Raw genomic sequence first — 167,486 nt, forward strand, 5'->3', positions numbered from 1 at the left:
GTTTCTTGTGGATTTCCCAACAGTTCTAATAATTTCCCAATATTCTCTAAACCTAATCTTATACCAAACTTATTGGTTTGTGATATATATTCTAATGCTTCTTCATATTTCATTATCTAATTCCCCCTGTATTGGCATTTTATTTTATGTTATCTAATTATAGTATATTTTTCACTTTTAATCTACTGACAAAGAATACATATAATCTAACACCTTCTACATTAAATTTGGTTCATAAATTTTTATTTATCTTTTGTATTTGTATATCTTTCTACTAATTCAGTTAATGTATATATGGAAACTAAGTCATATTTTGATATGTCCATATAATTAAATTTCAAATCAAATCTGTTCTCTAATTTTTCTAATAGATTAAAACAATTATCATAAACTAATCCTATCTCTTTATTAAAAAGGCTACATTGAAATAATTTTTCATTATCAGCTTCAGTATTTAAACACTCTCTAATAACATCAGCAACTTCCACAAGCAGAGCATTTTCCTTATCATATAAATCCACTTTAAAATCTGGAATCCTACTATACTTGTCTAAATCACAACTACTCCAACAATTTTTGGTTGCTAGAGACTCGAGTTTTTTATTTAACGCGTATATTGTTATGTTTGGCTCTTCTGACAATATTTTAGCTATTTTCCCAGTAAATTTTGCAGCTACATAACTATTACATTTTGGTGGTAATCTGAAAGAATTATTTATATCACAACTTATATATGAATTACTATCCATAACACATTGAACATCATATTTTTTATTGTACCAAAAAGAATTCTCTATATCCAAAGTAGAAGCCCTTACACCTATGACATTGTTAAACATAGCTGGATAACTCAAGTCAAAGTTATTAGCTAAGGAACATACTATTATCTTTCCTTTTCTAAACAATTCATAGCAAACTTCAAATAAGCCCTTAACACTTTCTACACCTATAACTGATAAACTTAAGTTAATCAGTCTTATATTAGTATCCAAAAGGTATTTTAATGCCTCTTCAAGAACCTTTATATTTGTAATACTATCTTTATTACCTAAAATTTTTATCACAAATAGCTCTACATCTTCATACTCCTTTTTGATTATTGATGCACAAGCAGTTCCATGACCATCTTCATCATCAAATTTGTCTGATATAAAAATATAGTCATGTATACATTCAAAAGCAATTCCTCCAACTAAGTTATCTTTTAAGTAATCATGTTCTTTATCTATTCCTGTATCTAATACTGCAACCTTAACTTTATTATTCATATCACATATATTCTCCATTACTAAAAGTTTTTAATATATCTACATTAATAGTTCATCTTAAACCTTAATTTAAGTGGCACAATTTATCTTTTAAATGCTCTATTTGTTGCTAAAAACATAAAATAAGTACACTATATACTTAATTTATCTTAATTATATCAATTATTGTCATTAAATTGTTAAATATTACGATAAAATTTTTAGATTTATATCACAATTTAGAATTATTTGTAAAAAGGGGATTGTCTTTTCTATTAGACAATCCCCTTGTATATTTTGTTATTCTTTATTCACAATTAACTATTAATTATATTTCATATTTTGTAATTTAAATATTATATATCTTAATTTTATTTATCTAGGGGGAATAATTATCTTTATATGTTGTACAACCCATTTAAGCACTATTCTAAAAATTAATATCAGTAAGTAATATTAAAAAACTATATTTTGTTAGTATCTAAAAAATCCAATCAAATAAAATTTCTCTTGCATGTTAAATAATACCACATACTTAATACATTATATCATATTTCAATAAATAAATTGCATAAAAGGAAATCTTTTAATAGAATTAAACTATTTATTAAATCATTACCATAAGTTCTACAGACTATAAGTGGATTTTTTGATACTTACATGCTACTATCTTAAGCATTGATATAACTAGCTAAAATAGCTATAATAAAATGAAGCAATTATTTATAGAATTTTATAAATATTCATTATTTTTAAGGGGTGATTGTATTTGAAAAAAGACATGTCAAAAAGAGAAATCTTAAAGGAAAGCTTTCTAGCATCAATCCCAATATTTCTAGGATATATTCCCTTAGGACTTATTTGTGGTATTATGCTTCAAAAAGCAGGTCTACCAGCCTTCTATATATTATTTATGTCATTTATAGTATTTGCTGGTAGCTCACAATTTGTAGCTGCTTCTATGCTCGCTTCAACTGGAAGTATTACTTCGATAATTTTAACTACATTTATATTGAATCTTCGCAACTTCCTAATGAGCTCTAACTTACATATGCACATAAAAAATAAGAACATGAAATTTTTAATGTATTTTTGTCATGGTGTTACAGATGAAACATTTGCTATAAACTTAGAAAAATATACTTATGGAAATTGGACTGATACACATGCTTTATACTTAAATAACCTTTGTATATTAGTATGGGCTGTAAGTTGCTTCGTGGGCGCATTTCTTGGAGAGATTGTTCATATAAGCGATTCTGTTGCTGGCTTTCTATTAACAGCTATGTTCATTACTCTAATAGTTAATCAAATTAAAAATAAAATATATGTACTTGTTTCTATACTTTCTATATTATTATCAGTAGTTTTATATACTTTCTTTAAGAATAGTTTAGTTATTATAATAGCATCAATTTTATCTTCTTTATTTGGTTTTTATATTCAAAAATTAACACATAGAAAGGAAGGCTACTATGAATAATAATTACATAATTATCGTTATCTTAGGCATGGCAATTGTTACTTATATTCCAAGAATTTTACCTATGATAATATTCTCAAAAAATGATATGCCTGAATCTATTAAAGATATCATGAAATTTATACCTATTGCTATACTTAGTTCACTAATAGCAAAAGATATTTTCTTTAATGGAGATAATCTATACCTTTCATTTACTAATCCTAAGATTATTTCAGGTATAATAGTACTATTAGTAGCTTATAAGTTTAAGTCTATTGCAGTATCAATAGCTGTAGGTGCAATATCCATATTTTTATTTGGAATTATATTATAATACTATATACAACATATGATATAGTACAAAATATAAAATACATTATATTGAAGTTAATATTTAAAAATTAAATTAATACATATTATAATTAGCATACCTTACATATAAAACAATATTGATAACTGCTAAATTACCATTTTACATAATAAAGACTGTCTTAATATAGAAAAGTTCTTCTACATTAAGACAGCTTTGAATCAATAGCTTTGTGATGACACTAAATATTTTTTACCATATTTCTTTACCTTTTTCAAAATTAATACATTATATCACATAACAAGCTTGTTAGTGTTGCTTTTAAATCTTTGAGTCTGTACTTACTAATAGGTATAAATTTTTCATTAATAGTAATCATATTGTCTCCAATATCTTCTATTCTTCTCAAGTTAACAATGAAACTTGTATGACATCTAAAAAAGCCATTTTCACACAATAACTTTTCCGCTTGTTTCATACTCATATTAGCTTTATAATCTCTACCTGATGTATGTACAACTAAATCTCTCTTTACAGTTTCAACATACAAAATAGAATCTATCAGTATTCTGTTAAATCCTTTTTTGTTGTACAAAACTATATAACGTTCCTTCTTTCTTTGAAGGTTATCAATACAAAGATTTACACCCATTGCGAAATTACTATAGTCTATAGGTTTTACTAAATACCTATAAGCACGAACTTCATAACCTTGTGGGGCATACTCTGAAAAAGCTGTTGTAAATATAATCTCTACTTTTTCATCAAACTTTCTTATTTTTTTAGCCACCTCAATTCCATTAATATCTTTCATTTGGATATCTAAAAATATAATGTCAATTTTTTCTGGGTATTTGGAGAGTAAATCTTCTCCACAGGAAAATTCCAATATTTGATAATTTAGACACCTTTCAGACAACAGTTTTTCTGCAAACTCTTTTAGTATGCTTCTTTGTATTTTTTCGTCATCACATATAACTACCCTAAACATAATATCACCTCCAAATCTAAAATATCATTTAGTTTACTTTATTTCAATTTACAAACTGTATCTAGCTAGCTTTATATTTAAATTTTGATATAAATTTAAATTGTCGATTAAATTACTTATAACAATTATTTTTGATATATAAACTTATTTTTTGACAAATTTATATATTTTTTCAACTATACAACATAAAAAATATAGGAAAATAAATGCAACATGTATTTATTATCCTATATTAAATATTATAATATATCAATTTTTTATTGATTATAAAGTTCAAAAATATAAAATTAATATAATAATAAGATAAGAATATCATATATCTCTAAAAAATTATAACATCATATTTATCTACATAGAAAGAAAAACATACAAAGAATACATATTTAGTACTCTTTGTATGTTTTTATCCTACACATTTATTTTACTTTAGTTTTTAAATTTGCTAATCTTTCCTCAACAGACTTAATCATTTCTTCAAATTTTTCTTTTTTGGCTTTTTCTTCTTCTATTAAGCTTTCAGGAGCTTTTGCTAAGAATCCTTGATTTGCAAGTTTTCCATTAACTCTCTTTATTTCTCCCTCTAACTTTTTCATTTCTTTAGATAGCCTTTCAATTTCTTTTTCAAAGTCAACTAATTCATTAAGAGGTATGAATATTTCAACACCATCAATAACTACACCAACTGCATCTTCTGGTACATTTGATTTGTCTTTTGCTATCTCAACAGTTGAAGCAGATGCTAAAGTTATAAAATAATCCTTACCAAGTTCAATAGTTTCTATCTTATCTTCACTTGGTACTATTATCAATTTAGCTTTCTTAGAAGGTGGTACATTCATTTCTGCTCTCACATTTCTTATACTTCTTATACCTTCCATTAATAAACTCATCATTTCTTCTTCATCAGCCATATTATCTTCTTCATTATATTTTGGCCATTCAGATACTATTATACAACCTTCAACAGTAGGAAGATGAGTATATATTTCCTCTGTTATAAATGGCATATATGGATGTAATAATTTTAATATTTTTTCAAGTACATAAGTTAATGTATATAAAGCAGCAGACTTAGCGTCTGTATCGTCTCCATATAATCTAGGTTTAACCATTTCAATATACCAGTCACAGTATTCTGACCAAGTAAAATCATATATCTTTTGTAATGCTATTCCTAAATCAAATTTATCCATGTTATTAGTAGCTTCTTTTACAATATTATTGGCTCTTGATATTATCCATTTGTCAGCTAGAGTTAAATTATCTTTTACATTTTCTCTATTTATATTCTTAATTATCTCCTCATCAATATTCATAAATACAAATCTTGATGCATTCCACAATTTATTAGCAAAGTTTCTAGCAAATTCTACTCTTTCCATATAGAATCTCATATCATTTCCTGGGGAATTTCCAGTTGTTAATGTAAATCTTAGTGCATCAGCTCCATATTGCTCGATTATTTCTAATGGGTCAATACCATTTCCTAAAGATTTACTCATTTTTCTACCTTGAGAGTCTCTTACTAAGCCATGAACTAATACATGGTCAAATGGCTTTTCATTCATACAGAACATACCTGCAAATGCCATTCTAACTACCCAGAAGAATATTATATCATATCCTGTAACAAGTACACTTGTTGGGTAATAATAATCTAATGCATCTGTCTTATTTGGCCATCCTAGGGTAGAGAAAGGCCATAATGCAGAACTAAACCAAGTATCTAGTGCGTCTTCATCTTGTTTAAAATGAGTGCTTCCACATTTAGGGCATTTATCTGGCATTTTTTTAGCAACTACTATTTCTCCACACTCTTGACAATAGTAAGCTGGTATTTGATGACCCCACCATAATTGTCTTGATATACACCAATCTCTTATATTTTCTAACCATTGTAAATAAGTTTTATCAAACTTGTCTGGAACAAATTCTAATTCTCCTTTTTTAAGAATATCTATAGCTGGTTTTGCAAGTTCTTCCATCTTAACAAACCATTGCTCTGATAATCTAGGCTCAATTACTGTATGGCATCTATAACAAGTTCCTACATTGTGATTATGTTCTTTTATCTTGATTAGATATCCTTGTTCTTTTAAGTCTGCTATGATGGCTTTTCTACACTCAAATCTATCCATGCCTTCATATTTTCCACAAACTTCGTTCATAGTTCCATCTTCATTCATTGTATTTAATTGCTCAAGATTATGTCTTAAACCTACTTCAAAGTCGTTAGGGTCATGAGCTGGAGTCATCTTAACAGCACCAGTTCCAAACTCTAAATCTACATAACTATCTGCAACTATTGGAAGTTCTCTTCCTACTAATGGAAGTATTGCTGTTTTTCCTATTAAGTGTTTGTATCTATCATCTTCTGGATTTACAGCTATACCAGTATCCCCTATCATTGTTTCAGGTCTAGTAGTAGCTATTTCCAAGAAGTCTTCACTATCTTTTAATGGATATTTTATATGATAAAAGTTTCCATCCTGCTCTTCATGCTCAACTTCTGCATCTGATAAAGTAGTTTTACAGTCTGGACACCAGTTTATTATTCTATTTCCTCTGTATATATGCCCTTTTTCATATAGGTTTACAAAGAACTCTATAACTGCTTCATTACAACCTTCATCCATAGTAAATCTTTCTTTATCCCAATCACAAGAATCTCCTAATTGTTTAAGCTGATTAACTATTTTTCCTCCAAATTCGTCTCTCCATGCCCAAGCTCTCTTTAAAAATTCTTCTCTTCCTATTTCGTATTTAGTCTTACCTTCTTCTTTTTTTATTCTTTCAACAACTTTAACTTCAGTTGCTATAGAAGCATGGTCAGTTCCTGGAAGCCAAAAAGCTTCATATCCATCCATACGTTTCCATCTAATAAGTATATCTTGAAGAGTATGGTCAAGCGCATGTCCCATATGCAATTGCCCTGTTATATTTGGAGGTGGCATCATTATTGTAAATGGTTTTTTATCTGGGTTTGGTTTAGATTTAAAATACCCTTCATCCATCCATTTTTTATATAGCCTAGCCTCAAAATCTTTAGGATTATAAGTTTTTGATAAGTTCGTATTTTCCATTGTATTGCCTCCTATATTTTTATAAATAAATTTTTAAAATATTTTTGTGAATAAAAAAGAGCCTTTCATCCTCTTTTAAAAGGACGAAAAGCTCGCGTTACCACCTTAATTCCAAAGTTTAAAAATTCATCAACATATAATTAAATTAATAGTTAATGACAATCTTAATAACTTTGACTCTCAAAGAATTTAACGATTCTAACCGTCTAAACTTACTAATAGTTCAGTTTAGAAACTCCAAAGCTACATTCAGTAAACCTTATACTTAGAAAATCTTACAGCCAGTGAATTTTCCTCTCTTTTAGTAGTATTTACTTACTCCTCTTCTTCTTAGTCTTTAATATTATATATTATTATATACAAATATTATTCTCTTTGTCAATTATTTTTATTTTATTTTTTCTGAATTTTCTTAATTATTATTTTTTATATTCTATGCTAATTATTATAATCTATACTATGTTTTTTACATTATTTTGTTTTATATAGTCAATAATTATTCTATTACTTTATTGACATTTTTGCTACTATTTTATCAATTTTATGCTAGCTTCACTTTATATGCTATTTTCCTATATGACATTTTAACTATAATATTTTAAATGTCATTAAGTTATGTATTATATTTTATAAATGCTTTATTGTATTTTATATTTTTAAAAATTTACTATAGGTTTTCTTGCCAGAAGTTTTTAGGCATAACATTCTCTGTGATTGGCAATATAGTATATCCTCTTTCTTTTAAAATTCTTATCATATTATTTAAAGCATTTACGCTTTGTTCTTTTTCATGAATTAATACTACTAATTCATCTCTTTTTCTTCCATAATATAAGATATTACTAACTATTTGACTTGTGGACGATTTCCAGTCTTGCGTATCTAAATTCCAATCCCAAATTAGGTAATCATTTGCCATAAGCTTATCGTATGAACCTTCTGGCATATATGGCTTACTTCCATATGGTAGCCTTATTAATTTTGAGCTTTGACCAGTTATATCTTGTAGTGTTTTATTACATGTGTTAAATTCTCCAACTGTTATTTCTGGACTCTTATACAACTTATGTATATCATGACTTACACTATGAAATCCTATTGAATTTTTTTCTTCTAAGACTCTCTTCACCTCTTCTTTGTGGTTTTTCATATTTTGATTAAGCATAAAAAATGTCGCTTTGACATCATTTTCTTTTAAAATATCGAGCAATGCATTTGTATATTTTGATGGTCCATCATCTATTGTTATGTATGCAACTTTTTCAGATGTAGCTCCTGGTCCTTTCCCCTCTTCTTGAGATGTTTTATATATAATTTCTCCTAAAGTATTATTTTGAGAAAGTAATTCTAATGTAGTTTTATCTTTTGTATTGAGATTTTCAACTGGAACATTGTTAATTTTTTCTTCTAATAATGTCCCAGTTAGAATTAAAATAGCTACAAGAAATACACGTATAATTACATGAAAAACAGTTTTATTATCTTTAATTTTCATCCCCCATATCTCCCTTTTTATAAAAACATAAACTCAAACTTAAGAAAATTATTTTTTATATTTATTGTCCTTCTTATTACTTTTTATGTCTCTACTAAATATTTTCTTTACTTGTTCTTCTTCTTTTTCTCCCAATGATTCTACTCTCTTTATTCCCATAGAAGTTAAAAATTGTAGCACATTTAAATTATCAAATGGTGTTTCCATATTTGTACTTTCACTGTATTCATCGACATTCTTAGTACCTTCTTCTACACTTAAAATACGCTTAGGACCTCCCACACAACCTCCTACGCAACCCATTCCTTCTATGAAAGTAGCCTCTATCTCTTTATTTAAAACTTTCTTTAGACCATCCATACATTCTTTTGTTCCTTCAAATGCTTTTTCTTTAAACTTTATATTTTTATCAATTCTTCTAACTGATAATTTAACAGCTTTACTTACACCCCCTGTTCTAGCATAAACTCTACCTGAAAGAGATGCTTCTACTCTATTACTTTCATCCATTACTGCTGGATTTAGTTCTAATGCATCAAATATTTCCTGTAATTCTTTAAATGTAAGCACAAAATCAACCGCATCCTTTATATCTTCCAACATTGCTTCTTTCTTCTTTGCCATACAAGGGCCTATAAATACAACTTTAGCCTCTGGATTTAAAATTTTTACAGCTCTACCACAAGCAATCATAGGTGACACAGATGGTGATACCTTATCTAATATTTGAGGAAAACTATTTTGTATTAAGCTAACCCAAATAGGACAACAGCAACTAGTTATAAAGCATCCTTCTTCATCATTTTTCATATGCTCATAATAGTCATATGCTTCTTTTGCAGTAAGCATATCTGCTGCTAAAGCAACCTCTATCATATCTTCAAATCCTATCTTTTTTAATGCAGTTCTTAACTTACCAGGACTTACATCTTTTCCAAATTGCCCTACAAAAGCTGGTGCGACTATTGCATATACAGGACTCTTTATATCTTTTAATAGCTTTATCATCGGTATAAATTCTATCTTGTCTGATATTGCACCCAATTTACATCTTGACACACAATCACCACAGGCACTACATGTATCTTCCTCATTACAATTAATATGCTTATTTCTTATCTTGCATGACTCATCTTCTTTATTATTTTCATCACAATATTTACAAGCATCTGATATTATAGATATTATTGGTCTTTTTACTTCATCTAAATTTACAGCTTCGTGCAGTGCATCTTTTAGGTTTTTATCTGTATCTCCTGTTACATCTAATCCCATAGTTACCCTGATTAAATTCACCATAGTATCTTTATCAAATTGCTTATCAAAATGACTATCTAAATTTTCTTTTAAGTCTTCACTTAAAATTTTTTCAGGCAAGTTTTCAATATCTTCTGTATCCTCATTCCATACTGCCTTTACAAGTTCTCCAAAAAGCTTCATTTTGTATCTTTCTAATATTTTAGAATTTTCATTTATAGTATTCATAAAAAATAGTACCTCCGTAAATTAAACTTATATATGTTTAATATTTACAAAGATACTATTTTTTATTTATTATTTATTGACTATTATTGATATGACTTATTTAATTTTTTCAATAATTCTATTTCAAGCATTATTTTCATTAAATGATAGTTAAACACTGGACTTTTTTCTTCATCTACATTCCAATCCAGTTCATCCACACCATATGTTTTCTTAAGGTACTTATATGTATGCTCTTTTAAATAGAGTTTGTTTTCTAGTAACTCTATAGATTGCATGTGAAAGTGGATTTCTCTACATATCCTTAAGGCATTTTCTATTTTTTCTATATTGGTTTCACTTAAACTATAGTCTAACTCATCGATAAGTTTTGAATATATTTCTTCCAATTTCTCTACTTCTTCTTCAAATTTTTCTACGTCTAGATTTTCTTTTCTAAGTATTTTTTCTTCAATAAGCAACATTGAAAGTTCTTCTATTTTTTTAAACTCATCTATAACACTATTTAGGTAGTTTGGTCTAGCAACATAATAATTAACGAGTACACCAAATAAAACTCCTACAGATGTATCTAATACCCTGTGTAAAGAATAGTATACGGGGTCATTGTTTCCCACACCTAGATGTATGGCTAGAAAAGTGACACAGGCAACAACTACTGACTTTATTTTAAACAGATTACATAGATATATTGAACACATTACACCAAGACCACATAAAAATGGGTCTCCCGCTTTGGTGATAGCAAATAAAAATCCTATTATACCACCTAAAATAGTACCTTCTACTCTATTGATTCCTGTCTTTAAAGAACCTTTCACTGTGTCCTGAACAGAAATTATACATGCTACTAGAGAATAAAACATATTCTCAACTAAATAATTACCAAGAAGCATACATAAAGTTACACTAATTCCTGTCTTTATAGTCCTCATACCCATCTTTTGAAGTTTCAAATTTCCACCTCCTAAAAGCACCTTATATAAAATACGCATCCTCATATTTAATATGTTCCTAGTATATCACAATTTTTTAAATTTACCCATTAATCGCATCTTTTTAACAATTACATTTTAATTTAGACAATAAAAAAAACTGCTATAAAGCAGTTTTTTTTATCCTATCTCTACCATTTTACCTTCAATTGCAAAGATTATTTTTTCACATACGTTTGTTATATGGTCTCCAATTCGTTCAAGGTATCTTCCTATAAGTAAAAGTTTTACTCCTTGGTCTATCGTATTTGAATTTTCATGCATTATTTTTAAACAATCAATTTGTACTTGCTCATACAAATCATCTACAATGTCATCTTTACTTCCAACATTATAAGCTATACTTGCATCAAATGATATTAAAGCTTCTCTAGTTTGAGACATCATATTCTTACATTCCTTTGCCATTTTAGGAATATCTATTAGCTCTTTTATATACGCTTCTCCACCTATTTTCAACATTTCTCTAGCTATATTTGCTGCATAATCTCCAATTCTTTCTAATTCTATTGATATGTTTCCCAAAGAATAAATAAATCTTAAATCCCTTGCCATTGGTTGTTTAAGTACTATTAATTCTATACTTTTATCTCTTATTTCTTCTCTCAATTTATTTATTTTTTCATCATCTTCTACTACTTTTCTTGCACCTTCTAAATCTTTCTCTATCATACAAGTTACAGACTTTTCTATTGCCTCTTCACATTTTTCCATCATAAGTACTGTCTGTTCTTTTAAAGTATCAATACTTATATCTAAACTATTATTGACCATTGTTTAACTCCTTTATAGTTATATATTTTAACCGAATCTACCTGTTATATAGTCTTCTGTTCTTTTATCCACAGGAGTAGTAAACATAGTTTTTGTATCACTAAATTCTATAACCTCTCCATTTAGGAAAAAAGCTGTTTCATCTGATATACGAGCAGCTTGTTGCATATTATGTGTAACTATGACTATTGTATAGTCCTTTTTTAAATCTTCTATAAGTTCTTCTACTTTTAATGTTGAAATTGGGTCTAAAGCAGATGTAGGTTCATCCATAAGTATAACTTCTGGTCTCATAGCAATTGCTCTTGCTATACATATACGTTGTTGTTGCCCTCCAGATAATCCTAATGCAGATGACTTAAGCCTATCTTTAACTTCCTCCCAAATAGCTGCTCCCTTCAAACTTTCCTCTACTATCTTGTCTAGTTGCTTTTTATCTCTTAATCCATGTGTACGAGGTCCATATGCAACATTATCATATATACTCATAGGAAATGGATTAGGTTTTTGAAATACCATTCCTACTTTTGTACGAAGGTTTATAACATCATCTGAAGTATAGATATCTTCTCCATCAACAGAAATATTCCCTGTAATTGTTACATTTTCTATTAGGTCATTCATTCTATTTAATGTTCTTATAAAAGTAGATTTTCCACATCCAGATGGACCTATTAAAGCAGTAACTTTATTTTCTTTTATATCCATATTTATTTTATTTAGAGCTTGCTTGTCGCCATAAAATAAATCCAAATCTTTTACACTCATTTTTATTTTATTGATTAATTCCATCATTTACACCTCTTAAATTTAATAATTAGCCTTATTTAACTTTTTAGCAACAAATCTTGCTAACATATTTAATACTAATACAATTACTATTAAAACAATACCTATACTAGCTGCTGTTGCTATGTCTCCACTCTCTTTAGTTAGTAAGTATGAGTGTACAGTTAGTGTTCTTGCACTATCAAATATTCCTCCTGGCATCTTAGCTACAGTACCTGCTGTAAGTAGTATGGCAGCTGATTCTCCAATTATACGACCAACTGACAATATTACTCCTGATAGAATTCCTGGTACTGCACTTGGAAGTACTACTTTATATAAAGTTTGAAATTTAGTAGCTCCTAATGCTAGAGATGATTCTCTATATGATTGAGGAACTGTCTTTAAAGCTTCTTCTGTAGTACGAATTATTACTGGTAATATTATTATTGCAACTGTAAGTGACCCTGCAACTATTGAATATCCCATTTTTAAGGTAACTACAAAGAAAATTCCTCCAAACAATCCATAAACTATGGATGGTATTCCTGACAAACTTTCAGTTGCAAATCTTATAGCTGTAACTGCTTTTCCTTTTTTAGCATATTCTTGTAAATATATGGCTGCTAAGATTCCTATTGGAGTTGCTACAACTATAGAAACCACTACAGTATATAATGTTGTAATTATCATTGGGAAGATACCACCATCACCTGATGCTGAATAATTACTAAATAAGAAATTAAAATTCATATTTCCGATTCCCTTTATAAATATAAATCCTACTATAACTACCAGTGATACTATTGTAAATAATGCTGATAGATATACTAATAATTTCAATATATTCTCTCTGAACTTTCTCATCTTAATTTACCGCCTTATTTGAAAGTTTATTTAAAACTAAGTTTAAAATTAATATAAATGTAAACAATACTACTCCAGTTGCAAATAACATTTCTTGATGTGTCCCAAATGCGTATCCCATTTCAAGTGCTATATTAGTTGTAAGTGGTCTTACACTATCTGTTATAGAAGTAGGCATAACTGGTGAATTTCCTGCAACAAGTATTACTGCCATTGTTTCTCCTAAAGCTCTTCCTACTCCTAATACTACTGCAGCTAATACTCCAGACTTTGCAGCCGGTAATACAACTTTAAATATTGTTTCTATTTTTGATGCACCAAGTGCTAATGAACCCTCTTTATATGCTTTTGGTACTGCTCTTATAGCTGTTTCTGATACAGATATTATTGTTGGTAACATCATTACTGCTAATACTATTATTATTGCTAATAAACTCTGTCCTTTTGGAAGATTAAATATACTTTGTATCATTGGAACTATTACTGCAAGACCAAACACTCCATACAGCACTGAAGGTATACCTGCTAGAAGTTCAACTGCTGGTGACATTATTTTTGCTAATCTTTTAGGTGCTACTTCTGCTATAAATATAGATGTTAATATTCCAATTGGTACTCCTATTATAAGTGCACCAATTGTAGCAACTATTGATGCTGCTATCATAGATGATATTCCAAACTTATTAGCTGAAGGAACCCAATCTGCACCTGTTAAAAAATCTATAAATGAGTATCCCTCAAATATAAAAGGTCTTAACCCTTTATAAAATACAAATCCTATTATCAAAAGTAAACTTGCAACTGCTACTAAAGCACTTAGTAGAAATATATTTTTTGCTACTTTTTCAACTATATATTTTGTCTTATTTCCATTATTGTCATTTTTTTCTAAACCTACTAACCTAGATTTTACTATCATAATATCCTCCCATTAAAATATACCTAATTGATTTTCGTTCTGTATTTAAAATTTAAATTTTTATAAGTTCGTCATTATTAAATTTTCTATATTTTTATTCTACTTTTTTTAAGTTAAATCTATATTAGGTTTAAGTTAAACAAGTGTAAAATTATATTCACTTTTTTAACATTAATTTTACTTTTTGGACTATATTTGACATTTACTTTACAATTTAACTATATTTGACGACAATAAAATAGCAGATATAAGTAATAATACGTACTACACGTAATTTATTATTTATATCTGCTATTAAGATTTGTTAACTAGATTTAACCTTTTATAATCTATATATTTATTATTCCTTATTAAAGTAATATCCTGCTCCTCTTATTGTTATGATTTTTTGAGGATTTTTGTAATCTTTCTCTATTTTCTTTCTCAGTCCATTTACTGCAACTACTACACTATAATTATCCTCTAGATAATCATTTAACCATACATGTTCATATATCTCTTTAGTAGTTAAGGTCTTTTCCGGATTCTCTATAAAATAGTTCAACAACTTATTTTCTGTTGGAGTTAATTTTATTATTTTATCTTCTAATTTTATTACTCCACTTGTTCTATTGTATTCTTCTAATCTTGTATTACTTTCATTGTTATTTATGTATGAATTTACTCTTCTTAAAATTGCTTTTACCTTTGCATATAGTATTTCTAAATTTAAAGGTTTAATTAAATAATCATCACCACCAGAATTTAAAGCATTTAAAATACTTTGGTCTTCATTTATATAAGTCATATAAACAATCGGGCACGTAGTTACATTTCTAATCTTTTTGCATAAAGTCCATCCATCACCATCAGTTAAGATTATTTCTAAAAATATCAAATCGTATTTATTGCTAAATATTTTTCCAATAGCTTCTTCACAGTTATACGCCAAATCTACATTTATTCCTTTTTGCTCCAAGAAATTTTTTAATTCCTGGCAATTATTCTTGTCTCCATCTATTATTAATATCTTAGTTTGCATTATAATCACTCCTAAATATCATTATTCTTTTATATTAAATAACCATTTATTATAAAAAACATAAACTTAATTTTATTGTAAAAACAGTTCCTTTTCCCAACTCTGAATCTACAAAAATCTCTCCATCATGTTCTCTTATAATGGATTTAACAATATATAATCCTAAACCTTGGCCTTTTGAAGTACTATTGTCCCTTTCTGTAAAGAATCGGTCAAATATCTTTGGTATATTTTCTGCTGGTATCCCTTTGCCATTATCAGAAATTTTAATAATTGCAAATCCATCTTCTTTATTCACTGACAAAATTATTTTCCCATCAAATGGAGTAAAGCTTAAAGCATTGTAAATTAAATTTTCAAATGCTCTAGCCAATCTTTCTTTATTTACTTTTGCATATATTTTTTTATCTAATATATAAACTTCAAAATTTACACCACATGCTTGTGTATCTGGTAAATTATTTTCATATACCTCCTTAATAAAGTCATTTAGGCATATTTTTTCACTAAGGCCAATTTTTTTGTCTTGTGATGTAAATTCTTGTAAACTACGTACTCTATTTTGCACTTCATTTGATTTTTGGTTTATGGCATAAAGATAGGTTTTTGTCTCTTCATCTACATGAATATTCCCAACCTTTATTAAATCTATAAATGCCTGTATAGCTGAAACAGGTGCCTTTAAATCATGTGCTACGTCTGCCAAGAATTTTTTACGTTCATTTAATAGTGTTGTAAGTTCATTAGTTCTTACTTCAACTTCATGCTCAAGATTTTGTGTGAGTTTTTCATTTTCTTTTATTATTATTCTATTTCTATTTATCATCATAATAGAAAATAAAATAACTATTAAAAACCCACAGTATTCTGTTTGCCATCCTGTAAATATAGGTTCAAACCTATTACTAGTCACTACATCAAATAATATACTGACACCAAACACTATGTCTGCTGAAACTAAAATATAGGAGCTTAATTGCTCAGAGTATGTTTTTTTATAAATTGAAACTATTGAAGACATCAATATATAAATAAATACAACGTATTTATATATGTCCATTAATTTTCCATAGATATTAACAAAGTATATATCATATGGAAGAAGAATAACTGGTATCACAATGGATATGATACACATAGTAATTCCTAATGGTAAAATTAAAAATCTATATACTTTATTTCTCTCAATTTTGGATATGTTTCCATTTATACAAATAATACATAAAACTGCTATAAAATATGATGAATCTTCAACTGCATATGTAAAATTCACTAAAGGAAACCCCATTAAATGTATAAAAGGGTATGACACATGTATAGCAAAAAAAATACACATACATCCAAAGTATAAATATAGCTTGCTTTGTTTTGAAAGTGCCCAAACAGCTAGAGAAAATATAGCTATTGCAATAGTTGTAAAACAAATGATACTATAAAAAAGTAATCTATAAAATATCATATTACTTACATCTTTTGTTTTTCCTAATGCAGGTGGATAATACAAACCGCTATAATAATGTGAGAAATTGGACACATTGATTATAATTTCTGTATCTTTCTTTGCAACAAAACTTACTACTGTATTTTTAATTTTAGGTCTATATCTTTCTGTACCTATATCTCCCAATTTAGAGACCATCTCACCATTTATCCAAACTTCACTTGAACAAAAAATTTCTGGAAGTTCTAGGCTTAGTACTTTGTCTTTACCTTCATTTTTTATCCTCATGCGATAAGTTGCATTTCCATATGGCGACTGTTTTTCTTTTCTCATAGAAAAATCTGGATATTGTCCTATAAAAATGTATTCTGGTTTTATGTGTTTCTCTATAAAATCTTTTGGCTTAAATATCTTATGGTTGTAAAATTCCCAATCATCTATTAAAAAAACAAGTTTATTTTTAGAAAAGGTATCCTCATCTATAGTTAAAATTCCATCACTCGCTCTAATAGACTTATATGTATATTTATTATCATATTTATACAGAAAATTTAATCCTGTTATTGCCAACAGAGAGACTATCAATACAATGAGAGTTCCTTTTAATACATTAGACTTTTTCATTGCATTAACCACATCTCTTTCTTTTGTAGTAATATTAAATGATAAAACAAGAATTATTTATTGCTTACATTATCTTGCTTATGGTACAAACTTATATCCTTTTCCCCATACGGTTTGAATATATTGATGCTCTCTGCTTAAAGAATTAATTTTTTTCCTCATCTGTGCAATATGAACTTGTACAGTATGTTGGTCTCCAACATCAGGCATTTTCCAAACTTGATTATATATCTCTATTTTTGAAAATACTTGTTCTTTATTTTCAGCTAAAAATAATAGTATTTCAAACTCCATGGTGGTTAAGTCAATACTCTTTTCATCAAATGTTACTTTTCTTGAATTTACATTTATTACTAAAGATGAAAACTTTAATACATTAGGAACTGATGTAATGTTTTTATATTGCCTCATTCGAGCATAGATTCTAAGTTCAAGTTCTTTTAAGCTATACGGTTTTGTTATGTAATCGTCTCCTCCAGATAAAAAACCTTGAACTCTTTCCTCTTCATGTTCATAATTAGATAAAAATATTATAGGTATGTTAACCTTTTCTTTTATAGCATTACATATTTTATATCCATCTAAATCTGGTAATGCAATATCTAGTATTATACAGTCTAAAACTATATTGTCTACTATCTTCATTGCACTTTTGGCAGTCTCTGCTGTGTATACATTAAAACCTATGTTAGAAAAGTAAATTTGATTTATGTTTAAAATATCAATATCATCATCTACAACCAATAAGTTATACATTACACCACTCCATTCAAAAATATTTTAATCATAATCTAAAGTTATAAGTATTACAAATTATAATGTTTTACCTTTTATCTAACTAATATTATTATTTTATAATATCTTTACAAACTAGACTATAAAACTTAAGTATTTTTGAATAATTCTTGAACATTGTCTTAAATATTAAGCATTCATTATTAAATACTAATCAAAGTCTCCGATTGTTGGAAAATGGAACTTAAAGTCATTATATATCATCAAGATAAGATATTTATAGAAACTTGTCCATTAGCCAGCTTGAGTATTGATTTATACGGTTTATATGGTTATAATATAAAATAAATTGTATTATTTTAGTAAATATATTGTTATAAAAAAATTATATTATGTATTTTAATTAATTATAAAGTTTTTATCATTTCATTATAATTGCATTATATTTTTTTAAAAATATCCCTTTTCCAACAAAGGGCTACTTTGGCTAAATATAGCCATTTATACATATAAGTAAAGTTATTAATACTTATCATTTTCAAATTTTATATCAATTATGTTAAATTTAAAACAAAAAAAGCTATGCAATATAAAATTATATTCATAGCCGGTTGCACCACTAACTCCATATACCTCTAGATGCCCAATAATAAGGTATACTTCTCAGTTTCTAAAATATTTTCATTAAACGTGTTTAAATTGTCCTGATAAATTTCCTTTCTATTCTAACATTGTAATATTATCTTGTCAATATTTACATATTTTTTAAATATAATGTACTAACTGTATATATTTTTTACTTAAAAATGTTTATATTTCTATCATCAATAATAGACAATACCCTGCAAGTTATAGTAGCATTTTTATAAGCTCACTTTGCAGGGTATCATATATTTTTTATGTTAAATTTTTATCTTAATGATTAACTTTATCTTATTGATTAACTTTAATGAATCCTTTTTCTGAGACAAGTGCTTGTCCTTCATCACTCAATATATAATCTATCAAAGCTTTACCTTTTTCTGATAAGTTATCTTCTTTATTAACTAATATAAATGGTCTTGATATTGGATATTTATTAGCTATTACATTAGCATCAGTTGCATCAACATCATTTACTTTTAAACTATTTACTTTCTCATCAACATATCCAAATGATATATATCCTATAGCATTTTTATTTCCTTCAACTGTAGTTTTTATATTTCCTGAACCATCACTTATTTGTGCATCTTTAGTTAATTCTTCTGACTTGAATCCTACAATTTCTTGGAATCCATCTCTAGTTCCTGAACCTTCTTCTCTTGATACTATTACTATTGGTGCATCATTTCCGTTAACTTCTTTCCAGTTAGTTATCTTTCCTGTGTATATACCTTTTATTTGGTCCATTGTAAGATTTTTTACTGGGTTGTCCTTATTAGTTATTAATGCTATCCCATCTATTGCTATCTTAGTTTCCTTTAATCCAGCACTTTTTTCTTCATCCTTTAAATCTCTTGAACTCATACCTATTTCAGATGTTCCTTCTATTGCATTTTTTATACCTCCAGAAGAACCAATTTGTTGTACTTCTACACTAACACCTTGATTTTTTTCCTGAAACTTCTCTCCGATAGTTTCCATAAGAGGACCTATTGAAGTTGAACCTGAAACAGAAACTTTACTTGAGTCTCCTGAACCTCCAGAGTCAGAACCACATCCCACTGCTAAGACTCCAACCAATATTGTACTAGCTAAAAGAACTCCTATTTTCTTTTTGAACATTTTACTTACCCCCGCTTATATTTTAATTTTTTTGTTTTCATATTTGCTATATTTTAATAATACATATTTTTTGTTAAGTGAATATTAGAGCGAGGTTAAGTAAATGTAAATATTGTTAAATGCATGTAAAGATTTAATTTTATATAGTATATTTAAAATTAGATTAATTTTTTTAAGTAATCTTCAATCAATACTAGTATAATACATCGTATAATATTCTCATATTTTTTTATCTAATCTATTAATTTATCATATTTTATAATTCTTTTTCTAGTTTATTAACTAAACTGGCAAACACATTTAAAGCTTCTTCTATAGATTGTTTTTTCGTCATGTCTACACCAGCAGATTTCAATTGTTCTAAAGGATACTCTGACCCTCCACTTTTTAAGAAGTTTATATATCTATCTACAGCAGTACTATCTTCCGAAAGTATCTGTTGACTTAACGCACTTGCAGCAGAAAATCCTGTAGCATACTTATACACATAGAAATTTGAATAAAAATGTGGAATTCTTGCCCACTCTATCCCTATTTGCTCATCTACTATTGCAGATTTTCCATAATACTTCTCATTTAATTTATAGTATATATCAGTAAATTCATCAGCAGTAAGAGGCTCTCCACTTTCTACTCTTTCATGTACAATTTTTTCAAATTCAGCAAACATAGTTTGTCTATGAACTGTAGTCCTAAATTGCTCTAAATAATAATTTAATAGATATATAGTTTCATCTTTAGACTTGGAATTTTCTAATAAATAATTTATAAGAAGTAATTCATTTAATGTAGATGCAACTTCTGCAACAAATATTTTATAATCTGAATATAAAAATGGCTGACTTGTTCTCGAATAATGGCTATGAACAGAGTGACCTAATTCATGAATTAATGTAAATAGAGAATTAAGGTCATTTTTATAACTCATTAGTATATAAGGATGCGAATCATAGCTTCCCCAAGAGTAAGCTCCTCCTTTTTTACCTTCATTATCATATACATCAATCCAACCTTCTTCAAATGCATTTTTTATAACTTTTAAGTATTCTTCGCCTAGAGGATTAAGTGCTTCTAATATAATACTCTGCGCTTTCTCATAAGGTATATCCATATCAAATTTATCAGTTAGAGGAACATATAAGTCATACATGTGTATTTCATTTAATCCTAAGAACTTCTTTTTAAGTTCAACATACTTATTCAAAATAGGAAGACTTTCATCTATTGCTGATATAAGGTTATTATAAACATCTAAGCTTACATCATCTGAAAATAGAGATGCTTCTATTGCTGAATTATATTTTCTAGTTTTTGCATAAAATATCTCTGACTTTATTCCACCATAAAGTGTTGAAGCAAATGTGTTTTTATATTTTCCATAAGTAGAAAATTCTCCTTCAAAGGCTTCTTTCCTAACTCTTCCATTTTTACTTTTTATAAATAAAGAATAGTTTGAATGAGAAAGTTTAACCTTATTACCTTTTTCATCTTCTATCTCAGGAAATTCCATATCTGCATATGCTAACATATCATATACACTTTCTGGAACTGTTGATAATTCAGATGTAGCTGCAAGTATTTCCTCTTCTCTTTCACTCAAAGTATGAGGTTTATCTCTCAATATATCTTTTATATATTTGGTATAAAATGATAACTTCTCATCCTTTAAATATTCATTTAATCTGTCTTCTTCTATAGACAGTATTTCTGGAACTATATAAGAAGTAGCCACTCCTAAATCAATTGATAGCATTTCTGTCTTAGTGGCTCTTCCTTGATTATCATTGATTCTAGTATCTTCATGTTGTTTCATGTGAGTATATACATATAGATTTTGGATGATTCTAGATGCATTTTCAGAGATACTTAATACTTTGTATAAATTTTCTTTACTCTCAGAAAGTTTACCTTTGTATTCTTTTACTTCTTGAATAAGATTTTTTACTTTACTTATGTCTTTTTCAATGTCTTCTTTAGTAGAGTACATCTTATCTATTTTCCATTTGTATTTTTCTTCTATTGTACTTCTATCAGTTCCCATATTATACACCTCTATTTTAATTCATTTTTATATTTTATTTGCTTTACAAAATATATTGTATATATTTTAGTCCAAATAATCTACATTTATTACTCCTTCTATCATATTTATTTCTTTCATAACATCATGTAAGTGTATTCTCTTATCATAAGATATAAAAAAGTTAACTTTCCAATATTCTTCGCTACGACATTCTATTTCCATATTCCTTACAATAAGTTGATTTTTTTCAAATTTATCATATAAAAAAGGTATTGAATCTAAATTATTTATTTTTAATATCAATACATTTTTTTCTTGGCTAAATAGAAACGTATTTAGTATCCTAAGCACAAATAATGCTATCATTACAAACAACCATCCCAAAATTGCTAGCTCATAATAACCATAACCAACTGCTATACCAATACATGCAGTTGCCCACATACCTGCGGCTGTAGTAAGCCCCTTCACTCCACCTTTGTTCTTTAGAATTGCTCCTGCACCTAAAAAACCAATTCCTGACAGTACTTGAGCAGGCATTCTTGCTGGGTCAGCATTTGTATATAAACTATAGTCAGACAATAACTGGATTGAAGTTATTGAAGTAATACAAGAACCTATTGCTATTAATATATGTGTTCTAAATCCTGCAAACTGCCTTATCTTTTCTCTCTCTAGCCCTATTATGCCTCCTATAACTAATGCTAATAATAATCTTATTGCTATCTCCTTAGTTCCTATATCGCCCATAATATAAAACCTCCCGACCCAATTATAATTTATATCATATAAATAACTTCCACATCACACATCATATCATACAGATAATTTCTATATCAGAGATAATATCTTATATCTTAATATTATTATTAAGATATGAGAAATAGTAATATCTGTTAATTTTTAATACAAAAAAACCCACAACCGTGGGCTATTTGCTTAAGTACATGTATTTATTTATTAATATATCTATTTTCTTACTTGATTCTACGAGCTCTTCTTGAAATATTTCTGGATATTCTATGTATGTATTTATCTCTTCCCTAACTGCTTCAATTTCATTTTTTAACGTTTCTAATTCATTGTTCGCCATAATAATCACCACTATTACAAATTTGTATATTTTTATATACATTTTATCAAACAATATTATATTTTGTCAATATTATGTCAATAAAACTTACTATAAAAATGCTTTAATTTGGGTACTGTATACCTAGATACTAATCCTACAAACATACCCGTTACTAATGATGCCATTAACATAAATGGCAAGTATCCTATAGCAAGTATATTTTCTATTATTAAACTTGCAACTATTAATTGACCTATATTATGCCCTATTGCCCCTAAAATACTTATTCCTATCATTGATAATCCCTTTATTTTACTTGCTAAATACATAAATAAAAGGCTCAAATAAGCTCCTCCTATGCTAAATAAAAGATAAGATAGAGGACCTGCAAATATTGATGACAAAATTACCCTGATAGTAACAATTATAACAGTATCTCTGACACCTAACAACATTAATGAAATTAAAGTTATAATATTACTCAAACCCAATTTTGCTCCTGGAAATATAACTATAAGAGGATTTGGTATATATGTCTCTAACACATATAAGGCTAGACTGTATCCTATCATAAGACCTAAAAATGTCATTTTTCTAGTTTTCATTAAGTTAACTCCTCCAAATTTTATATATCATATTACATTATAATACAAAATATATAAAAACACCTAATTTAGACTAAAATATTCTATAATATATTTAAAATAAATATCAGTAATTTGAACTTGTAATTCCCCCTATAATCCTTGACTTTTTGTATCATACTTGTTACAATTTTAATGATAATGAATTTCATTAGGAGGTGTTAATAATGACTGTTTACGATTTGAAAATAGGAGAAAAAGGACTTATTAATAATATAGATGGAGATATTAAATTATCTAAAAGATTACTTGCACTTGGATGTATAAATAGTACTGAAATAGAAGTTAAAAAGGTTGCCCCATTTGGAGACCCAATTATAATTAGATTTAGAGGATTTGACCTAGCTATTAGAAAATCTGATGCTAAAAATATTTCTTTACAATAATAGAGGAGGAGCTACCCGTGATTAATGTAGCATTATTAGGAAACCCGAATGTTGGTAAGACTACTGTTTTTAACCTGCTTACAGGATCAAATCAGTATGTTGGTAACTGGCCTGGTGTTACTATTGAAAAAAAAGAAGGATTTATTGGGAAAGAAATAAAGGTTGTAGATTTACCTGGTATATATGCAATGGATACTTTCTCAAATGAAGAAAAGGTTTCTAAGTCATATTTAGAAAATGAAGATGTTGATGTAATAGTAAATGTAGTAGATGCTTCTAACTTATCTAGAAATCTCTACTTAACAACTCAACTTATGCAATTTAATAAACCTATAGTTATACTGCTTAACATGTTAGATATTGCAGAATCTAAAGGTGTTAATATAGACGATAAAAAATTAAGTGAAGAACTTGGAGTAATCGTTGTTCCAATCATCGCAAAAAAGAAAGATGGCGTAGAAAAAATAGAAGCAGAAATTAAAGATGCTACTAAAAAATCATTTAAATATCGAACAGACTTTGGAAGTGAAACAGAAACATATAAGAAGTTGGAATCTATCTTATCAAGATGTACAAAGACTACATATACACACAAAAAATCTATCAGTGATAAAATAGACAATATAGTTTTAAATCCTATATTAGCCTATCCTATATTTATTGGTGTATTGTTTCTTTTATTTAAGTTCACCTTTGATTGGGTTGGAGGTCCACTTCAAGAAGGCTTTGCAGGCCTTATAGAGGCTTATATCTCTACACCTGTTAGTGATATGTTAGCTAACTCTAGTCCATGGTTTAAATCACTTATTGTTGATGGTATAATTGGAGGTGTTGGTGGTACTTTACCATTCTTCCCTTTAATATTTACATTATTCTTTGGTATATCTCTATTTGAAGATAGTGGGTATATGTCAAGAACAGCATTTTTGATGGATAAGGTTATGAGAAAGGTTGGTCTATCTGGTAAAGCTTTTATACCTATAGTTATGGGTATGGGATGTTCTTCTCCTGCTATAATGGCAACTAGAACACTAGAAAGTGAAAAAGACAGAAGAGTTACAGCTCTTATTGCACCACTTATGACTTGTGGAGCAAAGCTACCTATATATGCATTATTTGTAGCTATATTTTTCCCACACAATGCTGCTTTAGTAACTACATCATTATACTTAGTTGGTATAGTTATGGCAATTGTGGTTGCACTACTTTTAAATAAAACAGCTTTTAAGACAGAATCTGAACCATTTATATTAGAGTTACCAGAATATAGAATACCTACTATAGATGCACTTATTAAAAATACTTGGAATAAATCAAAAGGATTTTTAATAAGAGTTGTTACTGTAATGTTTGCAATGTCAGTTGTTATTTGGGGACTTTCTTCATTTAATGTATTTGGATTTACAGAAGATATAAATGTAAGCTTTTTAGCTACTATAGGGCATATTATATCTCCTATATTTAAACCTCTTGGTTTTGATGACTGGAGAACTTCAGTTGCTATCTTAAGTGGTCTTGGAGCAAAAGAAATCGTGGTAAACTCTTTGAATATACTATATGGTAATTTGACTGTTGTATTACCAACAATATTTAATGGCGTTACTGCATATACATTCTTAATATTTACAGCTCTATATACTCCATGTATAGCTGCTCTTGCAACTATGAAAAAAGAATATGGCAATAAGATGATGTTTACATCATTTGCATATCAATTTATATTAGCATGGATAATGGCTTTTATAGTTAAAATCATTGGTGGAGTACTATTTATGGGAAATTCAGTAATGGAAGCTTTAGTTGGTGGAATAATCATAGTTCTTGCATTTTTAATTTTATTTAATAAATTTAAATCTACAAAAAATGGAAGTAGCTGTAGTGGATGTTCTGGTTGCTCTGGATGTCCAGGTTCTAATTCTTGCTCAATAGATGAAGATGATAACAAAAAAAGTAGTATACATTAATATATAGATATCTTATATTTAAAAGTAAATAAATTATGGTACTATCTTCTAAAGGATAGATTCATAAGAAAATTTTTTGGAATAATTAACGGTATAGCATAATTAAGTGCTATACCGTTTTTATTTTAAAGTTATAAAATTTATAAAAAAGCTGTATTCTTCTAGCTAATTTAGACTAACATTTTCATTTTCGTCTAGGCAAATTTCTATTGCTTCAAGCTAATGCGAAAAAACGTATATATCTAAAATCAATTATTTGCTCATATCTTTAGATTTATCTACACAAGCAACAATAGATTTTATAACTGCTGATCTAAATCCTTCTTCTTCTAACACTCTAACTGCTTCTATAGTAGTTCCTGCTGGAGAACAAACCATATCTTTTAATTCACCTGGATGTTTTCCAGTTTCAAGAACCATCTTAGCAGAGCCCATAACGGCTTGAGATGCAAATTTATAAGCTTGCTGTCTTGGCATACCAGCTAGTACTGCTGCGTCTGCAATAGCTTCTATAAACATAAATACATATGCAGGAGAAGAACCGCTAATACCTGTAACCGTATCCATTAAATATTCTGCTACTATTTCTGCTTCTCCAAATGATTCAAATAGAGCTTTAATCATATTCAATTCTTCATCAGTTACATTTGCATTTTTACAAAGAGCTGACATACCTTCTCCAACAAGTGCTGGAGTATTTGGCATTACTCTTACTATCTTTTTATCTGAACCTATAATGCTTTCAAGAGTTTCTATAGTTTTTCCTGCTGCTATTGATACTATTATTTTACTTGCATCTATTAATTCTTTAAGTGGAGCTAAAGCTTTTTCACATATATTAGGCTTAAGTGCTACTATCACTACATCTGAATTTGCAACAGCTACCTTTGAATCAGTTGTAGTATTTATTCCAAATTGTTCTTTTACTTTATCTAAAGCAACTTGACTTAAGTCTGATACAGTTATATCTTCTGCTTTTACTAATCCTGATTTTACTATACCACCTATCATTGCACTTCCCATATTTCCTGAACCAATAAATCCTAAAGTTTTCATATCAAATCTCCTCTTTTTCTATTAGTTTTTATTTTAAAGTAGCTAAATTTACAATATTTTAACTGCTTAAAATTATCTTAGTTATTATAAAATATAATTTTATTATGATTATTATAAATTACTTCTTTATATAGTTTATTAAATATAAATTTAACGATTTTTTCATTAAACTCAACGAGCTAACTTCCCATCCAGAAAGTTAGCTCAGAATTAATCTAAAATTTTTTAAAATGTTATCTAGTAATATATATACCATTATACCAGCTACATTTTTATATAGTAAGAAGTTTCCTTTACAAACAATCCTAGAATGTTTGCTCAGTTCTACCTATTATCTCATCTTGTAATGTTCTACTTAAATTATTGAAATGGTCACTATATCCTGCAACTCTAACTATTAAGTCTTTGTAATCTTGAGGATTCTTTTGAGCCTCCAATAATACATTTTTATCAAATACATTGAATTGTATATGATGTCCATCCATATTAAAGTATGCTCTTACCAGATTAGCCATATTGTCTAATCCTTTTTCACCTTGCACTACTGATGGCGCAAATCTTTGATTTAACAATGTTCCACCAGTTTTTATGTGGTCCATCTTAGCACAAGATTTTATAACTGCTGTAGGTCCATTAGTATCTCCACCTTTTTCTGGAGAGATTCCTTCTGAAACTGGTTTTGCACAAAGTCTACCATTTGCACTTGCTCCCATAATTTCTCCAAAGTATACATGGCAAGTAGTTGGCAACATATCTACTCTATATTCTCCACCACAAACAGTTGGTCTACCAGTTACTTCATTGTAATATGCATTAAATATTTCTTCCATTATTCCATCAGCATAATCATCATCATTTCCATACTTAGGAGTTTTATTTGCAACTATGTTAAGTATAGCTTCATATCCTTCAAAATTAGAATCAAGTGCCTTAAGTAATGTATCCATATCAAATTTTTTCTTGTCAAATACATTATATTTTATTGCTGTTAAACTATCTGTTATAGTTCCTATACCAACACCTTGTATATATCTAGTATTATATCTTGCTCCGCCTCTTTGATAGTCTTTGCCTTTTGCTATACAATCATCAACTATTGTAGACATAAGTGGACAAGGCATATGTTTTGCGCATATATTTTCTATTACAGCATTTCCTTGTATTTTTATATCAATCATATAATGTAACTGCTTTTTAAATGCATCAAATAATTCTTCATAAGATTTAAAATCTCTAGGGTCTCCAGTTTTAATACCTATTTGCTTTTTAGCAATTGGGTCATAACCGTTATTTAATGTTAATTCAAGTATTTTTGGAATGTTCATATATCCAGTTAAAACATATGCTTCCTTACCAAAACATCCAGTTTCAACACAACCACTAGTTCCTCCAAGTCTTGCATCTTCTATAGTTTTACCAGCTTCCATAAGCTCTTGAACTATTGCTTCAGTATTATAAAATGCTGGTTGACCCCATCCTTTTCTTGATATTTCACACGCTCTCTTTAAGAATTTTTGAGGAGTCTTTTTACTTATTTGAACATTTGAACTAGGTTGTATTAATTTCATTTCATCCATAACATCAAGTATTATATAACTAACTTCATTAACACCATCTTGACCATCTGGATTTATTCCACCAGTATTTATGTTTGCAAAGTCTGTATATGTGCTACTCTCTTTTAATGTTATACCAACTTTTGGTGGTGCTGGTTGATTGTTAAATTTAACCCATAAACATTCAAGTAATTCTTGTGCTTTTTCTCTATCTAATATTCCATTTTCTACATCTCTTTCATAGAAAGGATTTAAATGTTGGTCTAGTCTTCCTGGAGTAAATGCATCCCATATATTAAGCTCAGTAGTAACCCCTATATGAACAAACCAGTACATTTGTATAGCTTGATGATAAGTTTCTGGCTTATGAGCTGGTACAACATCACAAGTTTCAGCAATTAACAATAGGTCTTTTTTCTTAGCTTCATCAGTTTCTTCTTCTGCCATTTTTCTTGCCTTTTCAGCATATCTCTTTCCTAATATAACCATTGCATCACAAGCGATTGCCATAGCTTCTAAATCAGCTTTTTTGTTGTATGCATCTAAGTCATTAAGGAAATCTAATTCTTTTAGTCTTACTTCTATATCTTTCTTTAAATCTAAAAATCCTTTTTTATATATTGTATCTCCACAAACTGTGTGTCCTGGAGCTCTTTGTTCCATAAACTCTGTAAACATACCTGCTTCGTATGCTGCTAACCATTCAGGTGTCATAGCATTTATTATCTTATCTCTTGTTTGTCTCTTTTTCCAGAAAGGTATTATTTCCTCTTGATGTATTTTTCTAGATTCTTCAGACACACTAAAATTTATTATGTCTCTATTATGCATTACTTCTAAATCTTCCATTGTATGACAACAAATTTCTGGATATGTTGGTGCTCCATTAGGTGAATCTCCTTTTTCGCCTACTATTAATTCTCCATCATTTATACTAAGAGTTCTATTTTCAATGTAATGTTTAAATGATAAAGCACGAAGTACAGGAATTTCTACACTTCCTTCATATTTTTTATAAGCTTCTGTCATAAGTACTGCTCTTTCAATAGATATGTGTGGTTCTGCATTAACACTTTCTTCTCTTAATTTTTTAGTTCTTTCAAAAGTTCCTCTTGACATTTTATTACCCCCCAATCTTAGTATTGAAATTACTTGCTTCAAACAGCCTTTTTATTTCTTCTAATTTTTCTTCAGTAGGTCTTTGTAACTCTTCTCCTTCATATTTTTTATAAATTTTATCATACTTATGTTTACCAATATTATGATATGGAAGAAGACTTACATTTTTTATATTCAAAGGCTTTAAAAATTCTATCATTTTTTTAACCTCTAAATTTTCATCATCTACATTTACTCCTACAATTAATGGTATTCTTATATTTATATTAGCTCCTGATTCACTCAAAAGTTTAACATTTTTAAGTATTAAATCATTTGATTTTCCTGTAAATTTTATATGTTTTTCCTCATCAATAAGTTTAATATCGTATAAGAACAAATCTGCATATTTAGCAACTCTTTCATAATTTTCTGACTTTGCATATCCACAAGTATCAATTGCTACATGAATTCCCTTTGATTTACACATGTTTATTACTCCACAAATAAAATCCATGTCTTGAGCCATTACTTCTCCACCTGATAAAGTTACTCCTCCACCTGATTCTTCATAGAAAATTCTATCTTTTTCTATCTCTTTAACCAGTTCTTTAACAGAATACTCTTGACCAACTATTTCTCTAGCATTGTTTATACAATAATCTAAACAAGTTTCACAAAACTTACATTTATCTTGGTCTAGACATATTTTCGCTTCACCTTTGTAAATTGCTTTGTGAGGACATATATTTATACATGCTTCACATCTTGAACATCTCTCTTCATTATACAAAACTTGTTTTGTATATGTTTGACTTTCTGGATTATGACACCAAACACATTCAAGTGGGCATCCTTTAAAAAAAACTGTACTTCTTATCCCTGGACCATCATGTATACTACATTTTTGTAAATTTATAACTAATGGATTCATAATTTTTTCACCCCTAAAGAATATCCATTTCATTTTTTTCATCTTTATGTAATTCATCTTCATAGGTCATTTCTATGAAAAGCATTTCTACAATTACATAATACTATATTTGTTATTATTTTGTCTATATTTTTTTAGTAATATTAAAAATTTTTATTTTATTATGATATTTATATTGATTTTATAAATTAAATTTAAATATTTATTAATTTTATTTTTATAAGTAAATATAGATAATGTCTATAAACAATATGTTATTTTAATTAATTTAGATATATATACTATAAAAATTAAATAAAAATAGAGACTACACTTTACCATGTAGTCTCTGTTTCTCTAGTCACATTTAGAATTTTACATTTATTGTTACTGCTTTTCCGCCTCTATTTAATGTAAGTTTTGTGCTAGCACCTTTTGAGAAAGTATATAACTTTTTATTAAGGTCATTCATACCAGTTATATCTGCATCTCCTACTTTAGTTATAATATCCCCTACTTTTACTCCTGCTTTTTCTGCTGATGAACCAGATATCACTTCTGCAACATATACTCCTTTGTCAGTACTTAATTTTGTACCTGTAGCTGCTTCATAATTTGATACATCTGTTCCTTTTATACCTAAAGTTACTTTTTCATATTTTCCAGTTTTTATTACTTCTTCAACTATGCTTTTAGCTGTATTGATTGGTATCGCAAATCCTAACCCTTCTGCTTGAGAAGCTTTTGCTGTATTTATACCGATTACTTGACCTTTTTGATTTAACAATGGCCCTCCACTATTTCCTGCATTTATACTTGCATCAGTTTGTAATAACCCTGTCATATTAGTTTTTTCTGTTTGTATAGTTCTATCTAATCCACTTATTATCCCTTGAGTAACTGTCTTTTGGAAGTCTAGTCCAAGTGGGTTACCTATTGCTATTGATATATCTCCAACCTTTACTTTATCACTATCTGCAAATTCAGCTGGTGTTAATCCAGTTTTATCAACTTTAACTATAGCCAAATCAAGTTGTTGGTCAAACCATACCACTTTACCTGATGTTGTTGAACCATCATTAAATAAAACATTAACACTAGTTGCTTGACCATCTGATATAACATGAGAATTAGTAAGTATATATCCATTTGAATCTACTATAATCCCAGTTCCTACTCCTTGTGTTTCAGTTGGTATTGCAAACATATTACTAGTATCGACACTAGTTGTCGTAATACCTACAACAGATGGTGTTGCCTTTTCTGCAACTGCTTGATAAATATTTTGGCTCTTTCCATCATCATTTACAACTATAGGTGTAGAACTTCCTGTAGATTTACTTCCTAAATTATCTTTAACTAAAATTATTGTTAGTAAACTACTAAGTATTGAACTTATTATAGCGACTAATATTACTAAACTTATACCTTTCTTTCTTCTTGACATCTCACACCACTCCCTATCTAATATAATATAAATTATCAAAATATATTTTTCCCAATTTTCCATAAAAAAATGAAATCATCTATTTTGAGTAAACTCTCTTTCGATGATTTCATTATATTATTCTAATCTTAATTAAACCTTAACTATCTAAAATTATTTAAGTCTTTTTTCTAATTCTTCTTTTTCCTTTTCATAACCTGGTTTTCCTAGCAAAGCAAACATATTTTTCTTGTATGCTTCTACTCCTGGTTGGTCAAATGGATTAACTCCTAGTAAATATCCACTTATTCCACAAGCTTTTTCAAAGAAATACACTAAGTATCCAAAATTATACTCATCTAATTGAGGTATATTTATTACTAAGTTAGGCACTTTTCCATCAGTATGTGCTAATAAAGTCCCTTCAAAAGCTTTGTGATTTACAAAATCTACAGTTTTGCCTGCTAAATAATTTAAACCATCTAAATCTACTTCTTCTGAATTTATAGTTATATTTCTCTTAGAACTTTCAACATTAAGTACTGTTTCAAATAAAAGTCTTTTTCCATCTTGAATATATTGTCCCATAGAATGTAAATCTGTTGAAAAATCTACAGAAGCAGGGAATAAGCCTTTATTTTCTTTTCCTTCACTTTCTCCATAAAGTTGTTTCCACCACTCACTCACATAATGTAGTTGAGGTTCATAGTTAACCAATAACTCTACATCTTTTCCTTTTCTATGTAAAATTGTTCTAGCTACAGCATATTTATAACTGTCATTATTTTTTAAGTCAGAATTTTGAAATGCTTCACGAGCATCATTTGCACCATTCATCATGGCATCAATATCAAGTCCTGCAGCTGCAATAGGAAGTAATCCAACAGCTGTCAATACAGAAAAACGACCACCTACATCATCTGGTATTACAAAAGTCTCATACCCTTCTTCTGTAGCTAATTGTCTAAGTGCACCTTTACTTGAATCTGTTGTTGCATATATTCTCTTTCTAGCTTCTTCTTTTCCATATTTTTTTTCTAGATAATTTTTAAATATTCTAAAAGCAAGAGCTGGCTCTGTAGTAGTACCTGATTTAGATATTACATTTACAGAAACATCTTTACCTTCAATTACATCTAGTAAATCCATAATATATGTTGAACTTATATTATGACCTACAAAATATACTTCAGGAGCATTTCTTTGCTCTTTTTTAAGCCCATTTCTAAAAGAATGACTTACCATGTCTATAGCAGCTCTTGAACCCAAATAAGAGCCTCCTATACCGATTACTAAAAGAACCTCTGAGTCAGACTTTATCTTTTCAGCAGATTTTTTTATTCTAGCAAACTCTTCCTTATCATAATTTTTAGGAAGGTCTATCCATCCTAAAAAAGTATTTCCTAAACCAGTTTTATTATGTAACATATCATGTGCCACATCTACATACGGCTGCATGACATCTATTTCTTTTTGGCAAAAAAATTCCGTAGCTTTACTATAATCAAAATTTATTTTTCCCATTTAAATCCCTCTTTTCAGCATATGCGTTTTACAGAGATTATAACACAAAATCTAGGTGTTTTTTTAAAAAGTTTGCCACAAAATAATACATATATCCTCAAGCATTATTAGGAAATCGATTCTTCTAAATATTACAACTATTTGCCAATTATAAAATTTTAATTAAATAAAATTATACCAAATATAGGTTTTATCTCACTTTCAAACTTCCTTTTAGATGCACATGACTCCCAAATACTGGATGGATAAGGTATTTGTCATCTATTACAACATATTCTTTAAATGATTTTTAGATGTTATATCTTCAAATACCTATCTGGATTTCATAAAGAATTAAAATACACTACAGTAAGGATTGACAAAAAATAATGTTTTGTTTAAACTGATTGAAATATGCTTTATACATACTCAATAGGTAAATGTAAATAAACTTAAGTTGGAGGTACAGTTCTCATGAAAAAATTTATTGAAATAAATGGTAAGAAGAATTTTATATATTCATATGGTCAAGGTTCCATTACTTTAGTGCTTTTATCAGGTTCAGGCATACCTTTCCCAAATTTTGAATATATGTCTTTAGCAAAAACGTTAGCAAAAACCTATCGAGTGATTGGAATCGAAAAACTGGGCTATGGACATAGTGATTTATCTGAGAATAACCGAAATATAAATGTTGTTGTTCATGAGTACAGATGCATACTACAAGAGTTAGGAATAAAAACACCTATTGTACTAGTAGCACATAGTGTGGGATTTTTAGAGGCTCTCCGTTGGGGACAGCAAAATCCTTCTGAAATTGCTGGTATTATTGGTATTGATCCCGCAACACCAGAATGCTATAATAGAGACTTTAACATAGATGATGCTACAAATAAACTAATAGAGCTATCAAATGATGAACACCTCAGAAAAGTAACAACCAACGCTTTAATAGAGCAATTAGTAGAAGAACATTGTATTCCATTAATAGAAAAGAAAGAGCTTGAAAACGTGTTATATCATAATCTTGCCAATCAAAATTGGATTAGTGAAGCCAAAAATTTAAGAAATACGATTGCTCTAATAGAAAGGGACAATCCATATTTACAGATTCCAATGCTTTTCTTTATATCAAATGGAGAAGGAACTGGGATAGAAAAACAGAGTTGGATAAACCATCCTTTACAATATTTAAATAATATTAAAATTGCTCAATATGAATTATTTGATTATCCACATAATCTATATAAATTTGTATATAAAGAAATTGCTGAAATATCAGAGAAATTTCTTTCAAAGTATTTAGTTTAGAAAACTAGAATCCTATTTACTTAGGTTGATTAAAATATGGTAAACAATAAAAAGTTATACAATAAAGATGATTGGATTTTCAGTAATTAATCAATAAAAAAATAAACTCTAAACTATCATCTAGAGTTTATTTTTTGTTTATTCTTTATTTTAATTCTTACATCATTTTAAGATATTATTTTTAATCCTTTCCTAACCTTTTAGCTATAACTTGTTGTGCTATGTTGACAGCATGGTCAGAAATTCTCTCTAGATTACTTATTACATCTAAATAGATAACACCATTCTCTATACTACATAAGTTATTATTCAATCTATACATATGATTAGCTCTACAAGATTTCTCCATTATATCAACTTGCTCTTCAATTTTTATAACTTTATAAGCCAAGTCTACATTATCAGTTCTCATTGATTCTAAGGCATAAGTATATGATGAAACGACTTTATTGTACATAATATCAAGTTCAGATTGTCCTTCTTTAGAGAAAGAAACATTTGAATCTATTGCAACTTGAGATAATTCAGCTATATTTTTAGCATGGTCACCAATTCTTTCTATATCATTAACTGTATTAAATAAGGTGTCCACAACTTCTCTGGAATGATCATCTAAAGGTGCTTTTGAAAGCTTAAGCAAATAATTTAAAATAGCTTTTTGTAAATCATTTATTAGTTTTTCACGTCTGTATGTCTTATCTATTTTTTCAGTTGAATGTTCTACTAACGCTTCCATAGATGCATTTAAACTTTCCTTAGCTTTTTCTCCCATACGAAGTGCTTCTTTTATCGTATTAGCAAGAGCTATAGAAGGAGTTTCTATCATTCTATCATCTATATATTTAATAGTCTTAGCTTCATCTTCATCTGCGTCACCAGCTTTATCAGGAACAAGCTTAATTGCTAGTTTTATGATAATCTTTGTAAATGGTAGAAGTATTAAGACAGATATAATATTAAACAATGTGTGTGTATTAGCTATTTGTCTTGCAACATTACTTGGGTCCCAACTTGTAACTAAATTTACAATTGGTTTATTCAACAACACTAAGAATATTACTGTTCCCAAAACATTGAAGATTAAATGCATCATAGCTGCTCTTCGTGCATTTTTATTAGCACCAATACTTGATAACAATGAAGTTACACATGTACCAATATTTTGACCATAAAGAATTGGTAATGCTGCTGCCAATGGGATTAAACCTTCTGCTGCTAATGCAACCAACATACCCATAGATGCACTTGAACTCTGTATTATTGCTGTAATACCAAACCCTAATAATAGTCCAAGTAGTGGATAATTACCAAATGTAACAAGTAAATCAGTGAATCCTTGATAGTCTTTTAATGGCTCAACTGCCATTTTCATAAAATCCATACCTGTAAATAATATCCCAAAACCTATAAGTATTTCAGCTATATTTTTTATTCTAGGTTTATTTCCAAATAAATAAAGTATAATACCTATACCTAATGCTACTGGAGCCATTCCAGTTAAATCAAAAGATACTAATTGGGCTGTAACAGTAGTACCTATATTAGCACCCATTATAACCCCTATTGCTTGTTTTAAAGTCATTATTCCTGCATTTACAAAACCAACAACCATTACAGTAGTAGCACTTGAACTTTGTATTACTGCTGTAACTCCTGTACCTACTAAAACTCCCATAAATAGATTACTAGTAAGTAATTTTATTATCTTTTTTAATTTTGTCCCAGCAGATTTTTGTAGACCTTCTCCCATAAGGTTCATACCATATAAGAACAGCCCTAATCCACCCATTAGACTTATTATAATGTTCAAATTATTTCCTCCTTGTAAAGAGATTACTATATTTAAAAATTTTATAACCTATTGTATTTTATCAAATTATAGGAGTAGTAATGTTAAATTCATGTTAAATATTAAAAAATCATTAAATTTATGTTAAATTTTTGTGCTATTAGCATATTTTTGTATTATTTTTTCTGAACATTTTATACCATCGACTGCCGCTGTGACTATTCCACCTGCATATCCAGCACCTTCACCACAAGGATATAAATTTTTAACACTTATTGATTCCAAACTGTTTTCATCTCTTACTATTCTTATTGGTGATGATGACCTAGTTTCTACACCAGTTAAAACTGCATCATGCATTGCAAATCCATTTAATTTTTTATCAAGAGAGATAAATGCTTCTCTCATAGTTTCTATCACAAAACTAGGCAAACATTCATTCAAATTTGTAAGCTTATATCCAGGTTTATATGATGGTTCAACACTTCCTAAATTTTCAGAAGTCTTATTATTAATAAAATCTCCAACAAGTTGAACTGGAGCATTGTAATTTTTACCACCTAATTCAAAAGCTAATTTCTCATATTTTTGCTGAAAATGAACCCCTGCTAGTGGATTATCACTATCAAAATCTTCAGGAAGTACATTTACTAGAAATGCGCTATTAGCATTTATTTTATCTCTTGCATGTTCACTCATTCCATTTGTAACTATTTCAAAATCATTTGATGCAGATGCTATGACACTGCCTCCTGGGCACATACAAAAAGTATATGCTGTTCTTCCATTTGAGACATGCTCTATAAGTCTATAATCAGCAGCTCCTAATCGAGGATGATTATAAAATTCCTTATACTGTGCTTTATTTATCAGGTCTTGAGGATGTTCAATTCTAGCTCCTATTGCAAATGGTTTCTGAATTATTTTTACACCTCTTGAATGCAACATCTCATAAGTATCTCTTGCACTATGCCCAACAGCTAATATAACTGCATCTGTATCTATTTTTTCGCTATCATTTACAATTACAGATTGTATAGAATTATTTAATACAACTATATCTGTCACTTTTGAATCAAATTTAACTTGTCCACCTAGATTTATTATTTCATTTCTTATATTTTTAACTACACTTTTTAATATATCTGTACCAACATGTGGCTTATGTGAATATAATATTTCATCTGGTGCTCCAAACTGAACTAATTCTTCTAGCACTTTTCTACATCGTATATCTTTTATTCTAGTTGTGAGTTTCCCATCTGAAAAAGTTCCTGCTCCACCTTCTCCAAATTGAACATTTGAATTATTTTTAAACTTTCTAGTTGTCCAAAAATCACTTATATCCTTAGTTCTACTATCAACATCAAGACCTCTTTCAAGTAGAATTGGTTCATAACCCATTTGAGCCAAAATAAGCCCTGCAAATAAGCCAGCTGGTCCACTTCCAATTACTAAAGGTCTATTATTTAATTTTTTATGACCCATAGCTACATTTACATATTTTACATCTTTTATCTTTGTTACATCTTTTATTTTTGAGCTTAGTATTTTACTTTCATCTCTAACTTCTACATCTACAGAATAAACAAATTCCATCTTTCCTTTTTTTCTAGCGTCTATAGATTCTTTATATATACTGTATTTTATTAAATTTTTTTCTTTTATTCTTAACTTCTTAAGTACAATATCTTTTAATAAAGATATATCTTTATCGATTCCAAGTTTTATATTAGATACCCTTAACATATTGTTTTCCTCTCTTAGATTGTAATATAAAAAAGCTAGGGTTACTCCTAGCTTTCTACAAATATAACTTCTATATTCTCTTTTACTAGATTTTCTACCCAAATTTCGTCTAGCACAAATTTCTTTATTTTGTCTACAATAAGTTCTTTATCCAAACCCTTTTTTAGATTTTTCACTAAAACCATCGCTTCAACCGATTTATTCAATCTTTCAACGTATAAAGAATTCACTTTAATTAATATAACCCTTAATTCACATATATATAACTCTTCACTACCTAAAGTGATTTCATCATCGTATTTATATATACTAAATTCATATATGTTTTCATATGGTGTTATATTTTCTATCCCAATAAACTCCATTAACTTATCCTCTTTTAGTTATAAGACCTCTTATAACTTTCATGTTATTAAATACTTTTTCTAAGAAGTTTTCTGCTTCTTCATTATCCAAAAGATTTATTTCAAGATTTTCATTTTCTACAATATCTTTAGATTTGCAGTACTCTTTAGCAACTTCTATTAGTTCATTTTTTCTATCCATAGGTAAATCGAACTCTTTATAGTCTATTATTATATATTGTTTAGTATCAGGTGATACACCATTATTATATCCTATTTCTATATGATAAATAACTGCATATATTTCTTCTCCGTCGTATACAGGTACTGCTGGGTTAGATTTTATAAAGTTTGTTGATACAGCAATTGCATTTCCTAAACTAAGACTCATTATTAATACCTCTTTCTACACATTATACATATATTATACTATAGATTCTTTATCTATGACTTAAAGCTTTTTATAATTAATTAAGATATTTTTAAATCTTTGTATCTTTTTCCTAATGTACTAGAGCTTATATCATATTTTTTTGATATTTGTACTTGAGTTATAGCTTGTCCTGCTTCTTTCTTAACATAGTATTCGACCGCAGCTGCCCAACCACTTTCAGCTCCTTTTATATTTTCATGACTTTTCTTATATTCATTCCAGAACTCTATACATGCATCTATATTTTCTTTTTCCACATTTTCTTTAAGAGTATCTAAAACCTTACATTCTACTTCAGCTAATTCACCTTCTGAATTAACTTTTTTATTATTATTCATATCTCTTTCTCTTTTTAAATATTCAGCTATACTTGGGTCTAAAAGCTGTTGTATATATTTATATAATACATGTGTATGATAAATTAAGAACGTCTTCATATCTTTATATAAGTCTTCATATTGATTGAATAAATTCATAACATCATTTAAAATTATATCTTTAACTTCATTTGATATACTTATAGTTACATCTATTAATATATTAGTTCCTTCAACATCAATTATTCTAGCTATCATACAGCTTCCGATTTTAAAGCTTCTTAGAAGTTTTACATCTTCTGTGTAAAGTTCTTTCCCACTTAAACAATCTCTTAAAACTATTTTTCCTGTAGAAATTTCTTTTACTTCGTAAATGCTTACATAGGATTCAAATAAACTTTTTAATATTGCGATTTCTGATTGACTTAGGCTTGCACCATTCTCTTCAAGAAATCCAACCGTCATGACCTTTTTATTTTCCATTATGTGGTCTTGTATTAAATACGTATTAAAAAATCTTTCAAACTTTTCATTTACATTATCATTTTGCATTATATAAAACATTTCTTTAGCTTTTTCACATTCATCTTTGAATCTATCATGTCTTGAATAATCATATAATTTTGAATATAAATCTGTATATTGCTTTTGTGAAAGTTCAGTTTTTCTGCTTGCTCTTTCTGAAACAATATCTTTATTTAAACAACATTTCTTGTATTTTTTGCCACTTCCACAAGGGCATAGCTCATTTCTCCCTAACAATATGACTTCCACTCCCTTATTATTAAATTAAAGTACAATTTGTTATTATACCATTTTTTTATCAATCAATCTATAGTATAAGCAAATATTATCTCAAATTTACTTATATTTTGGTACAATATATTCACTTTAATTAGGATTTCGATAAAATCACTAACAATCCCTCTTACAGAAATGGATTATCGTAAAACTAATTCTTCTATAAAGTTTTATGAATTGATAATAGTTTTTTACTTTATCTATTCTTTTTTGTTATGTGACTCTAATTGTCATTTTACATTCTACAAGATTGCTTTTTTCTTGTTTATATTCGTTTGAGAGATTTTTGACCTCAAGATTACTTGTTTTTAATTTATTAATTTCTATTTTTTCAATTTTATTATGTAACTTTAAGTTCTTCATTACACCTTCAAGTTTCAACACATTTTCAAGTTCCCCATTAACTTTTACTTCTAAATTAGTTTGTTTTTTATTGTAGTTGTCTAAGCTACTTTCTTGATTGATATATTCCACACTTACAATATCTCTCAATTCATTTTCTACTAATAATACTATATCTTTATTTGTTTTTTTATCTAAAAATGAATTATTAAAATTATTTTTTAATTCTGTATTGCTATCTAATTCAACATTTTTTACATATCTATTATCTTTATGCTTTTTATCCTTCATTTTATAATTATCTTGTCGTTTTATTTCATTCACTATATTTTGTTTTTCTTTCTTCAAATTAGTTAGGTTATCTTCTAGAGGTCTGGACATTACATTAACTACTAATACAATAATTAATATTAGCAATATTTTCATCAGATTTTTTTCTCTCTTATTTAATTTCAAAATTAATCACCTGTCTAACTTTTTATTCTAAATTTATAACATTCTCCATCTCTTATAATGCTGTCTATATAGTAATATTTTATGTAATTTATTTTTCTTAAACCATCTAAAATATCTAGATTATCACACACACCTTCCATCTCCATTTTGTTTTTATCTATAGATATTTTAGTAATGTTATCTGTTCCAACTATTTCATATATTTTTTTTATTTCATCAAGCTTTATTCTAGAAAACTTTTCTTTTGTTTTTTCCAGCTTTGGTACAGTATATTTTGATTCATTTATGGGTTTATTGTGACTTATATAATTTTCTAATTCATTTATAGATTTCATATACATAAACATTTTTAATGAAACACATGTTAAAATTAAGATTATCGTTATTTTATAGATTTTATTATATTGCTTAGTTTCTTTAAATCCATTTAAAAAATTTATTGTTTTATAAGCTTTCATTTAAATAATCATCCCTATACTACTTATATAAGTTATACTAGTATCTCTTAAATTCTTATCAAAATTATTTTCCACCCTTACTTTATTTTTTAATTTCAATGGATTTACTTCAGCAATTTTTTCTGTGTCTTTAAGATACTCATCTATAAAACAATTTTCTATGCCATAATAGTAAATATATTTAAATCTACTTATTAATTTTTTTACTGAGTCATATGATTTTATTTCTTTTGATAATAGATATGTTTCTTCTATTTTTTTGTTTTTTGTTATGTTTATAATAAATTGATTCCTTTTACATTCTATAAATACTCCGTCTTCTATAAAGTTATCTATTAGATTTAAACTTATAAGTTTTTGTAGTATATCAAAATTTATGTTTATAGCTTTTGGGTTCATATTTAGATTTTCTGAAATGCTTTTAATTACTTGTATAATATTTTTAGGAAAAAGAATTACTTGTATATTTAACTTATCATTACTAGAGTTTATAATTTTATATTTTATTGAATAGTTATTTATATTTATTGGAATATATTGGGTTATCTCAAATTCTATCATGTTTAATATATCTCTTTTTTTCTTAGTATTCAATATCTCAATATTTCTAATAACTATATCTTGAGTCTGAATATTAAAGTGCAAATTTTTGTATGATTTTTTTAGGTTATTTATATCATCTTTTACTAATTTAACTACGTTTTCTACATAACTAGTTTTTTCAATCTCATCACTGTCATTTTTAATATTAAAACCAATTTCTTTTATACTAGATTTATCGATAAAGATTTTTTTATAGTTTTTTCTTAAAAATACAGCCCTTATATAATCATCATTTATTTCTAAAGTCAAAAATTTTTTAATTATAACCATCTCCTTCTTAAGTAATAATAACTTGTATATTTTTTAATTAAACTTAATATATTTACATTTACAATTGAATACTAAAAATATCTTTATAATTTGATACTAAAAACGTATAAAAACAAATATTATCTTGGATAAAATTGTTTTGAATTTACATTTACACTTATATCTGTACCATTATCACTTATAACAAGTTCAAACTTACCTGATGTACTTTGAGGAACTGGAACAGTATTTAAATAACCTTTTTCTTTAAGTGATTCTACGCTTAGAGATTCTGCTATATTTTCATCATCATTAATAGCCATACTAGCTGCAGTTACTATATTAGCTGCATTTGTATAGTCTGCATTCATCTTGGCACTTTCTTGAACTTTACCATATTTAACTAATGCTATACTAGATATAACCCCTAAAATTGTTACTACTACAATCATTTCAACAAGTGTAAACCCTTTTCGTTTTTTATTTATCAATTAAATTTTCTCTCCTTTTTAAAAGTTTTATTTAGTAAAATTTATTTTTATATTAGAAACTAGTAATTGCATCAAACATAGGAATAACCATTGATAAAATAAAAACTCCAACAATCAATCCCATAAATACAATTATTACAGGCTCTACAAATTTCATTATTTGCTCTATTTTATTATTTAATTCATTTTCATAAAATCTGTTTATTACATCTAGACTCTTATCTAGCTTTCCACTTTCTTCACCTGTATTTGCCATTGAAACAAATAACTTAGGAAAAATATTTGCTAGATTCAAAGACTTACCTATACTATTTCCTTTTTTTATATAATTATTAGAAATCTCTAGTCTCTCATAAATGAATTCATTATCTATGACACTTGCTGACATGTCTATTGCATCCACTATTTGTATGCCACTACTAAGTAAAATAGACAACGCTCTTGAAAATCTGGTTGTAGCTACTAATTGATTAATGCCTTTTAAAAAAGGTATTTTGAATTTAAATGAATTAATTAATTTTTTTAGATTATTATTCATTATAAAAAAATAAATAGTTCCTATTAAAATCAATATAAAACTAAGTATTAAATAACCTAGATAATTTGTAACTATCATAGAAATTCCTATTAAAATCTTAGTTATGAAAGGTGGTTCAATCCCATTACTGGCAAAAACCACCTGAAAATTTGGTATCACAAATATAAAGATAAATATTATTGATATTATTGATAATATGATAAGTATCATTGGATAGATTAAAATAGTTATTATTTTTGTTTTTAATTTATATTCTTTATCATAATAATTAGATAAATCGCTCATTATTACATCTAAGTTTCCACTAGTTTCCCCTGCTTTTATCATGCTTATAAAAAATTTAGAAAATGTTCCTGTGATGTGAAATGATTCTGCTATAGAATTTCCATTTTGAATATGATTTGATACTGTATTAAACAAACTTTTTACTTTTTTGCTAGATTGTCCTTCAATAATTTGAAATATATTTGTAATTTCACATCCAGATTCTAGTAAAATACCTATCTCTTTGCAAATTACTCTAAGCTCTTTATTACTAATCTTGTTTAATACTAAATGAATCTTGTCTAAATTATAAAATATACTTTTAGATACTTTCATGTATTATAATTCCTTCCAAATTATATTAATTATAATTAAATAGGCTCGATATTTTCTAATTTAATATGTTAATTTTATTTTATCTAGATACAATTTACAATCGAGACTTTTAATTAAAATCGATTGTATGAAATTTGGTTACACTGTTTAACTAAATTATTTCATTTACCACTAAACATTCTTCTAATGTTGTTATTTTTTCATTTATTAGCCTTTTACAGCTATCTTCAAATGTTATCATTCCATTTTTTCGTGCTACTTCTTTAACAATACTAGAATCCTTCATATCCCTTATACATGTTTTTATATCATCATTAATTTCTAGAATTTCATAAATTGCTGTTCTCCCAAAATAACCTTTATCATTACATCTCTCACATCCTACAGCTACTTTAGTATTTACATCTCCACTAAAATCATCTTTTATCATAATCTCATGGCTACAATGATTACAAACTTTTCTAACCAACTTTTGAGATATCACACCTATAAGAGATGCATTTAAAAGGTATGGTGGAATTTGCATTTCCAATAGTCTAGCTATAGCAGATACTGCATCATTAGTATGCAAAGTGCTTATAACTAAATGTCCTGTTATAGCGGCTCTTACTGCTATCTTAGCTGTTTCTGCATCTCTTATTTCTCCAACCATTATTATATCTGGGTCTTGTCTTAATATAGCTCTAAGACCTACATCAAAACTCAACCCTACTTTTGAATTTACTTGTATCTGACTTATTCCATCCATCTTGTATTCTACTGGATTTTCTATAGTCATTATATTTTTATTTATACCCTTTAAATCATTTAGTAAGGAATATACTGTAGTAGTCTTTCCGCTCCCTGTAGGTCCTGTCACTAATAATATTCCAGCTCTTTTACTTATTATACGATTTATAGAGTTTATCGCTTCTTCTGAAAATCCAAGTTCTGATTTATCTTTTAAAAAAGTATCTCTATTAAGTATTCTCAAAACAATTTTTTCACCATATACAGTTGGGATTGATGAAACCCTAATGTCAATTAAGCTATCATCTAGCTTTATGTCTACTCTTCCATCTTGAGGAAGCCTTTTTTCTGTTATGTCCATTGAAGCCTTTAATTTAACAACTGTAGCTAATGCTGGATAAACATCTATTAAAAACTTTGATATTTCTTTTAACTCTCCATCAACTCTCATTCTAACTATCAAATGTTCTTTAAATGGTTCTATATGTATATCACTTGCGTTCTCTTTTATAGCTTTTTCTAGAAGATTTTCAAATAATCTTTTTGCATAATTTTCATCAAGTTCAAAGTTATTGTAATATTTTTCTATCTTCTCACTTATAAGTTCTCTTCTTTCTTTTTTTAATATAATTTCTTTCCCCGTTGCTAATCTCAAGTCTTGCAGTGCATATATATCTTCATCTTCTATTTCTACTACTAGATTGTCATCTTGAAATTCTACTGGAAATACATTATACTTTTTTGCAAGTTTTTCTGGTATTAACATTGGTAAACTGCTTTCCTCTAATATAATCTTAATCACCCTTTATATACTTTAATTTATTAGGTATTTTCAGTTTTTTCATAGAGATATTTTCTTCAGCTTTTATACTAACTTTCATTGGATAAGTACTTTGTACACTATCTAAATATTTACTACCTTTGTCTATGTAACTAGATAGTTTATCTTTATCACCAATACATTTTATTTCATAGGGTTGTGCTACTGGAACTCCATTTATATTTATATGGCTACCTGCAAGTACAACTTCTGAGTACTGATTAATTCTTTGACCATTTATTTCTATGTATTTTCCTCCATTTGCTTTTAATTCATTTATGACTTTTACTAAGATTTTATTGTAGTCTATGCTATTGGCAATGTTTCCTGTTTTTTCATCTATGGCATCTATACTTAATACTATTCCGCTACCGTTTACATCTGAATATGAAAGACTCTCCCTAAGACTTTCTATTTTAGAGATTTCATTAGAATTCTTTTGATTTTTCTTCATCGAATTAATTTCTTTATCTAATTTATCTTTCTCTTTTGCCAGTTCTTTTATAGATTTTCTTGTTATTCTTATTTCTTTTCTTATTGACTTATCCTTACTTGTATAAACTGTTTCTTCATTGCTATAATCTCTAAATATGGTTCCAACAAGCATACCTAAAATAGTACTTGCTAGTATTATAAACACATATTGTTTTTTCATACTGTATTACTCCTTACAAATTTATTTTTATATGATAATTTTCTTTAATTAAATATTAAACATTTACATATGCTTATTATATCAAAGTTATATGTTAAAATTCATCTTTAGTATATAATATCATACATTATACTTATGTCCCCACCCTACTAGCATTGAATATAAAGGATTCTGTTATAAACAGTAAAAAGTATATAATTTAATTAGATAACTTATGCTTTTAATATCTGTTAAAGTATAATGTCTAGCTAAATAAATATAAACTAAGCTTAAAATGTATATTGATAATATTTTTGCTTACATACTTTATTTTCAGCTTACACACTTTAATTTAAAAACTTTTCAAAATAAGTACATACATATAGATTATTATTGTAAATGTGTATTGTAATTTTTTATATTGACAAAAAACATCCAACTGTTTATACTGTACTTGTATGAAAATATACAGTTAAAGAGGTGTTTTTTTGAATATAATTATTTCAAATGGTTCTAACTTACCCATTTATGAACAAATTAAAGAACAGATAAAAAAACAAATTCTTTCAGGAGAATTAAAAGAAAATGAAATTCTACCTTCACTTAGACAACTAGCAAGAGATTTAAAGATTAGCGTTTTGACTACTACTAGAGCATATAATGAACTTGAGCAAGAAGGTTTTATTATGAGCCATCAAGGCAAGGGATTTTTTGTTATGTCAAGTAGTTCTGAACTTATTCGTGAACAGTTAATACAAGAAGTAGAATCAAATCTTAATAATGCAATACAAGCAGCGCAAAGAGCGTCTATGACAGATAAAGAAATTATAAGTCTTTTGAGATTATTATTGGAGGTGGAAAAAGGTGAATAATTATTTGGAACTAAATGGTGTTAGTAAAAACTTTAATGATTTTAATCTAAAAAATATAAATTTTACCTTACCAATGGGATATATAATGGGATTAATTGGCCCAAATGGTGCAGGTAAAACAACAACTATACAATTAATTCTAAATATGTTAGAAAAAGATGAAGGAGAGATTTTAGTTTTTGATATGGACAATGTTAAAAATGAAAATCTTATTAAACAGAATATTGGTGTTGTATTTGATAATATATTTTATGCAGATAATTGGACAATAAGAGATACTGAAAAAGCTATATCTATCTTTTATAAAGACTGGAATCACGATATTTTTAAAAGTATGATAACCAGATTTAATTTACCTCTAAATAAAAAAATAAGTGAATTATCTAGAGGTATGCAAATGAAACTTATGTTATCATGTGCATTTTCTCATAATGCTAAGTTGCTTATACTTGATGAACCAACAAGTGGACTTGATGCAGTAACTCGTGATGAACTTTTGGAAATTTTACAGGACTACATAAAAGATGGAGATAGAAGTGTGTTATTTTCTACACATATTACTACTGATTTGGAAAAAGTTGCTGATTATATTACTTTTATAAATAATGGAGAATTATTTTATACTGGAAGTTTGCAAGATTTATTAGAAAAATTTAGATTAATTAAAGGAAGACCAAAAGATTTAACAGAAACACTTAAAAAAGATATTATTGGCCTACGTGAAACAGATATTGGATTTGATGGATTAATTCATACAAATGATACTATTAAATATAATAACTGTATCATAGATACTGCTACTATTGATGATATAGTTATAAAAGTTAGCAAGAGAGGTGTAGTAAGATGACCGATTCAATTAAATTTACTAAACTAGATATTTTTACAATGAAATCTTATTTTAATATGAATTTAGTTTTGTTACCTGTTATAATGCTTTTTTCATATATGGGCTCATCAACATTAACACTTTATATTACTTGTTCTTGGTTTGTTGCCCTTATGATTTCTAACGTTTTTGCCATAGAAGAAAAAAACAACTTAAGTCGCCTATATGGTACTCTTTCAATTAAATTAAGAGATATAGTTTTAGGTCGCTATATTTTCATTTTACTTAACTTTGTATTAACAGTATTTATAATTACTATACTTTCCATAGTCATATTATTTTTTAAAAGTAAATCTATTGATATTCAAGAAATTATACTAGGAATAAGTACCTCTTTTTTAGTTTTTTCTGCTATAGTAGGAGTTCAAATACCTATCTTTTTTAAGATGGGATACCTAAAAACAAGATTTTGGTCATTAATTCCATATATTATTGTATTGACATTAGTTTTAATGACCTCATTGATTGATAAAATATCATTTGTAATAGATTTTATAATATACAACCAAGGTATATTTTCTATTCTTGGGCTTATTGCTAGTTTTATTATTTTAGTAGTTTCTTATAAAATATCTTTCTTACTATACGAAAGTAGACGATAGTGTAAATATAAATTTATCAAAAGTTAAAATCTAAAATAGAAAAAGGAAATGAATTTTTACTAATTCATTTCCTTTTATTTATAAATTAAAATATTTCTCCAATATAATTATATAAAAATTTCAAACATTTATGTACATATATTTAAAAATAAATCTTCTGTACATTGTAAAAATTCAATCATAATAAAATTTCTAATTGAATCCTTACAAAAAGTAGTAAGAGAAGATTAAATATTTTATGTAAACATAGAATTTCTATGAGTTATTTATATATCCGTTTTGATATGTTCAAGATTCACTTTAAAAGTTTTTTCATCTTTTTGAACTTTAAAATTATCATTAGGTAAAACTGTTATAATACTATCTTTATATTCAGACTTATCAACCTTTAAACTTAATCCTGTCTTATTAGAGTCACCATATATATAACAAATAGGTTTTTTATTACTCATAAATACCATTTGTACTATATCCTCACTATCTGCTGGTATGATATTTCTCCATTTATATCCTACAGTTTTATATATTGTTTCAACAGGTGTATATGGTTCAAATATATATAGTTTATCCCATTTAAAAGGAAGCAATTTCCCTAAGCTAATTTCTTTAGTTTTGCTATCTAGACTGAAAATACTTCCAAAAAATTCACTAACTCTATCCATTTCTTGATTTTTTTCAAACGTGGATAACTCACTAGATTTATCAACAACATTCCATTTATCATTATTTTTTTCTAGTTTAAAGTTAATTTTAGAAACACATTCTCCATGTTTTCCTGGTTGCGTAACTATAACTTTTTCTCCTAAATTATTTTTATAGTCATGTTGTTTAATTTGAACATGTGTATGTCCAGCTACTATTGCATCAATACCATCAACATTTCGAGCCAATTCTTGTATTCTATTTCCTGGATTTTTAGGTTTTTTAAGTTTCTCACCTGAATGTACTACAGCAACTATAACATCTGCTTTATCTTTTTTCATTACATCGACCCATTTATTTGCATCATCTACTAAATCATTCATATATAGCTCACCATTATAACCTCCTTGGTCTTTTAACTCCAAAGATTTAGAATCCACACTCTCTCCAACTTCTTTTATTGTAAGACCTAAAATACCTAATTTAACATTACCTTTAGGGGTATTAATATTTTTTATTATATATGGCTTTGTGTAACTACTCCCATCTTTTTTATAAGTATTAGCTGATAATACATCAATACCTTGTTTATTAAAATCAGATATCATATTGTCTAAATAAAATTTAGAGTTAGATACAAATTCGTGATTTCCAAGAACTACAGAATCATATCCCAATTCTTTCATTTCTTTTGCAATAGGAGTTTCTATATACTTCTCGGTTTTATTATCAATATCTGTTCGTCTATCATCAAAATATTTTTCCATAGGTGAACCTATTGGCCCACTATCAAAGAAATCTCCCGCATCTACTAGAGTTATATTTTTATCTTTTTCTCGTTCTTCTTTTATATAAGAAGTTAACTCATAAGGTAGGTTTCCATGTAAATCGGTAGTTGCTAATACATTTATTTCTGTTGTTTGTTTTGAGGCACATCCAGACATTAGTAATACAGACAAAAAAGTAATACCTATAATTATTTTATTTTTCATAAATCCTCCAATTTTATTTTTTCTGAGTATAAATCTTAATTTCATTCTTTATTATATTTAATTTATAATACAAATCTAATATCAATAATAATACATTAATATACAAAAGTCATCTATATATTCCATAAAAACTTAGTTATATACTAGAATATACTCTTGTTTACATAAAAAAAGTCACTCATAATAGTAACTTTTTTAAATGCAACTTTAGATATTATCATCAAGGTCAATTATATAATTATTGCAACTTTCACAATAAAATATTTTACATCTCATTTAATTTTCTTTTTAAGTCTTCAACATATTGTATTTGTATTTTTTTTAAGTTCATAAAGAAATAAGATAAAACTTTTATAATAAGATTTTTAACATATATATTTTCTATAAACACTATTTTAGTTTTTCCATTCTCTTCAAAAAATTCGCCTTGCCAATTACCATAGAAAAATTTATTTTCCATATCAAATTTATAAAACTTATTTTTAGTTTTTTCTGTAACAGTAAATTTTGTGCTGTTTCCATCCTTATTGTACTCAATAAAAGTACTTCCGTCATCTAATATTTCAATTTTACTTATATCACTTCTCCATTTATAATCACGATTGTCTGTAACTATATTCCAAACTGTTTCCACGTCTGTATTAAAATAAGCTGTTATCTCAAATACTCTACATTTTTTCATAAACTCCTCCTATTTTTTTACCCATAGATTTTGAATAGAATTTGGCATGGCACCTGTACACTTGAAAATAGCCCATTTATGAGAAGGTATTGTAAATAAGGTAAATTTATCATTTTTAGGTTTTTCATCTGTCTCAACAGCTGCATAATAATTAAATAATTGTTTGTTTTGTGAAACTGCCATTTCATCTATTCCCAAAATACCACCTTTTGTAACAGTGTTTTCTTTCACATAAGAAATTAGCTCTCTATACAAACTACTATTAAACAAGTCTTGCCAAAACCTTGGTATTTGTTTTCTAAATACATCTTCATCTTTAGAAAATTGTTTCTTTAAAGCAATTACTGAAAATTCTCTCTTATCGACAATTTTGTAATCTAAAGTATTTCCTCCATCTAAAGATATTTTTAATGTTATCTTGCTAAATATTCATAATCTAACTTTTCTAAAATATTTTCTTCAATATAATCAATAGATTGTTGTAATCCCTCTAACCACTTCATTTCATATATACCCCCATATTTTATAATAAATTCTCTAAATTTTCTTGTCTTTTTGTGCAAAGATTTATCTGTTTAAATTATAGCAAAAAACAGCAAACTACCATAGCTTCAAAGCTATAGCAGTTTGCTGTTGATTATATATACTAGTTAATATTAATTTTAAACAGACATATTTTATATATTTTCCTCATACTTTGAGATTCTCTTAACTAGTTCATCTCTCAATTTTCCTACTTCATCAAATCTCATGTTAGGACTATAGTAACTTTCTATAATATCATGTTTTGATTTAGCTCTCTTAAGATTTAAAACTGACCAACAAATTAAGTCATCTAAAACTTTTTCATCAAATTTAATATCTTCTTCATATTTAAGTAATTTTTCTCTATTTAAAAATTGATTCAAATCAATTGTATCTTCATCTTTAAAAGTACTACTTATAGTTATTCCTATATCTAAATCAGTTAATAATATGGTTTCAATTTTTTCAGGAATAAGTGGATAGTGATAAACTTCTACATTCAAGCCTTTCTCAATGGCTTTTTTGTACACTTTACTCAAAAGTGTAGTTTTCCCAGCTCCTATTTCTCCTGATAAATAATAAACCTTACCTACATCCTTTAAAATATGTTCTGTATAATCTAAGCATCCTACAGGAGTTATACCTGATCCAAATAAATGCTTTTCTTTCTTTAACTTTCCTGTACTATCTACTCCATCAAATAATCTTTTTATGAATTCTTCTGTAACTAAATTTACTTTTCCATAATCCATACAGTCGGAATATTTTTCCTCGATATCTCTAAAAATTGGTTCTGCTGATTTTAAAAATTTGAATGCTCTTTTAAAAGCATTACTAATATCTTTATCATAGCTTGAAATTTCTTGTCTATTTTTTTCTAACTCCTCTGTATTCCAGTAATCGCCTAAGTTAATTATCTCGTCCAAAGCACCTGGGAGTTTAGGGTCTACAGTATGTGGAGCAGTTGCATCCATAAGTACCACGCCTAGTTTCTTTATAACTACACCATCCAACGAACTTGGGTCAGAAGGGCAATGATATAATTCAATATCATATCCTTTATGCAAAAACTCTTTATAAATTTTTTTCATTAGTGAGGATTTTCCTACTCCAGGTCCACCCTTTAAACAAAAAACTCTTTTTACATTTTCAGGAATTATATAGTCAAAAAAAGAATATGACCCTTGTGATGTGTTTCCACCTGGAAATGCCTTTTTTATCTTTCCTTCCATATTAGCGCCTCCTCATAATTTACCATACCTCTTAATTAAGATATTAATATTATACGAGTTTTGTTACAGCTTTATGCTTTTGCTAAATATAAAACTTATCATTCAGCAATGGCAATAACTTGTTTTACTTAATTTCAATCTATTACTATACTCTAATTTAGGTTTTGTCCAAAAGTATAATAAAACTGTCTATACTGTGGTGTAGTTGTCTGTATTGCTTAAATCTAATTGTCTCGACTGTTATTTTATGTTAAAATAAAATTAAAAAATACATCTGTTTTTCTTCAGAAATGGGTGAAATTCCCTATCGGCGGTAAAAGCCCGCGAGCCTTATGGCAGAATTTGGTCAAATTCCAAAGCCGACAGTAAAATCTGGATGGTAGAAGAAAATAGTATATGAGTACCTTTATGTAATTTTACATGAGTAATCTATACAAATCCTTCAACTACCGCATTTATTCATGAAAATAAACATATTCTAAGGTACCTAAGAAATAGGTGCTTTTTTGTTGTTTATTTTGTAACTATACTGTACTTATAAAACAAAATCTACTATGTAAAAGATTGGAGTGTTATCAGTGAAACAAAAATGGATAGTATTAATTATCATCTGTATTGGTATATTTATGTCTACTCTTGATGGAAGTATACTAAATATCGCAAATCCTACAATTGCTGCCGACTTTAAAATTAACATGTCGCAAATCCAATGGGTAGTTACAGCTTATATGTTGGTTGTAACAGCTACTATGTTGTTTTTTGGAAAGCTAGGTGATAAGGTAGGTTCAAATTATCTATATACGTTAGGATTTTTTATATTTACAATAGGTTCCTTTCTATGTAGTATATCTAATAACCTAGTAACATTGATTTTATCAAGAATATTTCAAGCAATTGGAGCAAGTATTTTAATGGCAACTGGACTTGGTATAGTTTCTAATGCATTTCCAGCAAATGAAAAGGGAAAGGCTATAGGAATTACTGGAGCAGTAGTTGGTATAGGAAATATGAGTGGTCCTGTAATTGGTGGAATACTTTTAGAACACTTTGGATGGCCTTCTATTTTCATCATCAATATACCTATTGGTATTATAGCAGTCTTTCTTGGGATAAAATTTCTACCAAAACCTATTTTAGATGAACAAAACAAAAGTTTCGATATTCCAGGTCTTCTATTATTTGCATCTTGTACCACACTTATATTGCTTGCAATGAATGGAGAAGGAAATACAAAATGGTATCTAGGAATAGTGGCAATTATAGCATTTTTATTGTTGGTATTGAGAGAAGTAAAATTTGAACAAAGTTTTATTGATTTACCTTTGTTTAAAAATAGAAATTTCACTGTAGGCAATATTATTGGAATAGCTTGTTATTTTCCTCAAATGGCAGTATCTTTCCTACTTCCTTTTTATCTAGAACAACTAAAAAATTTATCTCCTATGATGGCTGGCTCTGTCATGACTGTTCATCCGCTTATTATGGTACTTATAGCTCCTATTGCAGGTTCTCTTTCTGACAAACATGGTGCAAAAAATATTCTGACTGTATCTTTTTCATTTATGACTATTGCTCTGGTTGGAATGGCACTTTTAAAAGCTGATTCTCCATTATATCTTTTGATTCTATGCTTAATTATTTTTGGCTTTGGATTAGGCTCTTTTAGCTCACCAAACAATAGTAGTATCTTGGCAGATGTTCCACCTCAAAAGCAAGGATATGGAGGAAGTTTTCTAGCAACTGTTCGTAATTTGTCATTTGCCCTTGGGACAGCATTTTTCAGTAGTTTCTTTGCACAAAGACTTATATATCATCAAAAGTCTACAAGTCATACACTGGCTTATGTCGCAGCTAGTAATCAATCTTACTGGATTGCAGCAGCAGTATGCTTTATAGGACTTATACTTACAATTTTCTTTATGAAAAAGACAGAAAAAACTACTTCTCAGTAAAGATTTATTGCTAATTATATAAATCACTAAATCTTTAAACAAACTAATTTACACTAATTTTATTAGTTTCTAACAATAATTACTTATATTTATTGTTTATAAACAACAAGGATGCCACAAAATCTCCATTAAAAACATTTTGAGGCATCCTTTATTTGATTTTAATATATATAAACACTTAAAATTAATCTACTGTTATTTCATATCCATGTTGATTGTATTGATTTACAATTTCTTCCCAAAGTTCTTCAACACCAGTCTTTTTTAATGAAGAAACAGGGATTACTTTTTCACTACTCTCCATTTGCAATTTCTTTCTTATAATACTTATATGCTTTTGATATTGTCCTCTAGATATTTTGTCTGCCTTAGTTGCAATAACTACACAGTTATATCCAAAATGTTTTATCCATTCGTACATAAGTTTATCATCTGCTGTAGGTTCATGTCTAATATCTACAAGTAGGAATATAGAGCATAGTTCTTGTCTACTTTCTAGATATCGTTCCATTATACCTCCCCATTTTTCTTTTTCAGATTTGGCTATTTTAGCATACCCATATCCTGGAAGGTCTACAAAATAAAATTCGTTATTTATAAGATAGAAATTTATAGTTCTAGTTTTTCCTGGTGTTTGACTAGTTCTAGCAAAGTTTCTTCTGTTAAGTAATGTATTTATTATTGATGATTTTCCAACATTTGACCTACCAGCTAGTGCTATCTCTGGTATGCCTTCTGCTGGATACTGTGATTTATTCACAGCACTCATAGTTATCTCTGAACTTCTAATTTTCATTTTTTTCACCACTCTTTAATAAAGCTTGTTCTAATACTTCATCCATATGCTCTACAAGTACAAACTCCATCTTCTCTTTTACATTTTCTGGTATATCATCTAAATCAGCTTCACACTCTTTAGGAATTAATACTTTTGTTATACCAGCTCTATGAGCTGCTAATAGTTTTTCCTTAACTCCTCCTACAGCTAACACTCTACCTCTTAAAGTTATTTCTCCTGTCATAGCTATATTACCTGGCACAGGTCTTTTAGTAAGTGCTGAAATTACTGCAAGTGCCATAGTTATACCAGCTGATGGCCCATCTTTTGGAACAGCACCTTCTGGAATGTGTATATGAATATCATTAGTTTTATAAAAATCAGGGTCTATATCAAACCTGTCCACTATTGATCTTATATAAGAAATACCTGTCTTAGCAGATTCTTTCATAACATCTCCTAGTTTTCCAGTTAATACAATTTCACCCTTTCCTTTAAGCACATTTACCTCTACTTCAAGGGTAACTCCACCAACTGCTGTCCATGCAAGTCCATTTACAAGCCCTATTTGAGGATTAATCTCTGCAAGTTGGTATTTAAACATATCTTTTCCAAGATATTTTTCTAAGTCAGACTTATTTACAACAACTTCTTCAAGTGTTGGGTCCTCAACATATTTTTTGGCAATTTTTCTACAAACTTTACCAATAGTTCTTTCTAATGTTCTTACTCCAGCTTCTCTTGTATAATGATTTATTATACTTCTTAAAGTTTCATCGTCCATTTTTATAAAATTCTCTTTTAAAGCATGCTCTTTAATTTGTTTTGGAAGTAAGTATTGTTTTGCTATATTTAATTTTTCTTCTTCTATATATCCAGATACCTCTATTACTTCCATTCTATCTAATAGTGGTCTTGGAATATTGCTTAAACTATTTGCTGTTGTAACAAATAGTATCTTTGATAAATCAAAAGGTATTTCTAAATAGTGGTCCACAAAATCCTTATTTTGCTCTGGGTCCAATACTTCTAGCATAGCTGAAGCTGGGTCACCTTTATAATCTGCTGCCATTTTATCTATCTCATCAAATAAAAACACAGGATTTTTAGTCTGAGCTTCTTTGACTCCATTAATTATTCTTCCTGGAATAGAACCTACATAAGTCCTTCTGTGTCCTCTTATTTCGGCTTCATCTCTAACTCCACCTAAAGATATTCTTACAAATTTTCTATTTAATGCTCTAGCTATTGATTTTACTATAGATGTTTTCCCTGTACCTGGAGGTCCAACTAGACATATTATAGGACCTTTAAGTGATTTAGCAAGAGTTCTTATGGCTAAATACTCTAATATTCTTTCTTTAACCTTCTCCAACCCATAATGGTCTTCATCTAATATAGCTTGTGCTTTAATTATATCTAGTTTATCCTTTGTTTCTTTATTCCATGGTAATGAGAATATAGTATCCAAATAATTTCTACTTACAGATACATCTGGAGACATTGAAGATATCTTTGAAAATTTATCAATTTCTTTTTCTATTTTCTCTTTAGTAGTTTTAGGTGCTTTTATTTTTTTAAGCTTTTCTCTATACTCATCTGCTTCAGAATTTATGTCTTCTTCCTCACCTAATTCCTTTTGTATAGCTTTTAATTGCTCTCTAAGATAGTATTCTTTTTGAACTTTATTCATTTGTTTTTTAACTCTTAAAGTTATCTTTTTTTCTATTTTTAATATATCTATCTCTTCTAGTAATATAGAATATATAAGTTCAAGTCTTTTCTTAATATCAAATTCTTCTAATATTTCCTGCTTCTGACTTGATTTTAGATAAATATTTGCAGCTATTGTATCTATAAATCTATCTACATCCTCTATATCAGCTAAAGATATTAATATTTCTGGTGATACTCTATTTCCAATGTTTATATACTCTTCAAAAGCATCAAATACATTTCTTACAAATGCTTCAATTTCAACTTCTGTTTCACTATCTAAATTATCACTATCAAAAACAATTTCTTCTATTACTGCTCTAAAGTATCCTTCTTCTTGCTCTATTTTTTTTACTCTACCTCTTGATACACCCTCAACCAAGACACGAACTGTATCTCCTGGTAATTTTATCATTTGTTTAACTTTACAAATTGTTCCTACATGATAAAAATCCTCTTCACCTGGTTCATCAACATCTGCTTCTTTTTGAGATGTTAAAAATATAAGCTCTTCATCCATCATAGCTTGGTCTAAAGCTTTAAGAGATATTTCTCTTCCTATATCAAAATTTAATATCATATATGGAAATATTGCTAATCCCCTCAAAGGGATTAATGGTAATTCATGATCTATTTTAGTATAATTTTGTTCCATCAACATTACTCCTTTTCTAGTCTAATTATTTTGCATTTTATATTATATATTTGCACATGTTAATTTTCAACATTAATGATAACTTCTTAGCATATTATATTATTATTTTATTATGATATAATATTAGTGTTAGTATACTTAGATGTTATTTATCTTTTGGAGGTTTCTATTATGTTGAAATTGTTTTTAACCTTTTTAAAAATTGGTGCGTTTACATTTGGTGGTGGATACGCTATGGTTCCTCTTATACAAGATGAACTTGTAAACAAACAAAAACTTTTAGAGCAGGAAGAATTTATCGATTATCTATCCATAGCTCAAAGTTATCCTGGAGTACTAGCAATTAATATCTCTGTATTATTAGGATATAAGCTTTATGGTATACCAGGAGTTCTTATATGTACCCTAGGCTCTGCTCTACCGTCATTTTGTATAGTCTTAGTGTTGTCATATTTATATTTTAAAAATTCCTCATCTAAAATTTTAGATGGATTTTTTAAAGGAGTTGCGCCTGTAGTAATAGCTCTTATATTGTATTCTTTTACGAGCATGTTTAAGAAACTGCCAAAGTCTAAAACTAACATACTACTATTAATTATAGCAGTTTTATCTGTTGGTGTATTCAATATAAGTCCTATTTATTTAATAATTGGAGGAGGTGTATATAGTCTATGTCAGAAATAACACTACTCTTCTTAATATTCCTTAAAATAGGAGCATTTAGTTTTGGTGGTGGGTATGCTATGCTACCATTTATTCAACAAGAATTTATATCTAAATACCACCTTATAACTAATCAAGAATTCTTAGATTTACTTGCTATATCGCAATCTACACCAGGTCCTGTAGCAATAAATAGTGCTACATTTGTAGGATTTAAAACTGCTGGTTTTTTTGGTTCTCTATCTGCAACTATCGGTGTTACAATATTTGCATTAGTAGGCTTAACCATTATATCAAAGTTATTTGCTAAGTTCAAAAATAATAAAAAAGTAGAAAATTTATTAATGGTACTTAGACCAATTACTTTAGGTTTTATACTGTCAGCCGCTTTTTCATCTGCAAAAGAAGTTAGTTGGGACTTATATGGAATAATCGCATTTGCAGTATCATTCTACCTTCTATATAAAGGGAAAATTGGCTCTATTGCAATTGTATTCGTCTTTGGTATTATAGGTATTCTACTCACATTTTTATCATAATAATACCTAATTTCATATTAGCATAAAAAAAGGAGCCTTTTAAAGCTCCTTTTCATCATCTTATGCACTTTCCTCTTGATCCTTAAGTACTATGATAGGATTTACTGAGTCTTCGTTCACAGATTTCTCTGTTACTATAACCTTCTTTATATTATCTCTAGATGGTACTTCAAACATAGTTTCCATCATTACACTTTCAACTATACTTCTAAGTCCTCTAGCTCCTGTATTTCTTTCTATAGCCTTTTTAGCTATTGCACGAAGAGCATCGTCTTCAAATTCTAGCTCAACATCATCTAACTCTAATAATTTCTTATATTGCTTTACTAGAGCATTTTTAGGTTGTTGTAGTATTTGCATTAATGCATCTTCATCCAGTAATTCTAAAGTAGCTAAAACTGGTATTCTTCCTATAAATTCAGGTATTATACCATACTTTAATAAATCCTCTGGAAGTACTTTTTCATATAACTTCCCTAAATCTAATTCTTTTTTACTTTCTATCTTAGCTCCAAACCCTAGTGTCTTATCTCCACCACGTTTTTGGATTATTCTTTCTAGCCCATCAAAAGCTCCACCTAATATAAATAATACATTAGTAGTATCTATCTTTAAAAATTCTTGATGAGGATGTTTTCTTCCTCCTTGTGGTGGGACATTTGCAACAGTGCCTTCTAATATTTTTAAAAGAGCTTGTTGAACACCCTCTCCACTAACATCTCTAGTTATAGATGGATTTTCAGATTTTCTTGCAATCTTATCTATCTCATCTATATATATTATACCTCTTTCAGCTTTTTCTATATCAAAATCAGCAGCTTGAATAAGTTTTAAAAGTATATTTTCAACATCTTCTCCAACATATCCAGCCTCTGTTAGTGATGTAGCATCTGCCATTGCAAAAGGTACATTTAAAGTTCTAGCTAAAGTCTGTGCTAATAACGTCTTACCAGAACCTGTAGGTCCTAATAAAAGTATATTACTCTTTTGGATTTCTATATCCTTGCTACTAGACTTTTTACTATATATTCTCTTGTAATGATTGTAAACCGCAACTGATAAAGCTTTTTTAGCTTTTTCTTGACCTATTACATAATCATTTAAGATATTCATCATTTCTTTTGGTTTTGGTAAAGATGTAGTATCTTCATCTATAGTATCTTCTATTTCTTCTTGAATAATTTCGTCACAAAGTTCAACACACTCATCACAAATGTATACATTTGGACCTGCAATTAATCTTCTTACTTGATCTTGATTTTTACCGCAGAATGAACACTTTAATTGTCGTTTCTCTTCGTATTTAGACATATTAACACCTCTCTCTATCTACGGTCTCTTTGTAAATACTTCATCTATTAAGCCATATTCCTTGGCTTCTGATGCACTCATGAAGTTATCACGTTCAGTATCCATTTTTATTTTCTCTAATGGCTGACCAGTTCTTTCAGATAATATTTCATTTAAAGTTTCTTTTATTTTTAAAATTCTCTTTGCGTGAATTTCTATATCTGTTGCTTGACCTTGAGCTCCACCTAATGGTTGATGTATCATTATCTCACTATTTGGTAGTGCTAGTCTTTTTCCTTTTGCTCCTGCTGCCAACAAGAATGCTCCCATAGAAGCAGCCATACCTATACATATAGTACTTACATCTGGTTTGATGTATTGCATAGTATCATATATAGCCATTCCAGAAGTTATACTTCCTCCTGGAGAATTTATATATAAATGTATATCTTTGTCTGGGTCTTCAGCTTCTAAGAATAATAGCTGTGCTACTATAAGCCCTGCTGTGGCATCATTAACTTGATCTCCTAAGAAGATTATTCTGTCCTTTAATAGTCTAGAGAAGATATCATAAGATCTTTCTCCTCTTCCTGTTTGTTCAACAACTACAGGTACTAATGCCATGGTTTCATACCCCCTTTATTCTATATAATTTACAGTAGCTTTTTTAAGCTACTGTAAATTATTTTACGCATTTAACTAAATTATATTTGCACAACATTATATACTAAACATTCTATAACGTCAACCATATTAGTTATAGCGGTTATTTTATTAAGCTATTGTTGCACTTTCAACTAATAAGTCTATTGTCTTTCTTATTTTTATTTGTCCTTTTATATCTTCCTTATCAGCATCTCTTAAAGTAGTTTCTATTTTTTCTACTTCCATATTGTAAGCAGAAGCCATTTTTTCTAATTCAGCTTTAAATTCTTCTTCTGTTGCTTCAATTCCTTCAGCTTTAGTTATTGCTTCCAATACTAGTGAAGATTTAACTAATTTTTTAGCATCTTCTTTTCTTTCTTCTCTTAATTCTTCCATAGTTCTACCAGTCATCTCTAGTAATTGTTGTAATCCAAATCCTTGATATTGTAATTGGTAGTTAAGTTCGTTTAACATATTATCTATTTGATGCTCTACCATAACTTCTGGTATTTCTATTTCTGTATTTTCAGCAACTTTTTCTACTACTGAATTTCTAATTTCTGCATCTGCTTTATTTTTTGCTTCTTCTTCTAATTTAGCTCTTACATCTGCTTTTAATTCATCTAAAGTATCAAATTCACTAGTATCTTTAGCAAATTCATCATCTAATGCAGATAATTCTTTTACTTTTACATCATTTACTTTTACATTAAATACAACTGGCTTTCCAGCTAAATCTTCTGAGTGGTATTCTTCTGGGAAAGTAACATTAACTTCAACTTCTTCTCCAGCTTTTTTACCTACTAATTGCTCTTCAAATCCTGGTATAAATGTGTTTGAACCTATAACTAAGTTATAATTTTCACCTTTACCACCATCAAAAGCTACACCATTGTCAAAACCTTCAAAGTCTATTATAGCTGTATCGCCATCTTCTAAAGCTTTGTCTTCAACACTTACTAATCTAGCATTTTTTTCAACCATTTCTTGTAATTTAGCTTCAACATTTTCATCACTTACAGTATTCTCAACCTTAGCTACTTCTATACCCTTATAGTTTCCTAATTCAAACTCTGGTTTAACTTCAACATTAAGAACCATAACTAATCCATTGTCTTTGCTTATTTCTTCTATATCTAAATCTGGATTGTCTATTGGATCTATATCTAATTCCTTGATAGCTTCTGGATAAACTTCTGGGAATAACACTTCTATAGCATCATTATAGAAGATACCTTTTCCATATTGAGTTTCTATAACAATTCTTGGAGCTTTACCTTTTCTGAATCCAGGTATATTATATTTGCCTTTGCTTTTATTATAAGCCTTATTTACTGCTGCTTCAAATTTATTGTTATCTACTGTTATTTTTAAAGTAACTTTATTACCCTCTTTTTTAATTAGTTCTGCTTTCATCCTTCTAATCCTCCTAGTGATATTTATGTAATACCCGATAATGGTATCATAATTCATTCTATTTATAATTCAACCACTTAATTATATCACATAAGTTTTTTTATTTACAAGTGTTCCATTAATATCGTTGTACTTATTTGATAAAATTTAATTTTTTGAGTGTTTTTTGCCATTTTTTTGGATAAATACACCTTTATATGCGTATTTCCTCTATATTTATGTCCTCTTCTTCTATCTCCATAATTACAAAACTCTTATACGATACTCCTCTTGGAAGTGAAGTACTTCCAGGATTTATGTAAAGCACACCATTTTTAATTTCTCTAAATGGAGTATGAGTATGACCAAATATAACTATGTCAGCATTAACCTCAGCAGCCTTATTTTCTAACATTTGTGTGCCATATTTTACACCATACTTATCTCCGTGGCATAAAAATATAGTTTTATTTGCTACTTCAAAGACAATTTCTTCTTCTATAGCATCAAAATCACAATTTCCTTTAACTGCAATAATTCCAACCTTAGTCATATTATGAAGATATCTTGAGTCTGTAAAGTTGTCTCCTGCATGAATTATTAAGTCACATTCTTCTAAATATGGTATTGTCTTTTCCATATTTTTAATCATCATATGTGTATCACTTATTATGCCTATTTTCATTACTTCACTACCCTTTTCATAAACTCTTGTTTCATAATTTTTAGTGCATTTGCTCTGTGGCTGATTGAATTTTTTATAACACTAGGTATTTCACCAAAGGTTTTATTATATCCTTTTACTATAAATAAGCTATCATATCCAAAGCCATTTTTGCCCTTTTCTTCAAAGCCTATCATTCCTTCACAAATTCCTCTCACTACAAATTCTTTTCCATCTGGAAAAACTACTGCTATTGCAGAGACAAATCTTGCATTTCTTTTACTCATTGGCACATTTTGCATGGCTTTTAATAGCTTTTCTCTATTTTCTTCATCTGTAGCATGCTCTCCTGCATATCTAGCTGAATAAACACCTGGTTTTTTTCCCAAAGCATCTACCTCTAAGCCAGAATCATCAGCTATAGCTATAAGTTTAGTTTTTCTAGCTATTGTTCTAGCCTTTATTAATGCATTATGCTCAAATGTTTTTCCATCCTCTACTATTTCTATACCTGCTAAATCAACATCTTTTAGAGAATACACCTCATATTCAAAATCCTTTAAGATTTCACCTATTTCTTCTAGCTTATGAGCATTATTAGTAGCAATCACTACTTCATTACCATAATCCATTCCTAATATCTCATCTGCTATTTCACCTAAAACTTCTCTTTGAAGTCTTATTAGTTCTTTATTCCCTTTTTCTCCTAACTCTAACAATAAATTTAAATCTTTTCTTGAAAAAGGTTTCTCTTCACCAGTACCCTGTACTTCTACAAACTCACACTTGTCAGTCATTATTATATTCATATCTACTTGTGCTTTAGAATCTTCTTCGTAACATAAATCTAGCATATGGGTTTCATTTACTATTCCAACACTAATTGCAGATACAAAATTTGTTATTGGCATTTCTTTTAATGTTTTTGCTTTATATAATTTATAGATTGCTTCAGCAACTGCTACAAACGCCCCCGTTATAGATGCAGTTCTAGTTCCACCATCAGCTTGAATCACATCACAATCTACCCAAATAGTTCTTTCTCCTAGTTTATTTAAGTCTATAACAGACCTTATTGCCCTTCCTATTAACCTCTGTATTTCTTGAGTTCTTCCGTCGATTTTTCCTCTAGATGCGTCCCTTATTTTTCTCTGTTGAGTTGCCCTTGGTAACATTGAATATTCAGCATTTATCCATCCAGTACCACTATTTCTCAAAAAAGGAGGTACTTTTTCTTCCACTGATGCAGTACATATAACCTTTGTCTCTCCCATTTCTATAAGAACAGAACCTTCTGCATACTTTGTATAATTTCTAGTAATATTTACAGGTCTTATCTGTTCATTAGTTCTATCATAACTTCTGATCATTTTTATATCCTTTCTTAATTCTTTATATTTTATAAATTTATTTTTATAAGTTTTAAGTTTATTAATCTTCTATAATGTCATTTTTCATAATCTGATAGCTTACTGAACTATTCTATCATTAATTATAGTAGTTTTCTACTAAATTAAATGACTTTTTAGCCCTCTAATACAGCTTTTACTTCATCTTTCGATGATAAAGTTAATAATTCTAAAAATCTCTCTTCATCTATAACTTTAATTCCTAAATCATTTGCTTTTGTAAGTTTAGAGCCAGCTTCTTCTCCAGCTAAAACAAAAGTTGTCGATTTACTTACACTAGATGTAGCTTTGCCACCTCTTTTTTCTATCATATCTTTTGCATCATTTCTTTTTAATGTAGGAAGTGTACCAGTCAATACTATTTTCATTCCTTCAAATATTCTTTCTACTGTTTCACCTGTATTCTCTAATGATTTTGTATTTACTCCTACACTTTTTAGTTTTTCTATGACATTTATATTTTTATCTTCCTTAAAAAACTCAACAACACTATTTGCCATTATACCCCCAAATTCTTCTAAATCTTCTAATTGCTCACTTGTTGCAGAAATCACATCATCTAAATCTTTAAATTTTGAGGCAAGTATCTTAGCTGCCTTAACACCTATAAATTTAATTCCCAAACCATTTATAAGTCTCCATAAATCATTTTCTTTTGACTTTTCTATTGAATTTATTAAATTATCAGCAGATTTTTCACCCATTCTTTCTAAATCAACTACATCTTCCTTTTTTATATAATATAAATCAGACACATCTTGAATTATTTTTTCATTTAGCAACAATGTAATTATAGATTCTCCTAAACCATCTATATTCATTGCATCTCTTGATACAAAATGTATAATCCCTCTTCTTATTTGAGCAGGACAAGACATATTTATACACTTTACAGCAGCTTCTCCTTCTAATCTTACTGTTGGTTCTGAACAAACAGGACATTTTTCTGGCATTTTAAAATCTACTTCTTCTCCAGTACGAGCTTCTTTTATAACTTCTAAAACTTGAGGTATTATATCTCCTGCTTTTTGAACCAATACTGTATCATTTATTTTTATGTCTTTCTCTTTTATATAGTCTTCATTATGAAGTGTTGCTCTACTTACGGTAGTCCCAGCAAGTCTAACTGGTTCAAGTACTGCTGATGGTGTTATTGTACCAGTTCTTCCAACTTCTACTATTATATCTACTATTTTAGTTTTTTTCTTTTCTGCTGGAAATTTATATGCAATTGCCCATCTTGGACTCTTTGCAGTATATCCCATCTCTTCCCTTTGTTTTATATTATTTACTTTTATTACCATTCCATCTATCTCGTATTCTAAATTACCTCTATTTTCTGTCCAATGTTCAATATGTTCAATAACTTCATCTATATTTTTACAAACTTTATAACTTTGACTTACTGAAAAACCTAGTTTTTCTAAATATTCTAAGGATTCACTATGACTCTCTAAAGTATAATCTTCTATATTTTCCATATTAAATACAAATATATCTAATGGTCTCTTTGCAGTTAATTTCGAGTCTAGTTGTCTTAATGAACCTGCTGCAAGATTTCTTGGGTTAGCAAATAGTGGTTGTTCCTGTTCTTCTTGTTGTTCATTCACTTTTCTAAAATTATCTTTTGATATATATACTTCTCCTCTAACTATTAACTCTTTTTTTTCATCTATTTTAAGAGGTATACTTTTGACAGTCATTAAATTTTGAGAAATGTCTTCTCCTACGACTCCATCACCTCTAGTTGCTCCTTTTTCAAATGCTCCATTATTATAGGTAAGACCTACTGAAAGCCCATCTATCTTAAATTCAACGACATATTCAACACTATCTCCCACATATTCCTGAACTCTCTTATCAAAATCTCTCAAATCTTGCTCTGAAAAAGCATTTGATAAACTCAGCATAGGAGTTTTATGTACAATTTGATTAAATTTATCTAATGGCTTACCTCCTACTCTATTTGTTGGAGAATCAATTCTCTTTAGTTCTGGATTTTGTTCTTCCAAAGATATTAGTTCTTTCATTAGCTTGTCATATTCATAGTCAGATATCTCTGGGCTATCTTGGTTATAATACCTTTCATTATGATAGTTTATTTGTTCTATAAGTTTATTAATTTCATTTTTAACGCTCACTCTTAGCACCTCTTCATATTTTTTAAATTGAATCATTTTAAAATTTCCCTATAATTAATTATTTCCTATTTATATATTTTTTAGTATATCACTTTTTTGACTTTAAATTTATTACAAAAAAAACTCTTATAGTATCTCTAATAACACTAATAAGAGTTTTTTATTTTCATTAGAATTTTTACATATTTAATAACCTTTTGATATATCAACAACATTATCTACAGGTTTATTTTCTATTATATAATGTTTTAAATTATTATAGACCATATTAAATGTTCTCTCTTTATTTTTATCAGACACCCAAGAGTTATGAGGAGTTACTATAACATTTTCACTTTCCCATAGTTTATTATCTTTACTTAAAGGCTCACTTTCAAATACATCTAATGCTACACCTCTAAACTTCTCTACACAATCTTCTAAATCTTTCTGATTAACTGTGTTTCCTCTACCTACATTAATAAATACAGAACCTTCTTTCATAAGGTTAAACATATCTTTATTTACTATTCCATCTGTACTCTTTGTAGAAGGCATTGCTACAACTAATATATCACATTCCTTAAATACAACATCCATATCTTCAGTAGAAAAACACTTGTCAAAGTATTTTTTGTTGCTTCCATCAGTATTGACTCCCCATATTTCTACACCAAAGGCCTTTAACCTTTTAGCTGCTTCTGATGATATAGTTCCTGTTCCAAGAAATCCAACCCTTTGACCATATAATTCTGATACAGAAAAATCCATTTTCCATTCTTTATTTTGCTGTTGTTTAAAAAATTTTGCACTATTTTTATAAATTTCTAAAATATACATAACGATGCTTTCACCAATAGGTATACTATACCCTCCCCTATTATTAGCTACCTTGATATCTCTTTTTAACACATCTTCTTTTGGGATTTGGTCTATACCTACACTTGTTGTTTGTATATATTTTAAATTTTCCATTTTAGAAATATCTAATCTGTCAAAAGGATTATATGTAACTAGCACATCTGCAGTGTTTACATCTTCATTATTTTCTATACTATCTTCGGAATAATGTATAACATCATATCCTAATTCATTTATTTTTTTAAATTTTTCTTCTCCATAATTTATTGTAAATAATACTTTCATTTTACTTTCCTCCATCCACTTGTATTAAGATTTTTATATCTTACAGTATAATATGATACTTAACACATATTAGGTGAACTACCATACACTTAACTACCTACGGTAATGTTTGAAGTGGTGGCTTCTTGGTCAAGATAACTATTGTTATCAGTATCTCCAAGCTATTAGGCTAGTTCCTAACCCTTATGATTACCATTTATATGGCTAAGTTTAGTAGATTGATACTTGCATTGATATCTCTATCGTGGAATGCTCCACACTCTGGACATTCCCATTCTCTTAGTCCTAAGTTCTTCACTAATGGATTTTTATATCCACATTTAGAACATAATTGACTAGATGCGAAATTCTTATCTGCTACTATTATTTCTCTACCATACCAATTAGCTTTATATTCTAACATTCTTCTGAACTCCGACCAACTTGCTTCGCTTATAGCTTTCGCTAACTTATGATTTTTCACCATATTCTTTACCTTCAAGTCCTCAATAACTATAACTTGGTTTTCGTGTATTAGTTTAGTTGATAACTTATTTAGGAAATCTGCTCTTTGGTCTGATATCTTTTGATGCAACCTTGCTACCTTCAATCTTGCTTTATATCTATTATTGCTTCCTTTTTGTTTTCTTGATAAGTCCTTTTGTAGTTTAGTTAATCTTTTCTCTGATTTTCTAAAGTGTTTAGGATTATCTACTCTAAATCCATCGCTACATATTGCAAATTCTTTCAATCCAACATCTACACCTATTTTCTTATCAATAGTTTTTAGTTTCTCTATTTCAGTTTCTGCTAATATAGAAATATAATATCTATTACCTGGTGTTCTCGATATAGTACAACTCTTTATTTCTCCATCAAACATTCTATGTTGTTTTATCCTAACCATCGATTTTAGTTTAGGTAATTTTATATATCCATTTTCAATCCTTACAGTACCTTTTTGGTTGTTAGTAGTATAACTATGATAGTTTATTTTCTTAGATTTGAATTTAGGAAAACCTACTGATTTATCTCTAAAAAAGTTTTTGTAGGCTTTATCTAAATTCATTTGTTCATTTGCTAGTGCTAAACTATCAACTTCTTTTAGGAACTCATATTCCTTTTTGTAATGTGCAGGTGTAGGATATTTTATTTTCTTAATATCTAAGTCCTTGTTTTCCTCATATGCTTTAATCCTATCGGATAACATAAGATTATATATAAGTCTGCTACATCCAAAAGTTTTAGCAAAATATTCTTTTTGTTCGCTATTTGGATATAATCTATATTTATATGCTCTTAGCATATTATCCCTACTTTCCTTGATTTTCTATGTATTGTTTTACAACATCCAATGGAGCTCCACAAGTTGTTACTAGACAATAACTTTTGCTCCAAAAGTATTCTTTCCATAAGGACTTACGAATACTTGGAAATTCATTCTTTATTCTTCTACTTGATGCTGATTTATAAGCATTTAGCAGTTTAGATATCTCTGTATTTGGTTTTGCTTTGAATAACAAGTGCACATGGTCAATATCATGATTCCATTCTAGCAACTCCACTCCATAATTTTGGGAGATATCTACAAATATATCTTTTAGTCTATCTGATATAGAGTTATCTATTTTATACACATAACTAAGTGATAGTGTAACAAAAATACTGAATGATTATTACTATCTAATTTCATTGTAATTACTTCATTTCAGTTTTTGCTACTGTTTTTATAATACAATACATTTTTTGAAAATCAAGTAAAATAAATAGCCTATCGGTTAGGCTTACATCCTCCACCTCCTATGGCGAGGAAGAGGAATTTCGCCATTATAGGTTAAATTTATTATATCTTTTTCATCATCAACAAGTAATATTTTCTTATTAAAGTATGTTTCCATAGTAAAATCACTCCTAATAAAGAGTTATTATCTTTTATTTATCAATTCTTTAACTCTGTGTATTCTGCTTAAAGTATATTCAAATAATTAAATAAAATCAAGTATATATCAATTATAAATTAAATTATAGTTAATTGTAATTTTTCTCATATTAATTCAAACAATAAAATAAAAACTGAACAGAATTAGCAAAAATACTATATCCTTTTAGCAATATCAATAAGATTATGTTGTTGATATAATAACCTCATGAATTATATGTGTTATGCTAGCAAATTATATTTAGCATTTTCAACATATTGTTTACATATAGCCCACACTTTCTCTATTGTCTCTTTGTTATTGACATAAGGTGGATAAACCTCTGTGCTTGTAATGCTTTTTATAAATGATATTGAGTTATTAGCCATTTTAACAATCTTTCCTTGGTGATTTATTAGTTTTCCAGTAATACCTGTATAAACATTAGAAGTGCAAATCGAAAAGTAAGTCTCTCCAATAATTTCTGATTTTGGTATAATAATGTTTTGTAAAAATGCAAGTACTTTCCAATACGAATTAAATTTCTTAATTGTTTCTTTACTCATTTTTGTTGCTGGAACCATAATTGCATTTACACTTATATTATAAGGCTTGTATTCTTGTTTCATCATACTTGTAACCATAAGTAAAGCTATTTTGGAATCTCCATAAATTTTATAGGAATTATATTCTTTATCTTCTACAGTTTCACCACTTAAAACTCCAAAATTAATTTTTCTTCTTTCATCAAAAAAATGCTTTATATTTGTACTACATACATTTAGAATTTTAGGATTTTTTGATTTAGCAAGTACATCCAATAATAAATCGGTCATAAGAACTGGCCCAAATAGATTGGTAGCAAATGTTAATTCTATACCATCAATACTTTGTTGAAAGTTTTTTTCTCCATGTTTAAAATGTCCAGCATTATGGATTAAGATATCCAATACACCGTATTTTTTCTTATATGTCTCACAAAAACTACAAATGGATTGCCTCGATGAAATATCCAGTTGAAGCAAATCCACATTAATATTTTTAGTTTTGGCTATGATTTCCTGACACACGGGTTCACTAATCTGAATATTACGACATGCCATTATAACTCTATAACCCTCTGATGCAAACTTAAATGCTGCTGCCTTTCCTATTCCTGAATTAGCTCCTGTTATTATTACAGTTCCTTTCATGTTAGCTACCCCCTTTTTCTTGATTCTGACTATTGTTTAGGTACTCATTAATTAGCTTCTTATTTAAATTTTCAAACCATGCTATTTCAAAATTTGTCCTATCAATTCCAAACTGCAAGGTCAATAACTCAAAATCAATTATATCTTTAATATCTCTTTGAATGTTGGAATGTTCAGTATCTTGTAAAAAGTGATTAAACTGTTCTTGATTTTCTTCTATATAGGCAATGTACTGTAATTTTGCAACATCGATGTCTTGTCTTTTGATATTCTCCAACTGCTCTCTTTCCTTTTTGAGGTCAACAATATAAGATTCAATTAGTGACAATCTTTTTTGTGTTGGAACAAAGCCCATAAAAAATAATTTGCTTAACTCCATATCCTTTACTTTCCCTGCTACCATAGAGGTCTGTACCCATTCTAAAAAACATGCTTTTCCTTTATCTGTTAGTACATAAAATTTCTTATTGACACTATTTTCAACAAACTCTTCATACACTATCATCTTCTTTTCAAGTAGCTTTTTTATTGCTGCTTGAATACTTCCCATACTGTTGCTACACATAGAAGCAAAATTCATTTCTATAACACTTCTCAGTTCATAAATTGTCAACTTCTTAAGTATAAGTAATCCCAAAATAATTTTATCCATTTTATTTACTCTCCTTTTATATTACTAATAGTAACATTCCTAATAGATAAAATCAAGCACTAGAAAACTAAAGTAACAGCTTCAAAATCACAGTAATAATATTTTGGGAACTTTAGAAAATTAATTTTATATAGACTTTATGATATTGATAAGAAAACAACTATAGTTTTAAAGATAAGGTGTGGAATATTTTAGGATAACTGATTAAATACTTGTATCATTCTGACATATGTACAAGTCTTAACATTTCATATTATAAGAACAATCTTCTGTTTATAATTGACTTTAATTAAAAAGTATTATAAGATATAAACAGAACAATATTCTGTTTGTTTAAATAAGGAGGTAAGTTTATGGCAAGAAAACCTGTTTTAGAAGGAGGAAAAAGAGAGGAAATACTAGATGCTGCTATTCGATTATTTTTAAAATATGGGTATGAAAGCACTTCTGTTCGCATGATATTAAATGAAGTTAATGGAGAAGTTGGAATGTTTTATCATTATTTTAGTTCTAAACAAGAACTATTTGATAAGTCCTTAGAGCATTTTATGAAGAAACAAAGTGAAAACTTTGCACAACTACTAATTCAAAATGAAGACACTTTATCATTTTATGAAATAATTAATAGAATACTAGATTACTACGAACAGAGCATTTCACAATTTCACAAATTAGTTGATAATAAAGTCCATTGGACTATATTGTATGCCTTACATGGTATCACCATAAAGACTATGCTACCTACAATAAAATCTTTTATTGAATTAGTATATTTAAAAACAGAAAATGATAATGTGCTGGATTTGGATTTTTTAACACAATATACCTTGAATGGAATAAGTGGCTTGTTACATAGTGAACGTTTCCCAAAATTAAATAAAAGTGAACAACATACAATTATTTCTGAATTTTTAGGTAGAACGTTAAAAGTTCCACCTCTTATATTTACAATGAATACATGATAAAAACACTTTAAGGAGGTTAGATTATGAAAATTTTATTTATAAATTTACCTTTCTCTGGACATGTATACCCTACCCTTGGGTTAGTGGAAAAATTAGTGCATAGAGGTAATTCTGTAACATACTTACTAACTGAAGAATGGAAAGATAAAGTCTTAGAAATGGGAGCTGATTTCATTTGTTATGAAGATAGCAAAAAATTTTCTATTCAAATGAAAAATGCCTATCAAATATCTATAAAAGTAGCACATGAATTTGACTTAATTATTTATGAACATCTTTTCTTTTTAGGAAAGCATATAGCAGAAAGATTTAATAAACCTGTTATTAGAGTTATTACGTCACCAGCTACTAATGAAATTCTGATGAAAGAATTTATTAACTCTGGTGGAACATTAAGAGTATTTCGTTTCAAATGGGTGTGTCGTAGATGGACTAAAAAAGTATCAAACGGAGTTAAGTTAAAGACTGATTCCTGGTTAAAAGAAATTACTGAAAATCCTCCAGAACTTAATCTTGTATATACTACAAAAAGATTTCAACCATGTGCAGAAGATTTTTCAGAAAAGAAGTTTAAATTTCTTGGTACTTCTATTTACCATCGCAATAAAAAGAATGAGTTTCTATTGCCAGAATTGAAAAATAATTTAGTTTATATTTCTCTAGGTACAATTGTAAATAAAGCAATGTCATTTTATAAAAAATGTATCACTGCGTTTAAAGATGAAAATGTAACTGTCATTATGTCTGTTGGTAATTCGATAAATATATCAGAATTAGGTGAGATACCAAAGAATTTTTATATTTACTCCTTTGTCCCACAACTTGAAATATTAGAAAAAGCAAATGTTTTTATCACTCATGGTGGCTTAAATAGTGTTATGGAATCTCTTTATTTTGGAGTTCCTATGGTGGTTATTCCGTTTATGGCAGATCAACCAACTAATGCCCAGCAAGTTGAACGCTTAAATTTAGGAAAAAAGATTTCGCACAAACACATTACAAGTGATATTCTTAAAAAGTCTACTCTAACTGTTCTTAATGATTCGACCATAACTCAAAGTATATTGCTTATGCAAAAAGAAATTAGAAATGCAGGCGGTAATGAATTTGGTGCTGATTTGATTATTCAGTATATGGATAACAAAATGATAAAATAAAGTTAAAATTGTACTGCTGTTAAGAAAAGATTTGTAAATGAAGGAATGAATCCAAAAGAAAAAAACAATAAAAGCCCATAAATAAATGAAAAAGCATTACTTATGGGCTAAATGATATACAGTCAAAAAAGATATATGTTAATTATATTTATTATTGTATTTATATATAGTTATACTTATTATTATATCTATATATAAAACTAACTGTTAAAAATAAGGTTAAAAACTCAGCAATTGGCACTGCTAACCATATTCCATCTATATTCAATACATTTGGTAATGTCAACAAACCTATAGTTATAAAACCAAATGTACGTAAAAAAGATAGTATTGCAGATATCTTTCCATTTGATAATGCTGTAAACATAGATGATGTAAAAATATTGTATCCACAAAAAAGGAAACTAAAAGAAAATATATAGAATCCAGACCTTGTAATCTCATAAACGTTGCTTCCTTTTTGAGAAAAAACCTCTACAATAGTTGGTGAACATACCATAGAAAACACAAATACCAGTAATGAAGCCACTGAGATAAATAATATACAAATTTTAAAAATGTATTTTAACTGGATATTATTTCTACTTCCATAATTATAGCTTATTATTGGAGCAACTCCCATTGAAAAACCAATATAAAGTGAGGTTAAAAGAAACTGAGAATAAATAATTATTGTAATAGCTGCAACTCCATCCTCACCAATCAATCTCATCATCATAATATTAAATAAAAAAGTAGTAACTGCTGTTGATAATTGACCCACCATCTCAGAAGAACCATTAAAACAAATCTCAAATAATACTTTTTTATCTAATTTAGGTATGCAAAATCTAAGTACCCCTTTATTTTTCGAAAAGAAAACTATACCTGCAATAGTTGGGATTAAATATCCTATACCAGTTGCAAGTGCCGCTCCACCAATACCCATTTGTAGTGGTACAATAAACACATAATCTAGAATTATATTAGTGCATCCCGCTCCAAGCACTAACCATAATCCAAATTGAGGTTTACCAGCTGTTACAAATAGACTTTGAAATAATACCTGTAATATATTAGCAGAAGCAAAAATCAAGATAATAAAAAGATACGAACGACAATATTGAATCAAAATATCACTTGCTCCTAGCCATATAATAATATTGTCCATAAATATAAGACCTATACTGGTAATTAATATTCCAATTATAGCTCCAGATAATATAGTCAAAGTAAAAATTTTCTTTGCTCCATCCGTATCATCATTCCCCATCTTGCAAGCTACAATAGCACTTCCTCCAGTAGCAAGCATAGTTCCAAGTCCAACAATAATATTAATAATAGGACAGACAATATTAATTGCGGATAAAGCATTTGTATCTACAAATCTAGATACAAATATAGTATCTACAATCGTATATAGTCCCATAAAAATCATCATGAATATAGTAGGAAATGCAAATTTTAATAAAGAAAATAAATTAAATCTCTGCGCAAGTAAATTATCCTTCACATAAATATTATCTTCTTTTTGATTTTTAGAATATAATATATCACTCATTAACATCATTATTCTGTATATTAATTCTATTTAAAATAATACTTAAATTATTATGCATTTACGAACCTCCTCTCTGCATAAAAATTATATCTAATTATTTAAATAGAGTTTTAATATATCTTGCTATTATGACGCCATATACGATAAGGATAATTTCTTAATCTTTAATCTAATTATTTTGAGTCTTTGAGTCAATACTGATGTAAATTTTAGTTTCTATCGTCTAGTATCATATGAAACAGATTTATGAATAAGTACTTCTATAATACTACTAATATCTATTTTCAACTCTTTAGATAATATATGTATTATTACTTCTTCAATGGCTGAGATACTTGCTACAACACAAACTATACTTCCAAGTAAATTTATATTCATAATGTTATAAAATAAAGGTAAACAAAATAACATAAACCCAGATAATTTATTTCCATATGTATGTAATATAGCAAATGTATTGTATTTACGAATCACCACAATTATTGATGTAATTCGAATAAGGACAATTATTAATATCCATAATACTATATACTTTGAAATATTTATTACTGGAAGCATAATAATAAACATTGATATTACTAAACATATATCAGCTATACTATCAAGCCTTGAACCAAACTTACTTCTCATATTCATTTTTCTAGCTATATATCCATCAAGAAAATCACTTACTCCACACATAATATAGACTGTAAAAAATAAAGAAGAAAACATATCTATTTTGAGCAAAGCTATTGATAAAATAATTCTAAGTATAGTAATAATATTTGCTATATTTTTCATTCCTTGTCACCTCAAAACTGATAACTTATTAACTACTTGCACTTTTATAATGTTTCATTCCTAGTTTCCAAAATCTCCACATAAATACTGTAAAAACAAATACAATACCAATTGAGTAGATTAACCCTTTTATTTTTAATGTCCCAGACAAAATTTGAGTTGGGATTGTTGACATAATTCCATATGGCAAAATCAAATAAAATAGTAGTTTAAAAATACCTTCATAAATTACACCTGGAATTTTCATATTCATTGGTAGTAAATTACCTTCTAATCTCATTATAGCAGAGGATGATATAACAAAAAATGAAATTGTTCGAAATATAATACACACATCATAAAAAAGCAATGTCATCAATAAAACCATACATATATATGCTATTATCATAATAAAAGTTATTTCTGAATTTAATTCAGATATTCCATATACAACTATAAATACACTTGCCAAAATTAAAGGTGATGAACCAATATTAATATTCTCAAATGTCAATCTAAACAATGGGTCTATTGGCTTTGTAATATAATAATCTAATTCTCCTTCTTGAATTTTGCGTGGAATATCATAAATTCCAAAACAGAAAATGGTCATATTTATAGCATTTATTAATGAAAAAGTTCCTATAAATATTAGCATATCTCCACGCTGCCAACCTCCTATTGAATCTACATGAGAATAAATACCATTGAACATTAACAATTGTAATATAAATAATGAACTATCTACAAAAAATTCTCCAAAAAAATCAAATCTAAACACCATCATTTTTGATAATTTCATTTTTAGTAACATAAATATTATTTTAAAATTTTTTTTCATTATATCCCCACCCCATCAAATAGTATTCTCATCCTTTTATAGACAATTTTATTTAATATAAAAAAGAATAAGACCCATAATGCTATAATAATCAGTCCTTGCACTGCCTCATTACTATTTCTACCTATTAATAACATAGATGGTAAATAGGTTGTGTAATAAAATGGAAAGAACTTCATAATAGTTACTACAACTTCTGGTAAAAGTACAAGTGGTATCATTGTTCCTGTAACAAATTCAGTTATATTATCGATTATCATTCTAAAAAAACCAATCTCTAGAAATTTAAATGATAAAATTCCAATAAAGAAATGAAGCTGAATCATAAAAACAAGCCCTAAGAAAATCATCAAAATTGAAATTAAAATTTGTATTGGATTTGATGTAAAAGCAAAATCTATTTTAAATATAAAAATCCATACAAAAGCAGAAATTAGATTAAATACTAAGTAAAAAAAAGTCATTCCTAAATTTTTAGCAAAAAAATAATTTTGTGTATCAATCGGAATAATCATGTATTTTGAAAATGTACCCAACTTTACACGATTGCATATCTCCTCACTTGTACTTCTTGACATATCAATACCTGATAAAAATGAACTTATTATATAATAAGACAACATTGAATTAAATGTAAAGCCAGAAACTATGTCATTTTCACCAAAAATTGCCTTCCACAAAATATAAACAAATAAAATTTTTATAATAGTAAACATCATGTTAACTACTACATCAAACCTCCAAATAAGTTGTACTTTGAAATTAATTTTAGCTATTTCATAGTACTTTCTTATATTTTGTTTAAATTTATAAAACCATGATTGTCTTGAATATGCTTCATTATAGTTGTTCATAATACTCTTCACATCCTTCTTTGTATATTCGTTCTACAACATTCCCTATATCTTCTTCTTCAATTGTTACATCCTCAACATCATACTTATCAAAAATCCATTTAACAGTTTCATTCCCCTTTTCTTTTGGCACAATTACTGATGTTTTATGTTTTGTTTGCTCAATAATCTTACAGTCTTTTGGAAATAAAATTTTGGTTTCATCAGTAAAGCTAACTGTTATTTTCTTATATTTTTGAAAATGATTAAATAATTCATCTGTAGAGCCATCATATATTTTATGACTATTTTCTATGACAATACTTCGACTACAAAGGCTCTTAATATCTTCCATATAATGAGATGTAAGCATTATTGTAGTACCTTTTTTCTCATTTACTTCTTTCAGAAAATACCTAATTTGTTTTTGTGCCACTGCATCTAGACCTATTGTTGGTTCATCTAAAAATAAAATTTTAGGATTATGAAGAAGTGCTACAATAAGCTCCATTTTCATTCTTTCTCCTAAAGAAAGTATTCTAACTTGAACATTTAGATAATCAGATACTTCAAACAACTCTATAAAGTAATCCAAATTCTTTTTATACTCTTCATCAGATATATCATATAGTTCTTTAAACAATAGAAATGTATCTGCTGGTGTCAATTCAAAAAATAGCTGACTTTTTTGCCCCATAACAACAGCATATTGTTTTTTAAAATTATTTTCTAACTTATTTGGATAATAACCCATGATAGAAACTTTTCCAGATGATGGCGCAATAATTCCAGTCATCATCTTAACAAGAGTTGTTTTTCCAGCTCCATTTTGACCTATTAATCCGACAAATTCTCCTTCCTCTATTTTTAAATCAAGGGATGATATAGCTGTTTTTTCTGTATATTTTCTATTAAATAAAGATTTTATGCTTCCCATAAGTCCTGGCTCTTTCTCAAATCTTCTATAAGATTTAGTCAGTTCATTAAGTTCAATAATACTCATTTTTATTGCCTCCATATCTTGTATTTTCTACAAAAAAAGTCCACAGGTATTTATATCTGCCTTTTTATGTGGTATACATATTTACCTACACAAAAACAGAAAACTCCTGTGGACTAGAAAATTTAATCTTTTCTATTTCAACATAATTATATTCAAAATAACACTATGTAAAATTAATAAAGGTGTAGCAGATTAAAGCCCACTACACCACAATTTAACAAAGTAATATATAATAATATTATTATTTGTTGTCATATGTTAGTTATCTATAAAGGCAGAGCAAGACACAACAATTAAATGTATCAAAAATACACTTAAAAATTCTGATTAAACAGAATACATATGCGTCTCCAACTATTTATTTGTTGGTTACCATTATATATAACTCCGACATTAAGACACTCCTTTACTAATATTATTGTTGATATTCTATCATAAAACTTTTCTATGTTCAAGTATAATTTAAGATACTCATATATTTATCTTATTTATTTACAATTGAAATTTAATTTCATTAATTAGTTTAAGCAAAATTTAAAAATACAGTATTTATATTAGAAATAACACTCCTATACTCCCTTCTTCCAAAGTACACTATTATACAAATCAGATGCAATTTTTTTAATTTTATATTATAATATTGTCACAAGCTTCCAAACAAATAGTATTAACTAAAAGAATTATAAACTAAAAATCTTAAGGGGTTACTCTATGGAAAATAATACAGTACAAGAACAATTATGTGATTTATCAAAAAAAATCTGGCACATTTATACTTTAAATCCAGACGATGATGGCGTACAATTTATCATTTCTTTATTAGATGATAATTTTACATTGTTTGGAACAGGAAAGCATGAATTTTATACATCATTAGAAAACTTCATTATAAATCTTGAAAAAGACCAACAAGAATCAGAAGAAATAAATTTTAAAATTATAGATGAATGGTACTCATGTACTAAAGTTACAAATGAAACTTTTATAGTATATGGAACGCTATGGGTAATAGAAGAAGAGTACTTAGAAAAAGACATATATATAGAAATGGATACTAGATTTACTATGGTATACAAAGTTATAGATGGTAAAATCACACTGCTCCATGTACACCATTCTATTCCAAACTTTGAGCAAGCAAAAGATGAATACTATCCTAAAACAATAACTGAAAAAGCAAAGGAAGCTCTAGCTATGGCTCATGAGTTTAAGTTAAAATCAGAAAAAGACCTTATGACTGGATTATATAATCGTCATTTTTTTGAAGTACATATAAAAGAAATGCTAGAAACTACTTCATGTGGGTATTTTTATATTTTTGATTTAGATAATTTTAAGCAAATAAATGATATATTTGGCCATGTTAGAGGAGATGAAATATTAATACAATTTGCTAATATTTTGACTAAAGTGTTTGCCAATGATGCTATTATTGGAAGGCTTGGTGGAGATGAATTTGCTGTATTTGAATATATCAATCAGTCTAAGGAAGATGTTGAAAATAAGGCAAAAAAAGTTGCAAAGTTATGTTCTGATAGCAATTCTTGCTCTATAGGTATATCAAAACTAGAAAGTAATTTAGATACTTTTCAATCTTTATATAAACAATCTGATTATGCTCTATATTATACAAAACGAAACAACAAAGGAAATTTTAGTTGGTTTTAAGATTAAAGAATTTCAGATGTATAAAATAACCTCCTAACTGGTATGTTATTGCTTTATTCTATCTTTATTTAAACTGATACATCTATATAATTATACATCTATAGTAAGAATCCTATTGGTGATTACAACCACAAACGCCTTTTGTTAGATAAGTAAATGCAACAACTGCTTTTTAAGCATTATTTGATGTATTTGTAAATGGATACTAAAAGAACATAAAAAGTATCTAGACACAGAGCCGATAACTGCTACTACTCACAAGTTCATCGGCTCTGTGTCTGTTCCTCTAGCTCTCAGATAACTAAAACTTCAATAAATAAGTAGCTTTTCAATCCATCAACGAATGAATAAATAGGTAAAAATGACTACACTCAGGTTTGAATTATCTTATTTATTTTTTAAATATTTTTGAATTGTTTTATTTATTTTTGCAATGTTTTTGAATTTCTTTTCCTTTTCTGCCAAATAGTTGCCCTTATCTTCTGCAAAGACTGCTTCGGTTTTCAGCCTACGATAAGATTCCCACCTTTTAGGCGAAAGTTTACCCTGCTCAATGGCTGACCAAATAGCACAGCCTGGTTCTGAGGTATGGGTACAGTTGCGGAAACGACATTTTCCGAAATAAACTTCCACATCTGTAAAGCTTTTATCCAGTCCATTTGAAACATCCCACATTCCTAACTCTCGCATACCTGGTGTGTCAATAACTATACCCCCACCTGAGATTAGAAACAACTCCCTTCTAGTCGTGGCATGTCGCCCCTTATCATCATCTATGCGAATTTCCTTTGTATTCAGTCGTTCCTCACCCAACAGACAATTAATTAATGAAGACTTTCCAACTCCTGAGGAGCCAAGCAGAGCAACAGTACATCCAGGTTTGATATACTTGAAAATCTGTTGCCATCCATATGGCTCTATAGATGAGGTAACGACTACATCCACACCAAAAGCTACAGAATCAATTACCTGTAGCTTGCGAAGCAAGTTGTCACACAGGTCCGCTTTAGTGAGTATCACTACTGGAATAGCCCCACTTTCCCATGCTAGAGACAGATACCTCTCCAATCGATGAAGATTGAAATCCTTGTTCAATGACATGCACAGAAAAACAATGTCAATGTTAGCTGCAACCACCTGCTCCTCATTTGTCTTTCCAGAAGCCTTACGCACGAACAGGTTTTTTCTGCGGAGCACATGATGAATAATAGCATTACCATTTTTGTCAGTGCAACGATCCAACATAACGAAATCGCCAACAGCTGGAAAGTCAGATGGTATGGTAGCCTCAAAACGTAGTTTTCCTGAAACTTCTGCAAAAAGTTCACCATTTGCACAGATAGCCTGATATATACTCTTTTCCTGTGACACAATTCGTGCAAGGTACAAATCAGGATATTCGACAATCTGAGCAATAAAACTGTCGTTCAGACCATATTCTCTCAAATCAATCTGCTCTGTGCTCTTCATTTTTCTTCCTCCTTCTCCATGATTTCAGTGATTTTTTCCAAAGGGAAAGGTGGCTGTGCTAATGGCTTTAATGCAATCGACATTAATTTCATTGGATTGTCATCTGCTGCCACTCGGTTAGAACTAAGATGACCACAGCGTGCACAACGATGAATGATTGCCCACTCACCATTTTTTCTTACCCATACTCCAATGGGTTCCATATCACCATCACAATCTGCGGCACGGTCACCAGGAATAATATCCACATGAAGACTGTGTAGGCAATGAGGACAGTGATTTCTATGCTGTGTCCCAGAGCCTTCTGGAACTACAAGGCAACCACACTTTTTGCAAATAAAATTATCTAGACAAGTGTTATCCTGATAATAAGCTCGCTTTCTATTTGTATAATTCATTTTTAAATCCTCCATATCTTGCATTTTCCACAAAAAAAATCCACAGGTATTTATATCTGCCTTTTTATGTGGTATACATATTTACCTACACAAAAACAGAAAACTCCTGTGGACTAGAAAATTTAATCTTTTCTATTTCAACATAATTATATTCAAAATAGCACTATGTAAAATTAATAACGGTGTAGCAGATTAAAGCCCACTACACCATAATTTAACAAAGTAATATATAATAATATTATTATTTGTTGTCATATGTTAGTTATCTATAAAGGCAGAGTAAGACACAACAATTAAATGTATCAAAAATACACTTAAAAATTCTGATTAAACAGAATACATATGTGTCTCCAACTATTTATTTGTTGGTTACCATTATATATAACTCTGACATCAAGCAAGACACTCCTTTACTAATATTATTGCTGATATTTTACCACAAAATATTTTTATATTCAAGTATAATTTAATATACTCATATATTTAGGTTTGTCTAATTTCTTTATTCTATAGCATTTAGGGGTCTTTTCAAATCTAATATTCACTCAATATTAATTTTTTATATTAAGTATTTTTATATTTTTTCTTATGATAATAGATAGAGAAAATAAATATAATTCTATAAATTTGTTATTTTATAACAGTGTTCCAAAAATATAATACAAGTACTACTCATTTTATTCAATCCATTTTCTTCTATTGGAAAATGCCCTGCACCTTCAAGCATAGTAACCCTTTTATCGCCTGTTAATCTGTCAAAAAACAGTTTACTTAATGATATATCTGTCCAACAATCATTTTCAGGATGAACTAATAATACTGGACAATCATTAAAATTTTCTGGCTCTATACTAACAGAAGGGTTCAGCATCCCATATAAAAAAGAGATTGTTACCTTACTTCCAGAAGATTTTTTATCCTTGATAAGAATTTTAGCTAAGTTTTTATTATTTACAATTTTTTTCATATTGCCAACTAGTTTAATTGGTATCTTGAAATTGGGAAATAATTTATTTGCTATAGGTAAGCATTTTTTGCTTACTTTTCCTATGAGTGGTGAAATAGCTGTTTGTTCAATCATTATTGGAATACGTTGGTCTAAAAAGCAAGAAGCCATTAATGCATATATATTTTTACAATTACAGGCCACTTGATATGCTAAAAATCCGCCTGCACTTAGTCCAAATAATGATATTTTTTTACCTTTATCTTGAAAGTAGTTAACCAAAAAAGTTCCACAATCAACCCATGTATCATAAGTAGTTTCCAAAACACTTAATATTTCTGTATTCCCATAAAGTGGCAAATCAGGGCAAATCACTTCATATCCTGCTTCTACTAAGGGTAGAGAAAGACTTGAAAGCAATCGCCCATTCCCACCAACCCCATGAAATACAATAACAGTACCCTTGTGATTATCAACTTTATAGTGGTCAATATGAATGTTTATTCCTTCCCATTTTATAAAATATTCGTTAGGTAAATTTTTTTCTCTTAACTGATTATTTAAAGGTAAATATGGTTGAACTAATTTCCATTCTGTTTGATTGTAATAATATTGCATATTTTACTATGCTCCTCTCATTTTAATTAATGATATTTTATTTTTAGACAATATTGTTATATTTGTCCAATTAATCCCGTACAAAGTATGCGAAATATTTTAGAAAACTGCAAGTATGCTTCATATGAGTCCTCATACTCAATGAGTATGTATTTCATACAATCTATTAACATATTAATTATCATTTTAGAATAATGAAAATCTTCTATGTTTAAATGCCATTGTAAATGCTTACATAAATCATTAATAATTCTTTCTTTGTAAACTACTAAATTAGTGCTTTCTAACTTAAGAAGAATAATCATATTTTTATTTAGAAAATATTTAAATCCACTTTTTTCTAAAAAGTTGTTTAAATCCTCTAGATATAGTAAAGCTGATTCCTTTGTTAACACTTTATTTTCTTCTAAGCAAATGTGCTTTGATAGATTTTCCTCAACTACATTGATAGTTGGCATTATTATAAATTTCAAAAGTGCTTCCTTATTAGGATAGTAATTATACATATTTCCAATAGATGTATGAGCTTTTTTTGCTATAGTTCTCATAGAAGAATTTTCATAACCTTTTTTTAAAAATTCATTTGTTGCAACTTCTGCAATTTTCTTTTTTATTTCTTCTTTTTTTATCTGCATCTTTAGTAATCCTCCTAGAAATATCATACTTGCAGAGAATAATAATTACAATGTATGTTCATTATTAAAAAACAGAACTTTAATTTTGTTCATTATTGAATTATGAAATAGAAAAAAGGCTCCCTAAAGAGCCTTTCCTGTTTTTATTGTTTAAATCTTAATATAAACGTTACTATTGCTTGATTATCTTAGCTACAGTTTCCACATGTGTAGAGTGTAAAAACTACTATGCTAGATTAGCCTATGATAGTTTTTAAAATTTTTAAATAACTAAGCTAATGGAAACTACTATACTATGCTACCCTCTATAGAATTTGTTATAAAAAACGATAGTTTTTAAAATGGTGGCAAATCGGTGGCAAAATACAGTTTGCCACCGATTTATTCATCATCTTTTAAATTTCTAAACTCTTCTTCTAACTTATCTAATTTCTCATCATCTAATTCTTCATCATCTTTACTATGTAATGCTGACATTAGACTTGATATTGAATTCTTATGTATATTCTTTAAAAATTCTTTCGTTTCAAACCTTAAATATTTTTTCTCTTTTACTAGTATATTGTAGTGTGTAAGTTTACCTATTTTCTCTGTACTTAAAAACTCCCTTCGCTCTAGCCTTTTTAAAACCGTGAATGTAGTTGATTCATTCCATTCGTATTTTTCTTCCATTGCGGCAACTAATTCTCTAGATGTTAATGCTTTGTTAGCTTCCCAAATATATCTCATAACTTTTAATTCCGCTTCTGGTAATTTACTAATTTTCATAGTACACACCTCCTTGTCGATTTATGTATAAATAAATTCTATAACAATAAAGTTTTACAAACAAGAGAATTACACCAAATATTTCCATCCAATTTTTACCAAATCATTCTTTTAAGTTTTTATAGTACTCTTCTAATGAGTCTAACTTCTCTTTACTTACATTTTTATGTGTAGTAGTAAGAGAACGTATTATTTTTCTGTTTTTGCTAGATTTTAGTACCTTTTTCTTAAAAGCATAATATTCTTTGTTATCTATTATTATTTTATAATGAGATTGAAATTTTATAATATCTCTAGCCAAATAACCTTTGTCAACTAGCCTTTTTAGTAGTATTTTTATTGTACTTTTATGCCACCCATACATCTGTTTTATATCAGTTACAATTTCTTTTTTAGACATTATAGAATCTTTTTTCCATAAATACTCCATAACTATTAATTCTGCTCTTAATAATTTTTCTATTAATATTTCTTCTTTCATCTTATGTCGCTCCCTCATTCAGTCTAACTTAAACTAATAATAGGAGCTTTTTAGCACAAAAACTACAGGTAAAATTTACCATATATTCTACTGTTTTAGTTTGTTTTCTTAGAAGAAAAATAACTTTCATATCTATAAATTTATTCAATTTTCAAACAATCTTGTTGAATAATAACTAATTCTATTGTATTATTTTAGTTGTAGAATAAAACTAAATTGGCAAAACTAGAGAAATTTAGTGACGCAAAGCTATAGGGACTAACGCTTATAAAATAAACTATGAGTTATGTCAGCCAGTTGCCAAAAAGATATTGTTCTTTTTGTTTTTATGAAAGTTTTTTAGGGGGATAATAATATATATGTTTAGAGATAAAATAGATAGATGTACACATATGTTGACTGCTTATATTGGTAGTTCATATGATTATTGTGATTTTATAGATACACAGCTAGATGATTTTATATTAGAGTACGGAAAAAATGTAGTAGAGCCTTGTTTGCACCAAGTTATGGTATTGGTAAGTAAGTATAATTAAATAAAATTTATTTTCTAGAAGAACCCTTTTTAGTTTTATCTACATTTAAATAGTATTGATAATTATATTGATATGACTGTAGTTTTCTTTATTTTGACACAGCACTTATATCTTTTCTAACAAGAAATATCATTTTAAATCATTTACAAGAATTATAAAATAATAGTATTCTTATCATTGAAAGTGATTTTTTTGTCTATATATGGTAAAATGTAGAAAATAGAAATCAATAAAACAAAAAAATTTACATATTATTTATTTTATACGGAGGTGAAATAAATGAAAAATAAAAAAGGGTTTACTTTAGTGGAATTATTAGTAGTAATTGCTATAATAGGAATATTGGCGATAGTAGCACTTCCAGCATTATTTAAAAATATAGAAAAAGCAAAGATAGCTAAACTTGAATCTGATATAAGTGCAATAAAAAGTGCGTCCCTTAGCTACTATGCTGATGAATCAAAATTCACTGATGGAAACAGCATATCATGGTCCAAAAAAGATGGAAAAATAATTATAAATGGAGGTCTTAAAGATGACCCATTAACAGATAAGATAGAGGGTCTAGGAATGCCTTACAATGGTTCGTACGTTTTATCATCTTCTGGTGGTCATGAAGGACACTTAGAATTACTTATAGTTCCAGATGGAGAAATAAGCAAAAGTGGTACAGATAAATTAGAAGACGATTATGGAAATTCAATAGAAATATACAACAATCAGGGAAGAATAACTATTAAAATAACTTTCTTAAATGGTGATAAATCAAATACTTAATGACATTGATTTGATAATTACAGATGAAAAAACAATGTTGTTTGGAAAAATGAAAAAAGCACTCCCCACCAAGAGAATGCTTAATTAACTATAGAAGTGTATTGGTAGTACACTTCTATTTTTTTATTATATCATAAATTATTGGTAGTTTTAAGTGAAAATGGAACTAATACAATCGATTTTAAGATAGTTTGAATAACTTCGTTGAGTAATTGATGCCTTTATATAAATTGATGTAAATTAGAAATAAAAAAAGCACCTTTTTAGGATGCTTGAAGGCTAAGTAAATACCTTATAGGATTGAATATTTTTTATTATATCATCAATTTTATTTTTATTGGATAATTTTAGTTCATATTATTATATGTTATTTGAATGTTTATCCAAAATTATGTATTATAGCAAGAGATATTTCCATTAATTTTTCTTCCTTGAAATTAATCAATAAATGTGAATTTTTCACACTTATTTCTTCTAATATTCTTCTAAATGATTCTACATATGAAGTTGTAATAATACTCTCTATACGCTCTCTAAGACTTTCATCAGTTCTATCTGTATTCATAATAAAGGCTTGTTTGTTTGATACATTATCTACATTTACTTCTTCTCTATAAATATCTAAAGATGAAATATCAGAATGCTCATATTTACTTGCATGTGTGTAATAAGCTAAATATAATTCTATTCCTACTCCTCCTATGTCTCTTGCCAAGTCTGTAATATTTAATAAGTGTTTATTTGGTCTAAAATTTTCATTTTGAATATTTGCCTCAATTTGGCCAATAGTTCTATTAATGTTATTTTCATTAATATCTAATAATTTACCTTCTTCGTGAAATTTTTTCATAAGATTTCTATTTAAAATATCTTTAACTTTTTTCCAATATTTTCGTTCTGCTAATAATGGCTGTATTTGATATTCTTTTAATCTAGATTTATCTTCATTGTCATTTAATAAATATTCTATTAAAAAATAATTATTAAGAACTGACCTTGCTAATATATATGCTTCTTCACACATATTATTATCTAATAATAATATTGTGCTTTCTATTAAATTATGTTGCTTTGCATATAATGTCATAACTTCTCTCAGATACTCATACTCTGAAAATATTACATGCGGACTCCCATTTTTTATTAAATTTTCTTCTACACTAGGCATTATATTTCTTATAAGTTTTATTTTATTCATCAATAATTCTCCTTTAGTTTTATTTTATATAATTATAATACTACATAAAAATTTAGATTTCATTTATTTATTCCTTAAATATTAACATTTCATATTTTCTTATATTGCTACTTTAAAATCGTTCGACAAATTGCTGATATAAACTCTTAAGTATGCTATAAATTAAAGTATATTATATATGAATTTATGGGGGATTTTATGAATTTGATAAGTTGGAATCAAAATAGAAAATTAAAAAAACGTTTTAAAGGAAATAAGAAAAATATAAAAAAATACCATGAATATTATATAAAAATATATAATCATTATAATGAAATTGAAACTGTAGATAGCATTCGAAAGATAGAAATCGAGCAGACTAGAATTCGAGGACAATTAGAAAAAAATAATAATCCTGGTAATGCATTGTATATAGCTCTAATTGCAATAGTTTTTTCGTTATTATATAATCTTTCATCTAATATTGTAGAATCATATTTATCTAACTTAGTATTTAATATCTTAAAAATTAAATGCCCTAATTTAGATTTACTTATTCAATTAATATGTATTATTATCTTTTTAGCCTATGTACAGTCTACTTCTTTAAGTATAGCCAAACCTTATCGAGATGATATACAATTTTATACTACTGCATTAGATGTATTAGAAGATATGAAAAAGAAAATACTTAGAGAAAGAAAGTATAAAAAAAGAAGGTAACAACTAACTCTAGTTGCTACCTTCTAATCTATCTATCAATAAAATCTAATGCTTTGTAAAGTGTGTCAAATCTATCATTGCCTTTTATCATAGTGTATTTTTCTTTAGTTATAGAACCTATCTTATTACATGCTCCACCACCTACAACATAAAGATTTTGCGTCTGGCCAGGTACATAATCTTTTATATCTCATACTCTACATTCTTCTTTCTTATAATTCCAACCAATAACCTCAGCTGGTATTCTGTCAACCTCTCCATCATAGACTATTGTGTATTTTATCATTTTATTCACTCCCCCACTACTTATATTCTTATTTAATATACCCTCAGCTATTAGCTTTGCAACTGTATTTTTATTTTTAATATAATAATCTGTATCTGCTTTACTATCTACAAAACATACTTCTATTAATATTGCAGGAGCTTTTGTATGACTAAGCCAGTAAAGCCCTCTTACATCCGATTTTGCACCTCTATTTTTAAATATTGTTGATAGTTTTTTGTTGACTCTTTCAGCATATACCTTACCATTATTAGTTTTGTATATTGTCTCTGTACCCATTGCGTTTAGTGTTGTTTTATTTGCGTTGAAATGGATTTGTACTGCTAAGTCTATATCTTGTTTATTGGCTATTTGACATTGCTCTGCTAAGTAATTACTAGATTTATCTACTTTTCCAGTATATACAGTAGCTCCACCTTGTTTCAACCATTTTACAATTAAATCAGTTAAAATTCTGTTTTCTTTTCCTTCGTCTATATAGCCAGTTGCTCCTGTTCCTTTTCCACTTAATGTATGTCCTGGTACTATTGCTATTTTCATTATTTATCACCATCCTTCAACTGTTTGTAAACTTGATTTGCTCCTATGGCTACTCCCCAACATAAAATACCTTGCAAGATTGAAGTTGGTTTAAATCCTAACATCCATATTGAAAATGTTATACCTAATACAAGCAATATAACTGGAATATATTTATTATCTAACTGTTTGTATTTCTTAAATCCAAATCCTAATACATTAAGAGCAACTACCAATAAAAGTAATTGCTCAGGTATGAAACTTATTAAATTATCCATTTATTTTCCTCCAATTCTACTTATAATTTCATCTATTCTGTGATGTGCTTGTTTTGTGCTTGCCTCTATTTTTACAACTCTTTCACTTATATCCAAAAAACTAGCATTAAACTTAGCTACATCATGTTTTATATCTCTTACATTCTCACATAAAAAAGTTATTTGTTGTTCTAATTTTGTAGTTGTTTCTGTTTCGTCTTGTATTTTTCTGTTTGAGTTGTTTTTAAATGCTAAGTAGGATATTATAACTCCTGCTACTGCACATAATAGATTTATGCTTATTTCTTCCATATACCCTCCTTATTTCTTACATAAAAAAGAACTTAGAATTGTCTAAGCTCTTTTTATTTAATTCTATTTGTATACAAACACCTATACTTGTTTTAATATCTTCATTAATCCCAATAAGTATTTACCATACGAACATTATAAGAATAAACATCAGACTTCTTTCTGCTAGGCGAATTTGTATAACCTCCTTGTATAACAACTCTCACAGAATCATTTTCATAAGTTAAGCTAAGAGTTCCATCACCATCATAAAATATTCTATAACTATTCAAATCTTTAGTATCAGTTTTAACATACTTAACACTTTTATGAATACCTGTGCTCATATCTCCTGGTGTAGTATAGTGAATAAAAGTAACATCAACATAGATACAAGTGCTTCTGCGAGTAAATGATGATGATGGATGATACATTCGAAAATCAACTGTAAAAGTATTTGGAGTACCTTTGCTATTCACTTTTGCAATATAAGGGTCTGACAGTTTATTACTAGCACTTTCAAGTTGAGTAGTTAATGTACCTATAGTATTTTTAAATCCAGTTATATAACTTGATAATTCTTGATAAGTATTTTCTTTTGTTGCAGGTAAACCAATGGTAGTTGCAATTAATTCTTTTCCTTTATTGGCCTCTTGGAAAAAATAATCTGCACCATCAAAATAATCTTTTACCTTTTCAGATAATTCAACAAATGTATTGTTCAAACTTGCATCTATATCCTTTAATGCTAATACATTTACAATACTTCTTTTTCCACCTTTTAAACCCTCTTTCATTTCGCTAACTTTTGTTGCTATGTCTTGTAGACTGGCATCATCACCTAATGGCATTATATTCTTGCCTATACTTACAACTTTTTCTGCTGTAGCATTAGTATTGTCTGTAACAACTATTTTAAGAGTGTGTAGTGCATTATCTTCTAATGTGTAGTTAATTGTTTTTTCAAGAGTTAAATCTGTTGTAATAGTTTCTTTTAATATATCATCTATAAATATTTCTATTTTTGTTAATAGTGTAGGGTCTGTGTGGTCTGCCTTAAATATTGCTTGTGTGGAGTTATAAGAAGATACAGTTAAAAAAGGTAATGATTGTAGCAATTCTATTTTGCAATAACCATTTATATAAGCATTTGCACCACCATTTTCATACCAAGAATTTTCAAAATAGTACTCAGATGTAGGAGTGTATGCAACAGGTTTATAACTAGATTTAGTTAATATATATCCACTTCCACCTCCTGAACCTTCAACTCCACAAGCACCACCAAACCAACCACCTCCACCTCCACAAAGGAAAGTATTACTATCATGAAAATCGCCTCCTTTACCAAAAGTGCCACTATATTTATTTTCTAGGCCCCTTCCTCCATCGAATTGAGTTCCTCCAGATGAGAAATTTACAGAAGAATTATACTGAGAATTATCACCATTTGTTCCTCCTCCATTTCCAGGTTTGCAAGAAGCACTAGTACGAGAACCCCCACCACCTGCAACAATTATTCTAGACAATAAACTTTGTTCATCATCCCAAGTACCCCCAATAAGCCTTACATCTGTAGCACCACCACCCCAAAGAGAATATTTTTTTCCACTACCACTAGCAAAAGCACCTTTACCTCCACCATTAAAACCTGTTCTATTATCAATAGTAGTCGTTGAATCAGCTTCATACCATCCACTTTGCCCAACATATATATATAATTTAGTATCTTTTTTTAAAGTCAAAGTCCCATAAACACGTCCACCTTTAGGAGTATTATTTTGATAATGTAATGCTCCACCACATGCACCATAACAAGTAATTCTATACTTACCAGGTTTTAATGTAATACTTTGTTCACTTCCTGTATAATTAAATTCATAAACTGTTGCCATTTAATCCACCTCTTTCTTAATTTATGGTTTTATTATACCTAATTTTAAAACTATAAACGTCTACAAAGTGTGGATGAAGTGTAGGCAAAATGTAAATGAATTTATATATTTTTAGAAATAAAAAAGAACCTATTTTATTGGTTCTACTGGTACTTCTTCTTTATTTAATAAACCCGTTAATTCTAAATATTGTTCCTCTGTAATTCTATTTACTGCATAAAATACATCTATCTTCTGTTGTAAATCCTCTTTAGTACTATAGTTCTTTTGTTCTATCATTAATTTTAATAAGTTATACATATCATTTCCTCCTATAAATTGTTATTTAATCTTATATTTTCTACTTCAAAGGCTGTGTTTACTATCTCACTATCTCTATTTTTATTTTCTTCTTTTAACATACTTAGTTCTTCTTCTAATGCTTTTAATCTCTTTTGTTCATCTGTCAAAATGACTTCTATATTTTTTAAAACAGGTTCTTTTGTGATTGGATTTATTGATTCTATATATTGTTTACTATAGTCTATACTTCCAAACTCAACATCTAAGTAATGCAATTCTGTTATTATATCATGTTCTAATACATCACCTGTTGCTTCACCTGTTTGTAGCCATATTTTACCTGACTGGTCATATATTATTCTATTAGCTTTATTCATAATTTTTAATTCCTCCTATTCAAAAACAAACCATTTAACCCATGTTGTAGCTCCAGTTATTTCAGGATGGTCATCTTTAATAACATAAACATCAAAAGAATTATTAAACATAATATTAATTGAAACTCTAAAATGAACTGTAACTCCATTTATAATTTTAAAAAAACTTCCACATGATGGACTAGATTGACTCCATGTAGCATTTTTGTAATAGATTGCTGTATCTATATTTGAACTATTATGCTGCCCTATGAAAAAAATTATTAAGTTTGGCTCAAAATCAACTTGATGATGAAATCTTAATGCACTAGGGTCAATAATAGTATCTGTACCACTTGCCCATCTTTTTCTTTGGCTTAACTGATTAGTTAATTCTGTTATCCTATTTTGCAATTCCTGCACACTAGCATCTCCACTATCAAAACCCGCCTTAATTTTCTCTGATAACTCCACAAGTGTATTATTTAAACTTGCTTCTATATTCTTTAATGCTAAAGTATTTATAATACTTGTTTTACCACTTTTGAAACTTTCTCCAATCTCTGCTAACTTAGTTGATATATCTTGTAAATTAGCATTAGCTGGTAGTGGCATTATACTCTTACTTATAGTAACAACTTGCTCATAAGTCATGTTATTAATATCTGTAACAACTATTTTAAGTGTATGAAGTGCATTATCTTCAAGTGTATAGTTAATAGTTTTTTCTAAGTATAAATCTGTAGTAAAAGTTTCTTTTAATACATCATCTATAAAACATTCAATTTTAGATAGTTTATTTTCTTCTGTATGTCCTGCTGTAAAAATAGCCTGTTCTGATGTATAAGAATTGATAATGAGAAAAGGTAATCCTTGCAATAGCGTTATTTTAGCTTTTCCGTCTTCTCCTGCAATACCTCCACCTATAGTTGTAACAGTATTTTCTAGCCAATACTCTTTTGTAGGGATATATCCAGCTGGTTTGTAGCTATTTTCTGTTAAAACATAGCCACTTCCACCACCAGCACCACCACCACTTCCTCCACCATACCATCCTCCTCCACCTCCTCCTTGCTTTGAATATTCACCACTGGATATTCCGCTTCCTCCTTTCCCAAATGAACCATCAGTTCCGTTTATGCCTTTCCCTCCACCTGTATTTGTTCCTCCCTTGCTGTATTCGGTGGAACCACCGTTGCTACCTCCACCATCTCCACCTCTAGTTTCAAAAAAATTTCTTCCTCCACCTCCTGCGACAATTATTCTAGATAAAAGACTTTGCTCATTATCCCATTGCCCTCCAACGAGTCTAATATCAGTCGCTCCTCCTCCATGGCAATAAACGGTATTTTTATTACTGTCACTTTCGTGTATTAGCGCCTTTCCTCCTCCATTAAACGGGGTTGAATACAGACTATGTCGACCACTATATCCAGCATAAACATGTAAGGTAGTTTCTTTTTTTAATGTAAGTTCACCTTTGCTATATCCTCCTTTAGAACGTAAATTAGGGTCAGCTATGCTACTACCTCCACCGCCTGCTGCTCCCCAACATTCAAGTAAGTATTTGCCACGTGGCAAAGTAACAGTTTGACCACTATATCTACTAATAAAATCATAAACTTTAGCCATTTCAACATTCTCCTTTCTATATAGGTAACATATTATTTATTGTATTTATGTTAACCCCATTAAATCCTTCTATCTTTGCAACCACTTCATCTATTGCCCCTTGCACAGTAGTAGCAGTAAGATTGCTTGTTGCATTATTATAACTTGTTTTTTCTGCTGTTGTTTCTATGCTATCTACACTAGTTTTAACCTCATTTAATGCACTAACAAGACTAGTTTTATCTGTTGTAGTGAGTTGTGTTGTATCCCCTATTTTATTGTTTAACTCTGTTTTAGCAGTTTCTATGTTGCTTGTTAATTCTGTTTTGGTTGTATCAATTTTAGTGTCTAACTCTTGTATGTCTTTTAAAGTTGCTAAAATTACTGTTGGGTCTACTTTCAAATTTACACTTGAAGTATTAGAAACTACTAAAATAATTTTTATAACTAAGTCTTTTACACTCCCCGAGTCAGCAGTTGGTTTGTACGTTTCTGGATATTTAGATACTGCAATTAGTTGTTCTTTTGAATCAAATATCCCTACTTCTCTTATCATAAAGCCACCCACACTACCTGGGATTACAGTTTCTATTACTATCCAGTTTGGATTTTCTTCGTCTATCTTTACATTATTTATAGAACCTTCCCAAACTACGTTTTTTAGAGAAGTTTGTTCTTCCGTTGGATTATATTCTGCCCCTGCTCCGTCACCAAGCTGTAATTTAACTAAATCTACTTTATTGCCTAAAGCTGTTGCATTTGCAATAGATGCCTTTCCTATCGTTGTCAAAAGTGTATAATATTTTTGTTCTGCCAACCTATACCACCTCCTGTCTAGGATATAATGTTACTTTTTCCATACTTCTGTCATTACCTGTAGTTATAGTCAATTCTCCAAAAGAAGTTATATCAGTTGGACTGTAAGGATATATAGTAACTGTTTCACCTGTATTCATTGTAGAACCTGTAAACATGTTATTTTGATTAAATAAAATCATTTCAAATTTGTGTTCAAGATGACATGGTTTTATTTCTTCTATTTTCTTATCTAATTCTAAAATAGTGTTATAACTACAATTATTTGTTATAAAGCTAAGTGTAAAACTAAATAGATTACTAAATACTTCTACATCAACATTAGTCTTTGTATAAGCCTCTCCTATAGCTTTTATAACTTCTATAGTAGTTGTACCCTTACCACGCATTTTCGCTTTTATATTACTTCTTCTATCTTCTATACTTAAATCAAATCTATTTTTAATAGATAAAATATTTTCCCAGTAATCAAGTCCCCAGGTGGCTGTATCAACAAAGAATTGGTCAAAAGTATCGTCATACGTTTCTCTAAGCGTCTCCAGTTCTATGTCATAAGCTTCTTGTATTTTTCTAGTAATATCATTGTTATAAAAAGAAGGTAGCTTATCAATTAATTTCATTAAACCACCTCGCTAAATTCTAAAGTTGTCACACTTGGTACTTTGTCCTCTTCAAATACTATATTTTCAGCTTTATTATTTAAAATTAAGTTGCTAAAGTCATGTAGACCTTCAATAGATGCAAGTATTGCACTTACTTTAGTGTAAATTATTTCTTTATTAACATTTATTAAATAGCCATTAATGCTTTCTAAAAAACTTTCTTTTACAAAATCTAGTGTGTATCCTGCTTCTAGTTTTATAGTTGCACTTATGCTTATATTAAGTGGCGAAGGTGTTGCGACTGTTAATGTACATCCTATTGGCATTTCTGCCTCGATATGTTCTCTACATTTATTTATTATTTCTTCTTCAACAGACTGATTATTTTGACCAAATAAAAGAACTTTAACCGTTCCAGAACCATTCCATCTTGGATATACCTTTGCATTATATACACCATCAACCTCTAAAGCCCATTCTTCATAATGAGCCTTATTTCCACTTGTAGCTTGATTTTTCTGTATTTTATAGAATCTCTCTTTTAATTCCTCATCTGTTTCTATTTCTGTACCACCTTGAAATGCTAAATTATTATAAATTCTTGTTACTCCAGCTATTTCGTCTTGTAACTTAAATTCAGTACTTGCAGGCATATTATATCTAATACCAATTTCTAAAGCCTGTACAGGGCTTGTATTTTGTTCGATTTCCGAACTAATTTCTATATCTTTGATTACTACAAATAATAACTCATTGTAAGAAATTATTGTTCCGTTTGGAATAATTGTTCCAGTTTTTCCTTCAAATATTACCTCACCTATTGCCTCTGTTCCAAGTTTTCTATATACTCCAAACTCATTTACTCTCTTATCAAGAAAATCATCGAAGTTATCTTCTATAAAAGCTTTCTTATGAAGATATGAAAGTTCTATATAGAATTTTGCTAATTCACTATTAACAGGAGATATCATATCACTTAAAAAAGAGCCTTCGCCCTTATAAACATTTAGGTCTATATTGGATAGAGTTCTGTTTTTAACAACATCATATGTTTGACTACTATACATTAACTTCCACCTCCCCATAAATCGTTGAAATTTGTATATCTACACTTAGTAAATCATCTATGAATTTTGTATTTGCAACACTAACATCTAATATATATGGATTAACTAATAAAGACTCTTTTATATATCTACTAGCTTCACTTTCTGTAAGACCTTTACTATATTTCTGCCCTATTAGTTCAGATAATTCAGTTCCATAGCCCCAGCTATAAATTTCATGTTCATACCTATTGGTTTTAATACATTTGTACACCCAAACTTTAATAGCTTCATTTCCTTCAACAATCTTAAAATCTCCATTTTCTAAAACAGGCTCATCTTTTTCAAAATTCCAAGCCACTTCACGAAAAATCGGTAATTCTTCAGTTTTAGGTAAGATATAATCCTCTGGAACACCTATAAAAGGAAATATTGTACTCATTATAAGCTCACCAACTTACTTACAACAGCAAATTTATCACCTATTTTAAACATTATAACCATGTTATCTTCCTCAAAGGTATCTATAAATGGATTTTTTACTTTATGTTGGTGTTCTTGATTCGTTTCTGTGTTAAATGTTTCTATCTGTCTATCAAGCATCCAACTATCTATCAAAATATCTTCTTTTTCTAATATGATGCTATTTGTCTCTATTTTTAAATCTGGTAATTTACTTTTAATTTTTCCAATAAAAAAAGAAGGTTGATTGTGATATTTTCCTTCTTCTCTTATTATTCCTATAAATTCATTGATTGGATTAGCCATTATCTCACCATCCTTTTATAATACTCTCCTAGCTGTATTAAAATCTTTTCTACTACTTAATTTTCGTATTCTAACATTTTTTCCAGTTTCTGGAGCCTCAATAAATTCTCCATTTCCAATATAAAGTGCAACATGACTTATCGGATTTTTAAAGAATATTAAATCTCCTGCTTGTAGATTATTTTTTTCTACTTTCTTGCCTTTAGTTGCTTGTTGTCTTGATGTTCTTGGCAGATTAACATTAACTTTCTTAAAGCAATATACCATCAATCCCGAACAGTCAAAATTACTAGGTCCATTTCCACCCCATTTATAAGGCTTCCCTAGATGTTTTTTAGCTTCTGCTATTACTGTACCTGCTTTTCCTGTTGCATTTGTATATCCTGTACCATCACCTATAATTATAGTTCCTTTTCTTCTTCCAAATTTATTGCATTCTTCTTTACTAGACATTAATATATCTATTTTATATACTCCATTAACTACTTTAATAGCTCCTCCACGGTCTGTAACTGTATATGTTTTCCCGTCTATTTTTGTCCCTGCACATTTTGCTTGAATTTTTGTCTTAAATTTAAGCTGTGAAGGTGCAGCACAAGTGTTATTGCTAGGCACAAGTCTTTTGCCGTCCATGGCTTGGTAGTAGCCACCTTCCATTTGATTATTAGATGGATAATAAGCTGTAAATTCTGCTTTTACTTCTTTACCATTTAGTGTACCATCTCCAAAAGCTGAACTTTCTTCCTTCTGTTCGTCCTGTCCTGCTGACTTTTCATCCATAAGATTTTGAAAATTTAAATCTAAATCTATCTCGTAATTTCCACTACTGTCCCAATTATGTTTATCTGTGTCTATATAAAATAGCCCTGTAAGACCTGTGTAACTATCCTTAACTTTTACACCTCTACCAGTTATACAACTTACATCACCATAACCTTTCAGGCTGCAAGTCTGCTCTATTCCTTTAAATTCACTTTCTATATCTACAGTACTATTTTCTTGTTGCTGTATAACCTTTTGCATTATTACTCCAACGTCCTTAAAAATCTCATCATTGACCTTTTCACTTATCTTGTTGCCGTACTGGTCTACTACTAAGACCTTGTTTTTTACATTCTCCATGCTCTCTGAAAAGCTCGTGTTAATAAGATTAACCCCTTCTTCAAACATAACATTTAGTGTAATAGTCCCTTTTTCAATAACATTAAATTTATCTACACTAGACTCTATCATATACTTTTTTTTAGTTGTCTTACTAGCTTCTGTATATACACTCATTATAGTGTCATATCCAGTTACACCAATAAACATCTTAGTGTATTTAACATTAGTTTTAGGTATATTTCCAATTGCAAGTTTATTATCATTAAAGACTTGTTTTGCTATATCTTCAACCAACTTATCTTTAAAGTTATATGATACCTCGCTTTGAGTAAGTAAAAAACCCATATCTTTAGATACAAAACTAATACTATTGTTACTAGAGTCTTTAGACCTATTAATTATCATTCCTCGATAGATTTCTTTATCATCTACATAAAAACAAACTGTACTGGCTATAGGTATATTAATTTGCTGAAAGTTAATATCAGAAGCTGACTGTACTATAGAAAATTCTAATGTCCTTGATGGTGACTTATAATCACCACTCCAAGTTACTTTTTCAACTATATCAGTTATATCATAGATATTACCACTTTTTATGTGTACTTTTAGTTTTATGTTATTACTAATTATAAATCACCTCCAAGTTAAGGAATCATTAACACCCATCCATCTTTTATTAGGTCAGGATTTTTAATTAACTTTTTATTTGCATCATAAATTTTCTTCCACAAATCTCCATTTCCATAATATTTTTTTGCAAGTGACCAAAGACTATCGCCTTTACCTACTTTATGCGTCTTTTGTTTAGTGTCAAATCCTTTTGTCAAAGGAACATTTTTTGCAGAAGATAACTTTTCATCATTATTAGTATTTACTTTAGGTATCTGTATTCTTTTATACTCTTTTAAGTTTAAAGTGAAATATACATCTCTAGTCCCATCTTTCTCCTTGTAACTAAAGTCTGTTATTATACATTCAAAATTTATATTAGTCTCTGTAATGATAAATCTTAATATATATCCTTTTTCCATCCAATCTTTTAATAAAGCTACACAATCGTATGGCTTTGGAAATCCTGCATAATCACAAAAAGGATAGTTTTGGTTAGGAAAAAAACTAGATATATCTGTACTTCTAAGCCCTATCCCTCCAAATACTACTACCTCTCCTAGTTTAATGATGTTTGTTGTATTTACTATAGAATTTCCTTTTACTTCAAAAGATGATGGAAATATAGGAAATCTAAAAGCATTATCTGCTTGCCTAAGCCACATTTCCAATTACATCACTTCCTTTCTAAAATATTTTTGAAACTATACCGCAGTTTTCTTACCATAAATTCACCTTCTTTGATTTTTTGTATAAAAAAGCACCTACTCATTTGTAAGTGCTTTCCTTTATTTTATTTAAACAATGAAATTTGAGTAAAAAAATATCTACTCATTTATAGATATTTTATAAATTAATAACTTCATAATCAAGTTTTTATTTTTTAATAAAAATTTTTATTTTTTATTGACTATAAACAATATTTTTCCTAATTTGTGGTATAATAAAAGCAAGAAGAACTACAATCTATTTAAGACTAGAGTGGAGTTCGTAAATTAGTGTTTCTTTTTGAACTTAATCTTTAGTTCAAAACTAAAGTCACTCTGGCCGGAGTGGCTTTTTGCTTTTTTGATACATATACAAATTATGTAACCGATTAGACTAGCTGTTAAACTAGCTAATACGCTAATCAAAAAGTTATCCATACATATACACCTCCCTTCTACACATTGGGAGGATAATCTTTTGTATGAACTCCACTCTATAAATTGTAGATTACATCTTCTTGCTACAACTATTATAGCACATAATTCTTACATATTTTACCTATTTATTACTTTTTACATTATAATCACCTTCTTTCAATTAAAAAACACCTACCATAAGCAAGTGTTTTTTGATTATATAATTAATTTCTTATTTATACTTTGCTTGTTTACAATATATATCTACTATTTGTTTGAAAACATAAAAATCATGTTCATCTTCTTGTTTTAGAGTTTTTAGGTAAGAAATAAGATATTCTTTTTCATCATTACATACATTGTTTAGTAAATTATCTCCCATTACATTGCCTCCTTATATACAACATGGAAATTCTTCTTCTCACCTTGTATCTTAGCAGGTCTATTATTTTCCTCTATCCAATTTCTAACCTTATCTATTACACTCTTTGTATATTTATTTACAGTACCAGTCCAACTTCCATTAGTTTCCCAAACTCCTTTTACTTCATTTTCTTCTAAATCAATCTTTTTAATAATCTCACAAACAGCCATCTGAGCTGGTTTATTACTCTTAGAATATATTTTCAGTTTAGATGCTATTTGTTTTGTGTCAAAGTAATGTTCTTCTTCGTTTATCTCAATTGGTAAATCAATGCCTGCCTTTTTATATAATGTCTTAGCTGTTAATAGTTTAGATTTATTGTCAAAGCCTGCTCCATCTAATAACTCTTTTAACATAGATGTACTATTATAAGCTAACTGTAACTTTTCAATTTCGCTTGCTTTTTCTCTCAACTTCTCGGGATTAGCATTATTTGTTATGTATGCACCAGTTTGTCGAATAGCTGGAAGTACTTCATCACTTATCCAGTCTTGGAATTTCTCAGCTTCTTCTTTCTGAGATTTAAATATTAACTTGTATACTCCACTCTCTGTTAAGAACTTTTCACCTGCATTATTTAATTTTCGGATGTCCGTATCTAGGACAGCTGAATTTTTTAATAATATAGCTTGAGTATCATTCATTTTAGACAAATGATTTCTTATTGCACTATCACTTAGCTCTAAACATCTTCCACAATCATATGGATTAAATAAAACTTGCCCATTATATTCAAATATTTCAATCTCTTTTCCTTCAAAATTCATTAATTCATTCATAGTAAAATCCTCCTTGAAATTTTATTGTAAGAAGTACCTTACTATGATAAAATATTTCATAGAAGGTAACTTCTGGTGTAAGTAGTCCATTTTGCTTTGGTCGGCGGTTGGGCTACTTTTTATTTGTCTTTTAGTAGTTTTATACCTCTTCTAACTCCTTCGGCTTTGTCTATATCTTCTTTTTCACAGTATTTCTCTAGAATATTTTTAGATTCTTCATCCAATCTTATAGTTATTCTACTGCCTTTAGGATTATCTGTAGGTCTACCTATTTTTTTACTTGGCATATCTTCACCTCACTTTTGTCTGCCTTAATTATATTATATAGTTTCGGCAGACAAAAGTCAATCATATATCCAATTTTTTCTAATTATTTTACTCAACCGACCAATTTGGGCAAAACAAAAGCACTTACCAAAAGTAAGTGCTTTCTTTGTTTATTTAGTTTTTATCTACATTGTTAATGTAAAACATAAATTCAACTGTAATCAAGTTGGTTATAGTTGAATTTACTTAATATAAAATCCCTAGTTGCTTATAAATTGAATTAAGAGTACCTTTCTTTACATACCACTTAGTTAATATAAAATGGAGAACAACTATAAAAATCTATAGAGAAAATAAGAAATTTACATACCACTTAGTTAATATAAAACAAATTTGTTAGAAGGAATAACGAAAAATATTAAAAGCTTTACATACCACATAGTTAATATAAAACCAGTAGTAGATACTTTAAAATCGCTACCTCAAAAAGTAACTTTACATACCACATAGTTAATATAAAACTTGAACTGTACTTACTAACCAAACCCAAATTTTATTCTTTACATACCACATAGTTAATATAAAACTCTTTCTGTTGTTTTTCAATTTGATTCACGATTTCCTTTACATACCACATAGTTAATATAAAACTATACAGAAAGTAAGACATTTCATTGTTATAGTTCTTGCTTTACATACCACATAGTTAATATAAAACCTCAAAATAAACTTAGCATTTTCAATACTTACATATATACAACTATCTTAAATTTGCAGTTAGCGGGCAATAGTGCAATTGATAATACTTATCACATACTCTCAATGCTTTGCATTTCAACTGTTAAACCTTAATTTGTCACAAATATCGCTCACTGCAAAACTTCCTTATTTTTATTATACCATAAAAATGATACTTCAAATAATAATAGAATAATTTAAATAAAACAAAAGCACCTACTATAAAGGGATTATACTAAAAAGTAAGTGCTTCTTTTTTTCTATTTATCTTTGAATCCACATAGTTAATATAAAAAATCTCCTACTATAGTAGAAATAACATCCTTTGTGTAATTTACGCACCCTTTAGTTTATATTTAGGTAATCTTGTGTTTTACAAATTCAATAGTTCCTTTTTCTTAGCATCAAATTCTTCTTGTGTAATAGCCTCTATATCTAATAATTCTTTTAACTTTTTGATTCTCTCCAATGGGTCAGATTGATTTTTAGCTATTCCATCATCTATTGCAACTTCGTTTGATAAATTGATAGAATGCTTATAATTCTCTATATATCGTTTTATCTCTTTTGCATAGTTTTCTTCCCTTTTATTTCTAAAAATTATAGCATTTTCATCCTGGGTCATATTAAATATATCTATTTCTTTTTCTGGAAGTCCTGCAATTATAAATCTTATATAGCCAGAATAAACTTTTCCTACCTCTTTGATTTGAATTGATGTAATATTTTCTAACTTTATAGTTTTTTTAACAGAATGCCCAGCTAATTTATCAACAATACTTTTATATTCAATTATTAATAAATTGTTTTTTATTTCTATACTACACTTAAGAGCTGACTTAAAATCATATATTTTATTAGAAGATAAATCGGAAATACATTGTTTTTCTTTTACATCCTCTACATCTGTTAACTTTATTTTTTTTTCTACATATTCTTTTATTTCTTTAATTCGTTTTTCTTCATCTGCATTAGAAAAGGCAACTGCATTTTTACTCTGCAAAGCTTTAAAAGTATTAGTTTCTAATTTTTCTCCTTTTCTAGCAAACCTTATATACCCTTGTGTCATTCCATTCTCTTTAAAGTTTATAACTTCAATATCTTTATATTTTATAATTTCTTCATTCTTGCTTAGAACCCCTTGATTTCTAATTATAAGCTCATCTTCCATTAACTCTACTTCATATTTTCCAGCTGACTTAAAAGTATATTTGATACCCATTCATAGAATCCCCCTATTATACTAAATTATATTTATATTATATCATAAAATAATGGAAATATTATACTCCTCCAAGACGAGCTATGTGTATTTTTCTAACCAAAGCATCAGCTATTTTCTCTATATCAGCATCTTCTCTAACTATTATTGTATCTGCTAATTTAGCTATATTAAAACTTCCACTATTTTGTCCGCTTCTATATCGATTAGCTTCTTGCTTAGTCAAAACCATTTCACCTTGATGTAGTCTACGCACTTCATTATCTCTTTTTACTTCTCTAAGACCAAAGGCATTTCTTCCATCATCTTTACCATTACCCCCAGTTATGATTTTTTCAACAGTTTTTATAGTTGCTGTGAGAGGGTTATTTCTTACTTTATCAATTAAACCTTGCCACCAATCTTTTATACCATCAATTTTTTCCTTTACAGCTTTGGCTACATTAGTTATTGTGGTTTTTATAGCATTAAAAGCTTTATTCACTATAGTTCTCACAGTTTCAGACTTTTTATACAAAGTTACAAAACCAGCAACTAATCCAGCTATAGCTATTATAACCAATGCAATTGGATTTGCTGACATTGCTGCATTCAGTGCCCACTGTGCTGCAGTCACAACTCCCATTGCAACAGCAGAGCTAATCATAGCAATTTTTTGACTCACAAAAGCTATTACTTGTAATGTTATACTTGCTATAACTAATGCACCCTGAGCTACAAATTTCACTAAAGAGCCAACTAAATTTACTGCTATTGTTATTCCTGTTATAACTGCTTGCCCAGCTATTTGCATTAATGCGAATACAAACTTGGCTACAAATATCCCTGCTGTTGTTGCTGCTTGAATTCCAACTTTTATGAAGTTAGTTATTAAGTTTACCACAATGGCGGTTCCTGTTATAACCGCATTTGATGCTATACTAATTAATCCAAATACAAATTTACCTATGAATTTCCATCCTGCTATTACTGCTTCTACCCCAGATTTTATTATTGATGCAATAAATTTAGTAGTTAATGTTACACTTGTTATAGCTGCTTGACCAGCTACCTCCATCATGCCAAATACAAATTTTCCAGTAAGTTTAGCACCTGCTATTACTGCTTCTGCTCCTATTTTGATTAACGTTGGACCAAATATAGTTCCAAGAACAATTGCTACCTTTTTTATTGCATCTTCATTATCCTTTATTGTTTGTTTAAAATTCTTAAGTTTTTTTATTATTTTATCTACTTCTTTTTTAAAACTTTTAGAATGTTTATATGCATAAATACAAGCTCCTCCTAATGCAATAATCCCTAAAACTACTAAAGATGCAGGACTTGTTAAAAATTTAAGAGTAAATCCTAATTTGCCTAGCAATGGTACTATCTTTCCAGTAAATAACATAGTACTTCCTACAACGAAATTATATGCTCCAAAAGCTAATACAACTCCTGCAATAGTAGAAATAACATCCTTAGCTTCTGGGCTTAAATCCATAAACCACTTCGTTACTTTACTTATTTGCTCTGCTGCAATTTTCATTGCAGGTGCAAATACACTATTAATTTCTGCTCCAAATTCGCCCCAAAGTAGTTTTACACTATTCATAATAGTTTTAATTGAGCTACCAGCTGTAGCTATTTGTTTTGCTGTATTATCAACTGTTCCTCCACTATCTTTTATTATGTCAACATACTCTTGATAATCAAATCGTCCTTCTCTAATAGCTGCAACCATATCTGGTCCCGCTCTTTGACCAAAAGTTTTCATTGCCATTCCAGCAGCTTCTGCTGGGTCTTTACAAGATTTAATAGCTTCAACTGTTTTACTAAATTCTTTTGTGGCATTTTTACCTTCTGAACTCCATTTACCTATTGCTATTTTCATACCAGCTAGAGCAGTAGTTGTGTTAACTCCTTCAAGTTGCCATTTACCAAGTAAAGCAATGCTTTCATCAAAGCTAAGTCCAAGGTTTCTCATAGGAGCACCATATTGTACAAGAGTTGTTGCAAGTTCTTCCATAGATATGCCACTAGCCTGTGCCATAGTTGTTAATTTATCCATCGTGCTTGAATATTCTTTTGTATTAACCCCTGCATCCCTCATTGCTCTATTTACTAATTGAACTGCTCTAACTGCATCAATTTTATTAACTTTTGCAAATTTGATAAATTGTTTTGTACATTTCTCAGCTTCTGTACTTGTATAACCAAATCTTGTATTTACTTCACCTAAAGTTCCTCCTATTGCTTCAAAAGTAGCACCAGAAGTACTAGCAATGTTTTTAAATGATTTTTCTAATCCTTTTGCACCATCACCAGTAGCACCAGTTGCTATATACACTTCATTTAATCCAGCCTTTACTTCTCCATATGATTTATAAGCTTTTTTTCCTAAACCTAATATAGCAGTACCAAAAGCTGTCATACTTAGTGCACTCTCTTTCATCTTTTCAGAATAAGTCTTTAAACTATCTGACATCTTTTGAACTGCTCCATTAGTGTTTGAAAAAGACTGATTCATACCATTAGTGCTTGATTGTGTTGAATTTGAAGCCTTTGAAACTTCATCTATTGCTTTTCCTGTTGTTTTCATAGAGTCGCCATATGCTTTACTTGTGTCATTTGCAATTTTCATAGCATCTTTTGCACTATCAGTAACTTGTTTAACTTGCTTCATTTTATCCGAAAATTCATCTCTTAGTTTTATAATTGCTTGAAGCGTTTTATCAGCCAAATCATATGCCTCCTCTATTTATTATTTTTTCTAATACTTCATTTTTTTCTTTTATTTCTTTTTGTATCATATTATATATTATTTTTTTCTCACCAAATTTAATTTTTTTATATTCAGATGGTAATATTCCTTTATGCTTAAATACTAGGTACATAAGATTATAGTTACCATCTGATTCAATTAGTTTTTTATTTCTTCATCCATATCTTCATCTTTATTTGTTGTAATAGCACTTAATTCATCTATTGCATCTTTTAATGAATCCATTTCTCCTGCTAATAGTAATTTTTTTATCAATTCTTTTGGAGTTGGTGAACCAAAATGTTCTAATAAATCTTTATTTTTAAACATTGGGCATCCTTCTAATATAGTTAATATTTTAGTGGAATAAATCTTTACACTTTCAATATCACCTTGTTTTAATTCAACTGCCTTTTCTTGTATTGAACCTAGTTTTTCTGGGTCAATTGCTCTTATCTCAAATTCATAATTTCCACCTAACTTTTTACAATACATTTTATGTATTGCTGTTGGCATCTCTATTTCCCCTGCATCTAATGCTAATAATCTCTCAATTGTATTCATATAATATTCTCCTTTTCTTTAATGATATTCTACTGTATCTACAGGTCTCCAACCTGTAAACGTAAATGGACACTCTACTTCTCCAAGTTTATTAACTTCCCAATCAGCCAACGTTAAATCATCAAATGATACATTTTCGATTGCTATCTTTTCAGCTCCCCATGCGTCTGGGTCATCTAATTTAGTTATAAAAGTACATCTAGTATCTATTCCTTTTTGCATGTCAGATGACATTAAAATTAACATTCTAGATGTTGATTTATAAAGTGTCATAGAACCTTTACATGTAATACTTATTGTTTTTGTATCTATAACTGGTTGCCCTGCAATTGGAACTTCTTCTTTGTTCTTTTCTGCTTTTGCTTGAAAAGCCTTTACTTCTCCAACAAATTCATTGTTTAACCAAAGCTCGCCTTTACTTCCAGACATGACTCTACTTGCTATAAAATCGCTCATTTCCTCACCCCCTGTTAAATATCAAAATCTATATAAAAATCTTCCATCGCATCTATAGTTGTTGCTTTGCCTTTTAAAAATACTTTTGCACCTGTATTCGCTTTTTTAATATCAAGTTCTTTCATATTTGTAGTGTTAATACCATTTTCATTTAGAAATTTTCTTTGTTTTTCTATATCTATATCTAATGTATAATTTCTTTCGATTAATTCTTCTTTTGATATTTCATCTAAATAATTTAACAAGGTAATAAGCAACAAACATTTATTATCATAGCTATTTGCCACTTTCCCTGAATAACCATCTATTATAATTTTTTTTATATCATTGTGAATTAAATCCATTACATCTATCAATTTTATTTTCTTAAAACTTTCAGTCTGCCCTAGTTTTACTTGTTTAAGAGAATTAACCCCTCGTGCTATTCTTACAGCTCCACATTCTTTTATTAAAATTAACTCTCCATTGCCAATCTTAGTATTAGATGTATCTTTGTCTAATTTTGTTATGTCAGTTACCTCGGGCAATATAGCGTATGTTACTGATTGGCTCAGAGGTGTTCCTGCTATAAGCCCAGCTATTCTTGGTGTAAAATTTTCAGCTGGTATTTCAACCTTATCTATAGTTACATCTGTCGTATAATTTATTATGCCTTCGTTATCTGCATCACAGTTAGCTAAAACAGCCTTGACTTTACTTTTATAGTCATTTCTTCTTTTTATAATCCAGTTTTTTATACTTGTGTTTTCTGCTTCTGTAGCTTTTGGCATACATATATAATTAAAATCTACTGTTTCTAATAAACTTAGTCCATTTTCTAAAGTATCCTCTTCACCAATAACATATAAAATAACTTTATTAGGCGAAGTTACACCACCTATAAAAACTTGTTCTATATAGTTTTTATTTTCTTCTGATAACTCATTTGGAATTTCTGCTTTATCTATAAGCTCTATTATTCCTAATGATTTAGTATCTTTAAGTAAAATTGTTACTATTCCACGATTTGAACGTTCTACTAATGTTGAAATTACATGTTCAAAGACTATATTTATTTGCGGTAATCCCATTTATTTACCTCCTATATCAATGTTTATTTCTTGCATCATTTCATACTTTTCTTGTTCTATATCTGCATTATCAAAATAATTTATAGTTATTATATAATCTAGAAAATAATCTATTTCATCTTTTAAAATATTTGATTCTACATTTGACACATCTAAAACTCTATCTTTTATTTTTAAACCTCTTACAAATATTTTTTGCAACTTATATAAAACTTCATATAACTTTTTCTTTTTTTGCCTAGCTTGTTGAAAAAATTTTATAGATAGTAAAATACTTTTCTGATTTATAGTTGTGTTAATTGCTATTGTTTTATTAGGAAAAATCTGTACTAAAAAACAAGATTTCTTACAGTCTTGTATATTATAATCATCTACAAATATATCTTCATTGAAATTCTTACTTATCTCTAATGTAAAGGCATTTAATATATCTTCATATTTAAGCAACTAATCACCCCCAAATATTTTTTACGAATACATCAAACTCTTTATCTAAATCCTTTTCAACTTCTTCTACACTTCTTTTTAACATGTAAACAGGAGGTATAAACGATATACCCCCTGGTTTTGGTCTGTAGTTTTTAGATTTTCCAGTTCCTTGTCGAGTTCTATGGCCATATTCAACATTTGGTAAATATCCTTTTGGATTTTTAACTAGACGTACAAATTTATCTGTTTTTTCCATAGTCCAAGCTTCTCTTGACCCATCACTATTTTTTTTAGCTTTTGGATTTTCGAGCTTAACCCTACCTAATAGATTATTACCTGCATTATCTGCTATTTTTTCTATTTCTGCTGGTATATTTTTAATTATCTTATCAAAGTCTTTTGATATATCTTCAAATCCATCATTTGCCATCTTTAAATCCTCTCTTTCAATGTTATAGGTACTTGTAGGTGGCTATCATAATAAGAATACTCAGAAGCTATAAATGTCTTTATATCCCCATTTTTAAATGTTATCTCAAGTATATCTCCAGCTTTTAAATCTATATTAGGTCTACAATATAATTCATGTGTTATTACTATATTTGCTATCTCTGTATCTAATAAACTCGGTATAGTACCTTGACTCACTGCACAAGGTACATTTTCTGCAATTATTATACCTTGCTCATCATTTTCTGTAACTCCTGTTTCTTCATTTCTAAAACTCATACATCTTTTTATTGTCATTTTCTCAAAATAGGTATAAGCTAATATATCTGCATCTGTCATTACCACATCACCGTTTTTATAAACCTTTTTAATATTTTTTTATCATCATCATTTAAAGAGATACTATAAAGCTCATTAGTAGATTTAGCTTCAGAAACATTATAAGTAACAGAAAAACCCCCTCTTGATATAGATTTTACACCTCTATTTTCAGATACATCATCTGAGTTTTTATTTAATATAGTTTCTTTCAATATAACAACAACTTTATCTTCTATAAAACTTTCAAGAGCACTATTTAACTCTTTTAAATTACAATAATCTAGTATTAAATTAGTGTATTTATTTATATACAAGTTTATTTTTGAATCATATTTATCGTCTTCCAAATCTAATATGATTTTTATATTTTCTAACATATTCATCACCTTCTAAAATCGAATACTAGAATCAAATATTACTTAATTTTTCTATTAATTCATCTTTTTTTAATTTTGAATATCCTTCTATTCCAGCATCTTTAGCCATACTTTTTAATTCATTTGATGTATAGCTACTCAACGCTGGGAGTTGACGCTTCAACATATTTTACTACTACATTTGGTCTTAATAATTTTGCTCCTGCCACTTGTAAACCTCTTATTCCATCTGCAAAAGCATTCTCCAATCTCATAGCTTCCGTTTCATTTAATTGTGTTCCAAAACCTAAAGCTGTTTTATGAAGCGTTAATATCGCAAATTTCCCAGCGTTTAATTCTTCTGAAAAGATTAATTGAGTACCATTTATATTTGCACCTTCTATAATCCCGCTTTCTAAAATTTGATAATGTCTTGTAAATCTCTCATCCAAACATAAATCTTCTAATACTTCTGCATTTATAACACTAAATCTATTTATTTTATCAACCTTTTTCTTATTTAACAACGTATTTGATTTAACTATTAAATCATATGCTTTATCAGATGATTCTTTAGTTACAACTAATGTTGTTTTTAAACCTTCATCCAGCACTTCTTTATCCATAACAGATTGAGTTTGCGATGCTGCTTCTATTGTATGAGTATCTATTAATTCAGCGTTTGCTTGAACTCTATCAACGTCATCCAATTTAAAAGCCCAATATTTTTTTATGTTCATCTCCATCTCAATATCTGGTATATCTAAATCATCCCACACAACTTTACCTTCGTAGTCTTTTACCGCTACATTTGAAACACTACCAAATATAATTTTATTGCCTTTTATCTCAGTTGGTGGTGTTGTTATTAAACCCGCTATACTTCTTTCATAAAAATTTGCTAGCAATCTAGCTTCCCATATTGTAGGAATAAAATTTGCTACTGACATATTATCACCTTAACCCTTCTTTTATTTTTTAATTCCCTTTATCTTATCCCAATTCGCATTAATTTGTTCTGTTGTCATGTTCTTTAGCTCTTCCATAGTAAAACTGTCTCCACCTATAGTAGAAGTTTTAGGAGCACCTGCTGAGCTTCTTAGTCTTTCATTTACTTGTTTTTCAACCCATTCTTTCCCCCACTCTTGTAGATTTTTTATATTTTCAAGTATTTTTTCAGCATCTCCATCAGTACCAGCCATAACCATGTTGGTAAATTTAGTTGGCATTTCTCTACTCACTAAAACTTCTTTTGTGTTATTAGCAAGTCTCTCCTGCTCCAATTCTTTGTCTTTTTTAGCTGAATTAGCTTCTATTTCTTCTATCTTACTTCTCATTTGTTCTAATTGGTAAGCGGTTCTTTCTGCTTCATTCATTTTAGATAATTTAATACTTTCAAGTTCTTTTTCTTTTTCAGCTAATGTAGCTTTTAGTTTAGATTTTTCTTTACCTATTACTTTGTTTACCTTTTCTTGTGCCTTTTCTTCTATAAGAGCTTGTATATCTTCTTCACTAATAGTTTTGTTAACTTCTTGTTGTTCATTTGTTAAGTCACTTTTACTTGATGATTCGTTTATACTAGTCTCCACACTTTGTTCTGTAACTACATCTGGACTCTCTCCTGCAAGTAATTGCAAGTTCATTTTTATTTTTCCATTTTCAATATCTTTCACTTTTTTACCTCCTAAATTTGAGTAATGCCATGTATTTAAGTCTACATGTTTGACTTATCCTAGTCTTTTTTAATGTCTATAACTAGTAAAAAGACAAAATAAAAAAGCCCTATATAGGACTTGCTAAAACCAATATTATTATTCTTATTACAATTATTTATTGATATAGCTTCTATTTATGATAAATCCATTACTATTGTTCCATCTTCATCCCAATCGCTATTTAACATCTATATTATTTAATTCAGCCCACTCTTTAAAATTCATTTTGGCTGGAACTTCATACGTTTTACCATTGCCAATCCTTGCTGCTCTTGTAGCTCCTTCTCTAACTTGAGCTGGAATAGTTGTGCAGTTGCAATTAGTATGCATTGGAGGGAAGTTTTCTCCTACAACTGCATCTGTTATAGGAAATTCTTGCAAGTCTAACTCAACACAATCAGAGCAAGTATTATCTGCTAGATTAGCTAAATACTGATACATATCTACATTCGTTTCTTCATAACCTCGTCTACTTGCTTCATTTGCTATATAATTATTCTCTGTTTTAACTAATGACATAGCAAATTTAAAACTTGTATTTAATCTATCAGATATTCTTTTTGCAACTGCTGTATTGCCTTCTCCTCTTATAAACATTTGAGTCATTTCTGTTTTAAGTATCTCTTTTAATTTATCTCTATTTGACCAGATACTTTCAGAATAATTTTTTCCTGCCCATGGAAAAGACAATATGTTTTTAATTATACTATTATCTAATTTAGAAAAAGTTGTTCCTGTCCCAATATACTTTTGAACATCATATATAGTAGCATAATAATTTTCTTTAATAGAAGCTTTCAAAAGTTCTTCTACTTTTTTATGTTGGAATAAATAAACATTATTTATATTTTTATTTACTTGATAAAACAATTCCTCAAGTCTACTAATTCTAGACCTCATTGCTAAAACATTAAGCTCTAATAATAATCTTTCATCTCCTGTTTTCTCTATCTTTTTTATATAAGAAGCTATATCCATTCTCCAAAATTTATAGTCTTTTCCTGTTAATAACTTTTTTGCTTGATTATAGTTTATCTTATTATCTTCTGAGAATTTACTGTATAATCTAGCAATATTATTTTCAATTTCTCTTAGTGCAACATTATATTCTTGTTGCAATTCATACTTTATATTTTTAATATTTTTTAATTGAGCTTCTTTTCTCTGTTTTTCTCTACTTTTCCAGTATTCTATATTATTTTTCTTTGACATCTGTAGAACCTTCTCTATCTTCATTTTCTTTGATATCTACATTTTCTAAGTTATCTTTTTTATTTTTAATTTCATTTGATATTTTATTAAAGTCATAATCATCAAATAAACTATCTTTTTCTTTATCAATCTTTTCCATTTCCTCTTGAGGGTCTTGTATACTTGGAAATAGAGATATTATTGTTTCCTGGCTTAATATTCCAGTTAATTTTTGCATTATTTCGGCAGATTCGGCTTCATTACTTGGTTTATTTCTTGAAAATACAGGTTCTATATCTGTATATGAATATTCATTACCTTTTTTTATTTTAAGATAATCACATATCAGCTCTATCCTTCTCATTAACCCTTTTTTGAACTTAGCTTCTTTTATTCCTACTTTATTTTCAAGACTCATAAGTTTAAAAGCTAATGATACACCAGAAGCATTATTTGAAAAGCTCTCATCACTCATATTAGGTACACAAGAGAACTTATGAATATCATTGTCCAATCTATTTTTATAATTTTCTAAAGCTGTATCCTGAATATTTTTTATTAGATAATCAGCTTTGCCTTCCTCATTTATAAAATTTATTAGATATTTATCATTTAAATCTTTTTTATCTTCTTCATCAACTACACTTCCCGACACAACTAAAACAGCATGAGTAAACATCTCAAAGTCATTAGCTGTATCAGATTGAGTCTTATCATAAGCATCTATTAATTGTATTACTTTTTCAAAATCTCCATAAAGTTCATCATTATTTATATAGGTTACTATAGGGATATCACAAAAAAAACACTCTTTTTCATCATCCGATGTTAGAGTATTCCCATTTTTGGTATAGTATTCTATTTTGCCATTTAAAACTATGTTACCTTTATCATTTAGAATAGGTTTTCTATATACTTCAACCTTCGTTATCTCTTTAATAGTATTATTAACTAGTTCATTTTCATTATAATATCTTATAGCAAATACAATATCTTCTTCCAAAGTATTATCATACACAACTATTAACTCTCTAGGGTCTATAGCTTTAAATCTTATATTTAAATTTTCATCTAAGTACAAGACTTCATAGGCATATCCAAATATACTCTCATACTTAGCAAGAGTTGTGTTATTATCTGCTTCATCATTATATTTAAATATATCATTTAAAGTTTCTAAGGTAGTTTTATCGCTAGATGTATAACTAATTGGTTTACCTAAAAAATATCCTATCGCTACATCAGTTATATAAGAAGCATAAGAATGTGCCAATTTGTTTTGAGGTTTATTTTTAGTTTTGTATGACCTATTTAATATTTCGTTGTCATTATTATAGTATTTATACATTTTATTTAGTCTATTTTTTTCTTTTTTATGTTTTTCTATATATTCTAATATTACATATCCTGTTATTTTGGCGTCTTTATTTATTTTTAATTTCCTCATAAAAAACTCCTATATACCATATTTTTCTCTATCAAATTTAGTTCCTGTCTTTGAGTCAGTATAGATAGCATACCTAAGTGCATCTAATACATCATCCCACTTTTTAATGGGTTCTCCTGTGTTTTTATTCCAAGCATACATAAAAATTTCTTTTCTAAATAAATTAACATTGTCATAAACTACAAATAAAGTATTAGTTTTAATTCTTTTAGCTACAGCTTCAACGCCAGATAATACAGCTTTATCAGCATTAAAAGCTTTTATCCCATTTCTTTTAAATGCTGCTAAGTGTTCGGGTCTAGCACTATCACAATAAAACTTTATATTTCCATACTTCTCTTTTATATTCTTAGCTTTATCTATCCAGTAATCAATTTCCTTGTGTTGAGCTGAATGTTCTTCTAATAGATATAAATTACCTCTATCATCCTCACCAATTACAACAATAGCTCCAAAGTGTTCATATCCCCAGTCAACACCTGCAAAATATCTTACAAAATTAATATCATTTAATTTATCCTTAGAAATATAATGAATATCCTTATTAAAATCTTGATAAACTAATCCATCTGCTGACACCCATAAGCCATTTATATCTCTATCATAAAATACACCAGATGGAGTAGACTTCTTAATATTTTCTCTGTATCTTTCACTTAGAAATATATTATCATCTAGTTTATAATGAAAAGATTGAATAACCTTGCCATCTGTTTTATCTACAAAGTTAGTTTTTAACCAATGCTCTGGTTGGTCTGGGTTAGTATCTACAAGTATTCTAGCACCTTCTCCACTACATCTTGATTTTATTTCGTTAAATACTTCTTCATTTGCAACTGTACCTTCATTTATATATGCTCCAAACGAAGTCATACCTCTTATTCTTCCTAAATCATTCGTTTTTGAGTGTCCAAAACAACATATTTGAACTCCAAAAAGTACAAATCTATTATGTTTATCAAACTTAAATTCAATATCATACTTATTTGTAAGCTCACTTAGTACATTTCTTTGTAAAGCTCCTAAATCTGCTCCTGCTAGAATGTACTGAGGAAGCTTAATATCTAACTCATTAGCTATCTTTCTAACCCTTCTAAGTTCCAGTAAGAATAAATCATTGTCAATTATTGTTTTGCCAGTCCTTTTAGCACCATAATTAATTAGCATGAAGTAGTCATTATTCAAAGCAAAGTTAAGAACTTCAAGTTGTTTACTATGATATAATTCATCAATCATTTTTTATCACACTTTCAAGTTTATCAAAATATCTATCAAGCTTATCTTCTTTACTTTCTTGATTATTTATCTTTGATTTTAATACTTCTACCCTTGCTCTTTGTTCTTCTGTAGCCAAATTCCAATCCTTATGAATCATTTCATCATATTGCTTAATAAGACTTCTTAATTCACTCATAGCTCTACTTTGTGCATTAAGAAAAGATGCTTGCCTATCCCATGCAAATTGAAATTCATACTCTATCTTCTCTCCATTTTCTGTACTTTCCTGTTTCTTTAATTCCTTAATCATCTCTTCCTTATCTTTAACATACATTATCTTTTGTGCTCTTATTATTGCTGCATATTGAATTGTTATCTGTTCCCAAAGAATATCAAATTTATCTTTTATAGATATTTCTTGTATCAATTCTCTAGTTTCTTTGGGTAGATACTTTGAGAAGAAACCAAACTTTTCAGCATTTTTATTACCTGGTGGACCAGTAGCATTTTTATTACCTATGGGTGCACCCCTTTTATTTTTAGGTGCACCCTTCTTTTTCTCACTAGACCAATTGTATCTTTTTATCCATGACTTTAAAGTGTTTAAACTAATGTCATACTTTGCTGATATTTCCTTTTGTTTCATACCTTTTATGTAATCTTGTTTTACCTTTTCTTTGACATCTTGCACATCACCACCTCGTTTGTTTGTCGTTTTGGGAATAAAAAAAGAACTCTGATTAGAGTTCTTGAATTTTATATTAACTATACTTCATTAAGTTCCAATTTGAATCTTTCATTAAATATATCTTCTTTTCTAATTTTTAGAGATACATCTGACAAATCACCTATATTGATTAAATTTTTTCCTTCGTTAATCCTTTCGCTCATAAATACAACCCTAAATTCTTTTTGTTTTTCAAAACTATCATCTTTCCAAAACGCTCTTTTATAGGTATTAAAATCTTTAATCTTTTCAAGCTCATTAATCTTCGAGTTTGAATACCTTACACAGTCCATAATAACATCTATATTATTATTTTTACAACATTTATACATTCTTTCTTTAAAATTATTTTCATCTATTATAAGAGCATGTGTATATTTTTCAAAATCTTTCTTCAAACTTTGAATCTCTTCTTTAGAAAAAATTAATCCCTTTTTTTCTAATAGTTCATTCTTACTAATTCTCATTGTACAGAACATAGGAGTTTTTTTATCATATTCTGAAGATTCAAATCTAAGCTTACCTTTAGCACCCTTAAAAATTTCTTTAATGGACTTATCAAATATTTGTTTATCTATGTCGGTTTCAATATTATCAATTCTTTCAATATTTTTTATATTAATACCTACAATTTCCAAAGCCTGTTCATCTTTATCTCCTATACCTTTAATCTTACTTTGTTTTTCTAGTTCAATAAAATAATTAAAATTATTAGTATAAATATTTCCCAAAGCTAGACTATCTACATGTTTTTCTTCGGAAAATTTTATCAAAATATCTGATTCAAATTTTTTATGATTTCTTAAATTACCAATATACATTTTCTCATCCCCTCTAAAGTATAAAATTCAACTTCAAAGGTCAATATCCTTCAAAAACTATTCGACAACCACAAAATAATTCTAAATAATACTCTTATTTAATTTATTGTATAAAAAAAAGACCACCTATAAAAATAATCTAAATCTTATGTATTTTTATCTCTCATCTTTACACCACTTCTTACTGGTATCATCTTTTATATAAGTTCTAACTATTTCACCACAATCTAAACATAAGTCAGAATATATAGTAGATTGTATAGGAAGAGTTTTATTTATAACTTTATCTAACTTTCCATCTCCTACATACTTTAACCCAATAGTTTCAGCATATATACCTCCAGTTGTTAAAATACCTTTTTCTATATTTTCACTACCACAATTAGGACATTTCATATTTACACCTCCTAGTAATTATTTTCTTTTATATTACCATAATATATAAAAAAGAAGCATCTCAAATTGATTTCAATAATCATAAATGAGATACTCTATTTTAAGTATAATCTTCTAGAATTATTAGTTAAGAATGTTAGATTTAGTTCAGATGAATGGGGTATGAATTACATCTAACATATGGTGATATTGTTTAGGGATTTTTTATTTCTTACCCCAAATAACTATAACATGTTAATGTTAATCTTATGTTTACCATACAAAATACCATCTATAAAGATGACCTTTTAGTCTATTTTTTCATTGCACTAGTTATCCAATATCCAATACAATATGACATAAAATAATATGATAAATACAACGCCATTTCAGTACTATCAAATCTTAGATACATCATGATAGCAACTGAACCTAAAAGTGATATTAAAGCTGGAATTTTCCAATTTATTTGCTTTTTAGCACATATTATACCATTGACTAAAAATGTAACTGGTATATACAATACTACACCCGAAATAAGGATTCCTTTTATATCCATCTCACTTAATCCTAAATTATTAGTTATTATATTTTCAAATGATAGAACAAATATTATAATCATTGTTAATAATGGTAGCAATGCTCCTAATATATTTTTCTTCATAATTATCACTCCTAATTCATTTAGTACATTTTACCACAAACCTAACCTTTAAAATATAAAAGACTTAGAAGTTAATCTAAGCCTTTTTAATGGGAGATACATATATTATGTCGCAAGTTCTAAGAATCGAACTTAGATTAAACACCTGCACTTGCATGGTGAGTGAGGTTACCAAGCCCCACCCGATTTTTAGACTTCTGAATTAAGATACAAAATATAAAATTTTGCCCTCAATTTCTCTACTTTTAGTGTATCCGTTGATTAATATTTGAACATAGTTAGAATTGAACTAACAGCGTCCTCACGCCCTGCCTAGTCTGTTCACATAAAAGACTTTTTGTCGCTGACATCTAAGCCCTTTATAATAATAGAGCGTGCAATTTTGGCATCCTTTTTTATCTATAACATATTCGCAAATATATTATTACTTTCTCTATTATTGAATAGTGGCTAGGGCAATCCCTTAACCCTAGCCAAATATTAAGTTTTGAGAGGGAAATTTTTTCATTTCCACAATACTATTATCTCATGTCTAAAATTAAAAAAACGGCACATTTTCGGCAATTAGAATCAATAACTTAACTTAGTTTGTAATCTAACAATTCAAAAAGAGGTTCTTGCTCTATTAACGCTTTCTTCCCAAACAGTGCTATTGATATTGAATTTATAGCTTGATTAGCTCTCTCTCTTAGTTGTCTTTCTTCTAAATACACCTTATCAACTATCAAACTCCATTCTAAGCCTTCAATATATTTATAAGTTATAATTTGCTTGTGTATAGGTTTTAAATTTCTTATGGCTAAATCTATTGTAGATTTAATTATTTCTGCTTCATATAACTCTATTTCTTTTTCTGTTATTAAGTCTGATACATTAACAATAGCATCCTCAATTATGTTACTAGTTTTGTTTGTTTTTCCTGTTTTGACACTATCATAACTTATCCCTTTCATTAAATCTCCAACCGAATTATTTTTCAACATTTGTATTTCATTTTTCAATTTTATTATATTTGCACTTAATTGTTTATAATTAGAAAGTTGTTTCTTAGTTGCATTAAAAAACTCTTTTTTAGTTTTAGACATACTCACACACTCCTATCAATTATTTGTGTTATAATATTATTGATGATGACAGTTTTATATTTTTGACAAGTGGAGTGTGAAAGCACTCCTTTTTTCTTTCAATTTACCTATTGAAGGTTTTCCCCTTTAAAACGGAAAAGTCTATTCCTGTCTTAACTCACTATTGATAATTGACTATTCAAAAGTCTTATTTCTTCTTCAAACACTATAGGTAACTTATAATTGTTTACAATCTCTAATACTTTATCTAACTGACAACGCTTTATAGCCTTATAACTATCTACTCCAAACTCTCGTTTAATCTGATGGTATATATCACTGTATACTTTACCTCTTAAAGATTTATTTTTATAAGCCTTACTTCCATGTCCACCAAGCGATTTTGTTGCAACTCTCTTAACTTCTTTTACAATACACTCACACTCAACGTTAAAAAGTGGTGCATCATCCATAAAATTCTCTAATTTTTCATTGACACTCTCTATTTTAGTTTCTAAGACTTCTTGTTTCTTATCTAGCATAAATATAGCTTGTAACTCTTTTGATGCACTTAAAAGAGGATTATTTAACTCTTTTCTCATAGAGAAATATACATCAACTATTTTCTCGTATTGTTCCCAAGCTATATCATCTTCCAATATCTTTAGTAGTTTTGAATAACCTCTTTCAGATAACAAGTAAATATTTCTTGACTGATTAAAAGATTGTTTACTATATCCAACATCCTCGTAACCTAATCCTTTTGAAGGATTAGCCTTTAAATCTATAATGTCTATATTTGTTTTAAATCTCTTTATATTATTGTTAATTAACTCATTAATTTTGAATAATTCTCTTTTATGTATTTCAGCTATATCCTTTACTAGCATTGCTTTCTTACCTTTTCCAAATCCACCCTCAATGTCATGGAATTTCATTCCCTCGATTTCTAAAGTTCCAAGTACTGTTATTTCTTTATTTACGTTTTCATTCATAGTCTATCTCTCCTTTATCATTTGATATATTCTTTATTTAGCTTTTTCACATTTTTATGAAAAACTAAGTACATCTTGTAAGCTTCAGTATTTACTTCTTATTCTTTTTTGCGTCTCTTTTTTCTTATTCAATTCTTTATACTCTATCCAACCATCTACACCATATTTCTTACTCCTAGAAACCCATGTCAATTTTTCAGGAAAGTTATAATCAAATATCTTTCTTTTTATCTCTCCTTGCTGAGTTCCAAACCCTTTTACATCTATATATTCAACTTCTCCATTCCATTTATATATCGCAAAGTCAACTGTATATGTAATAGCTCTTTCAGAAACTCCAAACTTCTTAAATTTTGGTTGTAATTCAAATTTCTGTTGCAATCCAAAATCTTTAATTTCTCCTTTGGCTTTCTTGTCTTTAAGGTATAAATAGTATTCTGCTTCATCTTTGCTATCAAATTTAATTCCATCTATTATAGTTTTCTTATTATTGTATTTGCTCAATCAAATTCTCCTTTTATCTTTTAAAATTACTTATACTTATTAATATCATTTATAAATTCATAAACCTCATATATGCTATATCCAAGCTTCTTAAATCCTTTTACATATCTTCTTATGGAACTTGGTATACTTCTACCTACTCTACAATTCTCATATCCTTGCCATAAGTTTTCTTTTTCCTCTTGCTTCACCATTTGAAAAACTGCTTTTTGGAATTTAGTCATCATCTTTGCTCCTAGCCCTATTAGCTTTCTTCCTGCATTCCTTACAACAATAAATCTCCTTAGATTTTTCATCAATATAAAATAGTTTGCCACACCAACTGCATCTTCTTCGTTTCATGAAATCACTCCTTATAATTTATATAGGATTCAACTAACATTTCAGTCTCTCCACAAGTATCTTCTGTAAAATCTATTTGTCTCCCATTAAATTCTCTTATATAATCTGCTATATCATATATTCTTTGACACTTTTGTTCTATACAGTTACAAATATCATTTATATTTATTTCGTTTGGAATTTCAACTATAACTTCATGTTCTAAAGTCACTTTTTCCTCAAACTTAATTTTATATTTTTTCATTTTAAATACTCCTTTATTTCATTTTTGAGAGTCACAAAACACTTCAACAATAATTTATACTAAAAGACATTTTGCAACTCTCTAAACTGTTTTAATTAGATATTTCTTCTATTCAAATATAAGTTTTTCGCTATCAAGCCACTTTTTAATACCATCTTCACAATCATATTCAATATCATCAATCTTACAGTCATAAATACAACATTCGCATACCTTTTTATCATGTAAAAAATCTATTAATCTATTGATGAATAGTAACTCTTTCTCTTGTAACTTTTCTTTAAGACTTTTATTTTCTTCTCTTAACACACTGATTTCATTAAAAACATCTAAAAGTAACTTTGAATCAATTTCATCATTTTCATTTAAATTCAATCTATACTCATAAACCCTGCCAGCTATAAAACTTCCTATTACTAATATCACACTAGCTAAGATATTCACTTTTAATCATCTCCTCATATTCTTCTCTAGCCTTATCTATAGCAATAAATATATCCTCTCCATTGTCATACAACTCTTTTGCTCTTTTGATTGTATATTCAGTCCTTGAAACTTCCATTATTCCTCCTAAATATATTCAGCTTTCCACCCATCCCTAGATACTTTTTTAGTTCTAGCTAAGTAGCTAGGAAAGTCGCTACTATGCTTTACAAATTCACTTGCTTTTATAGCACTTTCAAACTCTCTAACTTCTCCTGTATTGATATTTGCTATTCTTATTCTTTTACAACTTGTTAATTTTTTTCTTAACTTTTCACCATGTTTTATTTTGTTTGCTTTCTCAACTTTATTAAAGAAAGTATCTATATCCATCCAAACTTTAGCCATGTTAAATCTCTCCCTTATTTTAAAATACCTAAAATTTTATATCTCATTGATTTTGCTACACCTGCTGATAAATGCAATATCTTAAGCCACAACATTTCTCTTTGTAGATACTCCCATCCAGATACTATTTCAAAAGTAGCTTTACCTTCATACTTTACTCTCTCAAACGGATTGTCTATTTCTGTACTCTCGAACGTTACTTCTTCAGTTCTTGTATCATTTATCTCAAAACTTCCATTATCACATTCACATTTCACTTTCGGACCTCCTATATTTCAACTAGACTCTTTATACTTCTTCTTTTACAAAATACTCTACACAGCTAATACTCTTATTGTTTTCCTTCTCTTTATCGAGTCTTACTGTATAACCTGCTTTTATAAGTAATCTTGCTATTTCTAATCTATCTGCATCATTTAAAGACCCATTTTTTTGTGCATATATTTTACCCATTTTGTACCCCCTTTCTAGGAAGTAAATATCAATATATTACTTCCTAGAAGTTTAATTTTATTTGAACTTAGCATCTTGACTTTTCTTAATTATGTTATCTAGTTCATCCTCTGAATACTTAGTAAATGTTTGTTCAAAGTTGGCAAACTTATTCTTGCTCAACTGGTTATTAGTTACTTTTTTAGTTTTCTTATTTTCATGTTGCAATCTATATGATTCTAGTTGCTCATATGTAGTTATATTTGCATCCTTCCATTTTTTAAGGATTCCTTTTAAGTATGCTAGATTCATATTCATCTTTTCAGCACATATCTCTATAGCTCTTTTAAATACTCTTATATCTACTTCATTAGATACTTCTAATAACCATTCAGCTGTAACTGGATATATTACTCCTATATTTTCTTCATAGAGCTTCTTAAATTCTTTTAAAAAGTTATCCACAGGTTGCTTTCCTATATACATATTATTAATACTGTTACTATTAATACTGTTACTATTAGTGTCCATATTTTCCGTGTCCGGCTGAGTCGTGTCCGGAAAAGTAGGACATGGTTCCATGTCTACATTTTTAGGATATGGTTCCGTGTCTTGCTTTTTAGGACATGGCTTTTTCTTCTTTTTCTCTTCTTTTAAACCTCTCTTAGAAATACATTCTTCTATATAGGTTCTATCAAATACTATTTCATATATATTGTTTTGCATCTTACCTTGTTTGGATTTATTCTTATGAATCCTTATATAACCACTCATTTCTAGCTCTTTTTTGTACTTTGTAAATGTGTCTTTTGATATATCTAGTTCATAACAAATTAAATCTCTAGATGGAAAACATGTTCCATCATTCCCTGCAAAACTAGTTAGATATGAATACAGCATTCTAGCACCAACTGTCAACCACCTATCTCTTGCTATTATTCTTGGCATAAGACCATATCCACCACTTAATATATTTAATTTCTCTAAAACTGACTTATCTTCTTTCAAGGTGTCTCACCTACTTAATCAACATTTATAGATTCTTCCATACTTATTTGGTAATCTATATTTTCAACTTCTTCTTTTATTTCAACTTCATCCTCTTTCACCTCTTCAAACTCAGCATCTATAAAATCATCTTTTGGTTCATATTCACTTAGTAATTCAATTAATTCATCTACTTCTTCAAATTTTAGTTCTTTTAAATCAAATCCATTACTCTCACAAAATTCTTCTAACTTTGATGTATCTTTTTTATTCTCATAATCATACAAACCTTTCATTGATGCTAACTTAAGTATTCCTTGTTTTTGTGATGGACTTGCCTTACCTATTTCAATAGGCTTTTGAGGTAATTTATCGGGTACAGTCTTTATTTCTGCACTATCATATAATCCTTGTAAATCCTCTGGAAATGCTTCTCTTAAAGCTGTAACAATTGCACATTTTCTTATCATTACACAAGGCATTTGTTTCCAAGTAGCTTGGCTCTTTGAATACTCTTCTAAAGACACTACAGACTTTGTAGGAAACCTCATACCTCGAACTGATACTTCACACCATCCACCGATTAGTTCTTCTTGTGGTAGCTTTAAACTGCCCTCCCTTTCAAATACTTCTCCATTTTTATTTACAGTTACTATTCCTGCTTTCATACCTTCAAAGTTGGGATTTTTATTTGCTCTTTTTACAAATACATCTTTACCAACTACTATATTTGCTGGTGAATTACCAAACTTTATTAGATATGCTTCTTTTATAAATGGATTTAACTTTTGAGCCTTACATAATTCTATAAACATTAGAACTTCTTGGTCGGTTACATTTCCGTTACCACTTACTAAATAATTCTTTACTGTTGTATAATCAAGTATTTGACCCGATTCTAAAGTACATGTTGCTAATTCTAAAGCCTTGTTATTCATTTTCTAACCCCTCCATCTCCCTTATATTTCTTTTTAAAACACCTTCCCATCCATCTATATAGTCTCCATATAATCCATCTGATTTTTGTTTTTCTAAATCTTTTTTAAACTGCTCTATTGTCCAATTTTCTTTATGCCTTTTTATACAATATTCTAGTCCTGCAATACTTCCTAAAGCTTGCTCTGCTTCGATTCCTTCAAATCTAGTAAACTTTAACATGAATAATCTATCTTCTAAATCCTTAATTATTTCATTTCTAGTTTTCATTTCTTCCCCCTTATGCTATAATATATAATTATTAAATTTATTTTTTGTTTTTTGATTAGAGCCTCACCCTAGGCTCTTTTCTTATATCTGAACATCTATAGGTCTATCTCTTTCAAGTTCTTCTGAAATTAATTGAAATATCTTGTAATCTTCACTTTCCTCATACTCTTTTATTTCAATTTGTGTATCTATAATTTTTAGTAATGACTCAGCAAATATTTTTAATCTTTCGTTTACACTTTTTTCTCTTAAAGCATTACTTAGCTCTATTCCATCTGATATATTTCTTTCTTCTTTTTTTCTAAGTTTTGTATAAAGTTCCTCATTTTTATTTATTTCTAAATTAGCTCTATTTAGTTGTTGCTCTACTGCATTTCTCACTATAATTAAACTTTCCATAATTAATCCCCCTTAATTTAATCTCTATTTTTAACTAATCCTACTAAACATATTGCAAATAAACCTACTATTATTAAAGCTGCCATTTTATTTCCTCCTAAGATAAAATTTTAATCTCATAATCACCATCTTGAATATCTTCTGTTATTAATGCTTGATACTCCATACAAGCTCTTTCTTTATCATAGTATGCTAAATTTAACTCCTCCTCTGTTGCTACTACTACTATACAATCAATTTCAAAACCAAATCTTTTGCAATTTACTTTTACTGCATTTCCTGCTTTGATTCTATCTAAATCAAATTTATCTACTGAACTATTCATTATTAATTCCTCCCTAAAGTTCAAATCTTCTTTGCTTACATTCTTCCATATAAGCTACACACTCTGCATAAAATCGTGGTGTAGGCACTTTCTTATGTTTTTTGCAAAATCTTAGAAACCATCTTAGAGTCAATTAAATCACCTCCCTTCTACTTTTAGCTTCTTCTATTACCTCGCTTAAATCTTTTCCTTTGTTTTGTTCTATAAAATCATCTAAATCGTAGCTCGCTACTTTTGTAGCTCTTTTATTTCGTATTACTGGAATTAAGTCTAAATCAATTAAATCTTTCAATGTTTCATTACCTATATTTAACCTTTTTCTAACTTTCTCTTTTGGTATTAATTCGTTTGGATACCCTCTTTGCATCAATATAACTATTTTTTCTTTATCTGTTTTTTTCTCTATTTCTTTCTTTGCATTTTTTACTTCTTGTAATATTATTGTTTTTATACTTTCATTAAAAAGTTCTCCAATATTTAAATTTTCCATATTAAATCACCACCATTTTAAGAATATTCTGTATTTAGTTTTCAAAGCTCTAACCTAACATTGATATTTGATTGTTCTTTTTAAACTTATTAATAAAGTATATTTGTCCCTTACCAGTAATCTTAGGTGTTTTAGTAATACTTGTATGACCATCTGGATGTACTCTTGTACCTTCTTTTGTTTCTATAACTCCTAAATCTACACTTTTTTGAGTTGGTGTATTGTAATCCTCGCCTTTACGTTTTATTAAGTAACCATTATTTCTTAACCAGTCAAATAATCTATTTTGCCCTGTATCAATTCCATTTTGTCTAAGCAATTTTGCTAATTCTCCAACTAGGATTGAATTGTCAGAAGATGCTACCGAATCAGCAAAAAGTACTTTTGGTTGCTGTAACTGAATTACCTTATCTTTTTCTTCTATTTCTCTACTTTTCTTTTCTATTGTTTTATTTGCTACAATTAATGCTCTAGCCATAACTTTTTCGGGACTATTCCAGTCTTTTTCAATTTGTAGAAAATACTTTCTAGCTTGTTTTCCTTTTTCATTACGCTGTATCATAGCTATTTCTTTTGCCATATCTAATTTAATAACATGATTTTCACTTGGTCGTCCTCCAGTACTTTCTTCCAAAATTGGAATAAAGTCTTCATTTATTGTAAATCCATATTCACACATTCTTTTAAACCAAGTTGTATAATTGGAATTCACTTCTAAAAATTCATGTAATTCTCTAGCATTTACTATAGGTTCTTGATTTTCATTTATTTCAACTTTTATAAGTTCATTCATGGCAATCTTCCTTTCAGTATTTTTAGTGTTATTCAATGTTACTTACTTTAGTTGCAAATTTTAAACCTAGTACAGCTTCATATAAATTATCTATATTTCCTGTTACAATATTCCAAATTTCTTCCTCATCTTTTTCTATCACATCATCTTCAACTATTCCTATAAACTCATCTTCCAACTTTAGATAATTTCTTATTGCTATGTATAGCTTTAGAGCTGCGCTAGAAATTGGTTTAAGTTTTACATTTGGTAAATCAATTAGTTCATTACCTATACTAGATTTTAAGTGCTGATATCCTAGAAATTGATTGTTATAAATTTCTGTCATTTTCGAAACTATTGTAGTTGGTGGCATTCTTTTATCATTTTCATATGCTCTCAAACTTTCTACAGATATACCTAATTGTTCAGATGCTTTTTCTTGTGTTAAATTGGTATTTTCTCTTGCTTTTTGATAAATATTTTGGTACTCATATGACATTTAGTTTTCCTCCATTTCGTATTATAATTAACCTATAACTAAAAATACTTAATTATTGTGACATTTAGTTACTCTTATTTATAAAGTGTAATAATTTCAAATAAATTTAGATATTGTATTCATTAATTATGCTTTCATCTTTAGTTTCATATCGCAACATTTTTCCCAAAAAAAATTTCATCTGGGAAAGCATCTTCTAGTGAAACATTTAATGCTTTTGAAATATTTATTGCTACTGTTACACTTGGATTTCTTCTACCAGATTCAATCAAAGAATAGGAAGACCTGCTTATTTTTGCGTTTTCAGCTACATTTTTTTGTGTTATTCCAAGCTTGTGTCTTAATTCATATAATTTATGTCTTTTTATATCATTCATCTTTTCACCTCGTTTCATTATGTAACATCTTATATTTACATTATAATGTTACACATTGTAACTGTCAAGAGTTTTTCGAAATTTTAGTTACACTTTGTTACTAAAATTGAAATGTTACATTTTGTAGAGTATAATAAATTCAAAGGAGGTGCATTATGTTAGGAGAAAAAATCAAAAGTCTTAGATTAGAAAAAAATATGACTCAAGAAGAATTTGCCGAAAGTTTATGTATTTCCAGACCAGCTTTATCTTTATATGAATCAAATAAAAGAAAGCCTGATTTTGAAGTTCTAAAAAAAATCGCTGAATACTTTAATGTTTCTATAGATTTTTTACTTGATAACAACATAAAAGATAAAACTAATTATCCCAATAAAAATAACTCAAGTTCAAATGAAATAGATGAGGAAGTAGAAGTGTTGGTTGATATGATATATGAACTAGATAAAGATGATAGAGAAACTGTTATAAAAATACTTGATGCTCTAATTAATAAGCATAAATAAAAATATTTTTATTTATGCTTATTAATTTTATAATGCTCAATATAATAAGTTAATAAACAATATTATATACCTTTGAAAAAATTAAAATGTATATAATATTGTTTATATAAATTAGCTCCCAAATGTCATTTAAATCATTCTTAATGTGCACACCTTATTACTTTTATTATAACTAATAAAAATATATATACTTATTTCTCTTTTAATTCTATATATAAATATATTACTATTTTCATAAAACTTTCATAATCATATTTATATTCTTCCTTTAATTTTCTTATAATAGCAACAAGTCTTTCTCTATCATTTTGCATATTATCACCCCTTTTCGCCCTAAATAAGAACTTACGTTCTCTAAAATAGTTAGAATCTTCCCTTTTTTAAAACTTAATTGAAAACCGAATAAATTAAAACTGTCTTTTAAAATTACTTTTCTTATATTTACTTTATCTAGATAAAGTTATTTCTTAACTACATTCTAGCACAAATTTCCAACAAAAATTGTGCGAATATTGCACATTTATTACAAGAAATTACACAAAATAACATATATAAAATTATCTAAAAGGTAGGTTGAATATATGTTAAAAGAATTACGAAAAAAGAAGAAATTGACACAAGTAGAGTTAGCAAAAAGAGTTGGTTGCCATAGAAGTCAAATTTCTAGGTTAGAAAACAATGAGGATAAAGATTTAACTATCCCTATTCTTATTGAATTAGAAATAGCTTTAGGATTGGAAGAAAAATATTTAGTAAATTATTTTACTGATGAATATATAAAAAAAAGAAAATTGCATAAATAATTCGAATACTTCTATCAAATACTACTTCTGATATATAATATTATTTGAGGTGAACAAATTGAGACTAAGTTTTAGTAAAAATAAAAAACTTGAATTAAACAAAGAAGAATTGGAATTAATTGAAAATTGGTTAGATAATAAATATGCAGGAGATATGACGATACCTGCTATTGTTGACTTTTCTTTAGAAACTGATATTGAGTATGAAAAAATAGTTGTTTATTTGGCAGAAAAAGTACTGGAATCACGAAATAAAAAACACTAAATACCTATGTATCTAAAAAAAGCTATTAATTATAGGGGTAAAACTCTTTTTTTAATAGTTTTTTATTTGCTCTTAATTTTATTTAAACTTATATATGCTATTATATAATTATATAAAAATCTTTTGAGAGGAGAAATTTCATGAAAGGTGGAGTAAGAAAACGTGGTGAGAAATGGTATTACTACTTTGATTTAGGTACTGTTGATGGCAAAAGAAAAAAGATAGAAAGAGTTGGTGGTAAAACAAAAAAAGAAGCTGAAAAATCGCTCCGCGATGCTATAAATGAATATGAGAACTCTGGTATAGTATTTGATGAAAGTAACATAAGTTTATCAGACTACTTAGACTTTTGGTATAAAGAATATGTAATGTTAAATTGTAAATATAATACACAACAATATTATAAACAAACAATTGAAAACCATATAAAGCCTAAGCTCGGTATTTATAAATTAAAAACGATAACTCCAACAATTTTGCAAAAATTTATAAATACTAAATATAGGGATGGGTTTAGTAAAAACTCAATTAATAATTTTTATACTGTACTAAGTACTTCTTTAAAATCTGCTGTCTATCCATATAAATATATAAAAGAAAACCCTATGCAGTATGTTAAAATACCGAAAATGAAACAAATAAAAGAAAAGGAAAATTTAAAAATAATAAGTATAGAAGACTACAATAAAATATTAAATAGATTTCCTAAAGAATCTAATTTTTATATCCCTTTACAAATCGGATTTTATACTGGTATGAGAGTTGGAGAAGTTACAGCACTAAGATGGGATGATATAGACTTAGAGAATAAAATTATAAATGTTAGGCATACTCTAATAGATAAAGGAAAAGGGCAATTTGAACTTGGCACTCCAAAAACTGCAAGTTCTCAAAGAATTATACATATTGGTGATAAATTAGTTAAGATACTAAAGGAACGCAAAAAATTTAACAAAGAAATGAAATTAAAATTAGGAGAATGGTATATTGATTCAAATTGGGTATGTACTAAAGATAACGGGGAACATATAACAGCTAATAGTATAAAATATTTAAGTAGAGTTATAAATTATGAACTTGAAATAGATTTTAATTTTCATAGTTTAAGACATACACATGCTACAATGTTATTAGAAAATGGTGCTAATATAAAAGATATACAAAAACGACTTGGGCACAATAGAATATCAACTACAATGGACACTTATTCACATGTAACTGATAAAATGAAAAATGAGACTGTAGAGATTTTTGATAATATTGTAGATTAAATTTGCCACCGAAAACGCCTTACGGTGGCAAATCGGTGGCAAATACAATATATTATCAATATATTAATCTATATAAATGTTGCTATTGCTTGATTATCTTAGCTACAGTTTCCACATGTGTAGAATGAGGGAACATATCTACAGGCTGTGCCTCAATACATTTAAATCCATGCATATTTAGATAATCTAAATCCCTTGCTAAAGTAGAAGGATTACAAGAAACATAAACAATTCTCTCAGGATTCATTGAAACAATTGTCTCTAAAACCTTTTCGTCACAACCCTTTCTAGGTGGGTCTACAACTACAACATTAGCAGCCTTACCCTCACTATACATCTTAGGGACAACCTCTTCTGCCTTACCCACATAAAATTCAGCATTATGTATATTGTTTAACCTAGCATTTACTTTAGCATCTTTTATAGCATCTTCTATAATTTCTATTCCATAAACTTTTTTAGCCTTTTGTGCTAAAAATAAAGATATTGTACCTATACCACAATAAATATCAAAAACAGTATCAGTATCCTTTAAATCTGCATATCCAAGAGCTTTATCATATAATACCTTAGTTTGCATAGGATTTACTTGGAAAAATGATAATGGAGAAATCTCAAATACTAAATCTCCTATATAATCATTTATTTTACCATCTCCATACACAACTATATTCTCTTTTCCAAGAATGGCATTCGTATTTTTTTCATTTATATTTACAACTAAAGTCTTAAATCCAGGTATATTTTCCTCTAATACTGAAGCTAATTCTTTAAGATATGGAAGTCTATTTCCATGAGCAACTAATACAACCATTACTTCTTTAGTCGTAAATCCAATTTTTGTCACCAAATGTCTAATTACTCCAGTCTGAGCCTTTTCATCATATATGCTTACCTTATAAGCTCTTATATATGTTTTTATTATCTTAACAATTTTATCATTTAGTTCATGTTGTATTACGCATTTTTCTGTCGATATTACATCGTGAGTCTTCTTTTTATAAAAACCAATAATAGGAACTCCATTGTTCTTTTGTATTGGAAATTGAGCTTTATTTCTATATCTATATGGCTTCTCCATGCCTATAGTATCATGAACTATCACATCATCCAACTTACCTATTCTTGTAAGTACTTGTTTAACTTCATTTGTTTTCATTTCAAGTTGTTTATTATAGTCTAAATCTTGTATTTGGCACCCTCCACAATCCTTAAGATTGTCACTACACACTCTTTTTACTCTAAATGGAGACTTCTCTATTATTTCAACAATGTCTCCTACTGCATAATTTTTCTTGACCTTATTAATTTTAACTTTAACTTTATCTTGTATTAATCCGCCCTCTACAAAAACTGTAATACCATTGTACTTTCCAACGCCTACTCCACCTTGTCCAATGTCTACTATATCTACAATATACATCTCGTTTTTTGAAAGCATAAATCACCCTCCAATCACCATATTAAATTTAAACCCTTACAAATTTTTTTCTTTAAATTTATATTAAAATCGTGCTATTAACTAAACTATATTTTTTACTAAGCTACAATATTTTATTTTACCAAAAAAAAAGGAGCTTATAAAGCCCCTTGACAAAATAAATTTATTATTTTCTTATAAAACTCTAGTTGAACCTCTATATATTACACCTCTTGATGCATCTACTGTTACAACTTCTCCATCTGTTACTAGATTAGTTATATCATTTGCAGACACAACAACTGGTATATCTAAATTTATTCCTACAATAGCTGTATGCGATGTCATTCCACCATTTTCAGTTACTACAGCTCCTGCTTTTTCTATATAATTGTTCATTTCAGCATCAGTAGTTGTAGAAACTAATATATCTCCTTTATTGAAGTCTACACAAGTATCTCCATTTTTTATTATACGAACTTTACCTTCTACTGTTTGATTACCTACACCTATCCCTTGAACAATTTCTTCACTTATTACATGAACTTTTATTAAGTTAGTAGTTCCGCTCACTCCTACTGGTACTCCAGCAGTTATAACTACTAGTTCTCCATTATCTATATAATCCGCTTGTCTAGCTGCTTCTATTGCCTTTTCTATAACTTCATCTGTATTTCCTGCAACAGAAGATTTAACTGGATAAACTCCCCATGTAAGAGCTAGTTTATTCATAGTTTTTTCATTATTTGTAGTAGCTATTATTGGAGATTTTGGTCTAAATTTAGACACCATTCTAGCAGTATAACCTGAAGAAGTAGATGTTATTATAGCTGATGCATTTAAATCTACAGCTGTTGTACAAGTAGCATGACTTATTGCATCTGTTACTGTAACATTATTAGTACCATTTTCCTTTAACAATCTATCATAATCCAAAGTTTCTTCTGTTCTTTTTGCTATTGTAGCCATCATCTTTACAGCTTCTACAGGATATTTCCCAGCAGCAGTTTCTCCAGATAACATTATTGCATCTGTTCCATCATATATAGCATTAGCTACGTCTGTAACTTCTGCTCTTGTTGGTCTTGGATTTCTTATCATAGAATCAAGCATTTGTGTAGCAGTTACAACTGGTTTTGCTAATTCATTACATTTTTTTATCATCATTTTCTGAACTATTGGCATTTCTTCAGTAGGTATTTCAACACCTAAATCACCTCTAGCTACCATTATACCATCAGAGACTTTTAATATTTCATCTAAGTTTTCTACACCTTCTTGATTTTCTATCTTAGATATAATTTGTATATCAGTTGCATTGTTATTCTCTAAGATTTCTCTTATTGCTAGTACATCCGATGCTTTTCTTACAAATGAAGCAGCTATATAGTCTATACCTTGACTTATTCCAAATTCTATGTCGCTTATATCTTTAGGAGTTATTGCTGGTAAATTTATTTTTACACCAGGCACATTTACTCCTTTATGATTTTTTACTATTCCAGAATTTTCAACGATACATATTATATCTTCACCTTTTATTTCTTTTACTCTTAAACCAACTAAACCATCATCTATTAGTATAGAATCTCCTACTTTAACATCTTCAGCAAGACCTTTATAACTTACTGTACATATTTCTTTAGTTCCTACAACATCTTTCATAGTTATAGTAAATTTTTGTCCTTCTTCTAAAGATACCTCTGGGTCTGCAAAATTACCTGTTCTAATTTCTGGACCTTTAGTATCTAATAATATAGCAACTGGTTTATTTAGTTTTTCTCTAACTTTTTTTGCCATATCTATTCTTTCCTTGTGTTCTTCATGTGAACCATGGGAAAAGTTAAATCTGCACACATTAAGACCATTTTGCATAAGTTGAGTTAAAACTTCTTCACTTTGTGACGCTGGCCCTAGCGTACAAACAATTTTTGTTTTCTTTACATTATTTAACATATTTGCTCCTCCTGAAATATTATTTCACAGATTTATTTTAAATACTAAAATTTATATAGATAATATTTTTGCCATTTCATAAGCTTCTTTATCAAAAACTTTCTTTTGAGATAAAGCTTCACTTATTTCTAAGTCAATTATTTTGTTTTCTTTTATTCCGACAACTCTAGCCGACTTTCCATCTAGTAATAATTCTACAGCTCTTACACCAAGTCTGCTTGCTAGTATTCTATCAAATACAGTTGGGCTTCCTCCTCTTTGAACATGACCTAATACAGTTACTCTTAAGTCTGCTCCTGATTCCTTTTTAAGCTCCTTCTCTAAATCGCTAGCACTTCCAACTCCTTCTGCCAACACGATTATACTGTGTCTCTTACCTCTTTTTTGAGTAGTCTTTAATCTTAAAGCAACTTCATCTACTTTAATCTCTACTTCTGGTACTATTATAGTTTCAGCTCCCCCTGCAAGACCTGCATATAAAGCTAAATCTCCACAGTGTCTTCCCATAACTTCTACTATATTAACTCTTTCATGAGATGATGATGTATCTCTTATTTTACCTATAGCATCTATAATAGTATTCATTGCAGTGTCAAATCCTATAGTATAATCTGTATACGCTAAGTCATTATCTATAGTTCCTGGTATACCTATAGCTGGAAATCCTAAGTCACTAAGTTTTTGAGCTCCTGTAAATGAACCGTCTCCTCCAATTACAACTAAGCAGTCAATTTTATACTTTTTAAGAATTTTTACTGCCTTTAATCTACCTTCTTCTGTTTTGAATTCTTCACATCTAGAAGATTTTAATATAGTTCCTCCTCTGTGTATAATATCTCCAACAGAAGATAAGTTCATTTCAGTTAAATCTTCTTCTAATAATCCCTTATATCCTCTATTGATTCCATATACTTTGCATCCATAATATATTGCTGACCTTACAACCGCTCTAATTGCAGCATTCATTCCTGGAGCATCTCCTCCACTTGTTAGTAATCCTATAGTTTTCATTTTTTACCTCCTTGGATTTTATGTCAAATTTTTATTATAATCATTCTTATCATATCTTAATGGACTTTTTTCGTCCCTATATCATTTTTCAATCCCATCAAGACTAAAAAAATTAAATGTCCTTAAATGTCCATTTTGTGATATTATATCACAAAACGGACAATATTTTTCATATTATTATAATATATTTAGATTTTTATCCAAAAAATTAAGCTTTTATCTTTATGTTATCCTTAGGAAGTAATCTTTCTAAATTGTTTACAAATTCATCACATATAAAAGTCGATACTCCTGTCATTTTATATGCTTTGCGCTTACCATTTATATTTTCATCCATAGGATATAAGTATATACTGTCATTACCTGGATATTGCTTTGCTATTTCTATAATACTGTAAGTTGTATCTGTATCAGACATACTATCTATTTTTAAATACAGTTTTTTACCACTTTCTAATTTAACATTTTGTACATTTTTAGTTCTTACTGAATTATATTTTTTAGCTTCAAAATCAGTATTGTCTTTTATATCTTTTATTTCTCTAGCTATAAGTTTTGCATTTTCGCCTTCTTTTATACTTAATGTTCCTTTTACATAAATTATATTGTCTTCATTCAAAATAACATTATATTTTTGTAATAACTGAGGAAAAACTATTATTTCTATTGCACCATATAAATCTTCCAACTCAATAAATGCCATAATTTCATTTCTTTTTGTGGTTTTTATCGTTTTATTTACAATCATCCCACCCATTATTGCATCTGTTTCATTCATTTGTATATATGACTCTTCATCCTCTTTTAATGAATTTAACTTTCCATTATCTATAGATGTTTTTTCTTGTAATTCTTTTTCAAATTGCGATAAAGGATGCCCACTTACATACATTCCCAGAACTTCTTTTTCAAGATTAAGTCTCTCTCTTTCTTCATATTCTGGTCTTTTAGGTAGATTATATATTTGTTGAAAGTCGCTATCTTCTTCACTATCTCCAAAAGCATCAAATAATGAAATTTGACCTTGAACATTTTTCTTTCTGTCCATAGATACACTTTCTAGTAAAGTTTCATAACCAGCCATCAAACTAGCTCTATTTTCACTTATATTATCAAAAGCTCCACATTTTATTAAACTTTCTATTACTCTCTTATTTGTATCTTTTTGGTCTAATCTCTTAACTAAATCAACTAAGTCTATAAATAATCCATTAGACTCTCTTTCATCAATTATATTGTTTATTATATTCACACCAACATTTTTTACAGCAGCCAGGCCAAACCTTATGTTGTCACCTTCAACCGAGAATTTTGAAAAACTTTTATTTATGTCTGGTGGCAACACATCTATATCTAATGCTTTACATTCTCTTATATATTCAACTACCTTATCAGTATTTCCCATAACACTAGTTATTAAAGCTGCCATAAACTCAACAGGATAATATGTTTTTAAATAAGCTGTCTCATATGCTAAAACTCCATATGCAGCTGCATGTGATTTATTAAATGCATAACGAGCAAAATCTATCATATCATCAAATATTTTATTGGCTATTTCCTCTTCTACACCATTTCTAACACATCCTGCAATTTCTATGTTACCATCTTCATCAAATTTCCCATGAATAAAATATTGTCTTTCTTCTTCCATTACATCCATTTTTTTCTTACTCATGGCTCTTCTAACCAAGTCACTACGACCATAACTATATCCACCTAAATCTCTAACAACTTGCATAACTTGTTCTTGATATACCAAACATCCATATGTAACTTCCATTATTGGTTTTAATTTCTCATGTAAGTATGTTACATCTTTTGGATTACTTTTATTTTTTATATATGCTGGTATAGAGTCCATAGGACCTGGTCTAAATAGAGATATACCCGCTACAATATCTTCAAAATTATCTGGCTTCAGCTGTTTCATAAAACTTCTCATACCAGCACTTTCTAACTGGAATACTCCTAAAGTATTTCCAGATGAAAGCATTTCATATACTTTTGGATCATCATAGTCCATCTTTGAAAAATCTATATTTTCAGTATAATTTTTTATTGTTCTATTCTTTTCTATTAAATCAAGTGCATCTCTTATAACTGTAAGTGTTCTTAATCCAAGAAAGTCCATCTTTAAAAGACCAAGTTCTTCAAGTGTTGTCATAGTAAATTGAGTTGTGATTGCATCTTGATGCTTGTATAGAGGTACATACTCGTCTACAGGATTTTTGGATATAACAACTCCTGCTGCATGAGTGGAAGCATGTCTTAACATTCCCTCTATTTGCTTTGATATATTGATTATCTCTTTTGTTTCAGGGTCTTGGTCATATAAATCCTTAAGGTTTGGATTTGTATCTAATGCCTTATCTATCGTCATTCCTAAAGCAAATGGTATTTCTTTGGCTATCTTATCAACCTTATTGTAGCCTATATCTAATACTCTTCCGACATCTCTTATTGCAGCTTTTGCACCCATTGTTCCAAAAGTTATTATTTGTGCAACATGGTCATCACCATATTTTCGCTTTACATAGTCTATAACTTCTTCTCTTCTTTCATAGCAAAAATCTATATCTATATCTGGCATAGATATACGTTCTGGATTTAGAAAACGTTCAAATAGGAGAGAATATTTTATTGGGTCTATATCAGTTATCTTAAGTGTATATGCTACTATTGAACCTGCCGCACTACCTCTACCTGGTCCTACTATAATATTATTTTCTTTAGAAAAATTTATAAAGTCCCAAACTATTAAAAAGTATTCCACATAACCCATTTTTTCAATTACATCTAATTCATAATTTAATCTATCTAGTATCTCACTATCAGGATTATCATATCTCTCTTTTAATCCATTAAAACACAATTCTCTTAAATAAGTTTCTGGTGTATATCCATCTGGTACATCGTATTTAGGAAGATGTATAGTATTAAAATCAAACTCTACATTACACATATCAGCTATTTTTACAGTATTATCAATAGCCTCTAGTGCATATGGGAATAATTCTTCCATCTCTTCTCTTGATTTCAGATAAAACTCATCACTTCCAAATCTCATTCTATTTGGGTCATTTACTGTTTTACCCATTTGAATACACATAAGAACATCATGTATTTTTGAATCCTCTTTATTTACATAGTGGACATCATTAGTAGCAACTAATGGAATACCAAGTTCTTTGGATAATTTCACCAAACCAGAATTCACTTCTCTCTGTTCTGGTAAATTATGGTCTTGAATTTCTAAGAAGAAATTTTCTTCACCAAATATATCTCTGTAATCAATGGCAAACTTTTTTGCTTTTTCATAATTTCTATTCATCAAAGCACGTGCAACATCTCCTGCAAGACATGCAGAAAGTGCTATAATCCCTTCACAATGCTTTCTAAGTTCTTCCATATCGACTCTAGGCTTATAGTAAAAGCCTTCTACATATGAAGTCGAGACTATTTTTATCAAATTTTTATAGCCTTCCATATTCTTAGCTAATAAAACTAAATGTCCTTGATATTTATCATAATTAGGGTCTTTATCTCTTAATCCACGCGCAGCTGTATAAACTTCACACCCTATAATTGGTTTTATTCCTTCTTCTATAGCTGTTTTATAAAAATCTATAACACCAAACATACAGCCATGGTCAGTAATAGCAATTGAACTCATATTTAATTCTTTAGCTCTTTTTATAAGTTTTTTCACCCTCGAAAATCCATCAAGTAAACTATACTCAGTATGTACATGAAGATGAGCAAAATCTTTTTCCATTAAATCACCTCCTGTTTTATAAATTTAATTTTACCACAAATACACGTCTTAAAACAAAAACAGAGACTTTTATCTCAAAATAGGAATTAACTTCCACCTATAGCCCTATATGTTGAAATTAATTCTTATTTTGAGATTGTCCCCTCAAATTTATTATAATGATTTTTTTTTCAAGTCTGTTGCGATTTCTTCTATTTTTCTAAGTCTATGATTGACACCAGATTTTCCTATTGGCGGGTCTAACATCTCTCCAAGTTCCTTGAGAGTCATATCTTCATACTCAATTCTAATCTTGGCTATTTCTTGTAAATTTTCTGGTAAGCTACTAATCCCTATAGTTTCTTGTATTAGTCTAATATTTTCTACTTGTCTTACGGCTGCATTTACTGTTTTAGAAAGGTTAGCTGTCTCGCAATTTACTATTCTGTTTACATTGTTTCTCATTTCTTTTACTATTTTAGTATTTTGGAGACTTAAAAGAGCGTGGTGTCCTCCTATAATACTTAACAAATCTGATATTTGTTCACTCTCTTTAAGATAAACAACATAGTTATTTTTTCTAGCCACAATTTTACTATTAAAGCATAAAGAATTTATAAGTTCTTTTAATGAATCTGCAAAATCCTCATTGTTAGTTACAAATTCCATATGATAGTTTTTTTCTGGGTCACTTATAGAACCTGCACCAAGAAAAGCTCCTCTTATAAAGGCTCTTTTACATCCATCATGTTTAACTAAACTTTCTGGAACTCTATTTATAGTAAAAAATCCCTCTTTTTCTTCCAATACACCTAACTTTTTTAATAACATTTCTGAACCCATTTCACTTGTTACCATTAACACATAACTATTATTTCTCTTTAACATTTGATTTTTATTTACAGAAATTGTAGTATTTATGCTGAAATTCTTTTTTAATAACTTAAAGACTTTACGGGCTATTGAGTTTAATTCTGTTGTTATTTTTAAATTTAGTTTTTTATATCCAACAATTTGTATACTTCCCCCTGATTTAACTAGAGCTGACAGTTCAGCTATATTACAACATTCATTCTCAGATACAATTCTCGCTAGTTCATTTTTGGTTTCAGTTGAAAAAGACATATATATCACCCATTAACTAATTTTTCTTTAACCTTTTTTTTATTTCTTGTAAGGCAACCTTTATTATCTCCTTTTCATCATCATACCTAGCTAGGTCTACCACTCTATCTAGATGGATAAATTTAGCATCAATAAAGCCTTCCTCTTTTTGTGGAATAGTATCCATATTTTTCGCTTGCATTAAGTACCAAAAAACTGTTTTATGAACTGCTCTATTTTCATCCCAGTTTTCTTTGAATGTATAATGTATTTCACCTAAATATTTCAATATATCTGCTTTTACTCCAGTTTCTTCACTTACTTCACGTAACGCTGCCTCTTGGTTATTTTCCCCTTCTTCTACTTTTCCTTTGGGTAGCACCCAATCTCCATTGAACTTCCTTAGTAAAAGAATTGTATTGCCAAACAGGACTACACCACCAGCACTAACCTCTTCTCTCATCGATGTTCACTCCTTAAAACTAACATAATGATAAGGATTTCTACACTTTTTTTTAAAATCCTTTTTTACTAACTTTTGTTGTAATTATGACTTAGGGCTAACTCAATAACTATGTTAGATATATATTTTGCATCATGTCTTATATAATTATTTTTTATTTCAATCAAATTTTTTTCTACAGTTTTTATACCCATCTCTTTTAACTTATCTTTTTGTTTTTTATCTAGTAAAACCTGTTCTGCTCCATCTTGTTTATATAAATCAAGCATTCCTTCTGGCAATATTTCGTTATTTGCTATCACATAATCTATCAAATTATTGTCAGTATGCTTTATTATCGCATTAACATGTTCTAATACATTATATCCTTCTGTTTCCCCTGGCTGAGTCATTATATTTGATATATACACTTTTGGTGCTAAAGAGGCTTTAATGGCGTCTACAACACCATCTACAAGTAGATTTGGTATTATACTCGTATATAAACTTCCAGGACCCATAATTATAATATCAGCATCATAAATAGATGCAATAACATCTCCTAATGGTTTAACATCTTTAGGATTTAAGAAAATTTCATCAATAGAACTTTTTTGATTCTTTGATTCTTCAGGTATACTAGATTCACCATTTACTATTTCACCATTTTTTAATTTAGCAACTAAGTTTACATCTTCTAGTGTTACTGGCAAAACCCTACCTGTTATAGCAAAAATCTCACTTAATTTATACACAGCTTTTTCAAAGTTTCCATATAATCCATTCATAGCAGCTAAAAATAGATTTCCAAAACTTTGACCTTTTAAAAGTCCTTCTGTAAACCTATATTGCATAACTTCATTCATAGTTGGTTCTATATTTGCAAGTGCTAATAGGCAATTTCTTATATCTCCTGGTGGAAGCATTCCTAAGTCTTCTCTTAATACTCCTGAACCTCCACCATCATCAGCAACAGTAACAATCGCAGTTATATTCTGTGTAGAGTGTTTAAGCCCCCTCAGAAACACTGATTGACCAGTTCCTCCACCTATTACTACTACATTGGGGTCTCTATTTTCGATAACAGACCTCTGAAATAACCTTACTTTTTCATTTTTTGCTTTCTTATATATAAATAACGATACAATTAATGCAATCCAACCTAAAATTCCTACAATAATAAGTAATTTAGCCATGTTTGCCTCCATTATCGTAACATAGAGTCTCTGTGTTTTTTTACAACTCTATATCCTTTATTAGATAAATCCTCCGCTATAAGATTTGTTATAGTAACTGACCTATGTCTTCCACCTGTACATCCAACACCAATTACTAGATGTTGTTTTCCTTCTTCTATATATTGAGGTACTAAGAAATGAATCATATCTAAAAGCTTCACATAAAATTCTTCACTAATTTTAGAATTCATGACATAATCTCTGACTTCTTTATCGTCACCAGTTTTAGATCTCAATTCTTCAATATAATATGGATTAGGAAGAAATCTTACATCGAATACTAAATCTGCGTCAGCAAGTATACCATGTTTAAATCCAAAAGATACTACAGATATAGTTAGATTAGGATTCTCTTCACCAGAAGAGTATATTTTCTTTATTTCTTCCTTAAGGTCTTTCGGTTTCATATTAGTTGTGTCAATTATGCATGTAGAAAATCCCTTTAAAGGCTCCATTATTTTTCTTTCCATTTTTATACCTTCTGGAATTTGCATGTCTTTCGCCAATGGGTGATTTCTCCTTGTCATTTTATATCTCTTTAACAATACATCATCATTACAATCTAAATACACCATTTCATATTCATAATTTTCTTTTTCCAAGTAGTTTAAACTCTCATGAAGAGCTTCAAAAAACTTTCTTCCTCTTATATCTATACCTAAAGCAACTTTATCAATACTTGAGTTTGGTTGATAACATAATTCTGCAAATTTAGTTATCAAAGCAGGAGGTAGATTATCTACACAATAAAATCCCATATCCTCTAAAGCTCTCATTGTTTCACTTTTTCCAGACCCTGAAAGACCTGTAACTATAACAAATTTCATTGCTAACTCCTCCTTTTTATCTTCAGTCTATTACACTTTTATCTTTTGTTTATTACACTATAATATTTTCTACTAATGATATATCCATATTTGAATCATATACAGCTTTCATAGCTCGTTTAAAATCACCCACTCTTTCTGGGCAATGTGCATCTGACCCTATTATAAATTTATTTCCTATTTCTTTTATTTCGTTTATTTGTTTTACATTTAAAAAAGAATGGCTACTATTTATTTCAAGCCTCGTATCTGTCTTTTTTGCTACCTTTGCTACTTCTTCTATATATACATCACCTTTATCACCAGGATGTGTAATTACAAAAATATCATTATTATTCATAGCATTTATTACAGCTTTTGTATTATACTCTTTTGCTTTTTCAGTTTTAAAAATATAATTATTACAATGATTTAATAAACTTCCAAATGATGTAGGAGTAGAACCAAAATGGTATCCAGCCATGATATAGTCAAGTTCTTTTATAAATTTGTCATCCATGTCTATATTACCTTTATCATCTAATATGTTACACTCCATACCCAAAAGTATATTTATATCACTATATTTATCATTCAAAGAATTTACGTCTTCTCTCATTTTATGAATATCTTTCGTCTTTACACCATATGCAATATGCTTATAACTATGGTCTGATATTCCTATTGTCTTTATCCCTTTAGCAATGGCCACCTTTACATTATCTTCAATAGTTCCCTTACCATGACTATATAATGTATGTGTATGATAATCAGCCAATATCTTCATTTGTTAATCCTCTCCAAGTATTTTGACTTCTTCTTCCAACATAACCCCAAACTTGGCATATACAGAACTTTTTATAACATATATTAAATCTAAAATATCTTTAGCACTTGCTTCTCCTAAATTAACCACAAATCCACAATGCTTCTCAGATACTTGAGCACCTCTCAAAGTAAGTCCTCTTAATCCAGTTTCTTCTATTAACTTACCTGCAAAATATCCTGTTGGTCTTTTAAATGTACTTCCTGCACTAGCAAAATTTAATGGTTGCTTAGTTGTTCTTCTTGTTGTTAAATCATCCATTAAACTTTTTATTTCATCATAATTTCCTTTTTGCAAATCTATTTCTGCTGATAAAGCTATATATCCATTTTTCGCTATTATACTTTTTCTATACCCAAATTCCATCTGTTCATTTGACAGTTCAAAGATATTGCCTTCCATATCTATTAATCTTACTGATTTTACTATATCTTTCATTTCACCACCATATGCTCCTGCATTCATGGCTAATGCTCCACCTAATGTTCCAGGTATACCTGAGGCAAACTCAAATCCTTTTAGTTCTTGTTTTTGTAGAGCTTTACCTAAAACAGATAATAAAGCTCCTGACTGAGCAATTATTTTAGTACCCTTTATCTCATAAGAATTAAAGTTGTCTGCAAGTTCTATTACTATGCCTCTTATTCCACCATCTTTAATTAGAATATTCGAACCATTTCCAATTATTAAATATGGCATAGATTCTTTTTTCACTAACTGAAGTACATTTTTTAGCTGTTCTTCAGTTCTAGGTCTAACCAATATATCTGCTGGACCTCCAACTCTAAATGAGATATGTTTTTTCATAGGTTCATCTATTTTTATATCATCTTTGCTTAATATATTTAATAAATTTTCATATATATCTTGATTATTCATTGTATTTCCTCCCAAATTATACTAAACTTCAGTTGTCAGTATTGTCTAAATTATATTAATGTATAGTATTAACTATATTCAATAATATATGATTTTGCTTATCATACAGATTTCATATTTTTAAGTTTTTTAATTCCAAACTATATTCAATAAATATATAATAAAGTAAAAAAAAAAAAATAACAACATATAAAAGAACATAAATAATTTAAAAAAAGCATCAATATCGCTGATATCAATGCTTTAAAAGGCTATTTAATTCGTATTATTTATCTAACTATTTTTCACATAGCAAAGATAATAAATTCCTCCAACTATTATAGAACCTCCAACTACATTTCCAAGCGTTACAAATACCAAATTAGTTATTAATTGAACCATAGTAATATCTGCTCCTAATGCCATTCCCATTGGTATAAAAAACATATTTGCAACACTATGTTGGAATCCACATAAAACAAATAACATTATTACTGTCCAACATGAAGCTAACTTAGATACTATATCTTGAGATGCTGTAGCCATCCATACAGCTAAAACTACTAAAATGTTACAAAGTATTGCTTTTAAAAACATTGAAACTATCGTTGAATTAACTTTAGCTTCTGCTACAGCTATGGCTTTTGTAGCTGCATCCCCTGTTAATGTAGAAGAATAGTATACAAGTGCCACTAAAAGTAGTGAACCTACTAGATTGGCAAAATAAACTAGTCCCCAGTTTCTTAGCATTTTTCCCAATGTTATTTTTTTGTCCATAAGCGGAATAAGCATTAAAGTATTTCCAGTGAATAACTCTGCTCCTGCTACCACTACAAGCATAAGACCTACTGGAAAGACCATAGCACTTAAAAAACTAGCTATTCCTGCGTCTATCTTACCAAAAGTCTGGCTAACTATTATACTCCCCAATCCCCCAAAACCTATAAATGCTCCTCCAAATAAACCTAATAAAATTGCATTTTGTGTTGAAATATTCGCTTTTTTAATACCTGCACTTATAGTTGCTTGTGCAGTTTCCCCAGGTGTCAAGAATCCTTTACTCATAAATCCTTCCCCCTTAAAAATTATACTTTTCCTTGTCTTTTTATGGCAATAATTATATAATAACAATATGATATATAATAAATTTTATTAATATAAAAAATTTTCTATATGCTTATATATACTTATGTCTATATAATTATATTATTTATTATATACTAACTTTGTTAATTTCGAAATAATTATATTTAAATTGAAAAATTTACCTTTTGATTATTTATTTTACTTTTTTATTATTGAGGTATTATATATAATAGATATATGTTCGAGTTATTATATATAATTACTGATTTTACTAAATACCCAAAAGGAGGAAATTTTATGTTTAATATATCATTTTTCGAAATGTCAATATATGAAATAACAGTTACTACAATATATGTAATTAATTTCATGGTTATACTAAATCTCATTTTTAGAGAAAAGAGAAATATAAACACAACTCTAACATGGCTTCTTATATTAGTATTAATACCAGCTCTTGGATTTATACTTTATATGGCTTTTGGTAGAAATATTTCAAAAAACAATATGTTTAGAGTAAAAGAAAAGGACGATAAGATAATCAAAAGCAATATACTAGATACTCAAGTTAAATTACAATCTACATCTGAAATTGATTCAGAAATACATCAACATAAGGATATGATTTATGCATTAGCTAATTCAAATAATGCTCATTATACCAATAATAATGATGTGTGGATTTACGCTGAGTCTAGTCAATTTTTTAACACTCTTCTTGAAGAACTTAAGAAAGCAAAGAAATATATAAATATACAGTTTTACATTTTCAAAGATGACAAAATTGGAACTGAAATAATTGACATTCTAGTAGATAAGGCCAAAGAAGGTGTAGAAGTAAGACTTTTATTTGACGCCGTTGGTGGTAGAACACTAAAAAATAGTACACTTTCTAGATTAAAAGAAAGTGGTGTTAAAGTTGGAAGTTTCTTTCCATCATTCTTAAAAATTGTAAACTTTAACTTAAACTACAGAAACCACCGAAAAATTGTTGTCATTGATGGAAAAGTAGGATTTGTAGGTGGATACAATGTTGGAGACGAATATCTAGGTAGAAATCCAAAATTTGGTCTATGGAGAGATACACATACTAAACTTACTGGTGATTGTGTAATTGACCTAAATATGAGATTTATCCTTGATTGGAGATATACAACTAAAGAAGATTTAGATTTAGAAAAGTACTTCGCAGAAAGTGAAACACCTTCTGATTGTCCTTCTGAAAATATTGGGATTCAAATAGTATCAAGTGGTCCAGATATATCAGAGCTCGATGAAATTAAATATGGTTACCTTAAAATGATTCAGAAAGCTAGAAAGTATATATATATACAGAGTCCTTATTTAATACTTGACTCAACATTTATAGATACTTTAAAAATAGCTTGTTTATCTGGTGTTGATGTAAGAATTATGATTCCTTCTAAACCTGACCATCCTTTTGTATACTGGGCATCATATTCATATGCTGGAGAACTTTTAAAATTTGGAGCTAAAATCTACACTTATGGTGAAAATGCATTTTTACATGCTAAGACAATAGTTATAGATGACTCTATATGTTCTATAGGAACAGCTAATATGGATATAAGAAGCTTTGAGCTTAATTTTGAAGTAAATGCCTTTATGTACTCTTCAAAAAAAGCACTAGAGCAAAGAGTTATATTTGAAAATGATATTTTAGATTCAAAAGAAATAACATTAGATGTATATAATTCTAGGTCTACTTATATAAAAATCAAGGAATCAATTTCTCGACTATTATCATCAGTTTTATAAATCTTTTATTTTATAAAAATTTTACCTTTTGGTTTATTTTTTAAAGTTTTTTATATATATTATTTTTTTTTTATTGAATTCAGTCCATTTTTTTTATTTTTTTTAACTATTCTGAATTATTTTATATTATAATAGACTAGTATAGTTTTTTTTTAATAGGTAACTTTTTTGCATTGTTTTTATGAATAAAGAAATTGTTGTATATTATTCTTTCTTTATTGTTTTGGTTTTGTTCACCAACATAATATTGGTGTCAACGCATGGTTAATTATTTTATGAAAAATAATAACTTTAAAAAGAAAAGGGGGATTTGTTATGTGCGATTTTATTTCACACAACAAGCAGTTATTTGACGAATTAGATATATTTATTGACTCTCTTGCAACAAAAGAAGGTGCTTTGATACAAGTTCTACATGAAGCTCAAGGTATATTTGGATATCTTCCAAAAGAAGTACAACTTCATGTTGCTAAAAGACTTGGAGTAGCTCCTGCAAAGGTATATGGGGTTGTTACATTCTATTCTTATTTCACTACAGAACCTGTAGGTAAGTATAAAATAAGTGTCTGTCTAGGTACTGTATGTTTTGTAAAAGGTGCTGATAAGATATTAAGTGCTTTTGAAAAACAGCTTGGTATAAAAGTTGGAGAAACTACTAGTGATTTTAAATTTTCTTTAGAAGGTTTAAGATGTTTGGGGGCATGTGGTTTAGCTCCAGTTGTTACTGTAAATGGTAAAGTTTATGGTAAAGTAAAACCAGATCAAGTAAGCGAAATATTAGATACTTATAGAGAATTAGAATTGAATTGTTAAGAGGGGTGAATAAATAATGCGTAAAGTAAATTCATTTGATGAATTAAAAGTTTTAGCTGATGAGCTAAAACCTAGTCTTAGCCTAAGAAAAAATTATTCTAAGGAAAATGTATTAAGAAGAGAATTACTTGTTTGTTGTGATACTGGATGTACATCTTCAAACAGTATGGAAATAGTTAGTGAATTAGAAAATGAAATAAAAAAATCAGGAATACAAGACAAAGTTGATGTTCGCTTAACAGGTTGTTTTGGTTTCTGTGCTCAAGGTCCTATCGTAAAAGTTTATCCTGATAACGTTTTCTATGTGAAAGTTGAACCATCTGATGCTGAAAAGATAGTTCAAAATCACTTAATTAGAAATACAGTTGTTGAGGAATTATTATATGAAGAAGAATCTTTAAATAAAAAAGTAGAAGCACAAGAAGAAATGTCTTTCTACAAAAAACAATTACGTATAGCTCTAAAGAATTGTGGGCTTATAGACCCAGATAGTTTAGAGGATTATATTGCTAATGATGGTTATTTAGCTCTAGGTAAATGTTTAACATCTCTTACTCCTCAAGAAGTTATTGCAGAAGTAAAGACTTCTGGTCTTCGTGGTAGAGGAGGAGCTGGATTCCCTACAGGTTCTAAATGGGAAGCTGCTTCAAAGAATCCTGCTGGCCCAACTGATAAAAAATTCGTTGTCTGTAATGCTGATGAAGGAGACCCTGGTGCATTCATGGATAGATCTGTACTTGAAGGAGACCCTCATAGTGTACTAGAAGCTATGGCAATATGTGGATATGCTATAGGTTCTGATACAGGATACATATATATAAGAGCTGAATATCCAAAATCTATAGAAAGACTAAAAGTAGCTATAGCTCAAGCTGAAGCACATGGCTTACTTGGTGAAAATATTTTAGGTACTGGATTTAACTTCAAATTAGAATTAAAATATGGTGCAGGAGCTTTCGTTTGTGGTGAAGGTACAGCTTTAATGCATTCAATTGAAGGTAGACGTGGTGAACCTAGAATGAAGACTTATAGTTCTTCTAAGAGTGGATTATGGAAATCTCCTACTTGCTTAAACAATGTTGAAACTTTTGCTAATATTCCAGCAATCATACTTAAGGGTGGAGACTGGTTTGCTAACTTAGGTACTGATGATTCTAGTGGTACTAAAGTTTTTGCTCTTGGTGGAAAAGTAGAAAATGTAGGTCTTGTTGAGGTTGCAATGGGTACTACTTTAAGAGATATTGTATTTGAAATTGGTGGAGGAATTCCTGAAGGTAAGAACTTCAAGGCAGTTCAAACAGGTGGACCATCTGGTGGATGTATACCAACTGAACATTTAGATATACCTATAGACTTTGGTTCATTAAGCTCTATAGGCTCAATGATGGGCTCTGGTGGTATGCTTGTTCTTGATGAATCTGACTGTATGGTAGATATAGCCAAATTCTTCCTTGAGTTTACTGTTGAAGAATCTTGTGGTAAATGTACACCTTGTCGTATAGGTACTACAAGATTATTAGAAATATTAACTAAAATTACAGAAGGTAATGGTACTCTACAAGATTTAGACGACCTAGAAAACCTTGCTGAAACTATACAAACTGCTTCATTATGTGGTCTTGGTAAAGCTGCTCCAAACCCTGTTTTAAGTACTCTTCAATATTTTAAAGATGAGTATATAGCTCATGTTGTCGATAAGAAATGTCCTGCTGGCAAATGTCAAAACTTACTTTCTTACTTCATAACAGATGCTTGTAAGGGTTGTACAAAATGTTCTAGAGTGTGTCCTGCTGGTTGTATAACAGGTTCTGTTAAAGAACAACATGCAATAGATACTTCTAAGTGTCTAAAATGTGGTGCTTGTATAGATAATTGTACATTTAATGCTATAATCAAGAAATAACTTATTTGGAGGAGGAATAACAATGAGTTTAGTTAATTTAACTATCAATGGCAAACATGTTTCAGCACCTAGTGGAACTTCTATCTTAGATGCTGCAAAACTAATAAATATAAAAATACATAACCTTTGTCATTTACATATGAATGAAATAGATAAGCTTGACACTTGCGCTTCTTGTCGTGTTTGTATGGTTGAGACAGAGAGAGGTTTAGTTCCAGCTTGTGGAACAGTTATAAAGGAAGGTATGAGAGTTCAAACTAATAGTGCTAGAGCATTAAATGCTCGTAGAACTATTGTTGAATTACTATTATCAGACCATCCACAAGATTGTTTTATATGTGAAAAAAATGGAGACTGTGAATTACAAACTATAGCTGCTGATTTAGGAGTAAGAAAGATAAGATATCAAGGTTCTAAGTCTTTTGCAGGTAAAGATACCTCTACTAAATCTTTAGTTAAAGACCATTCTAAATGTATATTATGCAGAAGATGTGAAACTGTATGTAATGATATCCAAACAGTAGGAGCATTATCTGGAGTTAATCGTGGATTTAATACTTTAGTTAGTACATTTTTCAATGCTGATATGGTTGAAACAGAGTGTACATTCTGTGGCCAATGTATATCTGTCTGTCCAACTGGAGCATTAACAGAAGTAGATAATGTGCCTAAACTATGGGATGTTTTAAATAAAAAAGAAAAAACTATAGTAGTGCAAGTTGCTCCTGCTGTAAGAGTTGCTATTGGTGAAGAGTTTGGATTAGAGCCAGGTTCAATATCTACAGGAAAAATGGTTGCTGCTTTAAAATCACTTGGGTTTGAGCATGTATTTGATACAAACTTCGGTGCAGACTTCACTATAATGGAAGAAGCTACTGAATTTATAGAAAGAATTCAAAAAGGTGAAAATCTACCTATATTAACAAGTTGTTGCCCTGCATGGGTAAACTTCTTAGAACACAATTATCCAGACCAATTAAATCTAGCATCTAGCTGTAAATCTCCTCAAGGTATGTTTGGTTCTATAGCTAAGAACTACTATGCACCTAAAATACTAGGAATTAATCCAGATGACCTTTATGTTGTATCTGTAATGCCTTGTGTAGCTAAGAAGTATGAAGCTTCAAGAGAAGAATTAAGTGAATCTGGAATATTAGATGTTGACCTTTCTATAACTACTAGAGAGCTAGCTAAGATGATAAAAGAAGCTGCTATCGATTTACCTAATCTTCAAGACCAGGATTTTGATAATCCATTAGGAAAATCTACTGGTGCTGCTTCTATATTTGGAGCAAGTGGTGGAGTTTTAGAAGCTGCTCTACGTACTTCATATGAAAAGATAACTAACAAAACTTTAGATAATGTAAACTTTACTAATGTTAGAGGGCTTAAAGGAATCAGAGAAGCAAGTATAGATGTTGATGGAACTACAGTTAATGTATGTATTGTAAATACACTTAAAAATGCTAGAAAGATGATGGATAAGGTTAGAAGTGGAGAGTGTAAGTACCATATCATAGAAGTTATGGCATGTCCTGGTGGATGTGTTGGAGGAGCTGGTCAACCTTACCATCATGGTAATACTGAAATAATTGATAGACGTGCAAATGCATTATATGAAATAGATAGAAACAAGGCTATTCGTAAGTCTCATGAAAATCCTGACTTACAAGCTATTTATAAAGACTTCTTTGGAGATCCAAATAGCGATGTAGCTCACAAATACCTTCATACTCATTACTTTGATAAGAGTTGTATTTATGAAGAATGTCCAAAAGAATGTGCTTGTGAAGAAGCTAAATAAATTTTAATAAATTAAGAAACTAAAATATTCTCAAATAAAAGGATTGTATAAAGTGCTTTTAAGTACTTTATACAATCCTTTCTAATTTAATCATAGATAACCTACTTTTCTACACTTATCTTGGTTAAAGTATTCCTGCCATTTTCATAAGCTGTTTTGCATTTGTAGTCTTACATCTTCCATCTTTTATGGTATAGTCAAAATAGATTTTATCATCAACATAGTACTCTGAAAAATGGTAGTTTACAATCTCTACATCTCCACCACTTGAAAGGTCACATAACTCAAAATCATGTGTTGTAACCATACTTATGACCCATGGCTTTGATAGTTTCTTTACTGCCTCACTTGCTCCAATAATTCTATCAGCAGAGTTAGTTCCTTTAAAAATCTCATCAACTAAAACCAACATAGGTAATTCTTTTATGCTATATTGAATCATTGATTTTATTCTGAGAATTTCAGCATAAAAAGTTGATATACCTTGACTTACATCATCTTGTATTCTCATAGATGTAAATATAGCCATACATGTTGCATCAAAACTTTTAGCACATACAGGAGCACCTGCATACGCCAATACTAGGTTTACACCAATACTTCTTAAAAAGGTCGTCTTCCCTGACATATTTGAACCTGTAATGATACAGGTTTGAGAATTTAATTTTATCGAGTTTGCTACAACACTTTTCTCTGCTATTAATGGATGATATACTTCTTCAATGTCTAACCTTGGAATACTTTCATTTTTTATTATTGGAAAGCAGATATTTTCCTTTACTTGACCAATAATAGTTAAACTTATTAAAGCTTCAAACTCTCCAATAGATTCAAGCCATCCTCTAATTTGATTTCCATATACACCTTTCCATCTTTCTAGAGATTCTGCACAGTGATAATTCCACATAAGAACACCACAAGCAACTATATACACTATTTGATTATATCTTAGGTTTACGGCATTACCTATTGAGTTCAATTGTTTAATACCTTTTGAAACACCATTACCTTTAGAAAGTTTTGCTTGTAATTCTTTTAAATATGGGCTTTCGAATGTCTCTTTCTCTAAAACTTCAAACATTTTTTCATATACTTGTATACTTCTACTAAACGAGAATAATGGAGATAAGGTCTGCATAAGCTTTGTATGTCCAAAACCTCCAAATCCTAACTGAAGTACAAAAAGTAAAAAAACAGGTAACACAGGCAAAAAACCTAATATAAAAAATATAAAAGATAATATTGTTGCAGTAGGTAAACCCCAAGTAAAAATATGCATCCACTTAGGTATATATACATTTTTATCTTCTCCATACTCTATAAATGACTCTATACTTCTATCAGAGTTGGTTTTTTGCTCTTTACCAATTATATTACTTAATGTCTGAATATGAATAGAAAAATCCTGTTTTGATAAGAGCTCTTTTACTGCTGTTTGTCTTTCTAAGATTATCTTATCATCTGGATTTTCATTCCATAAAGACTTAGCTAAAGACTGCTTTCCATAGGATGTATTAGCCACACAAATATACTGATATAGTGATGCTCTTCCAAATAGGTCTAAATCTTTTGCTTGTGAATTTTCTTCTTGTATATACTCTTTGCCATCTATTTTGAACTCTTTCCACTCATCACCAAATCTTTTAACATACTTATCTAGCACTTCACCCTTACTCTTAAAATACGATTCTTCATCTTTTATTTTATTATGAATAACTAAAAGTGAAATAAATAGAATCAATGCCACAATTCCAACAAAAATACCTATTGTATTTTTATTGTAAAATCCAATAGCAAATCCTGCTATCAATATTAAAAAAGATATTAACCTAGCTGTACTTACATTATTTGATTTTTTATTTAAGAGCAATTCTTTTTCAGTAGTACTTTCTAAAAGCTTACTAAAATAGTTTATTCCCATAAAGACTCCAACTTCCTTATCATATAATAAATTTAAATATAGTATTAAATTTAATCTAATAACTTTAAACGTTAATTTAAACTCGGTTTATATAATATATATTTTATAAATATTCTATACAATTTTATTTTATATACATTTTCTATTACTTAGTATCAATCAGTTTTGATAGTTTCTTAGTAAATTCTTGGGCTGCATCATACCCCATTCCTCTTTGTCTAAAATTCATTGCTGCTACTTCTAGTATCATAGCAGTATTTCTTCCAGGCTTGACAGGAACAACTAACTTCTCTACATTAACACCAAGTATTTCTTCATATTCTTTATCTAATCCAAGTCTATCATAGTACTTATTTTCATCCCAAGCTTCTAAATGTACTACTAAATCTATCATTTTAGAATTTTTGATAGCTCCTACACCGTATAGGCTTCTGACATCTATTATACCTATTCCTCTTATCTCTAGGAAATGTCTTATTAATTCAGGAGACTGACCCATCAACATACTTTCATCTAGTTTTCTTATTTCTACAGCATCATCTGCAACTAATCTATTACCTCTCTGAATTAATTCTAATGCTGTTTCTGACTTTCCTATACTACTCTCTCCCTTTATCAAAACACCTATACCATAAATATCAACTAAAACTCCATGAATCGTTGTATGTGGTGCTAACTTATTATCTAAATAATTTGATAATCTATTTATAAGTCTAGTTGTATTTCTGTTTGTACTTAAGAGTATTCTCTTATACTTTTTAGCCTTTTCTATTACATCTGGCTTTATTTCTAAATCTCTAGAAATTATTAAAGCTGGTATTTCATATGAAAAAAATCTATTTAGTACCTCTTCTCTAATTTCATTATCCATCAATCCAAAGAAATTATATTCTGTCTTTCCAACTATTTGTATTCTCTCATATGCAAAGTAATCAAAATACCCTGCAAATTGTAAACCTGGTCTATTTATATCTTGAGAGTAGACATAATAATCTACATCATCAGGCATGTATACTACTTTAAGTTTTAAATCTTTTATTATTTCTCTTATTGATACTTTATTGCTAGTTTCCATTAATTTTCTTCCTTCCTAAAAAAATTATAAACATTCTCTGCAATGCTTTTATTCATTCCTTCCACTTCTAAAAGTTCTTCAAAGGTAGCTTCTTTTATAGCTTCTACATCTTTAAAATGACTCAGTAGTGCTTTTTTCCTTTTTTCACCTATCCCTTGTATATCATCTAAGATAGATTTTGTCAAAGCTTTATTTCTTAGACTTCTATGATATGTTATTGCATAATTATGAACTTCTTCTTGTATACTAGCAATAAATCTATATAAACTAGTTGTTTTATCCAACTCGATTTCTTTTTCTTTACATATTAACCCTTTAGTTCTATGCTTATCGTCTTTGTACATTCCCCAAAGTGGTATGTCTACATCATTAAGTTCTAATACTTTTTTTACAGCACTAACCTGTCCCTTTCCTCCATCCAACAATATAAGGTCAGGTAAATTTCCATGTTTCAATCTTCTATCTACAATTTCAGCCATAGAATCATAATCATTGGGTCCAATAACCGTTTTTATTTTATATCTTCTATACTCTTTTTTATCTTTTTTAGCATTTGTATAGACTACCATAGAACCAATTGAATCTACTCCTTGTATATTTGATATATCAAAAGACTCTATTCTTATCGGCAATTTTTCTAAGTTTAACAATCGTTTTAATTCTTCTAATGCTCCAATACTTTTTTCATATTTTCTTTTGTTCATATCAGAAAATTTTTCAAGGTACTCTACTGCATTTTTTCTAACCATTTCAACTAGACTTTTTTTCTCTCCTTTTTGTGGTACTCTTATTGTTACTTTTTGTCCTTTTTTAGACGATAGCCATTCTTCTAATATACAACTGTCTTCTATCTCATCTTCTATAATTAGTTCTTTAGGTATATACTCTTGTTCATTGTAAAATTGTTTTACAAATGAACTTAATATAGAAGCTCTTGGACTATCCATTACCCCTTCTAGGATAAAGTGTTCTCTCCCAACAATCTTACCATTTCTAATAAAAAATACTTGTACACAGGCTTCATTATGAGCTCTTGCCATGGCAACTACATCCTGATTTAAATCGGTTACAGTAGCATCTATTTTTTGTTTTTGTATCATTTCTTCAAGACCCTTTATTTTATCTCTATATATAGCTGCTTCTTCAAATCTAAAATTCATAGAACTCTCATTCATCTTTTCTTTTAAGAGCTCCATCAACTTTTCTTCTTTCCCAGATAGACACATTATAATTTCTTCTATCATCTTTCCATATTCTTCTTTAGATACTTTTCCTGTACAAGGCCCCAAGCATTTATTTATGTGTAAGTTTAAACAAGGTCTTGTTTTATTTTTTATTGCTTTTTCTATATCTATTTTACAACTTCTTATTGGATAGGTACTATTTATAAGGTCTAAAGTATCATTTACCGCAGTTATATTGGTATATGGTCCAAAATACTTTGCTTTATCTTTAAGCACTCTTCTAACCTTTAAAATTCTTGGATAATCTTCATTTGTAGTTACTTTAATATATGGGTAAGTTTTATCATCCCTAAGTAGCACATTATACTTTGGTCTATATCTTTTTATTAAATTACATTCAAGTATTAATGCTTCCAACTCTGAATCCGTTATAATATATTCAAATTTATATATATTCTTAACCATAGATTTGACTTTAGATGTATGGTTTTTTGAAGATTGAAAATACTGCCTTACTCTATTTTTTAGAGATATAGCTTTTCCCACATATATTATGTGGTCGTATTTATCCTTCATTAAATATACGCCAGGCTCAGAAGGTAATTTTTTTAAGTGGTCTTGTATATCAAACATCTCGCCCTCCAAAACATTAAATTTTATATTAAAATTATACCCTAAAATATGAAAATTAAAAAGTTATTCAATTTCCAGCATTGTACACAAGTTAAAGTCCATATCATCTTCTATAATTGATTTAAAAGCAATCTCAAATACGAAGAACAATATGGACTTTATGTTTGGTAATTATCTACAATTTATTTTTATATATTTACAGTTAAAATTTTACACAGTTTGTACAACCTAAGAGAAATATTTCTTTAAAAATTGACCTGTATAAGAACCTTCAACTTTAGATACTTCTTCTGGTGTTCCAGTTGCAACTATAGTTCCACCTTTATCTCCACCCTCTGGCCCTAAGTCTATTACATAATCACAAGTCTTTATAACATCTAGATTATGTTCTATGACTATAATTGTATTTCCTGTATCTGCTAATCTTTGTAATACGTGAATTAACTTATCTACATCTGCCATATGAAGTCCTGTAGTAGGTTCATCTAATATATATAAAGTCTTTCCTGTTGGTCTTTTACTAAGTTCTGATGCTAATTTTATACGTTGTGCTTCTCCTCCAGACAATTGAGTTGAAGGCTGTCCCAATTTAATATATGAAAGACCTACATCCATTAATGTATCTAGTTTTCTTTTTATGTTTGGTATATTTTCAAAAAACTCAACAGCTTCTTCTACATTCATATCTAGTATATCAGATATAGTTTTATCTTTGTATTTTACTTGTAATGTTTCCCTATTGTATCTTTCACCCTTACAAACTTCACAAGGAACATATACATCTGGTAAAAAGTGCATCTCTATTTTTATTATTCCATCACCTTTACAAGCTTCACATCTACCACCTTTTACATTAAAACTAAATCTTCCTTTTTTATAGCCTCTTGCTTTCGCTTCATTAGTAGCTGCAAAGATATCCCTTATAAAGTCAAATACCCCTGTATAAGTGGCTGGATTTGAACGAGGTGTTCTTCCAATTGGACTTTGGTCAATATTTATAACCTTATCTATATTTTCAATTCCTTTTATTTCTTTGTGCTTACCAGCTCTTTGTTTAAGTCTATTTACTTTACTTGCAACACCTTTATAAAGTATGTCATTTATTAGTGTACTTTTCCCAGAACCTGAAACACCTGTTATGCATGTAAACTTACCTAATGGCAATTTTACATCAATATTTTTTAGGTTATTTTCTGATGCTTTGACTACTTCTATAAAACTTCCATTTCCTTCTCTAGTAGTCTCAGGAACTAATATTTGTTTTTTTCCACTTAAATACTGACCTGTTATTGAGTTTTCATTTTCTATTATTTCATCTAAAGTCCCTTGTGCAACTATCTCACCACCATGTATACCTGCACCAGGACCAATATCTATGACATAATCAGCTTCTCTCATTGTATCTTCATCATGTTCTACGACAATTAAAGTATTTCCTAAATCTGTTAGATGTCTAAGAGTGCCTATGAGTCTGTCATTATCTCTTTGATGAAGACCTATACTTGGCTCATCAAGCACATATAACACTCCAACTAATGCTGAACCTATTTGAGTTGCTAACCTTATACGTTGTGCTTCTCCTCCTGAAAGTGTTCCAGCTTTTCTTGATAAATTCAAATAATCAAGACCAACATCTCTTAAAAACTTAGCTCTTCCCTTTATCTCTTTTATAATCTCATGAGCTATAAATCTTTGCTTTTCTGTAAGAGTTATATTTTCCATAAAATCTATCAATTCATTAACAGATAAGTTTGTTACTTCCATTATATTTTTTCCATCAACTAAAACAGATAAAACCTCTTTTTTAAGTCTCAATCCCTTACATTTTGGACAAGGTCTTTCTGCCATATACTCTTCAATTTTATCTCTCATATACTCTGAGTTAGTTTCTTTGTATCTTCTCTCTAAGTTTACTACTACACCTTCAAAATATGATTTATAATTTCTAGTTCCTCCAAATTTTGATTCATAAACAAACTCTACCATTATATTATCCTTACCATAAAGTAACTCTTGAACAAAATCTTCTGGTAAATCTTTAAATGGAGTTGTCAAAGATACATTAAAATGCTGTGCTAAACTTTTTATCATTTTGCTATAATAAGTATCGTCGTTGACACCTGTTGAACCCCATGCAGCCACTGCACCTTGTTTTATTGATAAATCTTTATTTGGTACAACTAGTTCTGGGTCAACTTCTTTACTTTCTCCAAGACCATTACAAACATCACAAGCACCAAAAGGAGCATTAAATGAAAACATTCTTGGAGATAATTCTTCTATCCCAATTCCATGTTCTGGACATGCAAATTTAGTTGAGAAAAGAATCTCTTCTCCATCTATTATCTGAGCTATTACAAGACCATCAGATAGTTTAACCGCAGTTTCAATTGAATCTGCAAGTCTAGATTCTATTCCATCTTTAACTACTATTCTATCTACTACTACTTCTATACTGTGTTTTTGGTTTTTAGTTAAAACAATATCATCACTTACTTCATAGTTTTCGCCATCAACTCTAACTCTTACAAATCCTTCTTTTTTAATATTATCTAAGACCTTTTTATGTGTACCTTTTTGACCTCTAACAATTGGTGAAAGTATTTGCAGCTTCGTTCTATCTGGAAAATATAGCATTTTATCAACTATTTCTTGAATAGTCATTTGACTTATTTTTTCACCACAAGTAGGACAATACACATCACCTACTCTTGCAAATAATAATCTCAAATAATCATATATTTCTGTTACTGTTCCAACTGTAGAACGTGGATTCTTTGAAGTAGTCTTCTGGTCTATTGAAATAGCTGGTGATAAACCTTCAATATACTCTACATTTGGCTTTTCCATTTGCCCTAAAAACTGTCTAGCATAAGCAGACAAACTCTCTACATATCTTCTTTGGCCTTCTGCATATATCGTATCAAACGCCAAAGATGACTTTCCAGAACCAGACAATCCTGTAAAAACTATAAACTTATCTCTTGGTAAATCTAAATCTACATTTTTTAAATTATGCTCTTTTGCTCCTCTTATTATAATTTTATCTTCCATAACCTTGTTTTTACCTTTCTATTTTTCCAATTTTTCTTCCAACTGTTTTACCTTATCTCTTAATTCGGCCGCTCTCTCAAATTGTAAGTTTTGAGCAGCTTCCATCATCTCTGATTTTAATTTTTCTATATTATCTTTTATCTCTTCTTTATCATCTGTATCAGTTATTCCATATACAACTTCTTCCTCTGCTACCTTAGTTGCCTCTATACTATCTCTTACACTTTTTTGTATAGTCTTAGGAGTTATGTTGTGTTCTTCATTATATAAATTCTGTATAGCTCTTCTTCTTTTTGTCTCATCAATAGCATTTTGCATTGAATCAGTTATCCTATCAGCATACATAATAACTCTTCCATTTTCATTTCTAGCTGCACGTCCAATAGTTTGTATTAACGCTGTTTCGGAACGTAAGAAACCTTCTTTATCTGCATCTAAAATCGCTATAAGTGAAACCTCTGGTATATCTAGACCTTCTCTAAGTAAATTTATTCCTACAAGTACATCAAATTTTCCTAGTCTTAAGTCTCTTATTATCTCTGTTCTTTCTAATGTAACTATATCTGAATGTAGATATTTAACTTTTATTCCTATTTCTTTAAGGTAATTAGTTAAGTCTTCACTCATTTTTTTAGTCAAAGTGGTTATAAGCACTCTTTCATTTTTTTCTATTATTTTAGTTATTTCTCCTACCAAATTGTCTATCTGATTATTTATAGGTCTTACTTCTATAATTGGATCTAAAAGACCTGTTGGTCTTATTATTTGTTCTGCTATAGTTTCGGAATGTTGAATTTCATAAGGACCTGGTGTAGCACTTACAAACAACATTTGATTTATATTTCCTTCAAATTCTTGAAAATTTAGTGGTCTGTTATCAAGTGCAGAAGGTAATCTGAATCCATTTTCTATAAGAGAAGTTTTTCTTGACCTATCTCCTGCATACATTCCTCTTACCTGTGGAATAGTAACATGTGCTTCATCCACAATTATCAAATAATCATCTGGAAAGAAATCCATTAGTGTATATGGTCTTTCTCCTTCTTCTCTTCCAGTAATATGTCTTGAATAGTTTTCTATTCCCTGACAAAATCCTATTTCCTTTAACATTTCTATATCATACTTTGTTCTTTGCTCAATTCTTTGAGCTTCTAAAAGTCTATCATTTTCTTTAAAATTCTCGATTTGTTGTTGAAGTTCATCTTCAATTTGAACAATTGCGTTTTCAATTCTTTCTGGTGTTGTTACATAGTGAGATGCGGGGAAGATAACAACATGATTTCTTGTCCCAACAATCTTTCCTGTTACATAATCAATTTCTGTTATTCTATCTATCTCATCACCAAAAAACTCTATTCTTATTGCTTTTTCATCATTACTAGCTGGAAATATTTCTAATATATCCCCTCTAACCCTAAAAGTCCCTCTTGTAAAATTTATATCATTTCTTTCATATTGTATCTCTATTAACTTTTTTATTACATCATCTCTATCTCTTTGCATACCAGGTCTTATAGATAACATAAGTTCTTTATAATCTTTTGGGTCACCCAAACCATATATACAAGATACTGAAGATATTATTATTGTATCTCTTCTCTCTAAAATAGATGCTGTAGCAGAATGTCGAAGTTTGTCTATTTCGTCATTTATACTTGCATCTTTTTCTATATAAGTGTCACTGTGAGCTACATATGCCTCTGGTTGATAGTAATCATAGTAACTTACAAAATATTCAACTGCATTGTCTGGGAAAAATTCTTTAAACTCACTATAAAGTTGTGCTGCTAGTGTTTTATTATGAGCCATTATTAGGGTAGGTTTTTTAACTTGTTGTATTATATTTGCCATTGTGAATGTTTTTCCTGAACCCGTTACACCTAACAATGTCGAAAATTTTTCATTTCTATTTATAGAATCCACTATTGATTTAATAGCTTCTGGTTGGTCACCTGTTGGTTTGAAGTCTGACTTTAGTTTAAAATCCATAGTATCACTCCTTCTTTTCGAACATTAGTTCCTAACATGTATTATTATATCATACCTTTCTAGAATTGTTTCAGTTATTTTAAATATTTTACCCATTTAAATTTTACTTAAATCTAAAATATAAAAAAAGACTTCTATCTTTATAATAGAAGTCTATAAGTAATGGAAAATAAATACTTTATCAAGTTTATATAATGAAGTCAAATGCTTCTTTTTCAACTCCGTCTAGTTTCAAATTGAATAGTTTTAATATAGTTGCTGCATGAGCTCTTAAGTCGCCTTCTTCCTCTACTACACCTGTTTTTATTTTAGGTCCAAAAGCTATAAATGGAGGTCTATTACCCTTAGTAGGTAAATGACCATGTGTAGCCACAGCAAACTTGTAATCTTTTATATCGGAATCCTTTATAATATTTCCTTCTAAATCATTTCCAAATGAAATTCCTTCAATTCCTTCAATTACCAGTTCAAAATCGCCTTCAAGTCCAAGATTGGATGCTTCTTCTCTGGTAAATATATTCTCTATAAATAATTCTTCTTTAAACTCTTCAAGCAATGCTCTTAACTCTTCTAGTCTATTTGAGTTATTTACTATTATCTGTGCTGATATGCCTGATGAATTTACATAGGCATCAAAATTCTTAACCTCATCATTTTCTACTGTTATAAATCCATGTGATTTAAGTAAAACATTTGGATTTACGACTTTATCAACTCTAAGATGGCCATGGTCTCCAAGTATTATAAAATTGGTATCTTCATATGTACCCGCATCCTTTGTAGCCTGAATTATATCTCCTAACCATTTATCATTCATTTTCAGGGCTTCATTTACTTCTTCATTAAACAAACCATGATTATGTCGTGTATGGTCCAAAGTTGCTAGATGTATTAACATCAAATCTGGATTATATTCTTTTATTACATCTACCGCACAATTTACTCCAAATAAATCCATATTAGGCTCTAATTTCCAATCAATATAATGGCAATGTCTATCATAAATACTATCCATTATAACCTTACTTGAACTTTTTTCAAAGGTTTCTCTTGGGTCATCTTCTCTATTAGGAGCCCATATCTCTGCAATGTTATAATCTATATTTAGATTTGCACCCATTACAGGCCATAAGATACTAGAAGTGGTCAAATTATTTTCCTTTGCTACATCTATAATTGTCTTTACTTTTATATCTTTTGAATACCAATACCAATCTTTATTTTCTTTATTTGGGTCAAATTTTTCATTATGATATATTCCATGTTTTTTAGGATATACCCCTGTGACCATACTTGTATGACAAGGATATGTTAAAGTTGGATATACACAATTTATATTTTTCACCATAGAACAATTTTCTAAGATAGATTTAAAATTTGGTAGATTCTTTACAAATTCTAAATCTTTTTCAAATAAAGAATCTACTGATAATACTATAACTTTTGTCATTTACATTACCTCTTCATTCATATATTATTGAATACTTTCAATCAAGCTATAATCTATATATGTTACAAATAATATTTTATCAACATTTTATACATCTCTATAATTATTTATTAGTCTTGTCTATTACTGCTTGCATTGCAGAAGTTCCTTTATTTACTGCATCTTTTGGCGCCACATTTAAATCAGTAAGACCTTTTTTAATCTCATCCATTAACTTGTCAGTTGCTTCTTTATATCCATTTAGCATTGGAAGGGCAACAGCATATTGTAATTGGTCAGTTGCAACTTTATATTGTGGCTTTTCTTTATACAATGTTTGTAATTTTTCTGATTTAGTTGCATCTTCAGTTGTTGGTAGATATCCTGTTGATGAACTAAATTGAACTATTTTATCTGTTTGAGTCATCCATTCTATAAATTCTGCACTTGTATCTTTCTCTTTATCTGTTCCACCTTCAAGCATAACTAAGTTTGCTCCACCTGTAGGAGTTGCATATTTTTGATTTTTTGGTAAAAATGCTGTTGATATTTCAAACTTACCATCTGTTTGTTGCATAAGACCTGCTAAATCTGCTGTCGATGTAAATATCATACCAACTTTACCATTTACAAAATCTTGCTTTGCTACATCCCAAGCATTATAATCTTCACCAGGTGGCATTTTCATTACTCCAGATTTCATCATATCTTGCCAGAATTTAACTGGTGCTTGACCTGCTTCATTATTAAATGCTACTTTTTTTCCATCAGTTATTTCTCCTCCACTTTGCATTACCATCGCTTCATAGAACCAAATATCTATTGGAGTTTCAAATCCATAAGTATCTTCTGATTTATTTGTCATTTTACTAGCATATGTTTTAAGTTCTTCCCATGACTTTGGCCCTGAAGGGTCAAGACCTGCTTTAACTGCCATGTCTTTATTTATGTATAATATCGGTGTGCTTCTATTAAATGGCATCCCAACAAATTTATTTTCATAATATGAATTTGTTAGAAGACCAGAAAAGAATCTTTCTTGGTATGCCTTATCAAAGTATTTACTCATATCTACTAAAGCTCCTGCTGATGCAAATGTACCTGTTTGAGTTATTTCTAATAATGTTACATCTGGTTGGTCTTTAGAAGTTAATGCAGCTTGTAATTTTGTTGCATTTTCATAGTAATCTTTTTGTTTTAGCATATTCACTTGTATATCTTTATGCTCACTATTAAACTGGTCAACCATTTTTTGTGCAGTTTCACCATTAGTTCCACCCAAAGGTGCCCAGAAATCTATCTTTGTAATATTGCTATCTGTCTTTTCTCCTTTAGATGTATTTGAGTCATTAGAATTTGAACACCCAACTAAAGAACCTACTAATAATGTTATTGCTAATCCTGTTGCTAATTTTCTTTTAAGCTTCATTTCCATCCTCCAAATTTAGTTTTTGACTTTTTATTTTATTCCTGAATACATAAAAGCTTCTTTTACTTTTTTATTTGCAAATATATAAACAAGAATTATTGGTAAAATTAAAATTATATTTCCTGCCATTATTACATTCCATGCAGTAATTCCTTCTGAAGATTTAAGAAGAGCTACTCCGATTGGTAAAGTTCTTATTGCATCTGTATTTGTCATTACTAAAGGCCAGAAATAGTTATTCCAGTGATATATAAAATTAAATAATATAAATGTTATTACTGCTGGTTTTGCCATAGGAACCATTATTTTAAACATTATTTTTAAGTCCGAAGTATTGTCTAATTTAGCTGCTTCAATAATCTCATCTGATATCTGCATAAAATTTTGTCTAAGCAAAAATATACCAAATGAAGATGTCATAAATGGAATTATAAGTGGCACATATGTATTTATAAATCCAAATTTACTCATCATCATATATACAGGTAAAAAAGTTACTTGTGGAGGAATCATAAGTCCTATGAGTAATAGTCCAAACAATACCTTTTCACCTCTAAATTTAATCTTAGAAAATGCATAAGCTGCAGGAACCATCACTAAAAACTGTATGATTAAAATACTACCTGTCACAAAGATACTATTTAATAAATATCTAAAAAATGGCCCTGAATTCCATGCTGTAGTATAATTTCCTAGTACTATATCATTTGGTATTATTGTAGGTGGTAGTTGCATCATTTCTTGTGGGTTTTTAAAAGATGTCGACAACATCCATATAAAAGGGAATATAAATATTGCAGATAAAAGTACTAGAATTAATACTTCTATTGATTTTGATACTATTTTCTTTATATCAGCTTTATCTTTTTTAATAGGTCTTATAATATCCATTTTGTCCTCCTTTTTAATACGCCTCATAATATATATTTTTCTTTATTGATAATGAACTTTTTTTGATAATAGTCTGAAATTAGCATATGTAGCAATCATAACTATAGCTAATAAAAACATACTTGCTGCACTTGCTTGCCCTATATCGTAATATATAAATCCAGACTCATATATATAATAAGATAACATGTTGGTTGAACCTAATGGACCACCTTGTGTCATTATGCTTATTTCATCAAATACTTGAAATGATGCTGTTGTTGTTGTTATCATGAGAAAAAATATTGTTGGCGATAATAGTGGTAATGTTACCTTAAAGAAATTAGTTACCTTGTTTGCATTGTCTAGCTTAGATGCCTCATATATATAATTTGGTATCGATTTAAGACCTGATAAAACTATTAAAATATTATATCCCAGAGTTTTCCATATGCCTATTAAAATCAATGACATCAATGCTGAACTTTCACTTGAAAGCCATTTTGATGTTGGTAAGTGTAATACTGACAGTACCCAGTTTAAAAAACCATACTGAGGTTCCATAATCCAAAGCCATAATACGGCCACAGATACAAGTGAAATTACATGTGGTGTAAAGATTATACTTTGTGTTAAATTGTGTATTATAGAGTTTTTGTTTAACCAAGTAGCAAGTACTATAGCTAGTGATATAGATATAATTACCATAAAAAAAGTATAAATTGCTGTATTTGTTATAGTTTGTATAAACTCTGGATTTTTTAAAAGCTCTGTGTAATTGTTTAATCCTACATTTTCGAAAGTTGAACTAAGAAGACTTCCTGATTTGAAACTCAGCGATATTGTCTTAATTATTGGATATACTATAAACAGTAAAGTTCCTATAATTGCAGGTGTTATGTACAAATATGCTTTATTAAATTGCTTTTTCATAAATATCTCCTTTGATTTTAGAATACATATTCTTACATTCTTTTATATCATCTATTCTTTGCCCATCTTTATCAAAATAATATAAATCCTTTTCTAATACATTTACTTTCAAAGTTTTCCCTATATCAAATATATCGTTTTCTGTTTTAACCCTTACTTCACTGTCAAGAACAGATAAACAGTATATAGTTTCGTTTCCTAATACTTCTTTAGTTATAACCTTTCCAAGCAAATTAAAAGCATCATCATTTTTTATATCTATATTTATACTTTCTAATACAGCTTTTTCAGGCCTAAATCCAAGTTTGATATTATCCTTCATATTTAATATGTTCATACAAGGATTTCCGATAAATTGTGCCACAAACAAATTTTTAGGGTCTTGATATATTTTTTTTGGAGAACCTATTTGCATTATCTCTCCTTTGTTCATTATAACTATTTTATCCGCCATTGACATTGCTTCGACTTGGTCATGAGTTACATAAACAAATGTAGATTTTAATTTTTGATGTAACTGTATTAATTCTGTCCTCATTTGATTTCTCAGTTTTGCATCTAAATTTGACAATGGTTCATCCATTAAAAATACCTTTGGATTTTTAACCATTGCTCTAGCTAATGCTACTCTCTGTCTTTGTCCTCCAGACAAATTTCCTGGCTTTACATTTAAATATTCTTGTAATCCAACTATATCAATAACCTCTGTTATAAGTTCTTCTCTTTTTTCTTTTGGAACTTTTTTATTCTTTAGACCAAATTCTATATTTTCTCTAACAGTCATATGCGGATATAATGCATAATTCTGAAATACCATAGCTATATCTCTCTTACTTGCATCAGTTCTTGTTACATCATTTTCTTCAATTTTCAAATTGCCTGAAGTTATATCTTCAAGCCCAGCAATCATTCTTAGTGTAGTAGATTTTCCACAACCACTTGGGCCTACCAATACCGTAAAAGAACCATCTTCTATAGTAAGGTTCAAGTTTTCTATAACAGTGTTCTTTTTATCATAAGATTTTGTGACATTTTCTAGTCTTATATCTGCCATTTTTTATCCTCCTCAAAATACTTTGTTTAGTTATACGATTTACTTATAAATTAATAATACTCTTTATTTGTAAAGGATATATTAAGTCAAAGTGAACATATAGTAAATTTATTAAAATAAATGTTAAATCACATATATTTTCTGTTAAATTATACTAAACTTAAATAAATATACTGACTATAAGATAGAATGAAAATAAATAAAATAACGGATATAGCAAATTAGACACAATAAAAAAGACCTCTATGGGGGATAGAGGCCTTTAAGTGGGGGAGATTGAGTAATTTATTTTTGCTATTAAGTTTTACAATTATATTATGTCCCAAATTTGCCATGTCTAAACACAAAAAATAAAATTTTTTTATTTTTTATAAATTTACACAAAAAAAGATTACGTGGCTACGTCCTACTCTCCCAGGCAGTTTCCCACCAAGTACCATCAGCGCTAGAGAGCTTAACTTCTGTGTTCGGAATGGGAACAGGTGTATCCTCTCTGCTATTGTAACC

The 167,486-nt window shown here is 28.7% G+C and carries 167 protein-coding genes, 1 rRNA gene, 2 pseudogenes, 1 CRISPR repeat array, 3 riboswitches and 1 other annotated feature (1 of these 175 only partly in view); of the genes and pseudogenes, 25 read left to right on the forward strand and 145 right to left on the reverse strand.

The genetic code is table 11. The features are described 5' to 3' along the window. Both KGF45_RS09805 and KGF45_RS09810 read right to left on the reverse strand, forming a co-directional pair. Positions 1 to 113: the start of a bifunctional folylpolyglutamate synthase/dihydrofolate synthase gene (locus KGF45_RS09805; protein ID WP_227842425.1), read on the reverse strand. 1,186 nt of this gene lie to the left of the window's left edge; only the first 113 of its 1,299 coding nucleotides appear in the window; its start codon is at positions 111 to 113; the stop codon falls past the left edge of the window. Between the two features lie 129 nt (positions 114 to 242). Next, the gene (locus KGF45_RS09810; RefSeq protein WP_227841239.1) at positions 243 to 1,268 is read right to left on the reverse strand and encodes a S8 family peptidase; all 1,026 of its coding nucleotides are present in this window, start codon (positions 1,266 to 1,268) and stop codon (positions 243 to 245) included. A gap of 748 nt (positions 1,269 to 2,016) precedes the next feature. On the opposite strand from KGF45_RS09810, the gene KGF45_RS09815 reads away from it, so the two are divergent. Further along, a complete protein-coding gene (locus KGF45_RS09815; RefSeq protein WP_227842427.1) occupies positions 2,017 to 2,730 on the forward strand; it encodes an AzlC family ABC transporter permease in 714 nt (237 codons plus the stop codon). After that, complete coding sequence (locus tag KGF45_RS09820; protein WP_227433697.1) at positions 2,723 to 3,046, forward strand: AzlD domain-containing protein; 324 nt, start codon at positions 2,723 to 2,725, stop codon at positions 3,044 to 3,046. The genes KGF45_RS09815 and KGF45_RS09820 overlap by 8 nt, the downstream gene beginning before the upstream one ends. Before the next feature lie 256 nt (positions 3,047 to 3,302). Here the strand turns inward: KGF45_RS09820 and rgaR are convergent, their stop codons facing one another. The 17 genes from rgaR to KGF45_RS09905 form a co-directional block, all read right to left on the reverse strand. After that, on the reverse strand, positions 3,303 to 4,013 hold the full coding sequence (gene rgaR / locus KGF45_RS09825) for a two-component system response regulator RgaR (protein ID WP_227828315.1): 711 nt from the start codon (positions 4,011 to 4,013) through the stop codon (positions 3,303 to 3,305). A 416-nt stretch (positions 4,014 to 4,429) separates the two neighbouring features. Then, entirely contained in the window at positions 4,430 to 7,096 is a 2,667-nt protein-coding gene (locus KGF45_RS09830) for a valine--tRNA ligase (protein WP_227842436.1), read from the reverse strand. A 76-nt stretch (positions 7,097 to 7,172) separates the two neighbouring features. Then, positions 7,173 to 7,437: a binding site (T-box leader), on the reverse strand. A gap of 326 nt (positions 7,438 to 7,763) precedes the next feature. Continuing rightward, positions 7,764 to 8,591: a polysaccharide deacetylase family protein gene (locus tag KGF45_RS09835; RefSeq protein ID WP_227828313.1), complete on the reverse strand. Its 828-nt coding sequence runs from the start codon at positions 8,589 to 8,591 to the stop codon at positions 7,764 to 7,766. A 48-nt stretch (positions 8,592 to 8,639) separates the two neighbouring features. Then, positions 8,640 to 10,076, reverse strand: a complete 1,437-nt coding sequence (locus tag KGF45_RS09840) for a [Fe-Fe] hydrogenase large subunit C-terminal domain-containing protein (RefSeq protein ID WP_227828312.1) — start codon at positions 10,074 to 10,076, stop codon at positions 8,640 to 8,642. Between the two features lie 83 nt (positions 10,077 to 10,159). Continuing rightward, positions 10,160 to 11,032 carry an FUSC family protein gene (locus KGF45_RS09845; protein ID WP_227433692.1) on the reverse strand — a complete coding sequence of 291 codons (873 nt, stop codon included), beginning with the start codon at positions 11,030 to 11,032 and terminating at the stop codon, positions 10,160 to 10,162. A gap of 159 nt (positions 11,033 to 11,191) precedes the next feature. Then, positions 11,192 to 11,845 (reverse strand): phosphate signaling complex protein PhoU, encoded by a 654-nt coding sequence (gene phoU / locus KGF45_RS09850; protein WP_227828311.1) that lies wholly within the window; start codon positions 11,843 to 11,845, stop codon positions 11,192 to 11,194. Between the two features lie 27 nt (positions 11,846 to 11,872). Next, complete coding sequence (gene pstB / locus KGF45_RS09855) at positions 11,873 to 12,637, reverse strand: phosphate ABC transporter ATP-binding protein PstB (RefSeq protein ID WP_227828310.1); 765 nt, start codon at positions 12,635 to 12,637, stop codon at positions 11,873 to 11,875. A gap of 18 nt (positions 12,638 to 12,655) precedes the next feature. Further along, on the reverse strand, positions 12,656 to 13,480 hold the full coding sequence (gene pstA / locus KGF45_RS09860) for a phosphate ABC transporter permease PstA (RefSeq protein ID WP_227828309.1): 825 nt from the start codon (positions 13,478 to 13,480) through the stop codon (positions 12,656 to 12,658). A gap of 1 nt (position 13,481) precedes the next feature. Beyond that, positions 13,482 to 14,399, reverse strand: coding sequence for a phosphate ABC transporter permease subunit PstC (gene pstC, locus KGF45_RS09865; RefSeq protein ID WP_227433688.1), 918 nt, complete (start codon positions 14,397 to 14,399; stop codon positions 13,482 to 13,484). Between the two features lie 340 nt (positions 14,400 to 14,739). Then, positions 14,740 to 15,420: a response regulator transcription factor gene (locus KGF45_RS09870; protein ID WP_227433687.1), complete on the reverse strand. Its 681-nt coding sequence runs from the start codon at positions 15,418 to 15,420 to the stop codon at positions 14,740 to 14,742. A gap of 49 nt (positions 15,421 to 15,469) precedes the next feature. Then, a complete protein-coding gene (locus tag KGF45_RS09875) occupies positions 15,470 to 17,485 on the reverse strand; it encodes a sensor histidine kinase (protein ID WP_227828308.1) in 2,016 nt (671 codons plus the stop codon). A gap of 78 nt (positions 17,486 to 17,563) precedes the next feature. Then, on the reverse strand, positions 17,564 to 18,241 hold the full coding sequence (locus KGF45_RS09880; protein ID WP_227828307.1) for a response regulator transcription factor: 678 nt from the start codon (positions 18,239 to 18,241) through the stop codon (positions 17,564 to 17,566). Positions 18,242 to 18,816: 575 nt separating this feature from the next. Next, positions 18,817 to 18,900, reverse strand: a riboswitch (cyclic di-GMP riboswitch). A gap of 253 nt (positions 18,901 to 19,153) precedes the next feature. Further along, positions 19,154 to 19,987 carry a phosphate ABC transporter substrate-binding protein gene (locus KGF45_RS09885; RefSeq protein WP_227828306.1) on the reverse strand — a complete coding sequence of 278 codons (834 nt, stop codon included), beginning with the start codon at positions 19,985 to 19,987 and terminating at the stop codon, positions 19,154 to 19,156. A gap of 256 nt (positions 19,988 to 20,243) precedes the next feature. Beyond that, entirely contained in the window at positions 20,244 to 22,028 is a 1,785-nt protein-coding gene (gene pepF, locus KGF45_RS09890) for an oligoendopeptidase F (protein ID WP_227828305.1), read from the reverse strand. A gap of 66 nt (positions 22,029 to 22,094) precedes the next feature. Further along, positions 22,095 to 22,760, reverse strand: a complete 666-nt coding sequence (locus tag KGF45_RS09895; protein ID WP_227828304.1) for an MgtC/SapB family protein — start codon at positions 22,758 to 22,760, stop codon at positions 22,095 to 22,097. Positions 22,761 to 22,941: 181 nt separating this feature from the next. Then, positions 22,942 to 23,103, reverse strand: coding sequence for an aspartyl-phosphate phosphatase Spo0E family protein (locus KGF45_RS09900; protein ID WP_021386276.1), 162 nt, complete (start codon positions 23,101 to 23,103; stop codon positions 22,942 to 22,944). 77 nt (positions 23,104 to 23,180) lie between these two features. Further along, on the reverse strand, positions 23,181 to 23,690 hold the full coding sequence (locus KGF45_RS09905) for a Gx transporter family protein (RefSeq protein ID WP_227828303.1): 510 nt from the start codon (positions 23,688 to 23,690) through the stop codon (positions 23,181 to 23,183). A gap of 206 nt (positions 23,691 to 23,896) precedes the next feature. Between KGF45_RS09905 and KGF45_RS09910 the strand changes: the two genes are divergently transcribed. Next, on the forward strand, positions 23,897 to 24,115 hold the full coding sequence (locus KGF45_RS09910) for a FeoA family protein (RefSeq protein WP_227433680.1): 219 nt from the start codon (positions 23,897 to 23,899) through the stop codon (positions 24,113 to 24,115). 17 nt (positions 24,116 to 24,132) lie between these two features. Continuing rightward, positions 24,133 to 26,079, forward strand: coding sequence for a ferrous iron transport protein B (feoB, locus tag KGF45_RS09915; protein ID WP_227842437.1), 1,947 nt, complete (start codon positions 24,133 to 24,135; stop codon positions 26,077 to 26,079). 252 nt (positions 26,080 to 26,331) lie between these two features. Here feoB and proC read toward each other — a convergent pair whose 3' ends face one another. The 5 genes from proC to KGF45_RS09940 all read right to left on the reverse strand — a co-directional run bounded on the left by proC (position 26,332) and on the right by KGF45_RS09940 (position 33,652). Then, a complete protein-coding gene (gene proC, locus KGF45_RS09920) occupies positions 26,332 to 27,135 on the reverse strand; it encodes a pyrroline-5-carboxylate reductase (RefSeq protein WP_227828301.1) in 804 nt (267 codons plus the stop codon). Positions 27,136 to 27,440: 305 nt separating this feature from the next. Next, complete coding sequence (gene hypD / locus KGF45_RS09925) at positions 27,441 to 29,810, reverse strand: trans-4-hydroxy-L-proline dehydratase (RefSeq protein WP_227828300.1); 2,370 nt, start codon at positions 29,808 to 29,810, stop codon at positions 27,441 to 27,443. 4 nt (positions 29,811 to 29,814) lie between these two features. Continuing rightward, positions 29,815 to 30,723 (reverse strand): trans-4-hydroxy-L-proline dehydratase activase, encoded by a 909-nt coding sequence (locus KGF45_RS09930; RefSeq protein WP_227842439.1) that lies wholly within the window; start codon positions 30,721 to 30,723, stop codon positions 29,815 to 29,817. Positions 30,724 to 31,069: 346 nt separating this feature from the next. Further along, positions 31,070 to 32,149 carry a serine protease HtrA gene (htrA, locus tag KGF45_RS09935; protein ID WP_227828298.1) on the reverse strand — a complete coding sequence of 360 codons (1,080 nt, stop codon included), beginning with the start codon at positions 32,147 to 32,149 and terminating at the stop codon, positions 31,070 to 31,072. Between the two features lie 153 nt (positions 32,150 to 32,302). Next, positions 32,303 to 33,652 (reverse strand): glucose-6-phosphate isomerase, encoded by a 1,350-nt coding sequence (locus tag KGF45_RS09940; RefSeq protein WP_227828297.1) that lies wholly within the window; start codon positions 33,650 to 33,652, stop codon positions 32,303 to 32,305. A 453-nt stretch (positions 33,653 to 34,105) separates the two neighbouring features. Between KGF45_RS09940 and KGF45_RS09945 the strand changes: the two genes are divergently transcribed. Continuing rightward, complete coding sequence (locus KGF45_RS09945) at positions 34,106 to 34,942, forward strand: alpha/beta fold hydrolase (RefSeq protein WP_227840312.1); 837 nt, start codon at positions 34,106 to 34,108, stop codon at positions 34,940 to 34,942. A gap of 181 nt (positions 34,943 to 35,123) precedes the next feature. Here KGF45_RS09945 and KGF45_RS09950 read toward each other — a convergent pair whose 3' ends face one another. The 12 genes from KGF45_RS09950 to KGF45_RS10005 form a co-directional block, all read right to left on the reverse strand. Beyond that, complete coding sequence (locus tag KGF45_RS09950) at positions 35,124 to 36,752, reverse strand: Na/Pi cotransporter family protein (protein ID WP_227842441.1); 1,629 nt, start codon at positions 36,750 to 36,752, stop codon at positions 35,124 to 35,126. 123 nt (positions 36,753 to 36,875) lie between these two features. Beyond that, positions 36,876 to 38,480, reverse strand: a complete 1,605-nt coding sequence (locus tag KGF45_RS09955; protein WP_227842443.1) for an FAD-dependent protein — start codon at positions 38,478 to 38,480, stop codon at positions 36,876 to 36,878. Between the two features lie 47 nt (positions 38,481 to 38,527). Next, positions 38,528 to 38,845, reverse strand: a complete 318-nt coding sequence (locus KGF45_RS09960) for a hypothetical protein (RefSeq protein WP_227842446.1) — start codon at positions 38,843 to 38,845, stop codon at positions 38,528 to 38,530. A 4-nt stretch (positions 38,846 to 38,849) separates the two neighbouring features. Continuing rightward, a complete protein-coding gene (locus KGF45_RS09965) occupies positions 38,850 to 39,215 on the reverse strand; it encodes a hypothetical protein (protein WP_227828292.1) in 366 nt (121 codons plus the stop codon). An 80-nt stretch (positions 39,216 to 39,295) separates the two neighbouring features. Continuing rightward, positions 39,296 to 40,336, reverse strand: coding sequence for an SEC-C domain-containing protein (locus KGF45_RS09970; protein ID WP_227828291.1), 1,041 nt, complete (start codon positions 40,334 to 40,336; stop codon positions 39,296 to 39,298). A 252-nt stretch (positions 40,337 to 40,588) separates the two neighbouring features. Continuing rightward, entirely contained in the window at positions 40,589 to 41,173 is a 585-nt protein-coding gene (locus KGF45_RS09975; protein ID WP_227842447.1) for a hypothetical protein, read from the reverse strand. A gap of 14 nt (positions 41,174 to 41,187) precedes the next feature. Further along, on the reverse strand, positions 41,188 to 41,631 hold the full coding sequence (locus KGF45_RS09980; protein ID WP_227842448.1) for a hypothetical protein: 444 nt from the start codon (positions 41,629 to 41,631) through the stop codon (positions 41,188 to 41,190). Continuing rightward, complete coding sequence (locus KGF45_RS09985; protein WP_227842450.1) at positions 41,632 to 42,483, reverse strand: pilus assembly protein PilM; 852 nt, start codon at positions 42,481 to 42,483, stop codon at positions 41,632 to 41,634. Between the two features lie 140 nt (positions 42,484 to 42,623). Continuing rightward, positions 42,624 to 42,974, reverse strand: a complete 351-nt coding sequence (locus tag KGF45_RS09990; protein ID WP_227828287.1) for a type II secretion system protein — start codon at positions 42,972 to 42,974, stop codon at positions 42,624 to 42,626. A 52-nt stretch (positions 42,975 to 43,026) separates the two neighbouring features. Next, positions 43,027 to 44,112: a type II secretion system F family protein gene (locus KGF45_RS09995; protein WP_227828286.1), complete on the reverse strand. Its 1,086-nt coding sequence runs from the start codon at positions 44,110 to 44,112 to the stop codon at positions 43,027 to 43,029. Between the two features lie 151 nt (positions 44,113 to 44,263). Beyond that, the gene (locus KGF45_RS10000) at positions 44,264 to 45,607 is read right to left on the reverse strand and encodes a GspE/PulE family protein (protein WP_227840318.1); all 1,344 of its coding nucleotides are present in this window, start codon (positions 45,605 to 45,607) and stop codon (positions 44,264 to 44,266) included. 28 nt (positions 45,608 to 45,635) lie between these two features. Further along, positions 45,636 to 46,316, reverse strand: coding sequence for a DUF881 domain-containing protein (locus KGF45_RS10005; protein WP_227828284.1), 681 nt, complete (start codon positions 46,314 to 46,316; stop codon positions 45,636 to 45,638). A gap of 467 nt (positions 46,317 to 46,783) precedes the next feature. Here KGF45_RS10005 and KGF45_RS10010 point away from each other — a divergent pair, with 467 nt between their 5' ends. From KGF45_RS10010 to KGF45_RS10020, 3 genes are read left to right on the forward strand one after another with little or no spacing between them, the layout of a single operon-like run. Beyond that, a complete protein-coding gene (locus KGF45_RS10010) occupies positions 46,784 to 47,167 on the forward strand; it encodes a GntR family transcriptional regulator (protein WP_227828283.1) in 384 nt (127 codons plus the stop codon). After that, on the forward strand, positions 47,160 to 48,017 hold the full coding sequence (locus tag KGF45_RS10015) for an ABC transporter ATP-binding protein (protein ID WP_227828282.1): 858 nt from the start codon (positions 47,160 to 47,162) through the stop codon (positions 48,015 to 48,017). The genes KGF45_RS10010 and KGF45_RS10015 overlap by 8 nt, the downstream gene beginning before the upstream one ends. Continuing rightward, entirely contained in the window at positions 48,014 to 48,658 is a 645-nt protein-coding gene (locus tag KGF45_RS10020; RefSeq protein WP_227842452.1) for an ABC-2 transporter permease, read from the forward strand. Before KGF45_RS10015 ends, KGF45_RS10020 begins: the two co-directional genes overlap by 4 nt. Positions 48,659 to 48,924: 266 nt before the next feature. Here KGF45_RS10020 and KGF45_RS10025 read toward each other — a convergent pair whose 3' ends face one another. From KGF45_RS10025 to KGF45_RS10040, 4 genes are all read right to left on the reverse strand, one after another. After that, positions 48,925 to 50,292, reverse strand: a complete 1,368-nt coding sequence (locus KGF45_RS10025) for a metallophosphoesterase (protein ID WP_227842454.1) — start codon at positions 50,290 to 50,292, stop codon at positions 48,925 to 48,927. 265 nt (positions 50,293 to 50,557) lie between these two features. Continuing rightward, on the reverse strand, positions 50,558 to 50,974 hold the full coding sequence (locus tag KGF45_RS10030) for a hypothetical protein (protein ID WP_227828279.1): 417 nt from the start codon (positions 50,972 to 50,974) through the stop codon (positions 50,558 to 50,560). A gap of 9 nt (positions 50,975 to 50,983) precedes the next feature. After that, positions 50,984 to 51,403: a GyrI-like domain-containing protein gene (locus tag KGF45_RS10035; protein ID WP_413906978.1), complete on the reverse strand. Its 420-nt coding sequence runs from the start codon at positions 51,401 to 51,403 to the stop codon at positions 50,984 to 50,986. 248 nt (positions 51,404 to 51,651) lie between these two features. Beyond that, positions 51,652 to 52,731: an ATP-binding protein gene (locus tag KGF45_RS10040; RefSeq protein ID WP_227828278.1), complete on the reverse strand. Its 1,080-nt coding sequence runs from the start codon at positions 52,729 to 52,731 to the stop codon at positions 51,652 to 51,654. Between the two features lie 276 nt (positions 52,732 to 53,007). Beyond that, a riboswitch (FMN riboswitch) is annotated at positions 53,008 to 53,123 on the forward strand. Positions 53,124 to 53,309: 186 nt separating this feature from the next. On the opposite strand from KGF45_RS10040, the gene KGF45_RS10045 reads away from it, so the two are divergent. Then, the gene (locus KGF45_RS10045) at positions 53,310 to 54,683 is read left to right on the forward strand and encodes an MFS transporter (RefSeq protein ID WP_227828277.1); all 1,374 of its coding nucleotides are present in this window, start codon (positions 53,310 to 53,312) and stop codon (positions 54,681 to 54,683) included. A gap of 184 nt (positions 54,684 to 54,867) precedes the next feature. Here KGF45_RS10045 and yihA read toward each other — a convergent pair whose 3' ends face one another. Both yihA and lon read right to left on the reverse strand, forming a co-directional pair. Continuing rightward, the gene (yihA, locus tag KGF45_RS10050; protein WP_009891775.1) at positions 54,868 to 55,479 is read right to left on the reverse strand and encodes a ribosome biogenesis GTP-binding protein YihA/YsxC; all 612 of its coding nucleotides are present in this window, start codon (positions 55,477 to 55,479) and stop codon (positions 54,868 to 54,870) included. Further along, entirely contained in the window at positions 55,469 to 57,832 is a 2,364-nt protein-coding gene (gene lon, locus KGF45_RS10055; protein WP_227828276.1) for an endopeptidase La, read from the reverse strand. Before lon ends, yihA begins: the two co-directional genes overlap by 11 nt. Positions 57,833 to 58,003: 171 nt before the next feature. On the opposite strand from lon, the gene KGF45_RS10060 reads away from it, so the two are divergent. Continuing rightward, positions 58,004 to 58,516, forward strand: coding sequence for a chromate transporter (locus tag KGF45_RS10060; protein WP_227435756.1), 513 nt, complete (start codon positions 58,004 to 58,006; stop codon positions 58,514 to 58,516). After that, entirely contained in the window at positions 58,504 to 59,034 is a 531-nt protein-coding gene (locus tag KGF45_RS10065) for a chromate transporter (protein ID WP_227842455.1), read from the forward strand. The genes KGF45_RS10060 and KGF45_RS10065 overlap by 13 nt, the downstream gene beginning before the upstream one ends. 60 nt (positions 59,035 to 59,094) lie before the next feature. Here KGF45_RS10065 and clpX read toward each other — a convergent pair whose 3' ends face one another. From clpX to KGF45_RS10120, 11 genes and pseudogenes are all read right to left on the reverse strand, one after another. Beyond that, the gene (gene clpX / locus KGF45_RS10070) at positions 59,095 to 60,345 is read right to left on the reverse strand and encodes an ATP-dependent Clp protease ATP-binding subunit ClpX (protein ID WP_227842457.1); all 1,251 of its coding nucleotides are present in this window, start codon (positions 60,343 to 60,345) and stop codon (positions 59,095 to 59,097) included. 18 nt (positions 60,346 to 60,363) lie between these two features. Continuing rightward, entirely contained in the window at positions 60,364 to 60,948 is a 585-nt protein-coding gene (clpP, locus tag KGF45_RS10075) for an ATP-dependent Clp endopeptidase proteolytic subunit ClpP (RefSeq protein ID WP_227435751.1), read from the reverse strand. A 150-nt stretch (positions 60,949 to 61,098) separates the two neighbouring features. After that, complete coding sequence (tig, locus tag KGF45_RS10080; protein WP_227828274.1) at positions 61,099 to 62,385, reverse strand: trigger factor; 1,287 nt, start codon at positions 62,383 to 62,385, stop codon at positions 61,099 to 61,101. A gap of 193 nt (positions 62,386 to 62,578) precedes the next feature. After that, on the reverse strand, positions 62,579 to 63,049 hold the full coding sequence (locus KGF45_RS10085; RefSeq protein WP_227828273.1) for a metallophosphoesterase: 471 nt from the start codon (positions 63,047 to 63,049) through the stop codon (positions 62,579 to 62,581). After that, positions 63,049 to 64,398, reverse strand: coding sequence for a ribonuclease PH (rph, locus tag KGF45_RS10090; RefSeq protein WP_227828272.1), 1,350 nt, complete (start codon positions 64,396 to 64,398; stop codon positions 63,049 to 63,051). The genes KGF45_RS10085 and rph overlap by 1 nt, the downstream gene beginning before the upstream one ends. 155 nt (positions 64,399 to 64,553) lie before the next feature. Next, on the reverse strand, positions 64,554 to 66,578 hold the full coding sequence (ligA, locus tag KGF45_RS10095; RefSeq protein WP_227828271.1) for an NAD-dependent DNA ligase LigA: 2,025 nt from the start codon (positions 66,576 to 66,578) through the stop codon (positions 64,554 to 64,556). Between the two features lie 186 nt (positions 66,579 to 66,764). Next, positions 66,765 to 67,703: a phosphoglycerate dehydrogenase gene (locus KGF45_RS10100; protein ID WP_227828270.1), complete on the reverse strand. Its 939-nt coding sequence runs from the start codon at positions 67,701 to 67,703 to the stop codon at positions 66,765 to 66,767. Positions 67,704 to 67,899: 196 nt separating this feature from the next. Continuing rightward, on the reverse strand, positions 67,900 to 68,988 hold the full coding sequence (gene tnpB / locus KGF45_RS10105) for an IS200/IS605 family element RNA-guided endonuclease TnpB (protein ID WP_227842458.1): 1,089 nt from the start codon (positions 68,986 to 68,988) through the stop codon (positions 67,900 to 67,902). 7 nt (positions 68,989 to 68,995) lie between these two features. Continuing rightward, a pseudogene (tnpA, locus tag KGF45_RS10110) lies at positions 68,996 to 69,375 on the reverse strand (IS200/IS605 family transposase). A 468-nt stretch (positions 69,376 to 69,843) separates the two neighbouring features. Further along, a complete protein-coding gene (locus KGF45_RS10115) occupies positions 69,844 to 70,794 on the reverse strand; it encodes an SDR family NAD(P)-dependent oxidoreductase (protein WP_227830011.1) in 951 nt (316 codons plus the stop codon). 1 nt (position 70,795) lies between these two features. Further along, entirely contained in the window at positions 70,796 to 71,446 is a 651-nt protein-coding gene (locus KGF45_RS10120) for a PadR family transcriptional regulator (RefSeq protein ID WP_227830012.1), read from the reverse strand. 353 nt (positions 71,447 to 71,799) lie between these two features. Here KGF45_RS10120 and KGF45_RS10125 point away from each other — a divergent pair, with 353 nt between their 5' ends. Together KGF45_RS10125 and KGF45_RS10130 are read left to right on the forward strand one after the other, a co-directional pair. Further along, the gene (locus tag KGF45_RS10125) at positions 71,800 to 72,408 is read left to right on the forward strand and encodes a TetR/AcrR family transcriptional regulator (RefSeq protein WP_227830013.1); all 609 of its coding nucleotides are present in this window, start codon (positions 71,800 to 71,802) and stop codon (positions 72,406 to 72,408) included. Positions 72,409 to 72,434: 26 nt separating this feature from the next. Beyond that, a complete protein-coding gene (locus tag KGF45_RS10130; RefSeq protein ID WP_227830014.1) occupies positions 72,435 to 73,568 on the forward strand; it encodes a macrolide family glycosyltransferase in 1,134 nt (377 codons plus the stop codon). Between the two features lie 160 nt (positions 73,569 to 73,728). Here KGF45_RS10130 and KGF45_RS10135 read toward each other — a convergent pair whose 3' ends face one another. The 5 genes from KGF45_RS10135 to KGF45_RS10155 form a co-directional block, all read right to left on the reverse strand. Continuing rightward, entirely contained in the window at positions 73,729 to 75,108 is a 1,380-nt protein-coding gene (locus KGF45_RS10135; protein WP_227830015.1) for an MATE family efflux transporter, read from the reverse strand. Positions 75,109 to 75,324: 216 nt separating this feature from the next. Continuing rightward, complete coding sequence (locus KGF45_RS10140; RefSeq protein ID WP_227830016.1) at positions 75,325 to 75,891, reverse strand: CDP-alcohol phosphatidyltransferase family protein; 567 nt, start codon at positions 75,889 to 75,891, stop codon at positions 75,325 to 75,327. A gap of 28 nt (positions 75,892 to 75,919) precedes the next feature. Further along, entirely contained in the window at positions 75,920 to 76,711 is a 792-nt protein-coding gene (locus KGF45_RS10145; RefSeq protein ID WP_227842460.1) for an ABC-2 family transporter protein, read from the reverse strand. Next, positions 76,711 to 77,565 carry an ABC-2 family transporter protein gene (locus KGF45_RS10150; protein WP_227830018.1) on the reverse strand — a complete coding sequence of 285 codons (855 nt, stop codon included), beginning with the start codon at positions 77,563 to 77,565 and terminating at the stop codon, positions 76,711 to 76,713. The genes KGF45_RS10145 and KGF45_RS10150 overlap by 1 nt, the downstream gene beginning before the upstream one ends. After that, the gene (locus tag KGF45_RS10155; RefSeq protein ID WP_227842462.1) at positions 77,552 to 78,547 is read right to left on the reverse strand and encodes an ATP-binding cassette domain-containing protein; all 996 of its coding nucleotides are present in this window, start codon (positions 78,545 to 78,547) and stop codon (positions 77,552 to 77,554) included. Before KGF45_RS10155 ends, KGF45_RS10150 begins: the two co-directional genes overlap by 14 nt. 711 nt (positions 78,548 to 79,258) lie before the next feature. Between KGF45_RS10155 and KGF45_RS10160 the strand changes: the two genes are divergently transcribed. Continuing rightward, the gene (locus tag KGF45_RS10160; protein WP_227830020.1) at positions 79,259 to 80,215 is read left to right on the forward strand and encodes a diguanylate cyclase domain-containing protein; all 957 of its coding nucleotides are present in this window, start codon (positions 79,259 to 79,261) and stop codon (positions 80,213 to 80,215) included. A gap of 387 nt (positions 80,216 to 80,602) precedes the next feature. Here the strand turns inward: KGF45_RS10160 and rsgA are convergent, their stop codons facing one another. The 6 genes from rsgA to KGF45_RS10190 form a co-directional block, all read right to left on the reverse strand. Further along, positions 80,603 to 81,685: a ribosome small subunit-dependent GTPase A gene (gene rsgA / locus KGF45_RS10165; protein WP_227842464.1), complete on the reverse strand. Its 1,083-nt coding sequence runs from the start codon at positions 81,683 to 81,685 to the stop codon at positions 80,603 to 80,605. Beyond that, positions 81,682 to 82,083, reverse strand: coding sequence for an RNHCP domain-containing protein (locus tag KGF45_RS10170; protein ID WP_227842466.1), 402 nt, complete (start codon positions 82,081 to 82,083; stop codon positions 81,682 to 81,684). The genes rsgA and KGF45_RS10170 overlap by 4 nt, the downstream gene beginning before the upstream one ends. A 619-nt stretch (positions 82,084 to 82,702) precedes the next feature. After that, on the reverse strand, positions 82,703 to 83,647 hold the full coding sequence (locus KGF45_RS10175; RefSeq protein ID WP_227842468.1) for an alpha/beta fold hydrolase: 945 nt from the start codon (positions 83,645 to 83,647) through the stop codon (positions 82,703 to 82,705). 56 nt (positions 83,648 to 83,703) lie between these two features. Further along, entirely contained in the window at positions 83,704 to 84,282 is a 579-nt protein-coding gene (locus KGF45_RS10180) for a TetR/AcrR family transcriptional regulator (RefSeq protein ID WP_227840434.1), read from the reverse strand. A 381-nt stretch (positions 84,283 to 84,663) separates the two neighbouring features. Beyond that, on the reverse strand, positions 84,664 to 85,050 hold the full coding sequence (locus KGF45_RS10185) for a BlaI/MecI/CopY family transcriptional regulator (RefSeq protein ID WP_227842470.1): 387 nt from the start codon (positions 85,048 to 85,050) through the stop codon (positions 84,664 to 84,666). 103 nt (positions 85,051 to 85,153) lie between these two features. Continuing rightward, positions 85,154 to 85,531: a BlaI/MecI/CopY family transcriptional regulator gene (locus tag KGF45_RS10190; protein ID WP_227842472.1), complete on the reverse strand. Its 378-nt coding sequence runs from the start codon at positions 85,529 to 85,531 to the stop codon at positions 85,154 to 85,156. A 208-nt stretch (positions 85,532 to 85,739) separates the two neighbouring features. After that, a riboswitch (cyclic di-GMP riboswitch) is annotated at positions 85,740 to 85,836 on the forward strand. Positions 85,837 to 85,890: 54 nt separating this feature from the next. Here KGF45_RS10190 and KGF45_RS10195 point away from each other — a divergent pair. Both KGF45_RS10195 and KGF45_RS10200 read left to right on the forward strand, forming a co-directional pair. After that, positions 85,891 to 86,067, forward strand: a complete 177-nt coding sequence (locus KGF45_RS10195; RefSeq protein WP_227842473.1) for a hypothetical protein — start codon at positions 85,891 to 85,893, stop codon at positions 86,065 to 86,067. A 279-nt stretch (positions 86,068 to 86,346) separates the two neighbouring features. Beyond that, positions 86,347 to 86,844 (forward strand): prepilin-type N-terminal cleavage/methylation domain-containing protein, encoded by a 498-nt coding sequence (locus tag KGF45_RS10200; RefSeq protein ID WP_227842475.1) that lies wholly within the window; start codon positions 86,347 to 86,349, stop codon positions 86,842 to 86,844. A 379-nt stretch (positions 86,845 to 87,223) separates the two neighbouring features. Here the strand turns inward: KGF45_RS10200 and KGF45_RS10205 are convergent, their stop codons facing one another. Further along, on the reverse strand, positions 87,224 to 88,042 hold the full coding sequence (locus tag KGF45_RS10205) for a DUF5677 domain-containing protein (RefSeq protein ID WP_227842477.1): 819 nt from the start codon (positions 88,040 to 88,042) through the stop codon (positions 87,224 to 87,226). Positions 88,043 to 88,240: 198 nt separating this feature from the next. On the opposite strand from KGF45_RS10205, the gene KGF45_RS10210 reads away from it, so the two are divergent. After that, positions 88,241 to 88,744 (forward strand): hypothetical protein, encoded by a 504-nt coding sequence (locus KGF45_RS10210; RefSeq protein WP_200807942.1) that lies wholly within the window; start codon positions 88,241 to 88,243, stop codon positions 88,742 to 88,744. A 28-nt stretch (positions 88,745 to 88,772) separates the two neighbouring features. Here the strand turns inward: KGF45_RS10210 and KGF45_RS10215 are convergent. The 57 genes and pseudogenes from KGF45_RS10215 to KGF45_RS10485 all read right to left on the reverse strand — a co-directional run bounded on the left by KGF45_RS10215 (position 88,773) and on the right by KGF45_RS10485 (position 127,760). Continuing rightward, positions 88,773 to 89,570: pseudogene (locus tag KGF45_RS10215) on the reverse strand (N-acetylmuramoyl-L-alanine amidase). Then, positions 89,570 to 89,827 (reverse strand): phage holin family protein, encoded by a 258-nt coding sequence (locus tag KGF45_RS10220; RefSeq protein WP_227842478.1) that lies wholly within the window; start codon positions 89,825 to 89,827, stop codon positions 89,570 to 89,572. The pseudogene KGF45_RS10215 and the gene KGF45_RS10220 overlap by 1 nt, the downstream one beginning before the upstream one ends. Next, positions 89,828 to 90,118 (reverse strand): hypothetical protein, encoded by a 291-nt coding sequence (locus KGF45_RS10225; protein WP_227842480.1) that lies wholly within the window; start codon positions 90,116 to 90,118, stop codon positions 89,828 to 89,830. 104 nt (positions 90,119 to 90,222) lie between these two features. Further along, on the reverse strand, positions 90,223 to 91,992 hold the full coding sequence (locus KGF45_RS10230) for a glycine rich domain-containing protein (protein ID WP_227842482.1): 1,770 nt from the start codon (positions 91,990 to 91,992) through the stop codon (positions 90,223 to 90,225). Positions 91,993 to 92,121: 129 nt separating this feature from the next. Further along, entirely contained in the window at positions 92,122 to 92,292 is a 171-nt protein-coding gene (locus KGF45_RS10235) for a hypothetical protein (protein ID WP_227842483.1), read from the reverse strand. Between the two features lie 11 nt (positions 92,293 to 92,303). Then, the gene (locus tag KGF45_RS10240; RefSeq protein ID WP_227842485.1) at positions 92,304 to 92,651 is read right to left on the reverse strand and encodes a hypothetical protein; all 348 of its coding nucleotides are present in this window, start codon (positions 92,649 to 92,651) and stop codon (positions 92,304 to 92,306) included. 15 nt (positions 92,652 to 92,666) lie between these two features. Continuing rightward, entirely contained in the window at positions 92,667 to 94,262 is a 1,596-nt protein-coding gene (locus KGF45_RS10245; protein ID WP_227842488.1) for a glycine rich domain-containing protein, read from the reverse strand. A gap of 16 nt (positions 94,263 to 94,278) precedes the next feature. Further along, positions 94,279 to 95,058 carry a phage tail protein gene (locus KGF45_RS10250; protein ID WP_227842489.1) on the reverse strand — a complete coding sequence of 260 codons (780 nt, stop codon included), beginning with the start codon at positions 95,056 to 95,058 and terminating at the stop codon, positions 94,279 to 94,281. A gap of 1 nt (position 95,059) precedes the next feature. Beyond that, entirely contained in the window at positions 95,060 to 95,677 is a 618-nt protein-coding gene (locus tag KGF45_RS10255) for a putative phage tail protein (RefSeq protein WP_227842491.1), read from the reverse strand. Continuing rightward, positions 95,677 to 96,726, reverse strand: coding sequence for a baseplate J/gp47 family protein (locus KGF45_RS10260; RefSeq protein WP_227842492.1), 1,050 nt, complete (start codon positions 96,724 to 96,726; stop codon positions 95,677 to 95,679). Before KGF45_RS10260 ends, KGF45_RS10255 begins: the two co-directional genes overlap by 1 nt. Then, the gene (locus KGF45_RS10265; protein ID WP_077710344.1) at positions 96,719 to 97,147 is read right to left on the reverse strand and encodes a DUF2634 domain-containing protein; all 429 of its coding nucleotides are present in this window, start codon (positions 97,145 to 97,147) and stop codon (positions 96,719 to 96,721) included. Before KGF45_RS10265 ends, KGF45_RS10260 begins: the two co-directional genes overlap by 8 nt. Beyond that, positions 97,147 to 97,473 carry a DUF2577 family protein gene (locus KGF45_RS10270; RefSeq protein ID WP_077710345.1) on the reverse strand — a complete coding sequence of 109 codons (327 nt, stop codon included), beginning with the start codon at positions 97,471 to 97,473 and terminating at the stop codon, positions 97,147 to 97,149. Before KGF45_RS10270 ends, KGF45_RS10265 begins: the two co-directional genes overlap by 1 nt. A 15-nt stretch (positions 97,474 to 97,488) precedes the next feature. After that, the gene (locus KGF45_RS10275; RefSeq protein WP_227842493.1) at positions 97,489 to 98,982 is read right to left on the reverse strand and encodes an NlpC/P60 family protein; all 1,494 of its coding nucleotides are present in this window, start codon (positions 98,980 to 98,982) and stop codon (positions 97,489 to 97,491) included. Positions 98,983 to 99,224: 242 nt separating this feature from the next. Next, a complete protein-coding gene (locus KGF45_RS10280) occupies positions 99,225 to 99,854 on the reverse strand; it encodes a LysM peptidoglycan-binding domain-containing protein (RefSeq protein ID WP_227842537.1) in 630 nt (209 codons plus the stop codon). 330 nt (positions 99,855 to 100,184) lie between these two features. Then, positions 100,185 to 100,334, reverse strand: a complete 150-nt coding sequence (locus KGF45_RS20455) for a type I toxin-antitoxin system toxin (RefSeq protein WP_032520821.1) — start codon at positions 100,332 to 100,334, stop codon at positions 100,185 to 100,187. 211 nt (positions 100,335 to 100,545) lie between these two features. Beyond that, a complete protein-coding gene (locus KGF45_RS10285; protein WP_158222252.1) occupies positions 100,546 to 100,695 on the reverse strand; it encodes a hypothetical protein in 150 nt (49 codons plus the stop codon). Then, positions 100,695 to 101,516: a BRO family protein gene (locus KGF45_RS10290; protein WP_074134569.1), complete on the reverse strand. Its 822-nt coding sequence runs from the start codon at positions 101,514 to 101,516 to the stop codon at positions 100,695 to 100,697. The genes KGF45_RS10285 and KGF45_RS10290 overlap by 1 nt, the downstream gene beginning before the upstream one ends. Positions 101,517 to 101,635: 119 nt before the next feature. Then, positions 101,636 to 101,803 carry a ribbon-helix-helix, copG family protein gene (locus tag KGF45_RS10295; RefSeq protein ID WP_021370599.1) on the reverse strand — a complete coding sequence of 56 codons (168 nt, stop codon included), beginning with the start codon at positions 101,801 to 101,803 and terminating at the stop codon, positions 101,636 to 101,638. A gap of 274 nt (positions 101,804 to 102,077) precedes the next feature. Beyond that, a CRISPR array of direct repeats spans positions 102,078 to 102,501; the repeat unit is 29 nt; unit sequence CTTTACATACCACATAGTTAATATAAAAC. A gap of 393 nt (positions 102,502 to 102,894) precedes the next feature. Beyond that, positions 102,895 to 103,743, reverse strand: coding sequence for an SHOCT domain-containing protein (locus tag KGF45_RS10300; RefSeq protein WP_077710352.1), 849 nt, complete (start codon positions 103,741 to 103,743; stop codon positions 102,895 to 102,897). A gap of 61 nt (positions 103,744 to 103,804) precedes the next feature. Continuing rightward, the gene (locus KGF45_RS10305; protein WP_227842494.1) at positions 103,805 to 106,465 is read right to left on the reverse strand and encodes a phage tail tape measure protein; all 2,661 of its coding nucleotides are present in this window, start codon (positions 106,463 to 106,465) and stop codon (positions 103,805 to 103,807) included. A gap of 1 nt (position 106,466) precedes the next feature. Next, complete coding sequence (locus tag KGF45_RS10310) at positions 106,467 to 106,619, reverse strand: hypothetical protein (RefSeq protein WP_153885135.1); 153 nt, start codon at positions 106,617 to 106,619, stop codon at positions 106,467 to 106,469. A gap of 26 nt (positions 106,620 to 106,645) precedes the next feature. Then, entirely contained in the window at positions 106,646 to 107,050 is a 405-nt protein-coding gene (locus KGF45_RS10315) for a phage tail assembly chaperone (protein WP_074134566.1), read from the reverse strand. Positions 107,051 to 107,068: 18 nt separating this feature from the next. Continuing rightward, positions 107,069 to 107,506: a phage tail tube protein gene (locus KGF45_RS10320; protein ID WP_054276493.1), complete on the reverse strand. Its 438-nt coding sequence runs from the start codon at positions 107,504 to 107,506 to the stop codon at positions 107,069 to 107,071. Positions 107,507 to 107,520: 14 nt separating this feature from the next. Beyond that, positions 107,521 to 108,576: a phage tail sheath subtilisin-like domain-containing protein gene (locus KGF45_RS10325; protein ID WP_077710355.1), complete on the reverse strand. Its 1,056-nt coding sequence runs from the start codon at positions 108,574 to 108,576 to the stop codon at positions 107,521 to 107,523. Further along, positions 108,577 to 109,023, reverse strand: coding sequence for a DUF6838 family protein (locus KGF45_RS10330; RefSeq protein ID WP_227842495.1), 447 nt, complete (start codon positions 109,021 to 109,023; stop codon positions 108,577 to 108,579). It lies immediately after the preceding gene. A 4-nt stretch (positions 109,024 to 109,027) separates the two neighbouring features. After that, entirely contained in the window at positions 109,028 to 109,435 is a 408-nt protein-coding gene (locus KGF45_RS10335; protein ID WP_227842496.1) for an HK97 gp10 family phage protein, read from the reverse strand. A gap of 2 nt (positions 109,436 to 109,437) precedes the next feature. Then, entirely contained in the window at positions 109,438 to 109,794 is a 357-nt protein-coding gene (locus tag KGF45_RS10340) for a hypothetical protein (RefSeq protein WP_227842497.1), read from the reverse strand. Continuing rightward, entirely contained in the window at positions 109,794 to 110,153 is a 360-nt protein-coding gene (locus KGF45_RS10345) for a phage head-tail connector protein (RefSeq protein ID WP_255647235.1), read from the reverse strand. The genes KGF45_RS10340 and KGF45_RS10345 overlap by 1 nt, the downstream gene beginning before the upstream one ends. 31 nt (positions 110,154 to 110,184) lie before the next feature. After that, a complete protein-coding gene (locus tag KGF45_RS10350; protein WP_227842499.1) occupies positions 110,185 to 110,295 on the reverse strand; it encodes a Rho termination factor N-terminal domain-containing protein in 111 nt (36 codons plus the stop codon). After that, positions 110,288 to 111,082: a hypothetical protein gene (locus tag KGF45_RS10355; protein WP_227842500.1), complete on the reverse strand. Its 795-nt coding sequence runs from the start codon at positions 111,080 to 111,082 to the stop codon at positions 110,288 to 110,290. Before KGF45_RS10355 ends, KGF45_RS10350 begins: the two co-directional genes overlap by 8 nt. Before the next feature lie 21 nt (positions 111,083 to 111,103). Continuing rightward, positions 111,104 to 111,805, reverse strand: coding sequence for a DUF4355 domain-containing protein (locus KGF45_RS10360; protein WP_227842501.1), 702 nt, complete (start codon positions 111,803 to 111,805; stop codon positions 111,104 to 111,106). A 219-nt stretch (positions 111,806 to 112,024) separates the two neighbouring features. Then, entirely contained in the window at positions 112,025 to 113,059 is a 1,035-nt protein-coding gene (locus KGF45_RS10365) for a minor capsid protein (RefSeq protein WP_227842502.1), read from the reverse strand. Further along, positions 113,043 to 114,485, reverse strand: a complete 1,443-nt coding sequence (locus KGF45_RS10370) for a phage portal protein (protein ID WP_131068633.1) — start codon at positions 114,483 to 114,485, stop codon at positions 113,043 to 113,045. The genes KGF45_RS10365 and KGF45_RS10370 overlap by 17 nt, the downstream gene beginning before the upstream one ends. A 9-nt stretch (positions 114,486 to 114,494) precedes the next feature. Beyond that, positions 114,495 to 115,721, reverse strand: a complete 1,227-nt coding sequence (locus KGF45_RS10375; RefSeq protein WP_227842503.1) for a PBSX family phage terminase large subunit — start codon at positions 115,719 to 115,721, stop codon at positions 114,495 to 114,497. Next, a complete protein-coding gene (gene terS, locus KGF45_RS10380; RefSeq protein WP_227842504.1) occupies positions 115,714 to 116,394 on the reverse strand; it encodes a phage terminase small subunit in 681 nt (226 codons plus the stop codon). The genes KGF45_RS10375 and terS overlap by 8 nt, the downstream gene beginning before the upstream one ends. Before the next feature lie 74 nt (positions 116,395 to 116,468). Next, positions 116,469 to 117,251, reverse strand: coding sequence for a hypothetical protein (locus KGF45_RS10385; protein ID WP_227842505.1), 783 nt, complete (start codon positions 117,249 to 117,251; stop codon positions 116,469 to 116,471). A 156-nt stretch (positions 117,252 to 117,407) separates the two neighbouring features. Then, on the reverse strand, positions 117,408 to 117,647 hold the full coding sequence (locus KGF45_RS10390) for a hypothetical protein (RefSeq protein ID WP_227842506.1): 240 nt from the start codon (positions 117,645 to 117,647) through the stop codon (positions 117,408 to 117,410). Between the two features lie 292 nt (positions 117,648 to 117,939). Next, positions 117,940 to 118,290 (reverse strand): hypothetical protein, encoded by a 351-nt coding sequence (locus tag KGF45_RS10395; RefSeq protein ID WP_227842507.1) that lies wholly within the window; start codon positions 118,288 to 118,290, stop codon positions 117,940 to 117,942. 578 nt (positions 118,291 to 118,868) lie between these two features. Next, on the reverse strand, positions 118,869 to 119,375 hold the full coding sequence (locus KGF45_RS10400) for a hypothetical protein (RefSeq protein WP_227842508.1): 507 nt from the start codon (positions 119,373 to 119,375) through the stop codon (positions 118,869 to 118,871). A 152-nt stretch (positions 119,376 to 119,527) separates the two neighbouring features. Beyond that, positions 119,528 to 120,349 (reverse strand): ORF6C domain-containing protein, encoded by an 822-nt coding sequence (locus tag KGF45_RS10405; RefSeq protein WP_227842509.1) that lies wholly within the window; start codon positions 120,347 to 120,349, stop codon positions 119,528 to 119,530. Between the two features lie 84 nt (positions 120,350 to 120,433). After that, positions 120,434 to 120,853 carry a DUF1064 domain-containing protein gene (locus KGF45_RS10410; protein ID WP_227842510.1) on the reverse strand — a complete coding sequence of 140 codons (420 nt, stop codon included), beginning with the start codon at positions 120,851 to 120,853 and terminating at the stop codon, positions 120,434 to 120,436. A gap of 26 nt (positions 120,854 to 120,879) precedes the next feature. After that, positions 120,880 to 121,149 (reverse strand): hypothetical protein, encoded by a 270-nt coding sequence (locus tag KGF45_RS10415; protein ID WP_227842511.1) that lies wholly within the window; start codon positions 121,147 to 121,149, stop codon positions 120,880 to 120,882. Positions 121,150 to 121,199: 50 nt separating this feature from the next. Next, positions 121,200 to 121,439: a hypothetical protein gene (locus tag KGF45_RS10420; RefSeq protein ID WP_227842512.1), complete on the reverse strand. Its 240-nt coding sequence runs from the start codon at positions 121,437 to 121,439 to the stop codon at positions 121,200 to 121,202. Between the two features lie 108 nt (positions 121,440 to 121,547). Further along, complete coding sequence (locus KGF45_RS10425) at positions 121,548 to 121,883, reverse strand: hypothetical protein (protein WP_227842513.1); 336 nt, start codon at positions 121,881 to 121,883, stop codon at positions 121,548 to 121,550. Beyond that, a complete protein-coding gene (locus tag KGF45_RS20115) occupies positions 121,867 to 122,001 on the reverse strand; it encodes a hypothetical protein (protein WP_021362347.1) in 135 nt (44 codons plus the stop codon). Before KGF45_RS20115 ends, KGF45_RS10425 begins: the two co-directional genes overlap by 17 nt. Positions 122,002 to 122,009: 8 nt before the next feature. Next, entirely contained in the window at positions 122,010 to 122,270 is a 261-nt protein-coding gene (locus KGF45_RS10430) for a hypothetical protein (protein WP_227842514.1), read from the reverse strand. A gap of 14 nt (positions 122,271 to 122,284) precedes the next feature. Then, the gene (locus KGF45_RS10435) at positions 122,285 to 122,527 is read right to left on the reverse strand and encodes a hypothetical protein (RefSeq protein WP_227842515.1); all 243 of its coding nucleotides are present in this window, start codon (positions 122,525 to 122,527) and stop codon (positions 122,285 to 122,287) included. 31 nt (positions 122,528 to 122,558) lie between these two features. Continuing rightward, positions 122,559 to 122,723 carry a resolvase gene (locus KGF45_RS10440; protein ID WP_227842516.1) on the reverse strand — a complete coding sequence of 55 codons (165 nt, stop codon included), beginning with the start codon at positions 122,721 to 122,723 and terminating at the stop codon, positions 122,559 to 122,561. 57 nt (positions 122,724 to 122,780) lie between these two features. Further along, a complete protein-coding gene (locus KGF45_RS10445; RefSeq protein WP_227842517.1) occupies positions 122,781 to 123,710 on the reverse strand; it encodes a DnaD domain protein in 930 nt (309 codons plus the stop codon). A gap of 14 nt (positions 123,711 to 123,724) precedes the next feature. Next, positions 123,725 to 124,627, reverse strand: coding sequence for a phage recombination protein Bet (gene bet, locus KGF45_RS10450; protein ID WP_227842518.1), 903 nt, complete (start codon positions 124,625 to 124,627; stop codon positions 123,725 to 123,727). Further along, on the reverse strand, positions 124,620 to 124,895 hold the full coding sequence (locus KGF45_RS10455) for a hypothetical protein (protein ID WP_227842519.1): 276 nt from the start codon (positions 124,893 to 124,895) through the stop codon (positions 124,620 to 124,622). The genes bet and KGF45_RS10455 overlap by 8 nt, the downstream gene beginning before the upstream one ends. Before the next feature lie 81 nt (positions 124,896 to 124,976). Beyond that, the gene (locus KGF45_RS10460; RefSeq protein ID WP_227842520.1) at positions 124,977 to 125,294 is read right to left on the reverse strand and encodes a hypothetical protein; all 318 of its coding nucleotides are present in this window, start codon (positions 125,292 to 125,294) and stop codon (positions 124,977 to 124,979) included. Between the two features lie 97 nt (positions 125,295 to 125,391). Beyond that, a complete protein-coding gene (locus KGF45_RS10465; RefSeq protein ID WP_227842521.1) occupies positions 125,392 to 125,619 on the reverse strand; it encodes a hypothetical protein in 228 nt (75 codons plus the stop codon). 133 nt (positions 125,620 to 125,752) lie between these two features. Beyond that, positions 125,753 to 126,109 carry a hypothetical protein gene (locus KGF45_RS10470; protein ID WP_227842522.1) on the reverse strand — a complete coding sequence of 119 codons (357 nt, stop codon included), beginning with the start codon at positions 126,107 to 126,109 and terminating at the stop codon, positions 125,753 to 125,755. Between the two features lie 49 nt (positions 126,110 to 126,158). Then, positions 126,159 to 126,902: a phage antirepressor KilAC domain-containing protein gene (locus KGF45_RS10475; protein WP_227842523.1), complete on the reverse strand. Its 744-nt coding sequence runs from the start codon at positions 126,900 to 126,902 to the stop codon at positions 126,159 to 126,161. Between the two features lie 28 nt (positions 126,903 to 126,930). After that, entirely contained in the window at positions 126,931 to 127,383 is a 453-nt protein-coding gene (locus KGF45_RS10480) for a helix-turn-helix domain-containing protein (protein ID WP_227842524.1), read from the reverse strand. Positions 127,384 to 127,529: 146 nt separating this feature from the next. Beyond that, positions 127,530 to 127,760: a helix-turn-helix transcriptional regulator gene (locus KGF45_RS10485; RefSeq protein WP_222150206.1), complete on the reverse strand. Its 231-nt coding sequence runs from the start codon at positions 127,758 to 127,760 to the stop codon at positions 127,530 to 127,532. Positions 127,761 to 127,915: 155 nt separating this feature from the next. Here KGF45_RS10485 and KGF45_RS10490 point away from each other — a divergent pair, with 155 nt between their 5' ends. Continuing rightward, positions 127,916 to 128,266 carry a helix-turn-helix domain-containing protein gene (locus KGF45_RS10490; RefSeq protein WP_227842525.1) on the forward strand — a complete coding sequence of 117 codons (351 nt, stop codon included), beginning with the start codon at positions 127,916 to 127,918 and terminating at the stop codon, positions 128,264 to 128,266. Between the two features lie 191 nt (positions 128,267 to 128,457). On the opposite strand, the gene KGF45_RS20120 is transcribed toward KGF45_RS10490, so the two are convergent. Beyond that, positions 128,458 to 128,580, reverse strand: coding sequence for a hypothetical protein (locus tag KGF45_RS20120; protein WP_255647237.1), 123 nt, complete (start codon positions 128,578 to 128,580; stop codon positions 128,458 to 128,460). Positions 128,581 to 128,847: 267 nt separating this feature from the next. Here KGF45_RS20120 and KGF45_RS10495 point away from each other — a divergent pair, with 267 nt between their 5' ends. The 3 genes from KGF45_RS10495 to KGF45_RS10505 all read left to right on the forward strand — a co-directional run bounded on the left by KGF45_RS10495 (position 128,848) and on the right by KGF45_RS10505 (position 130,605). After that, entirely contained in the window at positions 128,848 to 129,069 is a 222-nt protein-coding gene (locus KGF45_RS10495) for a helix-turn-helix domain-containing protein (RefSeq protein ID WP_227842526.1), read from the forward strand. Positions 129,070 to 129,118: 49 nt separating this feature from the next. Beyond that, the gene (locus KGF45_RS10500; protein WP_227842527.1) at positions 129,119 to 129,334 is read left to right on the forward strand and encodes a hypothetical protein; all 216 of its coding nucleotides are present in this window, start codon (positions 129,119 to 129,121) and stop codon (positions 129,332 to 129,334) included. Between the two features lie 140 nt (positions 129,335 to 129,474). Next, positions 129,475 to 130,605, forward strand: coding sequence for a site-specific integrase (locus KGF45_RS10505; RefSeq protein WP_227842528.1), 1,131 nt, complete (start codon positions 129,475 to 129,477; stop codon positions 130,603 to 130,605). An 82-nt stretch (positions 130,606 to 130,687) separates the two neighbouring features. On the opposite strand, the gene rlmD is transcribed toward KGF45_RS10505, so the two are convergent. The 11 genes from rlmD to KGF45_RS10560 form a co-directional block, all read right to left on the reverse strand. After that, positions 130,688 to 132,046, reverse strand: coding sequence for a 23S rRNA (uracil(1939)-C(5))-methyltransferase RlmD (rlmD, locus tag KGF45_RS10510; protein ID WP_227830025.1), 1,359 nt, complete (start codon positions 132,044 to 132,046; stop codon positions 130,688 to 130,690). 174 nt (positions 132,047 to 132,220) lie between these two features. Continuing rightward, a complete protein-coding gene (gene pyk / locus KGF45_RS10515) occupies positions 132,221 to 133,981 on the reverse strand; it encodes a pyruvate kinase (RefSeq protein ID WP_227830026.1) in 1,761 nt (586 codons plus the stop codon). 51 nt (positions 133,982 to 134,032) lie between these two features. Continuing rightward, entirely contained in the window at positions 134,033 to 134,992 is a 960-nt protein-coding gene (gene pfkA, locus KGF45_RS10520; protein WP_227830027.1) for a 6-phosphofructokinase, read from the reverse strand. 208 nt (positions 134,993 to 135,200) lie between these two features. After that, positions 135,201 to 138,770, reverse strand: coding sequence for a DNA polymerase III subunit alpha (locus tag KGF45_RS10525; protein WP_227830028.1), 3,570 nt, complete (start codon positions 138,768 to 138,770; stop codon positions 135,201 to 135,203). A gap of 153 nt (positions 138,771 to 138,923) precedes the next feature. Further along, the gene (whiA, locus tag KGF45_RS10530; protein WP_227842529.1) at positions 138,924 to 139,874 is read right to left on the reverse strand and encodes a DNA-binding protein WhiA; all 951 of its coding nucleotides are present in this window, start codon (positions 139,872 to 139,874) and stop codon (positions 138,924 to 138,926) included. 16 nt (positions 139,875 to 139,890) lie between these two features. Then, a complete protein-coding gene (locus KGF45_RS10535) occupies positions 139,891 to 140,316 on the reverse strand; it encodes an NUDIX hydrolase (RefSeq protein ID WP_003416968.1) in 426 nt (141 codons plus the stop codon). A gap of 68 nt (positions 140,317 to 140,384) precedes the next feature. After that, a complete protein-coding gene (locus tag KGF45_RS10540) occupies positions 140,385 to 141,491 on the reverse strand; it encodes a gluconeogenesis factor YvcK family protein (protein ID WP_227830030.1) in 1,107 nt (368 codons plus the stop codon). A gap of 11 nt (positions 141,492 to 141,502) precedes the next feature. Then, positions 141,503 to 142,360, reverse strand: coding sequence for an RNase adapter RapZ (rapZ, locus tag KGF45_RS10545; RefSeq protein WP_227830031.1), 858 nt, complete (start codon positions 142,358 to 142,360; stop codon positions 141,503 to 141,505). A gap of 52 nt (positions 142,361 to 142,412) precedes the next feature. Beyond that, the gene (locus tag KGF45_RS10550) at positions 142,413 to 143,126 is read right to left on the reverse strand and encodes a PHP domain-containing protein (protein WP_227830032.1); all 714 of its coding nucleotides are present in this window, start codon (positions 143,124 to 143,126) and stop codon (positions 142,413 to 142,415) included. A 3-nt stretch (positions 143,127 to 143,129) separates the two neighbouring features. Further along, entirely contained in the window at positions 143,130 to 144,044 is a 915-nt protein-coding gene (murB, locus tag KGF45_RS10555) for a UDP-N-acetylmuramate dehydrogenase (protein ID WP_227830033.1), read from the reverse strand. 273 nt (positions 144,045 to 144,317) lie between these two features. Further along, the gene (locus KGF45_RS10560) at positions 144,318 to 145,088 is read right to left on the reverse strand and encodes a formate/nitrite transporter family protein (RefSeq protein ID WP_227830034.1); all 771 of its coding nucleotides are present in this window, start codon (positions 145,086 to 145,088) and stop codon (positions 144,318 to 144,320) included. A gap of 318 nt (positions 145,089 to 145,406) precedes the next feature. On the opposite strand from KGF45_RS10560, the gene cls reads away from it, so the two are divergent. The 4 genes from cls (at position 145,407) to KGF45_RS10580 (ending at position 151,408) form a co-directional block, all read left to right on the forward strand. Further along, a complete protein-coding gene (gene cls / locus KGF45_RS10565; RefSeq protein WP_227830035.1) occupies positions 145,407 to 146,888 on the forward strand; it encodes a cardiolipin synthase in 1,482 nt (493 codons plus the stop codon). A 315-nt stretch (positions 146,889 to 147,203) separates the two neighbouring features. Then, complete coding sequence (locus KGF45_RS10570) at positions 147,204 to 147,701, forward strand: complex I 24 kDa subunit family protein (protein WP_227435580.1); 498 nt, start codon at positions 147,204 to 147,206, stop codon at positions 147,699 to 147,701. Positions 147,702 to 147,717: 16 nt separating this feature from the next. Next, a complete protein-coding gene (locus tag KGF45_RS10575) occupies positions 147,718 to 149,604 on the forward strand; it encodes an NADH-quinone oxidoreductase subunit NuoF (RefSeq protein WP_227830036.1) in 1,887 nt (628 codons plus the stop codon). A gap of 22 nt (positions 149,605 to 149,626) precedes the next feature. Beyond that, positions 149,627 to 151,408, forward strand: coding sequence for an NADH-dependent [FeFe] hydrogenase, group A6 (locus tag KGF45_RS10580; RefSeq protein ID WP_227842530.1), 1,782 nt, complete (start codon positions 149,627 to 149,629; stop codon positions 151,406 to 151,408). A 124-nt stretch (positions 151,409 to 151,532) separates the two neighbouring features. Here KGF45_RS10580 and KGF45_RS10585 read toward each other — a convergent pair whose 3' ends face one another. The 11 genes from KGF45_RS10585 to rrf all read right to left on the reverse strand — a co-directional run. Beyond that, positions 151,533 to 153,329: a MutS-related protein gene (locus KGF45_RS10585; protein ID WP_227842531.1), complete on the reverse strand. Its 1,797-nt coding sequence runs from the start codon at positions 153,327 to 153,329 to the stop codon at positions 151,533 to 151,535. A 145-nt stretch (positions 153,330 to 153,474) separates the two neighbouring features. Beyond that, positions 153,475 to 154,404 carry an HPr(Ser) kinase/phosphatase gene (hprK, locus tag KGF45_RS10590; protein WP_227435572.1) on the reverse strand — a complete coding sequence of 310 codons (930 nt, stop codon included), beginning with the start codon at positions 154,402 to 154,404 and terminating at the stop codon, positions 153,475 to 153,477. After that, a complete protein-coding gene (uvrC, locus tag KGF45_RS10595) occupies positions 154,404 to 156,221 on the reverse strand; it encodes an excinuclease ABC subunit UvrC (RefSeq protein WP_227830039.1) in 1,818 nt (605 codons plus the stop codon). The genes hprK and uvrC overlap by 1 nt, the downstream gene beginning before the upstream one ends. A gap of 228 nt (positions 156,222 to 156,449) precedes the next feature. Further along, positions 156,450 to 159,275: an excinuclease ABC subunit UvrA gene (gene uvrA / locus KGF45_RS10600; protein WP_227842532.1), complete on the reverse strand. Its 2,826-nt coding sequence runs from the start codon at positions 159,273 to 159,275 to the stop codon at positions 156,450 to 156,452. 18 nt (positions 159,276 to 159,293) lie between these two features. Continuing rightward, positions 159,294 to 161,264 (reverse strand): excinuclease ABC subunit UvrB, encoded by a 1,971-nt coding sequence (gene uvrB, locus KGF45_RS10605; protein WP_227830041.1) that lies wholly within the window; start codon positions 161,262 to 161,264, stop codon positions 159,294 to 159,296. 187 nt (positions 161,265 to 161,451) lie between these two features. Beyond that, the gene (locus KGF45_RS10610; RefSeq protein ID WP_227842533.1) at positions 161,452 to 162,714 is read right to left on the reverse strand and encodes an ectonucleotide pyrophosphatase/phosphodiesterase; all 1,263 of its coding nucleotides are present in this window, start codon (positions 162,712 to 162,714) and stop codon (positions 161,452 to 161,454) included. A gap of 103 nt (positions 162,715 to 162,817) precedes the next feature. Next, complete coding sequence (locus KGF45_RS10615; RefSeq protein WP_227842534.1) at positions 162,818 to 164,122, reverse strand: extracellular solute-binding protein; 1,305 nt, start codon at positions 164,120 to 164,122, stop codon at positions 162,818 to 162,820. 30 nt (positions 164,123 to 164,152) lie between these two features. Continuing rightward, positions 164,153 to 165,013 carry a carbohydrate ABC transporter permease gene (locus KGF45_RS10620; protein ID WP_227840595.1) on the reverse strand — a complete coding sequence of 287 codons (861 nt, stop codon included), beginning with the start codon at positions 165,011 to 165,013 and terminating at the stop codon, positions 164,153 to 164,155. Between the two features lie 42 nt (positions 165,014 to 165,055). Next, a complete protein-coding gene (locus KGF45_RS10625) occupies positions 165,056 to 165,925 on the reverse strand; it encodes a carbohydrate ABC transporter permease (protein ID WP_227840596.1) in 870 nt (289 codons plus the stop codon). Further along, positions 165,909 to 166,979 carry an ATP-binding cassette domain-containing protein gene (locus KGF45_RS10630; protein ID WP_227842535.1) on the reverse strand — a complete coding sequence of 357 codons (1,071 nt, stop codon included), beginning with the start codon at positions 166,977 to 166,979 and terminating at the stop codon, positions 165,909 to 165,911. Before KGF45_RS10630 ends, KGF45_RS10625 begins: the two co-directional genes overlap by 17 nt. A 393-nt stretch (positions 166,980 to 167,372) precedes the next feature. Beyond that, positions 167,373 to 167,486 (reverse strand): 5S ribosomal RNA (rrf, locus tag KGF45_RS10635); the annotation flags it as partial.

It is taken from the genome of Clostridioides sp. ZZV14-6154 (assembly GCF_020657785.1).
In the GTDB taxonomy this organism is placed as follows: domain Bacteria; phylum Bacillota; class Clostridia; order Peptostreptococcales; family Peptostreptococcaceae; genus Clostridioides.

Excerpts from the sequence above, each read along its gene's own strand:
- KGF45_RS09810 (WP_227841239.1), bottom strand. The coding sequence starts at position 1,268 with ATGAATAATAAAGTTAAGGTTGCAGTATTAGATACAGGAATAGATAAA.
- KGF45_RS09820 (WP_227433697.1), top strand. The coding sequence starts at position 2,723 with ATGAATAATAATTACATAATTATCGTTATCTTAGGCATGGCAATTGTT.
- rgaR (WP_227828315.1), bottom strand. The coding sequence starts at position 4,013 with ATGTTTAGGGTAGTTATATGTGATGACGAAAAAATACAAAGAAGCATA.
- KGF45_RS09830 (WP_227842436.1), bottom strand. The coding sequence starts at position 7,096 with ATGGAAAATACGAACTTATCAAAAACTTATAATCCTAAAGATTTTGAG.
- KGF45_RS09835 (WP_227828313.1), bottom strand. The coding sequence starts at position 8,591 with ATGAAAATTAAAGATAATAAAACTGTTTTTCATGTAATTATACGTGTA.
- KGF45_RS09840 (WP_227828312.1), bottom strand. The coding sequence starts at position 10,076 with ATGAATACTATAAATGAAAATTCTAAAATATTAGAAAGATACAAAATG.
- phoU (WP_227828311.1), bottom strand. The coding sequence starts at position 11,845 with ATGGTCAATAATAGTTTAGATATAAGTATTGATACTTTAAAAGAACAG.
- pstB (WP_227828310.1), bottom strand. The coding sequence starts at position 12,637 with ATGGAATTAATCAATAAAATAAAAATGAGTGTAAAAGATTTGGATTTA.
- pstA (WP_227828309.1), bottom strand. The coding sequence starts at position 13,480 with ATGAGAAAGTTCAGAGAGAATATATTGAAATTATTAGTATATCTATCA.
- pstC (WP_227433688.1), bottom strand. The coding sequence starts at position 14,399 with ATGATAGTAAAATCTAGGTTAGTAGGTTTAGAAAAAAATGACAATAAT.
- KGF45_RS09870 (WP_227433687.1), bottom strand. The coding sequence starts at position 15,420 with ATGCAAACTAAGATATTAATAATAGATGGAGACAAGAATAATTGCCAG.
- KGF45_RS09875 (WP_227828308.1), bottom strand. The coding sequence starts at position 17,485 with ATGAAAAAGTCTAATGTATTAAAAGGAACTCTCATTGTATTGATAGTC.
- KGF45_RS09880 (WP_227828307.1), bottom strand. The coding sequence starts at position 18,241 with ATGTATAACTTATTGGTTGTAGATGATGATATTGATATTTTAAACATA.
- KGF45_RS09885 (WP_227828306.1), bottom strand. The coding sequence starts at position 19,987 with ATGTTCAAAAAGAAAATAGGAGTTCTTTTAGCTAGTACAATATTGGTT.
- pepF (WP_227828305.1), bottom strand. The coding sequence starts at position 22,028 with ATGGGAACTGATAGAAGTACAATAGAAGAAAAATACAAATGGAAAATA.
- KGF45_RS09895 (WP_227828304.1), bottom strand. The coding sequence starts at position 22,760 with ATGGGCGATATAGGAACTAAGGAGATAGCAATAAGATTATTATTAGCA.
- KGF45_RS09900 (WP_021386276.1), bottom strand. The coding sequence starts at position 23,103 with ATGGCGAACAATGAATTAGAAACGTTAAAAAATGAAATTGAAGCAGTT.
- KGF45_RS09905 (WP_227828303.1), bottom strand. The coding sequence starts at position 23,690 with ATGAAAACTAGAAAAATGACATTTTTAGGTCTTATGATAGGATACAGT.
- KGF45_RS09910 (WP_227433680.1), top strand. The coding sequence starts at position 23,897 with ATGACTGTTTACGATTTGAAAATAGGAGAAAAAGGACTTATTAATAAT.
- proC (WP_227828301.1), bottom strand. The coding sequence starts at position 27,135 with ATGAAAACTTTAGGATTTATTGGTTCAGGAAATATGGGAAGTGCAATG.
- hypD (WP_227828300.1), bottom strand. The coding sequence starts at position 29,810 with ATGTCAAGAGGAACTTTTGAAAGAACTAAAAAATTAAGAGAAGAAAGT.
- KGF45_RS09930 (WP_227842439.1), bottom strand. The coding sequence starts at position 30,723 with ATGAATCCATTAGTTATAAATTTACAAAAATGTAGTATACATGATGGT.
- htrA (WP_227828298.1), bottom strand. The coding sequence starts at position 32,149 with ATGTCAAGAAGAAAGAAAGGTATAAGTTTAGTAATATTAGTCGCTATA.
- KGF45_RS09940 (WP_227828297.1), bottom strand. The coding sequence starts at position 33,652 with ATGGGAAAAATAAATTTTGATTATAGTAAAGCTACGGAATTTTTTTGC.
- KGF45_RS09945 (WP_227840312.1), top strand. The coding sequence starts at position 34,106 with ATGAAAAAATTTATTGAAATAAATGGTAAGAAGAATTTTATATATTCA.
- KGF45_RS09955 (WP_227842443.1), bottom strand. The coding sequence starts at position 38,480 with ATGTTAAGGGTATCTAATATAAAACTTGGAATCGATAAAGATATATCT.
- KGF45_RS09960 (WP_227842446.1), bottom strand. The coding sequence starts at position 38,845 with ATGGAGTTTATTGGGATAGAAAATATAACACCATATGAAAACATATAT.
- KGF45_RS09965 (WP_227828292.1), bottom strand. The coding sequence starts at position 39,215 with ATGAGTCTTAGTTTAGGAAATGCAATTGCTGTATCAACAAACTTTATA.
- KGF45_RS09980 (WP_227842448.1), bottom strand. The coding sequence starts at position 41,631 with ATGAAAGCTTATAAAACAATAAATTTTTTAAATGGATTTAAAGAAACT.
- KGF45_RS09995 (WP_227828286.1), bottom strand. The coding sequence starts at position 44,112 with ATGAAAGTATCTAAAAGTATATTTTATAATTTAGACAAGATTCATTTA.
- KGF45_RS10000 (WP_227840318.1), bottom strand. The coding sequence starts at position 45,607 with ATGTTAATACCAGAAAAACTTGCAAAAAAGTATAATGTATTTCCAGTA.
- KGF45_RS10005 (WP_227828284.1), bottom strand. The coding sequence starts at position 46,316 with ATGAAAAAACAATATGTGTTTATAATACTAGCAAGTACTATTTTAGGT.
- KGF45_RS10020 (WP_227842452.1), top strand. The coding sequence starts at position 48,014 with ATGACCGATTCAATTAAATTTACTAAACTAGATATTTTTACAATGAAA.
- KGF45_RS10025 (WP_227842454.1), bottom strand. The coding sequence starts at position 50,292 with ATGAAAAATAAAATAATTATAGGTATTACTTTTTTGTCTGTATTACTA.
- KGF45_RS10030 (WP_227828279.1), bottom strand. The coding sequence starts at position 50,974 with ATGAAAAAATGTAGAGTATTTGAGATAACAGCTTATTTTAATACAGAC.
- KGF45_RS10040 (WP_227828278.1), bottom strand. The coding sequence starts at position 52,731 with ATGGAAGGAAAGATAAAAAAGGCATTTCCAGGTGGAAACACATCACAA.
- yihA (WP_009891775.1), bottom strand. The coding sequence starts at position 55,479 with ATGAAAATTAGAAGTTCAGAGATAACTATGAGTGCTGTGAATAAATCA.
- lon (WP_227828276.1), bottom strand. The coding sequence starts at position 57,832 with ATGGAACAAAATTATACTAAAATAGATCATGAATTACCATTAATCCCT.
- KGF45_RS10060 (WP_227435756.1), top strand. The coding sequence starts at position 58,004 with ATGTTGAAATTGTTTTTAACCTTTTTAAAAATTGGTGCGTTTACATTT.
- KGF45_RS10065 (WP_227842455.1), top strand. The coding sequence starts at position 58,504 with ATGTCAGAAATAACACTACTCTTCTTAATATTCCTTAAAATAGGAGCA.
- clpX (WP_227842457.1), bottom strand. The coding sequence starts at position 60,345 with ATGTCTAAATACGAAGAGAAACGACAATTAAAGTGTTCATTCTGCGGT.
- clpP (WP_227435751.1), bottom strand. The coding sequence starts at position 60,948 with ATGGCATTAGTACCTGTAGTTGTTGAACAAACAGGAAGAGGAGAAAGA.
- tig (WP_227828274.1), bottom strand. The coding sequence starts at position 62,385 with ATGAAAGCAGAACTAATTAAAAAAGAGGGTAATAAAGTTACTTTAAAA.
- KGF45_RS10085 (WP_227828273.1), bottom strand. The coding sequence starts at position 63,049 with ATGAAAATAGGCATAATAAGTGATACACATATGATGATTAAAAATATG.
- rph (WP_227828272.1), bottom strand. The coding sequence starts at position 64,398 with ATGATCAGAAGTTATGATAGAACTAATGAACAGATAAGACCTGTAAAT.
- KGF45_RS10100 (WP_227828270.1), bottom strand. The coding sequence starts at position 67,703 with ATGAAAGTATTATTTACAATAAATTATGGAGAAGAAAAATTTAAAAAA.
- tnpB (WP_227842458.1), bottom strand. The coding sequence starts at position 68,988 with ATGCTAAGAGCATATAAATATAGATTATATCCAAATAGCGAACAAAAA.
- KGF45_RS10115 (WP_227830011.1), bottom strand. The coding sequence starts at position 70,794 with ATGAAAGGAACTGTAATAATAACAGGAGCTAATTCAGGAATAGGAAAG.
- KGF45_RS10120 (WP_227830012.1), bottom strand. The coding sequence starts at position 71,446 with ATGGATAAAATTATTTTGGGATTACTTATACTTAAGAAGTTGACAATT.
- KGF45_RS10125 (WP_227830013.1), top strand. The coding sequence starts at position 71,800 with ATGGCAAGAAAACCTGTTTTAGAAGGAGGAAAAAGAGAGGAAATACTA.
- KGF45_RS10130 (WP_227830014.1), top strand. The coding sequence starts at position 72,435 with ATGAAAATTTTATTTATAAATTTACCTTTCTCTGGACATGTATACCCT.
- KGF45_RS10135 (WP_227830015.1), bottom strand. The coding sequence starts at position 75,108 with ATGAGTGATATATTATATTCTAAAAATCAAAAAGAAGATAATATTTAT.
- KGF45_RS10140 (WP_227830016.1), bottom strand. The coding sequence starts at position 75,891 with ATGAAAAATATAGCAAATATTATTACTATACTTAGAATTATTTTATCA.
- KGF45_RS10145 (WP_227842460.1), bottom strand. The coding sequence starts at position 76,711 with ATGAAAAAAAATTTTAAAATAATATTTATGTTACTAAAAATGAAATTA.
- KGF45_RS10150 (WP_227830018.1), bottom strand. The coding sequence starts at position 77,565 with ATGAACAACTATAATGAAGCATATTCAAGACAATCATGGTTTTATAAA.
- KGF45_RS10155 (WP_227842462.1), bottom strand. The coding sequence starts at position 78,547 with ATGAGTATTATTGAACTTAATGAACTGACTAAATCTTATAGAAGATTT.
- KGF45_RS10160 (WP_227830020.1), top strand. The coding sequence starts at position 79,259 with ATGGAAAATAATACAGTACAAGAACAATTATGTGATTTATCAAAAAAA.
- rsgA (WP_227842464.1), bottom strand. The coding sequence starts at position 81,685 with ATGAAGAGCACAGAGCAGATTGATTTGAGAGAATATGGTCTGAACGAC.
- KGF45_RS10170 (WP_227842466.1), bottom strand. The coding sequence starts at position 82,083 with ATGAATTATACAAATAGAAAGCGAGCTTATTATCAGGATAACACTTGT.
- KGF45_RS10175 (WP_227842468.1), bottom strand. The coding sequence starts at position 83,647 with ATGCAATATTATTACAATCAAACAGAATGGAAATTAGTTCAACCATAT.
- KGF45_RS10180 (WP_227840434.1), bottom strand. The coding sequence starts at position 84,282 with ATGCAGATAAAAAAAGAAGAAATAAAAAAGAAAATTGCAGAAGTTGCA.
- KGF45_RS10185 (WP_227842470.1), bottom strand. The coding sequence starts at position 85,050 with ATGAAAATTAGTAAATTACCAGAAGCGGAATTAAAAGTTATGAGATAT.
- KGF45_RS10190 (WP_227842472.1), bottom strand. The coding sequence starts at position 85,531 with ATGAAAGAAGAAATATTAATAGAAAAATTATTAAGAGCAGAATTAATA.
- KGF45_RS10195 (WP_227842473.1), top strand. The coding sequence starts at position 85,891 with ATGTTTAGAGATAAAATAGATAGATGTACACATATGTTGACTGCTTAT.
- KGF45_RS10200 (WP_227842475.1), top strand. The coding sequence starts at position 86,347 with ATGAAAAATAAAAAAGGGTTTACTTTAGTGGAATTATTAGTAGTAATT.
- KGF45_RS10205 (WP_227842477.1), bottom strand. The coding sequence starts at position 88,042 with ATGAATAAAATAAAACTTATAAGAAATATAATGCCTAGTGTAGAAGAA.
- KGF45_RS10210 (WP_200807942.1), top strand. The coding sequence starts at position 88,241 with ATGAATTTGATAAGTTGGAATCAAAATAGAAAATTAAAAAAACGTTTT.
- KGF45_RS10220 (WP_227842478.1), bottom strand. The coding sequence starts at position 89,827 with ATGGATAATTTAATAAGTTTCATACCTGAGCAATTACTTTTATTGGTA.
- KGF45_RS10225 (WP_227842480.1), bottom strand. The coding sequence starts at position 90,118 with ATGGAAGAAATAAGCATAAATCTATTATGTGCAGTAGCAGGAGTTATA.
- KGF45_RS10230 (WP_227842482.1), bottom strand. The coding sequence starts at position 91,992 with ATGGCAACAGTTTATGAATTTAATTATACAGGAAGTGAACAAAGTATT.
- KGF45_RS10235 (WP_227842483.1), bottom strand. The coding sequence starts at position 92,292 with ATGTATAACTTATTAAAATTAATGATAGAACAAAAGAACTATAGTACT.
- KGF45_RS10240 (WP_227842485.1), bottom strand. The coding sequence starts at position 92,651 with ATGAATAAAGCTAATAGAATAATATATGACCAGTCAGGTAAAATATGG.
- KGF45_RS10245 (WP_227842488.1), bottom strand. The coding sequence starts at position 94,262 with ATGGCTAAAGTTTATGATTTTATTAGTAGATATAGTGGTCAAACTGTT.
- KGF45_RS10255 (WP_227842491.1), bottom strand. The coding sequence starts at position 95,677 with ATGAAATTAATTGATAAGCTACCTTCTTTTTATAACAATGATATTACT.
- KGF45_RS10260 (WP_227842492.1), bottom strand. The coding sequence starts at position 96,726 with ATGTATAGTAGTCAAACATATGATGTTGTTAAAAACAGAACTCTATCC.
- KGF45_RS10265 (WP_077710344.1), bottom strand. The coding sequence starts at position 97,147 with ATGAGTACAATATTTCCTTTTATAGGTGTTCCAGAGGATTATATCTTA.
- KGF45_RS10270 (WP_077710345.1), bottom strand. The coding sequence starts at position 97,473 with ATGGCTAATCCAATCAATGAATTTATAGGAATAATAAGAGAAGAAGGA.
- KGF45_RS10275 (WP_227842493.1), bottom strand. The coding sequence starts at position 98,982 with ATGATAATTAATAGGTCTAAAGACTCTAGTAACAATAGTATTAGTTTT.
- KGF45_RS10280 (WP_227842537.1), bottom strand. The coding sequence starts at position 99,854 with ATGTGGCTTAGGCAAGCAGATAATGCTTTTAGATTTCCTATATTTCCA.
- KGF45_RS20455 (WP_032520821.1), bottom strand. The coding sequence starts at position 100,334 with ATGGATAACTTTTTGATTAGCGTATTAGCTAGTTTAACAGCTAGTCTA.
- KGF45_RS10285 (WP_158222252.1), bottom strand. The coding sequence starts at position 100,695 with ATGGGAGATAATTTACTAAACAATGTATGTAATGATGAAAAAGAATAT.
- KGF45_RS10290 (WP_074134569.1), bottom strand. The coding sequence starts at position 101,516 with ATGAATGAATTAATGAATTTTGAAGGAAAAGAGATTGAAATATTTGAA.
- KGF45_RS10295 (WP_021370599.1), bottom strand. The coding sequence starts at position 101,803 with ATGCCAAGTAAAAAAATAGGTAGACCTACAGATAATCCTAAAGGCAGT.
- KGF45_RS10300 (WP_077710352.1), bottom strand. The coding sequence starts at position 103,743 with ATGGGTATCAAATATACTTTTAAGTCAGCTGGAAAATATGAAGTAGAG.
- KGF45_RS10310 (WP_153885135.1), bottom strand. The coding sequence starts at position 106,619 with ATGTACCTAGTATTTAAGCATAAAGGAATATTACCATCTGAATATAAA.
- KGF45_RS10315 (WP_074134566.1), bottom strand. The coding sequence starts at position 107,050 with ATGAATACAATTGAGAGATTATTAGCATTAGATGCAGGGGAAATAGAG.
- KGF45_RS10320 (WP_054276493.1), bottom strand. The coding sequence starts at position 107,506 with ATGAGCGATTTTATAGCAAGTAGAGTCATGTCTGGAAGTAAAGGCGAG.
- KGF45_RS10325 (WP_077710355.1), bottom strand. The coding sequence starts at position 108,576 with ATGGGATTACCGCAAATAAATATAGTCTTTGAACATGTAATTTCAACA.
- KGF45_RS10335 (WP_227842496.1), bottom strand. The coding sequence starts at position 109,435 with ATGGCAAATGATGGATTTGAAGATATATCAAAAGACTTTGATAAGATA.
- KGF45_RS10340 (WP_227842497.1), bottom strand. The coding sequence starts at position 109,794 with ATGACAGATGCAGATATATTAGCTTATACCTATTTTGAGAAAATGACA.
- KGF45_RS10345 (WP_255647235.1), bottom strand. The coding sequence starts at position 110,153 with ATGTTAGAAAATATAAAAATCATATTAGATTTGGAAGACGATAAATAT.
- KGF45_RS10355 (WP_227842500.1), bottom strand. The coding sequence starts at position 111,082 with ATGTCAGTAGCAAATTTTATTCCTACAATATGGGAAGCTAGATTGCTA.
- KGF45_RS10365 (WP_227842502.1), bottom strand. The coding sequence starts at position 113,059 with ATGTCAAAGAAAAATAATATAGAATACTGGAAAAGTAGAGAAAAACAG.
- KGF45_RS10370 (WP_131068633.1), bottom strand. The coding sequence starts at position 114,485 with ATGAGGAAATTAAAAATAAATAAAGACGCCAAAATAACAGGATATGTA.
- KGF45_RS10375 (WP_227842503.1), bottom strand. The coding sequence starts at position 115,721 with ATGATTGATGAATTATATCATAGTAAACAACTTGAAGTTCTTAACTTT.
- KGF45_RS10385 (WP_227842505.1), bottom strand. The coding sequence starts at position 117,251 with ATGTATATTGGTAATTTAAGAAATCATAAAAAATTTGAATCAGATATT.
- KGF45_RS10390 (WP_227842506.1), bottom strand. The coding sequence starts at position 117,647 with ATGAAATGTCCTAATTGTGGTAGTGAAAATATAGAAAAAGGTATTTTA.
- KGF45_RS10395 (WP_227842507.1), bottom strand. The coding sequence starts at position 118,290 with ATGAAGAAAAATATATTAGGAGCATTGCTACCATTATTAACAATGATT.
- KGF45_RS10400 (WP_227842508.1), bottom strand. The coding sequence starts at position 119,375 with ATGTCTAAAACTAAAAAAGAGTTTTTTAATGCAACTAAGAAACAACTT.
- KGF45_RS10405 (WP_227842509.1), bottom strand. The coding sequence starts at position 120,349 with ATGAATGAAAACGTAAATAAAGAAATAACAGTACTTGGAACTTTAGAA.
- KGF45_RS10415 (WP_227842511.1), bottom strand. The coding sequence starts at position 121,149 with ATGAAAAATCTAAGGAGATTTATTGTTGTAAGGAATGCAGGAAGAAAG.
- KGF45_RS10420 (WP_227842512.1), bottom strand. The coding sequence starts at position 121,439 with ATGAAAAAATATAAAATTAAGTTTGAGGAAAAAGTGACTTTAGAACAT.
- KGF45_RS20115 (WP_021362347.1), bottom strand. The coding sequence starts at position 122,001 with ATGGAAGTTTCAAGGACTGAATATACAATCAAAAGAGCAAAAGAGTTG.
- KGF45_RS10430 (WP_227842514.1), bottom strand. The coding sequence starts at position 122,270 with ATGGCTAAAGTTTGGATGGATATAGATACTTTCTTTAATAAAGTTGAG.
- KGF45_RS10440 (WP_227842516.1), bottom strand. The coding sequence starts at position 122,723 with ATGGGTAAAATATATGCACAAAAAAATGGGTCTTTAAATGATGCAGAT.
- bet (WP_227842518.1), bottom strand. The coding sequence starts at position 124,627 with ATGAATAACAAGGCTTTAGAATTAGCAACATGTACTTTAGAATCGGGT.
- KGF45_RS10455 (WP_227842519.1), bottom strand. The coding sequence starts at position 124,895 with ATGAAAACTAGAAATGAAATAATTAAGGATTTAGAAGATAGATTATTC.
- KGF45_RS10460 (WP_227842520.1), bottom strand. The coding sequence starts at position 125,294 with ATGGAAAGTTTAATTATAGTGAGAAATGCAGTAGAGCAACAACTAAAT.
- KGF45_RS10465 (WP_227842521.1), bottom strand. The coding sequence starts at position 125,619 with ATGAATAGTTCAGTAGATAAATTTGATTTAGATAGAATCAAAGCAGGA.
- KGF45_RS10470 (WP_227842522.1), bottom strand. The coding sequence starts at position 126,109 with ATGGAAAATTTAAATATTGGAGAACTTTTTAATGAAAGTATAAAAACA.
- KGF45_RS10475 (WP_227842523.1), bottom strand. The coding sequence starts at position 126,902 with ATGAATGAACTTATAAAAGTTGAAATAAATGAAAATCAAGAACCTATA.
- KGF45_RS10480 (WP_227842524.1), bottom strand. The coding sequence starts at position 127,383 with ATGTCATATGAGTACCAAAATATTTATCAAAAAGCAAGAGAAAATACC.
- KGF45_RS10485 (WP_222150206.1), bottom strand. The coding sequence starts at position 127,760 with ATGAATGATATAAAAAGACATAAATTATATGAATTAAGACACAAGCTT.
- KGF45_RS10490 (WP_227842525.1), top strand. The coding sequence starts at position 127,916 with ATGTTAGGAGAAAAAATCAAAAGTCTTAGATTAGAAAAAAATATGACT.
- KGF45_RS20120 (WP_255647237.1), bottom strand. The coding sequence starts at position 128,580 with ATGCAAAATGATAGAGAAAGACTTGTTGCTATTATAAGAAAATTAAAG.
- KGF45_RS10495 (WP_227842526.1), top strand. The coding sequence starts at position 128,848 with ATGTTAAAAGAATTACGAAAAAAGAAGAAATTGACACAAGTAGAGTTA.
- KGF45_RS10505 (WP_227842528.1), top strand. The coding sequence starts at position 129,475 with ATGAAAGGTGGAGTAAGAAAACGTGGTGAGAAATGGTATTACTACTTT.
- rlmD (WP_227830025.1), bottom strand. The coding sequence starts at position 132,046 with ATGCTTTCAAAAAACGAGATGTATATTGTAGATATAGTAGACATTGGA.
- pyk (WP_227830026.1), bottom strand. The coding sequence starts at position 133,981 with ATGTTAAATAATGTAAAGAAAACAAAAATTGTTTGTACGCTAGGGCCA.
- pfkA (WP_227830027.1), bottom strand. The coding sequence starts at position 134,992 with ATGAAAACTATAGGATTACTAACAAGTGGAGGAGATGCTCCAGGAATG.
- KGF45_RS10525 (WP_227830028.1), bottom strand. The coding sequence starts at position 138,770 with ATGGAAAAAGATTTTGCTCATCTTCATGTACATACTGAGTATAGTTTA.
- whiA (WP_227842529.1), bottom strand. The coding sequence starts at position 139,874 with ATGTCTTTTTCAACTGAAACCAAAAATGAACTAGCGAGAATTGTATCT.
- KGF45_RS10535 (WP_003416968.1), bottom strand. The coding sequence starts at position 140,316 with ATGAGAGAAGAGGTTAGTGCTGGTGGTGTAGTCCTGTTTGGCAATACA.
- KGF45_RS10540 (WP_227830030.1), bottom strand. The coding sequence starts at position 141,491 with ATGGCTAAATTACTTATTATTGTAGGAATTTTAGGTTGGATTGCATTA.
- rapZ (WP_227830031.1), bottom strand. The coding sequence starts at position 142,360 with ATGAAATTTGTTATAGTTACAGGTCTTTCAGGGTCTGGAAAAAGTGAA.
- KGF45_RS10550 (WP_227830032.1), bottom strand. The coding sequence starts at position 143,126 with ATGAAGATATTGGCTGATTATCATACACATACATTATATAGTCATGGT.
- murB (WP_227830033.1), bottom strand. The coding sequence starts at position 144,044 with ATGAATAATCAAGATATATATGAAAATTTATTAAATATATTAAGCAAA.
- KGF45_RS10560 (WP_227830034.1), bottom strand. The coding sequence starts at position 145,088 with ATGAGTAAAGGATTCTTGACACCTGGGGAAACTGCACAAGCAACTATA.
- cls (WP_227830035.1), top strand. The coding sequence starts at position 145,407 with ATGTTTAATATATCATTTTTCGAAATGTCAATATATGAAATAACAGTT.
- KGF45_RS10570 (WP_227435580.1), top strand. The coding sequence starts at position 147,204 with ATGTGCGATTTTATTTCACACAACAAGCAGTTATTTGACGAATTAGAT.
- KGF45_RS10575 (WP_227830036.1), top strand. The coding sequence starts at position 147,718 with ATGCGTAAAGTAAATTCATTTGATGAATTAAAAGTTTTAGCTGATGAG.
- KGF45_RS10580 (WP_227842530.1), top strand. The coding sequence starts at position 149,627 with ATGAGTTTAGTTAATTTAACTATCAATGGCAAACATGTTTCAGCACCT.
- KGF45_RS10585 (WP_227842531.1), bottom strand. The coding sequence starts at position 153,329 with ATGGGAATAAACTATTTTAGTAAGCTTTTAGAAAGTACTACTGAAAAA.
- hprK (WP_227435572.1), bottom strand. The coding sequence starts at position 154,404 with ATGGAAACTAGCAATAAAGTATCAATAAGAGAAATAATAAAAGATTTA.
- uvrC (WP_227830039.1), bottom strand. The coding sequence starts at position 156,221 with ATGTTTGATATACAAGACCACTTAAAAAAATTACCTTCTGAGCCTGGC.
- uvrA (WP_227842532.1), bottom strand. The coding sequence starts at position 159,275 with ATGGAAGATAAAATTATAATAAGAGGAGCAAAAGAGCATAATTTAAAA.
- uvrB (WP_227830041.1), bottom strand. The coding sequence starts at position 161,264 with ATGGATTTTAAACTAAAGTCAGACTTCAAACCAACAGGTGACCAACCA.
- KGF45_RS10610 (WP_227842533.1), bottom strand. The coding sequence starts at position 162,714 with ATGACAAAAGTTATAGTATTATCAGTAGATTCTTTATTTGAAAAAGAT.
- KGF45_RS10615 (WP_227842534.1), bottom strand. The coding sequence starts at position 164,122 with ATGAAGCTTAAAAGAAAATTAGCAACAGGATTAGCAATAACATTATTA.
- KGF45_RS10620 (WP_227840595.1), bottom strand. The coding sequence starts at position 165,013 with ATGGATATTATAAGACCTATTAAAAAAGATAAAGCTGATATAAAGAAA.
- KGF45_RS10625 (WP_227840596.1), bottom strand. The coding sequence starts at position 165,925 with ATGAAAAAGCAATTTAATAAAGCATATTTGTACATAACACCTGCAATT.
- KGF45_RS10630 (WP_227842535.1), bottom strand. The coding sequence starts at position 166,979 with ATGGCAGATATAAGACTAGAAAATGTCACAAAATCTTATGATAAAAAG.